The organism is Pseudidiomarina salinarum, assembly GCF_000753715.1.
Lineage (GTDB): Bacteria > Pseudomonadota > Gammaproteobacteria > Enterobacterales > Alteromonadaceae > Pseudidiomarina > Pseudidiomarina salinarum.
The window spans coordinates 403408-634093 of sequence record NZ_JPER01000001.1 but is presented as its reverse complement, the minus strand read 5'-3'; the positions used below and the strand labels follow the sequence as shown (position 1 = coordinate 634093).

Sequence of the window (230686 nt, the reverse complement as noted above, 5' to 3'; positions counted from 1 at the left end):
GTCAATGGCATCGCTGACTTTCTGCTGATTCAGGGCAGCGGTATCACCCCACTCAATAGCTTTTAGCTTATCCAGTACTTCGTTTTTGCTGTCGCTGCTGACAAAGTAATCTGCCAGGTTCAGAAACAGTGCATCCGCACCGTTCATGTGGGCACCCGTGAGGCCTAAAAATAAACCGCAGCCTGCAGGCATCTGGTTCAGGAAATGGGTCGCGCCCACATCCGGATACAGCCCTATGGTAATCTCTGGCATCGCCAGCAGTGACCGTTCAGTCACAATGCGGTGGCTGGCACCATTCATCAGCCCCATACCACCACCCATAACAATGCCGTGGCCCCACAGCACCAGGGGTTTCGGAAAGCGATGAATGGTGTAATCAAGGCGATACTCCTGACTAAAAAAGTCCGCCACTTCATCCACCAGTTTCCCCGGCTTATCGACCATAGCTTTATACATGGCAACGATATCGCCACCGGCACAGAAAGCCTTCTCACCAGCCCCCTGCAGCCAGACGCAGGCAATATCGTCGTCCGCGGCCCACAAATCCAGTTGCGGCTGCAGCAAACCAATCATATCCAGGCTTAAAGCGTTCAGCGATTTTTCTGAATTCAGTGTGGCAATGCCGATGCGTTTCCCACCGGCCGCAGCAACTTCATCAAATAACACAACGTTTTCCATTGTCGCTCCCTGCATGCTTATCTGGTTAGAGAATGGCCCGGTCGATATCAGCCAATAGCCGGCGGCCGATGATTACCCGCATAATTTCATTGGTTCCTTCCAGGATCTGGTGAACCCGAACGTCACGCACGTGGCGTTCCAGCGGATATTCCTTGATATAGCCATAGCCGCCATGGATTTGCAGCGCTTCATTACAGACCTGGAACCCAACATCAGTAGCGAAACGTTTCGCCATCGCGCAATAGGTGGTTTTATCCGGATCATTGGAATCGACTTTAAATGCCGCTAAGCGAACCATCTGGCGCGCGGCGACCAGTTCAGTAGCCATATCAGCCAGCTTAAACTCCAGCGCCTGGAACTGGCCAATTTGCTTGCCAAACTGCTCACGCTCAAGCAGGTAGTCGCGGGCAGTGTTCAACGCTGCCTGGGCGGTACCAACAGAACACACGGCAATATTAATCCGGCCGCCGTCCAGCCCCATCATCGCGAATTTAAAGCCCTGTCCTTCTTCACCCAGCAGACTGGCAGCAGGAATGCGTACGTCTTCAAAGGTGACCAGCCGGGTTGGCTGCGCGTTCCAGCCCATTTTGGCTTCTTTCTTACCGTAACTGATCCCTTTGGCATCCGCTGGTACCGCAAAAGCTGAAATGCCTTTCGGGCCGGCTTCGCCGGTTCGTGCCATCACCACCAGTACATCGGTAGCACCGGCGCCTGAGATAAACATTTTTGAACCGTTGATAACGTAGTCATCGCCATCGCGCTTGGCCGTAGTACGCAAACTGGCCGCATCTGAGCCTGCACCGGGTTCGGTCAGGCAGTAAGAGCCCAGTTTTTCACCGGTTACCAGCTCGGGAACCCACTTTTCGATGGTTTCCTGAGTACCAAACGAGCCGATCATCCAGGTAACCATATTATGAATGGTCATCATTGCGGTGGTCGCGGTACAGCCCATCGCTAATTGTTCGAAGATCAGGGCCGCATCCAGCCGGCTCATGCCAAATCCACCGGCTTCCTCAGGGGTGTACATGCCCATAAAGCCCATTTCACCGGCTTTACGGAACACCTCCAGCGGAAAGTGGGATTCTTCATCCCACTGCGCGGCGTATGGAGCCAGTTCTTTATCCGAAAAGGCCCGCGCGGTATCAACAAATGCTTGCTGGTCGTCTGTCAGATCAAAATTCATCAGCTGGTCACCTTCTGTTACTGCAAGTGAATCGTCATATTCGGGCCACTGGCATCAGCGATATCGCTTTCAAACCAACGGGCGGTAATAGTTTTGGTTTCACTGTAAAAACGCACACCCTGCTTACCGTAGGCATGCAGATCACCGAAGAACGAGCCCTTCCAGCCAGTGAATGAGAAGAACGGCAGTGGTACCGGAATCGGAATATTAATACCAACCTGACCTACTTCCACTTCATGCTGGTATTTACGCGCGGCAGCGCCGCTGGCGGTAAAGATTGAAGTGCCGTTGCCATAAGGGTTGGCGTTAACCAGGGCAATTGCTTCTTCCAGTGAGTTCACTTCAGTAGTACACAGCACCGGACCGAAGATCTCATTTTTATAAATCTCCATGTCGGTGGTTACTTTACCGAACATCGTTGGTCCAACCCAGTTGCCATCTGGAAAGCCTTCGACTTCGCAGTTACGGCCGTCAACCAGCAGCTCAGCACCTTCTTTCTCGCCCTGACTGATAAACTGCTCAACCCGTTGCTTCGCCTGCGGGCTGATTAACGGGCCAAAAGCCGCGCCTTTGTCATTCCAGCCGCCTGGTTTCACTTTCGCCAGCTCGGCAGCAATCTCAGGGATCCACTCACGGGCCGCGCCAACAAATACGGCAACTGAAATCGCCATACAACGCTGCCCGGCCGCGCCTACTGAAGCACCGACCAGATTGCTGATAACCTGGCTCTTATTGGCATCAGGCATGATCACACAATGGTTTTTGGCGCCGGCAAACGCCTGCACCCGCTTCATATTCTCGGTACCGCGGCGATAGATGTACTGGCCAACAGGTACTGAACCGACGAAAGAAATAGCGCGTACTGCCGGCTCATCCAGCAGGAAATCAACTTGCTCTTTGCCACCGTGAATAACCTGCAGTACGCCTTTAGGCGCGCCGGCCTCAACAAAGAGTTCAGCTAAGCGGGTTGGCGTCAGCGGATCCTGCTCAGATGGTTTCAGAATAAAGGTATTACCACAGGCGATCGCCAGCGGGAACATCCATAACGGAATCATCGCCGGGAAGTTAAACGGCGTGATACCAGCGCATACGCCCAGTGGCTGCGTGTAGCTGTAACTGTCGATACCGCGGGCCACGTTTTCTACCGTCTCGCCCATCAGCAGTGACGGAATGTTCGCGGCGTGCTCAACCACTTCAATACCACGCCAGACATCGCCTTTGGCATCGTCAAAGGTCTTACCGGTTTCGCCGGCAAGAATCTCGGCGATTTCGTCATGATGTTCTTTTAGTAAGGCCTGGTAACGCAGCATCACCCGCGCCCGCTCAGAAACCGGGGTTTCTTTCCAGGTCAGAAAGGCCTTTTTTGCGCTCGCTACCGCTTCCTGCATTTCGGCAAGCGTTGTCACCGGGGCCTGGGCGATCACTTCCTGGGTCGCCGGATTGGTCACATCAATCCATTGCTCGGTGGCCGACTGTTTAAATTCGCCGTCGATAAATACTGGAACTTTCCTGGTCATCTGTCTGTACCTCAATGTTCTATAAATAGAGTTCGATAATAGTTACTTTCAATTATTGCGCATTAGAGCATTACTGCAGAGCCTTTAACATCGACGATTTTGCCTCTATAATGGACAAAATTGCGATCCAGGCTTCTGGAAATCCTTATATTATGAGTCAACCTTCATCCTGGCCGTTGCCGGCTGGCAGTTCCCGCGTCGTGTTTCCGCTGTCGCTGACCGAACAGCTGGCAGAGCATCCCCTGACGCGGCATCTCTATCCGCTGGCTTACGGTCACTATGTGGATGCCGCCGGGCATCAGGTGCAACGCGAGCAGCACACTGACTACCTGCTGATTTTCTGCCACCGTGGTCGTGGTGCGTTTCACACGCCCCACGCCAGCGGTCTCCTGCAGGCCGGCCAGTTGCTGCTGCTACCGGCACATACTGCACATCATTACCAGGCTCAGGCTGACGACCCCTGGAGTATTTACTGGGTGCACTTTCATGGCACCGCTGCCGCTCGCTGCCTGCAATTGCTAAATTTTACACCACAGCAACCGGTACTTACTTTAGCACGCTGGCGTCAGCTAATCCCGTCCGTGACCGAGTTGCTGAACCTGCAACATCAGCGTTACAGTTTATCGGCTGGCGTACTCGCTGCAACGCTATTGCAGCGAATAATCGCCGAAGTGCCACGTTTATCCGATACAGCACAACCCGCGGCGGGCTTCGATCTGGCCGCACTCGACCGTTTTATGCAGGACAACAGCCATCGCAATCTCGCGCTACAGGACTTTGCCGCGGTGGCCGGTTTATCCCGCTACCATTTCAGTAAAAAATTCAAAACGGCCACCGGCATCAGCCCGATGCGTTACTTTAATCAGCTGAAAGTGCGGCTGGCCTGCCAGATGCTGGATACCAGCACCGACTCGGTGCGCCATATTGCCCAACTGTTGGGGTTTGACGACCCCTATTACTTTTCCCGCTTATTTAAAAAAACCATGGGGGTTTCGCCGCAACTTTACCGCGACAGCCACCATCGTCAACAGGAACGCTAATCATGTGGATACTCTGGACTGTTACTGCCCTCTGGGCGGCTAGCTTCTCACTCATAGGAGAGTTTCTGGCCGGCCAGGTCGACGGTTATATCGCGGTATTTATCCGCATGCTGCTGGCTCTGGCGCTGTTTCTGCCGCTGTGGCGGCCGCGCCGGCTGCCTGCTATCCGGCAGCTACAACTTGCCGGTATTGGTGCCGTGCAAATCGGTATCATGTACTTACTGCTCTACCATGCTTTTTTGTATCTGCAGGTAGCAGAAGTGCTGCTGTTCACTATTTTCACGCCACTTTACATCACGCTGATTGACGATCTGATTTTCCATCGGCGTCATCTGCCGTTACGTTGGTGGCTGGCTGCTGTATTGGCCGTGTTGGGTGCAGCAGTTATTCGTTTTAACCAGCCCAGTGAAGACTTTATCACTGGTTTTCTACTCATTCAGGGCGCTAACTTATGCTTTGCCGCCGGTCAGGTTATGTATAAGCGCCTGCCATTGGGAACCGAGCGCCAGCAATTGCATGTATTCGCATTGTTCTTTATCGGCGCCGCACTGACTACCGGTATTGCCATGGCCTTGTTCGCTGACTTTTCCATGCAGCCCCACGGCACCCTGGAATGGGGCATTTTATTGTGGCTTGGGCTCGGCGCTTCCGGGCTTGGTTACCTCGCCTGGAACATCGCCACCAAAAGGGTTAATACCGGTCAGCTGGCTACCATGAATAACATGTTGATACCGGCCGGCCTGCTGGTCAATTTCGCCTTCTGGGGCCAGCAGGTCGACTGGCTGCGACTGGGCCTGGGCGCCGCCATACTAATGCTGGCAGTATGGCTGGCATCCCGGGACCGCCGATTAGACTAGCTCAACCGCCAGGGCAACAGCTTCACCGCCCCCGATACAAAGCGAGGTAATACCGCGCTTTTTATTATGGCGTTTCAGCGCGTGGATCAGGGTTACCAGTAGCCGTGCGCCACTTGCGCCAATCGGATGCCCTAACGCGCAGGCACCGCCGTGTACGTTCACTTTGCTGTGGTCCAGCCCCATTTCTTTCATCGCCAGCATAGTGACCATGGCAAAGGCTTCATTGATTTCCCATAGATCCACACTGTCCTGTTCCCAGCCGGTACGCTCCAGCAGCTTACGCATGGCACCGATTGGCGCGATCGTGAACTCGGCCGGAGCTTGCGAATGGGTGGCATGCCCCACTACCCGCGCCAGCGGCGTCAGGCCTTTGGCTTTGGCATCGCTTTCGCGCATCAGCACCAGCGCTGCAGCGCCATCGGAAATTGAGCTGGAGTTTGCTGCAGTAATAGTACCTTCTTTAGCGAATGCCGGACGCAGACTAGGGATTTTATCAGGCATCGCCTTACCCGGGTTTTCATCGGTATCTACGGTCACTTCGCCTTTGCGGGTGCTATAGGTAACCGGCGTGATTTCGTTATCAAATCCACCGTCTTTGATCGCCTGTTTGGCGCGGCTCAGCGATTCCATCGCAAACTCATCCATCGCCTCGCGGCCCAGCCCGTAGTCATCGGCGGTGCTTTGTGCATAACAGCCCATTGCCTTACCTTCGTAGGCATCTTCCAGGCCATCCAGCATCATATGGTCAAGAATTTGATCATGCCCCATGCGGATGCCGGTACGTGCCTTCTTGAGCAAATAAGGAGCATTCGACATACTTTCCATACCGCCGGCAATAACCGCATCAGCCGAGCCAGCGTGCAGCAGATCGTGCGCCAGCATCACCGTTTTCAGGCCTGAACCACACACCTTATTCAAAGTGGTGGCACCAACTTTACGGGGCAACCCGGCATATAGACTGGCCTGGCGCGCAGGCGCCTGGCCCAGCCCGGCAGGTAATACGTTACCCATAATGACTTCACTGATGTCGTCACCCTGTAGCCCGCTTTCCTGCAGCGCTGCTTTAATGGCTTCAGCGCCCAGTTCGGTTGCTTTAACAGCACTCAGATTACCCTGGAAACCACCCATAGGCGTACGTTTTGCGGCAACGATCACTACTGCGTCATTCGACTTCATTCATCCTCCTGCGAACGGCCGTTGGAACACGACCCTTCTTACCTTTACGTTAACGTCAACTTGATTTAAGCTTAACGCCCTCATAAGCCAAAATGCAAGTACAAATGAACGATCTCACAACCTACAGCATTGGCGAACTGGCGCGGGAATTTGACATTACCACCCGCAGTATTCGCTTTTACGAAGACCAGGGGTTGCTGACTCCCGGCAGACAAGGCCAGACACGGCTTTATACCAATAAAGATCGCGTCCGCTTAAAACTTATACTGCGTGGCAAACGGCTCGGCTTTTCGCTGGCCGAAACCAAGCGGCTATTTGACCTGTACGACATGGAAAATAGCAGCGCCCGTCAGCTACACACGGTTTTAGAACTTATCGACGACAAAAAGATGTCGTTACAACAGCAACTTGAAGATATCAAAGTATTGTTGGTCGAGCTGGCTAACCTGGAAGAACGCTGTCGCGATGAGCTCGCGGAGATGAATCAGGCATCAGCACAACCGGTCAGCAACGCCGTACCCATTCAGGAGAAGTTATGATTAGTCAGTACACCACCTTTAATTTTGGTCTGGGCGAAACCGCCGAAATGATCCGCGAAACCGTGAATGCGTTTGCCCGTGATGAGATTGCTCCGCGCGCTACTGAAATTGATGAAAGCAATAACTTCCCCGCTGATCTCTGGCAAAAATTTGGTGACCTCGGACTGCTGGGGATGACCGTTGCAGAAGAATATGGCGGCTCGGGCCTGGGTTATCTGGAGCATGTGGTGGCGATGGAAGAAATCAGCCGCGCGTCAGCTTCAGTCGGACTCAGCTACGGTGCCCACTCGAATTTATGCGTCAACCAGATCGCCCGTAACGGCACCCATGAGCAAAAGAGTAAGTATCTGCCCAAGCTGTGTTCCGGTGAGCACGTCGGCGCCCTCGCCATGAGCGAGCCCAATGCCGGCTCTGATGTCGTCAGCATGAAGCTGCGCGCGGATCGCGATGGCGACGACTACGTTCTCAATGGCAACAAAATGTGGATCACCAACGGCCCCGAGGCCGATGTGCTGGTGGTCTACGCAAAAACCAGCCCCGATAAGAAATCCCGCGGCATTACCGCTTTTATTATCGAACGGGATTTCGCTGGTTTCAGTACCGCGCAGAAACTCGATAAGCTGGGCATGCGTGGTTCCAATACCTGTGAACTGGTCTTTGAGGACTGCCGCGTTCCGGCTGAGAATATTCTCGGTGAACTTGATGGCGGCGTTGAAGTGCTGATGAGCGGTCTTGACTACGAGCGTGCGGTACTGGCTGCAGGTCCGCTAGGCATCATGCAGGCTTGCCTGGATGTTGCGGTTCCCTACGTTCATGATCGCAAGCAATTTGGTCAGGCGATCGGCAATTTCCAGCTGGTACAGGGCAAATTAGCCGATATGTATACCCGTACCAACGCTGCCCGGGCCTATGTCTACGCCGTAGCCCAGTCCTGTGACCGCGGTGAAACCACTCGTAAAGACGCCGCCGGTGCTATCCTGTTCTCAGCGGAACTGGCAACCCAGCTGGCACTGGACGCTATTCAATTACTGGGCGGTAACGGTTACATTAATGAGTATCCGACAGGCCGCTTATTGCGCGACGCCAAACTGTACGAAATTGGCGCCGGCACATCAGAAATTCGCCGCATGCTGATCGGCCGCGAGCTGTTCAGTGAATCTGTGTAATCAGGGAGTACGAGCGTGACGGTACTAACCAGTGCAATTAACCCGAAAGACGAAACCTTTATTGCGAATACAAAATCGATGCAAGAGGTGGTCGATGATTTGTATGCCAAGGTCGATCAGATTAAACAAGGCGGCGGCGCCAAATATCAGGAACGCCACCTGGCCCGCGGCAAGTTGCTGCCGCGCCAGCGCATCGAAAAGCTCCTCGACAGCGGCTCGCCATTTCTCGAAATAGGCCAGTTCGCTGCCTGGGACTGTTATGAAGACTATGTTCCGGCGGCCGGCGTGGTCGCTGGTATCGGCACCGTAGAAGGCATTCAGTGCATGATCGTGGCGAATGACGCCACAGTTAAAGGCGGCACTTACTACCCGCTAACCGTGAAAAAGCACCTGCGGGCCCAGGAAATTGCCGAACGGTGTCACCTGCCCTGTATTTACCTGGTCGACTCCGGCGGTGCCAACCTGCCACGGCAGGATGAAGTCTTCCCTGATCGCGATCATTTCGGCCGGATCTTTTTCAACCAGGCCAATATGTCTGCTAAAGGTATTCCGCAAATTGCCGTGGTTATGGGCCTGTGTACAGCTGGCGGTGCTTACGTACCGGCAATGGCCGATGAAAGCGTTATCGTCAAAGAGCAAGGCAGTATTTTTCTGGCCGGTCCGCCACTGGTTAAAGCAGCTACCGGCGAAGAAGTCAGTGCCGAAGAGCTCGGCGGTGCCGATGTCCATACCCGGATCTCCGGCGTAGCCGACCATTTTGCCCTGAATGACGAACACGCGTTGGCGCTGGCACGCCGCTCAGTGGCCCGCCTTAATTATCGTAGCGCCAATGCCGTCAAACAGCATGAGGTCAAACCTCCACGCTATGATGCCGGCGAGATTTACGGCATTGTCGGCACCGATCTGCGCAAACCTTACGATGTCCACGAAGTCATCGCCCGCGTGGTTGACGATTCCGACTTCGACGAATTTAAACAAAATTATGGCACCACCCTGGTCACCGGGTTTGCCCGGATCCATGGTTACCCTGTGGGTATCATCGCCAATAACGGCATTTTGTTCTCCGAGTCGGCGCAGAAAGGCGCCCACTTCATTGAGCTTTGTGCGCAGCGGAAGATCCCGCTGGTATTTCTGCAGAACATCACCGGCTTCATGGTTGGCAAGAAATACGAAGCTGAAGGTATCGCCAAGCATGGTGCCAAAATGGTAACCGCAGTCAGTTGCGCTAAGGTACCAAAATTTACGGTACTTATTGGCGGCAGCTACGGCGCCGGCAATTACGGTATGTGCGGACGCGCCTACGATCCCACCCTGATGTTTATGTGGCCGAATGCGCGCATCTCAGTCATGGGTGGTGAACAGGCCGCCGGTGTGATGGCGCAGGTGACTAAAGATAACCTGGCCCGCAAAGGCGAGACCATGAGCGCTGAAGATGAGCGCAAACTGAAACAGCCTATCGTTGAACAGTATGAGAAGCAGGGTCACCCCTACTACGCCTCGGGCCGCTTATGGGATGACGGCATCATCGATCCGGCCCAAACCCGTGACGTGCTGGGCCTGAGCCTGGCGGCAGCGAATAACGCCCCGATCGAGGACACGCGTTTTGGCGTGTTCCGGATGTAAGGAGAACTCATGAGTTACCGTTTTATTGAACTGAGCGTGACCGATCAGGTCGCCTGGCTAACCATGAACCGGCCTGATGTCCACAACGCCTTTGACGATCACATGATCGCTGAATTGCTTGATGCGCTGGCCGCGGTCGACCGCAACGACGATGTGCGGGTGCTGGTGCTGCGCTCCAACGGCAACAACTTTTCAGCCGGAGCCGATTTAAGCTGGATGCGCTCCATGGCCGATAAAAACTACGACGAAAACGTCGCCGATGCCACTGAGCTGTCACGCCTGATGCAACGTCTGGACGAACTGAGCAAGCCCAGCATTGCGCTGGTTCAGGGTGCCGCTTTCGGCGGTGCCGTAGGCCTTGCCGCATGCTGTGATGTGGCCCTTGCCGAAGCTGGTGCCAGCTTTTGTCTGAGTGAAGTGAAAATTGGCCTGATCCCGGCTGTGATCAGTCCTTATGTGATGCGCGCCATGGGTACCCGCCAGGCGCGCCGCTATATGTTGTCCGCTGAGCGTTTCGATGCCAGCGTGGCCCAACAATTCGGGCTGGTGCACGAGGTGGTCGATAACCTGGACCAGGCTGCTGAGCGTCTGATCAAGCAGTTCCTTGGCAACAGCCCGGCCGCGGTCAGCGCCGCCAAACAGTTGATTAAAGATCTGGATCAACAGCCGCTGGATGAACAAACCCGCCGCACCACCATTGAACGTATCGCTGAAATTCGGGTGTCAGACGAAGGTCAGGAAGGTCTGAGTGCCTTTTTAGAAAAACGAACGCCTAACTGGAAACAAGGATAAGCAATGTTACAGAAATTGCTGATAGCCAACCGCGGTGAAATCGCCTGCCGCATCATTCGTACTGCCAGAGCGCTGGGCATCCGTACTGTAGCCGTTTATTCCGATGCCGATCGCCAGTCGCAGCACGTGAAACTGGCAGATGAAAGTATTCATATCGGCCCGGCGCCGAGCGCCGAAAGCTATCTGGTCATCGACAAGATCATCGCCGCGGCCAAAACCACCGGCGCTGATGCTATCCATCCCGGCTATGGCTTTTTGTCAGAGAATGAAGATTTTGCTGATGCCTGCGCCAGCAATAACATTATTTTCGTTGGCCCGCCCACCAGCGCCATCGCCGCCATGGGTTCCAAGAGCGCCGCTAAGGCCATTATGAGCGACGCTGGTGTGCCGCTGGTACCGGGCTACCATGGCACCGAACAAAGCGAAGAAAAGTTACTGGAAGAATCGCGCAAGATTGGCTTTCCGGTACTACTCAAGGCCGCTTATGGCGGCGGCGGCAAAGGCATGCGCGTGGTCGAGTCTGAGCGGCACTTTCATGATGCCCTGCAGTCCGCTAAGCGCGAGGCCCAGGCTTCGTTTAGCAACGATAAAATGCTGGTCGAGAAATACCTGGGTAATCCGCGTCATGTTGAAATTCAGGTTTTCTGTGATGAACATGGCAACGGGGTGTATCTGGCCGAGCGCGACTGTTCGGTTCAGCGCCGTCATCAGAAAGTTGTGGAAGAAGCGCCCGCGCCCTCCCTCAGCACCAGCACCCGTACCGCAATGGGTGAAGCCGCTGTACGCGCCGCCCAGGCCATCGACTATGTCGGTGCCGGCACCGTCGAGTTCTTACTCGACACCGATAATAAATTCTACTTTATGGAAATGAACACGCGGTTGCAGGTCGAGCACCCGGTGACTGAGATGATTACCGGCCAGGACCTGGTCGCCTGGCAGTTAACCATTGCCAGTGGTGAACCCCTGCCACTGGCGCAGGATCAGATTGAGGTAAACGGTCACTCCTTTGAGGCCCGCATCTATGCTGAAGATCCGGCCAATGAGTTTCTGCCCAGCACCGGTACCTTGCATGTTCTGCGCACCCCGGAAACCAGTTCCGCGTTACGTATCGACAGCGGCGTCATCGAAGGCGACGAAGTCAGCGCCTATTATGACCCTATGGTGGCTAAACTGATCGTCTGGGGTGAGAACCGCACCGTCGCACTGCGGCGCCTGATACAGGCACTGAATGACTATCGCATTGCTGGTGTGCGCACCAATATCGACTTTTTACGGCGCATTGCCAGCCATCCGCAGTTTCAGCGCGCCGAGCTGACAACCCGCTTCATCGAGAAATATGAACAGGACCTGTTCCCCGATACCAGCGATCTGATCAACGATTATGCGGTTATCGCGGCACTCGCGGAACAACTGGCCGAGCAACAGGCAGCCACCAGCTCACCCTGGCAGCAACTACGCGGTCTGCGGCTCAACCAGCCAGCCCGGTTTGATATCGAACTGCAGCATCAGGATGACCTGCTGACCATCGCCCTGCAGGCCACTAAGGCTGGCTGGCAGCAACAGGGACAAGACACCCTGTGGCAGGCTGAAGCAGATCAGGACCGCCTGCGGGTAACCCGCGACGGCCATCAGTTCAATGTCTATGCACTGCGCACCGACACCGACATCACCGTATTCAGTGAATATGCCAGCATCCGCTTTACCCGGCACAAAATCGCCGACACCCTGCAGCAGGAAGCAGCTGCCGGCACCCTGACCGCACCGATGAACGGTACTGTGGTCGATGTACTGGTAAAAGCTGGCGATAACGTCATCGCCGATCAGCCGTTAGTGGTGATGGAAGCCATGAAAATGGAATATACCATTCGGGCTCCCCGCGACGGCGTGGTCGCGCAGGTCTATTATAAAGCAGGCGAACTGGTCAGTGACGGCGCAGAGCTGATCAGCCTGGAAGACGAATAGGAGCCAACCATGGCACTACCCAAACAGGTAAAAATTGTTGAAGTGGGTCCGCGCGATGGCCTGCAAAACGAACAGGCCGTGTCGTTGACCGCTAAAGTCGCGCTGGTCAATGCGCTGGCAGACGCTGGCGTGACCTATATTGAAACCGGTGCCTTTGTCAGCCCCAAATGGGTACCGCAAATGGCCGACAGCGGCGAGGTTTTTAAAACCATCGCGCGTAAACCCGGCGTCACGTACGCTGCCCTGACGCCGAACCTCAAAGGTTTTGAGGCTGCCCTCGACGCCGGCGCTGACGAAGTAGCGGTATTTGGTGCCGCGTCAGAAGCCTTCAGCCAGAAAAATATTAACTGCAGTATTGCGGAAAGCCTGGACCGTTTTGCGCCGCTGATCGCCGCTGCCCGGGAACAGAATATCCGCGTGCGCGGCTATGTCAGTTGTGTGCTCGGTTGCCCCTATCAGGGTGATGTGGCAATAAGCGATGTGGTGCGGGTTGCCTCGGAACTCTACCGCATGGGCTGCTACGAAATATCGCTTGGCGATACTATTGGGGTCGGCACCCCGCTGCATGCCCAGAGGATGCTCAAAGCAGTAGCCGAAGAGGTTCCCATTGAGCACCTGGCGCTGCATTTTCACAATACCTACGGCCAGGCCCTGGCAAATATTGCCGCCTGCCTGCCACTGGGTGTTGCCACCATAGACACCGCCGTTGCCGGCTTAGGTGGTTGCCCCTATGCCCGCGGCGCCAGCGGTAATCTGGCCACCGAAGATCTGGTCTACATGTTACAGGGGATGGGAATAGCTACCGGTATCGATCTCGCTAAGCTAATCCATGCCGGCACCCAGATCTGTACCCATCTGAATCATAGCCCGCGCTCACAGGTAGCCCTGGCTGAACTGGCAAAACAGGAAACCTAATTATGTCGAGCTCTATACTCTGGCGACCTGACGCAGATCAAATTGCCGCCGCCCGGATGACTGATTTTCTGCAGCAGGTCAATCGCGATTTTGATCTGGCCCTGGCCAATTACCACGAGTTACATCAGTGGTCCGTCGACCACGACGCTGACTTCTGGGCCTACCTCTGGAACTACTTTGACGTGATTGGTGAACAAGGCGATCGTATCGTTGAGGATGCCGATAAGTTGCCCGGCGCCACCTGGTTTCCTGATGCCAAACTGAACTTTGCGGAAAACCTGCTGCGCCATAAAGATAACCAGATTGCCCTGATATTCAGGGGTGAAGATGGTAAGCGCCAGCAACTGACTTACGCGGAACTCTATGCTGAAACTGCCGCGCTGGCAGCCTCCATGCGCGCACAGGGTATTACCGCCGGTGACCGTGTTGCTGCCATGATGCCAAACTGCATTGAAACTATTATCGCGATGCTGGCAACCACCAGCATAGGTGCCGTCTGGTCAAGTTGCTCACCGGATTTCGGTGTGCAAGGCGTGGTTGACCGGTTCGGCCAGATTGAACCCAAACTCTTTATTACGGTTGATGGCTATTTCTACAACGGCAAAAAGCTTGATATCAGCGACAAAGTGGCCGCTATCCGCACTGAACTGAGCTCGCTTGAGCATACCCTGGTGGTTGATTTTGCCGGACTTGGCCAACAGCCTGACGAGGGTGTGAGCCGCTGGGAAGATTATCTGGATCGTAACGCGACTTCCCTCACCTTCACGCCGATGGCGTTCAACGATCCCCTTTATATCATGTACAGCTCAGGCACCACCGGCGTACCTAAGTGCATTGTGCACGGCATCGGCGGTACCTTGCTGCAGCATCTTAAAGAGCACGGTCTGCATACCGATCTGGATCGCGATGATGTGATGTTTTACTTCACCACCTGCGGCTGGATGATGTGGAATTGGCTGGCTTCCGGCCTCGCTTCAGGAGCCGCCCTCGTGCTCTTTGATGGCTCGCCCTTCTACCCGGAACCCAAAGTACTCTGGGACATCGCCGACGAAGAGCAGATCAGTGTGTTTGGCACCAGCGCCAAATACCTTTCAGCACTGGAAAAGGCCGATTATAAACCAGCAGCCCATCATGAACTGGCGGCACTGCGGGCTATTCTGACCACCGGCTCAGTGTTGGCCCCCGAGAGTTTTGATTTCGTTTATCGCCATATCAAGCACAATGTCTGCCTGTCTTCTATTTCCGGCGGTACTGACATCGTTTCCTGTTTTGCCCTGGGCTGCCCTGTGCTGCCGGTCTATCGCGGCGAACTGCAGTGCCGTGGTCTCGGTCTTGATGTACAGATATTTAATGAAGATGGTGAGCCGGTAACCGGCGAAAAAGGCGAACTGGTTTGTCGTAACAGCTTTCCCTGCATGCCGATAGGCTTCTGGAATGATGACGATGGCCAGCGTTACTACAACGCCTATTTTGCCCGCTTTGACAATACCTGGGCCCACGGCGATTACGCCGAACTGACCGAGCATAACGGCGTGATTATTTATGGCCGGTCAGATGCAGTACTGAACCCGGGCGGCGTACGCATCGGCACCGCTGAAATTTACCGTCAGGTCGAGAAAATTGACGCTGTGCTTGAAAGTATTGCCGTAGGACAAAACTGGCAGGACGATGAACGCGTGGTGCTCTTTGTACGCCTGCGCGAAGGTTGCACCCTGGATGACGAACTCAGACAGCAAATCCGCAAAGTCATCCGCTCCAACACCAGCCCGCGTCATGTGCCCGCGGTGATCGCCCAGGTTGATGATATTCCGCGTACCATCAGTGGCAAAATTGTGGAACTCGCCGTACGCCAGGTTATTCACGGTGAGTCGGTTAAAAACACTGACGCTCTGGCTAATCCGGAAGCTCTCGAGCAGTTCCGTGATCGTGCCGAATTAAAGTCGTGACCCTACCGACATGGACAGCGTAATCCGGCGTAGCAAACTGTTAGCGGCCATCCTCGTGGTGGGGATGGCGCTGACTTTGGGCAGTACCCGGATACTGCTGTCCGTTGAGCAGGATCAAATTAAACAGCGCCTTAATCATGATGTAGGGCAGCTGGAAATTCAGTTGCGACAACTGTTGCTAACCTATCTGTTCGCCACTGAGTGGATTGTGCGGGAGCTGGAGCACAGCCCGGTACCGCTGCAGCAACGCTGGTCAACAGAGTCTCAGGCACTGCTTGAATTTTATCCGGCAATTCGCCATGTGCTCTGGCTCAATCAGGAGTTTCAGATTGAGTTTTCCAGCACTGCCGATAACGCCAGTAATTTCTTTCAGCCAGAATTTGATAACCAGCAATTACGCACCCAGCTTGAACAACAAGTTAACGACCGGGTGCTAACCGGCGATGCCGGGCGGCTGTCCCCGGCCGGGGATGACATTGTCATTATCGGCCAGGTACAGCGGGCCATCGACAACGGCTATTTCGCCGTAGTAGTGAATCTGGATTCATTTTTTGATCGTATCATTCGCACCCAGATCACTGAGGGCTATCAGCTTGAGATCCATGATCGCGAGCACCTGGTGTTTCAGTTTGCCGGCGATCCGACGCTGCGGGACAGCTGGTCGGTCACCCAGCCCCTGAATATTCTCGGTAATCAGTGGGAAATCATCCTGTGGCCGGCCGAATACCGCTTAGAGGCAATGTATTCGGCCACGATCCGGCTGGTATTCTGGGGGGGCGTCATCTTAACCTTATGTGCCATGCTGATTGGCTGGCGTCTACTCCTGCATCGCGAGGCCAACCACAGGTTGCGCCGACATGCTGATAGCTTAGAGCATAAGCTGGGGAATTTACGGGCAACCGAGCAGCAGCTTGCTTATTTATCTGAGCGTGACGAGTTAACCGGCATTGCCAACCGCAACGCGGTGCTGCGTTATCTTCACGAAAACCTGCCCCGGCTTGCACAGCAACAAGATCAACTGGCTGTCTTTCATCTAAATCTGGATGGATTTGGCGCGCTCAACCGTACCCTGGGCCATCAGATTGGTGACGAAGTGCTTAAGCGTATTGCCCACCGGCTGAAAAAGCTCTGTCCGGACCATGGCCTGGTTGCGCGTCTCAGCGGTGATAACTTTATTATGTTAGTACCGGATCTAAGTCAGCAGCAGGCTGAGGAGTTTGCCCGCGCTGGTATCGACAGTATTCAGCAGCAGATCTTCACCAGTAACCAGGAAGTTTATTGCTCGGTATCCGTTGGCATAGCCTTTGCCGGTAACGCCGCGTTTGATGCTGAAACCTTGTTGGCTCACGCCAGTACTGCGCTCACCCACGCCAAACAGCAGGGATTTTATGGCCTAAGCTTGTATAGCGGGGCTCAGCAGCAGGAATTAGAGCAGCGGCTGGAACTGATGACCAGCCTTCGGCAAGCGGTGGAAACTAATCAGGTTGAAGTGCACTATCAGCCAGTATTTGATTTACGGACCAATGCGGTGGTTTCCGTGGAAGCATTGCTCAGACTGCGTTTAGCCGATGAGTCACTGGTAGAACCCGAAACCTTTCTGCCGGTAATAGTAAACGCCGGCCTGATGGCAGCGCTTACCGAAACCATTATAAAAACGGCGCTCCAACAACTACGACAGTGGCATCAGCAGGGATACCAGGATCTGTCGGTGGCGCTTAGCTTCTCGGGCCGGCAGCTGGCACTTCCGAAGTTACCCGAGCTGCTTTCGGAGCATATCCGGCGTCAGCAACTTTCACCAGATCAGGTGCAGCTGGACATTTCGGGAACCGATTACCTGCAGCTTTGTCAGTTCCGCCAAAGCCGATTGCAAAAGCTCAATGATACCGGCATCCGTCTATGTGTTCATCAATCTGGCATTAGTCAGGATACCTTGCAGATGCTGACCGCCTGCCCGCCGCACAGGATGAAAATTGGCGGACAGCTTATTGCGTCCTTACCAACAGATCAAACCCGCAGTAAACTGGTGGAAATGCTCATCATTCTGGCTCAGCATTTGCAGCTACCCCTGATCGCGGTGGGCGTCGAAAATCAGCAGCAAGTCGACTTTTTGCTGCAGCGCGACTGTATTCTGGCACAAGGACATTATTTATCTCCGGCTGTTACGGCGCAGGAATTAAACACGAAATTATTCAAACCCGGGTCTGATAACGACGGACCTGACGGAAACTTTTTATAGTGCAGGAGAATGCTATGCAACGCGAAAGTATGGAATTTGATGTAGTCATCGTCGGCGCTGGCCCTGCAGGCCTGGCAACCGCCTGCAGATTAGCCCAGCTGGCTCAGGAAAATGAACAGGAACTAATGATTTGTGTGGTTGAAAAAGGCTCTGAAGTCGGCGCCCACATATTGTCTGGTGCAGTGTTCGAAACCCGCGCCTTAGACGAGCTGTTTCCGGATTGGAAAGAACGTGGCGCCCCGTTAAAAACAGAAGTAACAGACGATCATATCTTCTACTTTAAGAACGGCGAATCAGCAACCCGTATGCCCGGATTTATGGTGCCTAAGACCTTTCATAATGAGGGTAACTACATTACCAGTATGGGCAACCTGTGCCGCTGGCTGGCGGAACAGGCTGAAGCACTGGGCGTTGAAATTTTCCCGGGCTTTCCGGCAGCGGATATCATTACCGGCGACGACGGCCGCGTTGCAGGCATAGTGACGGGTGACATGGGCGTTGGTGCTGATGGCGAGAACAAAGGCAGCTTCGAACCGGGTATGGAACTGCGGGCGAAGTATACGGTGTTCGCCGAAGGCAGTCGCGGCCATCTGGGTAAGCGTCTGCAACAAGAGTTTAAGCTTAACCAAGACCGTTCACCGCAGCACTATGCTCTGGGCTTTAAAGAGATCTGGGACATTCCCGCGGAACAGCACCAGCCCGGCCTGGTTGTCCATAGCACCGGCTGGCCGCTGACCGGCGATACGACCGGTGGTGGTTACCTCTATCATGCCGAAGATGGCCAGGTTTACGTCGGCCTGATTGTCGATTTGAATTATAAAGACCCTTACCTGAACCCCTTTGGCGAGTTTCAGCGCTTTAAGACGCATCCGGAAATTGCCAAAACACTGAAAGATGGTAAGCGGGTCACCTATGGCGCGCGGGCCATTACCAAAGGTGGTTTCTATTCGTTGCCGAAAATGGTGTTCCCTGGCGGCGTGCTGGCAGGCTGTAATGCCGGCACCCTTAACTTTGCCAAGATCAAGGGCAACCATACTGCCATGAAATCAGGGATGCTTGTAGCCGAGTCGATCTGTGCTGCATTGCAGCAGGATAATCCGCCAGCGGAACTTCCGGACTTTGAACAGCGCCTCAAAGATTCATGGCTGTACGATGAACTTTACCGCTCGCGCAACTTCGGCCCGGCCATTCACAAATTCGGAACCTGGCTTGGCGGCGCATACAACACCGTCGATCAGAACCTGTTTGGCGGCCGGCTGCCTTTTACCTTTAAGGATGACGTTGCTGATTACGCCAATACCGGCAAAGCCAAAAATTATAGCCCCATCGATTATCCCAAGCCGGATAATAAATTGGTTTTTGATCGTCTGTCGTCGGTTTATTTGTCCAATACAAATCATGAAGAAGACCAGCCCTGCCATCTCGTTTTAAAAGACAAGGACATTCCCCTGGACGTCAATCTTCCGGAATACGCAGAGCCTGCTCAGCGTTATTGCCCGGCAGGCGTTTATGAAGTGGTTGAGGTAGATGGCAAAGCGGAATTTAAAATAAACGCGCAGAACTGCATTCATTGTAAAACCTGCGATATTAAAGATCCGTCCCAAAATATTACCTGGGTAACTCCCGAAGGTGGCGGTGGTCCGAATTACCCGAATATGTAATAGGTTTTAATTTGCTATACTTGTTTTGTAATATAGTTTTGTAGGATGTGGCTGACAAAAAAATAATATTGTCAGCTTTCCTTTTATACTATTTAATAGAGCCGCAAATTAACCTTGGGTGGATTTAAATTATGAGTGAATTTTTAAACATTTTAACTCACGGACGACGTCTTAAAGCTGCGACTAAGGAATTAAGCGTGGCACAACTCGAAGAAGTAAGTAATAAACTCGATAAAGTCATTGCGGTGCGTCGTGAAGAAGAAGCACAGCAGCGGCAGCAGGAAGCTGCCAAGCAGCGCAAGATTGACGAACTTCGCCAGGCCATGACAGAAGCCGGCATCGGCGTGGAAGACCTGGTTGGTGAGGCCACCTTGTCCGCAACGCCTAAGACGCGTCGGAAGCGCGCTCCGAAGCCACCGAAGTATGCAATTATTGATGCCAATGGCGAGCGCATCACCTGGACTGGCCAGGGCCGTATGCCCAATGCACTTAAAGCTGCAATTGTCCGCGGCGAAAGTATTGATAATTACTTAATTAAATAACAAAGAATAAACTTAGAAATAAAAAAAGCCCGCAATAATATGCGGGCTTTTTATGTTTAAATTAAAATCAACAATTAATCTTTAATTTCGATACGGATCTCTCCGATACCGGTTTCTATTTCCACCCGGGCACTGCCTGAACCTTGTCCCTGGCTATTCGAACTAATAAATGCGCGTTCGCTCTGACTATTATCAAGACCGGTTATTCGGGTTTCACCAATACCAACTTCTGCATCGACTGACTTAACATCACCAAATATCGTTAAATCAACTTCGCCAATTCCCAGTTGCATAGATAAATCGGCTGCATAAAGCTCGCCTTTTATTTCACCAACACCCAGCTCAGCTTTCACGGTTGCGAGCCGCGGTAAAGTAATATCCCAATCCAGCTCAATATCATCCTGCTCCGGAACTTCAAGCCGCAGTTTATCGCCCCGCTGCTCCGCAACTAACTCAACCTTATCGAGTGAACCATTTTTCCAGAAGTTATCGTCGTCCGCTGTGGCGCGCAGTTTAACAATCACTTCGTTACTGTCATGGCGGTGAAAATGAATGGTGCCTACCCCTGATTCAATGTACAGGTTGGTGTCACTGTTAACCTCATATGTCGCCTCTACACGCTTTTCTTTATCGGCGGCGCTGGCGGTGAAAGGTAAGCTCGCGAGAGTTACACTGCCGATTAATAGTAAAGCTGTGGTCCATACAAATTGTTGTCTGCTCATTTTTATTATCTCCAGATACAATAAAAGCAAAATCGTTTCTCTTCGTCGACGAATAACAAGCAATTTAGATGCCAACTATTTATAGTCATTATATTTCAATATCTTATGTACTTTAGCTTGCGACTGTCATGCGGCCTGGGTCCTTATGGTTCGCCAAACTGACTAAAATATGCTGAAATTTGACCACCCCCGGTTCAGGTTTCCCTTATATGCAGCATCAGTTAGATATCATCGGTTATGTAAAATCACCCTATCGTCAGAAATTTGCCGTGCCCCGCCAGCCCGGCCTGGTGAACGCCGCGACCAGTCAAATCATTCTGAATGAGGCCTACAGCCACCCTGACTGTGTGCGTGGCCTTACGGATTTCAGCCATATCTGGGTGCTGTTTCTGTTTCACGAAACCCTGGCAGGCGGCTGGAAGCCGTTGGTCCGGCCGCCACGACTTGGCGGCAACGAGCGTAAAGGCGTATTCGCTACCCGCTCCACCTTCCGGCCAAATGCTATTGGCATGTCGGCGGTGCAACTGACCGATGTAACCCATCAGGATGGCCGCAGCCGGATTGAGGTGGTCGGTGCCGACTGGGTCGACGGAACCCCAATCATCGATATCAAACCCTACCTGACTTATGCTGACAGCCATCCGCAGGCCATAAGTGGCTTTGCCGGGGATAAGCCAGCGGCTGGATTTACCACCTGTTTCAGCCCCGTAGCTGAGCAGCAACTGGCCGCTTTGCAAACAGAGTATCCGGGGCTTGCTGATTTTATAGCCCAAGTTCTGCAACAGGACCCCCGCCCTGCCTATAAACAAAATACGCAACAAGATAAGGTCTATGGCATGTCACTTTATGACCTCAACATCAAATGGCAGGTTATCAATTCCGAAAATCACGTGATTAGTATCAGTAAAGACTTTTGACCTCGGTCCGCTACTGATAGAATTCTGTTATCTTCGATAAGCCATCGATCCGTTACTTTGAATTGGGGAACACATGCGTACCAGTCAGTATTTATTAGGTACATTAAAGGAAACTCCTGCTGATGCTGAAGTTATCAGTCATCAGCTTATGCTGCGTGCCGGAATGGTGCGTAAAGTTGCTGCCGGCCTCTATACCTGGACGCCAAGCGGCCTGCGGGTGCTGCGCAAGGTTGAAGCTGTTGTGCGCGAAGAAATGGAACGCGCCGGCGCCTTAGAAGTGCTGATGCCGATGGTGCAGCCCGCTGATTTATGGCAGGAGTCCGGTCGCTGGGAAGATTACGGTCCTGAATTGCTGCGTCTGCATGATCGCAACAAGCGTGACTTCGTGCTGGGCCCGACCCACGAAGAAGTGATCTCAGAACTGGTGCGCAAAGAAATCACCAGCTACAAACAGCTGCCAATGAACCTGTTTCAGATCCAGACCAAATTCCGCGATGAAATACGCCCTCGTTTCGGTGTGATGCGCGCCCGTGAATTCATCATGAAAGATGCCTACTCTTTCCATCTGGAGCAGGACAGCCTGCAGCAGACTTATGATGTCATGCATGCCGCCTATTGCCGGATCTTTGAGCGTCTGGGTCTGAACTTCCGGCCGGTCATCGCTGACACCGGCTCTATCGGCGGTAATGTCTCCCATGAGTTCCACGTGCTGGCCGAGTCCGGTGAAGACGATATCGCCTTTTCTGACAGCTCAGACTATGCCGCCAACGTCGAGCTGGCTGAAGCCGTGCCTGACCGCTCTGAAGCACCGGCAGCCACCGCTGCTATGGAGAAAGTCGCCACCGCCAACGCTAAAACCATCAAGGCACTGACCGAACAGTTTCCGGTCTCCGTCACCCAGACCATCAAAACCCTGATTGTGAAGGGTAGCGACGGCGACCTGGTGGCCCTGTTAATTCGTGGCGATCATGAGTTGAATGAGATCAAAGCCGCCAAACATCCACGCGTGGCAAGCCCCCTGACCTTCGCCAGCGACGATGAAATTCGCGCGGCAGTGGGCGCAGGCCCTGGCTCACTCGGCCCGGTAGGCATGCCGCTCTTTACCATCGCTGATCGTAGTGTGGCGGTGCTGGCTGATTTCGCTGCTGGTGCAAACGAAGATGGCTACCATTATTTCAATATTAACTGGGGCCGCGATCTGGAAACCCCGGAAACTGCTGACCTGCGTAATGTCGTCGAAGGCGACCTCAGCCCTTGCGGTAAAGGCCATTTACAGATTAAACGCGGTATTGAAGTCGGCCATATTTTCCAGCTCGGCAAAAAATATTCCGACGCGATGAAAGTGGGCGTATTAACCGAATCGGGCAAGCATGAAACGCTGACGATGGGCTGTTATGGCATCGGCGTATCCCGTATCGTCGCCGCCGCCATCGAACAGAACCACGATGAGCATGGCATCACCTGGCCTCTGGCTCTGGCGCCGTTCCAGGTCGCAATTGTGCCGATGAATATGCACAAATCAGTGCGCGTGAAAGAAGTTGCTGAGCAGCTGTATAATGAATTCACTGCTGCCGGTATTGAGGTATTGTTCGACGATCGCAAAGAACGCCCCGGTGTGATGTTCGCCGATATGGAACTGATTGGTATCCCCCATCAAATCGTGGTCGGCGAGCGCAACCTGGATGAGAACGCGGTTGAATATAAAAGTCGCAGCACTGGTGAGAAAGAGAAAATTGCGATTGAAGACGCCTTGCGTCTGATCTTGCAGAAGTTTATCAGCTAAACCGCTGTGAAAACTAAATAGCCCCGCCCTGAACACCACGGCGGGGCTTTTTTTTGCCTGAGTCTAAATACTTTCGTGTCCGGCCAGCGGCTCAACATAGTGCAGGTACATATCCCAGGGAAAGTGAATCCAGGTTTCCTGATCCACATCAGCGACATGGTCATCGACCAAATCAACACCGGCAGGCTTAGCATAAACGGTAATAAACCGCGCTTTAGGGAAGCGTTTACGCAAAAATTTAAGGGTTTTACCGGTATCCACTAAATCGTCAACAACCAGAAAGCCCTCACCATCGTCCGTAGCCGATGCATCATTGAGCAGCGTCACCGTATCGCGCTGACTATCGTGATCATAGGAACTCACCGAAACACAGTCGACCATGCGGACGTTCAGCTCGCGCGCCAGAATAGCCGCAGGAACCAGGCCTCCGCGACTCACCGCAATGATGCCGCGCCACTGCTCAGCTGGCAGCTGCCGGCGGGCCAGCTCTTTCGTCGCCCGATGCAACTCTTCCCACGAAATATAAAACTCACGATTTGTATGCCAACCCATAGCGCAAAATTCCTACATCAGTGAATGAAATAACTAAGATGCCTGCCAGTATACCAAGATTTCCCGCTTTGTTGTGGCTCGGATTATGTCGCCCGTACTGTAGCCCGTACTGTAGCCCGTACTTCTAGTACGGGTTAAACCTGCCACCACCCACCGCTCTTTCCGCCAGCGCGTTGGCGACTGACCATCCTCGTCTATGTTAGAATATTGCCTTAATCACTTACTGAAATAATTACACGGAGCCATGAGTTTATGCCACAGGTTATTTTTATTGATCCACGTGGAGCTCAGTTTGAGGTCGATGTTGAGGTTGGCGAGAACGTGATGCAGGCCGCCGTCGATAACATGATTGACGGTATCCTTGGCGAATGCGGCGGGGTGTTATCCTGTGCGACCTGTCACTGCTATGTGGATCCTGACTGGCAGGACAAACTGCCGCCGGCCAGTGAGCAGGAAGAAGATATGCTGGATATGGTCGTGGACCCGAAAGAAAATAGCCGGCTTAGCTGTCAGCTTGAGATGACCGAGGAACTTGACGGCCTGGTTGTGCGTCTGCCGCGCTCACAGTTCTGATCGCCTGGCTGATACCTAAAAACCTAGGGTGAGTCGATGCGGACCAGCACTTCATCACGGTAGCCGGTGGTGACCCGGATCAGCCCGCTTAAGCTCTGATCCAGTTCAACATCACCGGTATCAACCAGCAGCGGCCGCTGTCCCAGTTCATTCAGCTTGGCTTTGGTTGCCACCACCCGGATATTGTCCTTACCAATGCGGCGGATCACCGCCGGGCTCAGCTGTTGGTTACCGCGGCCAAAAATATGCCCCTGCCCGCCAATTACCGTAACAACCAGTTCGGCGCCATGCTCAGCATGTTCATCCAGCAGTTGCTCCAGCTGGCTGGCCGTGACATCGGCAGCAAGCAGTTGCCCGTTACGAACCACGTCCACCCCCAGCAAGGTGTTATCAAGCCCCAGCTCGTCCATTACGGCCGCTACGGTGGAGCCTGAGCCCATCACATAGAGCCGGTTATCATCCATATTCTCGATGACATCGGCAGCGATGTCTGCCAGCACCAGTTCGTCACTTTCCCGGCCACCCATTTTAACGGCCTGTACGTAACGTAGTTCGGCAGGTACCAGCATCTCGCCATAACGACGGGCGCGTACGCGGCCAGCGCGGAATGCCTCTTCGTCAATATCCATAACATCGGCCTGCAGCACACTGGTGAGCTTACCACTGAGAAGCTGCTCCACGACCTTGCCGGCCGCAGTCGGGCTAATAGCATACACGCCGGAGTGGATTTTAACGCCAGCGGGAATACCAAGCACCGGTTGCTGTTCCGGGCAAACGCTGCAAACGTCGCGGGCGGTGCCATCGCCGCCGGCAAACAACAGTAAATCAACCTGATGCCGGTCAGTTAGCTGTTCGGCCAGGGCACGGGTATCGGCGGGAGTTGTAGTGGATTCAGAAGGGGTATACACCACCTCAGCAGCAAAACCTTCGCTGCGCAGTGCATCCTCACCTAAACCGCCGGCGCCGGTGAAAAACTGCACCTGATCACGATAAGGGTGGAGTACCTGAAGCGCCTGGCGCACCCGCTCAGTCGCCTTAGGTACAGCGCCTAATTTGAGCGCCTGCGCCGTCGTTTCGACACCGTCGCTGCCCTTTAAGGCTACCGAGCCACCCAGGCCAGCGACGGGATTAACGATAAGACCAATTCGAAACAACTGCGCGGTCACTTAATCGTCGGCTCCATCCTGAATGGCTTCACCGGCGGATTCGATGTCTTCGCCCATGCCTTCAACGGTGGCACAACTGGCCAGGCTCAGCATCGACAGCAGGAGTAATACATAGCGTAATTTCATCTTGTGGTGCTCCTTTCTTTCGTGGTGATCAATCCCCTGATCCGTTGCGCATCAGGCCAGGGCTGGACATAGTAAGCAGCCAGCGCCCTGGCAAACACCTGCGCGCGCTCAGGAAGCCCATTAAGTATATACGCTGTCAGCTGTTCGTGCACAGCACGGGTAAACGCAGGACGATCGACCTCGGCACCACCGAGATTATCCACGCTCACCTGAAACGGGCTGCCAGCGCACAGCGAGAACAGCCATTCCAGCGCCTGAGGCTTGCGTTCAGCCTGCTCAAATTGCTCTTGCTGGACAGCATCACGACCGTCTGGTTCATACCAGTAACCGTAATCAAACTGTTGCCGGCGCTTCTCACCAGCAATGCACCAGTGCGCGACTTCATGCAGCGCCGACGCAAAGAAACCATGGGCGAAAACCACCTGATGATAAGGCAACTCACCGGCTGGCTGATAAAAAGGCTCATCATCGCCGGCCACCAGACGGGTTTTATAATCCGTGTAAAAACACTTATCAAAAATCCGGATCAGGTCCGGATAATGATGGGGCACACTTGAACACAAACCTATAGCCATAGCGTTAGCCGGAGTTCTCAATATCCGGGTAACTATGGTTAACGCCACCATTCTGCGCCCGGTGCCGTAACAGATGATCCATCACCACCAGCGCCGCCATGGCCTCCGCCACCGGCACACCGCGGATGCCAACACAGGGGTCGTGGCGGCCACGGGTTACAATTTCAGCGGGCTCACCGCTGGTATTAATTGTTGTGCCGGGTTGGGTGATGCTAGAGGTGGGTTTGAATGCCAGTTCCGCTACCAGCGGTTGGCCAGTACTGATTCCGCCCAGCACGCCGCCAGCATGGTTGCTGCTAAAGCCATCAGGCGTCAGCGCATCGCGATGCTCACTGCCCAACTGGCCAGCCACGGCAAAACCGTCACCAACGGATACCGCTTTGACCGCATTAATGCTCATCAGGGCTTTTGCCAAATCCGCATCCAGCCGATCAAATACCGGCTCTCCCAAACCCACTGGCATGCCTTGAACTTCAAGCCGTACCCGGGCACCCACTGAATCACCGGCTTTCAGCAAGTCACGCAGGTACTGATCACAGCTTTCCGCCATGCGCGGATCCGGACAGAAAAATAAATTGTTCCCAACTTCGTCCCAGTTAAAGTCCGGGGCATCAGGCGCGGTAGAATGGGGGCCGATCTGAACCACCCCGGCACGAAAACGAATGCCGGCGGTAGCGGCTAAGTAGCGTTGGGCAATAGCGCCAGCGGCCACCCGCAAGGCCGTTTCGCGCGCTGAGGCACGGCCACCACCGCGGTAGTCGCGGATGCCATACTTGTGCGCGTAGGTATAATCGGCATGGCCGGGCCGGAACAACTCTTTGATGTCCGAATAGTCCTGACTGCGCTGGTCGGTGTTTTCAATCAGCAGACCAATTGGCGTGCCTGTGGTCACCCCTTCAAATACGCCGGACAAAATGCGCACCTGATCAGCCTCACGCCGCGCTGTGGTAAAGCGGCTCTGGCCCGGTCGCCGGCGCTCGAGGTAGGTCTGGATATCAGCTTCTGTCAGGGGCAATCCCGGCGGACAGCCGTCGACAATAGCACCCAGGGCCGGCCCGTGGCTTTCGCCAAAGCTGGTTACCCGGAACAATTCACCAAAACTATTACCGGCCATGCCCTACTCCTTAAAATTCGTGCTGGAAACGCACCAGATCGGCTTTGCTAAGCATAAACACCCCTTCGCCGCCATGTTCAAATTCAATCCAGGTAAACGGAACATGCGGGTATTCGGCGATCAATGCCAGCATTGAATTACCGACTTCACAAATCAGTATGCCCTGATCATTCAGATGTTCAGGGGCTTCGCGCATAATGGTACGCACCAAATCAAGGCCATCGTTACCCGCCGCTAAACCCAGTTCAGGTTCATGGGAAAACTCAGCTGGCAAATCAGCCATATCCTCAGCATCTACGTAGGGCGGGTTGGTCACGATCAGATCGTAGCGCTGACCCGGAATTGCCTGATATAAATCCGACTCAATGGGGATCACCCGTTCTTCCACCTCATGATAAGCAATGTTTTGCTCGGCCACACTCAGGGCATCTATGGAGATATCCAGCGCGTCCACTTCGGCTTCCGGAAAGGCATAAGCACAGGCAATAGCAATACAGCCGCTGCCGGTGCATAGATCCAGTATTCGCGTGGGGGCTTGTTGCAGCCAGGGAGTAAACCGGCGGGCAATCAGCTCCGCGATGGGTGAGCGAGGCACTAGTACCCGTTCGTCAACCAGAAACGGCAGCCCGGCAAACCAGGCCTGGCCAACCAGATAAGCGGCCGGAATGCGTTGCTCGATGCGCTGTTCCAGCAATTCTGCAAAAGCGGCACGCTCGTCCTGGGTTAACCGCGCATCGGCAAACTGGTCCAGCTGAGTGAAATCAAGATGCAGCACCGCCGCCAGCAATACCTGGGCTTCGCTGTAGCTATTATCGGTACCATGTCCGAAATAGATGTCGGCCGCCTGCATTTGGGTTACTGCCCAGCGCAGCATATCGCGAATACTGATGAGTTGTTCAGCAGCCGGAATTAAGGATGATGTCACTTACTATCTCCAGTCAGTTATTTCCAGTCAGGCTCGGTGCCTGCCATACGTTGAAAGCGTCCACGCCCCTTATCGCAGTCGAGGGTTAGCTCGGCGATACCAGCGGTCTGAAATAGCATCGGCTGGCTGGCCGGATCAAGTTCCGCCACCAGGTAACTGACAAAGGGCATATGCGAAACCACCGCCACCCGCTTAATCGGATCGCCCTGCTGCGGAAGCTGCGTGAACAGCCAGTCAGCAAAAACCGCCGGATCACCGTCGGGGGTTACGTCGTTATTCTGCAATTGTCGTTCGACACTGATTTTACTTTCGATAATGGCGGCGGTTTGCCGCGCCCGTACGTAAGGGCTGCAGATCAGTAAGTCCAGCCCGCCAGCATCCGCCGCTTTGAGCTCCGTTGCCAGCCATTCGGTGCTGCGCAGAACTTCCTCTTCGCCGTCATCACTGAGGGGCCGGATAGCATCAGCACTCAGGGCCTGTGCCGGCTCAGCATCACCATGGCGCATAATATAAAGAATAATTGTCACTCGTTTACTCGTCTTCCGGCTGTTCGGCATTTTTATCCGGTCGCCGGCGTCCGCCGGTGACCGGATCGGCCCGACCGTCATCCACTGCTCGTTCAGCACGGCGGCGACGGCTGGCTTTAGGGTCGGCAATTAAAGGCCGGTAAATTTCGATACGGTCACCTTCGCGTGGTTCATGCTCAAGTTTCACCGTTTTGCTCCAGATACCGACTTTCTGGCTGGCTAAATCGATTTCAGGAAAATAACGCGCTATTTCAGACAGCGCAATGCATTCAGACACCGGCGTTCCGGCCGCAACCCGCAACGGAATAATCAGCTGGCGGTGCGGCGTCGCATAAGCGACCTCAATCTGAATTTTATCATTGGCCATTATCAGGCAGTTCCATATACAATTTTGGCACGACTGACGAAAGCATCTACCATACGCCCCTGCATTTCATTAAAAATGCGGCCAAAGGCCATCCCCAGCAGGCGATTGGAAAATTCAAAATCTAAGCGCAGAATGATTTTACAGGAATCCCCGTCCAGCCGTTCAAAATGCCAGCCACCGCGCAAATAACGAAACGGGCCATCGACCAGTTCCATCCCTATGTGGTTAGGGGGTTGCAGGAAGTTGCGAGTGGTAAAAGACTTACCAATACCGGCTTTGCTGACTTCCAGCCGTGCGACCTTACTGGTCGGCGTCGCCTCCAGCACCTCAGCATGCCGGCAGCCCGGCACAAATTCAGGATATTTTTCGATATCATTAACCAGCGCATACATCTGCGCATCACTGTAGGGTACCAGAGCGCTTCGCTCAATTGTCGGCATGTCCGTCCTCGCCATCCGGTTGCATATAAAACCTACGAATGATAGCGCAATTTTGGCCATGAATCATCCTTCTGCAACGGTTTAACAGCCTGTTTAAACAAGTGCAGAAACAAATTTTAATTTAATGCGGCATCGGTATAATACGCGCCATGACAAATTCAAAATCCAAAGCAAATTCCGGCACCATAGCGCTGAATAAAAAAGCGCGTCACGAGTATTTCCTCGAAGATAAGTTTGAGGCCGGCATCGCCCTGCAAGGCTGGGAAGTAAAAAGCATCCGCGCTGGTAAAGTAAATATCAGTGATACCTATGTGATCATCCGCAATGGTGAAGCCTACCTGCTCGGCGCCCAGGTTCAGCCGTTACTGGCAGCCTCCTCGCATGTGGTATGCGATCCGGAGCGCAGCCGTAAACTGTTACTGAAACAACGCGAATTAGATAAACTGATTGGGGCTAGTGAGCGCGAAGGCTACTCCATAGTTGCTACCGCGATGTACTGGAAACGCCATCTGGTCAAGGTAGAGATTTACCTGGCTAAAGGTAAAAAATCCCATGACAAACGGGATACCGTGAAACAGCGTGACTGGGAACGTCAAAAATCGCGGATTTTAAAGCACGATGTCCGTTGACAGCCAAAAGAATTGGCGCTAACTTAGCGCTATTGAACTAGACAACTTTAACTGGAATCTATTGGTGATGACTATTTTAGCAGCGCACAAAGCCTTAAACTGGTGGTGGCATATCCCGACATAGCGGGTGATGCTTCTGTGCGTGCTTGTCACGTTTTGGATTCAAAAAACCCGCTTTCGAGCGGGTTTTTTTATTGCTGTTTTTTGGCTATCTGAATTTTATACAAGAGTGGGAACAACGTGGACATTATCGAACATCCTGGTTATATCACCAGCTTACAGATCACTTTGCCATACCAGCCCGATCCACTCGCGCTGTACCGCCGCTTATGCCAGCATCATGCCCATAACCTGCTGCTGGATTCGGCGGAAATTAACTCGCGCGAAAACCTTAAAAGTCTGCTGATGGTCGATGCGGCCTTGCAAATAGTTTGCAACGATCAGACGGTGGAAATTACCGCGCTGACCAACAACGGCCAGCAATTACTGCTCTGGTTGGCGGACCAGCTCAGTGCGCATGCTGAGCTGACGCATTCCGTCAATCAACTGACCTGCGTTTTTACCCGGCCGGACACTGATGCCGATGAAGACAGCCGGCTGCGCGCCAGTAGCAATATCGAGCCGCTGCGAATCATCCAGCAAAAACTGCAGCAAACCCAGCCGCACCCACTCGGAATTTTTCTTGGCGGCGTATTTGGCTATGACTACATCGCGTCCTTTGAGCAATTACCTGACGTACCTCAGGGAGTGAACTCCTGCCCTGATTATCATTTCTATCTGGCCGAGACCCTGATCATTATTGATCATCAGCAGCAGACCACGGAGCTGTTAGCGAATTTGTTCAGCGGGCCTCAAAGCGCCGATTTCTACCCCTATATTGCCGATCAGGTGGGCCGGATTGTCGCCCAGTGCCAGTTGCCGGCACGCCATGAGCCCGAGTCGACACCTGCCCCTGCCGCTGACCAGGACATTACCGCAACCCCGTCGGCCGCTGATTTCGCCACTATAGTGACCGACCTGCAGCAACATATACTCGCTGGTGATATCTTCCAGGTAGTGCCGTCGCGACGTTTTGAACTTAGTTGTAGCGATGCGCTGGCAGCCTACCAGCAGTTGAAGCTGGCGAACCCGTCGCCTTATATGTTTTTTATGCGCACCGATGCTTTTGAATTATTCGGCGCCTCACCTGAATCGGCCCTCAAATATACCGCCGCCACCAACCAGGTAGAGCTTTATCCAATTGCGGGCACCCGCCCGCGCGGCAAAGACGCGAACGGCAACTATCATGCCGATCTCGACAGCCGCCTTGAACTCGAGCTGCGGCTTGATCAGAAAGAGCTGGCAGAACACATGATGCTGGTTGATCTGGCGCGTAATGACCTCTCGCGCATTGCCCGGCCCGGTACCCGTTATGTTGCCGATTTACTGCAAGTCGATCGTTACTCCCATGTGATGCACCTGGTCTCCCGCGTGGTCGCGCAGCTGGCCGAAGATCTGGACGCCCTGCATGCCTACCGCGCCTGCATGAACATGGGCACCTTAGTCGGGGCGCCGAAAGTGAGTGCGGCCACCTTAATCCGCCAGGTTGAACAGCAGGGCCGCGGCAGCTACGGCGGCGCCGTTGGCTATCTGTCCGGCAATGGTGACATGGACACCTGTATCGTGATTCGTTCGGCTTTTGTCCGCAATGGCCGCGCTGTGGTGCAGGCCGGCGCCGGTGTGGTGCACGACTCAGTCCCCGCCGCTGAAGTTGCCGAAACCGAAAGCAAGGCACGGGCGGTGATTAAAGCTATACAAGATGCGCAGCAGCGCACGGAGGCGCTGTCATGAGCCATCCTGATCGCATTGTATTACTGGATAACTTCGATTCATTTACCTACAACCTGGTCGATGAGCTACGCCAGCTGGGCTACCCGTTAACCGTGTACCGTAACCATATTGCTGCCGAGAAAATTCTGCAGCTGATGGATAATTATCAGGGCCGCCAGCTGCTGTGCCTGTCACCCGGGCCGGGGCATCCGGCTACCTCCGGCAACCTGCTGCAAATTATTGAAGGTGCGCGGGGCCGCTATCCGATGCTGGGTATTTGCCTTGGCTTTCAGGCACTGATTCAGGCCAGTGGCGGCCGGGTTGATCGTTGCGGCGAAACCGTGCACGGCAAAAAGGCGGCGATCAATCAAAATGGTCATGCCATCTTTGCCGGTTTGCCTGACCCGCTGACGGTCGCCCGTTATCACTCGTTGTCAGGCTTCGATTTACCCGCTTCAGTCGAGGTGCTGGCCAGCTATGGTGATATTCCGATGGCGGCCCGCTTTACCGATTATCAGGCGCTCGGTTTCCAGTTTCATCCCGAATCTATTCTGACCAGCCACGGCAGTCAGTTGCTCGCACAGAGTGTCCGTTATTTATTTTCTCAGGAGCAGTATCATGCAAGTACTTAATGACCTACTCGACGGCAAAACATTAACTCTGGAGGCCAGCCACCGGCTGTTCGAACGCCTGGTTAAAGGCGAACTCAATGAGATCCAGATCACTGCCGCTTTGATCGCCATGAAAATGCGCGGCGAGCAGCCCGCTGAGATGGCCGGTGCAGCGCAAGCCTTGCGCCGCGCCGCTAAAACCTTTCAGCGCCCGGAGCGGCTCGTCGTTGATAGCTGCGGCACCGGTGGCGACAGCAGCAACACCATTAATATCTCCACCACGGCCGCGCTGGTCGCAGCAAGTATGGGCCTGACCGTGGCCAAGCACGGCAATCGCAGTGTATCATCGCGATCAGGATCAGCCGATGTCCTTGAAAGCCTCGGCTTGTCAGTGACGCAGGACCCGGAAGTGGCCGCTGAGCAACTGGATCTTTATAATTTCTGCTTCCTGTTTGCACCGCATTACCATCCTGGCATCCGCTATGCCATGCCGGTTCGCCAGACGTTAAAAACCCGGACCTTATTTAACTTACTGGGTCCACTGGTTAATCCGGCCCGGCCTGACGTGCAGCAACTTGGGGTGTATGACCCGGCCTGGTGCCGCCCGATGGCTGAAACCCTGCGGCTACTCGGTTGTAAGCGGGCAATGGTGGTACACGGCTCCGGCATCGATGAGATTGCCCTGCACGGCAGCACCACAGTGGTTGAACTGCGTGACGGTGAACTAAGCGAATATCAGCTTACTCCGGCTGATTTTGGGGTACCATCGGCACCGGTCAGCGCCCTTGCCGGCGGCGATGCGGATCGCAATGCCGCTCTGCTTCAGCAAGCCCTGGCTGGCACCGCCAGCGATGCGCATCATCATGCCATCGCGATGAGCGTAGCCGGATTACTTTATCTGGCCGGCGAATATCAGCAGCTTGATAAAGCCACCCATGCGGTACTGGAACATTTAAGTAGCGGCAAAGCATTGGATCATTTACGGCAGTTACAGGAGTTCAACCATGGCTGAGACCATACTTCAGCAAATCGTCGCCCATCGCCGCCAGGCAATAGCGCAGCTGGCTAGCCGCTACGATGCTGACGAACTGCAGTCACAGCTTACTCCCAGTCAGCGCAGCCTGGCTGAGGCGCTGGCGAAGCCACGCAGCAGCTTTATTCTCGAATGCAAAAAGGCCTCGCCGTCGAAGGGCCTCATCCGCGAAGATTTTCATCCGGTCACTATGGCCCGCACCTACGCCCGCTACGCCGACGCAATTTCGGTGCTAACCGAACCGGACTATTTTCAGGGCGATTTCCGTTATCTCGCCGCAGTCAGCGCCGCCGTCGACATCCCGGTACTCTGCAAAGATTTTATCGTTGAACCCTTACAAGTGCTGCTGGCCCGTCATTTCGGTGCTGACGCGATTCTGCTGATGCTGTCGGTGCTTGATGATGAGCAGTACCAGAGCCTGTCGGCCCTTGCCGCCGAGTTTAATCTGGATGTGCTCACCGAAGTGTCCACCCCCGAGGAAATGGCGCGTGCTAAGCGGCTGCAGGCAAAAATAATCGGCATTAATAATCGCAACCTGCATGATCTCAGCATCGATAATAACCGTAGTATTGAGTTAAGCGCACAGGCACCCGAAGGTGCCCTGCTGGTGGCCGAATCCGGCTATACCAGCCACCACCAGATCCGCGCCAGCGCACCTTATGTTGATGGCTTCCTCATTGGCAGCGCGTTATCCGCCCGGCCCAATATCGACCAGGCCTGTCGTGAACTGATTTACGGCCAGCACAAAGTATGTGGCCTGACTGACCCGGCCGATGCCATGGTGGCTCGGGCCGCCGGCGCGGCCTTTGGCGGCCTTATATTCGTAGAACGCTCACCACGCTTTGTCGACCTTGAAGCGGCCCGGCGTATATGCCAGGCCGAACCGGATCTCAGCTTTGTCGGAGTATTTGCCGATCAGCCGGTACAACAGGTTATCGACTATGCTCATCAGTTAGGTCTGGCCGCGGTGCAGTTGCATGGCCATGAAGATATTGATTACGTGAATGAGTTGCGTAAGTCATTGCCTGCGGGTTGCGTAACCTGGAAGGCTATTGGCGTAGACGAGCCGTTGCTGTTACCGCCACTAGAAGTCGAAGCCTTCTTACTCGACAACAGATACGGCGGCAGCGGCCAGACGTTTGACTGGACCTTGCTGGCCAGCTTAACCGGCCAGCAACGGGAGCAATGCATACTTGCCGGCGGTCTGAGCGCCGATAACGCGTCAGCTGCGCTGGCCACCGGCATTAATCGCCTGGACTTTAACTCAGGCGTCGAATATCAGCCAGGCGGCAAAGACGCCGGCTTAATCATCGAATTATTTCATCAGTTACGACAATACGGACGGAATACCCTATGACACAGTCACAGAATAAGCAGTACCCGGCCTATTTCGGCGAGTTTGGCGGTCAGTTTGTACCGGAAATCCTGCTACCGGCTCTGGATCAGCTTGAACAGGCATTTATCGACGCTCAGCAGGATCCGGAGTTTCAGAAAACCTTTGCTGACTTGCTGAAAAACTATCTGGGCCGGCCGACCCCCTTATCGCTATGCCAGAACCTGCCCGTGGACTCACCGAACGGCACAAAAATTTACCTGAAGCGCGAAGACCTCCTGCATGGCGGCGCGCACAAAACCAACCAGGTACTGGGTCAGGCGTTATTGGCAAAACGTATGGGCAAACGCCGCATTATCGCTGAAACCGGTGCCGGCCAGCACGGCACCGCCACCGCTCTGGCCTGCGCTTTGCTGGATCTGGACTGCACCATTTATATGGGCGCGAAGGATGTCGAGCGTCAGCAACCCAATGTGTTCCGGATGGAGCTGATGGGTGCCAAAGTGGTGCCCGTTGATACCGGTAGCGGCACCCTGAAAGATGCCGTCAACGAAGCGCTGCGCGACTGGACTGCAAGTTACAGCACCACGCACTATCTGCTCGGCACCGCTGCTGGCCCGCATCCCTTCCCGACCATAGTCCGTGAATTTCACCGGATGATTGGTGCTGAGGCTAAAGCCCAGATCAAAGAACGGGCCGGTCGCCTGCCTGACGAAGTCATTGCCTGCGTTGGTGGCGGTTCGAATGCCATCGGCATGTTTGCTGAGTTCATTGATGAAACCGATGTCGCCCTTGTCGGCGTCGAACCTGCTGGTCATGGCCTGCATACCCATGAACATGGCGCGACCCTGGCCGCTGGCAAACCCGGCATTCTGCACGGTTGTAAATCCTTTCTGATGCAAACCGACGAAGGCCAGATAGAAGAAAGCTATTCGGTATCAGCCGGGCTCGATTACCCCGGCGTCGGACCCCAGCACGCGCATCTGAAAAGCATCGGCCGCGCCCGCTATGAATCGGTAACCGACGACGAAGCGCTGGCTGCCTTTAAATTGCTGGCCGAGAAAGAAGGTATTATTCCGGCGCTGGAGTCCGCTCATGCCCTGGCCTACGCCCTGCGGCGGGCGGCTGAACCCGATGCTCCTGAAATTCTGCTGGTTAACTTGTCGGGCCGGGGTGACAAAGACATCGACCATGTACGGAGGATTTTTGCCGCACAACAGGCAGATGCCAATCAGGAGAACCCGTCATGAGCCGTTATCAACAGCTGTTTAACCGCTTAGATGAACGTCAGCAAGGCGCTTTCGTACCCTTTGTGACCCTGGGCGATCCTGATCCTGAAACCAGTCTGGCGATTTTGCGCGCGCTTATCGCCGGTGGCGCTGACGCCCTTGAACTGGGCCTGCCCTTCTCTGATCCGGTGGCCGACGGGCCGACCATCCAGAAAGCCAGTCTGCGCGCTCTTTCCGCCGGTGTCCGCACCGCCGACTGCCTGAAGCTGGTACGGACTATCCGCGACGAAAATCCGGATCTGCCGATCGGCCTGCTGGTGTACGCTAATCTGGTTTCCTGCCCCGATGTCGACACCTTTTATCAGCGCTGTGCCGCAGCTGGCGTCGATTCAGTACTTATTGCCGACGTGCCGGTGCGTGAAAGCCTTTCATACAGCGAAACGGCCCAACGCCACGGCATCGAGCCCATTTATATTGCCCCGCCGGATGCCAGCAATGAACGTCTGCAGCAAGTAGCGAAGCACAGTAAGGGTTATGTCTATTTGCTTAGTCGCGCGGGGGTGACTGGTGCCGAACAGCAGATGGTGGCGCCAGCGAGCGCACTCATTGATACCTTGCGCGAAGCCGGTAGCGCACCGCCGTTGCTTGGTTTTGGTATTGCCACCCCGGATCATGTGCAGGCAGCGTTGGCGGCCGGAGCCGCGGGCGCCATCAGCGGTTCCGCTGTGGTTCGCATTATTGAACAGAACCTCGGCGATGTCAGCACCATGACCGCCGAGCTGGAAACCTTCGTACGCGCTATGAAGAAGGCAACAAACAAGCCCTGAGTGCGGCTTCAACCTCGGGGTACTTATACTCATAGCCTGCTTGCAGGGTCCGCTCGGGCAACACCAGCTGACCTTCAAGCAGCATCATCGAGCGCTCGCCGAGCACCAGTTTTAGCACCCAGGCCGGTACCCGCATAAAATGCGACTTACGCAGCACTTTCGCCAGGCAGGCACTGAACTTTTTCTGTTTGACCGGATTCGGTGCCGTACCGTTGTAGATGCCGCGGCACTGCTCCTGTTCGAGTAAAAACTCAATAATGCCCGCGATGTCATCCAGATGAACCCAGGAAAACCCTTGCTCGCCGCTTCCTAACGGGCCACCGAGACCAAGCAGGTAAGGCGGCAGCATCTGCTGCAGTGCGCTATCTTCTTCCGCCACTACAATACCGGTACGTATCACACACACGCGGGTACGTTCCGATTGGGCCGCCAGTGCCAGACGTTCCCATTCGGCACACAGATGGTGGGCAAAATCATCCGCCTCGACCACGGTATGTTCGGTCACCGGTTCATCGCCTTGGGGGCCGTAATAACCTACCGCCGAGCCGCTGATAAATACCTGAGGCGGCTGGCTGGATTCTTTAATCCGCTCGGTCAACTGGCGGGTTATGGTCCAGCGGCTTTGTTCTATTTCCTGCTTTTGCTTCGTGGTCCAGCGTTTGGCGAAAATATCCTCGCCCTGCAAATTGATCACCGCATAGAATTCACTGATGTCCTGAATTTCTTCCAGGCCACGCACCGCATGAACCTTCTTACCAAAACGCCGAATCGCCTTTTTCGGATTACGGGTGGTAATAGTGATTTGATAACGCTCCCATAATGCTTCGATCAGGGCACTGCCGATGAGGCCGGTTCCACCTGTCAGTAGCAGTTTCATAGTTATCTCCTGAAGTAAGCTGTAGCTTTAAGTTAGTGTAGTCAGTGTCGCTGGTACAGGACAACTTTTTCTGGCACACTTTAATGACTTTTTGATCGCGGAATGAGCCATGCTTTTCATCCTTGAATATCTGCCAATAGCACTATTTTTTATATTCTATTTAATTGGCGACATTTTTATCGCTACCGGCGTTTTAATGATCGGTACCGTGCTGCAGATCCTCTGTTTAAAGTTTATGCGTGAAGTGATTACCCCACGGCACTGGATTATTCTTGGCGTGGTTCTGGTCTTTGGCGCTATTACTTTATTCTTACGTGATGAATGGTTCATTAAGATCAAAGTAACCATTATTTACGTGGCAATAGCCCTGCTCCTGCTGGTTGGCCTCTGGTGGCGTAAGCAGAGCCCTTTGCAAAGCCTGCTTGGCCATGAAATCAAGCTGCCGGCTTTTGCCTGGCGTCGGCTGACTTATGCCTGGGTTGTATTCACCCTCACGCTGGCAGCAGTGAATTTATATATTGCCCAATATATGAGCCTGGATGTCTGGGTTAACTTTAAAGTGTTCGGTACCCTCGCCGCGACTATCGTATTCACGGTGTTTACCGGCGCCTATATGTTCCGCCATCACACCGATATCGAAAAAGACAGTAAGGAACTAGAGTAATGTGGTTCGCAATCTGGGGCGAAGATGCCCCTGACTCGTTAGCTGCCCGCAAAACCACGCGCCCGGACCATCTTGCTCGCTTACAACAACTTAAAGAGGAAGGCCGGCTTTTAGTCGCCGGTCCCTGCCCTGCGATTGCCAGTTCTGATCCCGGCCCGGCTGGATTTACCGGCTCGCTGATTATCGCCGAGTTCGCCACCCTGAGCGACGCTCAACAGTGGGCTGATGCCGATCCCTACATCGCCGCCGGCGTCTATAAACAGGTAACCGTTAAGCCGTTCATTAAAGCCCTGCCATGAGCCAGCAGCCCTTACCTGAACAGACTTTCATGGTTGCTGCAACACCTGACCGCCAGTTAACACTGACCCGCTTTTCCCCGGAAAATGGCTCTGCAGCAGACCCCAATGAGGTAATCATCATGGCACCTGCCATGGCCGTGCCACAAACCTATTACTACAGGTTCTGCAGCTGGCTGGCCAGTCAGGGCTTTGAGGTTTACAGCTTTGATTATTTTGGAATTGGCGCATCACGTGAGCAGCCGCTACGGCAAGTAAAAACTACGCTTACCGACTGGGCCTACCACGATTGTCCGGCCGTCATCGATTATGTGTACCGTCAGCATCCGCAGGCCAGGCTAACCTGGCTTGCCCATAGCGTGGGCGGGCAGATATTTGGACTGATCCCCAATAACCACCATATTGACCGCATGATTACGGTCGCTTCGGGCACCGGCTTCTGGCGCGACAATACCCGCCAGCTCAAGCCGCGGGCCTGGGTGCTGTGGCATCTGATTGTACCCTGGCTGGTGCCGCTGTGTGGTTATTTCCCCGGTGGCCGGCTTGGCATAGTCGGCGATGTACCAGGCCCGGCGATGCAACAGTGGCGCCGCTGGTGCCTGCATCCCGATTATCTGGTTGGCGTCGAGGGCGAGGCAGCGCGCGCTAAGTTTGCCACGGTGAGCACGCCAATCACGTCATTATCCTTCAGTGATGATGAGCTGCTGACGCAGCGCAACATTCACCACCTTCACGATTTTTATACGAATGCGCCGCAACAGCGTGTGCTGTTGACGCCGGACGACTTCGGTCTGTCCCGGATCGGCCATTTCGGCGTCTTCAGCCGCGGCTGCGCCGGGATATGGCCCAAATTATTCGGGCCATATCTGCGCCCTGGCAACTAACCTAAAGTACGTATCAGTTGCGCGGTATTACGCCGTACCAGCCGCCCACAAGCCAGCCGGCCCATAATACCGACCACCAGCGCGCCGGCCAGCGGCCCTACCAGCCAGAAGCGCCAGTGTAACGACGCGTCCATCTCGAACACCTGCGTTTGCAGTATCCACAGCGCCAACTCCATCGCCAGCGTCGCAATCAGTCCGCTGATGGCCCCCAATATCAGGAACTCATAGGTCACACTGCGACTGAGCAGCTTCGCCGGCGCACCTAAGGTTCTTAATATAACCAATTCCTGCTGGCGTTCTTCCATCGAGGCCTGTACCTGCGCCAGTAACACCAGTACCCCGGCAATTAACACCAGTATCAGCACAAAGCCGATTGCCAGACTCACCTGGCTGATCACTTCCCGGAGCTGATCGGTCAGCGCATCCAGATCAATCAGACTAACCTGCGGGAACGGCTTAAAGAGGTCATAGAGCTCACTTTTGCGCTCCGGCTCCAGCGTAAAACTGGAGATATAAGTCGCCGGAAAATCCTGCAGGGTGGCGGTATTAAAGATCATAAAGAAATTGGGCTGAATACTGGCCCAGTTGACTTCGCGGATACTGGTTACCGGCACCTCAAATTCGTTACCGCCGATGTTGAACTGCAGTACATCGCCGATTTCCAGGCGCATGCGCTCAGCTACCCCCTGTTCGACCGAAACCTGAGGCGCAGGATTATCACCCCACCATTCGCCGGCAAGAATTTTATTGTTTGGTGGCAGCTCATCGCGCCAGGTCAGCGCCAGTTCGCGGCCAAAGCCTTCACGGACTTCATCCGACTTGGTATCGGTACCCTCGTCTTCTTTGCTTTCTTTGCTGACTTCGTCAACCACCTGTACGCCGTTGACTGCGGTCATACGGCCCGGTACCACCGGATACATATCGTTGGCTTTGATATCACGTTCCGCCAGCCGTTGCTCCAGCCGCTGGACATCGTCTTCGGCCACGTTGACTACAAAGTAATTAGGGGCATCGTCAGGTAGTTGCCGCTGCCAGTCTTCCAGCAGCTCGCTGCGTAATGCCAGCACCAGCAGTAACAGCATGATGGCTGTTGAAAAGCTCAACATTTGTACGCTGTTCGCCTGCGCGCGGCGCTGCAGTCCTGCCATAGCAAGCCGCCAGGCGCTGCCGGCCTGCATACCAGCGCGGCGGCTGGCACCAATAAACAACCGGCCAATAACCAGTAATAACGCCGCTGCCAGCGCACCACCGGCAAACAATGCAGTGGATAACAGCCATTGCTGGCTGTAAATCAATAACAGCACATAAATGGTACCGCCGCAGGCTACCCAGTGCAGCCAGCGCAGCCGGTTTGCTGCTGTCAGTTCACGGTTAAGCACCCGCAGTGGCGGAATGGCTACTAACCGCAACAGCGGATAAAGCGTAAACATCACAGCACTGATAAAGCCGGTGGCACTGGCCAGCAGATAAGGGGTTAACCCGGCTTGCGGTAATGTGGCGCCCAGCCGCTCGGCGACCAGGTTCACCACCTGCGCCTGAATGAACCATCCCAGCAGTAACCCTATCGCGATACTGATCACCGTGAGCAATAACAGATGCAGAATAAAAATGCGTTGGATCTGACGTTTGCCGGCTCCCAGCGTCTTAAAGATAGCGACCACATCATAATTACGCTGGCAATACCGCTGCGCGGCAACAGCCACCGCGGTCGCCGCCAGTACCACACCCAGCAGGCTGGCGAGCATCATAAAACGTTCAGCCCGGCGTAAGCTACGCGCCAGTGGTGCATCACCATCAGCAATACTGCGCCAGTTATGGGTATCCTCGTTAAGCTGCGGCTGCAACCAGCTCTCATACTCACTCAGTTGCTCTTCCGCACCCGCATACAACACATGGTAGCGAACCCGTGAACCCGGCTGAATCAGCCCCGTGTCATCGAGATCAGCATAGCGAATGAGAACATTCGGGCTGTCGGTAAATACCGAGAAACCCACATCGGGCTCATAGGTCAGTACGCGGGTCACCAGAAAATTACTGTTACCTATATCAATGGTGTCGCCAACTTTCAGGTTCAGTTCCTGAAACAGCGCCGAAGCCACCCAGGCCTCGCCGGATTCGGGCAGCCCTTCCGTAACCTGATCCTCAGCATAAGGCTGGTCAGCGGTTTTCAGATCACCGCGCAGGGGGTAGCCGCTGCTCACCGCTTTGATGTCGACCAGCGCCAGCTCATCGCCGGCAAAAGCCATTGAATTGAATACCACCCGCCGGGCCGTGTTCAGATTGAGTTCATGCGCCTTTTCCAGCCAGGCCTCATCAACAGTGCGACGCGAACTCAGCACCCGATCAGCGGCCAGAAACTCAGCGCTGCGTTCCATCAGCCCCGACTGTAGCCGTTCGGTAAAGATCGATAATGACAGTACCGCTGTCACCGACAAGACGATGGCGGCCGCCATGATAGTCAGTTCACCGCGTTTCAGTTCCTGCCGCAGTAAACGCCAGGAAATTTTATGCCACATCCTTTTGCACCTCTGTCAGCGAACCGGCGTCCATCTTAAATATTCGCTGGCAACGATCAGCCAGTTGTTCATTGTGCGTCACCATCACCAGCGTGGTACCCGATGACTCATTCATCTCAAACAACAGATCTTCGATCGTATGACCGGTAGTGGCATCGAGATTGCCGGTTGGCTCATCGGCAAACAGGATCTTCGGCGTACCGACAAAAGCCCGGGCAATAGCAACCCGCTGTTGCTCGCCACCGGACAGCTGATTGGGATAGTGAGTCAGGCGTTCGCCCAGGCCCACGTCCTGTAATAAGGTGCGCGCCTGCTGCTCGGCTTTGCGGTTACCGGCCAGTTCCGCCGGCAACATGACATTCTCCAGCGCGGTAAGGCTGGGAATCAACAGAAACGACTGAAAAATAAAGCCTATTTTGTCGGCCCGTAATTTTGCCCGCTGTTCCTCATCCAAATTGCTCAATTTTACGTTATCTATAAGAACATCTCCGGCACTGGCGAGGTCTAATCCCGCCAGCAGCGACAGCAAGGTGGACTTGCCAGAACCTGAAGCGCCAACAATGGCTACGGTTTCGCCGGCAGTAATCTGCAGGTCAATCCGCTGCAATATGTGTAGAATACCCGAGCTGGTCTGAACTTTTTTTTCTAACTGAGTGGTCTGAATAAGCATTTATGAAAAACTTCCTTATTAAATTTGGATTTATCGTCGCATTATTGGTCTGTATACGTCCAGTTTCGGCAAATGTCTCACTCGTGGTTCTGGGCGATAGCCTGAGCGCCGGTTACGGTATGGCGCAGAGCGAATCCTGGGTGGGTATTTTACAGGATCGCTGGCAGCAACAATATCCGGAAATAACCCTTATCAACGCCAGCATCAGCGGTGATACCACGCAGGGCGCGCTGAACCGGCTGAATGGCGTGATTGAACGGCATCAGCCCGACGCAGTTTTTGTTGAGCTCGGCGGTAATGATGGCTTGCGCGGCTTCACCCCTGCAAGTATTCAGGCTAACCTGCTAAAAATCATCGACCAGTTACAGCAGCATGGGGCTACGGTAGCATTAAGTCAGATCCGCATACCACCTAATTATGGTGCCCGCTACAGTGCATTATTCGCGAATATTTTTCCGACTGTGGCGGAAGCGAAAGACGTGCCACTGGTGCCGTTTTTTATGGAACAGATTATCGAAGACGAAGGTTTAATGCAGAATGACGGAATTCACCCGAACCGCCAGGCTCAGGATCAGATAGCAACTATTATGGAACCATTCCTGCTGGAACTGGCAGGTCAGTAAAGCGTGGCGTCCCCTAGGGGATTCGAACCCCTGTTACCGCCGTGAAAGGGCGATGTCCTAGGCCTCTAGACGAAGGGGACCCGGATGCTTGATAGTTTGGCTGGCTTTAAGTGTGGCGTCCCCTAGGGGATTCGAACCCCTGTTACCGCCGTGAAAGGGCGATGTCCTAGGCCTCTAGACGAAGGGGACGCATTATACATTCAAATCAATCAGCTGTTCTGTTTGGCGTCCCCTAGGGGATTCGAACCCCTGTTACCGCCGTGAAAGGGCGATGTCCTAGGCCTCTAGACGAAGGGGACGCTGCAGAACAAATTGTGTCACGGTACCTTACTAAGGAAGCAGTTTGGTGGAGCTAAGCGGGATCGAACCGCTGACCTCTTGCATGCCATGCAAGCGCTCTCCCAGCTGAGCTATAGCCCCACGTCCTGTGAGCTGCTTCAGTACCCTGACAGCGGGGCGAATTCTATGGTAATCCTCGCACCGCCGTCAACCTTTTTTTGGCTAAAGCCAACCGTTTGCGAGTTTTTTCACCAAACTGGCTATTTGCTACGCAGCCGCCGGCCGGCTCAGCCTAAAATCGGATGTTGCTAATCGCCAAAATGATAGATGGCTTCCAGCGCTTCACGACTGGAAACCGACACATTCATATTTCGCACAATGCCGTCTTCCAGGCTATAAACCCAGCCATGGATGGTCAGCTCCTGCCCCCGATCCCAGGCCGCCTGGACGATGGTGGTCTTGGCCAGGTTGCCGACCTGTTCAATCACATTCAGCTCACATAGCCGGTTCAGCGCTTGCTCGGAATCCAGCGCCTCCAGTTCAGCCCGGTGTTCACGGTAAATATCCTTTATCGGAAACAACCAGTGATCTACCAGGCCATGGCTACAGCTTTCGGTGGCAGCTCGTACACCACCACAGCCATAATGCCCGACCACCAGAATATGCTTCACCTTCAGGCTATCGACCGCGTACTGCACCACCGACAGACAGTTGAAATCAGTCTGGATAACCTGGTTAGCCACATTGCGGTGCACGAACAATTCGCCCGGCTCCATATCGACCACCTGATTGGCGGGGACCCGGCTATCAGAGCAGCCAATCCAGAGAAACTCAGGGCTCTGCTGCGCTACTAACTTCTTAAAGTACTCAGGATCCAGGTCGATCTGACGTTGCGCCCAGCCTTTATTACTCTCCAGTAGCTTGCGTATTTTTGGCAACAGCCTTACTCCTGCTCGCGCGCTTCAATAAAAGCGATACCACGGTCAATGCGTTGCAGCACGGTTAGTTGCGGGATAAGTTCCAGGGTGACATCCAGCGACGGCGAATTGCCACCACCGGTAACGGCTACCCGCAGCGGCATTCCGACTTTGCCCATACCCACCTCCAGATCATCAGCGGCCTGCTGAATCTCTTTATGGATAGTTTCAGCGTTCCAGGTGGACAGATCAGCCAGTCGTTGCCGTACTTTCTGCAATGGTGCTTTCGCTACCGGCCGTAAGTGCTTCTTGGCGGCCGCTTCATCAAAGTCGGCAAACTCTTCATAAAAATAGCGGCTGATTGCAGCCATTTCTTTTAGCGTTTTAACCCGGTCAGCCTGCAGGTTAATAACCTGTTCCAGTGACGGTCCATCGCCCAGCTCAATACCTTGCTGCTCAAAATGCCAGCGCAGGTACATCGCCACTTCCGTTGCCGGCAACGACTTCATGTAATGTTGGTTCAGCCAGTTCAGTTTTTCCGTATTAAACGCGGATGCTGCTTTATTGACGTCGTCCAGACTGAAGAATTTAATCATTTCATCCAGACTGAAAATTTCCTGATCGCCGTGGGACCAGCCTAACCGCACCAGGTAGTTCAGCACCGCCTGCGGCAGATAACCGTCGTCACGGTACTGCATCACGCCCACGGCGCCGTGGCGTTTAGACAGCTTTTTGCCGTCATCACCGAGGATCATCGACACATGCGCGTATTCGGGTACTGGCGCACCCAGCGCCTGCAGAATATTAATCTGACGCGGCGTATTATTAATATGGTCTTCGCCACGAATCACATGGGTAATGTTCATTTCCCAGTCATCAATAACCACGCAGAAGTTATAAGTTGGCGTGCCATCGGTACGCTTAATGATCAGATCGTCCAGCTGGTCGTTGGCGAATTCAATAGGCCCGCGAATGTGGTCGTTAAACTTCACGCTGCCGGTTTGTGGATTACGAAAACGCACTACAAATTTATCGCCGGACAGATTTTCTTTATCGCGGCAACAGCCGTCATAGCGCGGCTTCTCGCCCCGCTCCATCTGTGCTTCGCGCATTTTTTCCAGCCGTTCAACCGAGCAATAGCATTTATAGGCTTTGCCTTCGGCCAGCAACTGTTCAATGTATTCGTTATAACGGGAAAAACGCTGGGTCTGATAATAGGGACCTTCATCCCAGTTTAATCCCAGCCATTCCATCCCTTCCAGAATGGCGTCGATTGCCGCCTGAGTTGAACGCTCGACATCGGTGTCTTCAATACGCAGAACAAATTTTCCGCCCTGCGCTTTGGCAACCAGCCAGGAATATAAAGCAGTACGGGCTCCGCCTACATGAAGGTAGCCGGTCGGGCTGGGGGCAAATCGGGTCACCACTGTCATAATAATTGAACTCTCCGCATGATTCAGATTAGATTGCCAGCTAGTTTATCAATAACCGGCGGTTAGCGCATCAGGCAGAAATGGTGAAAAAGCCAGCAGTCAGGTCAAATCTCTGCTATTTTCTGTTGACAGCATCGCGGAGCACCCTATAATACCGCCCCGCAGCGCAGAGAAAACGGATGGTTAGCTCAGCTGGGAGAGCACCGCCCTTACAAGGCGGGGGTCACTGGTTCGAACCCAGTACCATCCACCATCTGCCGCTTCGAAAATGAATACAAGAACTCCCTGATGGATGGTTAGCTCAGCTGGGAGAGCACCGCCCTTACAAGGCGGGGGTCACTGGTTCGAGCCCAGTACCATCCACCACTATTCCTCACTACTATGCTTCGCTAAGTAGTTGCCAGAAGCGGCGCAGATGCCGTGAAAATAGCAGAATCCATAAAGCTATCAGCCAGCCAAATACCAATACCGCTTTAACCACCGAAAATTCCGGCCAGCGTGCACTGATCAGGCTCATCAGCAATACCCCATCGATAACCCAGCTCAGCCATAACGCCAGCGGCGCAATTCGCGCACCCGCTTGCACCCAGGGTGGAATCTCGGCCTTAATCTGTGTCAGCAGCACCAAGGTGAAAAGCGCAGGCAGTCCGACCAGCAACGTCAGGCCGAACTGTTCGGTACTGGTATAGAAAAACTGCAGCAATCGCGCCCGATCGTCACTGAAGGTCAGCGAAATCACCCAGGCCACATAGCCGCGTAAAAAAAACAGCAATAAAAATATCAGTGCCAGCGGCGTCCGTAATTGCCCGTCACCGGTAAGATAGCGCTCATCACCTGCTTTCAGCATAATTCAGACCCTGGTTAGCCAAGCCGCTTCAACTGTTCTCGCAGTTTACCAACCTCGTCACGTAGCTGCCCGGCGCGTTCAAATTCAAGATCTTTTGCCGCCTGATACATGGCTTTCTCGGTTTTGTCTAACTGTTGGATCAGTACTTTAGGATCAGTCACTGGTGGCACATACCCGGGCTGACGTTCAGCGATTTGCTGGATCGCTTTGTCCTTGCGGCTGCTACGGCGCCCGGAGCCCAGATCCATCACATCGGTAACGCGTTTATTCATGCCAACCGGAGTAATCCCCATCGCCTTGTTATGGGCAACTTGTTTTTCCCGGCGCCGGCTGGTTTCTTCCATGGCCCGTTGCATTGAACCGGTAATCCGATCCGCATACAGAATGGCCCGGCCATTGAGGTTTCGCGCGGCCCGTCCGATGGTCTGAATCAACGAACGATCAGAGCGCAGGAAGCCTTCCTTGTCGGCGTCAAGAATAGCCACCAGACTGACTTCCGGCATATCCAGACCTTCCCGCAGCAGGTTAATACCGATCAGAACGTCGAATTCGCCCAACCGCAGATCACGGATGATCTCCATTCGCTCCACCGTATCAATATCCGAGTGCAAATAGCGCACCCGTATGCCGTGCTCGTCAAGATAGTCACTTAAATCCTCGGCCATCTTCTTGGTCAGCGTAGTCGCCAACACCCGCTCATTGCGCTCAGCCCGCAGCCTCACTTCCGACATCAGGTCGTCCACCTGCGTGGCCACCGGCCGGATTTCAATCTCAGGATCAATGAGCCCGGTTGGCCGCACTACCTGCTCAACCACATCACCCGCGCATTTTTCCAGTTCGTACTTGCCCGGCGTAGCCGAAACATAAATCGTCTGCGGTGCGATAGCTTCAAATTCGTCAAACTTCAGCGGCCGGTTATCCAGCGCTGATGGCAACCGGAAGCCATAGTTAACCAGGTTTTCCTTACGCGAGCGGTCCCCTTTATACATAGCGCCGATCTGCGACACAGTAACGTGGGACTCATCAATGATGAGTAACGCATCGTCTGGCAGATAATCCAGCAGCGTTGGCGGCGGCTCTCCCGGCGCGCGGCCTGACAGATAGCGGGAGTAATTCTCAATCCCCGAGCAATAACCGAGCTCCAGCATCATTTCAATATCGAACTGAGTACGCTGGCTGATGCGCTGCTCTTCGATTAGTTTATTCGCCGCCAGCAACTGCTCTTTGCGATCCTTCAGTTCAACCTTAATGCGGTCAATCGCTTTGAGGATGGTCTCGCGCGGTGTCACGTAATGCGACTTCGGGTAAATCGTCGCCCGCGCCACGTCCGCCTCAGTAACCTGCCCGGTAAGCGGTTCAAATAAACTGATCCGGTCAATCTCCTGATCAAACAGCTCAACCCGTACCGCCAGTTCATCGGATTCAGCCGGAAAGATATCAATAACCTCGCCGCGCACCCGGTAGGTAGCACGCTCAAAAGCTGCATCGTTGCGCTTGTATTGCAGTTGCGCTAAGCGCCGCAGAATATCCCGCTGATCAATAATATCGCCGCGGCGCAGATGCAGCATCATGCTCATATAGGCATCGGGATCGCCCAAACCGTAAATACAGGACACCGAGGCAACCAGTACCACATCGCGCCGCTCCAGCAGCGCCTTGGTGGCTGACAGCCGCATCTGTTCAATATGTTCGTTGATGGAAGCGTCTTTCTCAATGAAAGTATCGGTAGTGGGAACGTAGGCTTCCGGCTGATAATAGTCATAATACGAAACAAAGTATTCCACCGCGTTATTCGGAAAGAATTCTTTCATCTCACCGTAGAGCTGCGCGGCAAGGGTCTTATTATGAGCCAGGATCAGCGTTGGCCGTTGCACTTTCTCGATCACATTGGCCATGGTAAAGGTCTTACCTGACCCCGTTACGCCCAGCAAGGTCTGATGCGCCAGCCCGGCTTCCAGATTATCAACCAGCTTCTCAATCGCCTGCGGCTGATCGCCGGCAGGCTGATAGTCAGATTTTATTTCAAATACGCGCATTAAAACTGCTCCCGCTGTGTTGCCAGAGCCCGGTGAAACCACCACCAGGCCAGGCCTCCGGTTAGGATGTTTGCCACCACACCGCCGATAAACAAGCCGGGGATATCAGCAATTATAGCGCCAAGCCAGCTGAGCGGAACAAACATCACAAATAGCCGGATAATACTTAAACCCAGGGCCGACATAGGCTGATGCAAGGCATTGAAACTCGAATTGGTCAAAATGATAATGCCCTGCATCCCGTAGCCTAGTGGCATAATGTAAATGAATAAGCGAATCAGTCCGGCCACTTCCGCATCATCAGTAAATACCGCAGCAATCCAGGGCGCTGACACCACCAGGATGGCGTAAATAACCAGCTGCGCCACAATGACACCGCGAATCGCTGTTTTGTACGCTTCCGCCACCCGTCTGAAATCGTTGGCCCCAAAATTCTGGCTAATCAGCGGCGGCAGCGACATCGACAGCGCCAGAATAATGACACTGGCCAGCGATTCCAGTCGCGTTCCCACCCCGAAAGCCGCCACTGCTTTTGCGCCGTATCCGGCAATAATAGCCGTTAGCACCGCCATCGCCAGCGGCGTAAGCATGTTCGCGCTGGCCGCCGGTAAGCCAATCTTCAGAATTTGCCGGGCTGAGCGCAGCCAACTGGCGCCAGCCGGAGCAATCAGCGTCAGTAACTTCTTGTAGTTCAGGTACCACAGCACCAGTATCACGCCAATCGTCCAGGACAGTACACTGGCCAGCGCCGCGCCTTGTATGCCAAGCGCTGGCACCGGGCCCAGACCAAAAATAAAGATGGGGTCGAAAATGGCATTAAGCAACCCGCCTGATGCCATGATCAGTGACGGGGTGCGGGTATCCCCCGCGGCTCGCAGTACCGCGTTACCGACCATAGGAATAACCAGCAACACCGCGCCCAGAAACCACAACGTCATATAGTCTTCGATGTAGGTCATCAACCGTGGCTGAGCCCGCAGCGCCATAAATATCGGCTCCATAAACAGATAACCGAGCAGCGATAAGGCGGCCACCAGCAAGGCCGATACTGTAAGTGCTGTCGTGCCGTCAAAGCGCGCATGATCCTCTTTGCCGCTGCCGCGTTTGCGGGCAATCACGGCAGAGGTGCCTATGCCGAGCCCGATGCTCAGGCTCACCACGGTAAAGGTAACCGGAAAAGTAAAACTCACTGCTGCCAGGGGATCTGTGCCCAGCAGCCCGATAAAGAAGGTATCCACAACATTGAAGCTAATCAGCGTGACGATGCCGATAATCATCGGCCAGGTCATCCGCCATAAGGTAGCGGGAATTGGATCATGCAATAATGTTTTTGCCCTGACGACTGAGGCCATTAATGGTTCCGGTTGCTTAACTGAAAATAGATGAAAATAGAATCCGAACTGCTTCATACGAAGCTGTGTAGTGTATCGGATTAACGCGGCTTCTGCCATGTCGCCGCAGATTGCAGCCGTGGACAAAAATCACCAGTAATTATATGATATGGCTTTCCTCTTTCACTCACAGGATAGAGCCGTGAAATATCAGTTATCCGACCGCGTTAATGCCATCCAACCCTCACCGACCCTGGCTGTATCACAAAAAGCTGCTGAGCTTTTACTAGCCGGGCACGATGTGATTGGTTTAGGCGTGGGTGAACCCGACTTTGACACCCCCGATTTTGTCAAAGAGGCTGCCAAAGCAGCTATAGATGCAGGCCAGACGAAATATACTGCCGTCGACGGTATTATTGAATTAAAGCAGGCCGTCATTAATAAATTTAAACGCGACAACAACCTCGACTATTCACTGCCCGAAATTCTGATTTCATCTGGTGGTAAGCACAGCATCTTTAATCTGCTCAGCGCCTGGCTAAATCCCGGTGACGAAGTGGTTATTCCGGCCCCGTACTGGGTTTCATACCCGGATATGGTGAAACTGGTGGGCGGTGAGCCGGTTATTATCGAAGCCGGTATCGATCAGCGTTATAAAATTACCGCGGCCCAGCTGGACGCAGCTATCACGCCCAAAACCCGCCTGCTGTTTCTGAACAGTCCGTCGAACCCCACAGGTACGGCTTATAGCAAAGCTGAACTCAGCGAGCTTGCTGACGTACTGCGTAAGCATCCGCAGGTGCTCATTGCCAGCGATGATATGTACGAGCATATTTTGTGGACCGAAGAATCCTTTTATAACCTGGCGATGGTCGCGCCGGATCTGCACGACCGTATCATGCTGTTATCCGGTGTATCCAAAGCTTATGCCATGACCGGTTGGCGTATCGGCTATGCGGCTGGTCCCAAGCCACTCATTGCTGCGATGAAAAAGATTCAGTCACAAAGTACCTCGAATGCGGCGAGTATCAGTCAGCATGCTGCGCTGGCGGCCCTTGAAGGCGATCAAAGCTGTATCCGCACCATGGTTAATGCGTTTAAAGAGCGTCATGATTACCTGGTTGATGCCCTGAATCAGATTCCCGGCATGAAATGTATCCCTGGCGACGGCACCTTCTATACCTTTGCCAACATCGAAGGGCTGATGGCGGCTAAAGACTGCAGTACCGATATAGCGCTCTGTGAACTGATGTTAAACAACGCCAAAGTCGCGCTGGTTCCGGGAACCGCTTTTGGTGCCCCCGGACACTGCCGGTTCTCCTTTGCTACCGATTTAGCGACCCTCAAAGAAGCGGTTCGCCGGATAACGGACTTCGCCTCATAGGCGTTGTTCGTTACCCCCCCTCGCCCTACCAGTCAGACCAGTTAAAAGTGCCTGAAATCGCGCTATTTTCAGGCAATCCTGATAAGAAATACACAAGCCGGAAAAATTTCATTTAGCTCTGTTCGGACAGAATAAACGGTTCGTCGCATTCACCACGAAAAATATGCAACCAATTGATAAATAATGAATTTTTATTTCCTAGTTATTTTTTAAGCAATCTCTTAAACAGCCGCTACCAAGCGGTTTTCATAGCAACACACATAGTTTCCCACAAGGTTATCCACAGATTTAGTGGATAAGATCGTCAACCCGTTGTAACGCCTGATGTCTGCCTTGTTGTGGATAACCAGGCACCGTCATTTGCTATTCCGAATGTTATAGCGAGGCAGTTGTGAGTTGCTTGACAAACAACTTTTCATCCAGGCTGCGCACAAAACGCGCAAACGCGCATTTTTACTATTGACAGCTTGCGCAAGCCCCTTTAACATTCGCTCCCGTTGTCGGATGTGTTCCCCAGTAGCTCAGTTGGTTAGAGCGGTGGACTGTTAATCCATGTGTCGTAGGTTCGAATCCTACCTGGGGAGCCAGACATCCTTTCAACAACCTCTCTTTGCAATTCCCCAGTAGCTCAGTTGGTTAGAGCGGTGGACTGTTAATCCATGTGTCGTAGGTTCGAATCCTACCTGGGGAGCCATCTTCATTACCGTTGTAGTTCGTTAACCTCGTTGTAATAATTCCCGATAATCTGCCGTATCCGTTTTACGCCACAGTGCCTTGCTCAGTTCGCTAACAGGCCGTTCCGCACCTTCTGCCAGCCATTGCGCTAATTCAGTTGCCACATCAGGCCACCAGCATTGCCGTGCCCGACCATGTTCCAGCCAGTTACTTAGTTCCGCCGTATCCAGATTTTGCATGACCGTTGCTAATTGCAGTTGTTCCAGGCAGCGCGCATTAGCGAGCTGCTCGAACTGACCGGCTAATGGCCTCACCAGGAGTTTTTTTCCGTGCCATAGGGCCTCGCAGCTGGTTTCAAAGCCCGCGTTACTGATAACTCCGCAGGCGCGGCTAAATACCTCAGCAAAACCATCCCGTGAAGGCGGGTAGTAACTAACAGGGCCAATCTGCTTTTGGGTAACGCCCGGGTGAAATACGCTAAAGCGATAATCACTCAAACCCTGCAACAAGCGATGAATGCGGGGTAATGGCTCAAATGGCAGGTAAACCAAATAGTGATTATCCTCGCGCGGCAACTGCGGGCCCCGCTGATGGATAACCGGCGGCAATATATGCGAACCGCCGCTGGTCCAGTGCATGCCCACAGCATCAGTGACTGGCGCGAACCAGCGCAGCAACTGACGTTGAGCAGCATGAATCTGTAATCCGTGACAAGGCTTATAGAATGCATACTGACGGCCAATCCCTATGACCGGTCGCTGTTGCTTGCGCGCGGCCCAGGCCGTCACTGGCTCATAGTCCGTAACGATGCGATCATAGGGACTTAAATCAAGTTCCTGGACATCCTGCCAGAACTGCCGCCAGTTATTGCGCCGTACCGTCTCGCGTACTGCCACCCGACCCTTCTGAACAGCGAAGGTCAAGCCCTGTCTCCAGTGCCAGTTACCGAAGGGTTCCATATCGAAGAATCCGGCATGGGGCCGACCTGACATAAGAAAGTCGACCTGAACCTGCTGTGCCGCCAGCGCTTCTGAGAGCGCTGCGCAGCGGCTCAAGTGACCATTACCAGTGCCTTGTACGCCGATCAGGATGCGCATACGAACTACTCCTTTTTAGCTTGCTGTCATCGTTAACGAAAACCAGGCGAGGACACTACCTAAAAGGGCTCCGGCCGCCACATCCCCGGGGTAGTGAACGCCCAGCAGAATCCGCGACAGCCCGATTAATGACGCCCATAGATAAGTCGTTTCGATCCAACCGGGATAGTAGCTACCGATAATGCCGGCAAACATGAGAGCGGCGGTGGTATGTCCGGACGGGAAACTAAATTGATCGTGGGCTTCGATGACAGCTTTGAAGTCGCGCATTGCCTGGTAGGGCCGGAGCGGGACAGCCATCGCACACTACGACTTTGCGACAGTCGGGGCAACCGGCCATTAAACCAGCAAAAACTGATCCGATCATAGCGACTCAAATGCTCAAGCCAACGTGCCATTCGTAATCCCCCGCCTGTGCGTGTTGAGCTTACCTTAGGCGGCTTAAATTTCGGGCGGGCGACAGATTTATGAAGTTTGCGTGACAAAGTCGAATAACACTACAGTTAGTCGGTTGTTTCATGTCGCTAAAAATCCGATAATAGCGGTAATTCTTAATGATCGGATGGAATCTGCTATGGGTGACTACCTGCTGCTGTTAGTGGCAACGGTACTAGTCAACAATTTCGTGCTGGTGAAGTTTCTTGGCTTATGCCCCTTTATGGGTGTGTCCAATAAGCTGGAGACCGCTATCGGCATGTCCGCCGCCACGACCTTTGTGCTTACCCTGGCATCCGTCTGCAGCTATCTGATCAACCAGTACATTCTGGTACCGCTGGATTTACTCGCCCTGCAGACCTTAAGTTTTATTCTGGTTATTGCGGTGGTGGTGCAGTTCACCGAAATGGTCGTGCACAAAACCAGCCCGACCTTATATCGTTTACTCGGGATTTTCCTGCCGTTAATTACCACCAACTGTGCGGTGCTGGGTGTGGCGCTGCTCAATATCAATGAACAGCATAACTTTGTTGAATCCATCATTTATGGTTTTGGCGCGGCGATTGGCTTCTCGCTGGTACTGATCTTATTCTCAGCGATGCGTGAACGGCTGGCGGCGGCCGATGTGCCACTGCCCTTTAAAGGCGCTGCCGTCGCTATGATTACCGCGGGCCTGATGTCCCTCGCCTTTATGGGCTTTACCGGGCTGGTGACTGTCACATGAGTATAGTTACCGCGCTGCTGGCACTGGGCGTGCTGGCGCTGATCTTTGGTCTGGTGCTGGGCTTCGCTGCGGTGCGCTTTAAAGTAGAAAGCGATCCTATCGTTGATCAGATTGACGCCCTGTTGCCCCAGACCCAGTGTGGTCAGTGTGGCTACCCCGGTTGCCGGCCCTATGCCGAAGCTATTGCTAACGGTGATGACATTAACAAATGCCCGCCGGGTGGTGAGTCGACCATACGTAACCTGGCTGACCTTATGGGCGTTGAAGCCAAACCGCTCGACGCGGCGCACGGCACCGAAGATACCAAAAAAGTGGCGGTTATCCGTGAAGATGAGTGCATCGGTTGTACCAAGTGTATTCAGGCGTGCCCGGTCGATGCCATTCTTGGCGCTGCGAAACACATGCATACCGTACTTGAGCATGAATGTACCGGCTGTGACCTCTGCGTAGAACCCTGCCCGGTCGATTGTATTGATATGGTGCCGGTACCCACCCGTCCGGAAAACTGGCAGTGGAATCTGCAAAAGATCCCCGTACATACTGTGGAGTCATCGGATTAATGTCTGCTGAATTAACCGATATTGAAGCGGATCGCCTGTGGAATTTCCCCGGTGGCATTCATCCACCGGAGCGAAAAGAACTTTCCAGTGGCACACCGCTCAGCAGCTTACCTGCGGCGGGCGACTATCGCGTTCCGGTAAAACAACACAACGGCGAGCCCGGTGAAGTCTGTGTCCAGATTGGTCAGCAGGTTCTCGCCGGCGAACCCCTGACTAAACCCGGTATGGCTAACGGCCTGCCCGTGCATGCACCAACTTCCGGCACCATTACCGCCATTGGCCCGGCCCGGATTGCCCATCCATCCGGGCTGGCTGATCTGGTTATTAGTATTCGCGCCGATGGCGAAGACAACTTTTGCGAACTCTATCCGGTGCCTGATTATCAGCAATTATCCCGAACGGAACTGCTCGATCGCCTGCGCGACGCCGGCATCGCAGGTCTGGGCGGCGCTGGCTTTCCCACCGACCGCAAACTGGCGCTGCAGCGGCCGCTGGATTATCTGATCATTAATGGGGTCGAATGTGAGCCTTATATCACCGCTGACGACCGCCTGATGCAGGAACATGCCGCGGAAATCGTCCGCGGCACCGAGATCCTGCTTTATATCGCTGGCTGCTCCAAAGCGCTGATCGCGATTGAAGCGAATAAGCCCGCGGCAATCGAGGCGTTCAAGCCGCTACTGGCCGATCACCCGACCATAAAGCTGCGGATCATTCCGGTTAAATACCCATCGGGCGGCGAAAAACAACTGATTCAAATTCTGACGGGCCGCGAAGTTCCAAGCCGCGGACTGCCGATCGACATTGGCCTGGTGATGCATAACGTCGGCACCGCATTTGCTGTGCAGGATGCCGTTGACCATGGTCGCCCGCTGATCCAGCGTGTGGTTACGGTAACCGGCGAAAATGTCCGCAAGCCTGGTAATTACTGGGTCCGTCTTGGCACCCCCGTAGAGAGACTATTAAAGCGTTGCGACTATGCGCCTGAACCGCAGCAGCCTGTGATCATGGGCGGTCCCATGATGGGCTTTACCCTGCCCGATTTAACCGTACCTGTGGTGAAAATCACCAATTGTATTTTATTACCCGCCTCAAGCGAGCTGGCTCCGGCACAACAGGAAATGCCCTGTATCCGCTGTGGTGCCTGTTCGGATGTGTGCCCGGCTGAGCTGTTACCACAGCAACTGCAATGGCTGGCCAAAGCAAAAGATTATGACGGCCTGGAAGAACAGAACCTGTTCGACTGCATCGAGTGCGGGGCTTGTGCTTATGTGTGCCCCAGCGAGATCCCGCTAGTGCATTATTATCGTAAAGCCAAGGCGGAGATCCGCAATATAGCGCGTGACAAAGCCAGTGCCGAAATTGCCCGCGAGCGTTTCGAGGCGCGCCAGCAGCGGCTGGAACGTGAGAAAGCAGAGCGTCTTGAACGGCACCGGCAAGCTGCCGAAGCCCGCGAGAAAGCCCAGGCGCAAGCCGTAAAAGCTGGCGGCGACAACCCTCAGGATGCAGTGCAGGCAGCTATTGCGCGGGCAAAAGCCCGAAAAGCGGCCCAGGCCGCAGCAGCCACTAAGGCCGGTGATAAGAATGATGGCAAGAATGATGGCAAGAGCACAGGGGACTCAGAATGACCTTTAAAATAGCGGCCTCTCCCCATACCCATCAGCGCCGCACTACCCGGCAAATTATGCGGCTGGTTTATCTGGCGCTGATCCCTGGCGTGATATTGCAAAGCGTATTTTTTGGCTGGGGGGTATGGTTCCAGCTGATACTTGCGCTGGCCACCGCCTGGCTGGCTGAAGGCCTTTGCATGCGCCTGCGGGGGCGTCCCATGTGGTCAGCCTGGCGTGATCATACCGCAATGGTGACTGCGGTACTGCTGGCCATCAGTATCCCCGCCCTGGCGCCCTGGTGGATTATTGTCATCGGCACCGCCTTTGCGGTCATTGTGGTAAAACACGTGTACGGCGGAGTCGGACAGAACCTCTTTAACCCGGCCATGGCGGGCTATGTTGTGCTGCTGGTGTCGTTCCCGGTACAGATGACCAGCTGGCCGGCCCCCACCATGCTGACGGAACACAGTATTTCAGTGGTTGATACCATCAACCTGATTGTCAGTGGCTACACCAGTGCCGGCTATAACCTCGAGCAACTGCGCACCGGCATCGACGGCCTGACAATGGCCACCCCGCTGGACAGTCTGCGTACTGACCTGGGAAGCCAGATGACCCTGGCTGAAGCCACTGACAAGCCTATCTTTACCGACTTTGCCGGCGTTGGCTGGCAGTGGATTAACCTGGCTTACCTGCTCGGCGGGCTGGTACTCATCAAATTGCGCGTGATTAGCTGGCATATCCCCGCAGGTGTTCTGCTGGGTCTTGGCCTGCCGGCGCTGCTTGGCGCGGCCTTTGCCCCCGATCAGCAAATTGGTCCGGTACTACACTTATTCAGCGGTGCGACCATGCTCGGCGCCTTTTTCATAGCGACGGATCCCGTTACCGCCGCCACCTCCAATCGCGGCCGGCTGTGGTTCGGTCTGCTCATTGGTGCACTGGTATATATCATTCGTACCTGGGGCGGTTATCCCGACGGGGTCGCGTTCGCGGTGCTGCTGGGCAACATGATGGTACCGGTAATTGATAAATACACCCGGCCGGTCGTTTATGGCCATCGAGGTCACCCATGATCGCCAGAAGTATGCAGCGTAACGGTCTGATCCTGGCAGCTTTTGCCTGCGCAGCCACTTTGTTGGTGGTGATCACCGCCCGCTTAACCGCTGAACCGATCGCCCGCCAGCAGCAACAGGAGTTGCTGCAGGTACTGAACCAGGTGATTGCACCAAACGAGCATGACAACGACTTATATCAGAGTTGTATCCGGGTGCGTTACGAACAGCTTGGCCCCCCACCCCAGGCCGTTTACCGGGCAACGATGAACGGCGAGCCCGTGGCTGCGGCCATGGAAGTGACGGCGCCAAATGGTTATAGTGGGGCTATTAAGCTACTGGTTGCGGTATATACCGATGGCAGTGTGGCCGGCGTACGAACGCTGCAGCATCAGGAAACCCCGGGCCTTGGCGACAAGATTGAAATCCGTAAAAATGACTGGATAACCAGTTTTGACGGGCGCGAAGTCCGTGCTGAGGATGACCCGCGCTGGGCGGTAAAGCGCGATGGCGGTCAGTTTGATCAGTTCACCGGCGCCACCATCACGCCGCGCGCTGTGGTGCAGGCGGTAGAACGCGCTGTCAGGGTATTTAAGCAGCATCAGCAAGACTGGTTCCGGCAGCCGGCCAACTGTAACGAGCCGGTGCCTTCAACTGTTCCGGAAAAGGCAGAACCATGAACGAATACAAAGAACTGACATGGCAAGGCCTGTGGGCGAACAACCCCGCTCTGGTGCAATTACTTGGCCTGTGTCCACTGCTGGCGGTGACCTCCACCGTCACCAACGCGCTTGGTCTGGGGCTGGCTACCTTACTGGTTTTAGTTGGCTCGAATATCACGGTGTCACTGGTTCGCGACTGGGTACCAAAAGAAATTCGTATTCCGGTTTTCGTCATGGTCATTGCGACCTTTGTCACCGTTATCCAGTTACTGATGAACGCCTATGTCTACGGTCTGTATCAGTCGCTGGGGATCTTTATCCCGCTAATCGTCACCAACTGCGCCATTATCGGCCGGGCTGAAGCCTACGCTTCAAAAAATCCCTGGCGTCGTTCGGCCTTTGATGGGCTGATGATGGGTATAGGTTTCAGTGCGGTCTTAGTCGTGCTTGGCGGCGTGCGCGAAATCATCGGCAACGGTAGCCTGTTCGATGGCGCCGAACTGCTGCTGGGCGACTGGGCCGCGGGCCTGCGGGTGGAACTCTTTGCAGTTGACTACCCGTTATTGCTGGCGATACTTCCGCCGGGCGCTTTTATCGCCATGGGCTTTATTATTGCCCTGAAAAACCTTATCGATCATTATCGCGAACAGCGTGCTAAACAGCCCGCCAAACAAGTAACCCGAGCCCGGGTGACTGCCCAATGAATAAACAGAAACGAATCGAAATTCTCACCCGCTTCCGTGACAGTAACCCCAACCCGGATACCGAACTCGAGTACAGCTCGACCTTCGAGCTGCTGATTGCGGTCATACTCTCTGCCCAGGCCACCGATAAAGGCGTCAACAAAGCAACCAGTAAGCTGTTTCCCGATGCCAATACGCCGGGTGCGATTCTGGCGCTGGGCGTAGACGGCCTGAAAGACTATATCAACAGCATCGGACTCTATAACAGCAAAGCCGAAAACATTATCAAAACCTGCGCTATCTTAGTGCGTGATTATCACGGCGAAGTACCGGAAGATCGCGAGGCGCTGGAATCCTTGCCGGGGGTTGGCCGCAAAACCGCTAATGTGGTGCTGAATACTGCTTTTGGCTGGCCGACTATTGCCGTTGATACCCATATTTTCCGGGTCGCTAACCGCACTAAATTTGCGCCCGGAAAAAATGTCCGCGCCGTTGAGGATAAGCTGGAAAAAGTAATCCCTAAAGAATTCAAAACCGACGCGCACCACTGGTTTATTCTGCATGGCCGCTATACTTGTATCGCGCGTAAACCGCGCTGCGGTAGTTGCCTGATCGAAGATCTTTGCGAATATCCGCACAAAACATCCGACGACTAAGGACTTCATATGCGTTTACTGCACACCATGTTACGGGTAGGTGATTTACAGCGCTCAATAACATTTTACACCGAGGTTATGGGCATGAAGCTGTTGCGCCAGGCCGACAATGAAGAGTATAAGTACTCGCTGGCTTTTGTCGGCTACGGTCCGGAAACCGATCATACGGTATTGGAACTGACCTATAACTGGGATGTCGATTCATACGAACATGGCAAAGCTTTTGGTCATATTGCGATTGGCGTTGAAGATATTCAGCATACCTGTAAGCAGATCAAAGCAGCCGGTGGGGATGTCTACCGCGAACCAGGCCCGGTTAAAGGTGGCAGCACAGTGATCGCCTTCGTCCGGGATCCCGATGGCTACGCTATTGAGCTGATTGAACGTACCTGAACCAACTCACTGAGAATTTATGTCTACTGATCCTTTGTCTACCGATCCACTCGTACAGATGAAACAGCGGTTCCGGGGCTACCTGCCGGTGGTTATTGATGTTGAGACCGGCGGTTTTAACCCCCGCACCGATGCCCTGCTGGAAATTGCCGCTGTGACGCTGAAATTTGACAAACAAGGGCAGCTGCATCCTGATCAGACCGTTCATTTTCATGTTGAGCCGTTCGAGGGTGCCAATATTGAGCAGGCGGCAATTGATTTTAACGGCATCAACCCGCACTCGGCTCTGCGTGGCGCGGTAGCGGAAGAATACGCCCTGAAAGAGCTTTTCAAACCTATCCGTAAGGCGCAGAAGGAAGCTGGCTGTCAGCGCTGCGTGCTGGTTGGACATAACGCCACTTTCGACCATAACTTTCTGATGGCGGCTGCCGAGCGGGTTAATTTAAAGCGCAATCCTTTTCACCCTTTCGTGACCTTCGATACCACCGCTCTGGCGGCGTTGACCCTTGGTCAAACCGTGCTTATCAAAGCTTGTCAGGCGGCCGGGATCCCTTTCGATACGCAGCAGGCCCACGGTGCGCTTTACGATACCGAGCGCACCGCCGAGCTATTTTGCTATATCGTTAATCATTATCAGCAACTCGGTGGCTGGCCGCGCTCCACGACCACTGATTAAGGTTTTTCTGCTTCAGCATTAAAAAAGCCACCACAGAAAAATCTGCGGTGGCTTTTGATTTATTCGTCCTGCGACAGTTAAATTACAGCTTACCTGAGTGCTTAGACAGATAGTCTGCAACACCCTTGCTGTCGGCTTTCATGCCTTCATCGCCTTCTTTCCAGCCAGCCGGACACACTTCGCCGTGTTCCTGGTGGAAGTTCAGGGCGTCAACCAGGCGCAGCATTTCATCAATGTTACGGCCTAATGGCAGATCGTTAACGATCTGGTGGCGCACAACGCCTTCTTCGTCAATCAGGAACGATGCGCGGAACGCAACGCCTGCTTCAGGATGCTCAACGTCATAGGCTTTACAGATGTTGTGCTTAACATCAGCTACCAGCGGGTATTTTACCTCGCCGATACCGCCGTTTTCAGTAGCGGTATTACGCCATGCGTTATGGCTGAACTGCGAGTCAATTGAAACGCCGATAACTTTTACGCCACGCTTTTTAAATTCTTCCAGGCGATGATCAAATGCAATCAACTCCGACGGACAAACAAAGGTAAAATCAAGCGGGTAAAAGAATACCACGGCTTTGCCACCTTTGATTTCGTTATGCAGATTGAAATCATCAACGATTTCCCCGCTTCCCAGTACGGCTGACGCTGTGAAGTTAGGCGCCTTACGGCCAACTAATACACCCATGATCGGTCTCCATTTTCTGTTGGTTCAATGAATAAAAAAATTACTCTGCTTCCGGTGCCGGATGGCGTGCTGCAGTTTCGCTAATCAGCTGTTGCAGTTCACCCTTCTGGAACATCTCAATAATAATGTCGCAGCCGCCAATTAACTCGCCCTCAATCCAAAGCTGAGGAAAGGTCGGCCAGTCGGCATAATTCGGTAATTCCGCCCGGATGTCAGGGTTCTGCAGAATATCAACGTAAGCAAACGGCTGCCCACAACTCATTAATGCCTGAGAGGCCTGCGAGGAAAAACCGCAGCTTGGCAGTTTCGGCGAGCCTTTCATATAAAGCAGGATCGGATTCTCTTCAATCTGCTGTTTAATTTTTTCCACAGTTTCCATGACCACCTCATGTTGATATTGCTAACGATCGACCCCTAGTTTACCACAGAGATCACGCCGTGGCAGCACGGCAGAAACGGACAAAATCGGTTATACTACCCTTGAATTAATTTTATATGCCTCAATTTAGGTATATAGGGACAGCACATTACGAATTCAACAGAAACCGAATTCGTATCCGTGACTTTTATCTGAATGACGTACTAAAAAAAGGAGAAAATCACATGGCATTCGAACTACCGGATCTACCCTATGCAAAAAATGCCCTTGAGCCGCATATTTCAGCAGAAACGCTCGAGTATCATTATGGCAAGCACCATCAGGCCTATGTGAATAAACTGAATGATGCCGTCAAAGGAACTGACCAGGAAAGCGATTCTCTGGAAGAAATCATCAAGAATTCAAAAGGTGGCGTTTTCAATAACGCTGCACAAGTGTGGAACCACACCTTTTTCTGGCACTGCATGAGCCCGAATGGCGGTGGCAAGCCTTCCGGTGCAGTAGCCGATGCGATTAATGCGAAGTTTGGTTCTTTTGATAAATTCAAAGAAGAATTCAGCAACAAAGCAGTCGCTAACTTTGGCTCTGGCTGGACCTGGCTGGTGAAAAAATCAGACGGTTCTGTCGATATCGTGAATACCAGCAACGCGGAAACTCCGCTGACTGACGATAACCTGACGCCGTTACTGACGGTTGATGTATGGGAACATGCTTATTACATTGACTACCGTAATGCCCGTCCAAAATATCTGGACGCATTCTGGAACCTTGTAAACTGGGATTTCGTTGCGAAAAACCTGGCTTAAAACACAACCGCGTTATGATCAAAAAAGGTCGGCTTACATGCCGACCTTTTTTATGGATTAATTTCCCGCCACTTCATTCAATCAGATTAGCCGGAATATCCGGTCGCATATCAGACCAGATCTTGCCTGAACGGTAACCGTACTCCCGTACCAGCAAAGCCGCATCATCCTTACGACCTTCAGCCGCCATATTACGCAAGTCAGCGTAGTATTTACGCGCCAGCGCGCGGGCCTCGGGATTGGAGAAATAGAAGTTACCAATTCTTGAATACAGCCCCTTAAAGCCGTTCAGCACCAGCACATAGATGGGGTTCTGTGAAGCAAACGCCAAATCATGGTTCAGGTGGTAATCATACTTGGTAAAGGCTTCGGCAGTATCTTCCAGTTGTTCGGCTTCGGTCAGTAGTTCCACCACCCGGTCGGCATTATAACGCACGGCCGATCTGATATAGATCGCGCTGATATTAGTGCGCGCAGACAACAGCTGATCGACCAGTTGCGGCATGCCTTCTTCATCTAACCGGGCGAGGGTTTCGAGAATATTGAGTCCGGAGGTTTCCCAGAAATTATTGACCCGCGTTGGCTTACCATGCTGAATAGTCAGCCAGCCATCACGGGCAAGGCGCTGCAATACCTCACGCAAAGTCGTACGCGTAACCCCGATAAGCTCAGACAATTCGCGCTCCGCCGGCAAAATAGTGCCAGGGGCGAAATGCCCGGTCCAGATTGACTTAACAATATATTCTTCGGCAAAGCCGGCCGGACTCTGGGCTTTGATGATCATAAAATGGTCTGTGTTTTGGATAATCTGTACCTGTTGAGGTTATATTCAGGGCTAATTACAACTGATTTTACCAGTGTTTATAATGGTCGGACAAGTTTTGTTAATCGCCGTTCCTCGCGGCTATCGACAAGCTTCCCGGGCTCAGGTAAGGTTTTGCGCATCCGTTAACAATAATAACTGAGATAAACCCGATGCTTTCCTCAATCGCCGCTCTTCCTCACCGCCGAAGCGCCTGGGCTGTGCTGGCTGCCAGCGCATTTATACTGGTCGCCGTTGCCCTTTATTTTCAGTACCAGATGGATCTGGAACCCTGCGTTAAGTGTATTTATCAGCGCGTGGCGGTACTGGCCATCGGGCTGGTCGCTCTGGTACCGCTGATTGCCCCGACGTCAGTCATAGCGCGGCTGATCGGTTTTGCCGGCTGGTTGGTTGCTGCTGGCTGGGGTTATCTGATTGCGGCCGAGCACAGCGCCATGCAACAAGCCGCTAATGCCTTTTTCTCAGTGTGCGACTCAGTACCTGCCTTTCCTGGTTTTATGCCGTTGCACGAGTGGTTTCCTGGATTATTCGCGGCCCGCGGTTTATGCGGAGACATTAACTGGGAGTTTATCGGCCTGAGTATGCCGGAGTGGATGCAGATTATCTTTGCGAGCTACTTTGTCGCTGCGATTCTGGTATTGCTCTGCCGGTTGCTTCGGGTGCGTAAACCCTAACAGTCGTGCAGCGGCCAGCTGACAATACAGTCTTCAAGCTCAGTGAGCAGCTGGTCTTCACTGGTTACCCGGCCCGCGGCACTGATACCGGCGGCGATCATAGCGCTTTGATCGCCGTTGTTCAGTAACGGGTGCCAGCTTGCCAGCCCCCGCCCGTCAGCCAGTCGGCGATAAGCGCAGGAAGGCGGCATATAATCGAGCACCTCGAGGTTTTCAGGCGTGATCACCACACAATCAGGAACATAGTTTTTACGATCAGCATAGTGCCGGCAACGCGCCGTTTGGGTATCCAGTAAATGGCAGGACACATGAGTAAAGTGAACCTCATCGGTACTGTCATCTTCATCAATTAGCTTATGCAGGCAACATTTACCGCAACCATCACAGAGCGATTCCCACTCTTCCGTGGTCATTTCTGTCAGCTTTTTACGCTCCCAGAACGGTGCTTCAGTCATCCAGCACAACCTTAGCGGTCCAGTGCCAGCTATTCGCACCCTGCGCCAGCCTCAGTTGCAACTGATCATCAACCTGCAATGGCCCGACCCCGGCCGGGGTACCGGTCAGCACCACATCACCAGGTAACAGGGTAAACTGCTGACTGATATCTGCCAGCAAGGCGCCAACACTATAAAGCATGTCGCCGCTGTTGCCCCGCTGCCGAACCTCACCGTTAATACTCAGCTGCAATTCCAGTGGTTGCTGTGGATCAATTCCAGCGGCTGGCAGCCAGTCGGACAACGCACAGGAACCATCAAAAGCTTTGGCCCGCTCCCACGGCTGACCGGCTGCCTTTAGCCGGTCCTGAACGTCGCGCAAAGTAAGATCCAACGCCAGCCCGTAGTGTGAAATACTTCGCATCGCGTCTTCCTGCGTAGCCCGGCGCAGCCGCGTACCTATACGAACCGCAAGCTCGAGTTCGTGATGACAAGCGCCATGCCCGTCCGGGATCCGTACTTCGGGCAACCAGGTTACCGCCGTGGCAGGCTTCATGAACAACAAGGGCTGCGCGGGCAGCGGGTTATTCAGCTCGGCGGCATGGGCAGCGTAATTCCGGCCCACACAGACGATTTTACCCGGTAGTACCGGCAGCCTTCCTGGCGATACCAGTGTCGACATCAGCGGGGAAACCGGATCCGATCAGACAAATAACCGACCGCAGCAACAAAGTAATGCGAGCGGTTCCAGCGCATCAGCGCGTCATAGTTCGAATAAGCCAGATAGACGCGGCCTTCGCGGTCATCAGGAATCACCACTGATGCAACCAAATCCGTGCGCTGTGGTAAAGCACTGCCATCCATCCGACGCACGCCCAGTTGCTGCCATTCAGATAATGGTTTTTTGATCTTCAGCGATGCCATCTCAGTGTCGAAATCATCCGGTAAAGTGACTTGTCGTCCCCAGGTGACGTCGTCCTGCCAACCGACCGACTTCAGGTAATTAGCCGCCGAGGCAAATACATCACCCATCGAATTCCAGATATCTTTGCGACCATCACCGTCATAATCGACCGCGTACTCCATAAATGAGCTAGGCATAAACTGAGTCTGCCCCATAGCGCCAGCCCATGATCCTTTCATTTGCTCTATATCGATATGCCCTTCCTGCACAATCGTCAGCGCATGCCATAATTCTTTTTTAAAGAATGCTTCGCGCCGACCTTCATACGACATGGTCGTGAGGGCTGAAATGACGTCAAAGCCGCCGGTGAATGAACCAAAATTGGTTTCTATTCCCCACAGCGCAACAATAAACCGCGGCTGCACACCATACTCGGCGCCGATTTTTTCCAGCAGCTCGCGATGCTTGGCATGCTGCTCGACGGCCTTGTCGGCTTTCCATTCAGGTACGGCGCGCGGCAGATAGGTATCCAGGGTCAGTTTAAATTCTGGCTGGTTTTTATCTGCGGTAACCGACTGCTTATAAAATTTCACGCCGGCAAAGGCTTTATCTAAGGTTTCATCGGTATAGCCCGCCGCACGCGCTTCCGCTTTGATTGCCTGCACATAGGCAGCGAAATCTTTGCCTTCTTCGGCCTGGGCCGGCGCAACAGCCAAGATCACAGCAGCAACGATAGCTCCACTCAATAACTTCTTCATAATGCGGACTCCCGGTTCAGTAGGCTTTCAATTTTAGGCGGTAATTGCAGGTAAAACCCCGATTCATCCAGGTGCTGCCTGAGTTCGTCGACGCTAAGCCGGGCTAGTTTGCGCTCGGCAGTCAGTGCGATAGTCATTACGTGCACCGGCTCGCCAAAACTTTTCCGCAATGCGTCCGGTACTAAAGAAAAATCTGCGGGATGAGATAAATACAGATAGGTGTCAGCTCGTTTCGGGCTGCGATAAATTGCACACAACATGATCAGGTTTCTCGCTTAATCAGTGCCTCAAGTTCTGTTCTAAGCTTATCCCCCCGCCAGCTCACAAACAAGTCAGGTGGCGGTAAATAGGCCTTTGCCGCAGCAGGAACTTGTACACACCAGTGGATCACGTCGTTAATTTGCCGGCGCGAGGCGATCAGACTGGCCGGCACCTCCAGTTCCACGGCTAGTTCCTGTACCCGCTGTTTGATGGCATTAAAGGTAAGCTTGTAGTCCGGCAGATCCGTCAGTCGGGTCAGGGGTTCAGGCAACTCTGTGGTTTGCTGGCCCCGTTTAATTGCTGCCAGCAATTCGTCGCCGGCGTAACGTACCGTCACTGGCGATAAATCAGTAATACCGCGCAGCTCCTGCGCACTGGCTGGCGTCCGGCGGGCAAGTTCGAGCATGGTATGGTCCTTGGCCACAAACCCCAGCGGGATATCCGCAGCCCGCGCCCGTTGCTGGCGCCAGATCAGTAGCTCGCGTAGTACCGCCAGTTGTGCCGCATTGCACTGCCAGGCATTACCAAAGTACAGATACAGATAGTCATCCGGAATAGTCACCGCGCGTTTACGTACCTGTTCAGCGCTTTCAGCCAGCACCAGGTGCGTCTTACCAGCAGCATCCAGCTCTGCCAGCAGCTTCGGATAAATGTCGTACAAATACTGCACATCGGCCGCCGCGTAATCGAGCTGCTCCGCTGCCAGTGGTCGCTGCATCCAGTCGGTTCGTGATTGCGATTTGTCTATAACCACACCGGTAAATTCATTCACCAGCGCCGCATAGCCAAGCGCATCACCGTAACCCGCAAAAGCAGCGCCGATTTGGGTATCAAAAATACCTTCCGGAATCTGCCCCATATGCTGAGTGAGAATTTCATAATCCTCCCCGCCGGCATGGATTACCACGGTAAGATCCGGATCCTTCAGCAGCTCCCACATGGGTTGCAAGGCATCAGGGAAATGCTCAGCACTAAGCGCTACCGGATCAACCAGTACCACATCTGCGCCCGCGCGCAGTTGCACCAGACCCAACCGGGCATAATAGGTCCGGGTACGGACAAACTCGGTATCCACAGCAAGATAAGAAGCCTGACGAGCGCGCTGGCAAAACGCCTGCAATTCAGCAGGCGTGGTAATTAAAGTGTAGGATGGCATGCGTTATTTCGACTTAGCCTCTTCTTCATCACGCAGGGTGCGGCGCAATATTTTGCCAACATTGGTTTTTGGTAACTCGTCGCGGAATTCAACAAACTTAGGCACTTTATAGCCAGTCAGACCTTCTTTGGCGAATTCAATAACTTCGCGCTCAGTCAGTGACTTATCTTTACGCACCACAAATACTTTAACCGCTTCGCCTGACGAATCATGGGGGACACCGATAGCTGCGATTTCAAGGACTTTCGGATGATCAGAAATCACATCTTCAATTTCGTTCGGATAAACGTTAAAGCCCGATACCAGAATCATATCTTTCTTACGATCAACGATTTTAAAGAAACCATTTTCGTTCATCAGACCGATATCGCCGGTCATAAACCAGCCATCTGTCATCACTTTTGCTGTTTCGTCCGGCCGGTTCAGGTAACCCACCATAACCTGCGGGCCACGCACCTGCAGCTCGCCTGACTCGCCCTGAGCGACCAGTTTGCCGGTATCCACATCGACCACCCGCACCTCAGTGGAGGGTAAAGGCACACCAATAGTCCCGTTATAGTGTTCAATATCCGTCGGGTTGACCGTCACCACCGGTGCGCATTCGGTAAGGCCATAGCCTTCCAGCAACCGGGATTTTGTTACCCGCTCCCACTGCTCTGCAACCGAACGCTGTACCGCCATACCGCCGCCAAGGGCGATTTTAAGGCTGGAAAAATCGAGATCCTTAAAGCCTTCGGTGTTCAGCAAGCCGTTAAACAAGGTATTCACACCGGAAATCATTGAGAACGGATACTTATCGAGTTCTTTAATAAAAGCTGGCATGTCGCGGGGGTTGGTAATAAGTACGTTGCGCCCACCGTGCTTCATGAACGTCAGGCAGTTCGAGGTCAGCGCAAAAATATGATAGAGCGGTAGCGCGGTAATGATGGTTTCTTCACCGTCATTAACCAGCGGTGCGATAAAGGCAGACACCTGCTCCAGGTTTGCCACCATATTCCGGTGCGACAGCATCGCGCCTTTGGCAAGACCGGTGGTGCCACCGGTGTACTGTAAAAACGCCAGATCATCGCCGGTTACCTTCGGGCGCTGATAGTCGGCTTTAGCGCCGGCACTTAACACCTGACGGAAGTTGACGGTATGCTTCAGTGAATAGGACGGCACCATACGTTTTACGTACTTCACCACCGCATTCACCAGCCAGCGCTTGGGCGTCGGCAGTAAATCACCGATACTAGTCAGTATCACTTTGTTCAGCGCCAGTTCGTCAATAACCTTTTCCAGGGTATGGGCAAAATTATCCAGAATCACGATCATCTTCGCGCCGGCATCACTCAACTGGTGCTTTAACTCCCGCGCCGTATACAGCGGATTGACGTTAACCACTGTCATGCCCGCCCGCAAGATACCAAACAGCGCGACCGGATATTGCAGCAGATTTGGCATCATGATGGCTACCGCATCACCTTTTTTGAGCCCGTTTTGTTGCAGGTACGCAGCAAAGTCGCGACTGGCTTTATCCAGTTCCCTGAACGACATTTCATGGTCCATATTGACGTAGGCAATACGGTCGCCATAGGCCTCGATACTTTGTTCAAAAATATCTACCAGTGAATCAAAATGATCCGGATCTATGGTTTCCGGAACCCCCGCCGGATAGCTTTTTAGCCAGATTTTTTCCACGCTCGTCGTGCTCCTGAACTGAAGTCTGTTTATAATTATCCGGCAATCATCGCATATCCGACCAGTTAATCCTAGCCGTTCTGACGGTCAATCATCTGACCGAATAAGTCGATAATCGCAGCAGGATTTTGCATGTGTACATGATGGCCACCGGTCAGGGTATGAACCTGCAGCTGCGGTACCAGCGGCGCCCACAAATCCAGCGCTTGTTGCACACGCTGGTGGCCTTCACTGCCAATCACCAGCTCAAAGGGACAGTTTATTTTGGCTAGTACATCGCCGATTTGCCCGGCCGTCATCCGAATCGCCGAGGCCACCCGTAGCTGACCGTCAGCGCGAAACCGGTAGTCATCTGACGCCAGCTGCTCAATTCCCCGGTCAACCAGTAAGGCTGCAATTTCCGCGGAAAAGTCTCCGGCCTGCTGCCGGGCAGTGACCGCCTGCGTGAGGCTGCGGTAATGAGGGCGCTCTTTTTGTTGTTGCACCCACCGGCTTTTAAAGCCTTTGCGAATATCGCTGGAGGTTTCAGACTCCGGCGTAGCCAGTAAACCAAAAGCCTCAATACTCAGCAGGCTGGCAACCCGATCAGGGTCAATACCGGCCAGCATATTGGCGGCAAAGGCTCCCATCGAATGCGCAATAATGTCGATCTGCTGCCAGCCCTGTAATTCACAGAGTTGCCAGATATCGTAAACATAATCGACAAAGGGATAATAATTACCCGGCGGCCGGTGATCTGACCAACCGTGTCCCGCCCAATCCAGTGCTATCAGGCGGTGAGACTGGCTTAAGGGCGATTGCAGAAACGCGTCGGCCACAGGGACAAAGCTATGTGCGTTATCCAGCCAGCCATGTAGTGCCAGTATAGGTTTGCCCGCCACCGGCCCCCAACTGAGACCCCGCACCGTGCCCCAGTTTAATTCAAAAGCAACAGGCCCGGCCAAATGCCGGGCCTGTTGCCAGTCAGAGGTTTCAGTCATGATGAATTAGTTCTCATTCCCTTGCTTGTCTGAAGCACCTGAGCGTGGCCGCGCTGGTCGCACCGGTACCGGATAGTAAATACGGTAAGGCGGGGCAAAATAGTGATGGCGGTACCACAGTGAGCTGTAATCAACCTGGGTATCCATCTCTTTGCGTTCCTTCCACAGGAATTTGCCGGTTACATCCAGTACCGGGAACAAATAGCGATACTCGTCAATTTTGCCTTCTTCCGGTTGCTGTATCGTACCGGTAAAGGTCACGCTGCGGCCTTCTTTGTAGACCATAGGATCAACGAAGCCGTCCAGCCTGGCGCGGAAGCGGCCATTGCTTTCGCCGCTGACAATCGGACGACCCCAGTTGGTCAGTTCAAAATTAACCACTTCGATAATGGTACCGTCGTCGGTATTGCGTACCGAGGCAATCAGGCCGCCCCAGCGAGCTGTTTTCCCTACTGCTTGCTCTGGTTGCTGCAGAGCACTCGCATAGCTCACTAAGGTTTTATTTTCAGCGACAGCCAGCTCATCGGGAACTGCCGAGCAGGCGCTTAACGCTAAAATAGCCAAACTCATAACCCAAAACTTCATGTTGTACTCCTGTCACTTAGGTTCGTTATCTTTGATACCCTACCATCCGGGAAAGTTCCTTCTGCGGCCTGAATCAGCGGCCCGGCAGTTTTTTCCACGCCACTTCGTTACGCACATACAAGGGTTCCAGTCCGGCCGCAGCCACTGGCTGCAGTCCTTGTTGTTCCATGGCCAGCGCTAAGGTCAACATATCCTCTGCCAGGGGTAATGTCACATCACTAAGAATCCCGACATTGCCCTGCGGGTCAAGCTCACTGCCATAGGCCTGCCAGCCGGTACCGGCCCCGGCTATTTGCCCCTGCGGCCACCAGCTGTTAGCGGCCAGCGGCGTCAGCGGTGCCATCTGTGGTGGTTGCACAGCAACGGCCAGCCCGTTGTCGTTACGAAAACTAGCCAGGTACACTTCATTCATTCTGGCATCTATAGCACTGACAATAGTCTCTGCCTGATGCTTGCGAATTGCCTGTTGCGCCAATGCCGCCAGCGTGTTCACCGGATAAACCGGCAGTTGCTGACTAAATGCCAGCCCCTGAGCCACAGACACGCCAATGCGAACGCCGGTAAAGCTCCCAGGCCCATGTCCGCACACTAAGGCAGTGACATCAGCAAGTCGCAGTTCTAACTCGTCAAGAACGTCGGTAATTAATCCCAGAATCCGCTGGGCATGCTCGCGTGGGGTAACCACCGCCCGGCTTGCCCGCCGCTCACCAGCGATAATGGCCACTGAACACTGTTCAGTTGAGGTATCCAGCGCCAGTACTACACTTTCTTTCATACCCTGCTCTCTTCTGTCACTAATTTTTCTGCCGCACTTTCTATTGAATTATGCTGATCCAGGTCACGTAAAAACTGCAATGCCAGTGGCACACTGCGGGTGCGCGGCATTGCCGGCAGGCTGCTCAGAAAGAGCCCGCCATAGCCCTTACTCACCAGACGCTGATCGCAGATAAAAAGTACGCCTTTATCCTGCGCGTCACGGATTAACCTGCCCGCCCCTTGTTTGAGGGTAATGACTGCCTGGGGCAATTGTACCTGAGCAAAAGCATCAACTCCACGCAGCTTACAGTCCTCCACCCGTGCCTGTAATAACGGATCGTCGGGCGAGGCGAAAGGCAATTTATCGATAATCACACAGCGCAACGCGTCGCCCCGCACATCAACGCCCTCCCAGAACGACGAGGTACCCAGCAATACCCCATTGCCGGCGGCGATAAATTCGTTGAGTAGCTCACGCTTACTGGTGGTGCCCTGCACAAACAATGGTCGGTCAATTACTGCCGACAGGGTAACCGCAATCGACTGCAGCATCCGATGGCTGGTGAAAAGCACGAAGGTGCCGCCGTTACGGTTCGCGTCAAGCACCTGAGTGATAAGGTCCAGTAAGGCATCCTGCATGGATCGTTCGTGCGGCTGCGGCAGATAACGCGGCATACATAAAAGTGCCTGGCCGGCAAAATCGAACGGGCTTGGCAATGATAGCGTAGCGGCCTGCTCCAGCCCCAACTGCCCGGTAAAATGGCTGAAGTCATCGCCCACGGCCAGCGTCGCCGATGTGAAGATCCAGCTCATATTGCTTTCGCGCAGATAGCCGCCAAATTTATCTGCTACCCGCAATGGTGTCTGATGCAGCGTGACCTGACGCACCGTGGTTTCAAACCAGAAACTGAAGCCGGTACGATCCGTCGCCTGTAGTTGCTGCCATTTTGACACCCCCTGCACACAGCGATCGTAGGCCTGATCCAGATCCTGGTGCCGGCCCAGGCTGCTCTTTATCACTTCCTGCAAAAATTCAAGTTGTTCTGTTACTTGCGCGGCCGCGTCCTGAACCTTTGGCTGCTGTGAATACTGCCGCCAGTTCCCCTTCTGGGCATCGGCGGGGAACACCAGACGCCAGTCGCGTAGCCCGGCCAGTAACTTGTCTGCCGCTTTATCAAGCTGCTTAAGATCTTTCAGCTCGGTGAGGTATAAAACCTTAAGTTCGTGCGCCAGCTCCTGCAACTGCCGGCTTGAGACAGACTCGCCGAAATACTGACTGGCAATATCCGGTAGCTGATGGGCCTCATCAAAGATCACTGCCGCGGCTTCGGGGATAAGTTCGCCGAAGCCGACATCCTTAAGCACCATATCGGCAAAAAATAAATGATGGTTAACAACCACCAGATCGGCTTCCAGAGCGCGTTTTCGCGCTTTGACCACATAGCAGTCTTCATAATCCGGGCAATCGCGACCCAGACAGTTATCCGCGGTACTGGTCACCTGTGGTAAAACTTCGGCGTCTTCCTGTAACAGGCTCAGACTACCAATATCACCATCGTCCGTACGTTGCGCCCAGCGACGGACATCAACCAGCTGTGACTGCACCGTCTTATTCAGTTCGCCGCTATGGGCAGTGGCTTGCTTCATCCGGTGCAGGCACAGGTAATTACTGCGTCCCTTCAGCAAGGCGACGACTTTTTTCGGCGCGATGGCATCGCGCAGCGCCGGCAGATCCCGGTGGAACAGCTGCTCCTGCAAGTTCTTCGTGCCGGTCGAGATAATGGCTTTACCGTCATTCATCAGTACCGGCACCAGGTAGGCATAGGTTTTGCCGGTACCTGTCTCAGCTTCCACCACCAGTTGTTGTTTGCCATCTAAGGCGCGCGCTACCGCAGCCGCCATTTCTGTCTGCGCCGCACGCGGGGCAAAACCGGGGAGCGTTTTCGCTAATTTGCTGTCAGGAAGAAATAATTCGCTTATTGCCTGCATCAGTGGAAATTCCTGGCGCCGGGAGCCTGGTTAAAGATATCCGCATCCTATCATTATTCGCCGGAAAGGCGGAGTCTGATCAACAGCGTCCTGTATTTGTGAATCGCCCGGCGACGTAAAAAGCACCTCTTCGAAATGTATACAACTTGCGTACAAGAAATAATAAAAGCCAGACAAATCGTGCAAAAACAGGCTTGAATCAATCCTGAAATTCTATACAATTAGCGCCAACAGAAACAGTAAACCTATTACTACGGAGCATACAATGCGCACTTTCAGCTGGCACCATCATCATATGACCCACAGTTAGCCCTCAGCTGCGCGCTTAAGGCTGACTCATATTGAGGTAGCCTTCGCTCATTAAGACCCCCGCAAGGCATACCTTCCGGGGGTTTTTTATTAGGAGATTTTCATGGTTGTCGATAAAAGTTCTTCCCGCCTGACGATAGCAATTCAGAAGTCAGGCCGGCTCAGTAAAGAATCCATCGGGCTGTTGCAGGCCTGCGGCTTTAAGTTCAGCCTGCACGAAGCCCGCCTGCTGGCGCACAGTAGCAACCAACCTGTTGATTTATTGCGGGTGCGCGATGACGATATCCCCGGGCTCATTATGGATGGCGTGGTGGATCTTGGTCTGGTGGGTGAGAATGTGCTTGAAGAAGCACGGCTGGAGCGGGTTGCAACCAACCTACCCAGTGAGTTTGAGCGCCTGCGCGCACTGGACTTTGGCCAATGCCGGCTATCCATCGCGGTACCCAAGGAAGACGATTACAACGGTATTGCTGATTTAAATAGTAAGCGCATCGCGACCACCTATCCCTACCTGCTGCAAAGCTACCTACAACGTCAGGGCGTGAAAGCCAGCAACGCTGTACTAACCGGCAGTGTCGAAGTGGCGCCGCGAGCGGGCCTGGCCGATGCCGTCTGCGATCTGGTATCGACCGGGGCCACCCTTGAAGCCAATGGCCTAGTTGAAAAAGATATCATTTTCCGCTCCCAGGCTCAGCTTATTCAGCGCCCGGAGCCATTGTCAGCCGTTAAGCAGGCCATCGTTGACCAGCTGTTGCCACGCATTGACGGCGTGCAGATGGCGCGGGAAAGTAAGTACATCATGCTGCACGCGCCAGTCAGCGCGCTCGACAAAGTTGCTGACCTGCTGCCCGGCGCCGAACGTCCGACTATTTTGCCACTCAGCCACACCGATAAACTGGTGGCAGTACACATGGTCAGCACCGAAACCTTATTCTGGGAAACCATGGAAGAACTGAAAGCTATTGGCTGCAGCTCGATTCTGGTACTGCCCATTGAAAAGATGATGGGATAAATCAGCATGCGTATCCTCAACTGGCAATCCCTGAATGCTGCTGAGCAGCAGCGTATTCTCGACCGTCCGGCGCAGGCACGCCCGGAAGTTCTGCAGCAGCAGGTCGCTGAGATTATTGCCGCTGTCCGCAGCGAAGGCGATGCAGCAGTACTGCGGTACACCCGTCGTTTTGACTGCGAAACACTGGATAGCCTCGCCTATCCGGTAGAGAAAATTGACCAGCAGGCGGCAAAACTTGCTGCTAAAACCCGGGCGGCCATTGACCTTGCCTTTAGTACGATTACCCGCTTTCACAAGCCGCAACGGCCACAGCAGCTGACGGTGGAGACAGCTCCGGGCGTGATCTGCAGTCAGCGCTTTCACCCGCTTGATGCAGTTGGCCTGTATGTTCCGGGTGGCTCCGCTGTGCTGCCGTCGACCGCCATGATGTTAGGCATTCCGGCGCAGCTGGCAGGCTGTGCCCGACGGGTACTGGTTAGTCCACCCGACGCCAATGGCGATCTGTCCCCGGCCTTGATGTATGTGGCGCAAAAGTGCGGTATCACTGAGGTGTATCGCTGCGGTGGCGCCCAGGCCATTGCCGCACTCGCCTATGGCACCGAAACCATCGCGCCTGTGGTAAAAATCTTTGGCCCCGGCAATAGCTACGTCACTGCCGCCAAACAACAGGTTTCACAGGATGCATCCGGCGCTGCCATTGATATGCCCGCCGGGCCTTCCGAACTACTGGTTATCGCTGACGACACCGCGAACCCCGCTTATGTTGCCGCGGATTTACTCTCGCAGGCAGAACATGGTGCCGATTCTCAGGTAATTTTACTGAGTCCCTCTGCGGATCTGCTTAAGGCAACCGCCCAGGCTATCGAGCAGCAACTCACCGATCTGCCACGCGCCGACGTGGCCCGTCAGGCATTGCAGACCAGTTCGCTGGTTCAGGTCAACTCCATTGCCGAAGCGGTGGTTATTAGTCAGCGCTACGCGCCGGAGCACTTATCATTACAGCTGGACGATACGGAACGCTGGCTGGATCAGCTGACTAACGCAGGCTCGGTGTTTGTCGGACATTACACGCCGGAAAGCGGCGGTGATTATGCCACCGGCACCAATCACGTATTGCCAACTTATGGCTTTGCCCGCAACTACTCCAGTCTGGGTTTGCTCGATTTCTACCGTCGCTACACGGTACAACAGGCTAGCCGCGAAGGCCTGGCAGGCCTGGCTGACGCTATTGTTGAGCTGGCGCAGACAGAGGGTCTTGATGCCCACGCCCGTGCGGTCAGCATTCGTCTGCAGCAACAGCAAGGAGAACCGTCATGAGTATCGCTGATCGTCTGCAGCGCCAGCACTTGCGCGATCTCACACCCTACGCCTCCGCCCGCCGCAGCATGAGTGGTGGCGCGGTATGGCTGAATGCCAACGAAGCGCCGCTGACGCCGTCACAACCACCGGATGGCGCTCAGGCTAACCGCTACCCGGCGTTTCAGAGCAGCACACTTAATCAGGCTTACGCCAGCTATGCCGGTGTTAGCGAAGAGCAATTACTCAGTTGCCGCGGCAGTGACGAAGCGATTGATCTCTTGATCCGCACCTTCTGCGAACCGGGCCAGGATCGGGTCATGATCTGCCCGCCGACTTATGGCATGTACGCCATCAGCGCCCAGACCCATGGCGCCGGGGTAACCGAAGTGCCATTAATAGCCCGGGGCCGCAATTTACAATTAGACTTAGCAGCCATCTATAGCCAGCTCGATCAGGTCAAACTGATTTTTATCTGTAGCCCGTCGAATCCGCTAGGCAACGAGTTGGCCACGGATGACTTAGAAAATTTACTTGAGCAGGTCGGCGAGCGGGCCCTGGTGGTGGTCGATCAGGCCTATATTGAGTTCGCCGCAACCGGCCAGCCAGACAAGTTAAATCAACTGACCGGCTGGCTGGCCCGCTATCCGCAACTGGTTATCCTGCGCACCCTGTCCAAGGCTTTTGGCCTGGCGGCGATTCGCTGCGGCTTCGCACTGGCTGGCCGCGATATTATTCAGTGCCTGCGTAAAGTTATTGCGCCCTATCCGTTACCGCAGTCGACCCTTGACTACGCAACCGGGGCGCTGCAACCGGAAGCCATTAGTGCTATGCATGCTATGCTGACAACTGTCACCGAGCAGCGGCAACGACTGCTGACAGCCCTGACCCACCGCCAGTGGGTTAAGCGCATCTGGCCCAGCACCACCAATTTCGTGCTGCTGAGTGTGACCGATGCTGCCGCACTGGTGGCCAGCTGCGCTGAGCAAGGCGTGCTTATCCGCAATCAGTCACAACAGCTAAATCTGAGTAACAGCGTTCGCATCAGCATTGGCAGCAGCCAGGAAATGGATCAATTATTGGAGGCCTTACCCGCATGAATGGCCAGCAAAACGCACAAAATATTCTGTTTATCGACCGCGACGGAACCCTGGTGGTTGAACCGCCGGTTGATAAACAACTCGACAGCATTTCCAAACTGCAGTTCGAGCCCGGTGTTATCCCTGCTTTACTGGCGTTTCAGGCGGCGGGCTATCAGCTGGTTATGGTTTCTAATCAGGACGGGTTGGGAACCGACAGTTTCCCCCAGGCCGACTTTGATGCACCCCATAACCTGATGATGGATATTTTCAGTTCACAGGGTATTCGCTTTGCTGAGGTGCTGATTTGTCCGCACTTCCCGCAGGATGCATGTAGCTGCCGCAAGCCTTCACTGGGGCTGGTGCGCGATTATCTGCAGCAAGGCCGGATTAACTTTGCCAATTCGTATGTGATTGGCGATCGTGATACCGATATCCAACTGGCGGAGAATTTGGGGATCCGCGGCATCAAGTATGACCCGCAGACCAATAACTGGAATAACATCCAGCATCAGCTCCTGAATCGGCCCCGACAGGCTAGCGTGACCCGCACCACCCGCGAAACCGATATCCGGGTTAACCTGGATCTGGACGCGACCCGGCCGGTAGCCATCAACACCGGGATCGGTTTCTTCGATCACATGCTCGAGCAGATCGCCACCCATGCCGGATTTTCACTGGATCTGCAGGTTCAGGGTGACCTCCACATTGACGAACACCACACCGTTGAAGATACCGCGCTGGCCCTTGGCCAGGCGCTGCGACAGGCGCTTGGCGACAAGCGCGGCATCGGCCGTTTTGGTTTTGCGCTGCCGATGGACGAATGCCGGGCCGAATGTCTGATCGATCTGTCCGGCCGGCCTTACCTGCAGTTTGATGCCAGCTTCAGCCGGGACAAAGTCGGTGAACTCTCTACCGAAATGGTCGGTCATTTTTTCCGCTCGATCAGTGATGCCATGGCGGTATCCCTGCACCTGAGCACCACTGCAGGCAACAGTCACCATCAGGTTGAGAGTCTGTTCAAGGTATTTGGCCGGGCGCTGCGTCAGGCCATCACGCGCACTACAGACGGCGCGCTGCCTTCAAGTAAGGGTATGCTGGCATGAACCTGGTGATCATCGACACGGCTTGTGCCAACCTCACTTCGGTCCGTTTTGCCATTGAACGACTGGGCGTAATACCCGAGGTGACGGCCGATGCCGCCCGTATTCAGCAAGCCGACCGCGTTATCCTGCCCGGCGTTGGCACCGCGCGGGCGGCCATGCGTAATTTGCAGCAACTGGAACTGGTGCCGGTCATCCGTGAACTGCAGCAGCCGGTATTGGGCATTTGCCTGGGCATGCAGCTGCTGACCGACTGGAGTGCCGAGGGCGACGTTGATTGCCTGGGGGTAATACCAGCCCGCACCGAGCGCCTGCAGGCCGCTGGGCTGCCGTTGCCCCATATGGGCTGGAACACCCTGCAGGACACTACGAACAACCCCCTGACGCGCGGGCTCGGGCTCGATCCCTGGTGTTACTTTGTGCATAGTTTTGCCGTGGCCCCTGATCGCTATACCATCGCCCGGACTAACTACGGCGCGACCTTTGCGGCCATGATCAGAAACCGTAATTTCTTCGGCGCTCAGTTTCACCCTGAACGGTCAGGCGCAACCGGCAGCCGGATTTTAAAGAATTTTCTGGAGATAACCGATGCTGATACCAGCACTTGATCTGATTGACGGCAACGTCATCCGCTTACAACAAGGCGATTTCGCCCGGCAGACGACCTATGCTGACAGCCCGCTACCACTGGTTGAAGCCTACCAGCAGGCCGGCGCAACCTGGTTACACCTGGTTGACCTTGATGGTGCCCGTGATCCGGCTAAACGCCAGTTGCAATTAATCGAACAGATTACCGCCAGTACGTCCATGGCGGTGCAAATTGGTGGCGGCATTCGCAGCCGCGATGATCTTGAGCAGCTGTTTGACCATGGTGTGCAGCGCGTGGTCATCGGCTCGCTGGCAGTGCGCGAACCGCAGTTGGTACAAGCCTGGCTGCAGGAGTTCGGTAGCGACGCCATCGTGTTGGCGCTGGATGTGAACATCGCTGACGATGGCCAGGCGTACGTTGCCACTCACGGCTGGCTGGAAACCTCAGATCAGACCCTGGAAGCCCTGATTGAGAACTACCTGGCTTTTGGCCTGCGCCACGTATTGTGCACCGATATCAGCCGGGATGGCATGCTCAGCGGTGCCAATATTGGCCTCTATAAGCAACTCAAAACCCGTTATCCACAACTGGTCCTGCAGGCATCCGGCGGCATCGCCACCCTTGATGACCTGCGGCAGTTGCAGGCAATTAACTGTGATGCGGCTATTCTTGGCAAGTCGCTGCTCACTGGCGCCTTTACCTTAGAGGAGGCACTGCAATGCTGGCCCGACGCATAATTCCTTGTCTGGACGTTCGTGACGGCGAAGTGGTTAAAGGCGTGCAGTTTCGTAATCATGAAATTATCGGCGCGATTGAGCCGCTGGCTGAACGCTATGCCGCTGCCGGCGCTGACGAACTGGTATTTTACGATATTACGGCTTCGGCGGACGCGCGGGTGGTTGATAAATCCTGGGTAGAACGGGTGGCCCGCCTGATTGATATCCCCTTCACCGTTGCCGGTGGGATCAGTTCGGTAGCACAGGCACAGGAGATTCTGGCTATGGGCGCCGATAAGATCTCCATTAACTCACCTGCCCTGAGGGATCCGGATCTCATCAATACCCTGGTTGATGAATTTGGCCAGCAATGCATCGTGATTGGTATCGACAGCTTTTTTGATACCGATACCGAAACCTATCAGGTTTATCAGTTTACCGGCGACGAGAGCCGGACCAGCAAGACCCGCTGGCAGACCCGCGAGTGGTTGCAGGAAGTGATCAGCCGCGGTGCTGGCGAGATCGTCTTAAACTGTATGAATCAGGACGGGGTACGGCAAGGCTATGATATTGCCCAGTTGCAGGCACTGCGGAAAATTTGTCCGGTGCCGCTGATCGCATCTGGCGGCGCCGGCGCTCTGAACCACTTCCGGGACGTATTTCAGCAGGCTGAGGTAGACGGTGCTTTAGCTGCATCGGTTTTTCATAAGCAGCTGATCAGCATTGCTGATCTGAAAAGCCATCTGACCCATGCCGGCATCCTGGTGCGCCCGGTATAATAAATCCCGTAAAGGAACGACTATGCAAATAACTGAAGCGACAACCGATGCACTTGATTTCGGAAAAATGGACGGCCTGCTGCCGGCCATTGTCCAGCATGTGCTGACTGGCGAGATTCTGATGCAGGGGTTTATGAACGCAGCCGCCATTAAAGCCACCCTGCAAACTGAAAAAGTGACGTTTTTTAGCCGTAGTAAAGACCGGTTATGGACCAAAGGCGAAGCGTCCGGTAATTATCTGGAGCTGGTAAGCGCCCATACCGATTGTGACAGAGACAGCATTCTGATCATGGCCCTGCCGGCCGGGCCAACCTGTCATCTGGGCAGTCGCAGCTGTTTCAGTGATGACGAGCATCTGGCTACCCCGGTACTACAAGGCCTTGCTGATACCATTCACAGCCGCCGGCAACAGGGTGACGAGGGCAGCAGCTACACCGCTCAGTTACTGCAGGCCGGCATCAAAAGGGCCGCGCAGAAAGTTGGTGAAGAAGGGGTGGAGGTTGCCCTGGCAGCGGCTGCTGGAGATGACCAGGAACTGCTGAATGAAAGCGCAGATCTGCTTTATCACTTGCTGGTGGTACTGGAGAGCCGGGATCTTAGCCTCGCTCAGGTACTCAAAGTGCTCCTTCAGCGGCGTCAGGCTTAGGCTTGTCCGGATGCTGCTGCCGGTAACGCCGGCTAACGACCACCAGCCGCCAGGTAAGCAGTACCGCAGCCACACTCAGGCCCAGGATAAAACCGACCCACATGCCGGCGGCACCCATCGCCGGCACTATCCAGTCCGTCAGCGACAGGATAATTCCCACGCTCAGGCCTAACGGCCAGTAGGATACGAAGGTGATTCCCATAACCACCTTGGTATCTTTATAGCCACGCAGGGTGCCTATTGCGATAGCCTGAAACGTATCTGAAATAGTAAAAACTGCTGCCAGCCCCATCAGGGTAGCCGCCAGCTGAATAACCGCCTGATCGTCGGTATAAAGACTGGCCAGCCAGGCGCCGGCCAGATACATGATCAGACCGTTTACCGCCGCAAAGGTCATGCCATAGAGCGTCGCCAGCTTATGACTGAGCATAGCGTTTTGTTGGTTCCCCGACCCTAAGGCGAATCCCACTCGCAGCGTCACCGCCATCGACAGGCTCAGCGGCACCATATACACCAGCGAGGAAATATTCAGCGCGATTTGGTGGCTGGCCACCATAGTAGCGCCCAGCGGCGCTATAACCAGAGCCGCCGCGGCAAACAAGCTCACTTCAAAAAACATCGCGGTGGCGATGGGGAAACCGAGCCGGATCACATACCAGGTGTCATCCCAGTTTGGCGGATGCCACTGGCTGAACAGCGCAATATGTTTAAAGCGCTTCGCCATCAGCACATAACCCATCAGACCAAAGGCCATCACCCAGAGTACCAGCGCTGTCGCGATCCCGCAGCCGGCGCCGCCAAAGGCCGGGATGTCGCCCATACCATAAATAAACACATAGTTTGCCGGTATATTAACCAGCAGGCCAATCACACCGATGACCAGCGACGGCATGGTATGCGACAACCCCTCACAGAAGTTACGCAACACCATATAAAGCACAAAAGCGGGAATACCAAAGGACAAATAGAACAGGTAATCGAGGGTAATGGTGCGCAAATCATCGGCGACGTCCATGGCGCCCAGCACATAGGGTGCGCACAGAATAACAGCCAGACACAGAAGCCCGCCTAAGATCGAAGCATAAAGCCCCTGCTGCACCATATTCGCCATGCGCGACTGTTTGCCGGCACCATCAAAGTGCGAAATGATCGGTGCCAGCGCCAGTGCTAAACCAAAAATCAGCAAAGTTGAAGGGATCCAGATACTAGCCCCCACCGATACCGCCGCCAGGTGCACCGCGCCGACCTGCCCGGCCATCACGGTGTCGGCTACACTCATTAACATATGCGTCAGTTGTGCGATAAGGATAGGGCCAGTCAGCTTGGCAAGCTTAATCGACTCCGGCCACCAGTTAGCCCAGGCATGCATCAGTGCTTACTCCACTGTCGGACCCAGCATCTGCCAGGCCTCATCAAGATGATGCAGTAATTGCTGCACCTGTTTCTCGGTTGTGTAAGCGGCCAGCGATATCCGCACCACCGCAGTCAGATCCCAGGATTGCAGCAGCAACTGCGCACAATGATGCCCGGCTCGCACCGCGATCTGGTGTTCATCCAGCCACACCGCTAAATCATAGGCATGAATGTCGGGGCAGTAAAAACTGACGACAGGGGTGTGTACATCGCCCGCCGGTAGCACCTGTAACCAACTCCGTTGTTGCAGGCCGCTGAGTAACTGTTGCCGCAATTGCTGCAGATAGACACTAACGCCGAGCTGCCGCTGCTCCTGCAACCACTCAAGGGCTGTAGCCGTTGCGCTGATAGCACCGGTATTTGGCGTACCCGCTTCAAAGCGCTGGATGCTATCGATCAGTTCGGCCTCATGCCGACTGACCTGGCTAACCACCCCACCACCTACCACAAAAGGCTCCATGCGGCGCCACAACCGGCTGTGCATATAAAGCACCGCACAGCCTGGCAGCCCGTAGGCTTTATGGCCACTGAAAACCAGCGCGTCACAGTCCAGTTTCGCAACGTTAAGCCGGGTATGCGCCACCGCCTGCGCGGCATCCACAATAACCGGGATCTCGCGCTGGCGGGCCGCGTCAGAGAGGTCCGCCACCGGGAACACAGCGCCGGTAATATTACTGGCCAGCGTTACACTGATAAGCCGGGTACGTTCATTAATCAGTTGCTGCCACTCACCAAGCTGGCCACTGACCGGATCCACCGGGATAAATCGTAACACCAGCCGGTGCTGCATCGCCAGGCGTTGCCACGGCAATATGTTGGCATGATGCTCAGCATCGGTCAGCAAAATTTCATCACCGGCGCACCAGTTCACGGGTAACTGCTGGGCCAGACCATTCAGCGCGGCCGTGGTTGACGGGGAGAAGGCTACATCGGCGGGCTGCGCACCGATAAAATCAGCAGCTATACCCCGGGCCCGTTCGAGCATGTCGGTGGCGGTGCGGCCAAGCCGGTGGCTGCCGCGGTGCACGTTCGCATGACTGGTGGTGAAATAATGCTGATAGCTATTCAGCACCGCAGCCGGAACCTGACAGGTGGCAGCACTGTCCAGATAGATCAACTGCGGGTTCTGCTGCAGTAGCGGAAACTCCGCAACGGGCGGCTGATAGCTGTCAGTCAAGGTTCGTCTCCGTATGCTGTTGCAGAAAACTGATAATGTGTGGATTAACCAGTTGCGGCGCGGTCACAGGTCCCATGTGGCCACAGGCCAGGGTTTCGGTTTCAACCTGCGGCAGCACCTGTTTGAGCCGTGCCGCGACTTCCTTCGCACTGTGCCGGCTGAAAGCGCCGCTCAGCAATAAGGCCGGGGCCTGTATCTGGCGGTAATCATCCGCGCTACAGGGCTCGCCCATCAAGGCGGCAAAATCCATGGTCACTTTGTCAGCCTGACGTAGCATACCTTGCCGGATGCGCTCTGGCAGCGCGTCAAAGTAACCGGGCTGGTTCCAGTAGTCGACGAAAGCACGCGTCGCCGCTTCAGCATCAGCCTGATGCATCTGCCCGGCGATTTTGTCGATTTCCTGCCGCGCTGGCTCATCAGCGTCCAGTACATGGAAGGCAACCGGTTCGAATAAAGCCAGGCTGCGCACTGGCAGATACCTCTCGCGGGCTATTTTTAACGCCAGAGCAGCCCCGTAAGAGTGGCCAATCAGGTGTAGCGGCTGATCGACCCCTGCCGCGCGCACGCTAGCCACAACCCTGGGTATTTCATCGGCAAGCCGAAAGGCATCGGGATTATCTACCTCAGGCGCGGGTGCTTTCCCGTAACCCAGCAAATCAACTGCCAGTACGTCAAAAGCACCACTGAGTTCCGCCTGCAGCGCCCGCCACTGACCGCTGGTACTTTGTGAGCTATGCAGCAGCAAAACCGGTGGTTTGCCCGGGGTTCCAGTGCGATAGCTCCCTGCAACCTCTGTCATAGCTGGCTTCCGATCGCATAGCCCAACATATAGCCGGCCTGAACCAGCAGCACGATAAAGGTGCCAAGCACACCAATCGTGCGGCCCCACGACGGGCCGATACTCATCCGCAGACCAATAACGTGACAAATGCGGGCAACAAAGAGTAAGCCGCCTAAAGCATGCAGCAGCCACATATCAGCGCCGGTCAGCTCCATCAGCACCAGTAATAACAGCGCCAGTGGCACGTACTCAGAAAAATTACCGTGGGCGCGTACAGCGACCTTCAGATCCTGAGATTCACCAGTCCCTAAACCTACCCGGTCACGCCAGCGCAGCCGGATAATCGCGGCAGACAGGCCAATATAGAGTAAGGTCAGTAAACCAGCATAGAGCAGACTTGTAGTTAACATGAGTTCCATGAACGCACCTCTGACTTATAGTTATAAAAAAACCCACACAAGGTGGGTTTTTGAAGAATATAGTACGGCCGGTGTCAGCTTAACAGCTCGCCAAGCTCGGCACTGATTGATTCTACATCACGGGTTCCATCAAGGCGATGAAAGACCGTTTTACCTTGCTCTGCTAGTTTACGATAATACGCGACTAATGGCTCGGTTTGTTCATGATAAATTGCCAACCGCTTACGTACGGTTTCTTCTTTATCATCTTCCCGGACAATCAGCTCTTCGCCGGTCAGATCATCTTTGCCTTGCTGCTTTGGCGGGTTGTGATCCACATGATAGACGCGACCAGAACCCGGGTGCACCCGGCGGCCCGCCATACGCTTTACAATCACATCATCAGGTACGGCGAATTCGAGTACATAATCGACTTCAATACCCGCTTCATGCATCGCATCAGCCTGCGGAATAGTACGGGGGAAACCGTCCAGCAAATAACCGTTCTGGCAGTCGGGTTCAGCGACCCGCTCTTTTACCAGACCAATCATAATATCGTCTGATACCAGCTTACCGGCGTCCATAACTGCCTTAGCTTTTTTGCCTAATTCAGTTCCGGCTTTAATCGCAGCCCGTAACATATCACCTGTTGAGATTTGTGGAATCCCAAAGGTTTTCATCAGGAACTGCGCCTGTGTACCTTTCCCTGCGCCCGGAGCGCCCAGCAGGATAATGCGCATGAACAACCTCTTTGTTTGCTTGTATAGTTTGATCGCTTGGAGTAAGCCCGAACTTTACCTTGCAGCGGCAGGGTTTACAAGTCCGGGCAGTGCTAAAACAGGCGCCAGGATCAGGCGTCAGTCAGCTCCAGCATCAACCGGTTAAGCCGGGTCACAAACTGCGCCGGGTCTTTCAGGTTGCCGCGTTCAGCAAGGGTCGCCTGATCCAGTAACAGTTGCGCCCATTCACTGAAACGCTGCTCATCATCAAGTGCCACTACACGTTGTACCAGTGTATGCTCCGGATTCACCTCAAAGATATACTTGGTTTCCGGAACCTTCTGGCCAGCAGCTTCCATCAGTTTTGCCATCTGTGTACTCATATCGTTTTCATCCGTTACGATACAAGCCGGGGAACTGGTCAGCCGGTGCGTTACCCGTACGCTTTTAACCTTGTCGCCAAGCGCTTTTTCGAAACGCTTCGCTGAGTCTTCAAAGGCTTTTTCAGCAGCTTCCTGTTGCTGTTTGCTGTCCTCATCTTCCAGCTCACCCAGATCCAGATCACCGCGGGTGACCGACTGGAATGCTTTCTCTTTGTATGTGCTCAGATGGCTCATCAACCATTCGTCTATACGCTCCGAGAGCAGCAATACTTCGATGCCTTTCTTGCGGAAAATTTCCAGCGCCGGGTTGTCGCGCGCGGCTTCATAGCTGTCAGCGACAATGTAATAGATGCTTTGCTGTTGTTCGGGCATACGCTCAAGGTATTCATCCAGGCTGGTTGATGCCTCGCTGGTATCCATGTGCGTTGAAGCAAAACGCAGCAGGCTGGCAATCTTTTCCTGATTTGCCTGATCTTCAGCTGGCCCTTCTTTGAGCACGGTGCCAAAGGTGTTCCAGAACTGCTGATAGGTTTCCGGCTCATCTTTCGCCAGTTTACTCAGCATGCTCAGCACTTTCTTGGTGCTGCCATTGCGCATAGAACGGGTGATCTTATTATCCTGCAGAATTTCACGCGACACGTTGAGCGGTAGGTCACTGGAGTCCATCAGGCCACGCACAAAGCGTAAATAAGTCGGCATCAGCTGCGTGGCGTCATCCATGATAAAGACGCGCTTCACATAAAGCTTGATACCATTTTGCTGTTCACGGTTCCATAAATCCCACGGCGCCCGCTTCGGGATATACAATAAGCTGGTATATTCCGACGTGCCTTCAACCTTGTTGTGGCTCCACAGCAGCGGATCCTCAAAGTCGTGGGCGATGGTCTTATAGAACTCTTTATATTCTTCATCAGAAATTTCTGACTTTTCCCGGGTCCACAGCGCCTGGCCGGAGTTCACTGCTTCCCAACCGTCAGCTTTACCGTCGTCATCGCGCTTCGGCATTTGTACCGGAATATTCAGATGGTCTGAATACTTGGTGACAATGCTCTTCAGGCGCCATTCATCAAGGTACTCTTCGGCGTCGTCGCGAACTTGCAGAATAACATCGGTACCGCGTTTTGCTTTATCGATCTGGCGTAGATCGAATTCACCTTCTCCGCGTGAGCTCCACTCGATAGCTTCATCGGCAGCAGCACCCGCAGCACGGGTACGAACCGTCACCGATTCAGCGACGATAAAGGCAGAATAAAAACCGACACCGAACTGACCAATCAGCCGGCTGTCTCTGGCCTGATCGCCGGATAACTTGCTAAAGAAATCTGCCGTACCCGATTTGGCGATGGTACCTAAGTTACTCATCACCTCGTCCCGGGTCATGCCAATGCCATTATCACTGATGGTAATGGTACCGGCTTCTTTATCCGCACTAACGCGCACATAAAGTTCGGCATCGTCAGCCAGCAGGCTGCCATCACTAAGCGCCTGAAAGCGCAATTTGTCAGCTGCATCCGATGCGTTGGAAACGAGTTCCCGAAGAAATATTTCTTTATTGGAATAAAGGGAATGAATCATCAGGTGAAGCAGTTGCTTCACTTCGGTCTGAAAACCGTGGGTTTCCGATTGACGGGCTTCCGCCATAGTGGTCTCTCCTGCACTATTGATGGTAAATACTGCTTAAAGAGATGGGGACGGCGCCTGAGAATTCAAGCACCTGACCGACTAATTCATATCAATAACTTTACGGCCGCTGAAAGCATGGCCTAAAGTGGCCTGATCCACGTATTCCAGTTCGCCCCCTACCGGCACCCCATGCGCTATCCGGGAGGTCGCAATCCGCTGACGGTGAGCTAGATCCGCAATAAAATGGGCGGTTGCTTCGCCTTCTACGGTCGGATTGGTGGCGAGAATAACTTCCTGCACGGGCTCCTCGCGGAGCCGTTTGGCCAGAATATCCAGGCCAATATCATCAGGACCAATCCCGTCCAGTGGTGACAAGTGTCCCATCAATACGAAATAACAGCCCTGATAGTATCCGGTTTGTTCAATCGCCAGCACATCTGCCGGCGTTTCAACGATGCATAGCAAGCCGCTGTCCCGCCGCTTGGGCTGGGCGCAGATACCACAGACGGCGTCTTCGGTCAGGGTGCGGCAAACCTCGCAGTGACCGACTTTTTCGACGGCCTCGGTTAAGGCTGCAGCCAGGCGTAAGCCGCCTTCGCGCTGCCTCTCCAGAATCTGAAAAGCCATACGCTGGGCAGACTTAGGGCCTACCCCCGGCAATAACCGCAACGCCTGGATAAGTTCTGTAATCGCCGGACTCAGTCGCATCGTTAAACCTTAATCAGAACGGCATTTTAAAGCCCGGTGGCAGGTTCATGCCGCCGGTAACTTCTGCCATCTTGTCTTTGCTGGTTTGCTCAACCCGCCGCACCGCGTCATTAACCGCGGCCGCAATCAGATCTTCAAGCATTTCCTGATCGTCATCAGCCATCAGGCTTGGATCAATCTGGACCCGACGCACATTATGGTTGCCCAGCATAGTTACTTTCACCATGCCGGCACCCGCTTCGCCGACCACTTCCATACCGGCGATTTCCTGCTGCACTTTCTGCATCCGGTCTTGCATTTGCTGGGCCTGTTTCATCATTGCGCCCATTCCACCACCTTTAAACATAACAACCTCTTATCTGTCTGACTTGTAGTTAATCTTTCACTTAATTTGGCTTTACGCTGTCTTCAATTAACACCGCGCCAAAAGTATCCGCCAGCGCCCGGGTTAACGGATCAGCCGCCAATTCGGCATGAGCCTGTTGTAGCCGCTGCGCATCAATCTGTAATTGTATTTCGGTTGGGGTCGGCTGATCAGCGTTCTCAACCACCACCCCGGTCAGCTTCATTGCCAGGTTATCCTGCAATACGCCGGTTATCACTTCAACCGCGCTGTCGTTCAGCAAGTGGGCCCAGTCGGAGCGCAGACAAAGCTGGTAATCGCCATCAACTTTACGCAATACGCTGTTACGTGCCAGTTGCCGCGCCAGACCGTGCAGTTCGCTATTATCAATAATTGCTGCCCAGGAATCCACTTCAGCTGCGGTGCGGACACCTTTTTCAACGCCAGGTGCCGGCGCAACATCAGGCTTTTCTTCGGCTACCGGTTCAGCCAGCTCGAAATGTGATTCGGGCTCAGGTTCAGGTTCCGTTTCAGGTGCTGGCTCCGGCTCTCGTTCTGGTTCTGGTGCTGCTGACAGTGCGGTTACCGGGGCTTCAGGATTTTTTTTTTGCTGCAGGGCATCCCGCGTTGCAATCAAGGCTTCAATATCAGCGTTGCTGCCCGCAGATTTGGTCGGTTGTGGCTGTTCTGCAGCCGGCTGTTCGGCGACAGGTTCGGGCTTGGATTCAGATTCAGGTTCAGGTTCAGATTCAGGTTCGGCTTCGGGCATGACCTCGGCTTCAACGTCAGGCACACCTTGCTGTTCGTCGCGAACCTGAGTAACCGTAGCCGCTTCAGTTTCAATCAGTTCCAGATATTCTGGCCGGAAAGTCATCATCCGTAACAGAGTAATCTCTACCCCGCTGCGGGTGTCCGACGCAAAATTCAAATCCCGGCGGCCTTGCACCAGGATATCGTAAAATACGTGAATCAGTTCCGCTGGCAGCTGCTGTGCCAGCCGTTGCTCGGCGTCACTTAAACCTAAGGTGTCGGCTACTGCCGGAACCGCCTGGTACAGAGCAATCTGGTGAAGTAAGTTTTGCAGCTCTGATAGCAGGCTGGCAAGGTCAGGGACCTGCCCCGCTACCTTATCCAGAGTCTGTAATAAGGCTTCACCCTCACCCGTCAGGATCTGCTGTAGCAGCGCAACCAGTTCGTAGCCCGGCACACTACCCAGCATTTGTTGTACGCCGGCCACAGTCACGGCGTGATCGCCTTGCGCAATTGCCTGGTCAGTCAGACTCAGCGCATCACGAAGGCTGCCCTGAGCCGCCCGGGCCAGCAGCTGTAAAGCCTGGTCGTCCGCAGCAATGTTTTCGCTCTGCAATACCTGTTGCAGATGGCCGGCAATTTCCGTGCGCGACAGCGCCTTCAGATTAAACTGTAAACAGCGGGATAAAACCGTGATGGGAAGTTTTTGCGGATCGGTTGTCGCCAGCAGAAATTTGACATGTTCAGGCGGCTCTTCAAGGGTCTTCAGCAAAGCATTAAAACTATGCCGCGACAACATATGGACTTCGTCAATCAGATAGACCTTAAAGCGGCCCTGGGTTGGCCGGTACTGAACGTTATCCAGCAGTTCGCGGGTGTCTTCCACCTTGGTGCGTGAGGCGGCGTCAATTTCCAGCAGATCGACAAAACGTCCCTGATCTATTGCGGTACAAGCGCCACATTCGCCACAGGGCGAAGCAGTAATGCCGGCTTCACAATTGAGGCTCTTTGCCAGAATACGGGCAATCGTTGTTTTGCCCACTCCCCGGGTACCTGTAAGTAACCAGGCATGGTGTAAACGACCGGAGTTAAGCGCATTAATCAGAGGCTTAAGCACATGCTGTTGCCCGACAACTTCGGTGAAGTTGCGCGGACGCCATTTACGTGCCAGAACCTGATAACTCATGCCAATATCCTTTGCTGTTAATGCTGCTACGTTACCCTAAAACAGCCAAAGCGTACAGTCCATAAACCGTCAGGCAGTGCGGCATTCAGGCGGTAGCATGGAACGACCGAGATCCTTCAGCAGCCCAAGCAGGCGCTTATTATCAATCGGCTTGGCCAGGCATAAATCAGCGCCAGCTTTCGCCGCGGCCGCTTCTACTTGCTGTAATTCCTGCGTCGTCATCAGTATCAGCGGGGTTTCACGGTAATCCGGAAGCTCACGCAGATTGCGCAACAACGCCAGGCCATCCATCAGCGGCATTTTATGATCCAGCAATACCACATCGTAGACATTGCTCTTGGCCTGACTTAAACCATCCAAACCGTCAGTCGCGCAAGTAACTGTAAAAGGGCTATCGGCTAACGCCTGCAACAGGGTGTTCCTTGTCGCTGGCTTATCTTCAACCAGCAATAGTGATAATGACATACTCAACCCTTTCGATAGATAATTCGTGGTTTAACTCGAGAAAAACTGAATCCACGCCAGCACCGCCGGCAGCAAAGGGATCGCAACGACCACCAGTACCGCTAATAAGCCTAAAGCTGCGTTCGAAGGGTCGCGGAAATTCTCATCATGTGCCATAGCAAACAACCTCAGTAGCTATAAAATTTTTGCGGTGCGGATCATACTTGATTAACGTCCCGCTAACAACACGCCTCGTTCGGCAAAATCAGGAAGAATTTGTGCTACCCCGGTACGCACTACTGAGTCATCGAGCTGCGGCAATAACTGGATCAGCTGCTCGGTCAATTCGTCTCGCGTCAAGCCAGATGGGCTTTGGCGTAAACAGTCCACCAGTACCGCGGTAACCGGGTTCAGTTGCAAAAAGCGGATACGGGCAGACGCCTTATCTTCACTGCTCTTCAGCGGTCTGAACACCAGCAGGAAATAGCCCTCAGCAGAGGAATCCGGATCGGCGTTCTGCGCACTAATCCAGGCGACCGGAAAGGTGAAGCTACCAAATTGCGCACTGGGGTTAAGATACCAGCGCGCATCGCCGCCCCTGGCCTCGGTGTCAGCTGCACTCAGTTGCTGTAATTCATCAGGGATGACAGCAAACATCGCTTCGACTTCCATCCGCTCGTAGGCAGCCAGCTCATAAGTGTACGCCGGCACCGACTCAGGCAGCACCTCCTGCCCGGCAAGAAACTCGACAAACTCTTTACCAATTTCCGAAAAATAGGGTGATGCGGCCGTGTGCTCCCGAATGAACCGGTCGGCCAGCTGCTGCCACGCCTCTTTGCTCAAAACCTCGCGCAAGACCGGGAAACCGCCCCGCAGAAAGGTATTCACATTGTTGGCGATCAGCCGGCGGTAAACCTGCAGCCGGCGCATCTCAATGGAACCAGGTATCGGTGCGTTATCCGGATCCCGCAACCAGTCGACAAAACCTTGTTGTGTTTGCTGGTAGTCAGCCATCGGCGGCGTCCTGTAAAGCGCTGATCTTGTTGGCCTGATTACGTAATTCCGCTAATGGGGGAATGTTAAAGTCGCGTTCCAGCAAAGTCGGGAATACACCGTGTTGCTGATAGGCATATTCCAGCAACTTCCAGACCTCCGGCTTCACATCAGAACCGTGGGTATCAATTAACAGATCCGGAGCCTCATCGAAGTGGCCGGCAATATGGCCATAAGCGATGCGCTCAGATGGCAACTGTCTGATAAATTCGTAAGGATCGTAGCTGTGGTTTACGCTGTTCACATACACATTGTTGACGTCAAGCAAGAGCTTACAATCCGCTTGTTCCAGTACCTGCCGGACAAAGTCCAGCTCGCGTATTTCCTGACCTGGCGCAGCATAATAGGAAACGTTTTCCAGAATCAGGGGGCGTTCCAGTAATTCCTGTACCCGCCGCACGCGTCCCGCCACATAGTCAGCAGCTTCGTCAGTGAAAGGTATAGGTAACAGATCGTAGAGGTGCCCCTGTGCGGAACAATAACTGAGATGTTCGCTATAAAGATCAATCTGATAGCGGTCTAAAAAGTCTTTGATCGCCAGGATGAAAGGTTCATCCAACGGATCCGGGCTGCCTATGGATAATGACAGTCCATGGGTGGTTAGCGGGTAACGTTCCCTGATCTCCGCTAATTCACGACTGGCTTCGTTTCCTCGTGGTATCCAGTTTTCAGGAGCGACCTCCCAAAAACCAACGGCGGGAGTTTCCTGCAATACATCCGCCAGAAACTCCCGCCGTAAGCCAATACCTACGCTGCGCCGCACTTGCCTTCGCCGCATTTACCTTCGCCGCACTTCCCTTCTTCGGCTTTGTCTTTCTTCTCTTCGGCTTTATCTTTCATATCGTCTTTACGATCTTCACCGCACTTGCCTTCACCGCACTTACCTTCCTTGTGCTTTTCCTTGTCTTTCATTTCTTCTTTGCGGTCTTCACCACATTTGCCTTCCTTGTGCTTATCAGGAGCCTGCTGATGGCTTTGTTGCTGGTAGCCACTTGCTAATTCTGAATAGGAAAACGGGCTAGCGGTTGCCGCGCTAACACCAGCGGCACTTGCCATCATGGCACCAACTGCAATAGATACAGATTTTTTAACGTTATTCATAATAACCTCCGGAGATGATGTATTAATACTTCGACTAACAAGCCTAAGCATAGTTCATTCGACTCAAAACTTAAAAAAAACCCCGCGATTTTAGCGGGGCTTTTCATTAACTTTGCAATGAACGCTGCAAATAATCTTACAGACTTACACCACGATTTTTCGCTTTTTGCCGGATATATTGCTCCCAGCTACGGGCGTTACGGCGTTGCTCTTCATACTTCTGCGCTTCCTGAATATACGTCAGTGCCTGACTGAAGTTATTCGCGTAGAAATACGATTCGGCCAGTGACATATACACCGGACCCGGGTCGTCATAACCCAGCTCGATCGCTTTCAGGTACGCCTGAGACGCCCGGCTGTAATTCTCCGCGCGCAGATAAGCTGTACCCTGGCGACGATACTGGCTGGCTTTACCCTCACGGTCTTCTTCCAGTTCAGCAGCTTTGCCATACATTTCCGCAGCAAGATCATATTCCCTCGCGGCTTCATAGTTATTGGCTGCACTCTGATAATTACGGGCCGTCTTCTTAATATCGCCACTCGCCAGATGCTTTTCCATCAGCGATGCAGATTTATACGGAATTTCGTTGTTGTTATACAACTGAACCAACGAACGGTATTGGCTTTCCTTATCGAAGTAACCCGCCAGATAAGCAATCTCAAGAGTCTGTAGCGCTTTTTCTACTTTCTCTTCGAGCATGTACATCATGCCCAGCTGATTCCACCAGACTTTTTCACCTGGGAGTACATTCAGGCCGTTTTCAAGAACATCAATTGCGTCTTCATACATCTTCCGTTCGTAGTACGATGCGATTTTCAGTATGTAAGGGTTTTTGTTGGGTTCCTGATAGTACTGGATCGCCATGTCTGCCGGTTTAATAACCTTATCAAACTGCTTCATTTCGTAATAAGCGTTAGCAATACGAAGGAAAACATCAGGGTTATATTCACCGGTAAACTGTAACCACTTCCCGTAGTACTGGATAGCCTGCGAGTACTTCTCGAGCTGCAGACTCAGGTCGGCAGTCAACTTAAGTGCTGCTTCATGGTCAGTAAAACCAAGGACATCTGCGTCAGCAGCGCCTTTAGTCAGCTCTAAAGCCTTCTCCAACTTATCGTTGGCTGCATAGAGGTTCCCCAAAAAGCGATTAACATAGGCAATATCAAAGGGATCCCGTGGGGATGCTTGTTCCAGTTCAGCGATAGCGCCCTGCACGTCTTCCTGTTCGCTATAGAGCTCGAAAGCACCCATAATCCGGCGACCGACACGGTCAGATACAGCCTTATTCTGGCGCGTATCTTTACGTTCCTGAATCGTCTCCGCCGAGGGCAAGTCATAATTGATGTTCTGTGCAATGGCAGGCGCGGAAGCGACTGCCAGCACAGCACACAATATACTCGCACTAAATAGGACGGTGAGTTGTTTGTGTATCATCGTTAATTAGCCCTCGTCCAGATTGAATTCGAGTCGAACCGTCTGGCCGGGTTGCCGTACTGGCTTCCCGTCAACGATCTTCGGCTTATACTTCCAACGGTACAGCGCCCGACGAGCTTCCTGATCGAATACCCGACGTGGTTCTGAGTTAATCACTTCGACGTCAGTCACACCACCGGTTTCGTCAATGGTAAAGCGGAGATCCACCCAACCATTGATACCATCCCGCTGTGCGGCTGGCGGATAACGCGGATTAATACGAACAATCGGCGTTGCTTCACCATCAGTTGCGACACCATCAGTCGAAAAGCCAGTGTCCGTTCCACCCACATCGACCTCAAAGCCCAGATCCAAATTCATACCAGCATCATCAGATGTATCTGGCTCATTTGGCGGCGTTTGCGGCGGCTGCTGCGGTGGTGGCGGCGGTGGTGGAGTACGACGACGTACGTCGGTATCCTCATCCGCCGGCTGGCTCACAATTTCGATGGCAGCTGTTGGTGGAGGCGGCTCGTTCCGTCCTTCGCCTCCACTAATCAGAAATGCCATAAAAGCGAACAACAGGAACGTGGCAGCCGCACCTAATAGTATTGATACTATAAAGCGCACCATATTAATCGTCCTCTGCGGCTATGGATATCGTGAGATTACCCGCTTCCTTGATTTGATCCATGACTTTAACGACAACACCATGTTTGGCTTCTTTGTCCGCCTGAATCACAACCATATCAGTTGGCTGCTCTGCCAGCAGACGCTCAATGTTAGCGCCAACACGCTCAACAGCGACCATACGCTTGTCCATCCATACTTCGCCATTCGCACGAATAGCGATAAAGATGTTGGCCGAAGGTTTCTTCTGCGCCTGACTCGCTTCTGGCTTGTTCACGTCAATACCAGCTTCTTTAACGAAAGAGGTCGTTACGATGAAGAAGATCAACATGATAAACACGATGTCGAGCATCGGCGTCATATCGATCGCTGCATCTTCCTCTTCACGAAAACGGTTACGTGCCATAATTCTTCTCTCTTAATGATGTGGCAAACTGTCGATTAACTTATGCTTCGCCCGTTTTACCCGCGCTTCCAGGCGCGTGGCAAAAAACATACCGGACAATGCTGCAACCATCCCTGCCATAGTCGGGATTGTTGCCATCGAGATACCTGACGCCATCAGACGTGGGTTACCCGTTCCTTGTACTGCCATCACTTCGAATACCGCAATCATACCGGTTACAGTACCCAGAAGGCCGATTAACGGACAAATGGCAACACAGGTTTTAATCAACAAAATACGCGCATTTAGCTTGTTATCAGCTTCGGAAATCCATGCATCACGGATCTTATGAGCATACCAGGAGGTGGTGTCCTGCCGTTTTTCCCAATTCTCAATGATGTTCTTCTTGAGTTTTGGAAACACACCGGTCAGGAACCAATAGCGCTCTACCATGAGTACCCACATGAGAAAGAGCGCTCCCATGACGACGTACAAGACGTCGCCACCGGTACTCAGAAAATCCCTGATAGATTCCCAGAGTTCTATCAGGTAAATCATAGGATTACTCCTTTGGCTCCGCGTGAGCGGCTACGATACCAGCGGCTTGCTGGTCAAGTACCTGAACGATGCCTTTAGCACGGCCAGCTACAATCGCGTGGATCAAAATCAGTGGCAGTGCTGCAATCAGACCTAATGCGGTCGTTACCAGCGCCATTGAGATGTCACCTGCCATGATTTTCGGATCACCTGTACCAAACAGTGTAATAGACTGGAAGGTACCAATCATACCGACAACCGTACCCAAGAGACCTAACAGAGGTGCAATTGCTGCCAGAATCTTGATGATGTTAACGCCACTGTCGATACGCGGTGTTTCGCGCAGAATGGCTTCATCAAGCTTCAGCTCAAGGTTTTCGACATCAGAGCCTTTATTCTCATGGTATACCTTCAGGATACGACCCAAGGCATTACCAGAAGAAGGCTTGTCGGTGTTCCTAAGCTGTGAGCGCATTTTCGCACTTTCCAGACCCAGAGTGATGAACTTGTATATCGCAATCAGTAAGCCAACCAACAGCACTACAGTAATAACATAACCAACTGTACCACCTTGGTGATAACGCTCTTCCAGAGTTGCTTTCTGGGTAGCCAGGCTCAGGATTTGGCCACGTGCCGGGTCAACATAAAGACCGGTGTAACCACTATCCAGTGCCAGGTAATCTTCAACCGAGCCAGTTATAAAACCTGCTGGCTGACGACCCAACGGCTGGATTTCATTCGCCTGGTCATTATAGGTAAAGTACATGCCACCAGAAATCAGGTTGAATACACCGATACGGGTTACATCACGGTTTTCCGTGCTACCGTCCAGTAATACTACGTCAGTATTGAAGGTGACGGTTCTGCCTGACTCTTTCATTTCAGTCAGCAGCGCAAACCATAGCTCTTCAAGTTCTGCGATAGTTGGCAGTTCCTGCGCTTCAGCCAGTGACTCAAGCACTTTTTCACGGCCAGGATACTGGGCGCTTACGATTGAAGTCGCGATACGACCGATAACGTCGCTTGCAGAGCCACGGACCACACCGAACATTTCACCCAGAGTACCTTTAGCGGTCTCAAGTTCCTGTTCTTTGTTAGCCAGGGCAATTTCATTTTCTGCAAACTGAGTCTGCAAACGCTGACCGCGGGCTTTTTCGTCACGCAGTTGCTGTTTAGCACGGTTTAGCAGAGCTTGTTTGTCAGCACGCTCAGCGGTGAACTCCTGAAGACGTTCTTGACTGATTTGTTGTGATGACACACGATTTTGTTTTACCAGCTCAAGTAACTCATCCAGTGACTTGGCTTCTTGGGCATTTACTGCGGTAACGCCAGCTGACAGAGTGACTGTTAAGGCGACCAGTAAGGATTTCACTAGTTGTTTCATTCTGCACGCTCCGCTGCAAAAATTGGCAGTTCAATCAGGTCAGGAGCCGTTTGCTTACGAGCCATCCGGATTGCTTTAGTCAGCGAACCCAGATACACGTCGCTCAACGCTTCCCAAGAGTCATTTTCTTTGTTGTAAATCCAGCCATTTTTGAGATCCAGTGACTGCGCAAGCAGCGCTACCCGGCCTAAATGGAAGAAGTCAACAGAGATTTCCTCGCCTTCAAGCTGAAGCTTTCCTTCATAGGCGATCAGACCTGAACCGTAGTCCATCTCTGCCTGATAGGCTTCGATGATCTGGCGGAACTGCTCAGAGGTAGTTACGTCAGAACGCTCCATCAGGTCACGCAGATGCTGAACACGAGTCATGCGGCGTTCTTTGTGAATTGGAATATCCAGCTTCACAAATTCTTCCAGCGAGTCGATCATTTTATACATCAGCGGAATAACGCCCTGCTTGGTTTCATCGATGCCGTCGATTTGGCGCTGTAATGAAGCCAGCGTCTGATTTTGGTCATCAACTAAACGTGCAACGTGATCGTTGTAAACTTTCAGGTTCTCATACTCGTCTACAACAGAACGGTATTCAAAAAGCAATTCCTGACTCTGCTCAAACAAAGAGTCGATCTTTGACTGAGAGCGCTTCATTGATTCATGAATTTTTGCTTCTTCGCTTTGCAGCGTGGAAACATCTTGTGCCGCAACTGTAGCGCTGCCGGCCATCGCAAACATGCCGACTAAGGCAATAGCGACTTTGCTTTTATTGATTACTTTGGTCATAGTTCCCAACCAATTTGACTTAACCTTCTGACTGACGACGCCATGCCGAAAGCTTCCAGTTATTTGAGTGACGAAAAGAGTTTAATCAACACTTGCAGCTATTACTTTCACAAGTAAGCCCACAAGTAGTAACTAAACTTGTAAAGTAATAATCGCTCAATACTCCCACGAGCGAGGCAAGACTGTCAACCCACAGATCTTAGTTAAATCGGCGCTTTCCTGCGGGTTCCATCTCGTTTACAGCATCTTAACAGGCGGTCTATAATACTCACCATTAGGTATTAGTATAGCTCACTAAATTCGACCGCTGCTGTACTTAAAAGTTCATCTTTTCAACCATCGCTATTTGCGCCGATCTAACTTAAAGTGAGCACTCTTTGATAGATGGATTTACCCCTAATGCTTGACGACCAGCTAAGACAGCGTCTGCTCGCGCAGTTGCAGCAGATGCAGCAACAAATTGAGCAGCTTAACATTCAGGAAGACGAATTCAGTGACTGGTTTGACAGCAAGTTATTTCGTGCCGATGCCGTCACCCCACTCTGTTATGTGCGTGAGATCCGGAGTAATCTCATGGCGCTGCAGCAGCCCTGCTCAGTTAGCCGGCAACAATGGCTGGCACAGCGTATCGGCGACCAGATGAACGCCCTGTATCAGGGCATTCGCTGGTTCAGCCGACCGCCAGTCAAAGGTGCCGCTCAGTCGCGAAAATAGAACCCAAGTGCCTGCCGCACCGATGCCGGTAAGTCAGGCAAGGTACTTTTCGGCAGCAGATAAGTCGACATTGCAAAAAAATCCTTAAATACACGGTTCTGCTCGGTGGTCCGTCGCAGGTAATCATGGCCCGACGAGCCACCGGTGCCGATTTTAGTTCCCAGCATTCGCTGTACCATCATCGAGTGCTTATAACGCCAGATGGTCAGCTTCTCATCCATTTCCGCCAGTGACGTGATCACCTGCCAGGCCAGGTTAAAAGCTGGTTCTTCCCGATACTGGGTAATAAATAGAGCGCTTAGCATAGCCCGCTGAGATAGCCGCACCCGATCATCTTTTTGTAACTCAATATAACGTTCGTTATCAAAAAGTGCGGCAAAATTATCCCGGTTTGCTTGCAGGCCCTGCAGTTCAGCCTGTAATTGTTCGTCGTCCGTCGCATTCTCCCGGATAATTTTTTCGTCCTGATCGAGGGATTTTTGCACGGCCTGCTGGTAGACCTCCCAGAAGCTGAAATCCTCAAACTGTAAAAATGGCATGCGCGCCAGCCAGTCATCGACCCGGTCAAACAGACTAGGCTGCTGTTCTAGCTCTTCCAGATAAGCCCGGTCTTCAGCATTCAGCCTATTAAAAAACGACTGCTGATCAAAAGCGATGCGTTTACCGCGGGTGAGCCCCAGAATGATTTCCATCTCTTTAAACTGAACACTCTGAAATCCGGAGGCTGGCACCAGAATATCGCGGAATTCAAGAAATTCCTGGGGTGTCATGGTTTCAATAACGCCCACCTGGTCATTCATCAGGTCCTGAATGGTCAGGATCCGTCGTAACCGGTGCGCGACCAGATAGAGCGCCTTGTCGTCGAGCTTAGGTTGGTTAAATTCGCGATAGATGGAGCGTAGTTCGTGCAGCACCTGCTTAAACCAGAGTTCATAAACCTGATGCACAATAATAAACAGCATCTCGTCATGGGCTTCATCGCCATAACGCGAACTGTGCGGTTGCTGGGCACCAAGTAATTTGTCCAGGCGCAGATAATCGCTGTAATAAACTGGAGTTTGATTCTTAGGCATTGAGTAATATCCGTATGGTCATTTACCGTTCAGGGTAAATGGGATACTACCACTTCATAACAGGAATAACGAAGGAGGAAAAAAATGGGTGGCGGCCTCACCAGCCACACCCCGGCACACGCATCCCTGACTGCGGCTGCTCCCTTCCGGGCCTGACCGGGTTCATCAGTTAACGTTGCGAGGGGACCAATGAGGCCACCATAACGCCGCGCATTATCCATGATCACCGGCACGCTGGCAAGGCAAGCCGGTACTGAATGAGGGGAAATTAACCAAGGCAGCGGATTTGGCTATTTTTTACGCTGCAACCGGCTTTTTATCGCTTCCCGCGCACTATCGGAACTCAATGCGCGGATAAAGATTTTTGCTTCGCGGTCAATCCGGTCAGCGACCGGTTCGGCGGGCAGTTTCATCAGCGCTTTAGTGGCGCGCAGACCTTTCGCCGGTTTACTCGCTAAGAGCGCGGCGCTGTCTTCCAGTTGCTGCTGTAATTGTTCAGGCTCAACAACCTTATTCAGCAATCCAAAACTCAGCGCAGTACCGGCATCAATGGTATTGCCCAGTAACAACAGTTCAGCCGCTCGCAAATGGCCGCAGGTAGCGGGCAGTAGCAGGCTGGAAGCAGCTTCCGGAACCAGGCCTAAATCAACAAATGGCAGGGCAAACTTCGCGTCAGAGCTGGCGTAAACTAAATCACAATGCAGCAAAATGGTGGTGCCGATACCAATTGCCAAGCCATTTACGCCGGCGATAAGCGGCACAGTCAGGCTGCTGAGGGTGTACAGAAACTCGAATGGTGCCGCGCTACTGTCCAGCTCTTTGATTTGCAGAAAGTCCTGCAAATCGTTACCTGCGGTGAAGCTGTCGCCGCTACCAGTCAGTACCACTGCGGCCACTGAACTATCGCGCTCTGCCTGCTTCAGCTCATGCGTCAGCGCACGGTACATATCCTGGGTCAGCGCGTTCTTTTTGTCAGTGCGCAGCAGGGTCAGCCATACCACGCCATTCTTAGTTTCTGCTTTTACATGTTCGCTACGGTACTCACTCATTGCCTCTGCTCTCCCACGCTTTTTTCGTCGCCAGGTGCATTGGCAGGATCAAATCCAGCGCCGACTTATCGGTGCCCGGTAACTGCATCTGGTTATCCTGTTTAGGCGTAACCCGCTGTCCCCATTTAATAATGCCGGCGCCGCAAGTCAGACCGCCACCAAATACCGCGGATACTATGGTATCGCCCGGCTTGATGATGCCCTGCTCCAGCGCCTCTGCATAGGCAATCGGCAAGGTCGCCGACGAGGTATTGCCGTACTTCTGGATATTAATAACGGTTTTTGATTCAGGCACATTGCAGCGTTTTGCCAGATAATCAATTAGTCGCTTGTTCGCCTGATGCGGTATCAGTGAATCAATGTCATCGGTGGTCAGGCCGGTTTCTGCAAACACTTTATCAATGGCAATATTCATACCCTTAACAGCGCGCTTAAAAATTTCCTGGCCGACAAAATTGAACGGCATGATGCCGTCAAAATTGAAACGGTCGAAACTCATACCAAATTCCAGCGCCAGCACATCCCGTGCGTCAGCATCACAAGTTACATGGGACGCCAGCAGGCCGGTTTCTTCGGTGCTGGCTTCCAGCACCATAGCGCCGGCACCGTCACCAAACAACACCGCGCTTTCGCGGCGGGTCCAGTCGAGGATTCGGGTCAGGCGTTCAGCACCAATCACCAGCACTTTCTTATGGGCGCCGGTGCGTATTGCCTGAGTGGCATAATGTAAGCCATATAAAAAACTACTGCAGGCCGCATTCAAGTCAAAAGCCGCGGCATACTTGGCGCCTAAATCACGCTGCACCGCCGATGCTACGTTCGGAATAATCTCGTCAGGCGTGCAGGTACCCACCAGAATTAAATCCAGTTCATTGGGATCCAGATCGGCAGCTGCCAGGGCATTACGGGCAGCAACTGTGGCTAAATGTGAGGTTCCCAGGTGACTGACGCGACGCTCTTCAATACCAGTACGGGTACGGATCCACTCATCTGAGGTGTCCAGAAAAGTTGCCAGATCGTCGTTGGTCATTATCGCTGGTGGCAGGCACTTTCCCCAACCTGTTATTTCTGCATGTATTTTCACGTTATAAAACCTATAGTCACAGTTACTTTTTCGCTATCATAGCACGAATGTTTCAGAGAGAAATGTCCGACCAATCGTAACTTAATGGTAATCCGATGGTAACCCAAAATCGCCCGGCAATTCCCCCCGAACAACGCTTTGACAGTGCTGCCGGCAGTTTTTACCTGCAGCGATTGCCAATCAGCAGTCCCCGCAACCTGCAAGCCTGGGATGCCGCCGATGAGCTGATCCATGATTATCTGGTGGCCAATCCCGATATCAGACGGCCGCTGCTCATCAATGATCAGTTTGGTGCCTTGCTGATGCCTTTAGCGGATCGCGAGGTATATAGCGTCAGTGACTCCTATGTTAGCCATTGCGCCTGGCATCATAACCTCAGCCTCAACCAGCTACCTGATCGTCTGCAAGCCCTGGGCCCGCTCGACCCACTGCCAGCCACCGCCGACCTGGTGCTGCTAAAAATACCAAAAAGCCTGAGTCTGCTTGAATTCCAGCTCGCTCAACTCGCGGCGACATTACCAGCGGGTACGCCAATCGTTGCCGCTGCCAAAAGCAAACTCTTCACGCCAGCGGTGCGTGAGTTGTTTCAGCGCTACTGCGATCAGGCTGAGGTATCGCTCGCCCAGAAGAAGTCACGATTATTACAGGCCCGTACGCGATCCGTTACTATCGACAGCGAACACTTTGTCAGCCGCTGGTCCGTGCCGGAGTTCGGATTCGAACTGCTGCATCACGCCGGCGTTTTTGCCCGTAACCAGCTTGATATCGGCGCTCGTTTTCTGCTTGAGCATTTACCGCCGGCAGGCGCTGCCGACGTCATAGATTTAGGCTGTGGGAACGGCGTGCTGGGTATCGGTTATGGCCGGGTCTCTCCGGCCAGTCCGATCACCTGGGTCGATGAGTCGTTTCTGGCGGTCGCCTCAACGCGCGCCAATATAGCGGCTAACCTGGACGCCGATAGCGGTCACTATCAGGCGCTGGTCGACGATTGCCTTAGCCAGCAACCAGATCAGAGCAGTGATTTAATTTTATGTAACCCGCCCTTTCACCAGGAACACGCGGTTACGTCTCACATTGCTATACAAATGTTCACCGATGCCCGGCGGGTATTGCGTCAGGGCGGCGAATTACGGGTAGTTGCAAACCGCCATCTGGCATATCATCAGCCACTGAAGCATTTGTTCGGCGCGGTCCGGCAGATTGCCGCGAATCCTAAATTCGTTATTTTAAGCGTGAAGAAGCGCTAATCCGTATTTGAAAAGGTTATCTATTATGAAAATTTTCTCAGGTCTGCTTTTTATCCTGGTCAGTACCCTGGTCAGCACAATGGCCTGCTACCTGCCACCGGCAGCCGCAGAAATACAACCCGACAATATGTTCCCGCGGGTAAAAATGGTGACCAGCCATGGTGACATCGTGGTGGAACTGCACCGCCACCGGGCGCCGCTGACGGTAAAGAACTTCTTAAAGTATGTCGAAGCCGGCAGCTACAACGGCACGATTTTTCACCGCATCGTACCGGGGTTTGTGGTGCAGGGTGGCGGCTATGACGCCGAGTTCACGCCGCTCACCACCTTCAATCCGATCCCTAATGAATCGGGCAATGGCCTGAAAAACAGCTATGGCACCATCGCCATGGCGCGCGAATCTGATCCGCACTCAGCCACCCGCCAGTTCTTTTTTAACAGCGGCGACAATGAGTCACTTGATCCATCCACTAAAGGCTGGGGTTATGCGGTATTCGGCTGGGTTGTCGAGGGCCAGAGCAATCTGGATGCCATAGCTGAGGTCGAATCAGCCCCCTGGCATGAAGCAACCGGCTGGCAGGATGTCCCGGTTGAACCGCCGGTATTGCTCAGAATTGAAGTGTTGCCGAAGCCGTGAGCGAGCGTCCCTGGTACCAGGATTTTAAAGTCTATCGCGAGCCCCGGGTCTGGCTGATCTTTGCTTTTGGGGTGATGAGCGGTTTCCCCTGGGTACTCATTGGCTCGATGTTATCGGCCTGGTTACAGGAAGAAGGCCTGTCGCGCACAGCCATCGGTCTGTTTGGTGCCGTCTTTGTGGCCTATTCAGTCAACTTCAGCTGGTCACCACTGGTGGATCGCTTCCGCATTCCACTGTTACACCGGTGCCTGGGACAACGGCGCAGCTGGATCGCTTTATGCCTGACCGGCATGCTGCTGGCCACCGCCGCCCTGAGCCGCATTGATGTGACCAGTCAGTTAACTCTGGTAGCCGTACTGGCGCTGATTATAGCGGTATTTTCAGCTACTCAGGATATCGCCATCGATGCCTTTCGAATCGAATGTTTTGGCCCCCATGAAGCGCGGTTACAGTCCGCCGGCGCGGCCATGGCGACCGCCGGCTGGTGGACGGGTTACTCCGGCCTCGGTGCCTTGCCATTTTTTCTGGTGGACGGCATCAGTTGGGACTGGCAGGACGGCTATTTACTGTTAACCGGTGTGATAGCCCTGCAATTACTTCTGGTGGTACTGGCGCGCGAGCCGCATCGCTATGCGCCGGAACTAAGAACCTTTCACAGCGTTAAAGACTGGTTGCACAACTCGGTTGTCGAGCCGGTCACTGAATTTTTCCGCCGCAACGGCTGGCAGCTTGCCGCCGGCATGCTGGCCTTTATCTTTCTGTTTAAAATTGGCGAAGCCTTTCTCGGGCGGATGTCGATCGTCTTCTACAAAGAAGTGGGCTTCACCAACGACGACATCGCGGTCTATTCAAAAATAATTACCTGGTGGGTGACGATCGTATTTGCCGTGCTCGGCAGCATGGTCAACCTGCGGCTGGGGATAGTTAAAGGCCTGATGATCGGTGGCATTGCCATGGCCAGCAGTAACCTGATGTTTGCCTGGATCGCCGGGGTTGGCCCGGATACCGACTTACTGCTGGCGGCGGTGCTCATTGATGGCTTTACCGGGGCCTGGTCGACGGTCGCTTTTGTCGCCTTCATCAGCCTGCTCTGCAACCGGGCCTTTACCGCCACCCAGTATGCCTTGCTGGCATCACTGGGCAATCTCGGCCGCACCTTATTATCGTCGTACAGCGGCATGGTCGTTGATTGGCTGGACGGTGACTGGCAGCTGTTCTTCGTGCTGACCGCACTCATGGTACTACCCAGCTTACTGATTTTATTTCTGTTGCGTCATCAGCTATTGCGCCTTGAAACCAGTTACCATCGGAGCCAGTTATGACACCCTGGTTGGTGGTAGGTAGCGGCGCCCTAGGTAGCCTGATGGCAGTGGGTCTGCAGCGAACCGGGCAGCAGGTTCAGCTGAAAGCCCGCGCTGACAGCGCTGCTGCACCACAATTGCAGATTCACGCCAACCAACACAACTATGAATTCCCTGTTTACACCAGCTGGCCAGCGCAACCCGTCCGGGTTTTCGCCGCCATTAAAGCCTATCAGGTTGCACCTTTGCTGAACGAACTCCGGGCCCGCCCGCTGGCCCCGGGCAGCGAACTGATCCTCAGCTATAACGGTATGCTTGATGATGAAGCATCACTTATCCCGTCCGCGGCGCTGCACTGGGTTACTACCCATGGCGCTTTCCGCCAGGTTGGCGATAACGGGCAGGAATTGGTGCATGCGGGTCAGGGCGAAAGCTGGCTCGGTTGGGCCAACCCCGCTGTCAGTGGCGCCGCTGGGCTGCCCGCGGATTTGTTACGCACACTGGCAACGGCGTTGCCGCCGTTAGTTGCTGAACCAGATATGGTCCTGCGCCGCTGGCACAAGCTTGCGGTTAATTGCCTGATCAATCCGTTAACCGTTATCCACCAGTGCCGCAACGGCGAACTACTGAATTTACCCCTGACCGATCTGATGCAGCAACTGGCCGCCGAAATCAGCCAGCTGGCAGCCCAGCGCGGGGTGGTGTTACCGGCCGCCGGGATTGTTGCTCAGGCGCGGCAGGTGGCACAAAAAACGGCAGCGAACTGGTCGTCTATGCTGAGTGACGTGCGCAATCAACGACCGACCGAAATTGACTATCTGAATGGTTTTATTGCCAGAGGTTGCCAGCAGGCGGGCTACGCTGCCCCAGCTAACGAACAGCTGTGGCAGCAGGTAAAGAAGCTGACTAAGGATTTTTCTCGTCTTCGATAAAGTCGACCACTTCCAGTCCAAAGCCCGATAACGCTGAATAGCGTTTCGGCGAGCTCATCAGATGCATTTTATGCACCCCCAGATCGGCCAGGATCTGCGAGCCGATACCTACATTGCGTGAAGCATTTGAGGCGGCAGCACTGGGCTTATGTACGCCCTGATCTTCTTTAGCAAAACTGGCGACCTGCTCCAGGATGTCGTCGGAATCCTGATGCCGGCCAATGACCACGATAACCCCGCCATGTTGGCCAATGTAATCCATCGCATGGCCCAGCGGCCAGCTGCGCTTCGCGGCCCGGTCCGTAGCGAAGAGATCGTTAAAGGTATCCTGCAGATGCACCCGCACATTAACCGGCTGCTGCGAATCGATATCACCTTTGACCAGTGCGTAATGCACTTGTTTATCTATGGTGTCCTGATAGGTAATGAGTTCAAACTCACCATGGGCGGTGGGTAAATGGCAGTGATTCTTGCGCTGCACGGTCTTTTCTTTCAGCGAGCGGTATTCAATCAAATCCGCGATGGTGCCAATTTTGAGATCGTGCTCTGCCGCAAATTTCTCCAGGTCCGGACGACGCGCCATGGTGCCATCTTCGTTCAGTATTTCAACAATCACCGCCGCCGGCTCAAAGCCAGCCAGGCGTGCCAGATCGCAACCCGCTTCGGTATGCCCCGCGCGGTTCAGTACCCCGCCCGGCTTCGCTTTGAGCGGGAAGATATGTCCCGGCATAACTAAATCTTTTGGTTTCGCGTTCGCAGCAACAGCGGCCTGCACCGTACGGGCCCGGTCAGCGGCGGAAATACCTGTGGTAACCCCTTCAGCAGCTTCAATCGATACCGTAAAGTTGGTGGCATAAGGCGCCTGGTTCTGATTAACCATTAGTGGCAGTTGCAGCTGCGCGCAACGCTCTTCGGTAAGGGTCAGGCAGATCAGGCCCCGTCCGTAACGAGCCATAAAGTTGACTGCTGCCGGCGTAACGCATTCCGCGGCCAGAATTAAGTCGCCCTCGTTTTCGCGATCCTCGTCATCCATCAGGATCACCATTTTGCCCTGACGGATATCTTCAATAATTTCGGCAGCGCTACAGAGTGTTGTCACGACTGAGTCTCTCCTATTACAACTTGCGGAATGGCAGTCACACGAATATCTTCGCCGACCAGACGTAGGTCTTTAATAATCAGTTCCGGCACCTGTTCAATCTGCTCGAAAGCAGGCAGCTGCAGCAAGCTGCGGCCGCTGCTGCCGAAGAGTTTGGGTGCCATATAAATAACAAGCTCATCTACCAGCCCAACCGCAAGTAACGCGCCGGCCAGCTCCGGGCCACATTCGGTCCAGACGTTGTTTATACCGCGTACGGCGAGTTCTTCTAGCAGGGCGTTCAGGTCAACCCGACCGTTCAGTGCCGGCAGCCAGCAGCGTTCGACATGGTCAGGCCACTGGTGCAAATCATCAGCATCTTCACGGGTGCCGGCGTAAACCAGCAATACCGGCGCGGTTTCCAGAAAAAATGGATGCGCCGGAGTGAGTTGCTGACGGCTGTCGATAATCACCCGCAACGGCTGCTGTTCTGCCATTTCATGGCGCGCCGTAAGTTTAGCGTTGTCAGCAAGCACGGTACGCGCCGTACTCAGAATAGCGCCACTTTGCGCCCGCCACCGATGCACATCACGACGGGCTGCCGGGCCGGTAATCCACTGGCTGACCCCATTAGCGAGGGCCGTTCTGCCATCCAGAGTCGCCGCCAGTTTTACCCGCAACCAGGGCCGGCGCCGGCGCATACGTGAAATAAAGCCGCGATTAAGTGATTCTGCCGGGGCGGCTAACACGCCCACTTCGACCGCAATGCCAGCTTCCAGCAACCGGCTGATTCCAGCACCAGCGACTAACGGATTCGGATCCTGCATAGCGATCACAACCCGGGCCACCTGAGCCTTAATCAGTGCATCGGCGCAGGGTGGCGTGCGACCAAAGTGGCTACAGGGTTCAAGCGTCACATAAACAGTCGCACCTGCGGCGGCAGCGCCGGCCTCCCGTAATGCATGGACCTCGGCGTGAGGCTCGCCGGGCCGCTCATGCCAGCCCCGCCCGACGATGTCGCCATCGCGCACAATAACGCAGCCGACCATAGGGTTCGTGCCCACACTGAATTGCCCCTGAGCGGCTAAATCCAGCGCTTGCTGCATGTAGACGTGATGCATATCAGTCATTGAGGCGGGCTATCTCCTCGCCAAACTCGCGGATGTCATCAAAAGCGCGGTAGACCGAGGCAAAGCGAATATAAGCGACTTTATCCAGGGCTTTCAGGTTATCCATCACCAGAGCGCCGATAACCTGGCTGGTAATTTCCCGCTCGCCGGTGGCGCGCAGTGACGACTTAACGTTATTAATTGCTTGTTCCGTGGCTTCCAGGCTCACTGGCCTTTTTTCCAGCGCCCGCAGTAATCCGGCGCGTAATTTGTCTTCGTTAAACGGCTCACGTGAGCCGTCTGATTTAATCACCCGTGGCATAATCAGTTCGGCGGTCTCAAAAGTAGTGAATCGCTCTTTACAATTGGTACATTCACGCCGGCGCCGCACCGATGATCCATCGGCAATAAGCCGTGAATCGATCACTTTGGTATCTTGCATCTCACAAAACGGACAATGCATACGGGTTATCCTTCTCTAGGCTTTCAGCTTCAGGCATTCATTATCAGGCATAAACCGGAAAACGCTTGCACAGCGCCTTAACTTGTTCACGCACTGACTCAATCACACTTTCATCGTTGATATTATCAAGCACATCACAGATCCAGTTAGCCACCTGCTCGGCTTCGGCCTGCTTAAAACCGCGACGGGTAATTGCCGGGGTTCCCAGACGCAGGCCCGAGGTAACAAAAGGCGAACGCGGATCATTCGGCACCGAGTTTTTGTTCACGGTAATATAAGCCCGTCCCAGCGCCGCATCAGCGTCTTTGCCGGTAATATCTTTATCGATTAAGTCCACCAGGAATAAATGATTTTTGGTGCCGCCGGACACAATCTTATAGCCGCGCGACTGCATCACCTGCACCATGGTATTGGCGTTATCCAGTACCTGCTGCTGATACGCTTTGAATTCTGGCTCCATGGCTTCTTTAAACGCCACCGCCTTAGCCGCGATCACATGACACAGCGGGCCACCCTGGCTGCCGGGAAACACGCCACTGTTGAGTTTCTTATGCAGGGCTTCATCGTCACTGCCGGACAAAATCAGACCGCTGCGCGGGCCGGCCAGGGTCTTATGCGTGGTGGTGGTGACCACATCGGCGTAAGGAACCGGATTCGGATACAGACCGGCGGCGACTAATCCCGCTACATGCGCCATATCCACCAGCAGGTAGGCACCCACTTCGTCGGCGATCTCGCGGAACTTCGCCCAGTCAACAATCCCTGAGTAGGCAGAGAACCCTGCCACGATCATTTTTGGCTTATGTTCGCGTGCCAGTGATGCAACTTCGGCATAATCGATTTCACCGGTGCTTTCATCCAGACCGTACTGAATCGCGTTATACAGTTTACCGGAGAAGTTTACCGACGAGCCGTGGGTTAAATGCCCGCCGTGGGCCAGGCTCATGCCCAGTACCGTATCGCCGGCACTCAATAATGCCAGGAACACCGCTGAATTCGCCTGTGAGCCGGCATGGGGCTGCACGTTGGCATATTTGGCGCCAAATAGTTTTTTCGCCCGCTCAATCGCCAGATCTTCTACCACATCAACGAATTCACAGCCGCCGTAATAGCGCTTGTGCGGATAACCTTCAGCATATTTGTTGGTCAGTTGTGAACCCTGCGCCTGCAGTACCCGTGGGCTGGTATAATTTTCGGAAGCGATCAGTTCAATATGTTCTTCCTGACGCTGAGCTTCGTCAGTCATTGCCTGCCACAGATCAGCATCATACTCAGCGATATTCATTTCACGTTTTAACATGAGGGCTCCTGCCTTCGTCGGCTGCCGGGGGTGACAGCAAGTAAAGGGAAATATATGCGGCGTAGTTTACCAATATACTTGGGTTCGCGCCAACTTCAGGGTTAAAATAGCAGCCTGAAATTATGCCTCACTAAGGAATGCTTGCAGTTATGGCTCAATATATCTATTCCATGTCACGGGTCTCCAAAGTGGTCCCGCCGAAAAAGACCATCCTTAAGGATATTTCCCTGTCGTTTTATCCCGGCGCCAAAATCGGTGTGCTGGGCCTGAACGGTTCGGGTAAATCGACTTTATTGCGGATCATGGCGGGCGTCGATAAAGAAATCGACGGCGAGGCCCGGCCGCTGGCAGGCATTCAGATCGGTTACCTGGAACAGGAACCGCAGCTTGATGAAAACAAATCCGTCCGCGAAGTGGTTGAAGAAGCCGTTGCCGACGTGAAAGATGCACTGGCAAAGCTTGATGCCATATATGCCGCCTATGCCGAAGAAGATGCCGACTTTGACGCTCTGGCCAAACAGCAGGGCGAACTCGAAGCCCTGTTGCAGGCACGCGATGGCCATAACCTGGATAATACCCTGGAGCGCGCCGCGGATGCCCTGCGCCTGCCGCCATGGGACGCCAAAATCAAATTACTGTCTGGTGGTGAACGCCGCCGGGTAGCCATCTGCCGACTGCTGTTAAGCCGCCCGGATATGCTGCTACTCGATGAGCCGACCAACCACCTTGATGCCGAATCCGTGGCCTGGCTTGAACAGTTCCTGCATGACTATGACGGTACCGTGGTAGCCATTACCCACGACCGCTACTTCCTGGACAATGTGGCTGGCTGGATTCTGGAACTGGACCGCGGCTATGGCATTCCGTGGCAGGGCAACTATTCATCCTGGCTGGAGCAGAAAGATAAGCGGCTGGAGCAGGAAGAGAAGCAGGAGCGTGGCCGCCAGCGCAGCATTAAGCAAGAGCTGGAATGGGTACGCACCAACCCGAAAGGGCGTCAGGCGAAAAGCAAGGCGCGGATGGCCCGCTTCGAAGAACTGCAGAACAGCGATTATCAGAAGCGTAACGAAACCAATGAGCTGTTTATTCCACCCGGCCCGCGCCTGGGTGAAAAAGTGGTCGAGGTCAACAACCTGGTCAAGGCGTACTCAGGCCGTATGCTGATTGATGATTTGACCTTTACCGTGCCGAAAGGCGCTATCGTCGGCATTATCGGACCCAACGGTGCTGGTAAATCGACCCTGTTCAGAATGCTTACCGGTGAAGAGCAACCTGATGCCGGTACCATTGAACTCGGTGATACCGTACAGCTTGCCAGTGTTGCCCAGTTCCGCGATGACATGGTGGATACGAATACTATCTGGCAGGAAGTTTCCGATGGCCAGGACGTTATCCGCATCGGCAATTTCGAAGTGAACAGCCGCGCTTATGTTGGCCGCTTTAACTTCCGTGGTAATGATCAGCAAAAACGGATCGGCGAATTATCCGGCGGTGAACGCAACCGGGTACACCTGGCCAAGCTGCTGAAGGCCGGCGGCAACCTGTTGCTGCTTGATGAACCAACCAACGACCTGGACGTTGAAACCCTGCGGGCCCTGGAAGAGGCTCTACTCGAATTTCCGGGTTCAGCTATGGTGATATCGCATGACCGTTGGTTCCTGGATCGTATTGCAACCCACATCCTCGATTACCGGGACGGTGGCAAAGTGAACTTCTATGAAGGGAATTACAGCGATTACGAAGAGTACATGAAGAAAACCCACGGCGAACAAGCCATGGAACCGCACCGCACACGCTACAAGCCTATTGGCGTGTAGCGCGTCGGCTGCGGCCGCTTCAGAAGAACTTGTTTTTTTCCAGAGCGCCGGGTTTGAAGCTATCCACACCGATAGCTGAGACCCGGAGCTTCTCAGCGGTTTTCAGCGCTTTCGCTTCCTCGGCACTAATCACCTCAGCTTTACGCGCCGCTTTAACCAGGTTATCGCCATTCAGATCCTCGGCAATATCGCCCCGTTTAATAGCTTTACGAATGCGTTTATAAAGTTCAGCGTGCTCATGCATGGCCTGGAAAGCCAGTTCCATATGGCCGGTCATATCGTCACTGTCATCTTTCCAGTAACAGAGAAAGGTATGCCGATCACGGTTCACGCCCGGCTCCATCATCAAATCAGCAATATCCTGATAGCTGCGATCCGCCGGCGGGCTGAAACGTATCCCCCAGGGGAAGGATATCAGGCGCAATGCGCAGGCCAGGATCCGGTTCGGGAAGTTGGCGTAAAAGCCGCGGAAAGCTTCGCCGATGGCATGCAGATGGTAATCCAGCGCATACTCGACAAAAGCGATATCGCCCTTCTGCCGCCCTTCATCCTCATAGCGTTTAAGTACCGCTGAGGCCATATACAAATGACTCAGCACATCACCTAAGCGCGCGGACAGCATTTCTTTGCGCTTCAGGTCACCGCCCAGCGACAACATGGCAAAATCTGAGACCAGCGCCAGGGTCCGGCTCATCCGCGTCAGTTGCTGATAGTAGCGCGCGGTGAAGCCGCTAACCGGGCTGCCATTAAAACGAGCACCGGTCAGACCCATCCACAGGCTGCTGAATACATTGGCCGTGGTAAAGCGCAGATGTTTCATCAACAAGCTGTCAAATTCGCGCAGTGCCGCTTCTTCATCCGGATTGTTAGCCGCTTCCATTTCTTTTAGCACATAGGGATGACAACGGATTGCGCCCTGCCCGAAGATAATCAGGCTGCGGGTAAGAATGTTTGCGCCCTCAACGGTAATTGAGATCGGCATGGCAATATAACCGTGACCCAGATAATTTTTCGGCCCCAGCTGAATACCCTTACCAGCATGCACATCCATGGCGCGATCCATCACCGTGCGACCCATTTCAGTCATATGGTATTTGGTCATAGCGGTGATCACCGACGGGCTTTTGCCTTCACAAAGAGCCGTCAGGGTCAGCCGCCGCATGGATTCAAGAATATAATTGGTTCCGCCAATAGTCCCCATGGCGGCCTGTACGCCTTCGAACTTACCGATTGGCAGGCCAAACTGCTGCCGCACGTAACCGTAGGCGCCGGTCATACGCTGCGCGACATGGCCGGTCGCGGTAGCCAGCGCCGGTAACGAAATACCCCGACCGGCAGATAACGACTCCATCAGCATACGCCAGCCTTTGCCCGCGTAGTCCTGACCACCAATTATCCAGTCCAGCGGAATAAACACATCCTTGCCAGTGGTGGTGCCGTTCATAAATGCCTGATCCAGCGGCAAGTGGCGATCGCCGGTTTTCACCCCTTTATGCTTCACCGGAATCAAGGCGCAGGTAATACCCAGGTCTTCTTTATCGCCGATTAAGCCATCGGGATCATAAAGCTTAAATGCCAGTCCGAGCACCGTTGCCACCGGCGCCAGGGTAATATAACGCTTGTCCCAGTTCAGCCGGATACCGGTGACTTCCTCACCCTCGTGCTCACCTTTACAGATAATACCGGTATCAGGAATGGCTCCGGCATCCGAGCCGGCTTCAGTACCGGTCAGCGCAAAACAGGGGATATCGGTGCCATTGGCCAGCCGTGGCAGCCAGTATTTCTTCTGTTCATCGGTACCATAGTGGGTTAACAACTCACCCGGACCCAGTGAATTTGGCACCATCACCGTAACCGCTACGCTAATTGAGCGTGAGGCAATACGTGACACAATATGTGAGTTCGCCGCCGGCGAGAAAGCCAGCCCGCCAAAATCTTCGCTGATGGTCATTGCGAAGAATTTTTCGGTACGCAGAAAGTCCCAGATTTCAGGCGGTAAATCGCGGTCTTGCTGGACAATTTTAAAGTCATTGATCATGCCCAGCAGGGTTTCCAGCTGGTTATCAATAAAGGCTTGTTCTTTATCGGTGAACGTCGGCGCCGCTATTTTGTGGAATTCATGCCAGTCAGGGCGGCCACTGAACAGATCCGCGTCCCACCAGGTATCACCCGATTGCATCGCCTCACGCTCAGTATCTGAGAGCGGTGGTAATACGCGCTTGAATAACGCCAGTACCGGCCGGCTTATCAGGCTGCGGCGGATTTCAGCGACCGCGAACAGCAGCACCAGAAGAACAATAATAAGAATCAGGATTTCCATAATTCACCTACTTTTTTTCGTGGAGCAGCGGCGTGCCATGTCACCCTAGTTTAGGATGCATTCATGCCGCCTGCCAAAAACGGAATCAATTTATCGATAATCTGGTCCGCACGCACCCGCTCGCCAAAATCCGCGGCTGCAATTTCCCGTAACGCCGGGCCCGATACTTGGGCGAAAACAGTCGCACCCAGCACAAAATGTAATCGCCAGAACATATCGACCGGACTGAGTTGCGGATTGGCGGTATGCAGCACGGCCATCAGCCGTTGCATGACAGCGCCAAAGTTATCCATAGTATAACGGCGCAAATGCCCCTGGATTTCCGCATAAGCGAAACCCAGCAAGCTCAGAAATAAGGTGGGGCCATGCTTGCGCACAGCTGACAGCTCGCGCAACGGCTCACGAAAACAATTAAAAACTGCCAGCGTAGTGATTTGGTGCTGTTGTTGCAGCGCTGCCAGTTCGCGGTCCAGGGCTGGCATGAATACTTCCAGATAACGGGCCATGACCGCCTGAATCAGCGCCTTTTTCGAGCCGAAATGATAGTTCACCGAAGCCAGGTTCACTTCGGCTTCGGCGGTGATTTGCCGCAATGACGTTTGCTCGAAGCCTTGTTCAGCGAACAAAGCTTCAGCAGCGTTGAGGATTTTTTCTTTGGTCGTTAAGCGCTTTGCCATAGATTCAGCCGTTTAGAACATCCATTTAAAACATCTGTTTTAATCTAATGCATGTGCCTGGCTTGCGCAAGTGATGTGTGGATTAACTGGCTTCCGTGTTAAGCGGTGAAAATGATTTAACCAGCTGATCCAGCGCCTGCATCTGCTGCAGATAAGGTTCCAGCTTGTCCAGCGGCAAGGCACAGGGACCATCACATTTCGCGTGATCCGGATCCGGATGGGCTTCAATGAATAAACCAGCCAGACCCAACGCCATACCCGAACGAGCCAGCACTGTGGCCTGGGCGCGACGGCCACCGGCCGAATCTTCGCGGCCGCCCGGCTTCTGTAACGCATGGGTGGCATCAAACATGACCGGCGCCATTTGCTTCATCTCATCCATACCCAGCATATCGACTACCAGGTTGTTATAACCAAAGCTGCTGCCCCGTTCACAGAGAATGACCTGACGGTTTCCTGCCTCGCCGAATTTTTTCAGAATGTGACGCATTTCGTGAGGCGCCAGAAACTGCGGCTTTTTCACATTGATAACGGCCCCGGTCTGGGCCATTGCAACCACCAGATCCGTCTGCCGGGCCAGAAACGCCGGCAACTGAATGATGTCCGCCACTTCCGCGACTGGCGCGGCCTGGTGCGGCTCATGCACATCGGTAATAACCGGGATGTTAAAGGTGGATTTAATTTCGGCAAATATCTCCAGCCCCTTATCCAGACCAGGACCACGGTACGAATGGATTGATGAGCGGTTAGCTTTATCAAAGGATGCTTTAAATACGTAAGGAATACCCAGTTTGTTGGTCACTTCCACATAGTGTTCGGCGATACGCATAGCGAGATCGCGCGATTCCAGCACATTCATGCCACCGAAAAGAACAAATGGCAGCTGGTTGCCCACCTGCACATCACCAACTTTAATAATCTGCGTATTAATCACATCAAATCCCTGTCTGTTCGCTATAAGCTAAGGGCCGGCATCTACTGACCAGCCACAACGCGGAGAATCTGCCCACAAATATAGGCCATATAGGTGCCAAGTGCATAACCGAATACCGCCAGCAACACCCCAACCGGCGCCAGCGACGGATGAAATGCCGAAGCCACCACTGGGGCCGAAGCGGCACCGCCAACGTTGGCCTGACTGCCCACCGCCATGTAAAACACCGGCGCTTTCAGTAACTTAGCGACCAACAGCATCAGGCTGGCGTGAATGATCATCCAGACAGCGCCAATTAAGAAGTATTTAGGCACTTCAACAATCTTACTGACATCCATATGCAGGCCGATGGTCGCCACCAGAATATAGACAAACAGCGAACCAAACTTGGACGCACCCACGCCTTCAAGCTTACGCACCGGAGTGAATGACAAGGCCACACCCAGCGTCGTGGCAATCACTATCAGCCAGAAGAATTTCTTATCCAGGCTGAAGTCCACCAGCGTTGGCATATTAGCGCCAATATATGGCGCCAGCACGTCTGAGCCAAAGTGGGCGATAGCGGTGACACCAAAGGCCACCGCCATAATAAATACCAGGTCAGGCAGTTTAGCCTCGCGCCGGTGCTCGCTTTCATAGTGCTCCATCAGCACTTTGATATCTTCTATAGCCTTGGTGTTGGCGCCGGTGCGTTTATCGATCCGCTCATTATTGGCCGCCATGTACAGCAGCACCGCCATCCACAGATTCGCCACGATAATATCGACGGTAACCATCGCCGAGAAAATATTGCCACCCACTTCATAAACTTCTTTCATCGCCGCCTGGTTGGCGCCGCCGCCGATCCAGCTACCCGCGATGGTGGTCATGCCCCGCCAGACGGCATCAGGTCCGGCGCCACCTAACATTTCAGGAAATACCACCGACACCAGCAACAGTGCAATCGGTCCGCCGATGACGATCCCCACGGTACCGGTAAGAAACAGAATCAGCAGTTTAGGGCCTAAACGGACAATTGATTTCAGGTCCAGGCTCAGGGTGAGCAACACCAGACAGGCCGGCAACAAATAGCTCATAACCAGCGGATAAATTGCTGTGGTGGTGCCGTCGACAATGTTGAAGGTATTGAGCAGTGAGGGTATGAAATAGCACAGCAGCAGCGCCGGCACCCATTTATAAAACTTTTGCCAGAATGTGGCCTCACTGCGCTGAGTATAAAAAATCGCGCCCAGAATAACAGTGAGAATACCGAAAATAATACCGTCGTTGGTTATCAGAGCTGTGGTTTCCACAAAGACCCCTTATTTTTTATTATTATGGTTACGACACCGCCGACTGCTAATGCAGGGTATGCTGCGGTGTTGCCCAGGTTTCTAATTGCAGGCGCAATAACTGCGCACTTGGATCATCCGGGCATTGTTCGACAAAATACTGGTAGTCGTCAACCGCTGCGCGCTGACAGTCGAGTTCTTCCAGTACATAACCCCGATCCCGGATCTCGTACGGGTCATCAGGCAGAATTGTCAGGATCATATGCACCACTGTCAGCGCATTGGCAAACTCAAGATCATTAATAAAGGCGTGCTTGAGCTCGGTCAGATAACGCACCAGCACTGACTTTTGGTCGGCAATCTCGATCATGTCCCAGGAAAAATCCAGAGCATCCTCAGTTACGTCGATAAAACGTTCTTCTACCTGCCGGTTCTCCAGCAGCTCGCCATTCAGCGGGTCGACAAAGTAGCTTTGCTGTTGCCAGTCAAAGCGTAATAACGGATACCCGGGAAAATCGACCACTTCAAGCGGCAAGCCGGCGTAAGCGCCAGCTTCTTGCAGCAGCAATGCGAGGCTAACCGGCAGCCCGGTACGCAAGCTGATCACCCGATCCAGCAAAATGCGCTTGCTACCCGCTACGGGTTCGGGCGCATCACTGAAGCCTAAGGTAAAGTAGAAACGATCGATCAGAGCCTGCAGCCGGTCTACTCCGGTATGCTCAGCCGTTGCCTCTGCCGTTTCACTGAGCAGCTGATAATAGTCCGCTACATAGCGATCACTATCGCTATGAAACGCCCGGCTCACTTCCCACAAAATTTCAATGGTAGGCAGCACTTCACGATCGACATGCTCTAAATAAGAAAAATGCATAAACCTCTGTCAGCCAATAAGGGCTTGTTTGCTGAACGCCACGTGGAATAAAAAGCCAATCCAGCCCAGCGCAATAATAAAGCCGGCGATTCGCAGCCGGAAGGTGGGCGCTTTCATTGCCATCAGACCAAAGCCAATATAACCCAGCAGCCCCAGTAATTTGTTTGCTAACCAGGCGGTTTCCCACGGCCATTGCGCCAGATGCAGCAGCAGCCCGATAATAGTTAACAGCAATAAGGTATCAATAATGTGAGGGACGACTTTGACCCACTTTTTGCTGGCGATAGCCGAGCCGCACGAAACCCAAAAGAAGCGCAGCACAAACAGGCTGACACTAAGCAGCACGAACATCACGTGCATATGTTTGAGAGCGGTATAAGAGAGCATTATTATTCCTTACTTAAGGTTGATTTGATCCGTTGGTAAATCTCCGGATGATTTTGTTCTAATTGTTCAAACACCTGCTGTAATTTTTGTTCCGCTGCTTTACGGGCAGCGTCGACCCGGATTATATCGCGGTATGAGCGCAAAGCCGACATCACACAAGTAAACAGCTTTTGTGAGGTCAATTCAGTTTTCGCTTTATAATCATTGATATCGTAGTTAATGACCACGTAGCGCTCAGGCGCCTGACCGGGCTGACCGGTGCGCAGAATAATGCGGGCGTGCTGGTTCTTAGCCTGTTCGCGGATAAATTTAGCCACCTTCAAACCGGCGTCATCGGTATCCATCACCACATCAAGCAGTACCAGGGCCAGGTCCTTATGTTCCATGACCAGCTGTTCGGCTTCCTGGCGCGAATAGGCGCTGAGAAAATCCAGCCCGCGTCCCTCAAAGGTCAGTTCCATCAATGCCAGCCGGGTTACCGCATGCACTTCTTTTTCATCGTCCACAATCAGTACTTTCCAGCGCTCGCCGCTGACCATAGCGGGTGCGGTTGGTTGTGCATCCTGCTCATCGGCAAACAGAAAATCATTATTCATGACCTGTGATTCCACCCTCTGCGGCTTCGGGTTGTCGATATAAACCCTGACTAATTCGATCCAGATTACCATAATCACGCCAGGTATGAACCTGCTGGTAGCCATTTTCCGCCAGCAGGCTGCGCACCGCCTCACCCTGCTGCCAGCCATGCTCAAGCAGCAAATAGCCGCCATCATGCAAATAGCCACGAGCCGCTTCAACGAGATACTGCAGATCAGCCAGCCCGTCAGCGTCGGCCACCAGTGCTGAACGTGGTTCAAACCGGACATCCCCTTGCTGCAGGTGAACATCGTCTGCCGCGATATAAGGCGGGTTGCTGACAATCAGGTGGTATTTATCGGTAGCTGGCACTGCGGCAAACCAGTTGCTCTGCCATACCCGGATTGCCAGTTCGAGTTGGCGGGCATTGGCCTGCGCCAGCGTGACCGCCGCGGCAGACTGATCTGTAGCATCAATGATCCAGTCCGGTCGTTCGCTCTTCAGCGCTAACGCAATAGCGCCAGTGCCGGTACCCAGATCCAACACCCGGGCGTTCGCCGGTAGCGGCAAAGCTAACGCCTGTTCGATAAAGATCTCAGTATCAGGCCGGGGTATCAGGGTGGTGTCGTTGACCATCAAAGGCAACGACCAGAATTCACGGCTACCGGTGAGATGAGCGACCGGCTCCCCGTCAGCACGGCGTTCAACCAGGGCTCTGAAGGCCGTGTATTGCTCAGCGCTCAGCGCCCGCTCGGGCCAGGTGTGCAGATAAGTCCGGCTTTTCTGCACACTGTGGGCCAGCAGCACTTCAGCATCAAGCCGCGGTGTGTCGCTGGCAGCGAGCTCGGCCTCTGCCATCACCACAGCCTCGGCGATGCTCATTACCGGCGCAGACATTGCTGATTTTCCATTATTGGTTTTCCGACAGCGCCGCCAGTTGGTCGGCCTGATGTTCCTGGATAATCGGCTCCAGAATCAGATCCAGCGATCCAGCCAGCACTTCGTCAAGACGGTACAGAGTCAGATTGATGCGATGATCACTGACCCGCCCCTGGGGATAGTTATAGGTTCGGATCCGCTCGGAGCGATCGCCACTGCCCACCAGGCTACGGCGAGTAGATTGCTCCTCCTGGGTACGCTTATCCTCAGCCGCTTGCTGCAGACGCGCCTGCAGCACCGACATGGCCTTCGCCCGGTTTTTATGCTGACTGCGCTCATCCTGACATTCCACCACAAAACCCGACGGAATATGGGTGATGCGGATCGCTGAATCAGTCCGGTTAACGTGCTGACCACCGGCGCCCGAGGCGCGGTAGGTGTCGACTCTGAGATCGGCCGGATTAATTTCAATCGCCTCAGCTTCCGGGACTTCCGGCAATACGGCCACCGTACAGGCGGAGGTATGAACCCGGCCCTGGGATTCAGTTTCCGGCACCCGCTGCACCCGGTGACCACCGGATTCAAACTTCAGCTTACCGTAAGCGCCATCGCCGGATATATGGGCTATCAGTTCTTTATAACCGCCGTGCTCGCCCTCGCTGGCACCCACAATACTGACCTTCCAGCCATACTGTTCGGCATAGCGGCCATACATGCGGAACAAATCGCCGGCAAAAATAGCGGCTTCATCGCCACCGGCACCGGCGCGGATCTCCAGATAACAAGGCCGGTCGTCATTCGGATCCCGGGGCAACAAGAGCACTTGTAACTCCTGCGCCAGTTGTTCCTGCTGTGCTTCGCTTTCCGCTAACTCTGCCGCCGCCATTTCGCGCATCTCAGGATCATCTTCCTGCATCATTTCACGCGCTGCCTCGGCATTACTCTGTACCTGCTGATAGGTCGTAAAGCATTTCACCACTTCTTCCAGCTGCGAATATTCCCGCGATAAGCTGCGAAATTTATTCTGATCAGCAATCACCTGCGGATCACTCAACAGGTGCTGAATTTCTTCATAACGCTCCAGTAAACCTTCCAGCTTACGGGTAATCGAGCTATTCATCATTAAGCGGAAACCTTATTCTTCATCAGCATTAAATTGTTTAAATACCGCCAGCGTGATGTAGTCACCATCAGCCCCAGCGGTACGTATAATACGGGTCGGTGTGTGCAAAAACTGCCGGGTCAGCCGTTGGGTTAATTCCTGCAATACATCCTCCGAAGCCTTCCCCGCAGCCAGCTGGCTCTGCGCCCGCAGCAACTGTTCGGTTGCCATGGCTTCGGTTCGGGCGCGAAAATCCCTGATCAAATCCACGTGATTCAGGCTACGGAGCCAGGCCACGAAGGCTTCCGTTTGCTCGGCGATAATATGCTGGGCCTCGGCGGCGGCGTCTTCACGGTTCTTAATATTTTCGGTAATAATGCCCTGCAGATCATCAACGGTATACAGATAGGCGTCGTTGAGATCATTAACCTCAGCTTCAATATCCCGCGGTACCGCCAGATCGATTAACAGCATAGGTTGTCGGCGGCGCTTACGTAAGGCACTTTCAACCAGCCCCTTGCCAATGATTGGCAGGGTGCTGGCAGTTGAACTGATAACAATATCTGCCTGCGGCAGTAATTCGGGGAGTTCGCCCAGCGTATGGGCCTGCCCACCAAACTGACTGGCAACCGCTTCGGCCCGCTCCAGCGTCCGGTTAGCCACCATCAGTTGTTGTACACCCTGTTCAGTAAGGTGCTGTGCCACCAGTTCGGCGGTATCACCCGCGCCCACCAGCAGCACCCGCGCATTATTCAGCTGCGCAAAAATATGACGGGCCAGATTAACCGCCGCAAAGGCCACGGATACAGCATTCTCGCCCACCCGGGTTTCGTTACGCACAGTTTTTGCTACCCGGAAGGTATTCTGAAATAAGCGTTCCAGTACGCCGCCGACGCTCGCCTGATTTTTGGCAAACTGATAGGCCTGCTTGACCTGGCCGAGGATTTGCGGCTCGCCCAGAATCAGCGAATCCAGGCCGCTGGCCACCCGCATCAGATGCGCTATAGCTTCACTGTCCTGATAGCTGTACGCGTGCGCCTGCAACTGCTCAACCGGTAACTGGTGGTAATCCGCCAGCCACGCCAGCAGCACATCGGCCGAAGCCTGGCCATGACAATATAATTCGGTGCGGTTACAGGTCGATAAAATGACCGCTTCCTGCACGCCGGTTTGCTCGCGCAACACAGGCAACGCCTGATGCAGCTGCTCAGCGGAGAAAGCCACCCGTTCCCGTAAGGCAACAGAAGCTGTTTTATGGTTAACACCGAGTGCGAAAATGGTCATAATAGCGGAATTGAATGAGCCCCTGGCTACTGCGAAACGCTGGCAATTGTACGTGAAAGCCCGCATGATGAAAAGCTTGGCGCAGTTTGGATGAAAGTATGAAAATCTTGGTTTTTCTGCTGGCTCTGGCGAGCTTAACCGCCTGTACCAGCATTCCGGTAACAGCCCCGGCTACAGCGGTTGATGCAGCCGCTGTCATGCGCCACCAGGCTAACCTGGCGCAGCTTGATGACTGGACCCTGCGCGGCCAGCTGGCTATTTTCGACTTAACCGCCGACGAGCGCCACGCCGTTTATATTGACTGGCAGCAAACGCCGGCATCCTTGTCGATGCGCTTATCGCACCCGCTTAAAGGCACGCTGGCCCGGCTCGAACAATCGCCCCTTGGCGCGACCCTTACTGATGAAGACGGCATGACCTGGCAGGCCCCCTCGGCGCAACAGCTGCTCAGCCAGTATTTTGGACTGGATTTACCCCTTGATCTGATGCGCGACCTGGTGCTCGGCCGCCAACTGCCGGGGATGTCTGCCCGTGAGTTTACTTTGCACGGCCAGCCCCCGGACGAACTCGCGCTACTGAGCAGCTATCAGCTACAGGCAGCCGGCCAGCAGTGGCAGGCCAGTCTCAGCCAGTACGCAGCGGTTGATGGCGTGCAGTTACCTCATAACTTTCACCTGTCGGCACCGGCCTGGCGCATTAAATTACGGATCACGCAATGGCAGATCTAATCTTGCCAGCCCCGGCCAAACTTAATTTGTTCCTGCATATAACCGGGCGCCGGGATGACGGTTACCACCTGCTGCAGACGCTATTTCAGTTTGTCGATCAGGCCGATGAGCTTACTTTCACCACCAGCCGCGCCGCTGGCATTGACTTTACCTGTAGCACTCAGGCTCTGGCTGGCACCGACAACCTGGTGGTAAGAGCCGCCAATCTGTTGCGTGAACGCTATGCACCGAACGCGGGCGCAAATATTCACCTTGAAAAACGCCTGCCCCACGGTGGCGGTCTTGGTGGTGGCTCGTCCGATGCGGCCACCACCTTGCTGGCATTACGCCAGCTCTGGCAACTGGACATCAGTGACCGGCAACTCCAGCAGCTGGGGCTCCAGCTGGGTGCCGATGTGCCGGTGTTCCTGGGCGGTCAGGCTGCGTTTGCCGAAGGGGTTGGTGAGCAGTTACGACCCACCCGCCCGCCGACTGCCTGGTACCTGATCGTACATCCTGGTATTGCCGTTGCCACCGCTGATATTTTCCGCCATCCTGACCTGCCCCGGCAGCATCAGCCGCTGAAACTTGACGACTGGAACTGGGAAAATACCCGCAACGACTGTGAATTGCTGGTCCGCCGACTCTATCCTGAAGTTGCCAATGCCCTTGACTGGTTGGTAGAATACGCGCCAGCGCGGCTGACTGGCACCGGCGCCTGTATTTTTGGCCGCTTCAGCAGTCAGCAGAAAGCGCATGCTGCATTGCAGCAAATGCCTGACCGTTGGACAGGTTTTGTTGCTCAAGGTATAAATGAATCCCCGGTCTGCCAGCTACTGCGGCAGGCTTCAACTGTGAACCTGACCAACCAAGATTGAGGTTTAGTGTGCCTGATATGAAGCTCTTCGCTGGCAATGCCGTGCCAGAACTCGCCCAGAAAATAGCCGACCGGCTTTACATCAAACTCGGTGATGCCGACGTAGGCCGTTTCAGCGATGGCGAAATCAGCGTCATGGTGAATGAAAACGTCCGCGGTTCGGATGTTTTTATTATCCAGTCAACCTGTGCCCCCACCAATGACAACCTGATGGAACTCATTGTCATGGTCGACGCGCTGCGCCGCGCTTCAGCCGGCCGCATTACCGCAGTTATCCCTTACTTCGGTTATGCCCGTCAGGATCGCCGGGTACGTTCTGCCCGGGTACCTATTACCGCGAAAGTGGTCGCTGACTTTTTATCCAGCGTTGGTGTCGATCGCGTATTAACTGTTGATTTGCACGCCGAACAGATTCAGGGTTTCTTCGATGTGCCGGTAGATAACGTATTTGGTAGCCCGGTGCTACTTGAGCATCTGCGGCAGCAGGATTTCCACAATCCGGTCGTGGTATCGCCGGATATCGGCGGGGTTGTCCGGGCCCGGGCCATAGCTAAACTGCTCAATGATATCGACCTGGCTATTATCGACAAGCGTCGTCCGCGCGCTAATGAATCTCAGGTAATGCATATTATCGGTGACATTCAGGGTCGTGACTGCATTATCGTCGACGATATGATTGATACCGGTGGCACCCTTTGCAAGGCCGCGGAAGCACTTAAATCCAACGGCGCGCGCCGCGTTTTCGCATATGCAACGCATCCGGTATTTTCCGGCAATGCGGTCGCCAATATCCGTGATTCAGAAATCGACCAGGTGGTTGTCACCGACAGTATTCCGCTGAGCAAAGATATGAAAGCGCTGGATAAAGTCCATCAGCTTACCCTCAGCGGTATGCTCTCTGAAGCACTGCGTCGGGTCAGCAACGAAGAATCTATCTCGGCAATGTTCGAGTATTGATTGAATTTTGTCGGTGCGGGTGCTACTATTCCGCGCCCTCGAAATCGAGGTACATGTCGGGTTTTTGGTCGCGAATTACCCGGCTTATTTTATTTAACGGAGACACTCCATCATGTCGACTATTGATTTTACAATCCAAGCAGAAGTGCGTACGGATACAGGGAAAGGTGCGAGCCGCCGCCTGCGTCGTGCGGATAAACTGCCTGCAATTTTATACGGTGCGAATAAAGAAGCCATTTCTCTGACCCTTGATCACAATAAAGTGAACAACATGGCAGATTACGAAGCCTTCTATTCACATATCCTGACTCTGGTTATTGATGGCAAAAAACATCAGGCGATTCTGAAAGATGTTCAGCGTCACCCGTTCAAGCCAAAACTGACTCACCTGGACTTCCAGCGCGTTGAGAAAGGTCAGAAACTGCATACGCACGTTCCTGTCCACTTCATCAATGAGAAATCAGCTGTTGGCGTTAAAGATGAAGGTGGCGTAGTTGTTCACCACATCAATGACGTTGAAGTAACCTGTCTGCCAAAAGACTTGCCAGAATTTGTCGAAGTTGACGTAGCTGGCATGGCGCTGGGCGACACCTTGCACCTGACTGACCTGCACATGCCTAAGGGTGTTGAGCTGGTTGAACTGACTAAAGGTGAAGATCACGACCAGGCAGTGGTTTCAATCGTTGCTCCACGTGTTGAGAAAGAGCCAGAACCAGAAGCAGAAGTTTCTGCTGAAGTTCCGACGACTAAAGAAAGTGACGAAGAAGAAGAGAAAGGCGACGAATAAGTCCCTATGTCTGAAATTCGCTTACTCGTGGGCCTGGGTAATCCAGGCCCCGAATATTCCCACACCCGCCACAACGCAGGTTTCTGGTTAGTCGAACAGTTTGCCCGCCAGCATGGTCAAACCCTGCAGCCTGAAGTAAAATTTTTTGGTCACACCGCTCGTATCCAGCAAGGCAATCTTGATTTACGCCTGCTACTCCCGATGAATTTCATGAACCGCAGTGGGCAAGCCGTTGCTACTATGGCGAATTTCTACAAAATCGCGCCTGAACAAATTCTCGTGGCTTACGACGAACTGGACTTACCTCCCGGCACAGCCAAGTTAAAAACCGGCGGTGGTACCGGTGGACATAATGGAATTAAGGATATTGTCGCTCAGTTAGGCAGTCCCGACTTCCACCGCTTACGTATTGGTATCGGTCATCCTGGCGATAAAAGCCGGGTAACGGGTTATGTGTTGGGCAAAGCGCCCGCCGCAGAACAACAGCTGATGGACGATACCATTACGCAAGCCTGTCACAGTATTAAGCTCCTGCTCGAGCAGGGAATGACTGCGGCACAACAGCACCTTCACAGTTTTAAAGCACAGAGAGAGTAATCAGTATGGGTTTCAAATGCGGGATTGTCGGCTTACCGAACGTCGGTAAATCAACTTTATTCAATGCGCTGACCAAAGCCGGCATTGAAGCTGCTAACTTTCCGTTCTGTACCATCGAACCGAACACCGGCGTGGTCGCCGTGCCGGATGAGCGCCTGCAGCAACTGGCTGCCGTGGTCAACCCGCAGCGCACCATTCCGACCACCATGGAGTTTGTCGATATTGCCGGGCTGGTAAAAGGCGCATCCAAAGGTGAAGGCCTGGGCAACCAGTTTCTTGCCAATATTCGTGAAACCGATGCTATCGGCCATGTGGTCCGTTGTTTTGAAAACGACAACATCGTGCATGTTGCTGGTAAGGTTGATCCCCAGTCCGATATCGAAGTCATTAATATGGAACTGGCGCTGGCGGATCTCGACAGCGTGGAGAAATCCATTCACCGGTTAGGCAAAAAGGCTAAAGGCGGAGAAAAACAGGCTGCCGCTGAAATGGCGGTACTGCAGAAATTACTGCCGGCACTGGAGCAAGGTGAAATGGCCCGCTCGATCGCGCTGACAGCGGATGAACGCGCCCTGATTCGCTCGTATAACCTGTTAACGCTGAAGCCAACCATGTACATTGCCAACGTCAATGATGACGGCTTCGAGAACAACCCTTTCCTTGATAAAGTGCGTGAAATCGCGGCGCAGGAAGACGCCATCGTGGTTCCGGTTTGTGCTGAAATTGAATCCGAAATCGCTGAGCTCGATGACGAAGAGAAAGCCGAGTTTATGGCTGACTTAGGCCTGACCGAGCCTGGCCTGAACCGCGTTATTCGCGGTGGTTACGAATTGCTGAACCTGCAGACCTACTTTACCGCCGGGCCCAAAGAAGTCCGCGCCTGGACAGTGCCGGTTGGTGCCACCGCCCCACAAGCCGCTGGCCGTATTCATACGGACTTTGAAAAAGGCTTTATCCGCGCAGTGGTCGTCGGCTTTGACGACTACATTCAGTTCAAGGGTGAGCAAGGCGCTAAAGAAGCCGGCAAACGCCGTGAAGAAGGCAAAGAATATATCGTTAAAGATGGCGATGTGATCTTGTTCCGCTTTAACGTCTGATTTTCCGTTGTAACCATGCTGAGAGCGGGCTCCCGCTCTCAGCAGTTTAGCCCATCACGAATACCCGATACTGACCGCAATTACCATCGCCACCGCGCAGGCAAACAACAGTTTGACCAGCAGCGGCGCAATGAACTTAAACCAGCGTTCATAGGGTACCCCGGCCAGGCCAAGAATCCCCATTAATACCGGATTAGTCGGCACAATCATATTCATCAGCCCGTCGCCCATCTGAAACGCCAGCACCGCAACCTGCCGGCCAATTCCAGCGGTATCGGCGATAGGCACCATAATCGGCATGGTCACAAACGCCTGGCCGCTGCCCGACGGGATAAACAAATTCAGTAAGCTCTGAATGATCAGCATGCTGACCGCACCAAAGTGCGCGCCAAATGCTTCTACCGGCATCGCCAGATAGTAAATGACCGTATCCAGTACCTGCCCCTGCTCCAGAATCATAGCTATGGAGCGGGCAAAACCAATCAGCAGCGCCGTGGCCGTAAGTTCACTGGCACCTTCAATAAAGCGGTTCGCCGCAGTACTGCTGCCCATGCCGGAAACCAGCGCGGCGAACAAGCCGAAGCCAAGAAACAGCGCACTTAGTTCGACCAGGTACCAGCCATGCACCACAATGCCATAAACCAGTAATGCCAATACTGCGACAAAGCCCAGCAAGATAATCTTATGGCGGCGGTTTAAGGCCGGGTAGTCGCCGGTATCAGTGAGCTCAGGCGCAGCAATATCAGCCACCAGTGATTGACTGGGATCCGCCGCTACCTTTTTGGCGTAGCGGTAAACATGATGAAAACCGATCGCAAAAATCGGCACCCAGAGCACCAACCGGTACCATAAGCCCGACGCAGGCGGCACTTCTGCTATCGACTGCGCAATCAGCAGCGTAAAAGGATTAAACAGGGATAACCCATAACCAATACCATAGCCGACAATGAGGATCCCCATCGCGGTAATGCCATCGAGTTTAAGGGCGCGACACAAAGCGACCAGCATCGCCACAAAAATCAGGTATTCTTCAGCGACTCCTATCAGCGCTGAAAATATGCCAAAAGTGAGCATCCCGCCAAATATCAGCCAGCCGGTCTTGTCGGCAAAGCGCTGCAGTAACAGGCCGATCACCGCATCCAGCATGCCGGTGGCACGCAGAATACCCATCACGCCACCTATCAGCAGTACAAAGAAGATAACACCAGAGGCGTCACCAAGCGCCTGGGGGATAACCGTAAATAAGGTGAGAGGGCTGAGCAGAGGCTGCTCATCAAGCTGGGTATAGGTACCCGCACTCACCACCGTCTGACCAATGGTATTAACGGTTCGCTCAAACTCGCCCGAGGGGATCAGCCAGGTAAGGATCAATGCCCCTACCATCATGTACATCATCAAAACCAAGGTATGGGGAATCTTTATTTTTATCATTGTGAGAAGACCCTGTAGCTTTTTTCTTGTTATAAACGACTTGTTATAGACGAATGACGTCGTCGCGCATGGCGGCCAGTATAGCAAGTAACTTATTTTGTGTACCTACCGGAATCTTTTCGGCTTCCATCGCCGCAATCAAGTCTTCGACCAGCGCATTAAACTCGCTGGCAGAAATCGCCATACCTCGGTGTACTTCCGGCATCGGCGCACCGGTATAGGTGCAGGGGCCGCCGGTCACTTCACAAATATGCAGGGTAAGCATCTCATGAAAGCGATCAATATCGGCATCAGCAAAATAATGGATAATACGATCATCCGTCGCAATCTCCAGAATCAGGCTTTCCACCAACTGGCTGATACCTTCACGGCCGCCAAGCTCCTGATAGAGCTGCTGGGCCTTAGCCGGCACCGGCGTCAGTACCATAAATACCAGCAGTAAAAATGCTATGGGTTTAATCACTTAAGTCGTCTCCTTACAACTAAAAGCTGGCCTGTAAAGACAGGTACCAGCCTTTTTGATCCGGCAGCCCGGCGATAGATTTCAGGTTAGTATAAGCGCCAACCACACCGATGGTCTTATTCGGGAACCAGGCCACAAACAGATCGTGCCAGTCATGCTCGCTGGCAAAGCTCAGGTTATCAGGCTTTTGCCGGTATTCGGCGCCTATTGCCCAGTGGCGATTGACAAACATGGCGACGGCCGCTTCGACCATCAATTCATGACTATCGCCCTGATCACCGCCAAAGCCCAGCAACCCGATCTGATTCGCCCGGGTCGCCCGTACCGTAGCATTGGCCAGCCAGGTGCGTGCGAAGGGCCCGTTAAGCCACAGCTTCGCTGCACTCAGATAATAGTCGGTGCCGCTATCAGAACGGGCGCCAACCGCCTGCGGCAGGGCAAAGCTCTGGTTCCGCTTATGCTGTAGCCCGATACTAATTTGTGGCATATCGCCGTATACCAGATCACCGGCAAGTCGTACCTTGGCGCCCCAGATATCCTGCTCTAACTCGCCGCCGATGGTATCTAAACCGAACTCCTGCCGGGCATAAGATACTTCAATGCGGTTGCTGTAAGTGAAACTGACACCCTGAACCTGCAGCCCGAAATCGTCAACGCCGGCTTCACTGTATGCAACAGTTGCTCCCCATTCACCGGCTTCAGCATAACTGGATAAGGTCGCCCACGGCGTGATTCCGCCACCGCCAGCCCCTTCCACAGTGGTTGCCCCGCCGGTGGCGAGCAGGCGCCCTTTGCCTGCCTGGGCGGGCACCGCGACCACCGCAATACTTGCTAATAAAACGCCGACAACACTGAAACGCGTCATCTTACCTCCTTGTTATTGTGGAGCTTTGTAGCTCTGCAGCCATTTATCAAATTCAGTTGCCGCCAGCGGTCGGCTGAAGTAGAAGCCCTGCATGGTCTGGCAGCCCAGCGAACGCAGAACTTGCCAGGCAGCGTCATCTTCGACCCCTTCGGCGACAGTCGCCAGTTTCATTTCCTGCGCTAACGCCAGGGTAGACCGTACTATCGTCTGATCGGCCATGTTGTCCGACAGCTCAGTAATAAAAGACCTGTCCAGCTTCAGCTCATCCACCGGCAGGCGTTTTAGCTGAGCCAGAGAAGAGTAACCGGTACCGTAGTCATCGATAGAGATACGCATACCGGCGGCGCGTAACTGCCCCAGTCGCTCAATGGCCTGCTCCGGATCAGCCATTACTGCGCTCTCGGTCACTTCCAGCGTCACTTTGTCCGGCGGTAACCCCCGCTCTCTCAGTAAGGTGGTCAGGTAGTCACCCAATTCATCCCATTGCAAATCCAGTGCTGACAAGTTGATTGCCATCATCAGCCCATGACCCTGCTCATGCCAGAGCTGCAACTGGTCCAGCGCCGCCGCACAAACCCAGCGGGTGATGCGGTTAATTTCACCGGTTTGCTCCGCTAACGGAATAAACTCATCCGGCCGCACCACGCCGAGCTCATCGTGGCGCCAGCGCACCAAAGCCTCGGCGCCGATAACGTTGCCCTGCTGACAGTCAAGCTTCGGCTGAAAGTGAAGTTGCAGTTTATTCTGGCTGACGGCTTCGGGCAGCGCTTTAAGAATTTGCAGCCGGCGCATGTAACTCTCATCCATACCCACATCATAAGCCCGGGCGAACTGCTTTTTCTGTTTTGCCAGAGTCGAGCAGATTTGCGCCCGGCGCACTAAAGTATCCACATCTTCACCGTGATCGGGGTATTCGAGGTAGCCAATCCGGAAATCCAGCAAATAGTGCGACGCGCCCAGTATCCACCGTTGTTCCAGTAGCGGTTTCAGACGTGCAAGCAATTGTTCAAAATCCTGCAGATCTTTGCTGTCACCCAATAACACAAATTCGTCGCCGGCCAGCCGCCCAAGCCACCAGCCATCGGCAATATTATTTTCCAGCCGCTTACCGACCAACTGCAGGATCTGATCGCCAATGCGTTGCCCCAGGCGGTCATTGATTTCCCGGAAACGAATAAGATTGAGTACGCCCAGTACCCCGCTGCTGCCGTTCTGCAGCGACTGATTAAGGCGGCGCTGAAACGAGGTACGGTTGGGCAGGCCGGTCAGCAGGTCATGCTCTACCTGATAGACAATATGCTGCTCGCGCTCACCAATAGCCTGGCGCATGCTGTCGAATGCCTTACCAAGCTGGCCGAATTCATCACTGCGATTTAATTCAACGGGCTCACTGTAATCACCACTGCGCAGGGTTTCCGCCGCCTCACTGAGCCGGGCCAGCGGCTGATTAATACGCCTGGCCGTTATCCCGGCCAGTAATAAAGCCACTAACAGAGTGCCCACTCCAATACCTATATATTGGCGGCGCAACTGTAAAAACTCAGCAGCGGCAGCAGCCCGGTCAGTCGTCAGCAGAATATAAAGGTCATCATCAGTACTAAAGGCCAGATTACTTTCCTGCAGGTTGACCAGATGGGCCGCCATGTCCTGCTCAGCCAGCCAGTTAGTCAGCGCATTCAGGGTCCCTGGCAATGCCCGTATCGCCGCTTGTTGCGCGGCCGGTAAACTCGAAGCGAATACCTGCGCATGTTGCAGGTCGATGAAGGAAATATTGGCGTTCGTCAGCTGCTGCATCAACACCGCCAGTTCATTATCCACGGCAAAACCAAGCGTCGCCCAGGCAATCAGATTAGGCGCGTTGACCGGCACTGTGACCAACTGGTAAATGACATCGTCAACCAGCACCAGGCCAGCGCTCTGGTCCATGGCAATCAGTTCACTTTGCGGCGGCAACAACAGCAACTCGTGGGTAGCGGCTATCTGCTCCCCCGCCGGACTCTGTAACACCATGAGATCGGTACCAATCCGTTCTCCGTGGTTAATCAGCGCCGAAATAATAGTTTGCTCATCGCCACTGGCAACGGCTTCGCGAAAACCAAAATCGTTGGTCAGCACTTCGGCGGCCTGCAGCAACTGTGCGCTGCGCGCAGCAAGCAGTTCGCCCAGCACCCGCTCACTGACTTCCAGTTCCCGCTCAATAGTACGTTCAGACTGGTTACTGGTGGCCAGCCACACCGCGATCAGCGAGATCAGCAATACCCCGCCAGCCAGGCTGGCAAACATCAGCAGAAGTCGGCTGCGGAAGCTTTTAACCATTATTTTTTAACCGGTTGAAGCGCTGCTGCAACGGCGACGGTGGTGGCGGTGACTGGCTGTCCGGGGTTACCGGCAAGGCAATAGTCAGGTTGCCGGCATCGGCTTCGACCGTAAATTCCTGCTCATCGGTAATCTGGTCACCAAGACCGGGGTACCATGCGTAGACGGTAACCGGGCCAGTTTCATCGTGTTCCAGTAGCGCTGCTCCGGCACTGTTCGTGGTGACCGACTGGCCATGCGGACTGACATAGATATAAGCGCGCATATGATCGTGAATATTACAGCCAAGCACCACAATACCGGGTTTATCAAATAGCAGCTCCGGCGCTTGCTGATTGCTGTACAGTGGCAGTTCAAACGGCTTGGTTTTAGAAAACGAATACACCTGATGACGCAGATTATCACTATTGGGAAACTGCACACGGGTGCCGGCAGTCACCGCCAGCACAAAAGGGTGAAACAGCTTATCCAGCTGATCCATTATCGCAATGTCAGCTGGGGCCGGTGCAGCAGCCATACTGACCACCGCATCAGGTAACGGATGGCCTTTGTTATCAACAACCTGCACTGTTAGTTGCTTAGCAACCAGCACAGTGGGTGCAGCGAAAGCACTGGCAGCGACAAGAACGGCGAAAATAATTTGAAAGTTACGCATCTACCACCCATGCTTATAGTTAGTAAAGGGTTATCTGAGATCTTACTTATACAGTAAAGCAAAATAGATAGATCACAAGAACGGGAGCCAGTAATGACTAAGGATACACGTACCGAAACCGACAGTATGGGAAAAATTGAAGTACCTGCTGACGCCTTATGGCGCGCCCAGACTGAACGAGCGCGACAGAACTTCCAGCTCAGTGAGTTACGGTTTCCGACCTCGTTTATCAGTGCGCTGGCCGCAGTCAAAGCCGCTGCCGCCCAGGCTAATCAGCAACTGGACATCCTCACCCGCGAGCAGGCCGAAGCCATCGTCAAGGCCGCTGAGGCGGTTATCGACGGCGATTACTTTCAGCAGTTTCCGCTGGATATTTTTCAGACCGGCTCCGGTACCAGTACCAACATGAATATGAATGAAGTACTGACCAGCCTGGCCAGGCAGCAATCAAATGTGGATATTAATCCCAATGACCATGTTAACGCCAGCCAGAGCAGTAATGATGTCATTCCCACCGCCATCCAGGTGGGGGTTGCGCTGGCAATTACCAAAAACCTGATCCCTGCTTTGAATCACCTGCAGCAAATTATTGAGAACAAAGCATCCACCCTTACCGGCACCGTGAAAACCGGGCGTACCCATCTGATGGATGCGATGCCAATCACCATGGCTCAGGAGCTGCAAGCCTGGAAGAGCCAGATTGCTAATTGCCAGCAAGCCCTTGAACACCAGCTACAGCAACTCAGCAAACTACCCCAGGGTGGCACCGCTGTGGGAACCGGCATCAACGCGCCCCGCCAGTTCAGTCAATTATTCTGTGACTCATTGAGCAAGCGCACTGCCCAAAGTTTCAAGCCGGCAGACAATCTGTTCACCGGTATTGCCGGACAAGAGGTTAACCTGTTGCTGTCCGGAGTCCTTAACAGCCTTGCCGCCGTACTGATGAAAATCAGCAATGACCTGCGTTGGATGAACAGCGGCCCGCTGGCTGGCTTAGCGGAGATTAGTCTCAAAGCGCTGCAACCCGGCAGCAGTATAATGCCGGGCAAAGTAAACCCGGTTATCCCTGAGGCGGTCGCCATGGTAGCCGCTCAGGTCGCCGGTAACCACCAGACCATCAGCATCGCTGCGCAGCAGGGTAATTTTCAGCTCAACGTGATGTTACCGGTAATTGCCTATAATCAGCTACAGAGTATTGAGCTGCTCAGTAATGCCTGTCGTACCCTGGCTAATGATGCCATTGCCGACTTTACGGTTAATCACGAGCGGTTGAATGATGCCCTGTCGCGTAACCCGATCCTGGTCACCGCGCTGAACCGCGAGATTGGTTACGACAAAGCCGCCAGCATCGCCAAACAGGCTTACAAGGAGCAACGGCCTATTATTGATGTGGCGGAAGATATGACCGACTTATCCCGCCAACGCCTCAAGCAACTGCTGGATCCCGAGCAGTTAACTAAGGGTGGCGTGCCGGGCGAAGACGATAAATCGTAGAACGAACAGATAAATAAAAAGGAGTACTTCATGAGTAAGCTACACGTTGTCATTACCGGGTCAAATCGCGGCATTGGTCTGGCCCTGACAAAAAAGTACGTTGAACGGGGTGATCGGGTCACCGCGCTATGCCGTTCACCTTCAGCTGAATTGAAAGAGCTCGATGTCAATATCATAGAAGATATTGATGTCACTGATCCTGAAGGCATTAAAAAAGCTGCTAAAGCGCTGTCTGATCGCACCGTTGATGTATTGATAAATAATGCCGGGCAGCTCAAGACTGAAGACCTCGGAGAGCTTGACCGCGACAGTATCGAATCACAGTTCCGCGTGAATGCTGTCGGCCCCCTGCTGCTCACCGAAGCGCTCCGCCCCGCCATGCGGGAAGGCAGCAAAGTAGCGATGATTACCAGCCGCATGGCCTCCATGGCGGATAATGGCTCGGGTGGTTATTACGGCTATCGCATGAGCAAAGCGGCATTAAACGCCGCCGGGGTGTCGCTGGCAAATGATTTACAGGGCGACGGTATCGCTGTGGGTATGTTGCATCCCGGTTTTGTAAAAACGGATATGGTCGACAAACAGGGTGACATATCCCCGGAAGAAGCGGCGCGTCGCTTAGTACAACGTATTGATGAACTAGGCCTATCTAACACCGGACACTTCCGGCATAGTAATGGCGAATCCCTACCCTGGTAACTGGAGCAACTCAAATGGAAACCGCCCGCGCAACGATCAAAGGACTTAGCCTTATTCTCAGTGCCGCATTAATTAGCTACGCACTGGTCGCCAGCGTTACTGAATTTCAGTCCTTTCATCGGGTGGTCGAAGTAAAAGGCCTCGCCGAGCGCGAAGTCAAAGCTGATACCGCCATCTGGCCACTGCAGGTGGCGCGGGCCGGGAACAGCCAGAGTGTGGTATTTGAAGAACTCGAAACCGACATCACGGCGGTTCGTACCTTTATGCTGGCAAAGGGTTTCAGTGCCGATGAGATCAGCATTTCTGCCCCCTCGGTACTGGATAAGCTGGCCGAGCGCTGGGCCGGTGGAGAGGACGTCGGTTTTCGCTATACCGGTACCCAAAGCCTGACGATTTATACTGATCAGGTTGATCGGGTGCGCAGCGTGCGCCAGCAATTATCGGAGCTCGGTAAGCAAGGCGTAAGCCTCAGCGGTACCAGCTACGAAAACGTCGTGGAGTATCACTTTAACGACCTGAACGCGATCAAACCCAGCATGATTGACGAATCTGCGCAAAATGCCCGCCAGGTAGCCCAGCGTTTTGCTGATCACTCCGGCAGCAAACTGGGCAAAATCCGTAACGCCAACCAGGGGCAGTTCAGTATCACTGACCGGGACTTTAATACCCCGCATCTGAAAATCGTGCGGGTGGTTTCCACGGTTGAGTACCAACTCGTCGATTAAATAACCAAACTATCGGTTTTTTAAACAATCGCACGTTTTCCCAAGGTATTTTGCGAAAAATAGGTTGACGCTATGGTCCCTGATTTGCATAATACGCGCCGCACTCACAGAGCGCAGTTTGATAATTCTGAAATGGCTACGTAGCTCAGCTGGTTAGAGCACAGCACTCATAATGCTGGGGTCGCAGGTTCGAATCCCGCCGTAGCCACCATCAGAACTTTTGGGCGGACGTGGTGGAATTGGTAGACACGCTGGATTTAGGTTCCAGTGCTTCACGGCGTGAGAGTTCAAGTCTCTCCGTCCGCACCAACTCATCAGACTAACAAGCGGATTTTTTTAAGCTAGTTGGGGTATAGCCAAGCGGTAAGGCAGCGGGTTTTGATCCCGCCATTCCCAGGTTCAAATCCTGGTACCCCAGCCACTTAAAAATATCGTAGAAAGTACGCTTGCTTTGTGAATGTTTTCAGGTAATATACGCCCACATTAGCTGTGGGGCCTGAGTTTGGGGTATAGCCAAGCGGTAAGGCAGCGGGTTTTGATCCCGCCATTCCCAGGTTCAAATCCTGGTACCCCAGCCATTTATCTCCTGTTTGTTGCGGGGGTGGCGGAATTGGTAGACGCGCTAGCTTCAGGTGCTAGTGAGCGAAAGCTCGTGGGGGTTCAAGTCCCCCCCTCCGCACCACTTTATTGTGGTGAGCAACAAGCAAGAACAAAAACAACCGCCGCTGGCGGTTTTTTTGTTTCTAGTCGCCCATAGCGGCCCGGATAATCCGTCGTTTCAGCGGGGCAATTCGTGTCGCCGCCGTCAGGCTCAGGCTAACCAATGCCCGTGGCAGTAAATGCCGCGAGCGGAAGCCCAGGTGAATCGCATCCATTGCCCGCATCATGCGTTGGTTCACCGCCAGCCGTTTTTGCTCATAGTCAGCCAGTGCAGCTGGCATCTCCAGTTCTCGCAACGACTCCAGCAACTGCCGGACATCGCCAAAACCCAGATTAACGCCCTGCCCGGCTAACGGATGAATACTATGCGCGGCATCCCCGACTAAGGCGACGCAATCGTGACTGTGGTAATGCAGGGCCCGTTGCCGGCGTAACGGAAAGCTGGCCGCGCTTTGCAGTCTGAATGAACCCAGGGCTGGCGCGAAAACGTCCTGTAATTCCCGCTCAACCTGATCCTGGCCACCAGTTTCCAGCGCCATCCAGCTCTGGTTATCACGATAATCAATCAGACAGGCCTGATGGTCATCAAGCGGCAGTAATGCGTAAGGCCCGCACGGCCGGAAAATTTCCCATGTAGCCGCCGCGACCGGCTGCTCAGTTGTGACTATCGCCAGCAAACAGCGCATATCGTAATCCCAGCCGCGCGCACTGATACCTGCCAGCTTCGCCACCGAAGACTGCGCGCCATCCGCGCCAAGCAAGAGATCAAAAGGCACTTGTTGTTGATCATCCAGAGTCGCCAGCCGCTGCGACCAGTCAACCGCCTGCAGCGTCGCGCCGGTAATACAGGTCACCCGCTTCTGCGTGGCCAGCCACTGCCATAGGGCGTATTGCAGGGCATTATTCTCAACCATGGCGCCGAGCGCCTCAGTACCAGCTTCACTGGCGGCAAAGGTTACCCGCTGCTGGTCCAGGCTTTGCACTGACAAACTGTGATAGGCGCGTTGCCGGTGATCCGGGATACGCTGCCAGATACCGAGTTCCCGCAGCCAGTCGACATTCTGCTGATGCACGGATGAGATCCGCAAATCCCATGCGTCCCCTGACGGGACCGGTTCACTGCGCTCGATCAGGGTTACCCGGTGGCCGTTTGCCGCGGCTTCGGCGGCCGCCGCCGCACCGACCAGGCCGCCACCAATAATCACAATATGCATCTGCTGTTGTCCTGTTTCAGACATCGGTTAACACCACATAATAAAAAATTCTGCGCTCAGAATACACCGCACAGTCATGATAAGATAATGCTTCTTCACTGTCCGGGCCCCCTATGGAAACACCACATCGCACTATTGTCATTGCTTCGGCACTGGTTCTCGGGGCCGAATTTTGTTTTGCCGGCGTCAGCGCTCTGGTCAAATACCTGAGTACCGACCTGCCCTCTGAGCAACTGGTTTTTTTCCGTAATCTGATGGCTTTTGTGGTGTTGTTACCCTGGCTTTGGCACAAAGGCCCCGCGGCCTTTAAAACAACCGTATGGCGGTTTCATCTGACCCGCGGCGTTGCCGGCCTGGCCGCTATGTACCTGTTCTTCTATGCGCTCGCTCATTTGCCACTGGCGCAAGCCACCCTGGTACTGTTGCTGTCACCGTTTCTGATCCCGATCATTAGCCGCTTCTGGCTCAAGGAACTGGTTCTGCCACAAACCTGGCTGGCGATTGCCATCGGCTTTGTCGGCGTTTTTATCTTTTTAAACCCGCTGAACGCCAACCTCTCGCCCGTGATTATGGTGGCCTTTATCGCGGCGGTGCTGGCCGCTTATACCAAGACCTTAATTCGCCGCATGTCCACTACTGAGTCCTCAACCAAGATCGTCTTCTATTTTGCCACTCTCGCAACAGTACTCTCAGCCATACCCCTGCTTTGGCGCGGTGATTCGATTGCCAGTGAACACGGCATCGCCATTCTGGTCATGAGCCTGCTGGCAGTGGCCGGACAGTTAGGAATGACCAAAGCATTTTCCCTGGCACCGGCCGCCCGGGTCGGAGTTTTTACTTATAGTTCAGTGGTTTTCGCTGCGCTGATGGGCTACTTCTTCTGGGACGAACCGGTGACCTGGTACATGCTCGCCGGCACCATCATTATTACCGCAGCGGGGTATCTCGCGCTGCGCACCCGCCGTAAAGCAGAAACTGGCGGCAAAGTTGGCAGTTAGCCGCAGATCACGCTAAAATAGCAGTCCGTTTTACCAGTGAGACCGCAAGACCTATGAGCAAGAAGTTATATATCAAAACTTGGGGTTGTCAGATGAATGAGTACGACTCAGCTAAAATGGCTGATTTACTCAAGGCAACTCATGGCTACGACGTCACGGCAGAGCCCGAAGACGCTGATTTGATCCTGCTCAACACCTGTTCGATCCGGGAAAAAGCTCAGGAAAAAGTATTTCATCAACTCGGCCGCTGGAAAAACCTGAAAGATAAGAAGCCCGATCTGCTGATCGGCGTTGGTGGCTGTGTTGCCTCGCAGGAAGGCGCTCATATCCGCGCCCGGGCGCCATACGTCGATATCGTTTTCGGCCCCCAAACCCTGCACCGGTTGCCGGAAATGGTGAATTCCGTTCAGGCAAATCATACCCCGATGATGGATATTTCATTTCCTGAAATCGAAAAATTTGATCGGCTGCCCGAGCCTCGCGCCGATGGCCCGACCGCCTTTGTATCTATTATGGAAGGCTGCAGCAAATACTGTACCTTCTGTGTGGTTCCGTACACCCGGGGCGAAGAAGTAAGCCGTCCGGTTGATGATGTATTATATGAAATCGCGCAGTTAGCCGAACAGGGCGTCCGTGAAGTCAATCTGCTGGGGCAGAACGTCAACGCCTTCCGTGGTGAACATTACGACGGCAGTATCTGCCGTTTTGCCGAATTACTGCATCTGATTGCGGCCATCGACGGCATTGACCGTATCCGCTATACCACCTCGCACCCGGTCGAGTTCACTGACGATATTATTGAAGCCTATGCGGCCATTCCGGAGTTAGTGAATCACCTGCACCTGCCGGTGCAAAGTGGCTCAGACCGTATTCTGACACTGATGAAGCGTGGCCATACCGCCATCGAATACAAATCCCAGATCCGCAAGCTGCGTAAAGTGCGTCCGGATATTGCCATGTCCTCTGATTTCATTATCGGCTTCCCGGGTGAAACCGACGCCGATTTTGAAGCGACCATGGATTTAATTCAGGCGGTCGATTTTGATATGAGTTTCAGCTTCATTTACAGCGCACGGCCAGGCACGCCGGCCGCGGATCTGCCTGATGATGTTACTGAAGATGCCAAAAAAGTACGGCTGCAGTTACTGCAACAACGGCTGAACCAACAGTCCCACGCTCATGCCCGGCGCATGCTGCATACTGAACAACGGATTCTGGTCACCGGCCCGTCGAAAAAAGATCCGATGGAACTGAGCGGCCGCACCGAGAACAACCGCGTGGTTAACTTCCTGGGTTCACCGGATCTTATCGGGCAGTTTGTTGATGTCTATATTAACGACGTGTTCGTTAACTCCTTACGTGGCGAACTGCTGCGCACCGAGACGGAAATGGGCCTGCGCGTGGATACCGCACCGCAGGCTATTCTGAGCAAGAAGGCGCGTAGCCAACCGGATCAGCTGGGTGTCACTACCGTGATTCCGACCGTGTCGCTATAACCAAAGTTAAAAGAGGTTTTTTTGAGTTCATCCCCGACTACCCTGGATATCGATTTAGAACCTGCAGACTCCCGCCGGCTGGCGGATCTGACGGGTCCATTTGATGAGAATCTGAAGCACATCGAGCGCCGCCTTGGTGTTGAAATAACCTATCGCAGCAATGCGTTTCGTATCATTGGTCCTACCCATACCGCTGAAGCGGCGGCCGACATACTGCGCGACTTATATGTCGAAACCGCGGTGGTTAAAGGCGAAGCCAGTGAAATCGATCCCCAGCAGGTGCATCTGGCCATCCAGGAAGCCAAGGTACTGGAACAGGCTCCGGCCGACGCCAAAAAAGACGATCCGGCGCTGGATAAAATGGTTCACATTAAGACCAAGCGCGGCCTCATTAAGCCCCGCAATCCAAACCAGGCTGGCTATGTTCGGGCGATTCTCAGTCACGATGTGAACTTTGGCGTTGGCCCGGCCGGCACCGGTAAAACCTATCTCGCTGTCGCGTGCGCCGTAGATGCGCTGGAGCGTCAGGAAGTACGCCGCATATTGCTGACCCGTCCGGCAGTGGAAGCCGGTGAAAAACTGGGGTTCTTGCCTGGCGATCTGGCACAGAAGGTCGATCCTTATCTGCGCCCGCTGTACGACGCCTTATTTGAAATGCTTGGCTTCGAAAAAGTTGAAAAGCTGATTGAGCGTAATGTGATAGAAGTGGCGCCGCTTGCCTATATGCGCGGTCGTACCCTGAATGACGCTTTTATCATCCTGGATGAAAGCCAGAATACCACCTGCGAACAGATGAAGATGTTCTTAACCCGGATCGGCTTTAACTCGCGCGCGGTGATTACCGGTGACATCACTCAGGTCGACTTGCCGCGTGGGCAAAAATCCGGCTTGCGCCATGTCATTGAAGTGCTCAAAGACATCGACGATATTAGCTTTACCTTCTTTCAGGCTACCGACGTGGTTCGCCATTCGGTGGTACAACGCATTGTCCAGGCCTATGACGCTTTTGAAGAGAAAAATTCGTGAGCCAGACCACTGTTGACCTCCAGCTTGCCTCAACTTGTGCTGAACTGCCCACCGAAGCCGATATTGAGCTTTGGGTAGGCACTTCGTTACGCATACTTGAGCAGGATGAATCTGCTGAGCTTACGGTGCGTATTGTTGACGAAACCGAAGCGCTGGAACTCAATAAGACCTACCGGCAACGTGACTATCCTACCAATGTATTATCATTCCCCTTCGAAGCGCCGGTTGAACTGCCGGTGCGGCTGCTGGGTGATCTGGTGGTCTGCGCCCCGGTCATTGAACGTGAAGCCGCCGCGCAGGGTAAAGCCCTCAGCGCGCACTGGACGCATATGATTGTACACGGCACCTTGCATTTGCTAGGTTATGACCATATTGACGACGATGAGGCAGTGGTCATGGAACGCCTCGAACAACGTATTCTCGAGGCTTTGGGTTATGCTGACCCCTATGCTGATGATTATGTCTAAACGGAGCACTACCAGTACATGAGCGACGATAACCCCCACTCTAGCAGCGGCTCTTCACGTAAATCGTGGGCAACCAAACTGTTGCAGGTATTTACCGGAGAGCCGAGCAGCCGTGAAGAACTGGTTGATATGATTCAGGACGCCGAAGAGCGTGACCTGATTGATAACGATACCAAAGAAATGATCGAAGGCGTGCTGGATGTCGCCGAACTTAAAGTTCGCGATATTATGGTGCCACGCTCGCAAATGGTGACCATTGATATCAACCAGTCGGTCGAATCCTTCTTACCTATAGTAATAGATTCCCAGCACAGCCGTTACCCGGTAGTCAGTGAAAATAAAGACCATATCGAAGGCATTTTACTGGCTAAAGATCTGCTCGCATATGGCTTTGGTATGACCGATGAAGAATTTTCACTGACCAAAGTAATTCGCCCGGCGGTTATTGTTCCGGAAGGCAAGCGGGTGGATGTGCTACTGAAAGAGTTTCGGGAGCAACGCTATCATATGGCGATAGTCGTCGATGAGTACGGCGGCGTTTCCGGCCTGGTGACTATTGAGGATATCCTGGAAGAAATCGTTGGCGAAATCGAAGATGAAACCGATTTTGACGAAGACATCAAGGCGGATATCCGGCGAATTAATAAATCCCGTTATTCGGTGAAAGCACTCACCACCATCGAAGACTTTAATGACTATTTTGATACCCGCTTTGCTGACGAGGAATATGACACCATTGGCGGGATGGTGGCTCACGGCTTTGGTCATTTGCCGCAACCCGGCGAAGAGATTACTCTGGCTGGTATTTTGTTTAAGGTTACCGGCGCTGATAAACGCCGCATCCAGCAGTTGCAAATTACTATCCCGGAGCAGACATCCGCCACTGATGCCGACTAACTGCTGATGTTTCCGTTCAACCGGCCTCGCTGGCAACCGCTTATCCACCGCCTGACCGCCCTGCTGCTGGGCGGCAGTCTGGTATTCAGTTACGCCCCCTTTGATCAGGCCTGGCTCACCATTCCGGTAATCCTGCTGTTACTGGCATTGACCCGTCGCAGTTCGCCACGACAAGCGGCACAAATGGGCTACTTTTTCGGTTTTGGCTGGTTCAGCGCTGGCCTCAGCTGGATTTATGTCAGCATTGACAGCTTTGGTGGCCTGCACCCGATATTATCGGTGGCCGTGCTGGTAGTGCTTTTCCTCTACCTCAGTTTGTTCCCGGCACTGGCACTCTGGCTCTGGCGTCGCAGTTCGCGCTGGTTCGGCGAGGCGGCGATCTGGCTGTTGCCTCTGATCTGGCTTGGCACCGAAAGTTTGCGCGGCTGGCTGCTGACCGGCTTTCCCTGGCTGGAACTTGGCTACTCGCAAACTGACAGCGCGCTTGGCAACTATGCGCCCTGGTTGGGTGGTGCCGGCATTACCCTGGTTATGCTGGTAATAAGCATAGCCGTGATCCGCTGGTTGCAGACCAGACAAGCCTACTTTCTTGCCCTCGCCGGCGCGCCTTTGATCATTGCGTTTATTTTACCGCTGTTATCGCCCCTTGAACGTACCGGCGAAGCTGCCCGGATCCTGCTGGTGCAGGGTAATATCAGCCAGTCAGTTAAATGGAATCCCGACCAGCACTGGCCTACGCTGATGCGTTACCTCAACCTCAGCCGTCCCTATTATGATCAGCATGATATTGTGGTCTGGCCGGAGTCAGCGGTAACCATGCCGGAACCTTTTACCGACGATGTGCTGGCAAATATCCATGCCAACGCGGTGGCTACTGACACCGCTTTAATTACTGGCATTATCGACTACCAGAGTGGCGACTATTACAACAGCCTGATCGTGCTGGGCCAGGACGGCGAGCATGAGGTTAAGCAGGAGTACTTCCATGGCCACTCGAACCGTTATCGTAAGCACCATCTGTTACCTATCGGTGAGTTTGTCCCTTTTGAAGACTTAGTCCGGCCGCTGGCACCTTTGTTTGACCTGCCTATGTCATCCTTCGCCCGTGGTGAATTCCGCCAACCTAACCTGCATGCGCGCGGCTTCCGGCTCAGCGCCGCTATCTGTTACGAGATCCTGTTTCCGGACCAGGTGCGGGCTAATTTACAGCAGGACACAGATTTTATTCTGACCGTAAGTAATGATACCTGGTTCGGCCGCTCGCACGGCCCGGCCCAACATATGCAAATCGCCCGCATGCGCGCCCTCGAACTGGGACGGCCACTGATCCGCGCCACCAACAGTGGTATCAGCGCGCTGGTGGATGAACACGGCCAGCAGGTGCAGACAGCACCCCAGTTTGTGGCAGCTACGCTGAGCGCCAATCTGCCGGTGGTAAACGGCGTGACGGGTTTCGCCCGCTGGGGAGCCCTGCTGAACTGGTTATTGGCTATTTTCCTTGCCTTCACCCCCATATTCAGCATGGTCAAGCGGCGTCAAAATAAGTAAACTGTTGGCAACTAACTCCTTATTCAATAACAAATGGAACTCACCATGGCTAATATTATCAGTGCGATTATTTTTGCCCTTCTAGTTGCTGCCGGCACCTTAGGTGTAACCTCCCTGGCAATGTATGTGCTGCACCGCAATCCGGACGATCGGGATGCGCAGCAACGGCAACGTATCGAATACGCATTTTTCGGTATCGCGGCTATCGTCGTCATGTTGCTGATGTGGTATGCCCTGTAAGATTTCCTTTTTTAATTATGTCGTTATACGGAATTTAAGATGTCTAAACTGATGCAGGACCACTATGATCCGGCTGCCATTGAAGCGGCCGCACAGCAACGCTGGGAAAATGACAACGTATTTGCCGTCAGCGAACGACCGGATCAGGAAAAGTTTTACTGTCTGTCGATGTTCCCTTACCCCAGTGGTAAATTGCATATGGGCCATGTCCGCAATTACACCCTGGGTGATGTGGTTGCCCGTTATCAGCGGATGCAGGGCAAGAATGTACTGCAGCCGATGGGCTGGGATGCCTTTGGTTTGCCAGCGGAAAATGCCGCTATCCAGCATAAAACGGCACCAGCCAAGTGGACTTATCAGAATATTGACTACATGCGTGATCAGCTCAAATCACTGGGTTTCAGCTATGACTGGTCGCGCGAAATTGCCACCTGCAAGCCAGACTACTATCGCTGGGAACAATGGTTTTTCACCAAGCTCTTTGATAAAGGCCTGGTTTATAAAAAGAACGCAACGGTCAACTGGGATCCCGTTGATCAGACGGTTCTGGCGAATGAGCAGGTCATCGACGGCCGCGGCTGGCGTTCCGGCGCCAAAGTTGAGCAAAAAGAAATCCCCCAGTGGTTTATTAAAATTACCGCTTATGCTGATGAACTGCTGGACGATCTCGAACAGCTCGAAGGCTGGCCGGAACAGGTCAAGACCATGCAGCGCAACTGGATTGGGCGCTCGGAAGGCGTTGAGATTGACTTTAGTGTCGCCGACCAGGCTGACCCGCTCACGGTTTATACCACCCGCCCTGACACCCTCTACGGGGTGACTTATATGGCGGTTGCCGCACAGCATCCGCTGGCCCGGCAGGCCGCACAAAGTAACCCGGAACTGGCTGCTTTTATCGAGTCAATTAAATCCGCCAAAATGGCTGAGGCCGACCTGGCTACGATCGAGAAAAAAGGCATGGACACCGGCGTCCGCGCCACTCATCCGCTGACGGGTGAACAGATCCCGGTATGGGTCGCCAATTTTGTGCTTATGGATTATGGTTCAGGTGCCGTTATGGCCGTGCCGGCCCATGACCAGCGCGACTGGGAGTTTGCCACTACGTACAAGCTGCCCATCGAACCCGTGATCGCGCCGCACTCAGGTGAAGGCGATATCAGCAGTTCAGCCATTACCGAAAAAGGCATCACTATTAACTCAGGCCCCTATACCGGACTAAGCAGCGAAGATGCCTTTAATGCCATTGCCGCAGCCCTGGAAAAACAAGGTATAGGGCGTCGCCAGGTTAATTACCGGCTGCGCGACTGGGGCGTATCGCGCCAGCGCTATTGGGGCACACCTATTCCTATGCTTAAGCTGGCTGATGGCAGTTCAGTCCCTGTGCCTGAAGATCAATTGCCGGTTATCCTGCCCGAAGATGTCGTCATGGATGGCACCACCTCGCCGATCAAAGCTGATCCTCAGTGGCGCCAGACCAGCTACCAGGGCCAGCCGGCGGAACATGAAACCGATACCTTCGACACCTTTATGGAGTCGTCCTGGTATTACGCGCGCTACTGCAGCGCCAATTATCACGATGGTATGCTCGATCCTGAGCAGGCCAACTACTGGCTGCCCGTTGATCAATACATCGGTGGTATTGAACATGCCATCCTGCATCTGTTGTACGCACGTTTCTTCCATAAACTGCTGCGCGATGCAGGTCTGGTTAATTTGGACGAGCCATTTAAACGCCTGTTAACCCAGGGCATGGTGCTGGCTGATACTTATTATCGCGAAGATGCCAAAGGCGTAACCACCTGGTACTCGCCGCTGGATGTTGACATCCAACGCGATGAAAAAGGCAAAATCGTGTCTGCTGTACTGCGTAGTGACGGTCAGCCCGTCAATTACGGCGGCATGACCAAAATGTCCAAGTCAAAAAATAACGGCATCGACCCCCAGCTCATGATCGACAAGTATGGGGCTGACACCGTGCGGCTGTTTATGATGTTTGCCGCGCCGCCAGAGGCCACGCTGGAATGGTCTGATTCCGGCGTTGAAGGCGCGCAGCGCTTCCTGCGACGGGTCTGGCGTCTGGTCGCCGACTTTGTCGAAGTCAGTGACCAACCGCGGGCAGATAACTGGCGCGAGCTGACAACGGAGCAGGAAGATCTGCGCCGTGATGTGCACCGTACCATCCAGAAGGTAACAGACGACATGGGCCGCCGGCAGCATTTCAATACGGCTATTGCTGCCATTATGGAGCTGTTAAATAAGCTGCAGAAAGCGCCCCTGGCTAGCGCCGCTGATCGGGCCCTGATGGCCGAAGCACTCGATGCCGTCGTATTGATGCTGGCACCGGTTACGCCACATCTTAGTGAAGCCCTGTGGCAGGCCCTTGGACACACCAGCGACTGCAACTTCGCTGACTGGCCGGGTTATGACGAACAGGCACTGGTCGAATCATCTGTGCTGATTGTGGTGCAGGTAAACGGCAAAGTAAGGGGCAAGCTCACGGTTCCCGCTGATGCCTCTGAAGAAACGGTTATCAAGGCCGCTTTAGAGGATGAAAATGTCACCCGGTTCACGGCTGATAAAACCATCCGTAAGCAGATTTATGTGCCCGGCAAATTAGTCAATATTGTGGCTAACTAAGCCTGAAAATACGGCTAACAAACGAGGATGAGCGATGCGTTATCTAGTGGTGCTGTTGTTGAGTTTGATGCTGACTGCCTGCGGCTTTCAGCTGCGTGACAGCTACCAGTTGCCGCCCCAACTTGAGCAGGTGCATATTGATGCACCGGCATTCAGTGAGCTGAAACAGGCGGTCCACCAGCGCTTTACCCTGGCCGGCGCCGAAGTGGTCGATACCGCGGACACACTGACCGTGCGTATTATCAGCGACGCTCTGGACCGGCGCGCCTTGTCGTTATCGCGCAGTGGTCAGGTCGCAGAATATGAACTCATCTATACGGTCTGGTACGAACTGATTAGCAGTAACGGCCAGACCACTCCGGCCCAGCGCATTGAAGTCTACCGGGATTATCAGGATGACCCGAATTTTGCCCTGGCGAAAACCCGGGAACGCGAAGTTCTGGTAGCGGAAATGCGCGAAGATGCAGCGCGTCAGCTGCTGCGCCAAGTTATTACCCAGTTGGCAGAATAATCATGCAACTGGCCCTGCCACAGCTTGCCAGTCATTTGCAGCAGCACGGCCTGCCGCCGCTACTTAGTATATTTGGCGATACGCCGCTACTGGTTGACGATGCCTTACAGATCATCCGCAAGTTCGCCCGCGACCAGGGTATTGATGAACGCGAGCGGTATATTCAGGACAGCCAGTTTGACTGGCGCCAGCTGACGGAACAAAGTGCCAGCCTGAGCTTATTTTCCCAGCACCGGCTGCTTGAACTCGAACTGCCCGAAGCCAAACCGGGTCGGGAAGGCGGCGATGCCTTACGCAATTATCTCAGTGCGCCCCCGCCTGATCAGACCCTGATCGTTATTGGCCCCAAACTCAAAAATGAACAGCTAAAAGCAAAGTGGTACCAGCAGCTGACCCAGGCGGGGCCGGTGATCCAGGCGAACAGCCCGGATCGTGCGGCATTGCCACGCTTTATTGATCAACGCGCCGGACGCTATGGCCTTGCTCTGGCGCCCGACGCAGTGCAGCTGATTGCGGACTGGTTTGAGGGCAATTTGCTGGCCCTTGATCAGGAGTTGCAGAAACTCGCGCTAATGGATTTGCCTCAGCCAGTGGCGGCGTCGGAAATCCAGCAGGCCGCCCAGGACCAGAGCCGGTTCAGCGTCTTTGCGCTGCAGGAAGCAATCCTGGCAGCGGACGTTGAAAACGCCCTGCACCGTTTGCAACGCCTGTTCGAAGAAGATATTGAAGTTGCCATTCTGAACTGGATGTTACAGCGCGAATGGTACAAGTTGCAGCGTCTGCAAGAAGGGCTGGCAACGGCGCAGGATCTCAGTACCCTGTTCCGCCGCGAAGGCATCTGGCGCAACCAGGAAGCCAGCTACCGGCAGTTCGTGCAGCGCATGCAAGGCGCTCCCCTCACCCAGGCTGCGGATCTGTTACGGCGTTTAGAGCTCGCATTTAAACGCGACAGCGGCGAGCGCGTGCAGACCCTGGTGACGCATCTGGTGGTGCTGTATTGCCGTCCGGATCTGGCAGTCAGGTTGGCTGCCTCATGATGCGCGTCATTCTTGGTGGCACTTTTGATCCCGTTCACTGGGGGCATCTGCGGCCCGCAGCGGCGGCGCGCGAATGGCTGAAAGCAGATGCGCTGCATTTGTTGCCAAGCGCGCAGCCCCCGCATCGTGATTATCCCGGCGCCACTGCCAAACAACGGCTGACCATGGCACAACTGGCGGCGCGTGAGTTGTCGTGTTGCCAGGCTGACGACTGGGAGTTATGCCAGCCACGGCCCTCCTATACCGAACAGACTCTCGCCGAACTAAAACGGCGCTGGCCCGATGATACCCTGGTCTTTCTGTTAGGCGACGACGCCTTTGCTAATCTGCACAGCTGGCATAACTGGCTGCAACTGACCGATAATGCCCACCTGGTGGTCATGCAGCGTCCCGACACCAGCGCTGGCTGGAGCCCTGAAGTGCTGAGCTTTTATCAGGATCGCTACGCCACCAACCCAACCGATCTGAAACGGCGCGACAGTGGATTAATCCTGTTGGCACCCACCCCTGAGGTAGCTATATCAGCCACGGCTATCCGTACCGCTATCGCCAGCGGCGAAGCCTGGGAGCACTGGCTGCCGCTGGCAGTCGCCGACTTTATTAAAAGCCAGCATCTCTATCGTTAACAGCTGCTTTTTACTGCCCTCCCGTGTTAAACTATTGCGTTCACAGATTCAATGAATCTCATGTTTTTTTTAACGGAGAAATGAACTCTTGCAAGCGGAACAATTACGCCATTTTGTAGTCGAAAAAATTGAAGAACTGAAAGGCCGGGATATTAACGTGCTGGATGTACAGGAACAGACCGATGTTGCTGTTTATATGATCGTCTGCTCCGGCAATTCTAAAACCCACGTGAAAAGTATCGCCAACCATGTCGCCACTGAAGCCAAACGCGAAGGTGTCGCACCGCTGGGTGTTGAAGGTCATGAACACTCTGAATGGGTGCTCGTCGATTTAGGTGATGTGGTTGTGCATGTTATGCAGGAACCAATCCGTGATTTTTATGAGCTTGAGAAGCTCTGGAGCCGCAAGTAATGCGGATTCAGCTGATTGCTGTCGGTCAGAAAATGCCCGCCTGGATCAGCACCGGTTATCAGTTATACGCCAAACGCTTTCCCATTGACTGCCAACTTCAGTTAACTGAAATTGCCGCCGGAAAGCGTGGCAAAAATGCCGATATCGCCCGTATCCGCCGCCAGGAAGGTGAAGCGATGCTGGCGGCGGTCGGCAAAGGTGATCGTATCATTACCCTTGAGGTTGAGGGCAAAAGCTGGACCACTGCCCAGCTGGCCCAGCGGCTACAAAGCTGGCAAATGGACGGACGTGACGTGAGTCTGTTAGTGGGTGGTCCTGAAGGCTTGGCACCTGCCTGCCTGGCGGCGGCCGACGAGCGTTGGTCACTGTCTGCGCTAACCTTGCCCCACCCGCTGGTACGGGTATTGATTGCTGAAAGCCTGTATCGTGCATGGAGCCTTACCACGAACCACCCTTATCACCGTGAATAAATAGCCAATTATGGTAAAGCAACGCGCCACAATTCGTGATCATCAGGCAGAATCAGCACTCTTTGCCCGACGGGCATGGTTCGCGCTATTTTTGGTTACCGCAGTATTTGGCATCTTGTTTTACAACATGTACAACCTGCAGGTTGTACAACATCAGAATTTTCAGACCCGCTCGAACGACAACCGCATCAAAATTGTGCCGCTGGCCCCCAACCGCGGACTTATTTACGATCGCAACGGCCAGTTGCTGGCTGAGAACCGGCCGGTATTAAGTCTTGAACTGGTCCCTGAACGGGTACCTGAACTCGACGATACCCTGGCCCGCCTGCAGAAATTACTGGCTCTCAGCGACCAGCAGATAGAAGAGTTTCAGCAGAGTCGCAAGCGTGAGCGCCGTTTCAATCAGGTTATCCTGCTCGACCGTTTAACCGAAGCCCAGGTAGCCCGCTTTGCGGTGCGCCAGCATGAGTTTCCCGGGGTCAGCATCGAAGCCCGGCTGGTTCGTTACTATCCGCACGGCGACGTACTCACCCACGCGCTCGGCTATGTCGCTAAAATTAACCGCAAGGATCTCGAAAAATTACGGGCTAAAGGCGTTCACGCCAATTATGTCGCCACCCGCACCATGGGTAAGCTGGGCATTGAGCGCTTCTACGAAGAGCAACTGCACGGTGTGATTGGTTTTCAGCAGGTTGAAGTGGATATCCATGGCCGTCCGCTACGCACGCTGTCAGTGCAGCCACCGGTACCAGGGCAAGACTTACAACTCGAATTGGATCTGGATTTACAGCGCTATGCACATGAACAGCTGGGCGACGGCCGCGGTTCAATTATTATCATGGATCCGCGCGATGGCGGCCTGCTGGCGATGGTCAGTAAGCCGGGTTACGACCCCAACTGGTTCGCTCAGGGCATTTCTTACAAGCAATATCAGAGCCTGCTCAGCTCACAGCATTCACCCTTGCTGAATCGCTCTACCCAGGGTGGCTATCCACCGGCTTCCACCATCAAACCCCAGTTGGCCATCCTTGGTCTGGAAGAAGGTATCATCACCCCGGATACCAAAATCTGGGATCCGGGTTGGTTTAAAATAAATAATATCGATCACCGTTATCGTGACTGGCTGGCCTGGGGGCACGGCTGGGTCAACGTTGCCTCAGCAATTATCGAAAGTTGTGACACCTTCTTCTACGACCTGGCACTAAAAATGGGGATAGACAAAATTTCTGAGCATATGAGCCAGTATGGTTTTGGCGATTACACCGGCATCGATATCGCCGAAGAATCTGCTGCGCTTATGCCATCACGGGGCTGGAAGCGGGCACGCTTCAACGAAGCCTGGTACGCCGGTGAAACCATTTCTATTGGCATTGGTCAGAGTTACTGGACCGCTACCCCGATCCAGCTTGCGGTCGCAACGTCGGTTCTGGTCAATCAGGGCATACGCCCGGTTCCTCGTTTTTTACAGAGCATCCGTGAGGGCGATATCGAACTGCCAGCCGTGGTTGAACAGCGTCCGCCGGTAGTGCTGAACAACCCGGCCAACTGGCAGTTAGCACTTGATGCTATGCAGAACGTGGTATCTGGCGCTAAAGGGACAGCCCGCGCCGCCTTCCGCGGAGCGAACTTTACCTCCGGCGGAAAAACCGGAACCGCCCAGGTACGCAGCATCGGTCAGGATGAAGAATATATTGCCGAAGATATCGCCGAAAAATACCGCGATAACGCCATGTACGTGGGCTATGCCCCGGCAGAAAATCCTGAAATTGTGGTCATAGTCACCATTGAAAACGCCGTTGGTGGTGGTGGCAGCGTGGCGGCGCCGATGGCCCGTAACATCATGGACTTTTACTTCAGCCAGGAGCAGAAACGTGCTAACAACTGACGAACGTGAGCGCAATCCCTGGTTGCAACGCCTGCATATCGACGGGCCACTGCTCGTTGCCCTGCTGGCCCTGGCGGCACTCAGCCTGGTAACTGTCTATTCCGCCAGCGGTCAGGACTGGCAAATGACAGAACGTCAGGGCATTCGCATTGGTATCGCCTTTTTAGTGATGCTGGGGATCGCGCAAATTCCGTTAAGCGCCATTCAGCGCTGGTCATTGCCGTTATTTGCAGTCGGCGTGGTGTTACTAGTTGGCGTACTCTTCTTTGGGATCTCCGTAAACGGTGCCCAGCGCTGGCTGGATATCGGCGTAACCCGCATTCAGCCTTCTGAACTCATGAAACTGGCCGTGCCGATGGCCATCGCCTGGTTTGTGGCTGAGCATGGCATACCACCCACTAAACGACGCCTGGCGGCAGCCTTCCTCCTGCTGCTGATCCCAACCCTGATGATTGCTAAGCAGCCGGATTTGGGAACTTCACTACTTATCGCATGCTCAGGAATATTTGTAGTTTTTCTGGCTGGCATGAGCTGGCGCCTGATCACCTTTTTTATCGTCGCGGTGGGCTCCTTTATTCCCATTTTATGGTTGTTCCTGATGCGGGAATATCAGCGCCAGCGGGTTTTGACCTTCCTGGATCCGGAACGGGATCCCCTGGGCAGCGGCTATCAGATTATTCAGTCCAAAATCGCCATTGGTTCTGGTGGTGTTGAGGGCAAAGGCTGGCTGCAGGGAACCCAGTCACAGCTTGAATTTTTGCCAGAGCGCCATACCGACTTTATATTTTCCGTATTCAGCGAAGAATTTGGCCTGGTCGGCGTAATCGTTCTTCTTCTTATCTACGGTTTTGTTATTTTTCGTGGCATGATTATCTCAGTGCGGGCACAGCGTACGTATCATAAATTACTCGCCGGCAGCCTCACACTGACTTTCTTCGTTTATGTGATGGTGAATATCGGCATGGTTTCCGGACTGCTACCTGTGGTTGGTGTGCCACTACCGCTCATCAGCTATGGTGGCACCTCGATGGTAACCCTGCTGGCTGGCTTTGGCTTACTGATGGGAATCGCCACCAATCGCAGACTCGTCATGCACAGTTAATTATAAGGAATAATGCCGATGCTTAATTTTATCCGGCCTGCTATTACAGTTTCATTGCTTTTTATGGGGTCTGCAACCTTCGCTGCTCCGCCAGTTGCCGACCAGACACAACACCAGGCCTTTATCGATGAACTGGTAGAACAGCATCAGTTTAGTCGTGCAGAGGTGACCGGATTGCTGGCTCAGGCACAGCTGAATAACGACGTGCTGGAAGCCATTCAGCGCCCCTGGGAAGCCAAACCCTGGCACCAGTATCACCCGATTTTCCTGACCGAAAAGCGGCTCGACGCCGGCTTGCGGTTCTGGAATGAACATGCTGAAACCCTGGCCCGCGCTGAACAGGAATATGGCGTACCGGCGGAAGTGATCGTGGCTATTATTGGTGTGGAAACCTTTTATGGTTCCTATTTGGGCAATTACCCGGTCCTGGACGCACTTTATACCCTTGGCTTTCACTATCCGCCCCGCGCCAGCTTTTTCCGCTCTGAACTGCGTGAGTTTTTTATCCTGAGCCGCGAAGAAGGCCTGAATCCGCGCGATCTTAAAGGCTCTTATGCCGGCGCGATGGGATTTGGCCAGTTCATATCCTCGTCGTACCGCCATTATGCAGTCGACTTTGACGGTGACGGTGTCCGCGATCTGCTGACCAATCCGGTCGACGCCATAGGTAGCGTAGCAAACTATTTCGCCCGCCACGGCTGGCAGCAGGATGCGCCGGTCGCACTGAAACTGCCACCATCAGACCGCCACGCCGCGCTTGTCGGTAAAGGGCTGAAACCAGAGCAATCCGTTGCCGAGCTGAGTGCGCTCGGGCTGCGGCTACCCGCCGACGCCGCGCTGGACAGTGCGCAACCCGCTAAGGTTTTTGCCTTCGCACAAGTTGACAGCGAAGAACACTGGCTTGGTTTGCAGAATTTTTACGTCATTACCCGTTACAACCACAGCCCGTTATATGCGATGGTTGTCCACCAGTTCAGTGAACAGTTAGCGCAGGGTCACTATTCTCGTGAAAACTAGTTTTACCTTTGTTTTAGCTGCGGTATTAGTGAGCTTGCTGCTGCAGGGCTGTAGTTCTGAACCGCCAAGCCGCTACTCGCAGAAGTACGATTCAGTGCCCACCAGACTGCCATCTGAGGCTGAACTGGCGGAACCTCAACCGCGCGTTGAACCACCGTCTCGTCAGGGTAACCGACCCTACGAATTATTTGGTCGCAACTGGCAGGTCATGACCGATGCCCGTGGTCATATCGAGGAAGGCACAGCGTCGTGGTATGGCGAAAAATTTCACGGCCACTTAACCTCTAATGGCGAAATCTACGATATGTATGCCATGAGCGCGGCCCATAAAACGCTGCCTCTGCCAACCTATGTAAGGGTCACCAATCTGGCGAATGACCGCAGCGTGGTGGTGCGGGTCAATGACCGCGGCCCTTTCCACGGTGATCGCATTATCGACTTATCCTATGTCGCCGCCTACAAGCTGGGGATGCTCAGTACCGGCACGGCACGCGTCCGGGTCGAGGCGCTGCACCCTGACAACGATAACGAAGAGCTGGCGGTGACCACGCCCCTGCAGCCGGAAGAACTGATTCAGTTTTATATTCAGGTTCACTCCGGCAGTAATAAGCAGTGGCTGGAAAATGCCGCGCAGCGATTGGCAAGAATCTACCATGTAGCTGCAACTACTCAGCTTAACAATGGTCTATACCGGGTAGTGCTGGGTCCCTTTGCCGAGGCTCAGGCCGACGAAATATTACAGCAGTTGCGACAGGACGGTTACCCTGATGCCTTTCGCGTCAGAGCACCTTAGCAACTGCCTTTGTTTTGCAAACATTGCTTAGCAGACAATGCTATCATTCGCGCTTATTTTTAATGCTTAAATAACTACAGAGAATCCCGATTATGCGAACCGCTTTTCATCGTTTTATCCGCACACTCGCCTGCACCACGGTTTTATTCGGCGCTGTCGCGCAAGCCGCGATTGTTCCTCCTGCGCCGGGCGTTAATGCGCGTGGTTATATACTGATTGACTATGTCACCGGTAATGTAATCACCGAGGGCAACGCTGATGAGCAACTGCCTCCGGCCAGTCTGACCAAAATGATGACAAGTTATATCATTGGTAAAGAAATGCAGAGCGGTCGTATCACCAACAACGACATGGTAACGATCAGCGAAAATGCGTGGGCCAAGAACTTTCCTGATTCATCCAAAATGTTTATTGAAGTGGGCAAACAAGTCAGCGTCGCTGACCTCAACCGGGGTATCGTTATCTCCTCAGGCAACGATGCCTGTGTTGCTATGGCTGAACATATCGCCGGTAGCGAAAGCGCCTTTGCCGACCTGATGAATACGTACGCTACAGAGCTTGGCCTTACCAATACCTATTTCACCAACAGCCACGGCTTGCCGGATCCAAACCAGTACACCTCACCACGCGACATGGCCAAACTTGGCCAGGCGCTGATCCGCAATGTCCCGGAAGAATATGCGCTGTACGCTGAAAAATCCTACACCTACAACAACATCAAACAGTACAACCGCAACTCCCTGTTATGGGATGCCAGCATGAACGTCGACGGCATCAAAACCGGGCATACTGAAGAAGCGGGCTATAGCCTGGTCACCTCAGCCACTGAAGGCGATACCCGGCTGGTTGCCGTGGTCATGGGCACCACCAGTGAGCAGGCACGGAAGATTGAAAGTAAAAAACTACTGAACTACGGCTTCCGTTATTTCGAAACCGTCAAAGCCTACAGTGCCGGTGACAGCTTTGTTGATCATCGTATCTGGGGTGCTGAGCAAGACACCATCGCCCTGGGCGTGGCAGAAGATGTCGTCATCACCCTGCCTAAAGGTCAGCGTGACAATCTTAAGGCCAATTTTGAACTGAGCCAGGAGCTCGAAGCTCCACTGGCGAAAGGCACCCAGGTGGGTACCGTCTATCTGCAGCTTGACGGTGAAGATCTCGCCAGCTTCCCGCTGGTCACCTTGAACAGCGCGGAAGAAGGCGGCATCTTTAAGCAGATGATGGACTGGGCCAAAAAGAAATTTAACGACGAGTAACAGCTGAATGTCATCGACAGTTTATCTGAACGGCGACTGGATCGCCGCTGAACACGCAAAAGTCTCGGTCTTCGATCGGGGCTTTTTATTTGCTGACGGTATTTACGAGGTGGTTCCGGTTTACAGCGGTAAGCCATTTCTGCTTGAGCGTCATCTGGCCCGCCTTTACCGCTCGCTGCGGGAAATCGGCATCAGCGTGGCTGATGACGCCTTCTGGCATGAATTAGTCCATGATCTGATCAAACGGAACAACTACGGCGATGCAAACGGCCTTATTTATATGCAGGTCACCCGCGGTGCTGAGGCCAGTCGTACCCATCTGCCAGGCCCTGATTTAAAGCCTACGGTATTTGCGACTATTAATCCCCTTGCCCTGCACTGGGATCAGCCAGCTCCGGTGCGGATTACCCTACTTGAAGATATCCGCTGGTTGCGCTGCGATATCAAAAGTATCAGCCTGCTGGGAAATATTTTGTTGAAACAACAAGCTGCAGCGGTTGGCGTGATAGAGCCAATACTCCACCGCGATGGGCTTATAACCGAAGGCCCTGCCAGTAACTTTTTTGCCGTTCGCAACGGCGCACTTTATACCGCTCCAAAAAATCATTTAATCCTGCCCGGCATCAGCCGCGACTGGGTTATCGAATTAGCCGCAGAAGCAGGGATCCCGGTGCACGAAGAGCCCTTTAAAGTAGCTGATCTGCCGCAACTTGATGAGCTCTTCCTCACCAGTTCCAGCCGCGAGGTGCAGCCGGTTGGCCAAATTGATGATATAATTATTGGTGATGGCCAATGCGGTCCTGTAACCGCTGCCTTAATTGAAGCTTTTCATGCCAGCAAACGCCGCCACCTCGGACGCGTTAGTTAGGCACCTGAGATTCCGGCAGGAGTGAACAATGCAAAAAACTCGCTTCGACGAACTGGTTGAATTCCCTACTGACTTTACCTTTAAAGTTATGGGCGTCGCCTCGCCAGAACTACCCGATTCCGTGGTTGCCGTTGCCCAGCAGCATGCGCCGGGAGACTACGCGCCGACAGTGAAACCGAGCAGCAAGGGCAACTACCATTCGGTAGCCATCCGGATCCGGGTCGAAAGCCAGCAACATATTGAAGTTCTGTACCGCGCCTTGTCTGATATCGAAGATGTCCGTTATGTCCTCTGATCTCATTATCCGGCAGCTTGGCCGACAGCCCTATGAGCCCGTCTGGGCAGCCATGCAGCAGTTCACTGATCAGCGTGACAGCGACACCCCGGATGAACTCTGGGTGCTCGAGCATGACCCGGTGTTTACGCAGGGTCAGGCGGGTAAAGAAGAACATATACTAGCGCCCGGCGATATCCCTATTGTGAAAGTGGACCGGGGCGGTCAGGTCACGTACCACGGGCCGGGGCAACTGGTGGTCTACTTTCTGCTGGATATCCGCCGGCGCAAAATGGGCGTTCGTCAGTTAGTGAATCAGATCGAAGCTACCATCGTTGACCTGATGGCGCGTTACCAGGTTACCGCCGCCGCCCGGCCCGATGCGCCCGGAGTTTATGTCGATGACACAAAACTTTGCTCGCTCGGCCTGCGTATTCGTAAAGGATGCTCATTCCACGGGCTGGCCCTGAACGTCAATATGGATCTTAGCCCGTTTTTACGTATTAACCCTTGTGGTTACGCTGGTATGCAGATGGTTCAGACCGCCAGCCTCAACGGCCCGCAGACAGTGGCCGAAGCCGCACCGCAAGTGACTGAAATTTTCGCCGAACGGCTCGGTTATCAACACATTCATGAACAAACAGGATTTGCCAAAGACTATGTCCAAGCCAGCTAGAGTAGAACCCGGAGTAAAACTACGTGACGCCGATAAAATGGCGCTCATTCCGGTTAAAGTGGTGCCAACTGAACGGGATGAAATGCTGCGTAAGCCATCCTGGCTGAAGGTAAAATTACCCAGTTCAACCACCCGTATCGATGAGATTAAGGCGGCGATGCGCAAACACGGCCTGCATTCAGTATGCGAAGAAGCATCCTGCCCTAACCTGCCTGAATGTTTTAACCATGGTACCGCCACCTTTATGATCCTCGGCGCTATCTGTACCCGCCGCTGCCCGTTTTGTGATGTCGCGCACGGCCGGCCATTGCCGCCGGATCCGCAGGAAGCCGTCAAACTCGGCGAAACGGTTCGCGACATGAAAGTGAAATACGTGGTGGTAACCTCAGTTGATCGGGACGACCTGCGCGATGGCGGTGCTCAGCACTTTGCTGACTGTATCCGCGAGATCCGTGCCCACAGCCCGGGCATTCAGGTCGAAGTACTGGTTCCGGATTTCCGTGGACGCATGGATGTTGCGCTGGATATCCTGACTGACGAAGCACCCGACGTTTTCAACCATAACCTGGAAACCGTCCCGCGGATGTATAAAGCCGCTCGTCCGGGTGCCAATTATCAGTGGTCACTGGACTTACTGCAGCGCTATAAAGAAGGCCGCTCAGACGTACGTACCAAATCTGGTCTGATGGTTGGCCTGGGCGAAACCAACGAAGAGATCCTGGACGTTATGCGTGACCTGCGCGCCCATGATGTCGATATGCTGACCATAGGGCAATATCTGCAGCCGAGCCGTCATCACCTGCCGGTTACCCGTTATGTGCATCCGGATGACTTTGAAATGTTCCGCCAGGAAGGCGTGAAGATGGGCTTCTCGCATATTGCCAGCGGGCCGCTGGTTCGCTCGTCGTATCACGCCGATCTGCAGGCTGCGGGCAAAGAAGTTAAATAAGAATAATACCTTGATGAGGCGGTGCTATGAGTATATTGATTTGGTGTTTATTAATTGCCGGACTATTACCAATCGCCGCTAAGGCGCCTGTGGTTTATTTCCAGAACGGGGAACAACCAAAAGGCTATGATAATCGTCACCCACGGGACCAGCAGCAGCGCTTAACCGGTGCGGGCGCACGCGCGGTGGCGGGCCACTATAATGCCTATGAAGCCTTTCCTTTGTTTGCCGCGGCGGTTTTGCTGGTCATTGCTACCCGCCAGGTTACTGACTTTATGGTCTTGCTGGCGATCGGTTTCGTCGTCTTCCGGGTAGCCTATCATGTGCTTTATCTGCTCAACTTTGCCAAGTTACGCAGTCTCGTCTGGTTTTTCGCCCTGCTCTGTCCGGTCATCATGATTGCCCAGACCGCCATAACTATTACTGGTGCCGCTTAATCAGCTCCAGATAGAGCTCAGGCCAGACGGCGGTATCGTGATAATGCATGGCGGTCAGTTGTGCCACTGGCCGCCAGGCGTATTTACCGGAAGCATCACAGGCCGGGATCCGAAACAAGCCGGCCCGCTCTTTATCTGCTGAGCCCAGCCGCCAATCACCGTCCGCCTGCCGCTCGCCCAATTGCTGCCAGTCCGATACCGCAAACCGCCAGGGCAACTGCTGCCAGAAGGCCTCTAATTCGGCCGCGCTCATCACCGCTGTATCAGAAACAACCACATTCAGTGACGCATGGGCGTATCCGCCGTTGCAGAAAGATTCCGCCAGCTCGCTACTCATCTGATACTCATCGGCCAGCCCCAGCCAATGGCCAATCTCGTGAGCAACCAGCGCCCTTGACGCATCCAGAGGCACGTTAATCTGATAATCATCGGCACTGGCCACACCCGGCTCATCCACAAACACCAGCTGGCGTACACTGGCCTCATACGGCAACAACGGCAGCTGACAGTGCAGCCGCTCCCTTTCGCCCCGGGTTTCACACGACAGATTTTCAGGATAATAAAAGCGGGTGGTGAAGCACGATTGCGACGCGGCCAGCGGATGACGGTGCCAGTCGGCGAAAAGTCGCATGGCCGGCACCGCCCCGGCTTTGGCTGGTAGCCAAACCTGCACGGCATCCGGACGCGGACATTGTAAATTCTTAACAACAGCCAGTTCAAGCTGCCAGGGGCTTATCTCAGCAAATGGCCAGCTGACTGCGGCGGCTGGCACCGATAACAATAAGACGCCACCAACAAACCCGCATAGCGCAGTTAGCCTACTCGTCATTGTGCTCCACAACAGCCATACTGCGCGCGAGTTCCAGCCCCGCATAGCGATGTTCAAGGAACATATAGACACCGGTCGTCAGCGCCAGTCGAAAATAGACAGTCGCCAGCTTGTGCTGGCCAGCCAGTTGTTGATATTTACCGAGATAGAAGTAGGCCTCGCACATACGTTCAGCAAGGGTTTCATTGTCTTTCAAATCGCGCGCGGCATGCAGGTCAATAAAATCGACCGGACTGATGGCGCCCAGCATCAGGTCACTCAGTACCCAGCCCCATTCATCACCACCATGGGCGATGCGCCGCTGCGCCAGATTGTTTCGTGCCTGTGCGACATCCTGTTCAACCTCAGCAAGATACAGCCACAGCACCCGATACGGATCGTCAGGGCTTTGCTCAAAGTAATGCCGGAGATCATCAACGGCCAGGTCAAAGCGGCTATCATAATACGCCGCTATGCCGCGGTTCAGGTAGGCATACGGATGTTCAGGATCTAACTCCAGGGTAGCCTCATAGGCTTCAAAGGCGTAATCAAACTGAGCCGCCTGGGTGTAATGTATGCCAAGATAATTATAGGCATCGGCGAGCCGCGGCTGATACTCAAGCGCGTGATTAAAATCGATCCGGGCCAGTGCTGTCATGCCCAACCCGTCATATAAAGCGCCGCGGCGATAGAGTAACTCAGCCATGGTGTCCGCCGGCAACGTTTCCTCAGTCAGCACTTCATTGAGCTTGGCGACTTCCAGCTGGTAGCGCAGCTCGGCTGGCTGTGGCGCTACCACTAACAAATTCTTCAGGGCGTCCTCAGGTTGTTCCTGGGGCGCGACCACGCATCCTTGCATCAATAAGAGCAAGGCTGCAGCCAGTCCTGCTCTAATAGGTTTTAGTTTCATTGGCTCCTGCCTTAATCATCATTCGTTGTTAGTACCATCATAACCCAGGGATACAAAAAAAAGAAAAGGAGCCAACGGCTCCTTTGCTTTTTTACTTCATGAACAAGCGAACTAAGGATTAGCTTAGCTGTTGCCAATCTCGTCATTTTCTTCGTTGCCTGAAGCTGCTTCTTCAGCTGGCTTTTCGGCCGGCGCTTCTGCAGACTTTTCAACAGCATCTTTCATGCTCAGACGAACGCGACCCTGACGATCAATTTCAAGCACTTTGACCGGAACCGTCTGACCGACTGTCAGGTATTCGTTCACATCATTCACCCGCTCTTCAGCGATTTGTGAGATGTGTACCAGACCATCTTTACCAGGCAGAATAGTAACGAAAGCACCAAAATCGACGATCCGGGCAACTTTACCTTCATAGATACGGCCTACTTCAACGTCAGCAGTCAGCTCTTCAATACGAGCGATAGCCTTATCCGCTGAAGCCTGATCCGTTGCCGCGATGCGCACCGTACCGTCATCGTTAATTTCGATATTGGTATTGGTGCTTTCCGTCAATTCACGGATTACCGCACCACCTTTACCGATAACGTCACGGATTTTATCCGGGTTAATCTTCATGGTGTGATAACGCGGAGCGTAATCAGACAATTCGGTGCGCGCACCAGCTAAGGCTTCGTCCATCACATTCAGAATGTGCAGACGCGCAGCTTTCGCCTGGGCTAATGCAATCTCCATGATCTCACGGGTAATACCGTCGATCTTGATATCCATTTGCAGAGCAGTGACACCCTCTTTGCTACCCGCGACTTTAAAGTCCATATCGCCGAGGTGATCTTCATCACCAAGAATGTCAGAAAGCACCACAAATTTGTCGCCTTCTTTCACCAGGCCCATAGCGATACCGGCAACCGAAGATTTAATCGGTACCCCGGCGTCCATCAGTGCCAGCGAGGCACCACAGACTGAAGCCATAGAGCTTGAACCGTTGGATTCGGTGATTTCTGATACCACCCGGATAGTGTACGGGAATTCTTCCTGCGACGGCATGACCGCCTGTACACCACGTTTTGCCAGTTTACCGTGACCGATTTCGCGGCGCTTCGGCGTACCGACCATACCGGTCTCGCCCACACAGTACGGAGGGAAGTTGTAATGCAGCATAAAGCGGTTGGCATTAAAGCCAGTCAGATCATCAATCATCTGCGCATCACGTTCAGTACCCAGAGTAGCTGTTACCAGGGCCTGCGTTTCGCCGCGGGTAAATACTGCTGAACCGTGGGTGCGTGGTAATACGCCGGTGGCCATATGTAAGGCACGGACCATGTCCGGGTCACGACCATCGATACGTTTTTCACCAGCCGTAATACGGCTACGAACAATGTTCTTCTCTACCGAGTGGAACAGATCGCTGATTTCTTTGGCGTCAAGTTCTTCATTTTCAGCAGTAAGCTGCTCAGTAACCTTGGTTTTCAGTTCACTGATTTTGGCATAGCGCTCAGCTTTCTCAGTGATGCGGTAAGCTTCACCAATACCTTCTTCAGCCAGCTCTTTAATTTTATTCAGCAGCTCTTCGTTGGTTGCCGGAGCAGTCCAGTCCCACTTAGGCTTACCAGCTTCGGCTGCCAGTTCGTTGATGTTTTTGATGACAGTCTGCATCTGCTCATGGCCATAAACCACAGCACCAAGCATCACATCTTCAGACAGCAACTGGGCTTCAGATTCAACCATCAGTACAGCGTTTGCAGTACCGGCAACAACCAGATCAAGCTTCGATTCCAGCAGTTCTTCTGCGCCCGGATTCAGTACATATTCATCGTTAACCACACCAACGCGCGCTGCACCAATAGGACCGTCAAATGGCAGGCCGGAAATAGCCAGCGCTGCTGAGGTACCGATCAAGGCGACGATATCAGGGGATACCTGTGGATTCACAGAGATAACGGTAGCGACCACCTGTACTTCGTTGTTGAAGCCTTCAGGGAATAATGGCCGGATAGGTCGGTCAATTAACCGACAGATCAGCGTTTCATTTTCGCTTGGACGCCCTTCACGCTTAAAGAAACCACCGGGAATTTTACCGGCTGCGTAAGTACGTTCCTGATAGTTTACTGTTAACGGGAAAAAATCCTGGCCTGCTTTGGCTTCTTTTCTACCAACAACAGTGACCAACACCGTAGTGTCGTCCATGCTGGCCAGAACCGCGCCAGTTGCCTGGCGCGCCATCGCACCAGTTTCTAAAGTTACGGTATGTTGACCGTATTCAAATGTTTTAGTAATCGGATTCACGTTTTATTTTCCTTTACTCTTCGCTTCTGCTTTGTGTTTTTGTGTTCAAATTTAACAAAAAAGGGGCCTGAAGGCCCCTTTCGATGAACAGTGCTTAGCGACGTATACCGAGTCGCTCAATCAGGCTGGCATAGCGCTGATTGTTTTTACGCTTCAGATAGTCCAGCAATTTACGACGCTGGCTTACCATGCGCAACAAACCACGACGTGAGTGGTGATCCTTTGCGTGTTCTTTAAAGTGGCTTTGCAATTCGTTAATGTTAGCAGTCAACAGTGCAACCTGCACTTCCGGAGAACCTGTATCATTCTCACCCTGACCAAAGTTTTTAACGATTTCAGCTTTTTGTGCTGCAGTTAGTGACATATCTTACTCCTGATAGATGGATAATGTCAGTGCCAATCACTAATTCAGCACCAACTGATTCGCCGAGCATTATACGGGCTATAGACCCTAAACGCAACGGACGAAGCAACAATAATAACAACAAACCCCACTACCTTGCCACATCATTCATGACCCGCTTAGGTAGTAGTTTTCCGGCCTCCGGGCGACCAATTCCCAGCAATGCGCTGTCGCTCTGCCGGCGTACCCGCACATGGTCAGCGCCCGCCGGAATTGCCGTGGCCGGAGCCGCGCCGTTACCGGCCAGAAACCTGCTGCTTTCCGGATCACTGAGCCAGACTTCGGGGATCTGCTGAATCACCGAATCATTAGGCAGCAGCAGCGCATCCATGGCGGCGTAATCACCGGCTTCCTGATCAGTACTGGCGGCGATGGCGATCAGTTCGTCCATGGTCATCATGGATCCAACCACGCCCTGAATCCAGGTCCGCCGCAACTGCGCAACATGCGCGCCACATCCCAGTTCCTGACCCATATCGTCAATCAGGGTGCGGATATAAGTACCCTTGCTGCAGGTCACTTCCAGCGTCAGCAGATCATCCGCAAAGGCAATCTGGCGGATACTACGAATGCTAATCGGACGGGTCTTGCGGGGTACTTCAATGCCCAGCCGGGCATAGTAGTATAGCGGCCGGCCCTCGTGCTTCAGCGCCGAGAACATCGATGGCGACTGTTGCTGATCACCGGTGAACTTTGCAATAACCTGCTCAACATCTGCCTGGCTGACCGCCACATCCTGACGGGAAACAATCTCTCCTTCAGCATCACTGGTGGCGGTACGCACGCCCAGCTGCGCTGTAACTTCGTAGGTTTTATCAGCTTCCAGCGCGAAGTGGGAGACTTTAGTAGCCTCACCAAAACACAAAGGCAACAGCCCACTCGCCAGCGGATCCAGGGCCCCGGTGTGGCCGGCGCGATTGGCATTAAAAAAACGCCGCACTTGCTGAAGTGCGGCGTTGGAGGTGATATGTAAAGGCTTGTCTATCAAAATCACGCCATGAATGTCGCGACCCGACTTGCGTCGTCCCATCAGTCGTCTCCGTTGTTTTCCTGATCTGTCTTGGTATTACCGCGCTGGTCGCGGCGAATCGCCTCATCCACCAGCTTTGACATGCGGATGCCTTCGTTCAGCGAGGGGTCATGCATAAAGCGCAATTCCGGCACAATACGTGCACGAATGCGCTTACCCAATAACGAACGAATAAAGCCAGAGGCATCATTCAGGACTTTGAGACTGGTTTTAACCTGTTCGTCATCGTCCTGAAAGAAGGTCACAAAGACTTTGGCATAAGCCAGGTCACGGGTTACTTCAACCGCAGACACTGTGGCCATGGCCACGCGCGGGTCTTTGATTTCGTGCTGCAGTATCATCGCTATTTCGCGCTGATACTGCTGCCCGACCCGATCAGTACGACTAAAATCTTTTCCCATAGTCGCTTATAAACTCCGCTCGACCTGAACCGTCTCGAATACTTCGATCTGGTCGCCGACTTTCACATCGTTGTAGTTTTTCACGCCGATACCACATTCCATACCCGCGCGAACCTCTTGCACGTCATCTTTGAAGCGACGCAGCGATTCCAGTTCACCTTCATAGACCACCACGTTATCACGTAGTACCCGGATTGGTGCGGAACGCTTAACCACCCCTTCAGTCACCATACAACCGGCAATCGCACCGATTTTCGGCGACTTAAAGACGTCACGGACTTCTGCCAGGCCAATGATCTGTTGTTTGAACTCAGGCGCCAGCATACCTGTCATGGCGAGCTTGATTTCATCCAGCAGGTCATAAATAACACTGTAGTAGCGTAAATCGACTGCATCCTGCTCAATCAGGCGCTTAGCCGAAGCATCCGCACGCACGTTAAAGCCGATGATAATGGCATCTGAGGCACTGGCAAGCGAGGCGTCGGTTTCCGTAATACCACCCACACCACTACCGATAATATTCACTTTCACTTCATCGGTAGACAGCTTCTGCAGTGCATCAGCGATGGCTTCAAGAGAACCCTGTACGTCAGACTTCAGTACCAGGTTAAGCTCCTGAACTTCGCCTTCAGCCATATTGGCAAACATGTTCTCAAGCTTAGCTTTCTGCTGCTTGGCCAGTTTCACTTCACGGTATTTACCCTGACGATAGTTGGCAACTTCACGGGCTTTACGCTCGTCCTTAACCACTGTTGCTTCGTCACCGGCTTGCGGTACACCCGACAAACCAAGGATTTCCACCGGAATCGACGGACCCGCTTCTTTAATGTCACGGCCCAGCTCATCACGCATGGCCCGGATACGACCGTACTCAAGACCACAGAGGACGATATCGCCCTGCCGTAATGTGCCTTCCTGTACCAGCACTGAAGCCACTGGTCCACGCCCGCGATCAAGCCGCGATTCAATCACGATACCGTGGGCCATGCCATCGGCAACCGCTTGCAAATCAAGTACTTCGGCCTGCAGCAAAATAGCTTCCAGCAGTCGCTCGATACCTTCACCGCTATGCGCGGACACCGGTACGAACTGCACCTCGCCACCCCATTCTTCAGGGATAACGTCTCGCTGGGCTAACTCATTTTTAACCCGGTCGGGATCAGCTTCTGGCTTATCCATCTTGTTGATGGCAACCACAATCGGAACCTGTGCCGCTTTGGCGTGCTGAATAGCTTCCAGCGTTTGTGGCATGACGCCATCATCGGCCGCCACCACCAGAATGACGATATCCGTCGCGCTGGCACCACGTGCCCGCATCTGAGTAAATGCCGCGTGACCCGGAGTATCCAGGAAGGTAATCATGCCCTGGTCAGTTTCCACATGGTACGCACCGATATGCTGAGTAATACCGCCAGCTTCACCCGATGCCACCTTGGCCTTACGAATATAATCAAGCAATGATGTCTTACCGTGGTCAACGTGACCCATTACCGTAACAACAGGTGCCCGTGGCACTCTACTACCCGCTTCGGTAGCGTCACGATCAGACAGAACTTCCTGCTCAAGCGCGTTGTCACTGACCAACACCACCCGGTGTCCCAGTTCTTCAACCACCAGACTAGCCGTTTCCTGATCAAGAACCTGGTTGATAGTGACCATCTCACCCATTTTCATCATGGTTTTGATCACTTCGCTGGCCTTGATCGCCATGCGGTTTGCCAGTTCACCAACAGTAATGGTTTCGCCAAGTTTTACTTCGCGTTCCACTGGTGATGCCGGCTTATTAAATGCTTGTTGCAGAGTCGAACGTTTCGACCCTTTACGACGTTTTTCACGCCGCGGGCTGTCATCGCGCTCATCATCAGCACGACGGCGCTTGCTCGCCTTGCGGCGGCTACGACGCTCTTCATCTACGTCCTGCTCATCTTCGGCAGCCTGGGCAGTGCTGGACGTGGTAAAGTGAACATCTTCCTGCTCAGCTTTCTTACGTTTAGCTTCTTCTTCCTGCCAGCGCGCAGAGTTTTCTTCCGCCAGTTTACGGGCTTCTTCGGCTTGCAGTGCTGCTTCAGCTTCAGCCTTCTTACGGGCTTCCTGCTCCTGAATTTTACGCAGCCGATCGGCTTCGGCTTTGGCTTCATCAGCCAGCTTCCGCTCTTCCGGCGTCATTGCCGCGCGTTTATCAGCTTCAGCTTTCGCCTTGGCTTTTTCTTTCTCTTTGCGCGCTTGCTCTTGTTTGGCTTTCTCTTCCGCAGCTTTCTTCTCGGCCGCCACTTTCGCTTCGGCCGCTGCTTGCGCTTCGGCTTCTTTACGTTTGGCTTCAGCTTCAGCACGTTCGGCTTCGGCACGCTCCTGATCGGCGCGCTGCTGCTCTTCAAGCGCAGAGCGTTTCACATAGGTGCGCTTCTTACGCACCTCAACTGATACCGATTTGCTGCGACCAGGGCCGCCGGCAATGCTCAGTGTGCTTTTTTCTTTGCGCTTCAATGTCATCTTACTTGGCTCAGACGGGCCAGACCCACCATGCGCTTTGTTCAGATGGGTAAGTAGTTTTTGTTTCTCAGTTTCGGTTACCTGATCGCCGGGCACTTTTTTCATGCCTGCTTCTGCGAACTGCTGTACCAAACGATCAACTGTCGTACCCACATCTTTGGCTAGCTTATCCAGCGTTACTTCTTCCATAGTTTGTTGTACCCCCCGTTGACCTTATTCTTCATCACCGAACCAGCAGATATTACGCGCCTGCATAATCAGCTCACCAGCTCGTTGTTCGGTTAATTCTTCGATATCCGCTAAATCATCAATGCCTTGCTCGGCCAGATGTTCGAGCGTAATCACGCCGTGACTTGCCAGCACGAATGCCAGGTGCCGATCCAGGCCTTCCAGGTTTAGCAAGGTTTCATCCGGCTCAGCACTTTCCAGCGATTCTTCATCCGCCAGCGCCTTCGTCGTCAGTATGCCTTTGGCCCGACTACGCAGCTCTTCGACGATATCCTCATCCATGCCTTCGATGGCCAGTAATTCATCCATCGGTACGTAGGCAATTTCTTCCAGCGATGAAAAGCCTTCATCAATAAGCACTGAAGCAAAATCTTCGTCAATTGCCAGGCTGCTGGTAAAGAGATCCAGTAAGCGTTGTGCTTCGGCTTCATTTTTCTCGTTAAAGTCGTCCACCGCCATAACATTAAGCTGCCAACCGGTAAGCTGGCTGGCCAGCCGTACGTTTTGTCCGGCTTTACCTATAGCTTGCGCCAGGTTGCCTTCTTCAACGGCGATATCCATGGTGTGGGCTTCTTCGTCAACCACGATAGAAGCAACCTCAGCCGGCGCCATCGCGTTAATCACAAACTGTGCCGGGTTATCATCCCATAACACGATATCGACGCGCTCGCCGCCCAGTTCACCAGAAACCGCCTGCACCCGGGCTCCGCGCATACCAACGCAGGCGCCAACCGGATCAATACGGCGGTCATTGCTTTTTACAGCTATTTTAGCCCGTGAACCTGGATCCCGCGCGGCGCCACGAATTTCAATCAGCTCTTCGCCAATCTCAGGAACTTCAATCCGGAACAGCTCAATCAGAAAGTTGGGGTTGGTGCGGCTGACAAACAGCTGCGCGCCCCGTGCTTCCGGACGCACGTCATACAGCAATCCACGTACCCGGTCGCCAGCACGAACCGACTCCCGCGGCAACATTTCTTCGCGGTAGATAATAGCTTCCGCATTATTGCCTAAATCAAGAATCACATGCTCACGGTTAGCCCGTTTGACAATACCGCTTACCAGGTCACCGATTTGGTCCTGATACTCTTCAACCACTTTAGCGCGCTCAGCTTCACGTACTTTCTGTACGATAACCTGCTTCGCTGTCTGCGTGGTGATACGGTCAAATTCAATGGACGCGATCTGCTCTTCAACATAATCACCGGCCTGAACACTCTCATCTTCATACTGAGCAGCCGCCAGACTAATTTCCCGGTAAGGGTGCTCCAGCGGGTTTTCGGTATCGTCAACCACTAACCAGCGGCGGTACGTATCAAAATCACCGGTGCTGCGGTTAATGCTTACGCGCACTTCGATGTCGCCGTCGTATTTCTTTTTGGTCGCATGTTCAAGCGCTGATTCAAGCGCCTCAAAAATCTTCTCTTTTGATACGTCTTTTTCGTTTGAAACTGCTTCTGCAACCAATAAAATTTCTTTTGCCATGGTTTTGCCTCGCCTGCGCAATCCGTTAGTTAAACTGAGGAACTAAATGAGCTTTCTTGATCGAAGAGTTGGCTACTTTGAGCGTTTCCCCATCAATATTAAACTCGATCTGATCGCCATCAACTGCGGCAATCGTGCCTTTAAACTTGCGTTTTCCCTGTTGCGCCATAGTCAGCTCAACAGCGGCCACTTCGCCAATATAGTCGGCAAACTGGGCGGCTTTAAAAAATGGCCGTTCCATGCCTGGCGATGAAACTTCCAGGTAGTATTCAGCATTGATCGGATCTTCGACATCCAGAATCGAACTGGCCTGATAACTAACCTGTGCGCAGTCATCTACACCAACGCCATCTTCATGGTCGATGTAAATACGTAACGTAGAATGTTTTCCGGCGCGCACAAATTCCACTCCCCAGAGCGAGAATCCCAGTGCTTCTACCGCGGGCTGCAACATCTCTGCCAGCCGTTCTTCAACTCGTGCCAAACGCTAAACTCCTGAAACAAAAAAAGGGCGTAAACGCCCAGTGTTTTTGACTGCCAAATCGCCTTACCTGAAAGCTAAGTCGCTGCAGCAGAGGTCACATAGTAAAAAGCCCCGAACTGCGGCGGGGCTTTTATAACACTGGACCCTTTGTCTTACTAAAATGGTTGCGGGGGCAGGATTTGAACCTACGACCTTCGGGTTATGAGCCCGACGAGCTACCAGACTGCTCCACCCCGCGTCCGAAAACGTGTACGTATTATAAGGTTTTCCGCTTGAAAAGCAACCGTCATCGGGTTGCAAATTTGGTGCCGAAGGCGGGACTTGAACCCGCACGCCCGTTAAAGCACTACCCCCTCAAGATAGCGTGTCTACCAATTCCACCACTTCGGCAAAAAGATGACTATTCTGTGCTTAGTTACCCGGAGGTACGTCGCTGTCGTTAGCTGGCTGCTGCTGAACTTCAGGAACCGGAGTTTCCAGGTTCTCAAACTCGCCTGCTTCGTCACCAACTCCGGAGGATAAATTTCCCAGAATCAGACAGAGAACAAAAAATACCACGGCCAGTACTGCTGTGGTGCGGGTCAGGAAGTTACCTGAACCACCTGAACCAAATACGGTATTTGAACCGCCGGCACCAAAGGAAGCGCCCATATCCGCGCCTTTACCTTGCTGGATCATGACAAAACCAATCAGAACCAGTGCGATTATCAGGTACGCGATCAATAAAATTTCATACATATATCATTTACTCCGGGTTTGTGCCGCTGAACAAATTGCCAGAAATTCTTCTGGATCTAAACTGGCGCCGCCGATCAAACCACCATCAATGTCAGCCTCGGCGAACAGCGCCTCGGCGTTATCAGCTTTCAGGCTACCACCATACAAAATATGCATGCGACTGCCTGAAACCCTAAATTTTTTCGTCAGCCACTGCCGGATAAATCCGTGCACTTGCTGCGCGAGTTCCGGACTTGCTGTTTGTCCGGTACCTATTGCCCAAACAGGTTCGTAGGCAATCACTATCTGTTTACTTTGCTGCTCGCTCACACCATCAAGGGCGCTTTGCAGCTGTTGCTCAACCACCGCGTAGGTTTGTTCCTGTTGCCGTTGCGAGGCTGTTTCGCCAACACAAAGCACTACGGTAACTGGTTTTTCATTGAAGCTTAACGCGGCCTGTACTTTAGCACGAATCCGCTCTTCATCTTCACCATAATACTGGCGCCGTTCAGAGTGCCCTATCAGCACATAATCGACACCCGCTTCGGTCAGTAAACTCAGGCTATGTTCACCGGTGTGCGCGCCACTGGCATGCTCACTGATATCCTGTGCGCCGAGATGAACATGATCGTAAAACACCGCATCCTGCCATGCCGGAAGCAATACCGCCGGCGGACAAATCACCACAGAGATACGGTCCAGCACCTCATCGTGCTCGCGCAATTCAACGGTCATTTTCTCGACCAGACTGCGGCTTCCGTTCATTTTCCAGTTTGCAATAACTAAAGGTTGACGTTGCATCTGGTCTCTCCTGCTTCCTGAGTTGAGAGCGGCGAGATATTACATAACCTGGCCGCAACTTACAAGTGGCTAATCACCAACTTAGCCAAAGAAATTTAGCTTAGCTGGCGGCTTCAACTTCACTGGCAATTTCGTCAGCAAAGGATTTCACAATTTTAGCATCCTGACCTTCAACCATCACCCGGATCAGGGGCTCGGTTCCGGATTTGCGTAGTAACACCCGGCCATTATTACCCAGCGCTTGCTCCACTTCGGTAACCACCGCCTGCACATTATCGGCCTGCAACGGATCAGTACCGGCAGTAAAGCGAACATTAACCAGTGCCTGCGGAAATTTAGTAAAACCGGTTAGCAGTTCATCCAGAGTTTTCTGTTCGCGCTGCATCGCCGTTAAGACCTGCAGTCCGGCAATAATGCCGTCACCCGTACTATGGTACTGACGATTAATAATATGCCCGGAATTTTCACCACCAATACGCCAGTCTCTTTTTACCAGCTCTTCCATGACATAACGGTCACCCACTTTGGCCCGTACAAACGGGATCCGGCGGTCAGTGAAAAACTTCTCCAGCGCAAAATTACTCATCAGGGTGCCGACGATACCGCCCTGCAACAAGCCATCCTGCTGCGCCGCCCGCGCCAGGATAAACAGAATATCGTCACCATCAACCACACGGCCCGAAGCCGTCACCATCATGATCCGGTCACCATCGCCATCCAGGGCAAAGCCTAAATCAGCTTTGGTTTTCCGTACTTGATCCCGCAGCGCATCGAGGTGGGTGGCACCGCATTTATCGTTAATGTTAATGCCGTTCGGCTCAGTGCCGATTTCCCAGATGTCCGCGCCGAGTTCGCGCAGCACATCAGGGGCAATGTGATAGGTCGCTCCATGGGCGCAATCGACGACAATATTAAGCCCACTTAGTGAAAGATCGCCCGGAAAAACACTCTTACAAAATTCAATGTAGCGCCCCGGCGCATCGTCGATGCGACTGGCGCGGCCCATATTTTCTGACGGCACACACTTTATCGGCTCATCCAGCAGCCGTTCAATTTCGGCCTCCACGCTATCAGGCAGTTTACTACCCGCATCGGAGAAAAACTTAATGCCGTTGTCGTAATAAGGATTATGCGAAGCACTGATGACAATACCCGCTGCGGCGCGGAAATTACGCGTCAGATAGGCCACCGCCGGCGTCGGCATCGGGCCCAGGAATTCAACGCTGACGCCCGCCGATAACAGCCCGGCTTCCAGCGCAGATTCAAGCATATAGCCGGACAGGCGCGTATCCTTGCCCATTAACACCCGATTGTTACCATTTGCTGACAGCACAGTTCCGGCTGCCCAGCCAAGTTTCACGGCAAAATCCGGGGTGATCGGGAAGTCGCCAACGCGGCCACGCACCCCATCGGTGCCGAAATACTTACGTTCACTCAATTGAATTCTCCTGCCAAGGTTGCCGCGACAATTTTCATCGCATCAACCGTTTCCCTGACATCATGCACACGAATAATGTGTGCGCCTTTCATTGCTGCAATAGTGGCGGCGGCAAGGCTTGCTGGCAGGCGTTCAGAAACATCCCGTCCAGTCACCTGCCCCAGCATGGATTTTCTTGAAACGCCGACCAGTAGCGGCAGTTGCAGTTCATGCAACGCCTGCAGCCGGTGCAATAGCTCGTAATTATGCCTGATGGATTTACCAAAACCAAAGCCTGGATCCAGATAAATACGTTCGCGCGCGATTCCGGCCTCGGTACAGGCCTTTATCCGCTCCTGCAGGAACGACTTAACATCACAGACTACGTCCTCATAAACCGGCGCCTGTTGCATGGTGCGCGGCTCGCCTTGCATATGCATCAGGCAAACCTCGACCTGGCTGGCCGCGGCCGCAGCCAGCGCACCGTCTTCACGCAGCGCCCGGACATCATTGATCATGGCCACACCGGCGGCGACAGCTTCCCGCATAACGGTCGCTTTTGAGGTATCAACCGACAAGGGCACCGCCAGCTCGCTACGTAGCCGTTCAATCACCGGGATAACCCGATCCAGTTCCTGCTGGGTACTGACTGCCGGCGCGCCGGGACGGGTCGACTCACCGCCAATATCCAGCCAGGCAGCGCCATCGGCCACGAGCTGCTCAGCATGGCGCAAAGCCTCATCGATCTGATTAAATTTGCCGCCGTCAGAAAATGAATCCGGCGTCACATTAACAATGCCCATGACCTTAATCGGTGCTGTCGCCATAGCTCGCCTCAAATCACTGGTTCGCAAAAAAAAGCCCCGGGACCGGGGCTTTTCGATACTTAACTGGCGGGTGCATCGCCGGTCTTGCCGTCTGATATCGGTCGCTCGGGGGCTTCCGTTTCAGCTGCTCCACCACCCGATGACGGGGTGTTGTCTGGTTTATTCCAGTCGCGCGGCTCACGCACGTCCCGGCGGTTCATCAAGTCGTCTATCTGATCCGCATCTATGGTTTCATACTTCATCAGACAGTCTTTCATGGCGTGCAGAATATCGACGTTTTCTTCAATAATCCGCTTCGCCCGGTCATAGTTACGATCAATGAACGACCTGATCTCCCGGTCAATCGCTTGCGCGGTATCATCAGCCATTTGCTTGTGATGCCCCATGGAACGGCCGAGGAATACTTCGTTCTCGTCGTCCGCATAGAGTAATGGCCCCATCTTGTCGGACAGACCCCATTGGGTCACCATCTTCCGTGCAATCTGGGTAGCCCGCTCGATATCATTCGAGGCGCCCGTAGTCACCCGATCATCACCGTAAATGACCTGCTCTGCGATACGCCCGCCAAACAGACTGGAAATCATACTCTCCAGATGCTGTTTACTGTGGCTGACACGATCCCGCTCGGGCAGATACATAGTCACACCTAAAGCGCGGCCACGGGGAATAATCGAAACCTTGTAAACCGGATCGTGCTCTGGCACCAGGCGACCGACGATGGCATGGCCCGCTTCATGATACGCGGTCATTTCTTTCTCTTCGTCTGTCATCACCATGCTGCGGCGCTCCGCACCCATCATGATCTTGTCTTTGGCTTTGTCGAATTCTTCCATCGACACCACCCGCTGATTGGTCCGCGCCGCAAACAAGGCGGCTTCATTGACCAGGTTAGCGAGGTCAGCTCCTGAAAAGCCTGGTGTGCCACGGGCAATAACTGCCGCATCGACATCGTCGCCAAGGGGGACTTTGCGCATATGCACTTTAAGAATCTGCTCACGGCCACGCACATCGGGTAAACCAACCATCACCTGACGGTCGAAACGACCCGGACGCAGCAAGGCAGGATCCAGTACATCAGGACGGTTGGTCGCCGCAATGACGATAATACCTTCATGTCCTTCAAAACCATCCATCTCAACCAGCATCTGGTTCAGGGTTTGCTCACGTTCATCGTGACCACCACCTAAGCCGGCGCCACGCTGACGACCTACAGCATCGATTTCATCGATAAAAATAATGCACGGAGCAGATTTCTTCGCCTGCTCAAACATATCACGCACCCGTGAAGCACCAACACCCACAAACATTTCAACGAAATCCGAACCTGAAATCGAGAAAAACGGTACCTGTGCTTCGCCGGCTATAGCTTTCGCCAGCAAGGTTTTACCGGTACCAGGGGGGCCTACCATCAGCACGCCGGTCGGGATCTTGCCGCCTAATTTCTGGAAGCGGGTCGGGTCTTTCAGATAGTCAACCAACTCGGAGACTTCTTCTTTGGCTTCATCACAGCCGGCTACGTCTGAAAATGTTGTTTTAATCTGATCTTCACTCATCAAACGGGCTTTGCTTTTCCCGAAGGACATCGCACCACCGCGACCGCCGCCACCCTGCATCTGACGCATGAAGAAAATCCACACGCCGATCAGTAATAGCATGGGGAACCATGAAATAAAGATCGAGGTAAGAATACTCGGCTCTTCTGGCGGCTTGCCGCTCACTTCCACATTGTTCGCCAGCAGGTCATCCAGCAGTTTAGGATCGTACTGGGTCGGAATCACCGTTTTAAAGGTCTCGCCGGTACGGTTTTGCGCAGTGATCACCCGATCGTCAATGTCAGCCTTGCGGACCCCGCCGTTATTCACCTGCGAGATAAACTCACTGTAGGGAACGTGGGTGCTGCCGCCATTACCGGGACTGAAGCTGTTGAATACTGTCATTAGTACTACAGCTATCACCAGCCATAAAATTAAGTTTTTTGCCATATCGCTCAAAGCCGACTACCTCTTTCGTTTCGCTTGTCGCACGCAGTACGCTATTTAACTACACCAGAGTACTACAATTTGTATCCTGTCGCCACCAAATAGACCTCGCGCGAGCGGGCCCGTGACGAATCCGGTTTACGGGTACGCACCGTGGTAAAGGCCGCACGCACGTCTTTCAGAAAGCCTTCAAAACCCTGTCCGTGAAACACTTTGACGACAAAACTGCCGTTCGGTTTCAGTACCTGATGACACATAGCTAAAGCCAGTTCCACCAGATAAATCCCCCGGGGCTGATCAACATTGTCATTGCCACTCATATTCGGAGCCATATCCGACAGCACCACATCTACGTTCTTGCCGCCGATTCGATCAAGTAAGGCCTGTAATACCGCTTCTTCGCGGAAATCGCCTTCCAGAAAATCCACTCCCGCAATAGGATCCATGGGTAATATATCGCAGGCGATGACCTGTCCCTGACCGTTGAGCGCTTCCACCACGAACTGAGACCAGCCGCCGGGCGCCGCGCCGAGATCAACGACAGTCATACCCGGGCGAATTATTTTGTCCCGTTTTTGTATCTCATCCAGCTTAAATACCGCTCGCGAACGCAACCCTTGCTTCTGCGCTTTCTGCACATAGTGATCACTGAAGTGTTCCTGTAGCCAGCGCGAGCTGCTTGCCGATCGTTTTTTTGCCATTGTGTCCTACCAAACTAGCGTCTACTACCCAGATGGCGGTAGAATAGTCAAAATTCAAGTTTCAATGGGATATTATTACATGGCAACTGCCTCAACATTAAGCAATAAGCAAAAACAGCAGCTAAAAAGCCTGGCTCATCCGTTAAAGCCAGTGGTATTACTAGGTGCCAACGGGCTGACTGAGGGCGTACTGGCCGAGATCGAATTAGCGCTGAATCATCACGAACTGATCAAGGTAAAAGTGCCGGAAGAAGATCGCGAACTACGTGAGCAAATCTATTCAACGATTGTGGCTCATACTGGCGGCCACCGGGTACAAGTCGTCGGCAAAGTACTGACCTTGTATAAGCCAGGCCCCGAACGCAAGATCGCGCTGGTCGGGCCCTGAGACCTCAGCTTCCGCGGTTAGGAACACCCCGCAGCGCCAGTGCTTTGGCAACCTGGCGCAACACCATATTAAGTGGCACCACTTCACGTCGCTGCAACCGGAAAGTTTCCACCATCAACTGCTTGTTCGGTTCCGTCAGCGGTGCCCCATAGTGGGTTAGCAACGGCTCTACCCGCACCAGTGCCCGGATGGTTTCTTCCATGGTGTCCTGTTCACGGTGAAAGGCCTGAATCTCCCCCAGATCAAGCACATCAACCGGTGCCGGATAACGTAAGTTCTGATAGGGGGCGAAAAACCAGTCCAGCGAAACACCCTGTGACAATAGTCCCCCCACCAGCTTGCCGTAATTAACCGAATTCCGGCGTTTCCAGTTTGAGTAGGTTCCTTCAGGCAGATCCAGCCAGCGCATAATGCGACCCTTACCCCGCAGCCCGGAAATGAGCTCGAGACGGGCCATGCATTCATCAATATCAGGCAGGGAATATTCAGGATCCAGCGACGAAGTTATAGCGCTAGTACGCTCGTCTGACATCTGCTCACGCTCATCATAAAAAACTAAACGGGCTTAAGTTTAACTAGTTAAGCTACAAAAAATCAACGCTTTGAAACAAGATAATAAAAAACGGCGCGACCAGGTCGCGCCGTTTTAGTCATTAAGACGATACGTCCGATTAACAGTATTCGACTTTCACCACTTCATATTCAACTTCGCCGCCGGGGGTATTCACCTTGGCTACGTCATCAACGACCTTACCAATCAAGGCACGGGAAATAGGTGAATTGACCGAAATCATATTTTCCTTAATATTCGCCTCGTCATCACCAACGATTCGATAGGTGACTTCTTTCTCTGAGGCGGTATTAAACAACGTTACGGTTGAACCGAAAATAACTTTGCCCTGATTTGGCACCTTGGTGACATCAATGATTTGGGCATTGGATAACTTTGCTTCAATCTCCTGAATACGGCCTTCGCAGAAGCTCTGCTGCTCACGCGCTGCATGGTACTCAGCGTTTTCTTTTAGATCGCCGTGTTCACGGGCATCAGCGATAGCCTGAATAATACGTGGCCGATCTTCAGATTTAAGGCGTCTGAGTTCCTCTCGTAGCATCTCAGCGCCGCGCGTTGTCATTGGAATTTGATTCATGCGTTTAAAACCCTTTTATGCAGCGATTGCAATGAATTTACCCGAGCGCGGTCATCTGCCGCGTTGGCTTTCACTGTAGCGAATGCTGCATTTAACGTAGTGGTGTAAATGACTTTATTCAAGAGTGCTTCGCGGCGAATATAGACGGAGTCTTCAATCGCGCGGCGCCCTTCAACAGTATTAATAATGTAACTGTACTCGCCGTTTTTGATTGCATCAACAATATTTGGCCGGCCTTCCTGCAGCTTATTCACCACAGTACAGCTGAAACCCTCATCCTTCAGCAACTTAGCGGTACCGCGCGTGGCCTCCAGGGTAAAGCCTAAACCGACCAGCCCACGGGCTAAATCAAACAACCGGTCTTTGTCGCCATCACGAACTGAAAGCAGCGCTTTACCGGCTTTTGCCAGGGCTTCGCCAGCACCCAGGTTCGCCTTGGCGTAAGCTTCTTCAAAGGTTTCACCAACGCCCATGACCTCACCGGTCGAGCGCATCTCAGGCCCGCGAATCGGATCCACACCCTGGAATTTGGCAAACGGGATAACCACTTCTTTGACTGAGTAATAGGGCGGAATGACTTCCTTGGTATAACCCTGTTCGGCCAGGCTTTGACCCACCATAACCCGGGCGGCAATTTTCGCCAGTGGCAAGCCGGTCGCTTTAGACACAAAAGGCACCGTACGAGCAGCCCGGGGATTCACCTCAATCAGGTAAACATCTTTTTCTTTTATGGCAAACTGCGCATTCATCAGGCCATTTACGCCCAGTTCAAATGCCAGCTTCTTCATCTGGTCACGCAATTCATCCTGAATCTCCGCGCTCAGCGAGTATGGTGGCAACGAACAAGCCGAATCGCCGGAATGGACGCCAGCCTGCTCAATATGCTGCATGATGCCGCCAATCAGCACATCGGTACCGTCACAGATAGCATCCACATCCACCTCAATGGCGTTATCCAGGAAGCGATCCAATAGCACCGGCGCTTTGTTGGAAACTTTCACCGCATCGGTCAGATAGCGCAGCAAGTCTTTCTCATCATAGACAATTTCCATCGCACGGCCGCCGAGGACATAAGACGGCCGGACCACCAGCGGATAACCGATGCGCTCGGCTTCACGCAGCGCATCGTCCACTTTGGTTACCGTGGCGTTTTCGGGCTGCATCAGCCCGAGACGGCGGACAGCACCCTGGAACCGCTCACGGTCTTCCGAACGGTCAATAGCGTCAGGCGAGGTGCCGATAATAGGAACACCGTTCGCTTCCAGTTCGCGGGCCAGTTTCAGTGGCGTCTGGCCACCGTACTGCACAATCACACCCAGTGGCTTTTCGATCCGCACTATTTCCAGTACGTCTTCAAGCGTGATCGGTTCGAAATAGAGCCGATCCGAGGTATCGTAATCCGTCGAAACCGTTTCCGGATTACAGTTCACCATGATGGTTTCATAGCCATCTTCACGCAGCGCCAGCGCCGCGTGTACGCAGCAATAGTCAAACTCAATACCCTGGCCAATACGGTTAGGGCCGCCACCGATTACCATGATTTTCTTGTTATCCGTGGGGTTTGCTTCACATTCCTCGTCATAGGTCGAGTACATGTAAGCAGTATCCGAACGGAATTCGCCAGCACAGGTATCAACCCGCTTATAGACCGGATGGATCTTCTGTTCATGGCGCAATTTGCGGATCTCAGACTCTTCAACTTCGAGCAGGTCGGCAATACGCTGGTCAGCGAAGCCTTTGCGTTTCAGCTGTCGCATGACCCGTTCGGTCAGCCCATCCAGACCAAGTTTCTGGATTTCTGCTTCCAGCAACACAATCTCTTCGATCTGGATCAGGTACCACTCATCAATCCGGGTCAGTTCGAACACTTCACGCACCGTCATATGCATACGGAACGCGTCAGCAATATAGAAAATCCGCTCCGCGCCTGGCTCTTTCAGTTCGCGAATAATTTTATCGCGCGCCGTCGGGTCGGCAAGATCAACCATAGGATCAAAGCCAGAAGCACCAATTTCAAGACCACGTAGCGCTTTTTGCATGGATTCCTGCTGATTACGACCAATCGCCATCACCTCGCCCACCGACTTCATCTGGGTGGTCAGGCGGTCATTACAGCCAGCAAACTTTTCAAAGTTAAAGCGTGGGATTTTCGTAACCACGTAATCCAGCGCCGGCTCAAACGACGCCGGCGTGACGCCCCCGGTGATCTCATTCTCAAGTTCATCCAGGGTATAACCGACGGCCAGTTTGGCGGCAACTTTAGCAATCGGGAAACCCGTTGCTTTCGAGGCCAATGCCGAGGAACGGGATACCCGCGGGTTCATCTCAATGATAACCATACGGCCGGTATCGGGATCGATACCAAACTGCACGTTCGAGCCCCCGGTTTCGACGCCTATCTCGCGCAACACGGCCATCGCCGCATCACGCATCAGCTGATATTCTTTATCGCTCAGCGTCTGCGCCGGCGCGACTGTAATTGAGTCGCCTGTATGAATACCCATGGCATCAAAGTTTTCAATGGCACACACGATAATGCAGTTATCGTTTTTATCGCGCACCACTTCCATTTCAAATTCTTTCCAGCCAATCAGCGACTCGTCAATGAGCAACTCTTTGGTAGGAGATAAATCCATACCCCGGCGGCAGATTTCTTCAAACTCGTCGCGGTTATAGGCAATACCGCCACCGCTACCGCCCATGGTGAACGAAGGCCGGATAATGCATGGGAAGCCAAGGCGTTCCTGAATCTCAAAAGCTTCAGTCAGGCTATGCGCCACTTCCGCATTTGGCGTTTCCAGGCCAATTCTTTTCATTGCTTTATCAAAGCGATCGCGATCTTCAGCCTTGTCGATGGCGTCGGCGTTAGCGCCGATCATTTCCACCCCGAACTTTTCCAGTACGCCGTGCTTATCCAGTTCCAGCGCACAGTTAAGCGCGGTCTGGCCACCCATAGTAGGCAACACCGCATCAGGGCGTTCAATTTCAATGATTTTAGCGACGACTTCCCAGTGGATAGGCTCAATGTAGGTCACATCTGCCATCTCGGGATCAGTCATGATGGTCGCTGGATTAGAGTTTACCAGAATAACCCGGTAGCCCTCTTCGCGCAGCGCTTTACATGCCTGGGCACCGGAATAGTCAAATTCACAGGCCTGGCCAATAACAATCGGACCAGCGCCAATAATAAGGATACTTTTTATATCTGTACGTTTTGGCATAGTGTTACTGGCTCATTAATTCAATAAAATGATCGAACAACGGCGCTGCATCATTCGGCCCCGGACTTGCTTCCGGATGGCCCTGAAAACTAAAGGCAGCAGCATCGGTGCGGTGAATACCCTGCAAGGTACCGTCAAACAGCGACTTGTGGGTAATGCGCAGGTTGCCTGGCAAACTGCTTTCGTCAACCGCGAAACCGTGGTTCTGCGAGGTGATCATAACGCGGCCACTATCCATATCCAGTACCGGATGGTTGGCACCATGATGGCCAAATTTCATTTTTTCGGTTTTCCCGCCGCTGGCTAAAGCGAGCAGCTGATGGCCCAGGCAAATTCCGAATACCGGAACCCTGGCCGCAATAATTTCCTGAGTCGCTTTAATAGCGTAGTCGCAGGGCTCGGGATCGCCAGGACCATTCGATAAGAAGACCCCATCGGGTTTCATCGCCAGCACTTCGCTGGCTGGCATTTGCGCCGGGACTATAGTGATCCGGCAGCCGCGGTCGGCCAGCATGCGCATGATATTGCGTTTAAAGCCGTAATCGTAAGCGACCACATGAAACTTCGGGTCTTTTACATCACTGAAGCCTTCGCCCAGCTTCCAGCTGGTGGCGGTCCACTCGCAAGGGTGGCGAATGCTGACTTCTTTGGCTAAATCCAGTCCTTTCAGACTAGGGCACTCACGTGCCAGTTGCAGCGCTTTATCTATATCCAGCTCGCCATCGACATTACCGGCCATGATACAGCCGTTCTGGGCGCCATGTTCACGCAGGTGACGGGTCAGCTTACGGGTATCAATGTCAGCAATCCCCACCACATTGCGCTGCCGCAGATAGTCGGTAAGCGACTGCTCACTCCGGAAATTACTGGCTTTCAGCGACATATCACGGATGATCAGGCCTTTTGCCCAAACCCGGTTGGATTCGTCGTCTTCGTGAGTGGTGCCGTAATTGCCAATGTGGGGGTATGTGAGAGTGACGATCTGTTCAGCGTAGGAGGGGTCGGTAAGAATTTCCTGATAACCGGTCATTGCGGTATTAAAAACAACTTCACCAACTGCTGCACCGCCGGCACCGATCGCTGTGCCGTGAAAAACAGTACCATCAGCAAGAACGAGTATCGCCCTACTTGCTGCATGGCTCGCTAGAATACTCAAGGTTAACCTCCGTACATAAAAAAACGGGTGAATCATTTAAATGACTTCCCCGTTGATTACCTTGCACCAGCGTAAGGCTTAAAGCCTCTGGAGTGCGCGTTTTCGCTTGCCCGAAAAATATCCCGGCAAATTGGTCCTAGTGTAGCCAAAACCAGCGCTTTCGTCCAGCCGAATTTAGCCCGGCTACAGGTTAGAGAATATCCTTCAGCGCCTGCTTCAGATCCAGCATATCGGCCATCCGGTAACGTCCCGGTGGCTGCTCCGACAACCAGCGGGCTGCCTGTAACGCGCCGGCGGCAAACACACTGCGGTCGCTGACCTTGTGGCTGAGTTCCAGCCGCTCACCGGTTTGCGCCAGCAACACGCTGTGCTCACCAACAATATCCGCCGCCCGGATACTGGCAAAACCTATACTTCCCGGGCGCCGCCGACCATTGCCGCGAAGGCCGGCGGTCACATCAGCCAGCTGTTGCTTACGCCCGGCCGCCGCACTCTCACCGAGCGCCAGCGCAGTGCCTGACGGCGCATCCCGTTTATGCTGATGGTGCGCCTCAATAATTTCAATGTCGGCGTCAGGCAACGCGAAACTGGCCAGTTGTACCAATTGCTGCAGCAGCGTGACTCCAACGCTGGTATTGGCCGCATAAAGCACCGGAATGGTAGCGGCCGCCTGTTCCAGCAACTGCTGTTGTGCCGACGTCAGGCCGGTGGTGCAGACCACAATCGGCACCTGCAAGCGCTGCGCCGCGGCAAGGTTGGCGACCAGGGCTTCAGGTAATGAAAAGTCAATCAGGACATCGACCTGATCCGGGATCAGGTCATCGGTATGCATAAAAGTTAAGCCGCCGCTGGTGGGCTGACCCAGTCGCACCGAGTCGATACCCACCAGCGCTGCTGCCGGTTCCATCTGCGGGTGCGCTTCTGCCGCCGTTAACAGGCTTTGCCCCATGCGCCCGGAAGCGCCAATCACTCCAATTTTGATCATAAGCTTACTCGCTGTTCATTATCGCTTAGGCTATTGTCGCTTAAGGTACTGTCGCTTACCGCATCATCCGCTGTCTCTGAATCGCGACCCAACACCACTGCCACAGCCATATCACCGGTAACATTGGTGGCAGTGCGGATCATATCGATAATTCGATCGATGGCCGCAATAAAAGCAATACCCTCTAACGGTAAGCCTACCACATTCAGCGTCACTGTCAGCATGACCATAGCAGTTCCGGGCACCCCGGCAGTACCCACTGACGCCAGCGTGGCTGTCAGCGTAATCAACAGATAGTCCATCCATTCCAGCGGAATGCCGTAAAGCTGGGCAATAAATATCGCCGCGATAGCCGGATAAATACCGCCGCAGCCGTCCATATTAATGGTCGCGCCCAGTGGTAACACAAAGCCGGCATATTTCTTTGACACGCCCAGCTTTTCGGTTACTGTCTGATGCGCCACGGGTAAGGTGCCGAAGCTGCTGCAGGTGGTAAATGCAACCAGCTGCGCGGCGAACACCGATTTAAAAAAGAACCAGGGCGATATCCCGGCACCCCAACGCACCAGGCTACCGTACACCACCAGAATATGAATCAGACAGGCCAGGTAAATGGCGCCAATAAACACCGCCAAAGGCCACAGGCTGGAAAGACCATAATAACCAACGACCCAGGCCATCAGGCCGAATACGCCGAAGGGGGTCAGTTCCAGCACCATCTTAGTGATGCGGTACATGACCTGCGCACCGGCCTTCAGGGTATCGCCAAGGGGTTTGGCCGTATCACCGACTTTATTAATGGCAATGCCAACCAGCGCCGCGAACACCACAATCTGCAGAATATTACCCTGGCTTAGCGCGGCAAAGGGGTTGGTCGGAATGAAATTCAGAAATACGTCGACCACGCCGGGTACTTGCTTAGGTACATAATCAGCGCTGGCGATGAGATTGCCGGTTGGCGTAATATCAAGCAAGCTGCCAACTGCCAACCCGATACCGCTGGCGATGACCGCGGTAAGTAAAAACAAACCGACGGTTTTAGCGCCAAGCGCCTCCACCCCGGAATTGCCCTGCAACTGCAGGATAGCACTGACGATGGCACAGAAAATAAGTGGTGCCACTAACATCTTCAGTGCATTGATAAACACTGTACCTAGCGGCCGCAACCCCTGCGCGACCTCGGGAGCCAGAACCCCGATCAATGCGCCCAGCACAAAACCACCAAGTACCCGTTGCCAGAACGGAATCGCAAACCAAGCCTGAAACATCCGTAGTCACCTTATCGTCGAAAAGAAAGCGGCCAAAAGAAAACGCCCACTTTAACCAAAGTGGGCGTTTTAATTTAGACTCTTTGCTTCTGACTTATAACCAATCAGGATGACGGGCGCTGACAGTCCGGCTGACCTTTTCTGGCAATAGTCTGCTTATACACAGGCATGGCCTGAGACTCGTAACGTTCAAGCGCCTGAATACGCGATTGAGGTGACGGGTGAGTAGACAAAAATTCTGGCGGTTGCGCGCCTTTAGATGCGGCCATATTGCGCCACAGTTTTGCTGCCGCAGCCGGATCGTAACCCGCTTTGGCCATATAATCGACGCCCAGCTGATCGGCTTCGCTTTCATGGCTGCGTGAATAAGGCAGTAGAATACCTATCTGCACACCGGCACCCAGCACAGCCATGGCCAGACCAACAGTTTCCTGGTCAAACTCACTGGCCGCCAGAATGCCACCCAGCTGCATGCCAATACCCGCCGCAGTCTGGCTCGACATGCGCTCATTGCCATGCTCAGCAATCACATGGCCGATCTCATGGCCGATAACAGCCGCCAGCTGATCACGGGTTTTGGCGACATCCAGCATACCTTCGTAGACCCCGATTTTCTCTCCCGGCAGGGCAAAGGCGTTGGCCTCATCGTTGGCGAATAAGGTGACTTCCCAGCGCTTGCCGCTGTACGGAGCCGGTAAGGCTGCAACCAGATCATCGGTCACGCACTGCACATACGCGATTTTACGGCGGTCGGTACTGATTTTTTCTTCTTTCTTAATTTCTGCATAGGTCCGTGCACCCAGTTGATCCATTTCGCTACCGGAAAATAAGCGTAGCGCACTGCGTCCCGTGGGTGACTGACTACAGGCCACTATCACCGCGGCCCCAATTAAGCTAACCGTAACCTTTTGCCAAACTCGCATATGCCTAACCCCTGCTGTAAGAGCATTCCGTGCCGTTAGCCGCGCAAATCGTCAAAAAACTTGCGTACCCCGTCGAAGAAACCTTTCTCTTTCGGGCGATACCGCGCTGCTTCATCACCTGTGCCCATGGACTTATCTAATTCACGTAACAGATCACGCTGACTTTCTGATAAGTTGACCGGTGTCTCTATAACCACCTTACAGATCAAATCACCGACTGCACCAGTGCGAACTGAACGCACACCTTTGTTCCGCAAACGGAACAGCTTACCTGTTTGAGTCTCGGCCGGCACTTTTAGTTTCACTTTCCCTTCAAGTGTCGGCACTTCAATGTCGCCACCCAACGCAGCATGCGTGAAACTCAGTGGTACTTCGCAGTATAGATTATTGCCGTCGCGAGCGAAAATCCGGTGCTCACGCACATGCACCTGCACATAGAGATCGCCTGATGGAGCGCCCATTTCGCCGGCCTCACCTTCGCCACTCAGGCGAATCCGATCACCGGTATCCACCCCTGCCGGAATTTTCACTGACAAGGTCTTGGTGCGCTCGACGCGCCCTTCACCGTGACAGGTGCGGCATGGGTCTTTAATAACTTTGCCACGGCCACGACAATGGGGACACGGCTGCTGCACGGCAAAGAAGCCCTGGCGCATCTGAATCTGACCAGAACCGTGGCAGTGCTTACAGGTCTCTGCCGTACTCCCTTTGCGCGACCCAGCCCCATCACAGTCTTCACAGGTGCTGAGCTTGGGTATTTTCAGCTCGACTTCTTTGCCCCTGACCGCATCTTCCAGCGATAACTCAAGGTTGTAGCGCAGGTCAGCCCCGCGCTGCGCTTGCTGGGGACCACGCCGGCCTCCGGCACCGCCAAAAATGTCACCGAACACATCACCAAAAATATCGGCGAAATCAGCACCACCGGCGCCACCGCCAAAACCGCCCTGAGCCTGATCAAAGGCCGCATGACCATACTGGTCATAAGCCGATCGTTTCTGCGGGTCCATCAGTACTTCATAAGCCTGCTTGACCTCACGAAATTTTTGTTCGAGGTCTTTATCGCCTTTGGTACGGTCCGGATGATATTTCATCGCCAGCCGTTTATAGGCCTTTTTGATGTCGCGTTCGCTGGCATCTTTGCTGATACCAAGCACTTCATATAGATCTGGTTTAGACATAATTATGAGTCTTCCGCTATCCCTTTAAACAAACACACGGAGGCCACCTGCTGGCAACCCCCGTGCGTTTTTACTATCGACACCCGGTGGGCGTGCGCTTATTTTTTGTCTTCGTCTTTTACTTCTTCAAACTCAGCATCCACAACATCATCGCCTTCCTGCTTACTGCCAGCGCTCTCGCCGCTGTCAGACTGCTGTTGGGCCTGTTGCTGGGCTGCTTCCATGAGTTTGCCGGAAGCTTCAATCAGCGCCTGCTGCTTGGCTTCGATCTCGTCCTTATCATTGGCTTTGATCGCGCCTTCCAGATCGCTTATCGCTGATTCGATGCTTTCTTTGTCGCTCGCCTCAAGGTTGTCGCCAACTTCAGCAAGCTGTTTACGGGTTGCGTGAATCAGGCCATCAGCCTGGTTGCGCACCTGCACCATCTCTTCGAACTTAAGATCTTCCTCAGCATGGGCTTCGGCATCACGAACCATTTTTTCAACTTCAGCTTCATCCAGACCAGAAGAGGCCTTGATGGTGATCTTCTGCTCTTTACCAGTATCTTTATCTTTCGCAGATACATGCAGAATACCGTCGGCATCAATATCGAAGGTCACTTCGATTTGCGGTACACCGCGTGGCGCCGGACGAATGCCTTCCAGGTTAAACTGACCCAGCGACTTATTCTCGCTGGCTTTTTTCCGCTCACCCTGCAGCGCGTGAATGGTTACCGCAGACTGATTATCATCGGCTGTTGAGAAGGTTTGTGACTGCTTGGTCGGGATAGTGGTGTTCTTGTCGATGAGCTTGGTCATCACCCCACCCATAGTCTCGATACCCAGCGACAGCGGGGTTACATCAAGCAGCAGGACGTCTTTCACATCACCCTGCAGTACGCCGGCCTGTACCGCTGCGCCGACCGCTACAGCTTCATCCGGGTTCACATCACGACGCGGCTCCTGGCCGAAGAAGTCAGTTACCGCGGCCTGTACTTTCGGCATACGGGTCTGGCCACCGACCATGATCACATCCTGGATATCACCAACTGACAGATCAGCATCTTTCAGCGCCTGCTTAACCGGTGCCAGAGTCTTCTCAATCAGGTCTTCAACCAGTGATTCCAGCTTGGCCCGGGTTACTTTAATCGCCAGGTGCTTAGGACCTGTGTTATCTGCAGTGATATACGGCAGGTTCACTTCGGTCTGCTGGGCAGAAGATAATTCGATTTTGGCTTTTTCAGCAGCTTCTTTCAGACGCTGCATCGCCAGTGGATCTTTACGCAGATCGATACCCTGATCTTTATTGAACTGCTCTACCAGATAATTAATCAGACGGTTATCAAAGTCTTCACCACCTAAGTGGGTATCACCGTTAGTCGCCAGCACTTCGAAAGTGTGCTCGCCTTCTACTTCATCAATTTCAATAATTGAAATATCGAAAGTACCGCCACCTAAGTCATAAACGGCAATAACGTTATCGCCTTTTTTCTTGTCCATGCCGTAGGCCAACGCTGCCGCTGTCGGCTCGTTGATGATACGTTTTACTTCCAGACCAGCGATACGACCGGCATCTTTGGTTGCCTGACGCTGCGCATCGCTAAAGTATGCAGGTACTGTGATAACGGCTTCGGTTACTTTCTCACCGAGGAAATCTTCCGCGGTTTTCTTCATTTTCTTCAGGATTTCCGCAGAAATCTGTGGTGGCGCCTTACGGTCACCGTTGATTTCTACCCAGGCATCACCGTTTTCAGCTTCCACGATTTTATACGGCATAATGCCCATATCGCGCTGAACTTCTTCATCTTTAAAGCGACGGCCAATGAGGCGCTTGATCGCGAATAAGGTTTTATTGGGGTTGGTTACCGCCTGCCGCTTGGCCGGCTGACCGACCAGAATTTCACCGTCATCGGTGAATGCTACGACTGATGGCGTGGTACGGTCGCCTTCAGCGTTTTCAATTACGCGGGCTTTACCGCCATCTAATACCGCAACACATGAGTTGGTGGTACCTAAGTCAATTCCTATAATTTTACCCATAATTTATCTCCAACTTGGTAAAACAAAACTAATTCGTTAATCCTGATGTGGGTATGAAAATGAATATTTCAACACCCCAGGCAGGGTTATTTCGTGAGTTGCCATCTTTATGGGGTTGGGAATTGAAAAAACAAGCGGGACCAGCGGAATTTTTTACCGGATGGCGATCACCATCCGGCGGGTTTAACCTTGCCCTGGTACTCTGGCATACCAAGCGCCCGTTGCAGCCACAGAGCATGGGGCGGTAATTTCTGGCGAGCCAGTTGCAGGCGCTGGATAATTGCCGGGTGTACCTGAGTAGGCGGTCGGTCAGTACCGAACCAGCGCGCCGACTCTTCCCGCAAAAAGTCCATACCGTATAAAATACATTCGTAACTTTCGTGATTCCACAAACCACCCGTGTCAACCGGTGGCCGGGGATCGCCGGCGTGCGGGCTCGTTGGCGCGCTGGCCATGCCCGGGAACCATTGATCCTGGAAATCATGGGAGGTGGGAGGTTTAATCTTCCAGAATTCGAGCTTAGCCTGCAGCCTGTCAGTAATGTGCTCCGGCTGTTGCACAGTGCGCCAGAACTCAGTATCCGTTCGCCGGGTCAGACAGTAGTGCATATTAATAAAATCCAGGATCTCATAGAAGCGGTTCGCCATCAGACGATTGTAGCGCGTTGCCAGGGCTTCCATACCCTCATCCTGCCAAGGGAAGTGCTCGGCCAGTAGTACCGCACCTAAATCGCTCAGATAAAGCCCTGTTGACTCCAGCGGCTCAATGAAACCACCCGCCAGGCCGATAGCGATACAGTTGCCCGACCAGGTTTGGCGCCGCCGCCCAACTTTGAACGGCACAAAGCGACAGGGTAAATCTTCACAACCCGGGCCCTGGTATGCGCGCATCTCGCGCTCTGCTGCTTCTTTATCAATAAAGGCGCTGGAGTGAACATAACCGACCGAACGCTGGTTTTGCATGGGGATATCCCAGATCCAACCGTTGGATAACGCGGTTGCCGTGGTGTAAGGACGCACCATGCCCGGATAAAAACGATCATAAGGGATATGCATGGTGACGGCCCGGTCACACAGCAGGTACTGCGAGCAATCTTCAAAATCCACGCCCATTTGCTCTTCAATCAGCTTGGCCCGGAAGCCAGTAGAATCAACGAAGAGATCCGCACTAATCTGCTCGCCTTTATCGGTGGTTACCGACTCGATAAAACCGTTGGCATGGGTTTTAACATCCACCATATTGGCCATAATGTGCTTCACGCCCCGAGCGACCGAGAAATCACGCAAATAATCGGCAAACTTCTGCGCGTTCATATGATAGGCATAGTTAAATCGCGCGCCCATATCCCAGCGGCCCAGCATCAGCGGCGACAGGGCCCACTCGCAGATAATTGGCTGGGCTGAACAGGTTTCCATAAAGGGAATGCTGCGGTCGCTTTCAAGCCAGTTGCGCCCCGCCCGATCGATTGGCTGCACCCGCATACTGGAAAACGGGTGGTGATAAAACGAGTCGTCTTTGTCCACCCAGTTAACGTATTTGATGGATTGCTTAAAAGTAGCGTCGGTTGCCCGCATAAATTCCATCTCATCAACGCCCACTACCGCCAGTAAATGCCGCATTGAAGGGATGGTCGCCTCGCCGACGGAGATCCGTGGCGTATCCGGTGATTCTAATAAAACGATCTCAACCCGTGGCTTATCACCACGCTCATTCAGCGCGCCATTGAGATAGGCGGCTGCCATCCAGCCGGCAGATCCACCGCCGACAATAAGGAGTTTCCGTTTTTTCATGAATCACCAGATAATGTTTTTATTATTATTAAAAATAACCCAGCAAGCGACGCAGCCCGGGGGCGGCATATTCCACTAACTCTTTCTGCGCGTCAGGCAGCTCGGCGGGTATCTCAAAAGCTGTGTTCTTCAGGTTATCGCGGTAAGTTCCGCTTTGCTCCCGATCCGAGCCAACCCGCACCCGCTCCCGCCAGTCGTCCGGCAAGCGGTCAAGACCAAGCGGCCGCAGTAAATCAGTAAAATAAACTTCTGCAGCCGGCTCGTCCAGCGCTTTCAGATGTTTAATCACCTCTTCGTAGCGCACCAGCTGGATCCCGGTTCCCAACCAGGCTACCGCATTATGGGTGTATATCTCATTCAGCGTCGGCGCCTTCTGGTAGATACCAAATATCATCATATTCAGCACTTCCTCAATGGTCACCCGACCGCTTTTGAGATTCTCCATGCTGCCCTGAAAATTATCCGACAGAAAGAATCGGGCGCGCGCCAATACCCAGTCATAAGGGTCACGCACGATGACCAGATGACGGGCCTGGTGTAAGGCCATTGCGGAGGTATCCGAAAACAACAGATGCCCCCAGCTAAGCCTGGGGTGCGCCGGATTAAAGGCAGATAAATGCTGTTGTAGTACCGGGATCTGAATAAAGGTTTCATGATACTGCTGCGCCACCGGAACAAACATCCGGAAAATATTACGCAGCAGATGCGTACCACATTTAGGTACAGAATTTAAAAATACCGGAGCCTTGAGCTCGGTTTGCTGATAGTTCTTATTTAACTCATTCAATGTATCTTGCTTGGCAATTACACGTGGCATGGGATTACAACTCTCCACATTGGAAAATAAAATGCCGACAAAACGTCGGCATTTTTCATCATACGAGCTAAAGGTATCAGAACGAGTAGGACACGTTCAGGAATACCCGCCGGCCCAGCCAGTCATATTGACTGTAGAAGGCTGCATTACCCATGCGGGTAACTCCGCCAATCGAGCTGACTTTAGGTGGCTCTTTATCAAACGCGTTGGCTACACCCAGAGTGACACTCAGACCTTCTGTTTCGAAGTCACGGGTTGCAGAGAATGCATGATAAATAACTGGATCGCTGTCCAACTTCACGATAACCGGATCACCAAACAGGGTCGCATCATCGCGATATTCACCAAGGCCAAAGCGCTCATGGTTTGAAACTTCGCCGATATAACGGGCGGTCCAGTTGAAAGTCCAGTCATCCCGCATCATCGCTAACGTGAAGTTACCGACGTGCTTCGGCCGTCCGAACTCACCTACACGATCAATGAGTTCACTGGTTGGCAACAGTTTACGCGCTGCTTCGAGCTGAATTGTATGCTCATAGTTCGCATTAAACTCAGCAAAATCGGTGCTGAACGGATAGTTTAACTGAACATCAATACCACGGTTTATCTGCTTGGCAACGTTCAGGTAATTACCCTGAATTTCCTCGACCCGAAGATCAACGTCGTTCCGGAAGAACTGGTCACAAAGCGGATCTGTAGCGAAGTTCTCAGAGGCGTAACATCCACCAACGATTTGGCCCGCGCTTAACAGCGTGACTTCGCCATCGATTTCAATATTGAAGTAATCGACACTCATACTGAAGTCAGTGAACTCAGGTAACCAGACTATACCGAAGGTTTCAGCCGTGGATGTTTCTGCTTCTAACTGACCCGCGCCGCCACCGGTAAATACCGTAGCTGAAATTGCTGCACCCGGGTAGTCGGCAGGAATGCCGTCAGCCTGACAGTTCTCTGCTACCTGCTCAGAGATACGGTTTTGCGACAGGGCAGTTCCCCAGTTAATACATGGATCCACTGCGCGCTGACTGGTAAAGCTGGACTGATCATTCAGGAACAGCTCATAAAGCGCTGGCGAACGGAATGAGGTACCGCGGGAAGCACGAACCCGGACACCATTATTAATCAGCCAGTTAAGGCTCGCTTTGTACGTTGTATCACTACCATAGGTCGATACGTCGGTATAACGTCCAGATACGCTGAACTCCAGTCGCTCGGCGAACGGAGCATCCCGTAACACGGGGATTTGCAACTCACCAAAAACGGCGCGGGTGTTCGACTTACCTTCGGTGATACCAGCAGAGGTACTGCCCCATGAGTTACCTGCGAGCGTTGTTTCGCCCGGGGTATCGACGATTTCATCCTGCTGGAATGAGGCGCCAAACGCCATGCTCAGCATACCTGCTGGCAGCTCCATTACTGGTCCGGAGATAATACCTTCGATGGTCATCTGATCGTAGACGGTATTCCCTTCTTCCTCACCAAACAGGAAGTCGCGTACGTCGCCGGTAATATTACCAGCCAGGAACTGCGGATCTAACCAGGGCACGTCAACACAATCAACACCGCGGACGGAACTTTGCGTACCTTCACACGAACCTGTAGAGAAGTTATTGTCGTAAATGGCATCAGCAAAAATAACTTTAGTCCGGTAATCGCCGTCGCTGCGGCTGTCCTGAATTGAGATATCCCAGTCGTAATCACCCAGCACACCTTCAACACCAGCGACAAAGCGACGGTAATCAACGGTAATTTCGCTACCGGAATGATCAGTAATCGGAGTCGGGCTCAGCCACTGCGCACCAGTCCATCCTTCACTCAAATCACTGCCAGCAAAGAAGTTTTCGTTGTAGATGTAGCTCCAGAACTGACGGTAACCATTGGTGGTCGTCTTCCGGCGGTTCAGCAGCACTTCACCATACATAGTGGCCGTGTCAGAAACCCAGAGCTCGCCCTGGCCAAATACCGTGCCGATTTCCTGCTCCGGAGACAAGCTTTCCAGATCCTGGAACGGATGATCCGCATTGGCGACACCATAAGACTCGCGGTCATAAGCGACCGGATGCCAGCCATTAGGTGTGCGCATATCAAAAGGATCGTCAGCAGTTTCATTGAAGGTTGGAACGTACTGGTCAAGGTTGCCGTCATAATCATACTGGGCCAGCGCACCCGGGGGTACGTTAGAATCTGGCGCATAGTCGTAAATCCAGACATGGCCCCACAGCAAATCATCACAGTGGAAATCACCCGTACGCGGATCCACTATATCGGCGCGCTCGCCGGAGTCCGGATCAAATACGTAGTTTTGTCCGCAATCGAAGAAATCACGATCGCCGTTAGCCAGTTCATTCTGCCGTTGGTAGTCACCGACTACCCGGAAAGAGCCTTTACTATAGCTACGGCCAAAGGTGCCGCTTAAGCGGACGGTTTCGCCACCAGAATCCATTGGCATACTGGTGTTCACGGTAAAGTTACTTTCATCGCCCTGTTTCGTGATGATGTTTACCACCCCGGCAACAGCGTCTGAACCGTAAAGTGATGACGCACCATCTTTAAGGATTTCAACGCGCTCAACTGCCGACAACGGCATAATGTTCAGATCGAAAGCGGAAACCTGACCGCGCGTACCCGCAGGACCAATCCGACGACCGTTCAACAATACCAGGGTACGGTTCGCACCCAGACCGCGTAATGAAAGTGTTTCAGTACCGGTACCGCCTTCGGTTACAAAGGCAGTAGAGGTGGCTGCAGTGACCTGGTTTGCACCAGCAGCAACAGTTGACGTCCGCAACAGATCGCCTAAAGTGACCAGGCCCTGGCCAACTGCTTCACTGGCACTGATAATTTCAACCGGAGAGGATTTATCCAAGCCGTCCGTACGGATCCGTGAACCCAGTACGGTAATTTTCTCTTGCGGTTTTTCTTCGGCTTGCTGGTTATCTGTACCTTCTTCCTGAGCATGGGCAGTAAAGATACTGCCCGCGAAGACGCAGCCAATAGCTATGGCCAGCGGACTACGCTTAGTGAGTAGTGAAGAATCAAACATGATTATAAGCCCTTTAGATTTATTATATTATTATGTCCAGAACTGGTCCGTTCAGGTTCGCTGAGGCCGTCCTTCCAATCTGATATTAATTAATCTTTCAGGGATTACAATCAAAAATTTACTTTATTTTTTCAATGTCAACAGCTACTTCAACTGTTTTTCACTACCATCACCATAGCCGGACGCAACAAGCGACCGCTCAGGGTATAGCCTTTTTGCATTACCGCCAGAATCGTATTGTTGTCCTGATCCGGTGCCTCCTGCATCGCCATCGCCTGATGCAGGTCCGGGTTAAAGGGTTCGCCTGGCTCACCCACAGCTTCGACGCCAAACTTACGTAAGGTGCTCAGTAAGCCTTTATAGGTTAACTCGATACCTTCGAGGAAGTTCTGATTAACGTCTTCACCCTGTTGCTTCGAAACTTCCAGCGCGCGCTCCAGGTTATCAACAGTCGTCAGCAGTTCGCCGGCAAATTTTTCCAGCGCGAACTTGTGCGCTTTCTCAACGTCAGCCGCCGCCCGGCGCCGGATATTCTCCATCTCTGCCACGGCTCGTACCGCCCGTTCGTTGGCTTCACCCGCGCGCTGCTCGGCCTGGCTTAATGTCAGCTCCAGTTCCGCTACCGCGTCGGCATCCTGCGCATCGGTTTCCGGATTCTCAGCAGCTGCATCGGTTGCTGCATCTTGCTGCGTCGTGTCTTCCGGCTGTTCCTGGGTATTATCTTTTGGCTGTTCTTTATCTGTAGCTGTTGAATCATGTTTAGTCATGTAGGCATACTCTTTATTAAGTTCACAAATCAGTCAGGATCTGTTCTGATATAAATTTGGATTAACGCTCTGTGCTTTGTTATGGGGACGACTGCGATCGATTCAAGGCAGTAAAGTTACAAAAATCAGGAAAAATTATGACCGATACCCTCCGACCACCGTTTCGCCGGGTTGCATTAGTTGGAAAAATAAATCACGAAGCAACCCGCAAGACACTGCAAAAACTTGAGCAGATGCTGCTGGAGCAGGACATTGAACTGACTATTGAATCCCGCACCGCGGAGCAGCTGAATTCTACTAAAGCCAAGCTCCAACCGCTAGATTGTCTCGGTGAGCACGCCGACCTCGCCGTGGTAGTAGGTGGTGACGGCAATATGCTGGGCGCCGCGCGGGCGCTTTGCGAAGCCCAGATCGCGGTGATTGGAGTCAATCGCGGCAACCTTGGTTTTCTCACTGATCTTGACCCGGACCACGTCTGCAGCCAGTTGCAGGCTGTACTCGCGGGCAACTACCAGGTTGAAAACCGCTTCCTGGTGCAGGCCGAAATCTATCGCGATGGTGAGCATGTCGATGTCGGCCGGGCTATCAACGAGGTGGTGCTGCACTCAGACAAAGTCGCTCACATGATCGAGTTTGAAGTTTTTGTCGATAACGAATTTGCCTTCAGCCAGCGCTCGGACGGCCTTATCGTCAGTACGCCGACGGGGTCGACCGCCTATTCGCTTTCTGGTGGCGGGCCTATTCTCACACCCGGTCTCAATGCTATCAGCCTGATTTCCATGTTCCCCCACGCCCTTAGTGCCCGCCCGCTGGTTATTGATGCGGATAGCACGGTACGGCTGCGTACCCCGTCCGAAAACGACAAGCTACAGATCAGTTGTGACGGCCACGTGCGTATGACCGTTGAGCCGGGTGATGAAGTGGTTATCAGTAAGCACCCGCATTTGCTGCGTATGGTGCATCCCCAGGACCACAGTTATTACCGCGTATTACGCAACAAACTGGGCTGGGGCAGCCGCCTGTTTTAATTTTTTACCTGCGCCTTGCATTACTGTGTAAATGCTGTTTAACTACTGTATGTAACTACAGTGGTTTTCATCACATTTTTTACAGGGGTGCTTTATGTTAGTGCATATGCAGATCCGCAATCTGGCCGTAGTACGCAGTCTTGATGTAGACTTCAGCGACGGCATGACCGCTATCACCGGTGAAACTGGCGCTGGTAAATCAATCGCCCTTGATGCACTCGGCCTTTGCCTTGGCGACCGGGCTGATGCTGATCTCATACGGGCCCAGGCCACGAAAGCGGAAGTCACCGCCTCATTCGGTTTAGCTGCCGACAGCCAGGCGCTGCTATGGCTGCGGCAACAGGAATACCTCCAGGATGAAGACGGCGATGATGGCCTCTGTGTATTACGTCGCCTGATTACCCGTGAGGGCCGCTCAAAGGCCTGGATTAACGGCTATCCGGTTACTGTTACCCAACTGCGGGAACTGGCTCCGTTACTGGTTAACATCCACGGCCAGCATGAACATCAGTTGCTCACCCGCAATGACCATCAGTTAGCCTTGCTTGATGCCTACGCCCGCCATCAGGATTTACTGCAGCAAACAGAAACCGCTTACCGCAGCTGGTATCAGCTGCGTAAAGAGCAGAAGCAACTACAGCAGCAGCAGGAAGAAACCGCGGCGCGCGCTCAGTTGCTGAACTATCAGGTGGCTGAACTCAATGAATTTGCGCTCGCCGAGGGCGAGTATCAGGAGCTCGAACTGCAACACCGGCGCCTGAGTAACAGCGCGGCGCTGTCTGAAGACTCCAGCTTTGCGCTGAATGCCCTTTACGATGGCGAACATAATAATGCCTATAGCTTATTGCAGAGCGCCCTGACCCGACTCGAGCAGCAACTGGATGTCGACCCTCAGCTTGAGCCGGCCGTACGCCTTATGCGCGAAGCCAGCGTCCAGCTCGAAGAGGCCGCACGTGAGCTGCGCCAATACCAGGATCAAATCGAACTGGATGACGAGCAGTTGCAGCTCACCGAGCAACGCGTCACCCAGGCAATTAAACTTGCCCGTAAACATCAGCTCGAGCCTGACCAGCTGGCCGGGCATCACCGTCAGTTGCAAGCCGAACTGGATTCATTAGCGGCGCATGAAGAGGCCTCACAGAACAGTGGCGAGCGGGTTGCAGCAGCCGCTGAAAGCTATCGCAAGGCCGCCGCAAAGCTGTCAGCGAGCAGGATCAAAGCTGCCAGTGAACTTAGCGACCGTATCGCTGATTCAATGCGCCAACTGAACATGCCTCATGGACGTTTCGTCATCGAAGTAACGCATCAAAGCCAAGCGCCGGCGACCCGACTCGGCACCGACGAAGTCAGCTTTAATGTTACCACCAACCCGGGCCAGCCCCTGCAACCGCTGGCCAAGATTGCGTCGGGTGGTGAATTGTCACGGATTAGTCTGGCGATTCAGGTCATAACCGCCAGTCAGCTGACTACACCCACGCTGATGTTTGACGAAGTGGATGTCGGCGTCAGTGGCGGCACAGCAGCCACTGTAGGTAAACTGTTGCGGCAGCTCGGGGTGACTAATCAGGTTATTTGCGTCACCCATTTACCCCAGGTTGCGGCCAAAGCAAATCATCAGTTACGGGTTGATAAAGTCACTGATGGCGAGAGCACTGAAACCCATATGATCTCCCTTGATCAGGGCGAACGGGTAATTGAATTGGCCCGGCTGCTTGGCGGTGACCAGATTACGGCGGCAACCAAAGCCAATGCCGAAGAATTGCTGGCGGTTGGTTAAATACGAACTTAATGACAAATTACCGGTCGATATCTCCGGCGAGGCTGGTCTTTGCTGACAGCTTTGTTTATCATCGTCAGAGTTTCTGATTCAGAATAAATCGTATTTAACAGCGGGTGCTATGAAAAAATTAATTATTGCCGGTAGTCTGATGCTCATCCTCAGCGGATGTTCTGTTTATAATAAGCTGGTCTACCAGATCGATGTACCGCAAGGGAATTATCTGGAACAGCGTGATATAGACCGGTTACGTGTGGGCATGACCAAAGAACAAGTTGATTTCGTGCTTGGCGCACCAGTTGCAGAAAATCCGTTTCGCGATGACATCTGGTACTACATTTTTGACATGAACGCGGGTTCCGGCGAAAGCTACAGCCGCTCAGTTGTGCTACGCTTTGAAGACGATCGTCTGATATCCTACGAGGGAGATTTTGATCGTCCGGAGAATTTTGATACCCCGCTGGATCAGTAACAGCAGACTGCTGTGCCAGCGCGCCTCTACATCATTTTGAATGAATATCGCTGAGGAGCGTTATGGAATCAGGCAGCAGCCAGGATTTTACCTCTCTGATAATTAAAAGCCCGACAGATCAGCGTGACTATCGCACTCTGACTCTGGACAACGGGCTTCGTTGCACTCTTATTCATGATAGCCAGGCCAGCCAGAGTACGGCTGCACTCGCCGTCGCCGCTGGTCACTTCCAGGATCCCGATGACGCTCATGGTTTAGCCCATTTTCTTGAACATATGCTATTCCTGGGCACCCGGACTTACCCCGAGGCGGCTGCCTATCAGACTTTTATGAGTCAGCACGGTGGCCACCATAATGCCTGGACCGGCACCGAGTTCAGTAGTTATTACTTCAGCATTGACCCCACTCATTTTGAAGCGGCCCTTGATCGCTTTATGCGATTTTTTTATGAACCATTGTTTACGCCGGAATGGATCGATAAGGAACTGCTCTCAGTTGAGTCGGAATTTCAGTTAAAGCGCCGGGACGAACTGCGCCGCCTGTACCAGGTCCACAAAGCCACATCCAACCCAGCGCATCCGTTCTCCAAGTTTTCAGTAGGTAACCTGTCGACCCTTAAAGTCGAGCGACAGCAATCACTGCAAAGTCTGCTGCAGGACTTTTTTACCCGATGGTATCACGCTGAACGCATGACCCTGGTGCTAGCTGGCCCCCAATCCCTGGCCGAACTGGCCGAGATGGCGCAGCGTCATGGCAACTCAATTGAAAATCGGGGTGGTCGCCGGCAGCCGGTTAGCGAACCCTTATATTTGCCAGAACAAGTCGGAGTTGAACTTCATGTCCGGCCGATTAAAGAGGCTCGGCGCCTGATTATGGCCTTTGCCCTACCCGGCATTGACGCTGATTACGCCTGTAAGACGACCAGCTTTATTGCCCATCTGCTTGGCTACGAAGGCCCGGGTAGCCTTTACAGCGTGCTGCACCGGCAACACCTGATTAATAGCCTCGCCGCGGGCGGCGGCATCAGCGGTAGTAACTTCAAAGATTTCAATATCAACATGCAGCTCACGGATACCGGGTTACAGCGCGTTGACGACGTAGTCCGTGAAGTTTTCGCCTATATTGACCTCATTCGCGAGCGGGGACTACAAGACTGGCGTTATCAGGAGCGGCAGGTCAGCGTGCGCAACGCCTTTAACTTTCAGGAGCCTTCACGCACCAGTGATATCGCCCCACAGTTGGCGATTAACATGCATCATTACCCGGTGTCAGACCTGATTTACGGCGACTACCGGATGGAAGGTCTGAATCACCAGCGTGCCCATGAATTACTTAGTCTGATGGTGCCGGCCAATATGCGACTGACCGTGATTCATCGTGATGTCGCCACCATTGAGCATGAGCCCATTTACGGCACCGATTACCAACTGCATGCCATTAGCAGCCAACGTCAGCAGCGCATGGCAGCCCGGGCGGAACACAGTCAGGCTCAGTTGCCTTCAGCAAATCCATACCTGCGTGAGGTACAGCAGCCACAGCCATTGGAATCTGACGCTAAGGGCGCAAACCCGCAGTATTCGTCATCGGCTGCCGGAATCCATCACTGGCATCTGCAGGACCCCGACTTTCGCGCGCCCAAAGCGCATGTTTACTGCCAGCTGAGCCTGCCCAACGCCACCGCCTCTGCCCGCGACTATGCGCAGGCCCGCCTGTGGTGTGAACTGATGATCGATAAGCTAAATGAAAGTTGCTATGACGCCGAGATCGCTGGCCTGCACTTCAATATCTATCCGCAGCAGCGCGGTATTACCATACATACCAGCGGCTACTCAGCGGGTATCCCCCGCCTTACGGAAAATATCTTTGCGGCCTGTAGCAAGGCGACCTTCGATCCGGAGCGCTGGGATGACTTACGGCAAAAACTGGCTTCGAACTGGCGCTCTGCGCTGGCCAACAAACCACTGAATCTGTTATTTGCGCGGCTGAATGTGCTATTGCAGCCCTACACCTATGACACACAGACTCTGGCCGACGCGATGGAAGCGGCCACTTTCAGTGATTTTGAACAATGGCGGCAGCAACTATTTAGCGAGGTTCAGGCCAACGTACTGACCCATGGTGACCTGATTAGCGCTCAGGCGCAGCAACTGACGCTTCAGTTACAACAGTGGCTACCCGCCCTGGCTGAGCGATCAGCGCCTGATCTCAAACCCTTACTGCTGCGTGAGGCGCGGCAGTCAAGCAACTGGCCCGTCGCTGCACAGATGACCACCCAACATAGTGACCATGCGGCGCTTTGGCTGTTTCAGACCACCGACAGTTCGGTCGCCAGCCAGGCAGCGATCATGCTACTGAATCATATCATCGGCCCCCGCATCTTTACCGAGCTGCGCACCGAGCGCCAGCTTGGCTACATGGTCGGCGCGACCTATTTGCCATTACAGCAGTACCCGCACCTGTTGTTGTACGTGCAATCGGGAACCCACGACAGCGACGCCCTTCAGCTTGAAATAAGGCAATTTATCGGACGTTTCTGCGAGCAATTGCCAGCAATTCTCCCGGCTGAACTACCCCAGGCCCAGCGCGCTTTGTCGCAACAGCTAACCGAGCCGGATGCCAATCTGCGTCTGCGCAGTCAGCGGCTCTGGAGCTCGATTATTCAGCAGGATGCTGAATTCCAAAGATTAAATCAACTTGCCACGGCCATCGACAGTTGGCCACAGAAGCAGTTGCTGCAATTTTTACTGGATTTCTTACAAACTACTAACGATCAACTAGTGCTTACAGCAAGCCCGAAGAGCTTTGACAGAACCCGCTGAATTGTTTAACTTTGTACACAACGATAACAAATATAAGAGCTGTACATAAACAAGCAGCCATAACGCGGGGATTTGCGTGCACTCAATACCAAAGTGCTCTGGAGGGCTGGATACCAATTGTCGTTTCCGGAACAGGTTGTTCAGACTATACGGTCTGGTTCTGGCGGCCTTTCTGTCCCTGAGTGTAAGCCCCCAAGCTATAGCGCAAAACGCTGACTGGCAGGTTGAACTCATTACCCTGCGACTTGCTAATCAACCAGTAAATGCCTCCCAGCTTGACACCCGTAACCGGCCCCAGCTGTATAATTCAGATACCCTCTATTTACCAAATCAACAAGTTCCCTTCACCATTGAATTCGGCGCTCCCTACGCTCCGCAAGCCCAGCGCCTTTATTATCGGTATAAGCTGGACGGTTTCGATAACGACTGGATTTATACCGATGCTGATTATCGCCGTGCTACCTATACCAACCTGGGGTTTGGCGACTTCAGGTTTATGGTCGAAGCTTCAACAGATGGCCAGAACTGGCTTGGCCGTCGCAGCCTGAATCTCAGCGTTGCCGCACCGGCCTGGCTGTCGCCATGGGCCGTTACGGCTTATATCTTACTGGCATTGGCGATTATTTTTGCTATTGGCCTGATGGTGCGCGCCAAGCAGAAAGCCATTGACCAGCTCACTGACAGTGAAGAACGTCTGAAGCTTAGCCTTTGGGGCAGTGGTGACCAGTTGTGGGACTGGGATGTCCGCGGTGAAATCCTGCATCGCCATAATAGCTGGCGACAGCTGGCCGAATTTCCCCAGGATCGTATTCGCGCCGGTGAAAAAGGCCAGGCGTCAAATATTCATCCGCTGGATCTGAAGAAAGTGCAAAAGGCACTGCGCAACTATCTTGCCGGTGAAACCGAGCATTATGAAATAACCTACCGGGTGGCCAGTGACGATGGCTGGATATGGGTGCTTGACCGCGGCAAGATTGTCGCCCGTGACGTTCAGCAACAACCGCTGCGCATGACCGGGACCCTCAAAGACATCACGCCGTTGGTGACCGCTGAAGAACGACTGAAGATGCTCGCCGCTTCAATAACTAATATCTCTGATGGCGTCTGTATCTACGACAGTCAGTATAATGTTATTGAAACCAACCAGTCGTTTTCACGTATAACCGGTTACTCCCGCGAAGACATGCTGGGGCGGCCGTTGCAGTTTACCCTGTATAGCCCCGAGTTTATTAACCAGGTTAAGCAGACCATTCAGCAGCACGGCAGCTGGCACGGTGAGATGGAAGATCTGCGCAAAGACGGAACGGGTTATCAGATTGAACTGACCATCGATGCCATACGCGATGACGCCGAACAGGTTCTGCACTATGTGGCCACCTTCTCAGACATCACCGAACGTAAGAACGCGGAGCGCGAACTACGGCGGTTATCCAACACCGATACCCTGACCGGTTTACCCAATCGCTCTTATTTCCAGGTCAGTCATTCCAACTTGGTACGCAAACGCATTCAGCATGCCATGCTGTTGTTCGATCTTGATGACTTTAAAAAGATTAACGACTCCCTGGGCCACGAAATTGGTGACCAGCTTCTACTTCATGTGGCCGAGCGCGCCGCCGAAGTGGGCCGCCCGCAGGATACTTTTTTCCGCCTTGGCGGGGATGAATTTATTCTGCTGCTTGAAGATACCAATGATGTCCGGGTTATCACCTCCGCTGCCAAACGCATTCTGGAGAACCTGAACGAGCCCTTCCACATCGCCGGCCATGATATTGTGGTCAGCAGTTCCATCGGTATCGTCGCCTACCCCAGTGATGGCCAGTCGTCCCAGGAACTGCTACAGAATGCCGATACGGCGATGTACCATGCCAAAAATCGCGGTGGCAACGGCTACCAGTTTTTCAACGAATCCATGAGCCGCAACGCAGTGCGCCGCCTGCAGCTGGAAAATCAGCTTCGTCATGCGCTGCGCAACAATCATCTGCAGGTACACTATCAGCCTAAAGTATCGCTGCGCACCCATAAGTTTGTCGGTCTGGAAGCCTTGGTGCGGCTGGATATCCCCGGCGTCGGTATTATCAGCCCGTCGGATTTTATTCCGCTGGCAGAAGAAACCGGTCTGATTATTGAAGTCGGCGAGCGCGTATTGCGGCAGACCTGCCGCGATATGCACGAATGGGTGAATGCCGGTCTGGTACAGGGCCGCGTAGCCGTCAATCTGTCGGCTAAGCAGTTTTTACAGCCCGATCTGACCCAGCGCATCATGGATATACTGAATGAGGCCAAACTGGCACCAGAGCGACTGGAACTTGAGATCACCGAAGGCGTGGTTATGGACGATCCCGAGCGCGCGATAGAAATCATGACTGAACTGCACAACTGCGGTATTCATCTGGCGCTGGATGACTTTGGTACCGGCTATTCTTCGCTGGCCTACCTGAAACGTTTCCCAATTCAGACACTGAAAATCGACAAAGCTTTTATCGACGATATCAATGGTGCCGATCGTGACCGCAATATGGTGGCTTCAATAGTTGCTATGGCCCATAACCTCGGGCTTGATGTGGTCGCGGAAGGGGTTGTTGATCGGGATCAGGCATCAACCCTGAGGTCTATGGAATGTGAATTTGCCCAGGGCTTCCTGTTTGCGCAACCCCTGGGCCGGGACCAGTTTCTGGCACATATTGCGACGCCTATTACGTCGCATCATGCGCCAGCCAATACCTTACTGAATTAGTAAAACGTACGGTTCTGTTCAGCCATTTCTACCAGCAAGGGTGCTGGCTCATAACGTTCACCATGCTCCCCGACGTAACGCTTCAGCTGTTCCACCACTTCGCTTATACCAAGGCTGTCCATATAGCTGAACGGACCGCCACGGAACGGTGGGAAGCCGATACCGTAAATAGCACCGATATCCCCATCCCGGGCGCTACGGATAATTCCTTCACCCAGGCAATACGCTGCTTCATTTAACATCAGCATGACCGTGCGCTGAGCGATCTCCGCTTTACCCAGTTTGGCGTCGGGCTTGATATCGAGCAGACTATAAACACTTTCATCGACAACTTTACCCGGATTTTTTCCGCTGTAATCGTAAAATCCTTTTTTATTCTTCTTACCCTTACGTTCATCATCCAGCAATTTGCTGAAGGCATCCGGCGCTTTGAACCGATCGCCCAGCTCATCGGCCATGATCGGCGCCACTTTCGCCGCAATATCAATGCCCACTTCGTCCATTAACTTCATCGGCCCGACCGGAAAGCCAAATTTAACCAGCGCTTTATCTATGGTATCAATTGGCTCGCCGCTTAACGCAAGGCGCGCGGCTTCATTCATGTATGGCGCCAGGATACGGTTGACGTAAAAACCAGCGCCATCTTTAACCACGATCGGCGTCTTGCCTTGTTTTTTCGCAAGCCCCACGGTGGTGGCGATAGTCTGATCTGAAGTCCCGTCATGGGTGATGATTTCCGCCAGCGGCATTTTGTCCACCGGTGAGAAATAGTGTAGTCCGATAACGTTTTCCGGGCGCTTAGCTTCAGCCGCGATTTTGGTGATCGGCAAGCTTGAGGTATTGGTTGCGAAAATAACCTGATCGCCAGCGGTGGCTTCAATATCCGACACCATTTGCTGTTTCAGTTTGAGATCCTCAAATACCGCCTCGATCACCACATCAGCACGATCAAAGCCTGAATAGTCGAGCGCGCCACTTAACCGCAACATGGTCTTTTCCAGTTCGCTGCGCTGCATATGACCGCGCTTCACCTTCTTGTTCAGGATGTCATAGCTGTACTTCATGGCATGCACAATGCCCTGCTCCTGAATATCCTTAATCCGCGCCGGAATACCAGCCTTAGCTGCGGTAACATAAGCAATGCCGCCGCCCATCAGGCCGCCGCCTAACACACCGACGCGTTCCACTGGTGCCGGCTTCACGTCATCACTTTGCGCACCGGTTTCTTTCTTAATTGCCGTGGTGGCAAAAAATATCCGACGCAGGTTTTCCGATTCTCTGGTCATTGCGAGTTCACCAAATTGTTTGGCTTCGTACTCAAGACCTGAAGAAAATCCCTCATCTGCACCATGCTCGATGGTATCAATGATCTTATCAATTGCCGGATAGTTACCCTGCGCTTTATCCTGGGCCTTTTCACGGGCTTTCTTAAAGATAATCGCGCGGGTCGGGCCGGTACCTTCCAGCACTGTATTAAAGAAGGATTTCTTCGCCCGTTTGATCCGTGCCTTCCCGGACAGCGCCTGTTTAACGGCGACATCCAGCAAGATACTGGCCGGCACCACATCATCGACTATGCCTTGTTTTTTCGCCTGTTTCGGCCGCAGTTCCTTGCCGGTCAGAATCAGTGGTAAGGCATTCTGAATGCCAATCAGTCGTGGCAACCGCTGGGTGCCACCGGAACCCGGTAACAAGCCCAGTTTAACTTCCGGCAAACCCAGCTTGGTTTTATCTGAATCGGTGCAAATCCGGTAGTGACACGCCAGCGCCAGTTCCAGACCGCCACCCAGGCAAGCACCGTCAATGGCTGCCACCACAGGGATCTGCATCTGCTCAATACGATCGAACATCGCCTGCCCCTGACGGGCCAGACTCTCTGCGTCCCCAGCGGTTTCACATTCGTTAATCATGCTGATATCAGCGCCGGCGACAAAAGAGCCTGGCTTATCGCTGATAATGACAATCCCTTTCAGATCGTCTTGCTGTTCAATCCGGTTCAGCACGCTGCTCACTTCATCAGCAAACGAAGCCTTCAGCGTATTCATTGACTCGCCGGGTACGTCAATGTGCACCACAGCGATCTGGTCTTCGCGAATTTCCAGCGTAAAGGCCTTCTTATCTTTTTTTGCTTCGCTCATCAGTTGCTCTCCAGAATCATTGCTGCACCTAAACCACCAGCTGCACAGGCAGTCGTTAATGCGGTACCACCGCCCCGGCGCTGCAGTTCGCGCAGCGTCTGGGTAATCATCCGCGCGCCAGTGGCGGCAAACGGATGGCCGTACGCGATAGAGCCGCCCAGCACATTAAATTTGTCCATATCAATTTCGCCAATAGCTTCGCTGCGGCCAAGTTTTTCTTGGGCGAACTTCTTGCTGGCGAACATCTTAATATTGGCCAGGGTTTGCGCCGCGAAGGCTTCATGCATATCAATCAAATCCAGATCGCTGAGCTTCATACCGGCCCGGTCCAGCGCTATCGGCGTGGCAAACGACGGCCCCATCAGCATATCCTTCTCAACGCCTATGGCGCTGAACGCATAACTGCGGATATAGCCCAGCACCTCGTAACCCAGGGCTTTCGCCTTACTCTCGGTCATCATCAGCAGCGCCGACGCCCCATCGGTGAGCGGCGTACTGTTAGCCGCGGTAACAGAGCCGTGTTTGCGGTCAAACGCCGGCCGCAACTTGGCATAGCCATCGATCTTGCTATCGCCGCGAATGGTGTTATCGCGCCGTAAAAAGTCTTTAAAAGGTTCAGCGTACGCAGTCATCACTTCGTCATTCAGCTTTTCGGCTTCCCAGGCTTCATGTGCCAGGGTGTGTGAACGATGTGCCAGCGCATCCTGATCGGCGCGACTGATATTGTGGGTTTTGGCCATTTGTTCGGCGGTATCGCCCATGGTCATACCCGTACTGTATTCGGCTATCGCCGGCGGCACCGGCTTTAAATCACCAGGGCGCAGCTTACGGATAATCGACCAGCGCTCACCAAGGCTGCGCGCCCTGTTTAAATCAACCAGGGCCCGGGCCAGTTTGCGGGTTACGGTAATGGGCAGTACGGAGGAAGAATCAGCGCCGCCAGCGATACCCACGGAGATGTTTCCCGCCAGCATGCTCTCAAGAATATTCACCGGAGTCTGAAAACTGGTCGCACAGGCCCGGGTTACGCTGTAGGCATCGGTACTCACTGGCAAGCTGGTACCCAGCACAATTTCGCGCGCAATATTCGGCGCCGAAGGCATCTGCACAACCTGGCCATATACCAGTAGTTCAACCTCAGCCGGATCCAGGCTGTAACGATTCAGTAACTCCTGTACCACCATCTTGCCCATATCCAGCGCCGGAACGCCGTGGAAATAACTGGCCTGCTTAGCAAACGGGGTGCGTAACCCTGCCACGATCGCGATGCGATCACCTTTTGCGGTTGTCAGCTGCTGTCTTGCTGCCATGAATAAACCCTCTGTCGATGAAGCGCGGTGAGCTCAGGATTGCTAATCTGGTCTGACCTCACAAATGATTACAAATTTTAACGGGTCTGTACCAAGAATAAAACCGTTGTTTTCGGTAAAGTGCACCCTTACAGTATAGCGGGCATATGAACAACATTGAGGAATTTCATGGCAGCCGAACAATTTCAAGCATTACGCACCTATCTGAACAGCCAGGTGCTCGGACAACCTGAATTTACCGAAGGCTTGCTGATTGCCATACTGGCCGATGGCCATTTGCTGGTGGAAGGTCCGCCGGGGCTTGCCAAGACCCGCGCCGTAAACGCGCTTGCTATGGGGCTGGAAGGCAGTTTTCATCGTATCCAGTTTACCCCCGATCTGCTGCCTGCCGATGTTACCGGTACCGACATCTACCGGCCTGAAACCGGTGAGTTCGTATTCCAGAAAGGGCCGCTGTTTCACAATATTATTCTCGCTGATGAGATTAACCGCGCCCCGGCGAAAGTGCAGTCGGCGTTATTAGAGGCAATGGCCGAGCGGCAGATTACTGTGGGCCAGACAACATATCCGCTACCGCCACTCTTTATGGTGCTGGCAACCCAGAACCCACTGGAGCAGGAAGGTACCTACCCGCTGCCCGAAGCCCAGTTAGACCGCTTTTTAATGCAACTGAACCTGGACTACCCGGCGGCTGACACCGAATTAGATATCCTGCGCCTGAACCGCGGCGAACAACTGCATGGGCAGTTACAAATGCCAAAGCCGCTCAGTCAGCAGGATATTTTCAGTGCCCGTACCCAAGTGCTGGAAATCTACATGGATGAGACGGTCGAAAATTACCTGGTGCAACTGGTCATAGCCACCCGCGAACCCGCACACTATGATGAAGCCCTGGCGCGCTGGATTAGCTACGGCGCCAGCCCCCGCGCCACCATTGCGCTGGATCGCTGCGCCCGTGCCCGCGCCTGGCTCGACGGCCGCGACTTTGTTACCCCGGACGATATTCAGCAGGTCTACGCCCATGTGCTGCGCCATCGCATTATTCTCAGCTACCAGGCCGAAGCGGATGGTGTCACACCCGATCATGTATTAAAGACGCTATTACAGGAAGTTCCGACACCCTGATGACCGACAGCAGCTCCTGGTTAGAGAACTGGCACAGTAACGGCGTTACCGTCGGTAGCGCTGAACTGCTTTATTACCGCAGTAAAGTAGCGGCATTCAGCCGCCATAACCGGCTGCATCCACCGAAAAGCCAGGCCGGCGTTTTGCTCAGTAAACACAAGGGTCGCGGGATGGAGTTTGACGAGGTTCGCCATTACCAGGCCGGCGACGATATCCGCGCGATCGACTGGCGGGTTACCGCCCGCACTGGCACGCCGCATACCAAGCTGTTTCGCGAAGAACGCGAACGCCCGATTATGTTTGTCGTTGATCTCGATCACTCTCAGCATTTTGGTTCTGGCTTGCTGCTGAAATCCGTGCAGGCCTGCCATCTGGTCGCAGCCCTGAGCTGGCAGGCGATCGCCAGAGGCGATCGGGTTGGCGCCATTATTGGTCGCCCTGGCCGGCACCTCGAGAGTCGGCCTCAGGCGCGCCAGCAAGGCGTGATGCGCATCATTCACAGCCTGGTTGAACTGCAACAGGAAAGCGTTACCGACTGGCAGCAGCAAGCGCCACCCCAGCCTGGCCTGCTGAATGATTTGCTCAGCCGCGCCCGCCAGGTCGCCCGGCCCGGTACTATTATCTATCTGATCAGCGACTGGCTGGCGGCAGATGATGATACCTTCAATCTGTGTCAGGCCTTGCAGCGCCATTGCCAGGTCTACCCACTGCAGCTGTTTGACCCGCTTGAGCGTGAACTCCCGGCAAATCTGCAGGCCTACAACCTCACCCTGACTGACGGCCACCAGCGCCTCGCCTTGCCTGCCTGGTCCAGCGCCGAACGCACCGCCTACCAGCATGCCGCCCAACAACGTCAGCTTGAACTGGCCGGGCGTTTTAAGCGCAGCAACCTGCAGCTACGTGAAGTGGATGCCGCACGCGCTCTCGAAGCGCAGTGGCCGGAGGTCATGGCATGATCGACAATCCATCCGCGCTGCCTGAGATGCACGATATCGTTACCCCGCCAGCAGCCAGCTGGTGGCCGTTAGCGCCGGGCTGGTACCTGCTGGCAGTGCTGGTAGTGACCTTGCTGGCGCTAACCCTTGTCCTTATCGTCCGCCGGCACCGGCGACGCCGAATCCGCAATGCCGCACTCAAACAGTTGCAGCAACAGCCACCCGCCAGTTTGCCGGCGGTCACGCTACTACTGAAGCAAGCCATGCTTGGTTATTTTCCGGCTACGCGTGTCGCCGCGCTGTCCGGATCCGACTGGTGGCAGTTTCTGGTGCAGCAACTGCCCCGCCGTCGGCGTGCCGAGGCCACCGCCTGGCTGACGCCGGTACAACAACAAAATTTCCAGGATCCGGCTAGCGGTAGCGACGCCTACCAGGATGCCGTCGACAGTTACCGTCGATTTGCCCGTTATTGGCTGCGCTCCGCGCTACCCCCACAAAAGGGAGCCGGCCATGATTGAGTTTGCCTGGCCCTGGCTGGCCCTGCTATGGCCCCTGCCGTTGCTGATCTGGTGGTTGCTGCCAGCACGGCGGCAGCGCTTTTCCAGCCTGCGGGTGCCCACATTGCCAAAGGCTACGGCCGCCCGGGAGCACCGCAGCCGGCGCTACTTGTCTTTACTCCTGCCATTACTTATCTGGAGCCTGTTGCTGCTCGCCCTGTGCCGCCCACAGTGGCTGGGCGAGCCCGTGGCGGTGCGCAGCGAAGCACGGGAGATGATGCTGGCAGTGGATTTATCCGGCAGTATGGAAATCGCCGACATGACCATCAATGGCCAGGCCGTTAACCGGCTGACTATGGTCAAAAGCGTGATGACTGATTTTATTGCCCGGCGCACCGGTGATCGGCTCGGGCTTATCCTGTTTGCGGATACCGCTTATGTGCAGGCACCAATGACCTACGACCGCCGTACTGTAGAGCAATTGCTGCAAGAGGCCTCATTGCGTTTAATCGGCGAACGTACCGCCATCGGTGACGCTATTGCCCTCAGCGTCAAACGCTTCCGCCAGCGGGATGATTCCAACAAGATTCTGATCCTACTCACCGACGGGCAGAATACCGCCGGTGATGTGTCCCCTGAACAGGCCCTGCAGTTAGCCGAGTACTATGATGTTAAAATTTACGCTATCGGCGTTGGCGCCGATGAAGTCGTGGTCGAGGGCTTTTTCGGTAAACGCCGGGTCAATCCGAGTCGCGATCTCGACGAGGATATGCTGCGCTCCCTGGCCGAACGCACCGGCGGAGAATATTTCCGCGCCCGCAGCACCGAAGAACTTGAGCAAATTTACGCCTTGCTGGATGCCTACGAGCCAGTTACCGGTGATGAGCAACTACGGCGGCCGCAATCAGCTTTATTTTACTGGCCGGCGAGCCTGGCCTGGTTGCTGGCTGTACTATGGTTAATCGCCCGGCTGCGTCCGTGGAGGCTCCGTCATGGCTGATTTCCACTTTATTCGTCCCTGGTGGCTGCTGGCGTTACTGCTGGTAGCGGTTCTGACCTGGCTGTTATGGCGCCAACAAGGCCGTCACGGTGGCTGGCGCGATATTCTGCCAGCCCATCTGGCCGAACTGCTGGTCGATAAGGGGCAGCAGCAAGGGCTTCGTATTTCCCGCTGGTTCGCGCCAACGGCGCTGACTTTGTCGGTGCTGGCTCTGGCCGGCCCCACCTGGGAGCGGCTGCCGCAACCGGTCTATCAGCTTGATAATGGCCAGGTCGTTATTCTTGATCTGTCGATGTCCATGCGCAGCACCGATATTGAGCCTGACCGTCTGACGCAAATGCGCTACAAAGCCATGGACCTGGTCACCCGCTACCTCGACGGTGAGACCGGTCTGATTGCCTATGCCGGTGATGCGTATATCATCAGCCCGCTCACCGGCGATGGCGCTAACCTGACCAACTTAATCCGCGCACTGAGCCCGGAGATTATGCCGGAACAAGGTAGCTACCCGCTGCGTGCGCTGACGCTGGCCAACCGGCTGCTGGTGGATTCGGGCTACCCGCAGGGCGATATATACTGGCTGACCGATGGCATCGATACCCGGGATCAGCAAGAACTGACCCGCTTTCTACGTCAGCATGACCACCGTCTTTCAATTCTCGGTATCGGTACGCAGGCCGGTGCGCCGATCAGGCTCACCGATGGTACTTTACTGCGCGATGCCAGTGGTCAGGTGGTGCTGCCACAGCTTTATCCACAGCGGCTCGAGAGCCTGGCGCAACTCACTGACGGCCGCTTTGCGATGATCCGTACCGATCAGCAGGATCTCACCTATCTGACCGATCTACCAACGCTTGAGCGCCGCGGTAAAGACGCTGAGCAACAGGCCGGTGATCAGTGGCTGGATCGCGGACCCTGGCTGCTCTTGTTAGTGGTACTGCTGATTCTGCCTGCGGCCCGCCGTGGCGTGGTGTCATTCATGTTAGTTGTGTTGCTCGCCGCTCCTGTTACCCCCGCCTACAGTCAGGATCAGCAAGGCCTCAGCTGGGACCAGCAACTCTGGCAAACGCCCTATCAGCAAGCCGACCAGGCCCTGCAAAAAGAAAACTATGAGCGCGCCGCGACTATCGCCGAAGATCCCTGGCAGCGCGGCACAGCCAACTACCGGGCCGGAAATTATGAAGCGGCACTGACTGATTTCTCCCAGATGACCAGTGCCGAAGGCTTTTATAATCAGGGTAATGCGCTCATGCAGCTGCAGCGCTATGATGAAGCTGCCCAGGCCTACGGTGAAGCACTGGAACGCCGTCCCGGCTGGTCACGCGCGGCTGAAAACCAGCAACTGGCTGAAAAACTGGCCGAGCAGCAACAACAGGAACAGCAAGAAGGCGACTCACAGTCCGGCGAGTCCGGGCAACAGGACGACAGCGGCGAGCAGCAGTCCGACAGCCAGCAGGAATCCGACTCCGGGCAGCAGTCAGAAACACCTGAAGGTGCCCAGCCACCGGCTGAAGGCGATCAGCAGGATGACGAGCAACAGAGTGAGCAGGATGGTCAGGAAGAAGACCAAAGTGCCGAGCAGCAAGAACAGCAAGCCGATGCTGCTGAACCCGCAGCCACCGGTGAGCAGCAGGCGACTGCTGAGGGACGTGATCTTACCGAGGAACAACGTCAGCAACTTAAGCAGTGGTTGAACCGTATTGAAGATGATCCGGCCGTTCTGCTTCGTAATAAAATGCAACTTGAAGCACAAAAACGCCGCCAGCAGCGGCCCCCTCGAGGAGTTGAGAAACAGTGGTAACCCTAATGCCAAAGCGCTTCATGCTAATCCTGATAACCGCATTGTTCCTGACCGGCATTGCCCAGTCGCAGGCGCAGCCCGCGAATGTGACCACCGAGGTCAATGCCAGTATCGACAAGAACCCCGTGATCGCCGGCGAAACCTTCGTGCTTTCGCTGACGGTCAACGATGCGCTATCCGGCAGCGCCTGGCAACCTGGTGCGAAACTGGATCCCTTCCGCGTATTAAATACCAGTACCAGTACCAGCACGCAGATTATTAACGGTGAAGTGAGCCGCACCACAGAGTTTCGGACCTTATTGCAGGCTCCTGAGCCGGGCAGCTACCAGATTCCGGCCATTACCCTGGATAATGCCAGCAGTCAGCCAATTGAGCTTAAAGTGGTGGCGGCCGGTGACAATACCAGCCAGGCCGAGCAACGTGATGTGTTTATGAAGGCCAGCATTGATGCCAGTGAGGTCTATTTACAGCAGCAGGTTAAACTTACTGCGCGGCTTTATCTGGCCGCCAATCTGCAAAGCGGGAATATCATCCCCCCGCAGCTTGAGAGCGCCGAGATCAGCCAGCTCGGCGCCGATAAAGAAACCTATGAAATTATTAACGGTCGCCGCTTCCAGGTCTTTCAGCGCACCTATCTGATCACCCCACAACGTTCCGGCGATCTGAGCATTCAGGGGCCGGTGTTCAATGGCCAGATCACGGTGTCCAGCCCAGGCTCGGTCTTCTCGTCCTTTAATTCAACCGAGCAGGTGACCACCGCCACCGAAGACATCCCGCTGCGGGTACTGCCGGTACCCGATAACTGGCCGGAAGATGCCCAGTGGCTGCCGGTGCAGCTAGCTACGCTGAGTCTGGAACTGGAATTAAACGATGAACAGGTGCCGAGTGAGATTCCCGTCGGTCAGCCACTGACGTTGAGTTATCGCCTGACCGTAGTCGGGGTAGGTCCGGATCAGATGCCCCGGCTCCAGGCCCCCGATATTGATAATGCCAGTGTCTACGCCGAAAGCCCGCAGTCAGCCAGCACCGAACGCAATAACAGTCTGATCGCGCAGCAGGTACTCACCGTCGCTGTTATTCCCCGGGCCGCAGGTTCATTGACTATTCCCGAACTACGTATTCCCTGGTTCAACACCCAGACTGGCCGTATTCAGTACGCTACCACCGAAGCTGTAACACTGCGGGTTAGCGCCCCTTCGGGTCTGCAGCCAGTGCCACCGGAAGCGCCTGGTGCTGATGACGTATCCGGTGAGCCCGATGTAAAAGAACAAGCAAAAGTCGTGGTAGAACCACGACCTACGTGGTGGCAGCTGATGGCGGCGGGGTTTGCGCTGCTATGGCTGGTTACTATGCTGGTGGCCTATCGGTTGTATTTATTGCAACGCAACGCACGGCAGCGCAAACAAAAGCGGGTAAGCGAAGAGACGACCAGCCTGCCGGCGCAGCTGAAGCAAATCAAGCAGGCCTGTGACAGCAATGATGCGGCGGCGGCGGAACAGGCACTGCGGCACTGGGCGCAACACCATCTGAAGTTAGCGGATACCAGCTTGGCGGCCATAGCCGACCATTTTGGTCATACCCCTTTCCGCAGCCAGCTTGCCCATCTCAGCAGCTGTCGCTATGCCAGTAAGCAAACCCCCTGGCAGGAAGGTAAAGCCCTGTGGCGGGCCTTACAGGCGGCTATACGTAGTAAACAAGCTAGTGCCGGTAGCCAGGATAAAACTAACTTGCCGCAGCTCTACCCTGGCGCTAGCGGCCACCAGGGCCGCTAAGACCGCTAAGGCCACCCTGACCGCTAAAGTCACGATCATTGTTAACCCGCACCAGTTCCTTTTTGATTTCAGCTTTTAAGCCGGTAACCTGCTCCCGCACATCGGCCGGCATATCCTGTAGGTCAATTCGTTCCAGTTCATTCAGGCCGTCATTTAAGTCTTTCTCATTCACCGGCCGGTTTGTTAAGGCCGACTGGGCACTTTGAATCGCAAAATCTACCTGAGCAATAACCATTTCGTCCTCCCTTGAAGAAACTAACTAACACTCTCTTAAGGGTAGTCAAAATAGTGGCGCACGCAATAAAAAAGCCGGACAGCAAGCTGTCCGGCTTTCAGTTTTCCCTGATCAGGTTCTATTGCTGAGCAGCCGCCTGATCCATAGTAACTTCGATTTCCGCATCAGCGCGCAGGGCTTCGATAAAGGCCGCATAGAGCTCCTGAGCAGTACTATTGTTCAGCTGTTCAGTTAACTGTTCTGCCATATCGCCGGCGACTTCACCCGCTTCAACTCCGGTCAGCTGCACTACTGCCAGATCACCGTTCGTCAGAGTGGTGCTGGTTACCGCAATGCCTTCACCCGGTGCCGCCTGACTAAACAGCGCTTGCACTACCGCCCGTGGATGCTCGGTGGTACGACGGGTTACGCCATCCAGCGCGACCATCTCAACCGCAACCGACTCGCCGGCACGCAACTGCGCTACCAGTTCATCAGCGGCTTGCTGGGCAAGTTCCTGCGCTTTTTCAATACGTACTTCTTCTGCAACGGTGTCACGAACTTCGTCAAGTGGACGGGTCGTCTGTGGACGATGCTCAAGCACCCGTACGATAACGGATTCAGTGTCACTGGTTTCAATCAGATCACTGTTGAGCCCTTCAGCGATGAAATCGCGATTAAAGACCTGCTCCAGTACCGCCGGATGGTTAAGTGCTGAAGGCGCGGTTTCACGGCTGAACCAGTCGCTGCTGCGTACCTGTAAATCCGTTTCTTCCGCAACGGGCTTCAGCGTATCCGGGATTTCAAAGGCCATCTCAGACACCCGCTGCTGCAGTTCGTAATAAGCCTGTTTCACACGGCTATCACGGATATCAGCGGCGATCTCATCACGCACTTCTTCCAGTGGGATGACACTACCCGGACGCTTGTCGGTCAGTTTAATAATATGAAAGCCAAACGAGGTTTCAACCACGCCGGTGACTTCGCCAACTTCTTCGAGGGCAAAGGCTGCTTCTTCGAAGTCCTGATCCATAGTGCCTTGCTCAAGCCAGTCCAGGTCGCCCCCCTGCTCTGCGGAGAACAGGTCGTCGGAGTATTTCGTGGCCAGCTCGGCAAAATCAGCACCAGCCTGAAGTTCAGCTAACACCTGCTCAGCCGTGGCGCGGGCTTCTTCGTTGCCATCTTCGGCCTCAATCAGAATATGCGAGAAACGATACTGACTACTGGTTTCATAGCGTGACCGGTTCCCTTCATACCATTCCTGGATGGTTTCTTCTTCAACCACCAGATCTTCGGCGATGCTGCCGGCATCAATGATGACAAATTCAGCCTTCACCTGCTCAGGTACCACAAACTGGTTAATATTCTGCTGATACCACTGCTCGATATCAGCTTCAACCAGTTCCACGTCATCAAGATACTCAGCCAGTTCTACCCGGGCGTAGCTACCGCTGCGCGACTGGTTTACCAGCTGCTGCACGGAGTTCACTTCTGAACCCAATACGAATTCTGAATTAACCAGCGTCTGCAATAACTGGCTGCGGGTCATATCGCGGCGCATCAGTTCAGCAAACATCTCCGGGGTATAACCCATATTGCGCAGGCTGTACTGATAGGTTTCATTATCAAACTGCCCGGCCACGCGGAAGCTTGGAATATCGCGGATCGCGTCTTTTACCTGTTCATCAGAAACCCGTAAGCCCTGCTCGAACGCATATTGCTCGGTCAGCTTCTGATTAACTAAATCATTTAATACCTGGCTACGAAGGCGCTGGTTGAATGCTGGATCTGCTGCCAGCTGATCATAAAAGTCGCCGAACTGTTGCTTCTGGCGCGCGCGTTCGTTTTCCAGAGCGCGATCAAATTCCGCCCGCGTGATGTTCTCGCCATTGACTATGGCCACTGATGGTTCCGGTGTATTACTGATATAGCCGCCGATACCTGCCAGCGCGAATGTAAGCGCAATCAGTACCAGAATGACTTTCACCGTAATGCTCTGGGACCCTTCTCGTATCCTCTCCAACATAATCCACCAAACCTCAAATTAATCCGTGATAACGCGCGCTATTATATATGGTTATATGCGAAAAAAATAACCCGAAGACGAGCTTCGGGTTATTTTTATTATTCGCTGGCGGAGCGGACGGGACTTGAACCCGCGACCCCCGGCGTGACAGGCCGGTATTCTAACCAACTGAACTACCGCTCCGCAGTGATTAGTTTACCGAATCTTTCAGTGCTTTACCGGCTTTGAATGAAGGTACTTTAGCAGCTGCAATCTGGATAGTCTGACCAGTTTGTGGGTTACGGCCAGTGCGAGCTGAGCGCTCACGTACACTAAACGTACCAAAACCAACCAGAGCGACCTGCTCACCTTTCTTCAAAGCGTCAGTTACTGCTTCGATGAAAGAGTCCAGAGCGCGGCCAGCAGCAGCTTTAGAAATCTCTGCTCCCTCTGCAATTTTGTCAACTAACTGAGACTTGTTCACAGTATCATCCCCTTAGATTGTTATTATGAGATTTTTTCTTGGTTCCACTTGCTTTTCGAAATGCAAATATGGTCCAACGAAGGTTATAACAAGCCTGAACAACCAGTTCAAGCGGTTCAACAGGTTAGCAGACTTCTTGGCATACTCCCTGTTGCTCAAGTGTCTTGCCAGAGCTCTTTATTTTGTTGCGTTCTGGCCAATCACTTTGACTCTAGGCTACCACAAGATTTTCGATTGAGAACCCTTTTTCACAATTTTTTTAACGAAAGAATGCGGGCTACAGCCGAATTAGGGCCCCAGAGCCCGCATTTTACCGTTTTCGCGGCCTATTTTCTTGGCTCAGGAGCCCGCTCAAGTGCCACTTTCAGCACTTCATCAATCCATTGTACCGGCTGAATTTTCAAATCACCCTTCACATTGGCACTGATTTCCTGCAGATCACGCTCGTTTTCTTTAGGTATCAATACATGTTTAATACCACCGCGGTGGGCCGCCAGCAGTTTCTCTTTCAGGCCACCAATGGGCAGTACTTCGCCACGCAACGTGATTTCGCCGGTCATGGCAACTTCAGCACGCACCGGAATACCCGTCAGCGACGAAGCCAGCGCCGTTACCATAGCAATACCGGCACTAGGGCCATCTTTTGGCGTTGCCCCTTCAGGAACGTGCACGTGAATATCACGCTTCTCGTGGAAATCATCGGGAATCCCAAGCTTGTCCGCGCGGCTACGTACTACCGTCAGGGCGGTCTGAATCGATTCCTGCATCACGCCACCTAACGACCCGGTCGAGGTAATCTTACCTTTACCCGTCACATTGGTGGCTTCAATCGTCAGCAAGTCACCGCCGACCTCAGTCCAGGCCAGGCCGGTAACCTGGCCAATCTGATTGGTTGCTTCCGCTTTACCGAAATCGTATTTCTGCACGCCGAGGAACTCGTTCAGATTCTTGCCATTAATTTCCACATGCTTAATGCTTTTATCCAGCACAATCCGCTTGACGGCTTTACGGCATAACCGCGACAGCTCCCGCTCCAGGTTCCGGACGCCGGCCTCACGGGTGTAATAACGGATAATACCGGTGATCGCATCATCCATGATGTTCAGCTCTTTATCCTTCAGGCCATTGCGCTCGATCTGCTTCGGCAGCAAATGGCTTTTGGCGATGTTGAGCTTCTCATCTTCGGTGTAGCCAGCCAGCCGGATCACTTCCATCCGATCCAACAGTGGCGCCGGAATATTCATGCTATTCGAGGTTGCTACGAACATCACATCCGACAAATCGTAATCCACTTCAAGATAGTGATCGTTAAAGTTGATGTTCTGTTCCGGATCCAGCACTTCCAGCAAGGCTGAAGCCGGATCACCGCGCATATCCTGCGCCATTTTGTCGATTTCATCGAGCAGAAACAGCGGGTTGCGGACCCCTACTTTTGCCATTTTCTGAATCAGCTTGCCCGGCATAGAGCCGATATAGGTACGGCGGTGACCACGGATCTCCGCTTCATCCCGTACCCCACCCAGCGCCATCCGAATGTATTTACGGCCGGTCGCCCTGGCAATGGACTGCCCCAGCGAGGTCTTACCCACGCCCGGCGGACCGACTAAGCACAGAATGGCGCCACGAACCTTAGAGGTACGCTGTTGCACGGCAAGATACTCAAGTATCCGTTCTTTAACTTTTTCCAGTCCGTAGTGATCGGCATCGAGAATTTTCTCGGCATGAGCCAGATCTTTCTTGATGCGCGAGCGTTTTTTCCAGGGTACCGAGACCATCCAGTCAATGTAGCCACGCACCACCGTTGCTTCAGCGGACATTGGCGACATCATCTTCAGCTTTTGCAATTCAGCGCGGGTTTTAGCCTCAGCTTCCTCAGGCATACCGGCTTCATCAATTTTTTGCTGTAAGGCCTCAAATTCATCGGGCCCTTCTTCCATTTCGCCCAGCTCTTTCTGAATCGCCTTCATCTGCTCATTCAGATAGTACTCACGCTGGCTCTTCTCCATCTGCTTCTTCACCCGGGTGCGAATTCGCTTTTCAACCTGCAGCAGGTCAATTTCGCCTTCCATCAGCGCCATCAGAAAATCTAGGCGCTCACGCACGTTGGTGATCTCAAGCACTTTTTGCTTGTCTTTAAGCTTCAGCGGCATGTGCGCGGCCATAGTATCAGCCAGCCGATCAGCCTCCTCAATGCCCGACAAGGAGGTTAAAACTTCCGGAGGAATCTTCTTATTCAGCTTCACATAGCCTTCGAACTGATTGATCGCCGACCGGATCATCACTTCTTCTTCTTTGTCTTCCATGCTTTCGGAAGCCAGAAAGTGAACCTGCGCCCGGAAAAAGTCCTCGGTTTCTTCAAATGAGTCGATGGTGGCGCGCTGTACGCCCTCTACCAGCACTTTAACCGTGCCGTCAGGTAGTTTCAGCAGTTGCAGAATGGTGGCCACAGTGCCGACTTCATGGATGTCCTTTTGCTCCGGCTCATCCACGGCAGCATCTTTCTGCGCCGCCAGAAAAATTTGTTTATCATTGTCCATCGCCGCTTCCAGGCAACGGATAGATTTTTCCCGCCCCACAAACAGCGGGATCACCATATGGGGATACACGACCACATCGCGTAACGGTAAAACTGGGGTACTCAGGCGTTCAACCCGTTCTTCACTCATAATACTTCTCCAGGTCGCTGGCTTGGTGTCTGCTACATATCATAGCTTCTAATATGTGGCAGTTCAGAGAAACTTCAATAGCTTTGCACAAAAAAAGGGCCAGAATGGCCCTTTTTGCACGATTTAAGCTCTAACCGGGGTATTTATTCACCAGACGCTTGCTTTCCTTTCTTCTCGTTGTGATAAATCAGGATTGGCTTCGACTCACCCTGAATCACGGATTCATCGATAACCACCTTGCTGACATTATCCACCGATGGCAGGTCATACATGGTATCCAGCAGCACCGCTTCAACGATAGAGCGCAGGCCACGGGCACCGGTTTTCCGGGTCATGGCTTTGCGGGCTATTGCCCGCAGCGCATCTTCACGAAACTCCAGCTCTACCCCTTCCATTTCAAACAGCGAGTTATACTGTTTCGTCAGGGCATTTTTCGGAGTCTGCAGAATCTGCACCAGCGCTTCTTCATCCAGCTCGCTTAAAGTAGCCAGAACCGGCAAACGGCCAATGAATTCCGGGATCAGGCCATATTTAACCAGATCTTCAGGCTCGACCTGAGCCAGGGTTTTACCTTCCTCGGTCAACTCTTTGCTTTTTACCTGAGCGCCGAAGCCGATGCCACTACCTACCTGGATGCGTTGCTCTATCACCTTGTTCAGACCAGCGAAAGCACCACCACAGATAAACAGAATCTTAGAGGTATCAACCTGCACAAATTCCTGCTGCGGATGCTTACGCCCGCCCTGCGGGGGTACTGCGGCAACGGTTCCTTCGATCAGTTTCAGCAGCGCCTGCTGTACACCTTCGCCCGACACATCACGGGTGATCGACGGATTATCCGACTTGCGCGAAATCTTATCAATTTCATCAATGTAGACAATGCCACGTTCGGCCTTCTCGACATCATAGTCACACTTCTGCAGCAGCTTCTGGATGATGTTTTCAACGTCTTCACCCACATAACCTGCTTCAGTCAGCGTTGTTGCGTCAGCCATAGTAAAAGGCACATCCAGAAAACGGGCCATGGTTTCCGCCAGGTAGGTTTTACCTGAACCGGTCGGTCCGATCAGCAGGATATTACTCTTGCCAAGTTCAATCTGATCTTTGCCTTTACCGGAATTCTGCAATCGCTTGTAGTGATTGTATACCGCAACCGCCAATACCTTTTTAGCCAGTTCCTGGCCAATAACGTATTCATCAAGGTGCTCGCGAATTTCCCGCGGCGTAGGTAATTTATCCGGCCCATCCTGTGGCGCAATATTCTGAATTTCTTCGCGCAGAATATCGTTACACAGATCGACACATTCATCACAGATAAACACCGAGGGACCGGCGATCAACTTGCGTACTTCGTGCTGACTTTTACCACAAAAGGTACAAAACAACGGCTTTTCGCCATTACCCTGGGTTTTATCAGTCATACTACTCTCCGTTTCGCTGCGTCAGAATGCCATCTACTACACCATAGTCGACAGATTCCTGAGCGCCCATAAAATAATCACGATCGGTATCTTTTGCTACCTGTTCAATCGACTTGCCGGTATTCTCTGCCAGCATCCGATTCAGCTTATCTTTAATATCAAGAATTTGCCGCGCGTGAATCTCGAAATCTGAAGCCTGACCCTGGAAGCCACCGAGTGGCTGATGAATCATCACCCGTGAGTTTGGCAGGCAAAAGCGCTTACCTTTGCTGCCGCCCGCTAACAGGAAGGCGCCCATACTGGCGGCCTGGCCCATACAGACGGTGCTGACATCAGGCTTAATAAAACGCATTGTATCATAAATGGCCATCCCGGCCGTCACCACGCCACCCGGCGAATTGATATACAGGTAGATATCTTTATCGGGATTATCCGATTCAAGAAACAATAACTGGGCAACAATCAGATTCGCCATATGGTCGTCAATCTGACCCACGCAAAAAATCACCCGCTCTTTTAGTAGCCGCGAATAGATGTCGTACGAGCGTTCTCCCTTAGCTGTTTGTTCAACAACCATAGGCACCAGCTGTGCCATAGGCGTGTTTGCCAACTCAGACATAATTACAACTCCTGAAATAAAAAAATGGCTCGTATAAGGTTATACGAGCCATTAAACCAAGTTGTTGTGGATGCCGTCAATCTTCGCGTGACGGTTCCCGCAACCTTATTTATCTTTTGGGTTCATCAGCTCATCAAAGCTGGCTTTCTTCGCCTTGACTTTCGCCTGGCTCAGAATGTAATCAATAGCCTGTTCTTCCAGCGCTACATTACGAACCTGCTGCATCAGCTGCTCATTACCTTTATAGTACTCAACCACTTCCTGCGGATCTTCATAGGCAGAAGCGTTGGTTGCAATAATCTCGTCTACTTTGGCTTCGTCAACCTTCATTTCATTGCTGCGGATGACTTCGCCCAGCAACAGGCCAACTTTAGCGCGTTCTTTTGCCTGCTCTTCGAACAGGTTAGCCGGCAGTTCAGGCATCTGTGCCTGGTTGCCGCCAAAACGCTGCATTGCCTGACGACGCAGATGGTCAACTTCCTGATCGATCATAGCGGAAGGAACGTCCACGTCGTTATTTTCTACCAGGCCTTTGAGTACCTGTTCTTTTACCTTGCTCTTAACAGTGTTCTTCAGTTCGCGTTCCATGTTCTTACGCACTTCAGCGCGTAAGGCATCAACACCACCTTCGGTGACGCCAAACTGAGCAACAAACTCATCATTAAGCTCAGGCAGTTCAGGTTCTTCGACTTTCTTGGCAACAATCGCGAACTGCGCTTCTTTACCTTTCAGATTCTCAGCGTGATAATCTTCCGGGAAGGTTACGTCGATGGTTTTCTCTTCACCAGCCTTCATGCCGATGATCTTGTCTTCAAAACCAGGAATCATACGGCTCTGACCCAGTTCCAGCGCGAAATCTTCGGCTTTGCCGCCTTCAAACTCTTCGCCGTCAACAGAACCGGTGAAGTCGATAGTGATACGATCACCTTTTTTCGACTTGCGCTTCACTTCTTTCCAGCCAGCATGTTGCTTGCGCAGCGTTTCCAGCATGGTGTCAACATCAACGTCAGTCACTTCAACTTCAGGTTTTTCAACAGTCAGCTTATCCAGCGCTTTCACTTCAACTTCCGGATACACTTCGAAGGTCGCTGTGAATTCTAAATCTTTGCCCGTTTCATTTACGGTTGGCTCAATAGCAGGTGGTCCGGCTGGGTTCAGCTTTTCCTGCATAATCGCTTCAAAGTATTTGCTCTGCATCAGGTTGGAGGCCGCTCGTGAGCGTGCTTCTTTACCATAAAGCTTCTGCAGCACATTCGGTGGCACCTTACCTTTCCGGAATCCTTTGATCTGGCGGTCACGGTACTCTTCTTTGAGCAGACGCTTTACTTCGTTTTCGATCGTTTCAGCCGGCACTGTGATGGTGGCGCGGCGTTCTAATCCTTGGGTTTTCTCTACAGAAACCTGCATTGCGTAATTACCTCGGCTTCGCTATTGGCCTTGAGCCCACTACCAGTCGGGACCCTTCAAAATGACGCAGCATTATAGCGAAGCAGGCCGACATAGTCGAGTAGTGGCGTGTTTTTTTGCGGGATTAACAATCAACGGACACTTATAAAAAATCAGTAGGCCTGAATAACCTCGCAGTTACGGCCCCGGTCTTTAGCCTGATAGACCGCTTTATCGACCATCTGCATGAGCATATCCACGTCGTAGCTGCGGTCCGGGATCAGGGTGGCAACGCCAATGCTGCTGGTAATAGGTTGCGATATCAGCTGCTTCTCGTTCAGTTGGCGAATCCGACGGAGTACCCGTTGGGCTTGCTCGGTAGCCTCTTTGGGATCGAGTTCGGGGCTAACGATAAGGAATTCATCACCGCCGTAGCGCGCGACAACTTCAGCACTGCGCTGAAAGGTACTCGCCAATACTGCAGCGACCGCGCGCAAGGCGGCATCACCGGCAACGTGGCCCCGGCGATCATTGAATGCCTTAAAATGATCCACATCGACCATAAACAGCGTTAATCGTGACTGATTCCGTACCGCGCGGCTGAGTTCCTGTTCCAGCGCGTGGTCCAGCCCACGCCGGTTGACTAAGCCGGTGAGACCGTCCTCGCGCGCCAGCTGTTCCAGTCGTTCATTGGCCTCGCGCAGATCCGCTTCGGCAGCACGTAACCTGGTTTCAGTATTGTGCCGGGCGATAGTATTGGTAATCATGTCGGCTACTAATCGCATCTGGTGAACATCACTATCCGTCCAGGCACACTGACGGTTTACCAGGTCACAACCGACAAAGCCGATCAGTTTTTTCTCAAGATACATGCCAACCGACATCATCGACTTGATACGTTCATGTTCCAGTTCAGCCCGGAAGCCCTTTGCCTCAGGCGGTAAATCACTAAGCTGACTCACCACCACCAGACCGGTACTGAGCATTTGCTCGAAAAACCACGGCATGGCCGCCGCCGGAATATCCTGCAGTTCGTCTTTGTGTGAGCTGATGCCTGAATTGGTCCATTCGTGGGTATTGCTCATGGCTGAATGGTCATCGTTGAACAAAAAGACATAACAGCGATCCTTACGGTCGCCATGTCCCAGCGCGGCAAGCGCTTGTTCAATATATAACTGGGTATCTTCAACGGAGCAATTGATAAGCTGGGCGCTAATCGCTGAAATAAGCATTCCGAATGACGCAGAGGCATCATTGGAAGCTACGGATTTTATTTTATTTTCAGCGGATTGCAGCATTTTTTAGTTATAATTTTTAGACGCGGTCAAATAGTAACCGCATTATATCCACGGCTTCATCACAATGTAAACCAACAATAACTCAACGCTTAGATGAAAAAGATTAAATATAGATGAATGGTCGGCGAGACTGGATTCGAACCAGCGACCCCTTGTACCCAAAACAAGTGCGCTACCAAGCTGCGCTACTCGCCGACACGATATTTTTAGCAGGGAGATACTACGAAGAAAAATGGGGTGGCTGATGGGACTTGAACCCACGACAACCGGAATCACAATCCGGGGCTCTACCGACTGAGCTACAGCCACCACTACATCTGTTATTACACCAGGGCTTGTATGGCGCACCCGGCAGGATTCGAACCTGCGACCCACGGCTTAGAAGGCCGTTGCTCTATCCAACTGAGCTACGGGCGCAATTCAAACTACAAAAATGGTCGGCGAGACTGGATTCGAACCAGCGACCCCTTGTACCCAAAACAAGTGCGCTACCAAGCTGCGCTACTCGCCGTCATTTTTTGTATAAACCCGTGCAGGACGCGGCCTGACAACGGGGGCGAATATTACCTGCTGCACCGAACAGCGTCAAACTTTTTTTTGCCCTCACAGGCTAACTGCTGCTTTTTGCGCCAATCCCCGCGGAATTTCATAACGGCTGGCTACAATCAAATGCTAAAACATGCCAAAATAGCGCGCAAACTCAGCTACAGGTAACTCACTTCATGACAGCGCAATATATTGATGGCAAACAGGTTGCTCAGCAAGTTCGGGATCAGGTCAGGGAACGCGTTGCTGAACGCCATCAACGCGATTTGCGGGCCCCGGGCCTGGCGGTTGTGCTGGTCGGTAGTGACCCGGCCTCGCAAGTATACGTTGGCAGTAAGCGCCGCGCCTGTGACGAAGTAGGTTTTACCTCCAAAGCATTTGACCTGCCAGCCACCGCCAGTCAGCAGGAGCTCGAAGCCCTGATTGACCAGCTCAATCAGGATAGCACCATTGACGGCATCCTGGTCCAGTTACCTTTACCTGCCGGCCTTAATGCTGAAGCCATTCTCGAACGTATTGACCCGCGCAAAGATGTCGACGGTTTTCACCCGTTCAACATGGGTCGGCTGGCGCAGCGCAATCCAGCCCTGCGCCCCTGCACCCCGCGCGGCGTTATCACCTTGCTGGAGTCAATCAACCTTGACCTCTATGGCAAAAACGCCGTGGTCGTCGGCGCGTCCAACATTGTCGGGCGGCCGATGAGCCTCGAGCTGCTGCTGGGTGGCGCCACTACCACAGTTTGTCACCGGTTTACTCATGACCTGCAGAGCCATGTAGAACGCGCTGACGTGCTGGTCGTCGCCGTGGGCAAGCCAAACTTTATTCCCGGCGCCTGGATCAAACCCGGTGCGACTGTTATTGATGTTGGCATCAACCGTTTACCTGACGGCAGCTTATGTGGCGATGTTGAGTTCGCCGCCGCGGCCAGCCGCGCCGCCTTTATCACGCCCGTCCCCGGTGGCGTAGGCCCGATGACAGTTGCGACGCTGATGCAAAATACCCTATATGCCTGTGATACCTGGCATGCCCCTGAGCACCCGGGTTAAAAACGCCGGTAGCCACTTAGCATCGGCCCTTCGATGCTGTGACGCAGCCCCCAGAGCGGTTTATCCAGTGCCGCGGCGCGGGCTGCGCAAAACACTTGTACCGGATTATTGATTAACGCGCTGAGCTCAGCCAACACTGCCGCCGCCAGGGGGACCTCCAGCGGCTGACACCACCATATTTCCAGTTTCAGCTGGCGCGCTGCCAGCCACTGTTCCGGGCTATCACTGGCCGCCAGACGCACCAGCGGGTGGTCGATAGCAATCTCGGTCACCTGCTGATTCAACACCAAGTCAAAACGCGTTTCACTGAAGCGCTCAAACTGCTCCGCGCTAGGTGAATCTATCCTGATCCTCGCGGCAAGTTTCGCATGCAGCAGTTGCTCAGCCGTAAGCCGGGCTGCCAGCGACCTGAAATCGGCCGCATCCACTGCAGCGCTATCGCTAACCAAAACCGGCCGGGCTGCGCTCATAGCAGCTGCCAGGGTTCGTTCCATAGCGACCTTGCTGCCGTATTGGAGGGCTCCCGTTCGCAACGTATAACTGGCGGCAAGCCACAAGTTGTATTGCACAAAAACCAACCAGATTAGTTGCAACAATAACAAAGTGGCCATCAGCACTAAGGGAAGCATCAGTGTTGTTTCAACCAACGCCTGCCCGCGCAAAGATCGCCCTACTTGCAATTTCCGTCCGTCCTGCATTGCTGCCACAGATCCCTTAGCTCGGCCAGATCGGCGGCTAACTGTGCAATCGAGGTCTGGCTGGTGGTTACATAGGTCGCGTTGATCCCGGTGCTGCTAAGTGACTGCACAGTCGCCGACTGTATCGTTGCAGTTTGCGACGCTAAGCTACTGGTCTTCATCTCGGCCGCCTGCACATAGCCACCGTTAAGCACATCATGGTTATTCATATCCAGCGCTGTTCCCATCTGGTTAAGTTCAGGCTCGCCGGCTACAGCTACCCGGTACAGCGCGCCGTCACTTTCTTCCGGCGAGAAAGGCCGCCATACCGCGAGCCGCAATTGAGTACCGCTGGTAAAGCTTTGCGGCAATTTACTGCTCAGCCAGGCGGTGCGGGTGGCATCTGGTCCCTGCAGCGTAACGTAACTGAGTCTGCTGCCCGGCTCTATCTGCCAACTCTGTTGCCACGGCATGCTGACCGGTTGCAGATAGCCCGTCGCGATTAACTCATCAATACCTGCTGGCGGTCGTTGCTCATCTATCCAGAACAGCTCCAGGCTCGCAGCAATCCGGCGGGCGTCTTCGATCCATTGCAGTCGCAACTTACGCTGGGCTTCTGCCTGCCACCATTGGCCGGCAATAAGCATTGCCCCGCCTAGCAGCGCAATGGCCGCAAGCAGTTCGAGCAGCACAAAGCCGTTGCTCTTTGTCCTCACGCTTTGTCTCCTTATCCATGCTCACTCAGTACTGCAACAACAGCAACTGAACCCGCCGCTGCTGCGCTAATCTGAGCTGTAGCTGCATTTCAGCCAACCGGTCGGGATCCGTTGCTGGTGCAGCCAAGGGTTCCAGATGCCTGAGATTAGGATAAACAGCGGCCACTAATCCGCCGATAACCAGCAGCGTAATAACAAGCTCCCATAACAGGTAGCCAGTCTGCGTACGGGGGCTGGAAGTTAGGTCGATCATGGCTAGCCCTGAAAGCGCACGGTCAGGGTACCGTTATTGAAACTGGTATCGACAGCATACTCAGTAAAATCCCGCGCCAGCCTGGCTCCCTCGCCAGGTTGATCAATACCGGTCAGGGTAACCAGGTAGCGAGTTGGATCGGCACTGTCGACACTGACGCTGATGTTGCCTCCCCAGGGGTTCAGTTCATCGCCAGTACCCCAGCTTTCAGGCACTGCAGCTATGCCCGACATGCTGGCCATACTGATGCCGGTATAATTGCCATTACGCGGACGCCATAACTGCGTACCCGACTGAATAGTAATGATCTGGCTTTTTGCCTCGCTCACCCGCGAGTTGCCAACCGCCCAGTCTCGCACCGCCAGCGAGCCTATGGTGGCCAGTGCAATAATAGAAAGTACTGTCAGCACTTCGATGAAGGTAAATCCTTGTTGCTTGTTCATAAATAACACTCCGTGTTGAGAAATTAAATCATCGTCTGTTGCGTGACAGCCATCAGCATGGCGCCCATGCCGCCAAGCAGTAGCGCCAGTAACATAAAGATTAATCCGTAACAGACTATTTGCAGCGTCACCCGTAACCGGCCCAGGGCTGCCACTGCATCGTCAGTGGCATACCCGGCAACCCGTTGCAAGGTTCCATGCTCAGTTGCATTGCGGCTCCCGTTGCTGAGCCGGAATAGCATTCTTGGTGATAACAACCCACAGTCAAAGATTTGTGCCAGTCGCCGCTCGCCGGCGGCCAGGCGCTGACGCATCAGGTGCACCGCGTAGCCAAAACCAGGCGAACCATAACGATTAATGGCAACTAATGCGCGATCCAGATTGATGCCGGCATTGAGCAGCACGGTGACCGTCTGCAGGATAATTACCGCATCAAAATAACGCCGGATCATAAAAGCTCCCCGCGCCGCAAGCACTCGCCACGCGCGGAAACGAAAATTAATTAAGCTGGCGGGTCCCCAGCTCCAGAACAGCATCAGCACAACCAGTAATAACAGGGCCAGCAACAGCGGGCCGTCACTGAGAGTGAGCAAGGTCTTACTGACCGCCGGCCAGTCGTCCTCGGGTAGCCGCCCGGCAAGTTTAGGCAGCACCTTCCGACCAATAACCAGACTCGCCAGTACCGCAATAACCGTCATAATTGCCGGATAAATTAATGGTCTCCAGAACGCGCGCTGCGCCTGTTGCCGCTGCTCCTCAAAGCGCCGTTGCTGTTGCAGCAGTTGCTCCAGTACACCACTGGACTCACCAACGCTCACCAGCATGCACAGATCACGATCGAACCACAGCTCCAACACGGATCCCAGCGCCTGTCCGGCATTCAGCGCCTGAATTAAATCCGCCGCCAGACGTTGTTCAGCAGTGAGCCCCTGTTCCCGCGCATGCTCGGCAAGCCCGTAGCAGGCCTGCAACGGGCTCAGCCCGTCGGCCAGTGCTAACGCCAGATCCTCGAGAAAAGCCAGCTGCCGGGGGCGGGTCAGGCGCATTGGTGGAGCCCTGCCAGCTGCTCATCCAGGCCCTGCCAGCCCTGCTCTACCAGCAGCTGACGGCAATCCGCCAGCCGGCCGTCGCGGATGCTCTGGCGAATCGTTTCATCCAGTTGCAAGAGTTCTCCTAGGTAGCGCCGCCCGCTAATACCTGTCCCCTGGCAGCTAACGCAGTCTGGGGTAATCGCAGCTTGATCGCAGTACTGGCAATGATCGACCACCAGGCGCTGCGCCAGGATGCCTCTTAATACGCCGGGTTGCGCCAGCGCCTGTGCCGACAGGCCTAAGTCGAGCAGTCGCTGAATAACGCCGAAGCTGTCGTGCGCATGAATTGTCGCAGTCACCAGATGTCCAGTCAGGGCCGCCGTATAAGCCGCCCGGGCGGTGCCCTGATCGCGGATCTCGCTTATCGAAATCACATCAGGATCCTCACGCAGCGCCACCTTTACCATATTGGCGAAATTAAGCTCGGGATGATCCGCCAGCACCGGCTTTTGTTCGATGTGCGGCTGGATGATTTCAATAGGATCCTCCAGCGATATCACTTTCGCGTCGGGCGGAATCAGCAGGTTAATTGCTGCCAGCGTCGTAGTCTTGCCCTGTCCCGTGGGTCCGGCTATGAGCAGCAATCCTGTGGGCTGTTCAACCAGCAGTCGTAAGCCAGCAGCAATGGCCGGGGGCAGCCCCAGTTCCTGTAGCCGTAAAACCTGTTGCTGCTCCCGCTGAATACGCATAGTGACGGCAAAGCCGCTGCGGGTTGGAGACTTCTGTACCCGCAGCCGAATGCGCTGAGGTATGCCTTCGCGGACCACAGTAACGTTGATACTGGCGCTG

General features: G+C 53.7%; 220 protein-coding genes, 20 tRNA genes, 1 other RNA gene and 1 pseudogene (2 of these 242 running past the window's edge). 106 read left to right on the top strand and 136 right to left on the bottom strand.

Going from position 1 to position 230686, the window contains the following annotated elements; genetic code table 11:
• The 3 genes in view from IDSA_RS03030 to IDSA_RS03020 are tightly spaced (at most 25 nt apart) and all read right to left on the bottom strand, a layout consistent with a single transcriptional unit that may run on beyond the window.
• Positions 1-678: the 5' portion of an enoyl-CoA hydratase/isomerase family protein gene (locus tag IDSA_RS03030; RefSeq protein WP_034774084.1), read on the bottom strand. The gene continues 447 nt to the left of window position 1, outside the view; 678 of the gene's 1125 nt are visible here — the first part of the coding sequence; its start codon is at positions 676-678; its stop codon lies off the left edge, out of view.
• A 25-nt stretch (positions 679-703) separates the two neighbouring features.
• The gene (locus IDSA_RS03025; protein ID WP_034774082.1) at positions 704-1861 is read right to left on the bottom strand and encodes an acyl-CoA dehydrogenase family protein; all 1158 of its coding nucleotides are present in this window, start codon (positions 1859-1861) and stop codon (positions 704-706) included.
• Between the two features lie 17 nt (positions 1862-1878).
• On the bottom strand, positions 1879-3378 hold the full coding sequence (locus tag IDSA_RS03020) for a CoA-acylating methylmalonate-semialdehyde dehydrogenase (protein ID WP_034774079.1): 1500 nt from the start codon (positions 3376-3378) through the stop codon (positions 1879-1881).
• Positions 3379-3530: 152 nt separating this feature from the next.
• Here IDSA_RS03020 and IDSA_RS03015 point away from each other — a divergent pair, with 152 nt between their 5' ends.
• Positions 3531-4418 (top strand): helix-turn-helix transcriptional regulator, encoded by an 888-nt coding sequence (locus IDSA_RS03015; protein WP_034774981.1) that lies wholly within the window; start codon positions 3531-3533, stop codon positions 4416-4418.
• A gap of 2 nt (positions 4419-4420) precedes the next feature.
• On the top strand, positions 4421-5275 hold the full coding sequence (locus tag IDSA_RS03010) for an EamA family transporter (RefSeq protein WP_034774075.1): 855 nt from the start codon (positions 4421-4423) through the stop codon (positions 5273-5275).
• Here the strand turns inward: IDSA_RS03010 and IDSA_RS03005 are convergent.
• Positions 5267-6451, bottom strand: a complete 1185-nt coding sequence (locus tag IDSA_RS03005; protein WP_034774073.1) for an acetyl-CoA C-acyltransferase — start codon at positions 6449-6451, stop codon at positions 5267-5269. The genes IDSA_RS03010 and IDSA_RS03005 overlap by 9 nt on opposite strands.
• 104 nt (positions 6452-6555) lie before the next feature.
• Between IDSA_RS03005 and IDSA_RS03000 the strand changes: the two genes are divergently transcribed.
• The 10 genes from IDSA_RS03000 (at position 6556) to IDSA_RS02955 (ending at position 19833) form a co-directional block, all read left to right on the top strand.
• Positions 6556-6990, top strand: coding sequence for a MerR family transcriptional regulator (locus IDSA_RS03000; RefSeq protein ID WP_034774071.1), 435 nt, complete (start codon positions 6556-6558; stop codon positions 6988-6990).
• Entirely contained in the window at positions 6987-8156 is a 1170-nt protein-coding gene (locus IDSA_RS02995) for an isovaleryl-CoA dehydrogenase (RefSeq protein ID WP_034774070.1), read from the top strand. Before IDSA_RS03000 ends, IDSA_RS02995 begins: the two co-directional genes overlap by 4 nt.
• A 15-nt stretch (positions 8157-8171) precedes the next feature.
• The gene (locus IDSA_RS02990) at positions 8172-9779 is read left to right on the top strand and encodes a carboxyl transferase domain-containing protein (RefSeq protein ID WP_034774068.1); all 1608 of its coding nucleotides are present in this window, start codon (positions 8172-8174) and stop codon (positions 9777-9779) included.
• Positions 9780-9788: 9 nt separating this feature from the next.
• The gene (locus tag IDSA_RS02985; RefSeq protein ID WP_034774066.1) at positions 9789-10571 is read left to right on the top strand and encodes an enoyl-CoA hydratase/isomerase family protein; all 783 of its coding nucleotides are present in this window, start codon (positions 9789-9791) and stop codon (positions 10569-10571) included.
• Between the two features lie 3 nt (positions 10572-10574).
• Positions 10575-12533 carry an acetyl/propionyl/methylcrotonyl-CoA carboxylase subunit alpha gene (locus tag IDSA_RS02980; RefSeq protein ID WP_034774065.1) on the top strand — a complete coding sequence of 653 codons (1959 nt, stop codon included), beginning with the start codon at positions 10575-10577 and terminating at the stop codon, positions 12531-12533.
• Between the two features lie 9 nt (positions 12534-12542).
• The gene (locus IDSA_RS02975; protein ID WP_034774063.1) at positions 12543-13448 is read left to right on the top strand and encodes a hydroxymethylglutaryl-CoA lyase; all 906 of its coding nucleotides are present in this window, start codon (positions 12543-12545) and stop codon (positions 13446-13448) included.
• Between the two features lie 2 nt (positions 13449-13450).
• Positions 13451-15394: an acetoacetate--CoA ligase gene (locus tag IDSA_RS02970; RefSeq protein ID WP_034774062.1), complete on the top strand. Its 1944-nt coding sequence runs from the start codon at positions 13451-13453 to the stop codon at positions 15392-15394.
• 10 nt (positions 15395-15404) lie between these two features.
• The gene (locus tag IDSA_RS02965; protein WP_034774060.1) at positions 15405-17630 is read left to right on the top strand and encodes a putative bifunctional diguanylate cyclase/phosphodiesterase; all 2226 of its coding nucleotides are present in this window, start codon (positions 15405-15407) and stop codon (positions 17628-17630) included.
• Between the two features lie 14 nt (positions 17631-17644).
• Positions 17645-19291, top strand: a complete 1647-nt coding sequence (locus tag IDSA_RS02960) for an electron transfer flavoprotein-ubiquinone oxidoreductase (protein ID WP_034774059.1) — start codon at positions 17645-17647, stop codon at positions 19289-19291.
• Between the two features lie 131 nt (positions 19292-19422).
• Entirely contained in the window at positions 19423-19833 is a 411-nt protein-coding gene (locus tag IDSA_RS02955) for an H-NS family histone-like protein (protein ID WP_034774058.1), read from the top strand.
• A gap of 74 nt (positions 19834-19907) precedes the next feature.
• On the opposite strand, the gene IDSA_RS02950 is transcribed toward IDSA_RS02955, so the two are convergent.
• On the bottom strand, positions 19908-20555 hold the full coding sequence (locus IDSA_RS02950) for a hypothetical protein (protein ID WP_034774057.1): 648 nt from the start codon (positions 20553-20555) through the stop codon (positions 19908-19910).
• A gap of 209 nt (positions 20556-20764) precedes the next feature.
• On the opposite strand from IDSA_RS02950, the gene tsaA reads away from it, so the two are divergent.
• The gene (gene tsaA, locus IDSA_RS02945; RefSeq protein WP_034774055.1) at positions 20765-21472 is read left to right on the top strand and encodes a tRNA (N6-threonylcarbamoyladenosine(37)-N6)-methyltransferase TrmO; all 708 of its coding nucleotides are present in this window, start codon (positions 20765-20767) and stop codon (positions 21470-21472) included.
• Positions 21473-21545: 73 nt separating this feature from the next.
• Positions 21546-23255, top strand: a complete 1710-nt coding sequence (locus tag IDSA_RS02940) for a proline--tRNA ligase (protein ID WP_034774054.1) — start codon at positions 21546-21548, stop codon at positions 23253-23255.
• A 63-nt stretch (positions 23256-23318) separates the two neighbouring features.
• Here the strand turns inward: IDSA_RS02940 and gpt are convergent, their stop codons facing one another.
• Positions 23319-23807: a xanthine phosphoribosyltransferase gene (gene gpt, locus IDSA_RS02935; protein WP_034774052.1), complete on the bottom strand. Its 489-nt coding sequence runs from the start codon at positions 23805-23807 to the stop codon at positions 23319-23321.
• 252 nt (positions 23808-24059) lie between these two features.
• On the opposite strand from gpt, the gene IDSA_RS02930 reads away from it, so the two are divergent.
• A complete protein-coding gene (locus IDSA_RS02930; protein WP_034774049.1) occupies positions 24060-24380 on the top strand; it encodes a 2Fe-2S iron-sulfur cluster-binding protein in 321 nt (106 codons plus the stop codon).
• A gap of 23 nt (positions 24381-24403) precedes the next feature.
• On the opposite strand, the gene IDSA_RS02925 is transcribed toward IDSA_RS02930, so the two are convergent.
• From IDSA_RS02925 to IDSA_RS02895, 8 genes are read right to left on the bottom strand one after another with little or no spacing between them, the layout of a single operon-like run.
• Positions 24404-25546, bottom strand: a complete 1143-nt coding sequence (locus IDSA_RS02925; protein ID WP_232221252.1) for an ATP-NAD kinase family protein — start codon at positions 25544-25546, stop codon at positions 24404-24406.
• Entirely contained in the window at positions 25547-25639 is a 93-nt protein-coding gene (locus IDSA_RS11970) for an entericidin A/B family lipoprotein (protein ID WP_415752591.1), read from the bottom strand.
• A 29-nt stretch (positions 25640-25668) separates the two neighbouring features.
• Complete coding sequence (locus IDSA_RS02920; protein ID WP_051986026.1) at positions 25669-26247, bottom strand: elongation factor P hydroxylase; 579 nt, start codon at positions 26245-26247, stop codon at positions 25669-25671.
• Positions 26248-26251: 4 nt separating this feature from the next.
• Complete coding sequence (aroC, locus tag IDSA_RS02915) at positions 26252-27361, bottom strand: chorismate synthase (protein ID WP_034774047.1); 1110 nt, start codon at positions 27359-27361, stop codon at positions 26252-26254.
• Positions 27362-27371: 10 nt separating this feature from the next.
• A complete protein-coding gene (prmB, locus tag IDSA_RS02910) occupies positions 27372-28286 on the bottom strand; it encodes a 50S ribosomal protein L3 N(5)-glutamine methyltransferase (protein WP_034774045.1) in 915 nt (304 codons plus the stop codon).
• Positions 28287-28303: 17 nt separating this feature from the next.
• Complete coding sequence (sixA, locus tag IDSA_RS02905; RefSeq protein ID WP_157980777.1) at positions 28304-28813, bottom strand: phosphohistidine phosphatase SixA; 510 nt, start codon at positions 28811-28813, stop codon at positions 28304-28306.
• A gap of 4 nt (positions 28814-28817) precedes the next feature.
• Positions 28818-29180, bottom strand: a complete 363-nt coding sequence (locus IDSA_RS02900; RefSeq protein WP_034774043.1) for an RnfH family protein — start codon at positions 29178-29180, stop codon at positions 28818-28820.
• 2 nt (positions 29181-29182) lie between these two features.
• The gene (locus tag IDSA_RS02895) at positions 29183-29620 is read right to left on the bottom strand and encodes a type II toxin-antitoxin system RatA family toxin (protein WP_034774041.1); all 438 of its coding nucleotides are present in this window, start codon (positions 29618-29620) and stop codon (positions 29183-29185) included.
• Between the two features lie 149 nt (positions 29621-29769).
• On the opposite strand from IDSA_RS02895, the gene smpB reads away from it, so the two are divergent.
• The 7 genes from smpB (at position 29770) to trpA (ending at position 37091) form a co-directional block, all read left to right on the top strand.
• Positions 29770-30249 carry an SsrA-binding protein SmpB gene (gene smpB / locus IDSA_RS02890; RefSeq protein WP_034774040.1) on the top strand — a complete coding sequence of 160 codons (480 nt, stop codon included), beginning with the start codon at positions 29770-29772 and terminating at the stop codon, positions 30247-30249.
• Between the two features lie 240 nt (positions 30250-30489).
• Positions 30490-32079: an anthranilate synthase component 1 gene (locus tag IDSA_RS02885; protein ID WP_034774039.1), complete on the top strand. Its 1590-nt coding sequence runs from the start codon at positions 30490-30492 to the stop codon at positions 32077-32079.
• Positions 32076-32690: an aminodeoxychorismate/anthranilate synthase component II gene (locus IDSA_RS02880; RefSeq protein WP_034774038.1), complete on the top strand. Its 615-nt coding sequence runs from the start codon at positions 32076-32078 to the stop codon at positions 32688-32690. The genes IDSA_RS02885 and IDSA_RS02880 overlap by 4 nt, the downstream gene beginning before the upstream one ends.
• Complete coding sequence (gene trpD / locus IDSA_RS02875; RefSeq protein ID WP_034774037.1) at positions 32677-33681, top strand: anthranilate phosphoribosyltransferase; 1005 nt, start codon at positions 32677-32679, stop codon at positions 33679-33681. Before IDSA_RS02880 ends, trpD begins: the two co-directional genes overlap by 14 nt.
• Positions 33674-35059 (top strand): bifunctional indole-3-glycerol-phosphate synthase TrpC/phosphoribosylanthranilate isomerase TrpF, encoded by a 1386-nt coding sequence (gene trpCF, locus IDSA_RS02870; RefSeq protein WP_034774036.1) that lies wholly within the window; start codon positions 33674-33676, stop codon positions 35057-35059. Before trpD ends, trpCF begins: the two co-directional genes overlap by 8 nt.
• Entirely contained in the window at positions 35056-36285 is a 1230-nt protein-coding gene (gene trpB, locus IDSA_RS02865) for a tryptophan synthase subunit beta (protein WP_034774034.1), read from the top strand. The genes trpCF and trpB overlap by 4 nt, the downstream gene beginning before the upstream one ends.
• Positions 36282-37091 carry a tryptophan synthase subunit alpha gene (trpA, locus tag IDSA_RS02860; protein WP_034774033.1) on the top strand — a complete coding sequence of 270 codons (810 nt, stop codon included), beginning with the start codon at positions 36282-36284 and terminating at the stop codon, positions 37089-37091. The genes trpB and trpA overlap by 4 nt, the downstream gene beginning before the upstream one ends.
• Here trpA and IDSA_RS02855 read toward each other — a convergent pair.
• On the bottom strand, positions 37063-37968 hold the full coding sequence (locus IDSA_RS02855; RefSeq protein WP_034774031.1) for a TIGR01777 family oxidoreductase: 906 nt from the start codon (positions 37966-37968) through the stop codon (positions 37063-37065). The genes trpA and IDSA_RS02855 overlap by 29 nt on opposite strands.
• Positions 37969-38077: 109 nt before the next feature.
• Here IDSA_RS02855 and IDSA_RS02850 point away from each other — a divergent pair, with 109 nt between their 5' ends.
• From IDSA_RS02850 to IDSA_RS02840, 3 genes are read left to right on the top strand one after another with little or no spacing between them, the layout of a single operon-like run.
• A complete protein-coding gene (locus IDSA_RS02850; protein WP_034774030.1) occupies positions 38078-38632 on the top strand; it encodes an inner membrane-spanning protein YciB in 555 nt (184 codons plus the stop codon).
• Positions 38632-38931, top strand: a complete 300-nt coding sequence (locus tag IDSA_RS02845; protein ID WP_034774028.1) for a YciI family protein — start codon at positions 38632-38634, stop codon at positions 38929-38931. The genes IDSA_RS02850 and IDSA_RS02845 overlap by 1 nt, the downstream gene beginning before the upstream one ends.
• Positions 38928-39812 (top strand): alpha/beta hydrolase family protein, encoded by an 885-nt coding sequence (locus IDSA_RS02840; RefSeq protein WP_051986024.1) that lies wholly within the window; start codon positions 38928-38930, stop codon positions 39810-39812. Before IDSA_RS02845 ends, IDSA_RS02840 begins: the two co-directional genes overlap by 4 nt.
• Here the strand turns inward: IDSA_RS02840 and IDSA_RS02835 are convergent.
• Positions 39809-42328 carry an ABC transporter permease gene (locus IDSA_RS02835; protein WP_034774025.1) on the bottom strand — a complete coding sequence of 840 codons (2520 nt, stop codon included), beginning with the start codon at positions 42326-42328 and terminating at the stop codon, positions 39809-39811. The two genes, IDSA_RS02840 and IDSA_RS02835, sit on opposite strands and share 4 nt — an antisense overlap.
• Entirely contained in the window at positions 42318-42998 is a 681-nt protein-coding gene (locus IDSA_RS02830) for an ABC transporter ATP-binding protein (RefSeq protein ID WP_034774023.1), read from the bottom strand. Before IDSA_RS02830 ends, IDSA_RS02835 begins: the two co-directional genes overlap by 11 nt.
• 2 nt (positions 42999-43000) lie before the next feature.
• Here IDSA_RS02830 and IDSA_RS02825 point away from each other — a divergent pair, with 2 nt between their 5' ends.
• Positions 43001-43621, top strand: a complete 621-nt coding sequence (locus IDSA_RS02825) for an arylesterase (protein WP_034774021.1) — start codon at positions 43001-43003, stop codon at positions 43619-43621.
• A gap of 4 nt (positions 43622-43625) precedes the next feature.
• Here the strand turns inward: IDSA_RS02825 and IDSA_RS02820 are convergent.
• The 6 genes from IDSA_RS02820 to gltX form a co-directional block, all read right to left on the bottom strand.
• Positions 43626-43701, bottom strand: a tRNA-Glu gene (locus IDSA_RS02820).
• Positions 43702-43734: 33 nt separating this feature from the next.
• Positions 43735-43810, bottom strand: a tRNA-Glu gene (locus tag IDSA_RS02815).
• 34 nt (positions 43811-43844) lie between these two features.
• Positions 43845-43920, bottom strand: a tRNA-Glu gene (locus IDSA_RS02810).
• Between the two features lie 45 nt (positions 43921-43965).
• A tRNA-Ala gene (locus IDSA_RS02805) sits at positions 43966-44041 on the bottom strand.
• 167 nt (positions 44042-44208) lie between these two features.
• A complete protein-coding gene (can, locus tag IDSA_RS02800) occupies positions 44209-44838 on the bottom strand; it encodes a carbonate dehydratase (protein ID WP_034774020.1) in 630 nt (209 codons plus the stop codon).
• A 5-nt stretch (positions 44839-44843) separates the two neighbouring features.
• On the bottom strand, positions 44844-46250 hold the full coding sequence (gene gltX / locus IDSA_RS02795; protein ID WP_034774018.1) for a glutamate--tRNA ligase: 1407 nt from the start codon (positions 46248-46250) through the stop codon (positions 44844-44846).
• 177 nt (positions 46251-46427) lie between these two features.
• Between gltX and IDSA_RS02790 the strand changes: the two genes are divergently transcribed.
• Both IDSA_RS02790 and IDSA_RS02785 read left to right on the top strand, forming a co-directional pair.
• Positions 46428-46503: transfer RNA gene (locus IDSA_RS02790), tRNA-Val, on the top strand.
• Positions 46504-46540: 37 nt separating this feature from the next.
• Positions 46541-46616 (top strand) — tRNA-Val (locus tag IDSA_RS02785).
• A gap of 13 nt (positions 46617-46629) precedes the next feature.
• On the opposite strand, the gene IDSA_RS02780 is transcribed toward IDSA_RS02785, so the two are convergent.
• Genes IDSA_RS02780 through IDSA_RS02770 form a run of 3 tightly spaced genes read right to left on the bottom strand, consistent with a single transcriptional unit; the run spans position 46630 to position 50485 of the window.
• On the bottom strand, positions 46630-47097 hold the full coding sequence (locus IDSA_RS02780) for a DUF2919 family protein (protein ID WP_051986023.1): 468 nt from the start codon (positions 47095-47097) through the stop codon (positions 46630-46632).
• A gap of 14 nt (positions 47098-47111) precedes the next feature.
• Positions 47112-49133 carry an excinuclease ABC subunit UvrB gene (gene uvrB / locus IDSA_RS02775; protein ID WP_034774017.1) on the bottom strand — a complete coding sequence of 674 codons (2022 nt, stop codon included), beginning with the start codon at positions 49131-49133 and terminating at the stop codon, positions 47112-47114.
• Entirely contained in the window at positions 49133-50485 is a 1353-nt protein-coding gene (locus tag IDSA_RS02770; RefSeq protein WP_034774015.1) for an MATE family efflux transporter, read from the bottom strand. The genes uvrB and IDSA_RS02770 overlap by 1 nt, the downstream gene beginning before the upstream one ends.
• A gap of 181 nt (positions 50486-50666) precedes the next feature.
• On the opposite strand from IDSA_RS02770, the gene IDSA_RS02765 reads away from it, so the two are divergent.
• The 3 genes from IDSA_RS02765 to IDSA_RS02755 all read left to right on the top strand — a co-directional run bounded on the left by IDSA_RS02765 (position 50667) and on the right by IDSA_RS02755 (position 52542).
• Complete coding sequence (locus IDSA_RS02765) at positions 50667-51848, top strand: pyridoxal phosphate-dependent aminotransferase (protein ID WP_034774014.1); 1182 nt, start codon at positions 50667-50669, stop codon at positions 51846-51848.
• A gap of 510 nt (positions 51849-52358) precedes the next feature.
• Positions 52359-52435 (top strand) — tRNA-Asn (locus tag IDSA_RS02760).
• A 30-nt stretch (positions 52436-52465) separates the two neighbouring features.
• Positions 52466-52542 (top strand) — tRNA-Asn (locus tag IDSA_RS02755).
• Between the two features lie 22 nt (positions 52543-52564).
• On the opposite strand, the gene IDSA_RS02750 is transcribed toward IDSA_RS02755, so the two are convergent.
• The gene (locus IDSA_RS02750) at positions 52565-53620 is read right to left on the bottom strand and encodes a glycosyltransferase family protein (protein ID WP_034774012.1); all 1056 of its coding nucleotides are present in this window, start codon (positions 53618-53620) and stop codon (positions 52565-52567) included.
• A 15-nt stretch (positions 53621-53635) separates the two neighbouring features.
• Entirely contained in the window at positions 53636-53920 is a 285-nt protein-coding gene (locus IDSA_RS02745; protein WP_051986021.1) for a phosphatase PAP2 family protein, read from the bottom strand.
• A 274-nt stretch (positions 53921-54194) separates the two neighbouring features.
• Between IDSA_RS02745 and rsxA the strand changes: the two genes are divergently transcribed.
• Genes rsxA through rnt form a run of 9 tightly spaced genes read left to right on the top strand, consistent with a single transcriptional unit; the run spans position 54195 to position 61071 of the window.
• A complete protein-coding gene (gene rsxA, locus IDSA_RS02740; protein WP_034774010.1) occupies positions 54195-54779 on the top strand; it encodes an electron transport complex subunit RsxA in 585 nt (194 codons plus the stop codon).
• The gene (rsxB, locus tag IDSA_RS02735) at positions 54776-55339 is read left to right on the top strand and encodes an electron transport complex subunit RsxB (protein WP_034774007.1); all 564 of its coding nucleotides are present in this window, start codon (positions 54776-54778) and stop codon (positions 55337-55339) included. The genes rsxA and rsxB overlap by 4 nt, the downstream gene beginning before the upstream one ends.
• Positions 55339-56967: an electron transport complex subunit RsxC gene (gene rsxC / locus IDSA_RS02730; RefSeq protein ID WP_051986020.1), complete on the top strand. Its 1629-nt coding sequence runs from the start codon at positions 55339-55341 to the stop codon at positions 56965-56967. The genes rsxB and rsxC overlap by 1 nt, the downstream gene beginning before the upstream one ends.
• Complete coding sequence (gene rsxD, locus IDSA_RS02725) at positions 56964-58022, top strand: electron transport complex subunit RsxD (protein WP_034774004.1); 1059 nt, start codon at positions 56964-56966, stop codon at positions 58020-58022. Before rsxC ends, rsxD begins: the two co-directional genes overlap by 4 nt.
• Entirely contained in the window at positions 58019-58681 is a 663-nt protein-coding gene (gene rsxG, locus IDSA_RS02720; protein ID WP_051986019.1) for an electron transport complex subunit RsxG, read from the top strand. The genes rsxD and rsxG overlap by 4 nt, the downstream gene beginning before the upstream one ends.
• A complete protein-coding gene (locus IDSA_RS02715) occupies positions 58678-59367 on the top strand; it encodes an electron transport complex subunit E (protein ID WP_034774002.1) in 690 nt (229 codons plus the stop codon). The genes rsxG and IDSA_RS02715 overlap by 4 nt, the downstream gene beginning before the upstream one ends.
• Positions 59364-60002: an endonuclease III gene (nth, locus tag IDSA_RS02710; RefSeq protein ID WP_034774001.1), complete on the top strand. Its 639-nt coding sequence runs from the start codon at positions 59364-59366 to the stop codon at positions 60000-60002. The genes IDSA_RS02715 and nth overlap by 4 nt, the downstream gene beginning before the upstream one ends.
• A 9-nt stretch (positions 60003-60011) precedes the next feature.
• The gene (gene gloA, locus IDSA_RS02705; RefSeq protein ID WP_034774000.1) at positions 60012-60395 is read left to right on the top strand and encodes a lactoylglutathione lyase; all 384 of its coding nucleotides are present in this window, start codon (positions 60012-60014) and stop codon (positions 60393-60395) included.
• Positions 60396-60414: 19 nt separating this feature from the next.
• Positions 60415-61071 carry a ribonuclease T gene (gene rnt / locus IDSA_RS02700; protein WP_232221250.1) on the top strand — a complete coding sequence of 219 codons (657 nt, stop codon included), beginning with the start codon at positions 60415-60417 and terminating at the stop codon, positions 61069-61071.
• An 82-nt stretch (positions 61072-61153) separates the two neighbouring features.
• Here the strand turns inward: rnt and IDSA_RS02695 are convergent, their stop codons facing one another.
• Both IDSA_RS02695 and IDSA_RS02690 read right to left on the bottom strand, forming a co-directional pair.
• Positions 61154-61759, bottom strand: coding sequence for a peroxiredoxin (locus IDSA_RS02695; protein WP_034773998.1), 606 nt, complete (start codon positions 61757-61759; stop codon positions 61154-61156).
• A gap of 40 nt (positions 61760-61799) precedes the next feature.
• Positions 61800-62138, bottom strand: a complete 339-nt coding sequence (locus IDSA_RS02690) for a Grx4 family monothiol glutaredoxin (RefSeq protein WP_034773997.1) — start codon at positions 62136-62138, stop codon at positions 61800-61802.
• Positions 62139-62362: 224 nt separating this feature from the next.
• On the opposite strand from IDSA_RS02690, the gene sodB reads away from it, so the two are divergent.
• On the top strand, positions 62363-62944 hold the full coding sequence (gene sodB / locus IDSA_RS02685) for a superoxide dismutase [Fe] (protein ID WP_034773996.1): 582 nt from the start codon (positions 62363-62365) through the stop codon (positions 62942-62944).
• A 73-nt stretch (positions 62945-63017) separates the two neighbouring features.
• Here the strand turns inward: sodB and fadR are convergent, their stop codons facing one another.
• The gene (gene fadR / locus IDSA_RS02680) at positions 63018-63728 is read right to left on the bottom strand and encodes a fatty acid metabolism transcriptional regulator FadR (RefSeq protein ID WP_034773994.1); all 711 of its coding nucleotides are present in this window, start codon (positions 63726-63728) and stop codon (positions 63018-63020) included.
• A 191-nt stretch (positions 63729-63919) separates the two neighbouring features.
• On the opposite strand from fadR, the gene dsbB reads away from it, so the two are divergent.
• The gene (dsbB, locus tag IDSA_RS02675) at positions 63920-64441 is read left to right on the top strand and encodes a disulfide bond formation protein DsbB (RefSeq protein ID WP_034773992.1); all 522 of its coding nucleotides are present in this window, start codon (positions 63920-63922) and stop codon (positions 64439-64441) included.
• On the opposite strand, the gene IDSA_RS02670 is transcribed toward dsbB, so the two are convergent.
• The 10 genes from IDSA_RS02670 to IDSA_RS02625 all read right to left on the bottom strand — a co-directional run bounded on the left by IDSA_RS02670 (position 64438) and on the right by IDSA_RS02625 (position 73944).
• A complete protein-coding gene (locus IDSA_RS02670) occupies positions 64438-64896 on the bottom strand; it encodes a YcgN family cysteine cluster protein (RefSeq protein WP_034773991.1) in 459 nt (152 codons plus the stop codon). The two genes, dsbB and IDSA_RS02670, sit on opposite strands and share 4 nt — an antisense overlap.
• On the bottom strand, positions 64889-65557 hold the full coding sequence (locus IDSA_RS02665; RefSeq protein WP_034773990.1) for a fumarylacetoacetate hydrolase family protein: 669 nt from the start codon (positions 65555-65557) through the stop codon (positions 64889-64891). The genes IDSA_RS02670 and IDSA_RS02665 overlap by 8 nt, the downstream gene beginning before the upstream one ends.
• Positions 65557-66537, bottom strand: coding sequence for a lytic murein transglycosylase (locus tag IDSA_RS02660; protein ID WP_034773989.1), 981 nt, complete (start codon positions 66535-66537; stop codon positions 65557-65559). The genes IDSA_RS02665 and IDSA_RS02660 overlap by 1 nt, the downstream gene beginning before the upstream one ends.
• The gene (locus IDSA_RS02655; protein WP_034773988.1) at positions 66534-66797 is read right to left on the bottom strand and encodes a YcgL domain-containing protein; all 264 of its coding nucleotides are present in this window, start codon (positions 66795-66797) and stop codon (positions 66534-66536) included. Before IDSA_RS02655 ends, IDSA_RS02660 begins: the two co-directional genes overlap by 4 nt.
• A 2-nt stretch (positions 66798-66799) precedes the next feature.
• Positions 66800-67954: a ribonuclease D gene (gene rnd / locus IDSA_RS02650; protein ID WP_034773987.1), complete on the bottom strand. Its 1155-nt coding sequence runs from the start codon at positions 67952-67954 to the stop codon at positions 66800-66802.
• A 3-nt stretch (positions 67955-67957) separates the two neighbouring features.
• Positions 67958-69634: a long-chain-fatty-acid--CoA ligase FadD gene (fadD, locus tag IDSA_RS02645; protein ID WP_034773985.1), complete on the bottom strand. Its 1677-nt coding sequence runs from the start codon at positions 69632-69634 to the stop codon at positions 67958-67960.
• A gap of 71 nt (positions 69635-69705) precedes the next feature.
• On the bottom strand, positions 69706-70614 hold the full coding sequence (locus IDSA_RS02640) for an alpha/beta fold hydrolase (RefSeq protein WP_034773983.1): 909 nt from the start codon (positions 70612-70614) through the stop codon (positions 69706-69708).
• Positions 70615-70620: 6 nt separating this feature from the next.
• Positions 70621-71199: a Slp family lipoprotein gene (locus IDSA_RS02635; RefSeq protein WP_034773982.1), complete on the bottom strand. Its 579-nt coding sequence runs from the start codon at positions 71197-71199 to the stop codon at positions 70621-70623.
• Positions 71200-71272: 73 nt separating this feature from the next.
• Complete coding sequence (tsaB, locus tag IDSA_RS02630) at positions 71273-71974, bottom strand: tRNA (adenosine(37)-N6)-threonylcarbamoyltransferase complex dimerization subunit type 1 TsaB (protein ID WP_034773980.1); 702 nt, start codon at positions 71972-71974, stop codon at positions 71273-71275.
• On the bottom strand, positions 71971-73944 hold the full coding sequence (locus tag IDSA_RS02625) for an ATP-dependent DNA helicase (RefSeq protein WP_034773977.1): 1974 nt from the start codon (positions 73942-73944) through the stop codon (positions 71971-71973). The genes tsaB and IDSA_RS02625 overlap by 4 nt, the downstream gene beginning before the upstream one ends.
• Positions 73945-74356: 412 nt before the next feature.
• Here IDSA_RS02625 and hisG point away from each other — a divergent pair, with 412 nt between their 5' ends.
• The 8 genes from hisG to hisIE are packed head-to-tail and all read left to right on the top strand — an operon-like array spanning position 74357 to position 81473.
• Positions 74357-75265, top strand: a complete 909-nt coding sequence (gene hisG, locus IDSA_RS02620; RefSeq protein ID WP_034773975.1) for an ATP phosphoribosyltransferase — start codon at positions 74357-74359, stop codon at positions 75263-75265.
• A 6-nt stretch (positions 75266-75271) separates the two neighbouring features.
• Entirely contained in the window at positions 75272-76582 is a 1311-nt protein-coding gene (gene hisD, locus IDSA_RS02615; protein ID WP_034773974.1) for a histidinol dehydrogenase, read from the top strand.
• A complete protein-coding gene (gene hisC, locus IDSA_RS02610; protein WP_034773972.1) occupies positions 76579-77661 on the top strand; it encodes a histidinol-phosphate transaminase in 1083 nt (360 codons plus the stop codon). The genes hisD and hisC overlap by 4 nt, the downstream gene beginning before the upstream one ends.
• On the top strand, positions 77658-78746 hold the full coding sequence (gene hisB / locus IDSA_RS02605; RefSeq protein ID WP_034773971.1) for a bifunctional histidinol-phosphatase/imidazoleglycerol-phosphate dehydratase HisB: 1089 nt from the start codon (positions 77658-77660) through the stop codon (positions 78744-78746). The genes hisC and hisB overlap by 4 nt, the downstream gene beginning before the upstream one ends.
• Positions 78743-79351: an imidazole glycerol phosphate synthase subunit HisH gene (gene hisH / locus IDSA_RS02600; RefSeq protein WP_034773969.1), complete on the top strand. Its 609-nt coding sequence runs from the start codon at positions 78743-78745 to the stop codon at positions 79349-79351. Before hisB ends, hisH begins: the two co-directional genes overlap by 4 nt.
• Positions 79332-80069 (top strand): 1-(5-phosphoribosyl)-5-[(5-phosphoribosylamino)methylideneamino]imidazole-4-carboxamide isomerase, encoded by a 738-nt coding sequence (gene hisA, locus IDSA_RS02595; RefSeq protein WP_034773968.1) that lies wholly within the window; start codon positions 79332-79334, stop codon positions 80067-80069. The genes hisH and hisA overlap by 20 nt, the downstream gene beginning before the upstream one ends.
• A complete protein-coding gene (gene hisF, locus IDSA_RS02590; protein ID WP_034773967.1) occupies positions 80051-80827 on the top strand; it encodes an imidazole glycerol phosphate synthase subunit HisF in 777 nt (258 codons plus the stop codon). Before hisA ends, hisF begins: the two co-directional genes overlap by 19 nt.
• 22 nt (positions 80828-80849) lie before the next feature.
• Entirely contained in the window at positions 80850-81473 is a 624-nt protein-coding gene (gene hisIE / locus IDSA_RS02585; RefSeq protein ID WP_034773966.1) for a bifunctional phosphoribosyl-AMP cyclohydrolase/phosphoribosyl-ATP diphosphatase HisIE, read from the top strand.
• Here hisIE and IDSA_RS02580 read toward each other — a convergent pair.
• From IDSA_RS02580 to IDSA_RS02490, 20 genes are all read right to left on the bottom strand, one after another.
• Positions 81442-82842: an MATE family efflux transporter gene (locus IDSA_RS02580; RefSeq protein ID WP_051986018.1), complete on the bottom strand. Its 1401-nt coding sequence runs from the start codon at positions 82840-82842 to the stop codon at positions 81442-81444. The genes hisIE and IDSA_RS02580 overlap by 32 nt on opposite strands.
• Positions 82843-82848: 6 nt before the next feature.
• Positions 82849-84063: an aminotransferase class V-fold PLP-dependent enzyme gene (locus IDSA_RS02575; protein ID WP_034773965.1), complete on the bottom strand. Its 1215-nt coding sequence runs from the start codon at positions 84061-84063 to the stop codon at positions 82849-82851.
• Positions 84056-84862, bottom strand: coding sequence for an alpha/beta fold hydrolase (locus IDSA_RS02570; protein WP_034773964.1), 807 nt, complete (start codon positions 84860-84862; stop codon positions 84056-84058). The genes IDSA_RS02575 and IDSA_RS02570 overlap by 8 nt, the downstream gene beginning before the upstream one ends.
• Positions 84859-85254 carry an MAPEG family protein gene (locus IDSA_RS02565; protein WP_232221249.1) on the bottom strand — a complete coding sequence of 132 codons (396 nt, stop codon included), beginning with the start codon at positions 85252-85254 and terminating at the stop codon, positions 84859-84861. The genes IDSA_RS02570 and IDSA_RS02565 overlap by 4 nt, the downstream gene beginning before the upstream one ends.
• Positions 85255-85337: 83 nt before the next feature.
• Positions 85338-85982 (bottom strand): adenylate kinase, encoded by a 645-nt coding sequence (gene adk / locus IDSA_RS02560; protein ID WP_034773960.1) that lies wholly within the window; start codon positions 85980-85982, stop codon positions 85338-85340.
• A gap of 110 nt (positions 85983-86092) precedes the next feature.
• A complete protein-coding gene (htpG, locus tag IDSA_RS02555; protein WP_034773957.1) occupies positions 86093-87985 on the bottom strand; it encodes a molecular chaperone HtpG in 1893 nt (630 codons plus the stop codon).
• A gap of 81 nt (positions 87986-88066) precedes the next feature.
• Complete coding sequence (recR, locus tag IDSA_RS02550) at positions 88067-88675, bottom strand: recombination mediator RecR (protein ID WP_034773955.1); 609 nt, start codon at positions 88673-88675, stop codon at positions 88067-88069.
• A 13-nt stretch (positions 88676-88688) separates the two neighbouring features.
• On the bottom strand, positions 88689-89021 hold the full coding sequence (locus IDSA_RS02545; RefSeq protein WP_034773954.1) for a YbaB/EbfC family nucleoid-associated protein: 333 nt from the start codon (positions 89019-89021) through the stop codon (positions 88689-88691).
• Between the two features lie 40 nt (positions 89022-89061).
• Complete coding sequence (gene dnaX, locus IDSA_RS02540) at positions 89062-90954, bottom strand: DNA polymerase III subunit gamma/tau (protein ID WP_034773952.1); 1893 nt, start codon at positions 90952-90954, stop codon at positions 89062-89064.
• A gap of 69 nt (positions 90955-91023) precedes the next feature.
• Positions 91024-91419 carry a response regulator gene (locus IDSA_RS02535; protein ID WP_051986017.1) on the bottom strand — a complete coding sequence of 132 codons (396 nt, stop codon included), beginning with the start codon at positions 91417-91419 and terminating at the stop codon, positions 91024-91026.
• A 30-nt stretch (positions 91420-91449) separates the two neighbouring features.
• Positions 91450-91575: a hypothetical protein gene (locus tag IDSA_RS12240; RefSeq protein ID WP_269623265.1), complete on the bottom strand. Its 126-nt coding sequence runs from the start codon at positions 91573-91575 to the stop codon at positions 91450-91452.
• Between the two features lie 51 nt (positions 91576-91626).
• A complete protein-coding gene (locus tag IDSA_RS02530; RefSeq protein WP_034773950.1) occupies positions 91627-92412 on the bottom strand; it encodes an HvfC family RiPP maturation protein in 786 nt (261 codons plus the stop codon).
• Entirely contained in the window at positions 92405-93229 is an 825-nt protein-coding gene (locus IDSA_RS02525; protein WP_034773948.1) for an HvfB family MNIO-type RiPP peptide maturase, read from the bottom strand. Before IDSA_RS02525 ends, IDSA_RS02530 begins: the two co-directional genes overlap by 8 nt.
• The gene (locus IDSA_RS02520) at positions 93199-93552 is read right to left on the bottom strand and encodes an HvfA family oxazolone/thioamide-modified RiPP metallophore (protein ID WP_034773947.1); all 354 of its coding nucleotides are present in this window, start codon (positions 93550-93552) and stop codon (positions 93199-93201) included. Before IDSA_RS02520 ends, IDSA_RS02525 begins: the two co-directional genes overlap by 31 nt.
• 136 nt (positions 93553-93688) lie before the next feature.
• The gene (locus IDSA_RS02515; protein ID WP_051986016.1) at positions 93689-94987 is read right to left on the bottom strand and encodes a tetratricopeptide repeat protein; all 1299 of its coding nucleotides are present in this window, start codon (positions 94985-94987) and stop codon (positions 93689-93691) included.
• 6 nt (positions 94988-94993) lie between these two features.
• Complete coding sequence (locus IDSA_RS02510; protein WP_034773946.1) at positions 94994-95599, bottom strand: energy transducer TonB; 606 nt, start codon at positions 95597-95599, stop codon at positions 94994-94996.
• A 1-nt stretch (position 95600) separates the two neighbouring features.
• Positions 95601-96002, bottom strand: a complete 402-nt coding sequence (locus tag IDSA_RS02505) for an ExbD/TolR family protein (RefSeq protein ID WP_034773945.1) — start codon at positions 96000-96002, stop codon at positions 95601-95603.
• Between the two features lie 12 nt (positions 96003-96014).
• Positions 96015-96539, bottom strand: coding sequence for a MotA/TolQ/ExbB proton channel family protein (locus tag IDSA_RS02500; protein WP_034773944.1), 525 nt, complete (start codon positions 96537-96539; stop codon positions 96015-96017).
• A 4-nt stretch (positions 96540-96543) separates the two neighbouring features.
• Entirely contained in the window at positions 96544-97902 is a 1359-nt protein-coding gene (locus IDSA_RS02495) for a MotA/TolQ/ExbB proton channel family protein (protein ID WP_034773943.1), read from the bottom strand.
• Entirely contained in the window at positions 97899-98681 is a 783-nt protein-coding gene (locus IDSA_RS02490) for a DUF3450 domain-containing protein (protein ID WP_034773941.1), read from the bottom strand. Before IDSA_RS02490 ends, IDSA_RS02495 begins: the two co-directional genes overlap by 4 nt.
• A gap of 384 nt (positions 98682-99065) precedes the next feature.
• On the opposite strand from IDSA_RS02490, the gene priC reads away from it, so the two are divergent.
• Positions 99066-99395 carry a primosomal replication protein PriC gene (gene priC / locus IDSA_RS02485; protein WP_084694017.1) on the top strand — a complete coding sequence of 110 codons (330 nt, stop codon included), beginning with the start codon at positions 99066-99068 and terminating at the stop codon, positions 99393-99395.
• On the opposite strand, the gene IDSA_RS02480 is transcribed toward priC, so the two are convergent.
• The 4 genes from IDSA_RS02480 to IDSA_RS02470 form a co-directional block, all read right to left on the bottom strand.
• The gene (locus IDSA_RS02480) at positions 99380-100468 is read right to left on the bottom strand and encodes a tryptophan 2,3-dioxygenase family protein (RefSeq protein WP_034773938.1); all 1089 of its coding nucleotides are present in this window, start codon (positions 100466-100468) and stop codon (positions 99380-99382) included. The two genes, priC and IDSA_RS02480, sit on opposite strands and share 16 nt — an antisense overlap.
• Before the next feature lie 95 nt (positions 100469-100563).
• Positions 100564-100660: signal recognition particle sRNA small type (gene ffs, locus IDSA_RS11965), an RNA gene on the bottom strand.
• 98 nt (positions 100661-100758) lie between these two features.
• Positions 100759-101517, bottom strand: coding sequence for an enoyl-CoA hydratase-related protein (locus tag IDSA_RS02475; protein ID WP_034773936.1), 759 nt, complete (start codon positions 101515-101517; stop codon positions 100759-100761).
• Positions 101510-102601, bottom strand: a complete 1092-nt coding sequence (locus tag IDSA_RS02470) for a ketoacyl-ACP synthase III (protein ID WP_034773935.1) — start codon at positions 102599-102601, stop codon at positions 101510-101512. The genes IDSA_RS02475 and IDSA_RS02470 overlap by 8 nt, the downstream gene beginning before the upstream one ends.
• A gap of 95 nt (positions 102602-102696) precedes the next feature.
• Here IDSA_RS02470 and IDSA_RS02465 point away from each other — a divergent pair, with 95 nt between their 5' ends.
• The 4 genes from IDSA_RS02465 to IDSA_RS02450 are packed head-to-tail and all read left to right on the top strand — an operon-like array spanning position 102697 to position 106718.
• On the top strand, positions 102697-103848 hold the full coding sequence (locus IDSA_RS02465; RefSeq protein WP_051986014.1) for a methyltransferase: 1152 nt from the start codon (positions 102697-102699) through the stop codon (positions 103846-103848).
• A gap of 25 nt (positions 103849-103873) precedes the next feature.
• Complete coding sequence (locus IDSA_RS02460; protein ID WP_034773933.1) at positions 103874-104485, top strand: peptidylprolyl isomerase; 612 nt, start codon at positions 103874-103876, stop codon at positions 104483-104485.
• On the top strand, positions 104482-105807 hold the full coding sequence (locus IDSA_RS02455; protein ID WP_034773931.1) for an AmpG family muropeptide MFS transporter: 1326 nt from the start codon (positions 104482-104484) through the stop codon (positions 105805-105807). The genes IDSA_RS02460 and IDSA_RS02455 overlap by 4 nt, the downstream gene beginning before the upstream one ends.
• Complete coding sequence (locus IDSA_RS02450; protein ID WP_034773930.1) at positions 105804-106718, top strand: ketopantoate reductase family protein; 915 nt, start codon at positions 105804-105806, stop codon at positions 106716-106718. Before IDSA_RS02455 ends, IDSA_RS02450 begins: the two co-directional genes overlap by 4 nt.
• On the opposite strand, the gene ribBA is transcribed toward IDSA_RS02450, so the two are convergent.
• From ribBA to glyA, 4 genes are read right to left on the bottom strand one after another with little or no spacing between them, the layout of a single operon-like run.
• Positions 106693-107763, bottom strand: coding sequence for a bifunctional 3,4-dihydroxy-2-butanone-4-phosphate synthase/GTP cyclohydrolase II (gene ribBA / locus IDSA_RS02445; protein WP_051986095.1), 1071 nt, complete (start codon positions 107761-107763; stop codon positions 106693-106695). The two genes, IDSA_RS02450 and ribBA, sit on opposite strands and share 26 nt — an antisense overlap.
• Before the next feature lie 50 nt (positions 107764-107813).
• On the bottom strand, positions 107814-108926 hold the full coding sequence (gene ribD / locus IDSA_RS02440) for a bifunctional diaminohydroxyphosphoribosylaminopyrimidine deaminase/5-amino-6-(5-phosphoribosylamino)uracil reductase RibD (RefSeq protein ID WP_034773927.1): 1113 nt from the start codon (positions 108924-108926) through the stop codon (positions 107814-107816).
• Positions 108919-109368, bottom strand: a complete 450-nt coding sequence (gene nrdR / locus IDSA_RS02435) for a transcriptional regulator NrdR (RefSeq protein ID WP_034773925.1) — start codon at positions 109366-109368, stop codon at positions 108919-108921. The genes ribD and nrdR overlap by 8 nt, the downstream gene beginning before the upstream one ends.
• 43 nt (positions 109369-109411) lie before the next feature.
• A complete protein-coding gene (glyA, locus tag IDSA_RS02430) occupies positions 109412-110668 on the bottom strand; it encodes a serine hydroxymethyltransferase (RefSeq protein ID WP_034773924.1) in 1257 nt (418 codons plus the stop codon).
• A 149-nt stretch (positions 110669-110817) separates the two neighbouring features.
• On the opposite strand from glyA, the gene ettA reads away from it, so the two are divergent.
• Entirely contained in the window at positions 110818-112485 is a 1668-nt protein-coding gene (gene ettA / locus IDSA_RS02425) for an energy-dependent translational throttle protein EttA (protein WP_034773922.1), read from the top strand.
• Positions 112486-112504: 19 nt separating this feature from the next.
• Here ettA and IDSA_RS02420 read toward each other — a convergent pair whose 3' ends face one another.
• The 10 genes and pseudogenes from IDSA_RS02420 to hemA form a co-directional block, all read right to left on the bottom strand.
• Entirely contained in the window at positions 112505-114805 is a 2301-nt protein-coding gene (locus tag IDSA_RS02420; RefSeq protein ID WP_034773920.1) for an acyl-CoA dehydrogenase, read from the bottom strand.
• 50 nt (positions 114806-114855) lie between these two features.
• Positions 114856-115482 (bottom strand): TetR family transcriptional repressor PsrA, encoded by a 627-nt coding sequence (gene psrA, locus IDSA_RS02415; protein WP_034773919.1) that lies wholly within the window; start codon positions 115480-115482, stop codon positions 114856-114858.
• 82 nt (positions 115483-115564) lie between these two features.
• Positions 115565-116413, bottom strand: coding sequence for a 3-deoxy-8-phosphooctulonate synthase (kdsA, locus tag IDSA_RS02410; protein ID WP_034774967.1), 849 nt, complete (start codon positions 116411-116413; stop codon positions 115565-115567).
• Positions 116414-116457: 44 nt separating this feature from the next.
• Entirely contained in the window at positions 116458-117708 is a 1251-nt protein-coding gene (locus IDSA_RS02405; protein WP_034773917.1) for a DUF819 family protein, read from the bottom strand.
• 46 nt (positions 117709-117754) lie between these two features.
• On the bottom strand, positions 117755-118558 hold the full coding sequence (locus IDSA_RS02400) for a SirB1 family protein (protein ID WP_034773916.1): 804 nt from the start codon (positions 118556-118558) through the stop codon (positions 117755-117757).
• A 9-nt stretch (positions 118559-118567) separates the two neighbouring features.
• Complete coding sequence (locus tag IDSA_RS02395; protein ID WP_034773915.1) at positions 118568-118945, bottom strand: SirB2 family protein; 378 nt, start codon at positions 118943-118945, stop codon at positions 118568-118570.
• Between the two features lie 86 nt (positions 118946-119031).
• A pseudogene (locus IDSA_RS02390) lies at positions 119032-119541 on the bottom strand (response regulator); the annotation flags it as partial.
• Positions 119534-120418: a peptide chain release factor N(5)-glutamine methyltransferase gene (gene prmC / locus IDSA_RS02385; RefSeq protein ID WP_198024029.1), complete on the bottom strand. Its 885-nt coding sequence runs from the start codon at positions 120416-120418 to the stop codon at positions 119534-119536. The gene prmC and the pseudogene IDSA_RS02390, both read right to left, overlap by 8 nt.
• 13 nt (positions 120419-120431) lie before the next feature.
• The gene (gene prfA, locus IDSA_RS02380) at positions 120432-121520 is read right to left on the bottom strand and encodes a peptide chain release factor 1 (protein ID WP_034774964.1); all 1089 of its coding nucleotides are present in this window, start codon (positions 121518-121520) and stop codon (positions 120432-120434) included.
• A 15-nt stretch (positions 121521-121535) separates the two neighbouring features.
• Positions 121536-122786 (bottom strand): glutamyl-tRNA reductase, encoded by a 1251-nt coding sequence (hemA, locus tag IDSA_RS02375; protein WP_034773914.1) that lies wholly within the window; start codon positions 122784-122786, stop codon positions 121536-121538.
• A gap of 98 nt (positions 122787-122884) precedes the next feature.
• On the opposite strand from hemA, the gene lolB reads away from it, so the two are divergent.
• From lolB to ychF, 6 genes are all read left to right on the top strand, one after another.
• A complete protein-coding gene (gene lolB / locus IDSA_RS02370; RefSeq protein ID WP_034773912.1) occupies positions 122885-123514 on the top strand; it encodes a lipoprotein insertase outer membrane protein LolB in 630 nt (209 codons plus the stop codon).
• Entirely contained in the window at positions 123502-124371 is an 870-nt protein-coding gene (ispE, locus tag IDSA_RS02365; RefSeq protein ID WP_034773911.1) for a 4-(cytidine 5'-diphospho)-2-C-methyl-D-erythritol kinase, read from the top strand. Before lolB ends, ispE begins: the two co-directional genes overlap by 13 nt.
• Positions 124372-124379: 8 nt before the next feature.
• Positions 124380-125327 carry a ribose-phosphate pyrophosphokinase gene (locus IDSA_RS02360; RefSeq protein WP_126760535.1) on the top strand — a complete coding sequence of 316 codons (948 nt, stop codon included), beginning with the start codon at positions 124380-124382 and terminating at the stop codon, positions 125325-125327.
• A 112-nt stretch (positions 125328-125439) separates the two neighbouring features.
• Positions 125440-126114, top strand: a complete 675-nt coding sequence (locus IDSA_RS02355; RefSeq protein WP_034773909.1) for a 50S ribosomal protein L25/general stress protein Ctc — start codon at positions 125440-125442, stop codon at positions 126112-126114.
• A 6-nt stretch (positions 126115-126120) separates the two neighbouring features.
• Positions 126121-126711 carry an aminoacyl-tRNA hydrolase gene (pth, locus tag IDSA_RS02350; RefSeq protein WP_034773908.1) on the top strand — a complete coding sequence of 197 codons (591 nt, stop codon included), beginning with the start codon at positions 126121-126123 and terminating at the stop codon, positions 126709-126711.
• A 5-nt stretch (positions 126712-126716) separates the two neighbouring features.
• Complete coding sequence (gene ychF, locus IDSA_RS02345; RefSeq protein WP_034773907.1) at positions 126717-127808, top strand: redox-regulated ATPase YchF; 1092 nt, start codon at positions 126717-126719, stop codon at positions 127806-127808.
• 54 nt (positions 127809-127862) lie between these two features.
• Here the strand turns inward: ychF and IDSA_RS02340 are convergent, their stop codons facing one another.
• Genes IDSA_RS02340 through IDSA_RS11785 form a run of 5 tightly spaced genes read right to left on the bottom strand, consistent with a single transcriptional unit; the run spans position 127863 to position 133538 of the window.
• Positions 127863-129239 (bottom strand): YfcC family protein, encoded by a 1377-nt coding sequence (locus tag IDSA_RS02340; protein ID WP_034773903.1) that lies wholly within the window; start codon positions 129237-129239, stop codon positions 127863-127865.
• Between the two features lie 43 nt (positions 129240-129282).
• Positions 129283-129702, bottom strand: coding sequence for a group I truncated hemoglobin (locus tag IDSA_RS02335; protein ID WP_232221248.1), 420 nt, complete (start codon positions 129700-129702; stop codon positions 129283-129285).
• A 19-nt stretch (positions 129703-129721) separates the two neighbouring features.
• A complete protein-coding gene (locus IDSA_RS02330; protein WP_034773901.1) occupies positions 129722-130567 on the bottom strand; it encodes a DUF3034 family protein in 846 nt (281 codons plus the stop codon).
• Between the two features lie 12 nt (positions 130568-130579).
• Positions 130580-132883, bottom strand: coding sequence for a putative bifunctional diguanylate cyclase/phosphodiesterase (locus IDSA_RS02325; RefSeq protein WP_034773899.1), 2304 nt, complete (start codon positions 132881-132883; stop codon positions 130580-130582).
• Complete coding sequence (locus tag IDSA_RS11785) at positions 132876-133538, bottom strand: methylamine utilization protein (protein ID WP_051986012.1); 663 nt, start codon at positions 133536-133538, stop codon at positions 132876-132878. Before IDSA_RS11785 ends, IDSA_RS02325 begins: the two co-directional genes overlap by 8 nt.
• A 93-nt stretch (positions 133539-133631) precedes the next feature.
• Between IDSA_RS11785 and IDSA_RS02315 the strand changes: the two genes are divergently transcribed.
• The 8 genes from IDSA_RS02315 to IDSA_RS02280 all read left to right on the top strand — a co-directional run bounded on the left by IDSA_RS02315 (position 133632) and on the right by IDSA_RS02280 (position 137138).
• Positions 133632-135032, top strand: coding sequence for a class II fumarate hydratase (locus tag IDSA_RS02315; protein ID WP_034773897.1), 1401 nt, complete (start codon positions 133632-133634; stop codon positions 135030-135032).
• A 30-nt stretch (positions 135033-135062) separates the two neighbouring features.
• Positions 135063-135731 (top strand): SDR family oxidoreductase, encoded by a 669-nt coding sequence (locus IDSA_RS02310; RefSeq protein WP_034773896.1) that lies wholly within the window; start codon positions 135063-135065, stop codon positions 135729-135731.
• Positions 135732-135745: 14 nt separating this feature from the next.
• Entirely contained in the window at positions 135746-136456 is a 711-nt protein-coding gene (locus IDSA_RS02305) for an SIMPL domain-containing protein (RefSeq protein WP_034773895.1), read from the top strand.
• A 134-nt stretch (positions 136457-136590) separates the two neighbouring features.
• Positions 136591-136667 (top strand) — tRNA-Met (locus tag IDSA_RS02300).
• Positions 136668-136680: 13 nt separating this feature from the next.
• Positions 136681-136765: transfer RNA gene (locus IDSA_RS02295), tRNA-Leu, on the top strand.
• Between the two features lie 37 nt (positions 136766-136802).
• A tRNA-Gln gene (locus IDSA_RS02290) sits at positions 136803-136877 on the top strand.
• An 82-nt stretch (positions 136878-136959) separates the two neighbouring features.
• Positions 136960-137034 (top strand) — tRNA-Gln (locus IDSA_RS02285).
• A 17-nt stretch (positions 137035-137051) separates the two neighbouring features.
• A tRNA-Leu gene (locus IDSA_RS02280) sits at positions 137052-137138 on the top strand.
• Positions 137139-137199: 61 nt separating this feature from the next.
• On the opposite strand, the gene IDSA_RS02275 is transcribed toward IDSA_RS02280, so the two are convergent.
• On the bottom strand, positions 137200-138354 hold the full coding sequence (locus IDSA_RS02275) for an FAD-dependent oxidoreductase (RefSeq protein ID WP_084694016.1): 1155 nt from the start codon (positions 138352-138354) through the stop codon (positions 137200-137202).
• A gap of 89 nt (positions 138355-138443) precedes the next feature.
• Here IDSA_RS02275 and IDSA_RS02270 point away from each other — a divergent pair, with 89 nt between their 5' ends.
• From IDSA_RS02270 to IDSA_RS02160, 23 genes are all read left to right on the top strand, one after another.
• On the top strand, positions 138444-139328 hold the full coding sequence (locus tag IDSA_RS02270; RefSeq protein WP_034773893.1) for a DMT family transporter: 885 nt from the start codon (positions 138444-138446) through the stop codon (positions 139326-139328).
• A 53-nt stretch (positions 139329-139381) separates the two neighbouring features.
• A complete protein-coding gene (gene miaB / locus IDSA_RS02265; protein WP_034773892.1) occupies positions 139382-140824 on the top strand; it encodes a tRNA (N6-isopentenyl adenosine(37)-C2)-methylthiotransferase MiaB in 1443 nt (480 codons plus the stop codon).
• Positions 140825-140845: 21 nt separating this feature from the next.
• Complete coding sequence (locus IDSA_RS02260) at positions 140846-141850, top strand: PhoH family protein (protein WP_034773891.1); 1005 nt, start codon at positions 140846-140848, stop codon at positions 141848-141850.
• The gene (gene ybeY, locus IDSA_RS02255; RefSeq protein WP_034773890.1) at positions 141847-142317 is read left to right on the top strand and encodes an rRNA maturation RNase YbeY; all 471 of its coding nucleotides are present in this window, start codon (positions 141847-141849) and stop codon (positions 142315-142317) included. Before IDSA_RS02260 ends, ybeY begins: the two co-directional genes overlap by 4 nt.
• Positions 142318-142335: 18 nt before the next feature.
• Positions 142336-143214, top strand: coding sequence for a CNNM family magnesium/cobalt transport protein CorC (gene corC / locus IDSA_RS02250; RefSeq protein WP_034773889.1), 879 nt, complete (start codon positions 142336-142338; stop codon positions 143212-143214).
• A 6-nt stretch (positions 143215-143220) separates the two neighbouring features.
• Complete coding sequence (gene lnt, locus IDSA_RS02245) at positions 143221-144762, top strand: apolipoprotein N-acyltransferase (RefSeq protein ID WP_051986011.1); 1542 nt, start codon at positions 143221-143223, stop codon at positions 144760-144762.
• Positions 144763-144807: 45 nt separating this feature from the next.
• Positions 144808-145002 (top strand): hypothetical protein, encoded by a 195-nt coding sequence (locus IDSA_RS02240; RefSeq protein ID WP_034773888.1) that lies wholly within the window; start codon positions 144808-144810, stop codon positions 145000-145002.
• Between the two features lie 51 nt (positions 145003-145053).
• The gene (gene leuS, locus IDSA_RS02235) at positions 145054-147639 is read left to right on the top strand and encodes a leucine--tRNA ligase (RefSeq protein ID WP_034774960.1); all 2586 of its coding nucleotides are present in this window, start codon (positions 145054-145056) and stop codon (positions 147637-147639) included.
• Between the two features lie 34 nt (positions 147640-147673).
• On the top strand, positions 147674-148150 hold the full coding sequence (locus tag IDSA_RS02230; RefSeq protein WP_034773887.1) for an LPS-assembly lipoprotein LptE: 477 nt from the start codon (positions 147674-147676) through the stop codon (positions 148148-148150).
• Positions 148151-148152: 2 nt separating this feature from the next.
• Positions 148153-149187, top strand: a complete 1035-nt coding sequence (holA, locus tag IDSA_RS02225; protein WP_051986010.1) for a DNA polymerase III subunit delta — start codon at positions 148153-148155, stop codon at positions 149185-149187.
• Positions 149184-149813, top strand: a complete 630-nt coding sequence (gene nadD, locus IDSA_RS02220; RefSeq protein WP_034773886.1) for a nicotinate-nucleotide adenylyltransferase — start codon at positions 149184-149186, stop codon at positions 149811-149813. Before holA ends, nadD begins: the two co-directional genes overlap by 4 nt.
• A gap of 88 nt (positions 149814-149901) precedes the next feature.
• Entirely contained in the window at positions 149902-150225 is a 324-nt protein-coding gene (gene rsfS / locus IDSA_RS02215) for a ribosome silencing factor (protein ID WP_034773884.1), read from the top strand.
• Positions 150225-150695, top strand: coding sequence for a 23S rRNA (pseudouridine(1915)-N(3))-methyltransferase RlmH (gene rlmH / locus IDSA_RS02210; RefSeq protein WP_034773882.1), 471 nt, complete (start codon positions 150225-150227; stop codon positions 150693-150695). The genes rsfS and rlmH overlap by 1 nt, the downstream gene beginning before the upstream one ends.
• Positions 150696-150705: 10 nt before the next feature.
• Positions 150706-152580, top strand: coding sequence for a penicillin-binding protein 2 (mrdA, locus tag IDSA_RS02205; protein WP_034773880.1), 1875 nt, complete (start codon positions 150706-150708; stop codon positions 152578-152580).
• Positions 152567-153682: a rod shape-determining protein RodA gene (rodA, locus tag IDSA_RS02200; protein ID WP_034773878.1), complete on the top strand. Its 1116-nt coding sequence runs from the start codon at positions 152567-152569 to the stop codon at positions 153680-153682. Before mrdA ends, rodA begins: the two co-directional genes overlap by 14 nt.
• An 18-nt stretch (positions 153683-153700) precedes the next feature.
• Complete coding sequence (gene mltB / locus IDSA_RS02195) at positions 153701-154699, top strand: lytic murein transglycosylase B (RefSeq protein WP_126760536.1); 999 nt, start codon at positions 153701-153703, stop codon at positions 154697-154699.
• Entirely contained in the window at positions 154689-155492 is an 804-nt protein-coding gene (locus IDSA_RS02190; protein WP_034773876.1) for a septal ring lytic transglycosylase RlpA family protein, read from the top strand. Before mltB ends, IDSA_RS02190 begins: the two co-directional genes overlap by 11 nt.
• A 92-nt stretch (positions 155493-155584) precedes the next feature.
• Positions 155585-156748: a serine hydrolase gene (locus tag IDSA_RS02185; RefSeq protein ID WP_034773874.1), complete on the top strand. Its 1164-nt coding sequence runs from the start codon at positions 155585-155587 to the stop codon at positions 156746-156748.
• A 7-nt stretch (positions 156749-156755) separates the two neighbouring features.
• Complete coding sequence (locus IDSA_RS02180) at positions 156756-157616, top strand: D-amino acid aminotransferase (protein WP_034773872.1); 861 nt, start codon at positions 156756-156758, stop codon at positions 157614-157616.
• Positions 157617-157644: 28 nt separating this feature from the next.
• Positions 157645-157911 (top strand): DUF493 family protein YbeD, encoded by a 267-nt coding sequence (gene ybeD, locus IDSA_RS02175; protein WP_034773870.1) that lies wholly within the window; start codon positions 157645-157647, stop codon positions 157909-157911.
• Positions 157901-158566, top strand: coding sequence for a lipoyl(octanoyl) transferase LipB (lipB, locus tag IDSA_RS02170; protein ID WP_034773868.1), 666 nt, complete (start codon positions 157901-157903; stop codon positions 158564-158566). The genes ybeD and lipB overlap by 11 nt, the downstream gene beginning before the upstream one ends.
• A complete protein-coding gene (gene lipA, locus IDSA_RS02165; protein WP_034773866.1) occupies positions 158550-159515 on the top strand; it encodes a lipoyl synthase in 966 nt (321 codons plus the stop codon). The genes lipB and lipA overlap by 17 nt, the downstream gene beginning before the upstream one ends.
• A 26-nt stretch (positions 159516-159541) precedes the next feature.
• Positions 159542-159952, top strand: coding sequence for an MAPEG family protein (locus IDSA_RS02160; RefSeq protein WP_034773864.1), 411 nt, complete (start codon positions 159542-159544; stop codon positions 159950-159952).
• On the opposite strand, the gene IDSA_RS02155 is transcribed toward IDSA_RS02160, so the two are convergent.
• The 17 genes from IDSA_RS02155 to rlmE form a co-directional block, all read right to left on the bottom strand.
• Positions 159936-160781, bottom strand: a complete 846-nt coding sequence (locus IDSA_RS02155; protein ID WP_126760537.1) for a hypothetical protein — start codon at positions 160779-160781, stop codon at positions 159936-159938. The two genes, IDSA_RS02160 and IDSA_RS02155, sit on opposite strands and share 17 nt — an antisense overlap.
• Positions 160771-161670: a lipoprotein NlpI gene (nlpI, locus tag IDSA_RS02150; RefSeq protein WP_034773862.1), complete on the bottom strand. Its 900-nt coding sequence runs from the start codon at positions 161668-161670 to the stop codon at positions 160771-160773. Before nlpI ends, IDSA_RS02155 begins: the two co-directional genes overlap by 11 nt.
• Positions 161671-161793: 123 nt before the next feature.
• Entirely contained in the window at positions 161794-163956 is a 2163-nt protein-coding gene (pnp, locus tag IDSA_RS02145) for a polyribonucleotide nucleotidyltransferase (RefSeq protein WP_034773860.1), read from the bottom strand.
• Positions 163957-164050: 94 nt separating this feature from the next.
• Complete coding sequence (rpsO, locus tag IDSA_RS02140; RefSeq protein WP_034773857.1) at positions 164051-164320, bottom strand: 30S ribosomal protein S15; 270 nt, start codon at positions 164318-164320, stop codon at positions 164051-164053.
• A gap of 130 nt (positions 164321-164450) precedes the next feature.
• Entirely contained in the window at positions 164451-165389 is a 939-nt protein-coding gene (gene truB / locus IDSA_RS02135; protein ID WP_034773856.1) for a tRNA pseudouridine(55) synthase TruB, read from the bottom strand.
• Positions 165389-165790: a 30S ribosome-binding factor RbfA gene (rbfA, locus tag IDSA_RS02130; RefSeq protein WP_034773855.1), complete on the bottom strand. Its 402-nt coding sequence runs from the start codon at positions 165788-165790 to the stop codon at positions 165389-165391. The genes truB and rbfA overlap by 1 nt, the downstream gene beginning before the upstream one ends.
• Positions 165791-165796: 6 nt before the next feature.
• Entirely contained in the window at positions 165797-168469 is a 2673-nt protein-coding gene (infB, locus tag IDSA_RS02125) for a translation initiation factor IF-2 (protein ID WP_034773853.1), read from the bottom strand.
• A gap of 24 nt (positions 168470-168493) precedes the next feature.
• Entirely contained in the window at positions 168494-169993 is a 1500-nt protein-coding gene (gene nusA, locus IDSA_RS02120) for a transcription termination factor NusA (RefSeq protein ID WP_034773851.1), read from the bottom strand.
• A 25-nt stretch (positions 169994-170018) separates the two neighbouring features.
• Positions 170019-170477: a ribosome maturation factor RimP gene (rimP, locus tag IDSA_RS02115; protein ID WP_034773850.1), complete on the bottom strand. Its 459-nt coding sequence runs from the start codon at positions 170475-170477 to the stop codon at positions 170019-170021.
• A 161-nt stretch (positions 170478-170638) separates the two neighbouring features.
• Positions 170639-170715 (bottom strand) — tRNA-Met (locus IDSA_RS02110).
• Between the two features lie 65 nt (positions 170716-170780).
• A tRNA-Leu gene (locus IDSA_RS02105) sits at positions 170781-170867 on the bottom strand.
• 21 nt (positions 170868-170888) lie between these two features.
• Positions 170889-171215: a preprotein translocase subunit SecG gene (gene secG / locus IDSA_RS02100; RefSeq protein ID WP_034773849.1), complete on the bottom strand. Its 327-nt coding sequence runs from the start codon at positions 171213-171215 to the stop codon at positions 170889-170891.
• Between the two features lie 3 nt (positions 171216-171218).
• Complete coding sequence (tpiA, locus tag IDSA_RS02095) at positions 171219-171995, bottom strand: triose-phosphate isomerase (protein ID WP_034773848.1); 777 nt, start codon at positions 171993-171995, stop codon at positions 171219-171221.
• A 100-nt stretch (positions 171996-172095) separates the two neighbouring features.
• Positions 172096-173433, bottom strand: coding sequence for a phosphoglucosamine mutase (glmM, locus tag IDSA_RS02090; RefSeq protein ID WP_034773847.1), 1338 nt, complete (start codon positions 173431-173433; stop codon positions 172096-172098).
• Positions 173430-174239, bottom strand: a complete 810-nt coding sequence (folP, locus tag IDSA_RS02085) for a dihydropteroate synthase (RefSeq protein ID WP_034773845.1) — start codon at positions 174237-174239, stop codon at positions 173430-173432. The genes glmM and folP overlap by 4 nt, the downstream gene beginning before the upstream one ends.
• Positions 174240-174298: 59 nt before the next feature.
• On the bottom strand, positions 174299-176230 hold the full coding sequence (gene ftsH, locus IDSA_RS02080) for an ATP-dependent zinc metalloprotease FtsH (RefSeq protein ID WP_034773844.1): 1932 nt from the start codon (positions 176228-176230) through the stop codon (positions 174299-174301).
• Positions 176231-176292: 62 nt separating this feature from the next.
• The gene (rlmE, locus tag IDSA_RS02075; RefSeq protein WP_034773843.1) at positions 176293-176919 is read right to left on the bottom strand and encodes a 23S rRNA (uridine(2552)-2'-O)-methyltransferase RlmE; all 627 of its coding nucleotides are present in this window, start codon (positions 176917-176919) and stop codon (positions 176293-176295) included.
• A gap of 79 nt (positions 176920-176998) precedes the next feature.
• On the opposite strand from rlmE, the gene yhbY reads away from it, so the two are divergent.
• Positions 176999-177307, top strand: coding sequence for a ribosome assembly RNA-binding protein YhbY (gene yhbY / locus IDSA_RS02070; RefSeq protein WP_034773842.1), 309 nt, complete (start codon positions 176999-177001; stop codon positions 177305-177307).
• Between the two features lie 4 nt (positions 177308-177311).
• On the opposite strand, the gene IDSA_RS02065 is transcribed toward yhbY, so the two are convergent.
• From IDSA_RS02065 to grpE, 13 genes are all read right to left on the bottom strand, one after another.
• A complete protein-coding gene (locus tag IDSA_RS02065; RefSeq protein WP_034773841.1) occupies positions 177312-177839 on the bottom strand; it encodes a hypothetical protein in 528 nt (175 codons plus the stop codon).
• 139 nt (positions 177840-177978) lie between these two features.
• Entirely contained in the window at positions 177979-178455 is a 477-nt protein-coding gene (gene greA / locus IDSA_RS02060; protein ID WP_034773840.1) for a transcription elongation factor GreA, read from the bottom strand.
• Positions 178452-181676: a carbamoyl-phosphate synthase large subunit gene (gene carB / locus IDSA_RS02055; protein ID WP_034773839.1), complete on the bottom strand. Its 3225-nt coding sequence runs from the start codon at positions 181674-181676 to the stop codon at positions 178452-178454. The genes greA and carB overlap by 4 nt, the downstream gene beginning before the upstream one ends.
• Before the next feature lie 4 nt (positions 181677-181680).
• Positions 181681-182832, bottom strand: coding sequence for a glutamine-hydrolyzing carbamoyl-phosphate synthase small subunit (gene carA / locus IDSA_RS02050; RefSeq protein ID WP_051986009.1), 1152 nt, complete (start codon positions 182830-182832; stop codon positions 181681-181683).
• 190 nt (positions 182833-183022) lie between these two features.
• A complete protein-coding gene (dapB, locus tag IDSA_RS02045) occupies positions 183023-183817 on the bottom strand; it encodes a 4-hydroxy-tetrahydrodipicolinate reductase (RefSeq protein ID WP_034773838.1) in 795 nt (264 codons plus the stop codon).
• On the bottom strand, positions 183814-185085 hold the full coding sequence (locus IDSA_RS02040) for a dicarboxylate/amino acid:cation symporter (RefSeq protein WP_034773837.1): 1272 nt from the start codon (positions 185083-185085) through the stop codon (positions 183814-183816). The genes dapB and IDSA_RS02040 overlap by 4 nt, the downstream gene beginning before the upstream one ends.
• 104 nt (positions 185086-185189) lie before the next feature.
• The gene (locus IDSA_RS02035) at positions 185190-186008 is read right to left on the bottom strand and encodes a M48 family metallopeptidase (RefSeq protein ID WP_034773836.1); all 819 of its coding nucleotides are present in this window, start codon (positions 186006-186008) and stop codon (positions 185190-185192) included.
• A gap of 35 nt (positions 186009-186043) precedes the next feature.
• The gene (gene dnaJ / locus IDSA_RS02030) at positions 186044-187186 is read right to left on the bottom strand and encodes a molecular chaperone DnaJ (RefSeq protein ID WP_034773835.1); all 1143 of its coding nucleotides are present in this window, start codon (positions 187184-187186) and stop codon (positions 186044-186046) included.
• Positions 187187-187284: 98 nt separating this feature from the next.
• Positions 187285-189204 carry a molecular chaperone DnaK gene (gene dnaK, locus IDSA_RS02025; protein WP_034773834.1) on the bottom strand — a complete coding sequence of 640 codons (1920 nt, stop codon included), beginning with the start codon at positions 189202-189204 and terminating at the stop codon, positions 187285-187287.
• Between the two features lie 167 nt (positions 189205-189371).
• The gene (locus IDSA_RS02020; RefSeq protein WP_051986008.1) at positions 189372-190994 is read right to left on the bottom strand and encodes a tryptophan halogenase family protein; all 1623 of its coding nucleotides are present in this window, start codon (positions 190992-190994) and stop codon (positions 189372-189374) included.
• 28 nt (positions 190995-191022) lie between these two features.
• Positions 191023-191811, bottom strand: coding sequence for a hypothetical protein (locus tag IDSA_RS02015; protein WP_034773833.1), 789 nt, complete (start codon positions 191809-191811; stop codon positions 191023-191025).
• Between the two features lie 76 nt (positions 191812-191887).
• Positions 191888-194854, bottom strand: a complete 2967-nt coding sequence (locus tag IDSA_RS02010; protein ID WP_034773832.1) for a TonB-dependent receptor domain-containing protein — start codon at positions 194852-194854, stop codon at positions 191888-191890.
• Positions 194855-195003: 149 nt separating this feature from the next.
• Positions 195004-195621 (bottom strand): nucleotide exchange factor GrpE, encoded by a 618-nt coding sequence (gene grpE, locus IDSA_RS02005; RefSeq protein ID WP_034773831.1) that lies wholly within the window; start codon positions 195619-195621, stop codon positions 195004-195006.
• A gap of 137 nt (positions 195622-195758) precedes the next feature.
• On the opposite strand from grpE, the gene nadK reads away from it, so the two are divergent.
• The 5 genes from nadK to IDSA_RS01980 all read left to right on the top strand — a co-directional run bounded on the left by nadK (position 195759) and on the right by IDSA_RS01980 (position 204454).
• The gene (nadK, locus tag IDSA_RS02000; RefSeq protein WP_034773830.1) at positions 195759-196649 is read left to right on the top strand and encodes an NAD(+) kinase; all 891 of its coding nucleotides are present in this window, start codon (positions 195759-195761) and stop codon (positions 196647-196649) included.
• Between the two features lie 94 nt (positions 196650-196743).
• On the top strand, positions 196744-198426 hold the full coding sequence (gene recN, locus IDSA_RS01995; protein WP_034773829.1) for a DNA repair protein RecN: 1683 nt from the start codon (positions 196744-196746) through the stop codon (positions 198424-198426).
• 121 nt (positions 198427-198547) lie between these two features.
• A complete protein-coding gene (locus tag IDSA_RS01990; protein WP_034773828.1) occupies positions 198548-198898 on the top strand; it encodes an outer membrane protein assembly factor BamE in 351 nt (116 codons plus the stop codon).
• Positions 198899-198960: 62 nt separating this feature from the next.
• The gene (locus IDSA_RS01985; RefSeq protein ID WP_051986007.1) at positions 198961-201717 is read left to right on the top strand and encodes an insulinase family protein; all 2757 of its coding nucleotides are present in this window, start codon (positions 198961-198963) and stop codon (positions 201715-201717) included.
• A gap of 136 nt (positions 201718-201853) precedes the next feature.
• Positions 201854-204454, top strand: a complete 2601-nt coding sequence (locus tag IDSA_RS01980) for an EAL domain-containing protein (RefSeq protein WP_051986006.1) — start codon at positions 201854-201856, stop codon at positions 204452-204454.
• Here IDSA_RS01980 and fadJ read toward each other — a convergent pair.
• Both fadJ and fadI read right to left on the bottom strand, forming a co-directional pair.
• Entirely contained in the window at positions 204451-206592 is a 2142-nt protein-coding gene (gene fadJ, locus IDSA_RS01975) for a fatty acid oxidation complex subunit alpha FadJ (protein ID WP_034773827.1), read from the bottom strand. The two genes, IDSA_RS01980 and fadJ, sit on opposite strands and share 4 nt — an antisense overlap.
• The gene (gene fadI / locus IDSA_RS01970) at positions 206592-207902 is read right to left on the bottom strand and encodes an acetyl-CoA C-acyltransferase FadI (protein ID WP_034773826.1); all 1311 of its coding nucleotides are present in this window, start codon (positions 207900-207902) and stop codon (positions 206592-206594) included. The genes fadJ and fadI overlap by 1 nt, the downstream gene beginning before the upstream one ends.
• Before the next feature lie 168 nt (positions 207903-208070).
• On the opposite strand from fadI, the gene IDSA_RS01965 reads away from it, so the two are divergent.
• From IDSA_RS01965 to IDSA_RS01940, 6 genes are read left to right on the top strand one after another with little or no spacing between them, the layout of a single operon-like run.
• Positions 208071-209027 carry an AAA family ATPase gene (locus IDSA_RS01965; RefSeq protein WP_034773825.1) on the top strand — a complete coding sequence of 319 codons (957 nt, stop codon included), beginning with the start codon at positions 208071-208073 and terminating at the stop codon, positions 209025-209027.
• On the top strand, positions 209027-209983 hold the full coding sequence (locus tag IDSA_RS01960; RefSeq protein ID WP_034773824.1) for a DUF58 domain-containing protein: 957 nt from the start codon (positions 209027-209029) through the stop codon (positions 209981-209983). Before IDSA_RS01965 ends, IDSA_RS01960 begins: the two co-directional genes overlap by 1 nt.
• Positions 209980-210480, top strand: coding sequence for a DUF4381 domain-containing protein (locus tag IDSA_RS01955; protein WP_034773823.1), 501 nt, complete (start codon positions 209980-209982; stop codon positions 210478-210480). Before IDSA_RS01960 ends, IDSA_RS01955 begins: the two co-directional genes overlap by 4 nt.
• Positions 210473-211459, top strand: a complete 987-nt coding sequence (locus IDSA_RS01950) for a vWA domain-containing protein (protein WP_034773822.1) — start codon at positions 210473-210475, stop codon at positions 211457-211459. The genes IDSA_RS01955 and IDSA_RS01950 overlap by 8 nt, the downstream gene beginning before the upstream one ends.
• Positions 211452-213260 carry a VWA domain-containing protein gene (locus IDSA_RS01945; RefSeq protein WP_034773821.1) on the top strand — a complete coding sequence of 603 codons (1809 nt, stop codon included), beginning with the start codon at positions 211452-211454 and terminating at the stop codon, positions 213258-213260. Before IDSA_RS01950 ends, IDSA_RS01945 begins: the two co-directional genes overlap by 8 nt.
• Entirely contained in the window at positions 213254-215032 is a 1779-nt protein-coding gene (locus tag IDSA_RS01940) for a BatD family protein (protein WP_126760538.1), read from the top strand. Before IDSA_RS01945 ends, IDSA_RS01940 begins: the two co-directional genes overlap by 7 nt.
• On the opposite strand, the gene IDSA_RS01935 is transcribed toward IDSA_RS01940, so the two are convergent.
• The 13 genes from IDSA_RS01935 to IDSA_RS01875 form a co-directional block, all read right to left on the bottom strand.
• Positions 215010-215267, bottom strand: a complete 258-nt coding sequence (locus tag IDSA_RS01935; RefSeq protein WP_034773819.1) for a hypothetical protein — start codon at positions 215265-215267, stop codon at positions 215010-215012. The two genes, IDSA_RS01940 and IDSA_RS01935, sit on opposite strands and share 23 nt — an antisense overlap.
• Before the next feature lie 118 nt (positions 215268-215385).
• Positions 215386-217272 (bottom strand): peptidylprolyl isomerase, encoded by a 1887-nt coding sequence (gene ppiD, locus IDSA_RS01930; protein WP_034773818.1) that lies wholly within the window; start codon positions 217270-217272, stop codon positions 215386-215388.
• Between the two features lie 106 nt (positions 217273-217378).
• A tRNA-Asp gene (locus tag IDSA_RS01925) sits at positions 217379-217455 on the bottom strand.
• A 7-nt stretch (positions 217456-217462) separates the two neighbouring features.
• The gene (gene hupB / locus IDSA_RS01920; protein ID WP_034773817.1) at positions 217463-217735 is read right to left on the bottom strand and encodes a nucleoid-associated protein HU-beta; all 273 of its coding nucleotides are present in this window, start codon (positions 217733-217735) and stop codon (positions 217463-217465) included.
• Between the two features lie 326 nt (positions 217736-218061).
• Positions 218062-220401, bottom strand: coding sequence for an endopeptidase La (lon, locus tag IDSA_RS01915; RefSeq protein WP_034773816.1), 2340 nt, complete (start codon positions 220399-220401; stop codon positions 218062-218064).
• Positions 220402-220544: 143 nt separating this feature from the next.
• The gene (clpX, locus tag IDSA_RS01910; protein ID WP_034773815.1) at positions 220545-221822 is read right to left on the bottom strand and encodes an ATP-dependent protease ATP-binding subunit ClpX; all 1278 of its coding nucleotides are present in this window, start codon (positions 221820-221822) and stop codon (positions 220545-220547) included.
• A 1-nt stretch (position 221823) separates the two neighbouring features.
• Positions 221824-222441 carry an ATP-dependent Clp endopeptidase proteolytic subunit ClpP gene (gene clpP, locus IDSA_RS01905; protein WP_034773814.1) on the bottom strand — a complete coding sequence of 206 codons (618 nt, stop codon included), beginning with the start codon at positions 222439-222441 and terminating at the stop codon, positions 221824-221826.
• 105 nt (positions 222442-222546) lie between these two features.
• Positions 222547-223848, bottom strand: coding sequence for a trigger factor (tig, locus tag IDSA_RS01900; protein WP_034773813.1), 1302 nt, complete (start codon positions 223846-223848; stop codon positions 222547-222549).
• A gap of 152 nt (positions 223849-224000) precedes the next feature.
• Positions 224001-225059: a sensor domain-containing diguanylate cyclase gene (locus IDSA_RS01895; RefSeq protein ID WP_051986004.1), complete on the bottom strand. Its 1059-nt coding sequence runs from the start codon at positions 225057-225059 to the stop codon at positions 224001-224003.
• A 184-nt stretch (positions 225060-225243) separates the two neighbouring features.
• Positions 225244-225320, bottom strand: a tRNA-Pro gene (locus IDSA_RS01890).
• A 38-nt stretch (positions 225321-225358) separates the two neighbouring features.
• A tRNA-His gene (locus IDSA_RS01885) sits at positions 225359-225434 on the bottom strand.
• Between the two features lie 31 nt (positions 225435-225465).
• Positions 225466-225542, bottom strand: a tRNA-Arg gene (locus tag IDSA_RS01880).
• Between the two features lie 17 nt (positions 225543-225559).
• Positions 225560-225636: transfer RNA gene (locus IDSA_RS01875), tRNA-Pro, on the bottom strand.
• Between the two features lie 211 nt (positions 225637-225847).
• Between IDSA_RS01875 and folD the strand changes: the two genes are divergently transcribed.
• Positions 225848-226717, top strand: coding sequence for a bifunctional methylenetetrahydrofolate dehydrogenase/methenyltetrahydrofolate cyclohydrolase FolD (folD, locus tag IDSA_RS01870; protein WP_034773812.1), 870 nt, complete (start codon positions 225848-225850; stop codon positions 226715-226717).
• Here folD and IDSA_RS01865 read toward each other — a convergent pair.
• The 6 genes in view from IDSA_RS01865 to IDSA_RS01840 are tightly spaced (at most 25 nt apart) and all read right to left on the bottom strand, a layout consistent with a single transcriptional unit that may run on beyond the window.
• The gene (locus tag IDSA_RS01865; RefSeq protein WP_126760539.1) at positions 226714-227424 is read right to left on the bottom strand and encodes a protein kinase family protein; all 711 of its coding nucleotides are present in this window, start codon (positions 227422-227424) and stop codon (positions 226714-226716) included. The two genes, folD and IDSA_RS01865, sit on opposite strands and share 4 nt — an antisense overlap.
• On the bottom strand, positions 227388-228110 hold the full coding sequence (gene pilV / locus IDSA_RS01860) for a shufflon system plasmid conjugative transfer pilus tip adhesin PilV (protein WP_126760540.1): 723 nt from the start codon (positions 228108-228110) through the stop codon (positions 227388-227390). Before pilV ends, IDSA_RS01865 begins: the two co-directional genes overlap by 37 nt.
• 25 nt (positions 228111-228135) lie before the next feature.
• The gene (locus IDSA_RS01855; protein ID WP_034773809.1) at positions 228136-228363 is read right to left on the bottom strand and encodes a hypothetical protein; all 228 of its coding nucleotides are present in this window, start codon (positions 228361-228363) and stop codon (positions 228136-228138) included.
• A 2-nt stretch (positions 228364-228365) separates the two neighbouring features.
• Positions 228366-228806 (bottom strand): type II secretion system protein, encoded by a 441-nt coding sequence (locus IDSA_RS01850; RefSeq protein ID WP_034773808.1) that lies wholly within the window; start codon positions 228804-228806, stop codon positions 228366-228368.
• Between the two features lie 23 nt (positions 228807-228829).
• Positions 228830-229852: a type II secretion system F family protein gene (locus tag IDSA_RS01845; protein ID WP_034773807.1), complete on the bottom strand. Its 1023-nt coding sequence runs from the start codon at positions 229850-229852 to the stop codon at positions 228830-228832.
• Positions 229843-230686, bottom strand: partial view of a GspE/PulE family protein gene (locus IDSA_RS01840; protein WP_034773806.1) — the 3' portion only. It continues 554 nt past the right edge of the window; 844 of the gene's 1398 nt are visible here — the last part of the coding sequence; the start codon falls outside the window, past its right edge; its stop codon occupies positions 229843-229845. The genes IDSA_RS01845 and IDSA_RS01840 overlap by 10 nt, the downstream gene beginning before the upstream one ends.

What these genes read in the sequence shown, in the direction of transcription:
- IDSA_RS03025 (WP_034774082.1), bottom strand. Translation starts at nt 1,861, where the DNA reads ATGAATTTTGATCTGACAGACGACCAGCAAGCATTTGTTGATACCGCG.
- IDSA_RS03020 (WP_034774079.1), bottom strand. Translation starts at nt 3,378, where the DNA reads ATGACCAGGAAAGTTCCAGTATTTATCGACGGCGAATTTAAACAGTCG.
- IDSA_RS03015 (WP_034774981.1), top strand. Translation starts at nt 3,531, where the DNA reads ATGAGTCAACCTTCATCCTGGCCGTTGCCGGCTGGCAGTTCCCGCGTC.
- IDSA_RS03010 (WP_034774075.1), top strand. Translation starts at nt 4,421, where the DNA reads ATGTGGATACTCTGGACTGTTACTGCCCTCTGGGCGGCTAGCTTCTCA.
- IDSA_RS03005 (WP_034774073.1), bottom strand. Translation starts at nt 6,451, where the DNA reads ATGAAGTCGAATGACGCAGTAGTGATCGTTGCCGCAAAACGTACGCCT.
- IDSA_RS03000 (WP_034774071.1), top strand. Translation starts at nt 6,556, where the DNA reads ATGAACGATCTCACAACCTACAGCATTGGCGAACTGGCGCGGGAATTT.
- IDSA_RS02995 (WP_034774070.1), top strand. Translation starts at nt 6,987, where the DNA reads ATGATTAGTCAGTACACCACCTTTAATTTTGGTCTGGGCGAAACCGCC.
- IDSA_RS02985 (WP_034774066.1), top strand. Translation starts at nt 9,789, where the DNA reads ATGAGTTACCGTTTTATTGAACTGAGCGTGACCGATCAGGTCGCCTGG.
- IDSA_RS02980 (WP_034774065.1), top strand. Translation starts at nt 10,575, where the DNA reads ATGTTACAGAAATTGCTGATAGCCAACCGCGGTGAAATCGCCTGCCGC.
- IDSA_RS02975 (WP_034774063.1), top strand. Translation starts at nt 12,543, where the DNA reads ATGGCACTACCCAAACAGGTAAAAATTGTTGAAGTGGGTCCGCGCGAT.
- IDSA_RS02970 (WP_034774062.1), top strand. Translation starts at nt 13,451, where the DNA reads ATGTCGAGCTCTATACTCTGGCGACCTGACGCAGATCAAATTGCCGCC.
- IDSA_RS02965 (WP_034774060.1), top strand. Translation starts at nt 15,405, where the DNA reads ATGGACAGCGTAATCCGGCGTAGCAAACTGTTAGCGGCCATCCTCGTG.
- IDSA_RS02960 (WP_034774059.1), top strand. Translation starts at nt 17,645, where the DNA reads ATGCAACGCGAAAGTATGGAATTTGATGTAGTCATCGTCGGCGCTGGC.
- IDSA_RS02955 (WP_034774058.1), top strand. Translation starts at nt 19,423, where the DNA reads ATGAGTGAATTTTTAAACATTTTAACTCACGGACGACGTCTTAAAGCT.
- IDSA_RS02950 (WP_034774057.1), bottom strand. Translation starts at nt 20,555, where the DNA reads ATGAGCAGACAACAATTTGTATGGACCACAGCTTTACTATTAATCGGC.
- tsaA (WP_034774055.1), top strand. Translation starts at nt 20,765, where the DNA reads ATGCAGCATCAGTTAGATATCATCGGTTATGTAAAATCACCCTATCGT.
- IDSA_RS02940 (WP_034774054.1), top strand. Translation starts at nt 21,546, where the DNA reads ATGCGTACCAGTCAGTATTTATTAGGTACATTAAAGGAAACTCCTGCT.
- gpt (WP_034774052.1), bottom strand. Translation starts at nt 23,807, where the DNA reads ATGGGTTGGCATACAAATCGTGAGTTTTATATTTCGTGGGAAGAGTTG.
- IDSA_RS02930 (WP_034774049.1), top strand. Translation starts at nt 24,060, where the DNA reads ATGCCACAGGTTATTTTTATTGATCCACGTGGAGCTCAGTTTGAGGTC.
- IDSA_RS11970 (WP_415752591.1), bottom strand. Translation starts at nt 25,639, where the DNA reads ATGCTGAGCCTGGCCAGTTGTGCCACCGTTGAAGGCATGGGCGAAGAC.
- IDSA_RS02920 (WP_051986026.1), bottom strand. Translation starts at nt 26,247, where the DNA reads ATGGCTATAGGTTTGTGTTCAAGTGTGCCCCATCATTATCCGGACCTG.
- aroC (WP_034774047.1), bottom strand. Translation starts at nt 27,361, where the DNA reads ATGGCCGGTAATAGTTTTGGTGAATTGTTCCGGGTAACCAGCTTTGGC.
- IDSA_RS02900 (WP_034774043.1), bottom strand. Translation starts at nt 29,180, where the DNA reads ATGGCCAATGATAAAATTCAGATTGAGGTCGCTTATGCGACGCCGCAC.
- IDSA_RS02895 (WP_034774041.1), bottom strand. Translation starts at nt 29,620, where the DNA reads ATGCCGACAATTGAGCGAAGCGCTCTGGTACCCTACAGTGATGCGCAG.
- smpB (WP_034774040.1), top strand. Translation starts at nt 29,770, where the DNA reads ATGACAAATTCAAAATCCAAAGCAAATTCCGGCACCATAGCGCTGAAT.
- IDSA_RS02880 (WP_034774038.1), top strand. Translation starts at nt 32,076, where the DNA reads ATGAGCCATCCTGATCGCATTGTATTACTGGATAACTTCGATTCATTT.
- trpD (WP_034774037.1), top strand. Translation starts at nt 32,677, where the DNA reads ATGCAAGTACTTAATGACCTACTCGACGGCAAAACATTAACTCTGGAG.
- trpCF (WP_034774036.1), top strand. Translation starts at nt 33,674, where the DNA reads ATGGCTGAGACCATACTTCAGCAAATCGTCGCCCATCGCCGCCAGGCA.
- trpB (WP_034774034.1), top strand. Translation starts at nt 35,056, where the DNA reads ATGACACAGTCACAGAATAAGCAGTACCCGGCCTATTTCGGCGAGTTT.
- trpA (WP_034774033.1), top strand. Translation starts at nt 36,282, where the DNA reads ATGAGCCGTTATCAACAGCTGTTTAACCGCTTAGATGAACGTCAGCAA.
- IDSA_RS02855 (WP_034774031.1), bottom strand. Translation starts at nt 37,968, where the DNA reads ATGAAACTGCTACTGACAGGTGGAACCGGCCTCATCGGCAGTGCCCTG.
- IDSA_RS02850 (WP_034774030.1), top strand. Translation starts at nt 38,078, where the DNA reads ATGCTTTTCATCCTTGAATATCTGCCAATAGCACTATTTTTTATATTC.
- IDSA_RS02845 (WP_034774028.1), top strand. Translation starts at nt 38,632, where the DNA reads ATGTGGTTCGCAATCTGGGGCGAAGATGCCCCTGACTCGTTAGCTGCC.
- IDSA_RS02840 (WP_051986024.1), top strand. Translation starts at nt 38,928, where the DNA reads ATGAGCCAGCAGCCCTTACCTGAACAGACTTTCATGGTTGCTGCAACA.
- IDSA_RS02835 (WP_034774025.1), bottom strand. Translation starts at nt 42,328, where the DNA reads ATGTGGCATAAAATTTCCTGGCGTTTACTGCGGCAGGAACTGAAACGC.
- IDSA_RS02830 (WP_034774023.1), bottom strand. Translation starts at nt 42,998, where the DNA reads ATGCTTATTCAGACCACTCAGTTAGAAAAAAAAGTTCAGACCAGCTCG.
- IDSA_RS02825 (WP_034774021.1), top strand. Translation starts at nt 43,001, where the DNA reads ATGAAAAACTTCCTTATTAAATTTGGATTTATCGTCGCATTATTGGTC.
- gltX (WP_034774018.1), bottom strand. Translation starts at nt 46,250, where the DNA reads ATGACAGTGGTGACCCGATTTGCCCCCAGCCCGACCGGCTACCTTCAT.
- IDSA_RS02780 (WP_051986023.1), bottom strand. Translation starts at nt 47,097, where the DNA reads ATGCTGAAAGCAGGTGATGAGCGCTATCTTACCGGTGACGGGCAATTA.
- uvrB (WP_034774017.1), bottom strand. Translation starts at nt 49,133, where the DNA reads ATGCGCGTATTTGAAATAAAATCTGACTATCAGCCTGCCGGCGATCAG.
- IDSA_RS02770 (WP_034774015.1), bottom strand. Translation starts at nt 50,485, where the DNA reads ATGGCCTCAGTCGTCAGGGCAAAAACATTATTGCATGATCCAATTCCC.
- IDSA_RS02750 (WP_034774012.1), bottom strand. Translation starts at nt 53,620, where the DNA reads ATGCGCATCCTGATCGGCGTACAAGGCACTGGTAATGGTCACTTGAGC.
- IDSA_RS02745 (WP_051986021.1), bottom strand. Translation starts at nt 53,920, where the DNA reads ATGGCTGTCCCGCTCCGGCCCTACCAGGCAATGCGCGACTTCAAAGCT.
- rsxA (WP_034774010.1), top strand. Translation starts at nt 54,195, where the DNA reads ATGGGTGACTACCTGCTGCTGTTAGTGGCAACGGTACTAGTCAACAAT.
- rsxB (WP_034774007.1), top strand. Translation starts at nt 54,776, where the DNA reads ATGAGTATAGTTACCGCGCTGCTGGCACTGGGCGTGCTGGCGCTGATC.
- rsxC (WP_051986020.1), top strand. Translation starts at nt 55,339, where the DNA reads ATGTCTGCTGAATTAACCGATATTGAAGCGGATCGCCTGTGGAATTTC.
- rsxD (WP_034774004.1), top strand. Translation starts at nt 56,964, where the DNA reads ATGACCTTTAAAATAGCGGCCTCTCCCCATACCCATCAGCGCCGCACT.
- rsxG (WP_051986019.1), top strand. Translation starts at nt 58,019, where the DNA reads ATGATCGCCAGAAGTATGCAGCGTAACGGTCTGATCCTGGCAGCTTTT.
- IDSA_RS02715 (WP_034774002.1), top strand. Translation starts at nt 58,678, where the DNA reads ATGAACGAATACAAAGAACTGACATGGCAAGGCCTGTGGGCGAACAAC.
- nth (WP_034774001.1), top strand. Translation starts at nt 59,364, where the DNA reads ATGAATAAACAGAAACGAATCGAAATTCTCACCCGCTTCCGTGACAGT.
- gloA (WP_034774000.1), top strand. Translation starts at nt 60,012, where the DNA reads ATGCGTTTACTGCACACCATGTTACGGGTAGGTGATTTACAGCGCTCA.
- rnt (WP_232221250.1), top strand. Translation starts at nt 60,415, where the DNA reads ATGTCTACTGATCCTTTGTCTACCGATCCACTCGTACAGATGAAACAG.
- IDSA_RS02695 (WP_034773998.1), bottom strand. Translation starts at nt 61,759, where the DNA reads ATGGGTGTATTAGTTGGCCGTAAGGCGCCTAACTTCACAGCGTCAGCC.
- IDSA_RS02690 (WP_034773997.1), bottom strand. Translation starts at nt 62,138, where the DNA reads ATGGAAACTGTGGAAAAAATTAAACAGCAGATTGAAGAGAATCCGATC.
- sodB (WP_034773996.1), top strand. Translation starts at nt 62,363, where the DNA reads ATGGCATTCGAACTACCGGATCTACCCTATGCAAAAAATGCCCTTGAG.
- fadR (WP_034773994.1), bottom strand. Translation starts at nt 63,728, where the DNA reads ATGATCATCAAAGCCCAGAGTCCGGCCGGCTTTGCCGAAGAATATATT.
- dsbB (WP_034773992.1), top strand. Translation starts at nt 63,920, where the DNA reads ATGCTTTCCTCAATCGCCGCTCTTCCTCACCGCCGAAGCGCCTGGGCT.
- IDSA_RS02670 (WP_034773991.1), bottom strand. Translation starts at nt 64,896, where the DNA reads ATGACTGAAGCACCGTTCTGGGAGCGTAAAAAGCTGACAGAAATGACC.
- IDSA_RS02665 (WP_034773990.1), bottom strand. Translation starts at nt 65,557, where the DNA reads ATGTCGACACTGGTATCGCCAGGAAGGCTGCCGGTACTACCGGGTAAA.
- IDSA_RS02660 (WP_034773989.1), bottom strand. Translation starts at nt 66,537, where the DNA reads ATGAAGAAGTTATTGAGTGGAGCTATCGTTGCTGCTGTGATCTTGGCT.
- IDSA_RS02655 (WP_034773988.1), bottom strand. Translation starts at nt 66,797, where the DNA reads ATGTTGTGTGCAATTTATCGCAGCCCGAAACGAGCTGACACCTATCTG.
- rnd (WP_034773987.1), bottom strand. Translation starts at nt 67,954, where the DNA reads ATGCCATCCTACACTTTAATTACCACGCCTGCTGAATTGCAGGCGTTT.
- IDSA_RS02640 (WP_034773983.1), bottom strand. Translation starts at nt 70,614, where the DNA reads ATGACTGAAACCTCTGACTGGCAACAGGCCCGGCATTTGGCCGGGCCT.
- IDSA_RS02635 (WP_034773982.1), bottom strand. Translation starts at nt 71,199, where the DNA reads ATGAAGTTTTGGGTTATGAGTTTGGCTATTTTAGCGTTAAGCGCCTGC.
- tsaB (WP_034773980.1), bottom strand. Translation starts at nt 71,974, where the DNA reads ATGAAAGAAAGTGTAGTACTGGCGCTGGATACCTCAACTGAACAGTGT.
- IDSA_RS02625 (WP_034773977.1), bottom strand. Translation starts at nt 73,944, where the DNA reads ATGCAGGCAATAAGCGAATTATTTCTTCCTGACAGCAAATTAGCGAAA.
- hisG (WP_034773975.1), top strand. Translation starts at nt 74,357, where the DNA reads ATGGTTGTCGATAAAAGTTCTTCCCGCCTGACGATAGCAATTCAGAAG.
- hisD (WP_034773974.1), top strand. Translation starts at nt 75,272, where the DNA reads ATGCGTATCCTCAACTGGCAATCCCTGAATGCTGCTGAGCAGCAGCGT.
- hisC (WP_034773972.1), top strand. Translation starts at nt 76,579, where the DNA reads ATGAGTATCGCTGATCGTCTGCAGCGCCAGCACTTGCGCGATCTCACA.
- hisB (WP_034773971.1), top strand. Translation starts at nt 77,658, where the DNA reads ATGAATGGCCAGCAAAACGCACAAAATATTCTGTTTATCGACCGCGAC.
- hisH (WP_034773969.1), top strand. Translation starts at nt 78,743, where the DNA reads ATGAACCTGGTGATCATCGACACGGCTTGTGCCAACCTCACTTCGGTC.
- hisA (WP_034773968.1), top strand. Translation starts at nt 79,332, where the DNA reads ATGCTGATACCAGCACTTGATCTGATTGACGGCAACGTCATCCGCTTA.
- hisF (WP_034773967.1), top strand. Translation starts at nt 80,051, where the DNA reads ATGCTGGCCCGACGCATAATTCCTTGTCTGGACGTTCGTGACGGCGAA.
- hisIE (WP_034773966.1), top strand. Translation starts at nt 80,850, where the DNA reads ATGCAAATAACTGAAGCGACAACCGATGCACTTGATTTCGGAAAAATG.
- IDSA_RS02580 (WP_051986018.1), bottom strand. Translation starts at nt 82,842, where the DNA reads ATGCATGCCTGGGCTAACTGGTGGCCGGAGTCGATTAAGCTTGCCAAG.
- IDSA_RS02570 (WP_034773964.1), bottom strand. Translation starts at nt 84,862, where the DNA reads ATGACAGAGGTTGCAGGGAGCTATCGCACTGGAACCCCGGGCAAACCA.
- IDSA_RS02565 (WP_232221249.1), bottom strand. Translation starts at nt 85,254, where the DNA reads ATGTTAACTACAAGTCTGCTCTATGCTGGTTTACTGACCTTACTCTAT.
- adk (WP_034773960.1), bottom strand. Translation starts at nt 85,982, where the DNA reads ATGCGCATTATCCTGCTGGGCGCTCCGGGCGCAGGGAAAGGTACACAG.
- htpG (WP_034773957.1), bottom strand. Translation starts at nt 87,985, where the DNA reads ATGGCGGAAGCCCGTCAATCGGAAACCCACGGTTTTCAGACCGAAGTG.
- recR (WP_034773955.1), bottom strand. Translation starts at nt 88,675, where the DNA reads ATGCGACTGAGTCCGGCGATTACAGAACTTATCCAGGCGTTGCGGTTA.
- IDSA_RS02545 (WP_034773954.1), bottom strand. Translation starts at nt 89,021, where the DNA reads ATGTTTAAAGGTGGTGGAATGGGCGCAATGATGAAACAGGCCCAGCAA.
- dnaX (WP_034773952.1), bottom strand. Translation starts at nt 90,954, where the DNA reads ATGAGTTATCAGGTTCTGGCACGTAAATGGCGTCCGCGCAACTTCACC.
- IDSA_RS02535 (WP_051986017.1), bottom strand. Translation starts at nt 91,419, where the DNA reads ATGTCATTATCACTATTGCTGGTTGAAGATAAGCCAGCGACAAGGAAC.
- IDSA_RS12240 (WP_269623265.1), bottom strand. Translation starts at nt 91,575, where the DNA reads ATGGCACATGATGAGAATTTCCGCGACCCTTCGAACGCAGCTTTAGGC.
- IDSA_RS02530 (WP_034773950.1), bottom strand. Translation starts at nt 92,412, where the DNA reads ATGGCTGACTACCAGCAAACACAACAAGGTTTTGTCGACTGGTTGCGG.
- IDSA_RS02525 (WP_034773948.1), bottom strand. Translation starts at nt 93,229, where the DNA reads ATGCGGCGAAGGCAAGTGCGGCGCAGCGTAGGTATTGGCTTACGGCGG.
- IDSA_RS02520 (WP_034773947.1), bottom strand. Translation starts at nt 93,552, where the DNA reads ATGAATAACGTTAAAAAATCTGTATCTATTGCAGTTGGTGCCATGATG.
- IDSA_RS02515 (WP_051986016.1), bottom strand. Translation starts at nt 94,987, where the DNA reads ATGATACACAAACAACTCACCGTCCTATTTAGTGCGAGTATATTGTGT.
- IDSA_RS02510 (WP_034773946.1), bottom strand. Translation starts at nt 95,599, where the DNA reads ATGGTGCGCTTTATAGTATCAATACTATTAGGTGCGGCTGCCACGTTC.
- IDSA_RS02505 (WP_034773945.1), bottom strand. Translation starts at nt 96,002, where the DNA reads ATGGCACGTAACCGTTTTCGTGAAGAGGAAGATGCAGCGATCGATATG.
- IDSA_RS02500 (WP_034773944.1), bottom strand. Translation starts at nt 96,539, where the DNA reads ATGATTTACCTGATAGAACTCTGGGAATCTATCAGGGATTTTCTGAGT.
- IDSA_RS02495 (WP_034773943.1), bottom strand. Translation starts at nt 97,902, where the DNA reads ATGAAACAACTAGTGAAATCCTTACTGGTCGCCTTAACAGTCACTCTG.
- IDSA_RS02490 (WP_034773941.1), bottom strand. Translation starts at nt 98,681, where the DNA reads ATGACCAAAGTAATCAATAAAAGCAAAGTCGCTATTGCCTTAGTCGGC.
- priC (WP_084694017.1), top strand. Translation starts at nt 99,066, where the DNA reads ATGGATTTACCCCTAATGCTTGACGACCAGCTAAGACAGCGTCTGCTC.
- IDSA_RS02480 (WP_034773938.1), bottom strand. Translation starts at nt 100,468, where the DNA reads ATGCCTAAGAATCAAACTCCAGTTTATTACAGCGATTATCTGCGCCTG.
- IDSA_RS02475 (WP_034773936.1), bottom strand. Translation starts at nt 101,517, where the DNA reads ATGAGTGAGTACCGTAGCGAACATGTAAAAGCAGAAACTAAGAATGGC.
- IDSA_RS02465 (WP_051986014.1), top strand. Translation starts at nt 102,697, where the DNA reads ATGGTAACCCAAAATCGCCCGGCAATTCCCCCCGAACAACGCTTTGAC.
- IDSA_RS02460 (WP_034773933.1), top strand. Translation starts at nt 103,874, where the DNA reads ATGAAAATTTTCTCAGGTCTGCTTTTTATCCTGGTCAGTACCCTGGTC.
- IDSA_RS02450 (WP_034773930.1), top strand. Translation starts at nt 105,804, where the DNA reads ATGACACCCTGGTTGGTGGTAGGTAGCGGCGCCCTAGGTAGCCTGATG.
- ribBA (WP_051986095.1), bottom strand. Translation starts at nt 107,763, where the DNA reads ATGGTGATCCTGATGGATGACGAGGATCGCGAAAACGAGGGCGACTTA.
- ribD (WP_034773927.1), bottom strand. Translation starts at nt 108,926, where the DNA reads ATGACTGATATGCATCACGTCTACATGCAGCAAGCGCTGGATTTAGCC.
- nrdR (WP_034773925.1), bottom strand. Translation starts at nt 109,368, where the DNA reads ATGCATTGTCCGTTTTGTGAGATGCAAGATACCAAAGTGATCGATTCA.
- glyA (WP_034773924.1), bottom strand. Translation starts at nt 110,668, where the DNA reads ATGTTAAAACGTGAAATGAATATCGCTGAGTATGATGCTGATCTGTGG.
- ettA (WP_034773922.1), top strand. Translation starts at nt 110,818, where the DNA reads ATGGCTCAATATATCTATTCCATGTCACGGGTCTCCAAAGTGGTCCCG.
- IDSA_RS02420 (WP_034773920.1), bottom strand. Translation starts at nt 114,805, where the DNA reads ATGGAAATCCTGATTCTTATTATTGTTCTTCTGGTGCTGCTGTTCGCG.
- psrA (WP_034773919.1), bottom strand. Translation starts at nt 115,482, where the DNA reads ATGGCAAAGCGCTTAACGACCAAAGAAAAAATCCTCAACGCTGCTGAA.
- IDSA_RS02400 (WP_034773916.1), bottom strand. Translation starts at nt 118,558, where the DNA reads ATGCATTTTTCTTATTTAGAGCATGTCGATCGTGAAGTGCTGCCTACC.
- IDSA_RS02395 (WP_034773915.1), bottom strand. Translation starts at nt 118,945, where the DNA reads ATGCTCTCTTATACCGCTCTCAAACATATGCACGTGATGTTCGTGCTG.
- prmC (WP_198024029.1), bottom strand. Translation starts at nt 120,418, where the DNA reads ATGTCTGCGCCGGTAATGAGCATCGCCGAGGCTGTGGTGATGGCAGAG.
- prfA (WP_034774964.1), bottom strand. Translation starts at nt 121,520, where the DNA reads ATGAATAGCTCGATTACCCGTAAGCTGGAAGGTTTACTGGAGCGTTAT.
- hemA (WP_034773914.1), bottom strand. Translation starts at nt 122,786, where the DNA reads ATGACCATTTTCGCACTCGGTGTTAACCATAAAACAGCTTCTGTTGCC.
- lolB (WP_034773912.1), top strand. Translation starts at nt 122,885, where the DNA reads ATGAAAATCTTGGTTTTTCTGCTGGCTCTGGCGAGCTTAACCGCCTGT.
- ispE (WP_034773911.1), top strand. Translation starts at nt 123,502, where the DNA reads ATGGCAGATCTAATCTTGCCAGCCCCGGCCAAACTTAATTTGTTCCTG.
- IDSA_RS02355 (WP_034773909.1), top strand. Translation starts at nt 125,440, where the DNA reads ATGTCGACTATTGATTTTACAATCCAAGCAGAAGTGCGTACGGATACA.
- pth (WP_034773908.1), top strand. Translation starts at nt 126,121, where the DNA reads ATGTCTGAAATTCGCTTACTCGTGGGCCTGGGTAATCCAGGCCCCGAA.
- ychF (WP_034773907.1), top strand. Translation starts at nt 126,717, where the DNA reads ATGGGTTTCAAATGCGGGATTGTCGGCTTACCGAACGTCGGTAAATCA.
- IDSA_RS02340 (WP_034773903.1), bottom strand. Translation starts at nt 129,239, where the DNA reads ATGATAAAAATAAAGATTCCCCATACCTTGGTTTTGATGATGTACATG.
- IDSA_RS02330 (WP_034773901.1), bottom strand. Translation starts at nt 130,567, where the DNA reads ATGACGCGTTTCAGTGTTGTCGGCGTTTTATTAGCAAGTATTGCGGTG.
- IDSA_RS02325 (WP_034773899.1), bottom strand. Translation starts at nt 132,883, where the DNA reads ATGGTTAAAAGCTTCCGCAGCCGACTTCTGCTGATGTTTGCCAGCCTG.
- IDSA_RS11785 (WP_051986012.1), bottom strand. Translation starts at nt 133,538, where the DNA reads ATGCGTAACTTTCAAATTATTTTCGCCGTTCTTGTCGCTGCCAGTGCT.
- IDSA_RS02315 (WP_034773897.1), top strand. Translation starts at nt 133,632, where the DNA reads ATGACTAAGGATACACGTACCGAAACCGACAGTATGGGAAAAATTGAA.
- IDSA_RS02310 (WP_034773896.1), top strand. Translation starts at nt 135,063, where the DNA reads ATGAGTAAGCTACACGTTGTCATTACCGGGTCAAATCGCGGCATTGGT.
- IDSA_RS02305 (WP_034773895.1), top strand. Translation starts at nt 135,746, where the DNA reads ATGGAAACCGCCCGCGCAACGATCAAAGGACTTAGCCTTATTCTCAGT.
- IDSA_RS02275 (WP_084694016.1), bottom strand. Translation starts at nt 138,354, where the DNA reads ATGTCTGAAACAGGACAACAGCAGATGCATATTGTGATTATTGGTGGC.
- IDSA_RS02270 (WP_034773893.1), top strand. Translation starts at nt 138,444, where the DNA reads ATGGAAACACCACATCGCACTATTGTCATTGCTTCGGCACTGGTTCTC.
- miaB (WP_034773892.1), top strand. Translation starts at nt 139,382, where the DNA reads ATGAGCAAGAAGTTATATATCAAAACTTGGGGTTGTCAGATGAATGAG.
- corC (WP_034773889.1), top strand. Translation starts at nt 142,336, where the DNA reads ATGAGCGACGATAACCCCCACTCTAGCAGCGGCTCTTCACGTAAATCG.
- lnt (WP_051986011.1), top strand. Translation starts at nt 143,221, where the DNA reads ATGTTTCCGTTCAACCGGCCTCGCTGGCAACCGCTTATCCACCGCCTG.
- IDSA_RS02240 (WP_034773888.1), top strand. Translation starts at nt 144,808, where the DNA reads ATGGCTAATATTATCAGTGCGATTATTTTTGCCCTTCTAGTTGCTGCC.
- leuS (WP_034774960.1), top strand. Translation starts at nt 145,054, where the DNA reads ATGCAGGACCACTATGATCCGGCTGCCATTGAAGCGGCCGCACAGCAA.
- IDSA_RS02230 (WP_034773887.1), top strand. Translation starts at nt 147,674, where the DNA reads ATGCGTTATCTAGTGGTGCTGTTGTTGAGTTTGATGCTGACTGCCTGC.
- holA (WP_051986010.1), top strand. Translation starts at nt 148,153, where the DNA reads ATGCAACTGGCCCTGCCACAGCTTGCCAGTCATTTGCAGCAGCACGGC.
- nadD (WP_034773886.1), top strand. Translation starts at nt 149,184, where the DNA reads ATGATGCGCGTCATTCTTGGTGGCACTTTTGATCCCGTTCACTGGGGG.
- rlmH (WP_034773882.1), top strand. Translation starts at nt 150,225, where the DNA reads ATGCGGATTCAGCTGATTGCTGTCGGTCAGAAAATGCCCGCCTGGATC.
- mrdA (WP_034773880.1), top strand. Translation starts at nt 150,706, where the DNA reads ATGGTAAAGCAACGCGCCACAATTCGTGATCATCAGGCAGAATCAGCA.
- mltB (WP_126760536.1), top strand. Translation starts at nt 153,701, where the DNA reads ATGCTTAATTTTATCCGGCCTGCTATTACAGTTTCATTGCTTTTTATG.
- IDSA_RS02185 (WP_034773874.1), top strand. Translation starts at nt 155,585, where the DNA reads ATGCGAACCGCTTTTCATCGTTTTATCCGCACACTCGCCTGCACCACG.
- IDSA_RS02180 (WP_034773872.1), top strand. Translation starts at nt 156,756, where the DNA reads ATGTCATCGACAGTTTATCTGAACGGCGACTGGATCGCCGCTGAACAC.
- ybeD (WP_034773870.1), top strand. Translation starts at nt 157,645, where the DNA reads ATGCAAAAAACTCGCTTCGACGAACTGGTTGAATTCCCTACTGACTTT.
- lipB (WP_034773868.1), top strand. Translation starts at nt 157,901, where the DNA reads ATGTCCTCTGATCTCATTATCCGGCAGCTTGGCCGACAGCCCTATGAG.
- lipA (WP_034773866.1), top strand. Translation starts at nt 158,550, where the DNA reads ATGTCCAAGCCAGCTAGAGTAGAACCCGGAGTAAAACTACGTGACGCC.
- IDSA_RS02160 (WP_034773864.1), top strand. Translation starts at nt 159,542, where the DNA reads ATGAGTATATTGATTTGGTGTTTATTAATTGCCGGACTATTACCAATC.
- IDSA_RS02155 (WP_126760537.1), bottom strand. Translation starts at nt 160,781, where the DNA reads ATGACGAGTAGGCTAACTGCGCTATGCGGGTTTGTTGGTGGCGTCTTA.
- nlpI (WP_034773862.1), bottom strand. Translation starts at nt 161,670, where the DNA reads ATGAAACTAAAACCTATTAGAGCAGGACTGGCTGCAGCCTTGCTCTTA.
- rpsO (WP_034773857.1), bottom strand. Translation starts at nt 164,320, where the DNA reads ATGTCACTAACTGCAGCACAAAAAGCTGAAATCGTTAAAAACTTTGGT.
- truB (WP_034773856.1), bottom strand. Translation starts at nt 165,389, where the DNA reads ATGGGACGACGCAAGTCGGGTCGCGACATTCATGGCGTGATTTTGATA.
- rbfA (WP_034773855.1), bottom strand. Translation starts at nt 165,790, where the DNA reads ATGGGAAAAGATTTTAGTCGTACTGATCGGGTCGGGCAGCAGTATCAG.
- infB (WP_034773853.1), bottom strand. Translation starts at nt 168,469, where the DNA reads ATGGAAGAAGTAACGCTGGATAAGCTAGCCAAAGATGTGGGTACGACA.
- nusA (WP_034773851.1), bottom strand. Translation starts at nt 169,993, where the DNA reads ATGGCAAAAGAAATTTTATTGGTTGCAGAAGCAGTTTCAAACGAAAAA.
- secG (WP_034773849.1), bottom strand. Translation starts at nt 171,215, where the DNA reads ATGTATGAAATTTTATTGATCGCGTACCTGATAATCGCACTGGTTCTG.
- tpiA (WP_034773848.1), bottom strand. Translation starts at nt 171,995, where the DNA reads ATGCAACGTCAACCTTTAGTTATTGCAAACTGGAAAATGAACGGAAGC.
- folP (WP_034773845.1), bottom strand. Translation starts at nt 174,239, where the DNA reads ATGGCGACAGCACCGATTAAGGTCATGGGCATTGTTAATGTGACGCCG.
- rlmE (WP_034773843.1), bottom strand. Translation starts at nt 176,919, where the DNA reads ATGGCAAAAAAACGATCGGCAAGCAGCTCGCGCTGGCTACAGGAACAC.
- yhbY (WP_034773842.1), top strand. Translation starts at nt 176,999, where the DNA reads ATGGCAACTGCCTCAACATTAAGCAATAAGCAAAAACAGCAGCTAAAA.
- IDSA_RS02065 (WP_034773841.1), bottom strand. Translation starts at nt 177,839, where the DNA reads ATGTCAGACGAGCGTACTAGCGCTATAACTTCGTCGCTGGATCCTGAA.
- greA (WP_034773840.1), bottom strand. Translation starts at nt 178,455, where the DNA reads ATGAATCAAATTCCAATGACAACGCGCGGCGCTGAGATGCTACGAGAG.
- carB (WP_034773839.1), bottom strand. Translation starts at nt 181,676, where the DNA reads ATGCCAAAACGTACAGATATAAAAAGTATCCTTATTATTGGCGCTGGT.
- dapB (WP_034773838.1), bottom strand. Translation starts at nt 183,817, where the DNA reads ATGATCAAAATTGGAGTGATTGGCGCTTCCGGGCGCATGGGGCAAAGC.
- IDSA_RS02040 (WP_034773837.1), bottom strand. Translation starts at nt 185,085, where the DNA reads ATGTTTCAGGCTTGGTTTGCGATTCCGTTCTGGCAACGGGTACTTGGT.
- IDSA_RS02035 (WP_034773836.1), bottom strand. Translation starts at nt 186,008, where the DNA reads ATGCGAGTTTGGCAAAAGGTTACGGTTAGCTTAATTGGGGCCGCGGTG.
- dnaJ (WP_034773835.1), bottom strand. Translation starts at nt 187,186, where the DNA reads ATGTCTAAACCAGATCTATATGAAGTGCTTGGTATCAGCAAAGATGCC.
- dnaK (WP_034773834.1), bottom strand. Translation starts at nt 189,204, where the DNA reads ATGGGTAAAATTATAGGAATTGACTTAGGTACCACCAACTCATGTGTT.
- IDSA_RS02020 (WP_051986008.1), bottom strand. Translation starts at nt 190,994, where the DNA reads ATGAAAAAACGGAAACTCCTTATTGTCGGCGGTGGATCTGCCGGCTGG.
- IDSA_RS02015 (WP_034773833.1), bottom strand. Translation starts at nt 191,811, where the DNA reads ATGCCACGTGTAATTGCCAAGCAAGATACATTGAATGAGTTAAATAAG.
- IDSA_RS02010 (WP_034773832.1), bottom strand. Translation starts at nt 194,854, where the DNA reads ATGTTTGATTCTTCACTACTCACTAAGCGTAGTCCGCTGGCCATAGCT.
- grpE (WP_034773831.1), bottom strand. Translation starts at nt 195,621, where the DNA reads ATGACTAAACATGATTCAACAGCTACAGATAAAGAACAGCCAAAAGAT.
- nadK (WP_034773830.1), top strand. Translation starts at nt 195,759, where the DNA reads ATGACCGATACCCTCCGACCACCGTTTCGCCGGGTTGCATTAGTTGGA.
- recN (WP_034773829.1), top strand. Translation starts at nt 196,744, where the DNA reads ATGTTAGTGCATATGCAGATCCGCAATCTGGCCGTAGTACGCAGTCTT.
- IDSA_RS01990 (WP_034773828.1), top strand. Translation starts at nt 198,548, where the DNA reads ATGAAAAAATTAATTATTGCCGGTAGTCTGATGCTCATCCTCAGCGGA.
- IDSA_RS01985 (WP_051986007.1), top strand. Translation starts at nt 198,961, where the DNA reads ATGGAATCAGGCAGCAGCCAGGATTTTACCTCTCTGATAATTAAAAGC.
- fadJ (WP_034773827.1), bottom strand. Translation starts at nt 206,592, where the DNA reads ATGAGCGAAGCAAAAAAAGATAAGAAGGCCTTTACGCTGGAAATTCGC.
- fadI (WP_034773826.1), bottom strand. Translation starts at nt 207,902, where the DNA reads ATGGCAGCAAGACAGCAGCTGACAACCGCAAAAGGTGATCGCATCGCG.
- IDSA_RS01965 (WP_034773825.1), top strand. Translation starts at nt 208,071, where the DNA reads ATGGCAGCCGAACAATTTCAAGCATTACGCACCTATCTGAACAGCCAG.
- IDSA_RS01960 (WP_034773824.1), top strand. Translation starts at nt 209,027, where the DNA reads ATGACCGACAGCAGCTCCTGGTTAGAGAACTGGCACAGTAACGGCGTT.
- IDSA_RS01955 (WP_034773823.1), top strand. Translation starts at nt 209,980, where the DNA reads ATGATCGACAATCCATCCGCGCTGCCTGAGATGCACGATATCGTTACC.
- IDSA_RS01950 (WP_034773822.1), top strand. Translation starts at nt 210,473, where the DNA reads ATGATTGAGTTTGCCTGGCCCTGGCTGGCCCTGCTATGGCCCCTGCCG.
- IDSA_RS01945 (WP_034773821.1), top strand. Translation starts at nt 211,452, where the DNA reads ATGGCTGATTTCCACTTTATTCGTCCCTGGTGGCTGCTGGCGTTACTG.
- IDSA_RS01935 (WP_034773819.1), bottom strand. Translation starts at nt 215,267, where the DNA reads ATGGTTATTGCTCAGGTAGATTTTGCGATTCAAAGTGCCCAGTCGGCC.
- ppiD (WP_034773818.1), bottom strand. Translation starts at nt 217,272, where the DNA reads ATGTTGGAGAGGATACGAGAAGGGTCCCAGAGCATTACGGTGAAAGTC.
- lon (WP_034773816.1), bottom strand. Translation starts at nt 220,401, where the DNA reads ATGAGTGAAGAACGGGTTGAACGCCTGAGTACCCCAGTTTTACCGTTA.
- clpX (WP_034773815.1), bottom strand. Translation starts at nt 221,822, where the DNA reads ATGACTGATAAAACCCAGGGTAATGGCGAAAAGCCGTTGTTTTGTACC.
- clpP (WP_034773814.1), bottom strand. Translation starts at nt 222,441, where the DNA reads ATGTCTGAGTTGGCAAACACGCCTATGGCACAGCTGGTGCCTATGGTT.
- tig (WP_034773813.1), bottom strand. Translation starts at nt 223,848, where the DNA reads ATGCAGGTTTCTGTAGAGAAAACCCAAGGATTAGAACGCCGCGCCACC.
- IDSA_RS01895 (WP_051986004.1), bottom strand. Translation starts at nt 225,059, where the DNA reads ATGCTTATTTCAGCGATTAGCGCCCAGCTTATCAATTGCTCCGTTGAA.
- folD (WP_034773812.1), top strand. Translation starts at nt 225,848, where the DNA reads ATGACAGCGCAATATATTGATGGCAAACAGGTTGCTCAGCAAGTTCGG.
- IDSA_RS01855 (WP_034773809.1), bottom strand. Translation starts at nt 228,363, where the DNA reads ATGATCGACCTAACTTCCAGCCCCCGTACGCAGACTGGCTACCTGTTA.
- IDSA_RS01850 (WP_034773808.1), bottom strand. Translation starts at nt 228,806, where the DNA reads ATGAACAAGCAACAAGGATTTACCTTCATCGAAGTGCTGACAGTACTT.
- IDSA_RS01845 (WP_034773807.1), bottom strand. Translation starts at nt 229,852, where the DNA reads ATGCGCCTGACCCGCCCCCGGCAGCTGGCTTTTCTCGAGGATCTGGCG.